The organism is Candidatus Brachybacter algidus, from assembly GCF_016707225.1.
GTDB lineage: Bacteria > Bacteroidota > Bacteroidia > Chitinophagales > Saprospiraceae > Parvibacillus > Parvibacillus algidus.
In genome coordinates, this window is the sequence record NZ_JADJID010000001.1 from 1,227,059 (window position 1) to 1,444,128 (window position 217,070).

Genomic DNA, 217,070 nt, shown 5'->3' on the forward strand with positions numbered 1-217,070 from the left:
AAAGCTTAAGTTCTAGCATTATCTTCTTAGCAATTGAATTCATTTCATAGACTTGAGCTTCAGGCAATTCATATGGATAATGCACTTCAGATAATATATGATTATCATGGTCAAAATGCATAGCTACAGGAGAATACACCGCCAATTGGCCATCAGGATTAGCGGCCAGCATTACTGCTACTTCAATTCCTATATCTATTTTATCTTCAAATGCACCTGCAATATCATCAAGTTCATGAACATCATCCATGGAATGAATGGTTCTGACACCTTTGCCATCATAGCCCATTTCTGCACTTTTGTAGATGCATGGAATTTTACCTTTCCAAGTAGCAAACACTTCTAATGCCTGAGTTTTATTTTCAAAAGTAGTGAATTCAGGCACCGGGATTGAAAGTTTCTTATAAAATTCCTTTTGAGTATTTTTGTTTTTAATGATCTCCAGTGCATTTGGATTCGGATGAATTTCTTTACCCAAAGCTTGTAATTCATTGAGTGCCTGCAGATTGACGTGTTCTATTTCAATCGTTATTACATCCTTATCTTGAGCGAATGCCATGACATCCTCATAATTTCTAATATCACCTTGGGTATAAAATCCGTTGAACAAAGTTGCGGGAGCATCATCTGAAGAATCCATGCAGTAAACCGGCATATTCCAGCGCTGTGCAACTTCCTGAAGCATTCGACCTAATTGGCCGCCACCCAAAATGCCAATTCTTTTAAACATCATTTATCTGTATAGTTCAAAATAATAATTAACAACTAATAATTAACAATTTACGGCTATTTGCTTTGCTCGATCAATAAATCAAAATGGTTGCAAAGTATTTTTAAAATTGCATTTGTATCTCCATTGTTATTGATGATGATGTCTACATCATTTTTATATGGTAAAATATATTTTTCGTAGGATGGCAGCACATGAGACTCATATCTATATAAGACATCATCCAATGGATAGTTTCTTTCAGATTGATCGCGTTTGATCCTACGTATGATTTTCAATGCATCCTTGGCTTCAACAAATATTTTTAAGTCAAGTAATGACTTAAGGTCTGTCATATGCATGATGAAAAGTCCCTCCAGGATCATTATAGGCGCAGGATTGATAGTGATCTTAGATGGCTCCGCCAAAAGATTGTTAAAGACATATTCATCACGCTCAATAGATTCACCACTAATTAGCCGAATGATGTCCTTGAAGAAAGAGTTTACATCAATTGAGTCAAAAAGATCAAAATTTTGGACTCCGTTTTCATCATAAACTTGAAGTGTTCTGGGCTTGTAATAGTTATCCATAGATAAAATACAAATTTCATCAGAAGTATATCCTTCAGTTAACTTCTTAAGAAATGAAGTCTTTCCGGAGCCACTACCTCCTGTTATCCCAACAATGTAGGGCTTATGCATAATATTCCATATGTTTGATCATGGTCGCAAAAATAGATTTTCAAATTTACTTATTAAGAATAATATCATAGAGATTTAAAAATAATCCTATTTTAGCTTGATAATAGGCATAATTCAATCCTGCATAAACGATATATTAATGGATATTTTCTTAACTATTGGACGTGGCATTCTCGGCTTAGTGTTTCTTTTGTTTATATGTTATTTGTTCAGTGCCAATAGGAAAAACATTGATTGGAAGTTAGTTGGCACAGGAGTTTTGATTCAAATATTATTTGGATTAGCGATATTACGGTTGCCATTTGTAACTAATATATTTCAGTTTTTTTCAGATGCCTTTGTAAAGTTGATCAATCTTAGCCATGAAGGAACAGCATTTATATTCGGAAGATTGGCAGATCCTTCAGGAAGTTGGGCTTATGTATTTGCTGTTCAGGTATTACCGAATATCATTTTCTTTGCTGCTCTATCCTCTGTATTGTATTATCTGGGTATTCTTCAAAAGATCGTTTATGTGCTTGCATGGGTACTTAATAAATTAAAAATTACAGGACCGGAGAGTCTATCAACAGCTGCAAATATTTTTCTTGGTCAGACAGAAGCTCCATTAATGATCCGACCATTCCTTGAAAAAATGAACAAATCGGAGATTCTTTGTATTATGGTGGGTGGCATGGCAAATACAGCAGGTTCAGTACTCGCAGCTTATGTTGGCTTGCTGGGTGGAACTGACCCTATGCAACAGAAATATTTTGCTTTGCACATGCTGACACAATCAATTATAAGTGCTCCGGCAGCTATTGTTTGTGCAAAGATGCTCTTCCCACAGGAACCTGATTTTGTTTATGAGAAAGAATTGGAAATACCTAAAGAAAAACTTGGTGATAATTTATTAGATGCTATTTCGCTTGGTACGACCGATGGTTTAAAACTGGCAGTAAATGTTGGAGCAATGTTGATTGTATTTACAGCTATGATGGCAGTTTTAAATTACACATTATTTAAAGTTGGTGATTGGACGCATATCAACCCGGCAATTGCAGAATTTAGCGGAGGCAGATATCAAGGCCTTACTTTTTCCATGATTCTTGGTTATATTTTTGCTCCAGTCGCATGGTTGATTGGTGTTAATTCTGGTGAGATGATACAGGTTGGCCAGTTATTAGGTGAAAAAACGATCATAAATGAATTTCAAGCTTATATCACTTTTGGTGCAATGAAATCTGAAGGTGTAATATCAGATCCTAAATCTATTTTGATAGCCACTTACGCTTTATGTGGATTTGCTAACTTTGCTTCAATCGGAATTCAAATTGGTGGAATAAGTCAATTGGCACCCAATCAACGTAATAACTTAACTACATTGGGAATGAAAGCTTTACTGGGCGGAACGATTGCTTGTTTGATGTGTGCGACGATAGCGGGGATGATTTTAGGCTAGTGATGAGTAATGAAAAATAAGTAATGAGTAATAAGTAATTAGAGCGGGCATTGATTAATCAATTAACTGACGATTGATTATTTTAAAAGGAATAGAATTGTAACCTTTTTATTAATGAAAGATGAGATCAAATATTTTCGCTACAATTTTTTGAATTTCGATTATTTTATTTCATATATGAATGAAAAAGCTTTATGATAATGAAATCTGAATAATGGAAAAAGCAAATTGAATAATTAATGGTGAACAGATAATAGTGTTTGATGAATAAAATAAAATTTAGTAACATTACCCATTACCCATTACCCATGAATACTCAGGTGAAAAGTAACAATTAATAATTTACAACTAACAATTAACAGCTGTCATACGTGAAGAAAGAAGATATATTGATTCAGAACGAATTAAGTGCCGACAACATCAAGTTGATGATTACCGGAATGCAAAAGAAGTTGGAAAAAATATATTTAGGTGGTGGAGAGCGGAAGTTGAAAAAAATGTTGGATGATAATAGACTTCCTGCGCGAGATCGTGTTAAGTTATTATTAGATACTGATAGACCATCAATTGAACTTGGAGCATTTACAGGTTATGGCATGTACGCTGAACACGGTGGTTGCCCTGCTGGTGGTGTTATAGTCTATATGGGATATATCAAAGGCAGATTATGTATGGTTGTAGCTAATGACCCTACAGTTAAGGCAGGTGCATGGTTTCCAATTACAGGCAAGAAAAACCTTAGAGCACAGGAGATTTGCATGGAAAACCGCATTCCAATAGTTTACCTTGTGGATAGTGCGGGTGTGTTTTTGCCCATGCAGGATGAAATATTTCCAGATAAAGAGCACTTTGGAAGAATGTTTCGGAATAATGCTAAAATGTCTTCCATGGGTATACCACAGATCTCTGCCATCATGGGTAGCTGCGTTGCAGGGGGTGCTTATCTGCCAATCATGAGTGATGAAGCTTTGATCGTAGAAGGTTCAGGTTCTATATTTTTGGCAGGACCATATCTGGTCAAAGCAGCAATAGGGGAGGACGTAGATAAGGAAACGCTTGGCGGAGCAGTTACTACCACAGAAATTAGCGGTATTACTGATTATAATGTTAAAGATGACAGAACTTGCATTGAAACTATAAGAGGTTTAATTGATAAATTTGGTGAATTTGATAAGACTGGTTTCAGTAGAAAAAAACCTGCTATGCCCTTAAAGGATCCTAAAGAAATCCTACACATCATTCCGGACAATCCTGCTAAACCATATAATACAGTTGAAATACTTGAGAGATTGGTGGACAATTCTGAATTGATTTATTACAAGGAAAATTATGGAAGAACCATTATATGTGCATATGCACGTATAGATGGATGGGCGGTAGGGATAGTTGCAAACAATCGGGAAGTTATAAAGACTAAAAAAGGTGAGATGCAATTTGGGGGCGTAATTTATAGTGATTCTGCCGATAAATCTGCACGATTTATTATGAATTGTAATCAGAAAAAAATTCCATTAGTTTTCCTGCATGATGTAACCGGATTCATGGTGGGGACAAGGTCTGAACATGGTGGTATTATCAAGGATGGTGCGAAAATGGTCAATGCTGTTTCAAATTCCACAGTGCCTAAGTTTACTGTTATTATGGGCAACTCCTATGGTGCCGGCAATTATGCTATGTGCGGTAAAGCCTATGATCCAAGACTGATTGTAGCATGGCCAACAGCTAAACTTGCTGTAATGGGTGGAGCGCAAGCTGCCAAAGTGTTGCTGCAAATAGAAGTTTCATCAATGAAAGCTAAAGGAGAAACAATAACTCCAGAGCGAGAATTAGAATATTACGAAGAGATCAAAAAGAAATATGATGTTCAGACGACCCCTTATTATGCAGCCTCCCGTCTATGGGTAGATGCCATAATACATCCATTGGATACCAGAACATGGATAAGTATGGGCATTGAGGCCGCAAATAATGCCCCGATAGAAAAATTTAATCCTGGAGTTATGCAGGTTTAAAGGTTAAAGGTGAAAAGGTTAGAAGGTGAAAAAGTGAGGAGGTGAAAAAGTGAGGAGGTGAAGAGATGAGTGAATAATGAATAATGAATAGTGAATAGCGAACAATGAGCGGTAGCTTGCTTACTCAGCTTGGTCTAAAGGCGATTATTGATGATTGCAAGGTGCGAAGGTGAGAAGGTCAGGAGGTTAGAAGTTGAGGAGGTGAGGAAAGCGAACAGCGAGAGGTGAACTGCGAACGGTTGCGAAGATTGGAATCTTGCTTTTAATTTGCTAGAGATATTAAAGGTGAGGAGGTGAGGAGATGAGATGGTGAGAAGGTAGAAGGTAGAAGGTTAGAAGGTAACCTCGTATTACTGATTCCCCATTACCCATCACCCATTTTAAAAAAACGGACAGATTATTAATTTATGGATATCACGGTTACAACATTAAAGGGATTTGAAAGTATTCTGGCGCATGAATTGGATGCACTGGGTGCAGAAGATATCCAGATGGGTGCACGAGCAGTCACTTGTTTTGGTGACAAAGAATTGTTGTATAGAGCGAATTACGAACTTAGGACTGCTTTGAGGGTTCTCGTACCTTTCTATAATTTCAGAGCTTCTTCAACTGATGCTTTGTACAAGAAAATACGGGACTATAACTTTTTGCCTTTTCTTAAACCTGATCAAAGTTTTTCTATTGATGTAGCTTGTAGTTCAGAATACTTTACGCATTCGCAATTTGTAACTCACAAAGTAAAAGATGGCATTGTCGACAGGATGCGTAGTAAATTTGACCAGAGGCCGTCAATCAGTATAGAAAATCCTGATTTTAAGCTTCATGTAAGGATTGTAGGTGATGAAGTTACCTTATCTACAGATAGTTCAGGAGATTCCCTTCACAAGAGAGGATATAGGGTTCAGACAGTTTCAGCCCCAATGAGTGAGGTGCTTGCCGCAGGTTTGGTGATCATGTCGGGTTGGGATAAGGAGACGATGTTTGTGGATCCAATGGCAGGTTCCGGGACGATTGCAATTGAAGCGGCGATGATAGCCAGCAATACACCGGCTCAGTATTGTAGGGAAAAGTTTCTATTTCAGAAGTGGTCCAATTTTGACAGAAGACTTTGGGAAAAAGTTGTGGATGATGCCAATGAAAGAATAGACCTCAATCTGCCTATCATCTTCGCATCTGATAAAGATAGAAGTGCGATTGACGCGATTAAAGCAAACCTTGTCAGGTTGCCTTTTAGGGATAAGGTTATAGCCAGCCAATTTGATTTTTTCAGTGTTAAGCAGGAGAATGCAACAATAATCTTCAATCCACCATATGATGAGCGGATGAAAGTGTCAGATGTGCTTAAGTTCTATGAAGATATTGGTACTCATTTGAAACATAAATGTTCAGGCAGTAATGCATGGATATTTAGTTCTAATTTTGAAGCTATGAAAAATATCGGTTTGAAGACGTCTAGAAGACATACGTTGTACAATGGTCCTCTGGAGTGCAAGTATTTTGGATACGAGTTATTTCAAGGCAAAAGAGCCCATAGGCATTCCGATGAGGAAGAATAAAAAAAGGCGATCCACATACAATGAATCGCCTTTATATATTTTAGAAAATCAAATTCTCAATCTATTTTAGAATTTTCCACCTACAATAAACTACTATCGAATTTTATTCTGATTTCTGATTTCTGACCTCTGACCTCTGACCTCTGACCTCTGACTTCCTTTTATTTCACAAAGTTCCACAAAGAATCCCAAAGTTTCACAAAGAGTAAGAGTGACGTTAGAAGTTCATTCAAATTTCTAACTTCTAATTTTACAATCAATGAGCGACCATCAATTTTTTACTTACCGTTAACTTTCCATCATTTCCTGCCTGGATGTAATAAACTCCATTAGGTAATTGGGTTGTATTGATCCTAAAGTTTGATGTCAAGCGCTCATACTTGTATATGATCTCGCCATTTGTATTCATTATCTGAATGAATTTGAATTGATCCGCATTTTGGATAAGAGTCTCAGTGTTTGCTGGATTGGGTTGGATAGATAATGATAAGGTTTGGTCTAACTTATGCTTTGATAAGGCGGAACAGTAGTCATTTGGATCGGTAATATTTATTATTGATATGCAAGTATCAGAATTTGAAGCTTTGTCAAATGCAACTATATCAATTGCGTTTTCTCCTAATTCGCTACATCCATATTTAATTGTAGATTGACCATTTTTAATTTGAGCATTTGAAAAACCGCTTTCATTATCGTAGACATCATCTATAAAATCATACACCCAAATATTTTTTGTAGAACCATTTTCCAATATTTCAAATTTCAAATTTTGTTTACATGTAACAACTGGTGGGGTTTTATCGCCATAACATTCACAGCATGAGTTACCTTCCATAGAAAAGCATTGAATTTTTGAAAGGCAATTTGAATAATTACCGGCTTCATCCCAAATAAAAATATTGACTTCTTCTATTTCTCCTTCACCACAAAATACTTTTGAAGTTTCATTAATATTTTCAGAGAAGGAATATTTTAAATTATCCACAGTAGTTAAATTGTCAAATGAATTATGGTTAAAATATATTGCCGGTAAAACAACATAGCCTGTATAAGGTAAATTTGTTTGAGCTACTCCATTAAAACAAACAGCTGTCGGAGGCGTCACATCCTGACTAAAAAGGTAAGGGTTGAATTTAAGAAATACAGTAATTACAAGAAGTAAATTTTTAAAATTTTTCATAAGGATTATAATTTGTGATTAGAAAATAATGTGTAATTAAATAGTTTACTAAAATTGGCCGATAAACTATTCAAAACTAATCCCAAATATATACTAATTAATTTATATTAATCAAAATTAAATTGATTTTATCGCTCCTTCCAAATGCTTATCGGGAATAATCCATAATATGGCTATTGCGACAAATAATATTTCGGAGAAAATTACATTTTGATAGGCCAACACAATAGATGTAATATAACTGGCAGTTGAAACGTAAGCTTTAATATTTAATTTGCTGAATGCAATTTTAAATGCATCAGTATCATGAGTATGCTTTTGAATGTTTAGCTGGAGAATTCCAAAAGCGGCACCGCACATCAATAAAATAAAGCCATAGACAGCCACTGTATTAGGTGAAAAATGGTTTTCGCCCATCCAGTCTGTTGCAAAAGGAATTAAAGACAACCAAAATAGCAAATGTAGATTTGCCCAGATCATGCCCGAATTTACTTGCCTTACAGTATGAAGCAGGTGGTGATGATTACCCCAATAAATACCTATATAGATAAAACTAAGAATGTAACTTAGCACTTTCGGTATTAATGGTTTCAAATCTTCAAAACCACTGCCATGTGGTACTTTAAACTCTAATACCATGATGGTAATGATGATGGCCAAGACCCCATCGCTAAATGCTTCTAATCTGTTTTTGTTCATTTATTAGCTTTAAGCTGTAGGCTTTAAGCAATAAGCTTTATACCGTTCAACTAACTTTATTTTTTGCACTTATCACTTATTACTTATCACCCTATCACCTATCACCCGATCACCCATCACCTGATCACCCGATTACCCATTACCCATTACCCATTACTCATTACTCCTTGTTCCATATCTCCCACGCCGCTTCCGCCTGATGAACCAACATCGAATATCCGTTCTGTACATAAGCTCCTTGTGCTTTAGATTTATTCAAAAACATAGTTTCTTCTGGATTATACACCAGGTCATAACAATAGTGATTTTCATTGATATATTCATATGGTAACCTTATACAATCATCTACCAAAGGAAAAGTCCCTAAGTGAGTACAATTTATAATTAATTGAACTGAATTAATGATCTCTGAATCAATATCCTCATAAGCTAATAAACCCTGACGTCCTGATGTAGAAGCCTGAATAATTTCAATATCTAAGGCTTTTAATGCATAAACTATTGCTCTGGATGCACCACCAGTTCCACAAACAAGCGCTTTTTTATTCAAATTCAACTTTTCTATTTGTAGACTTTCTCGGAAACCCAACCAATCAGTATTATGTCCTGCTAAACTTCCATCTTTCTCAATATTAATACAATTAACTGCACCAATTTCCTTCACATCTTCACTTAGATAATCACAATACTTCATGATTTCCAACTTATAAGGTATAGTTATACTTAAGCCTTTTAAATGCTCCTCTCTGATTATGGATTTTACCTTGGATAATTCCTCCATTTCATAAAGGTTGAATTTATGATCATTCAATCCTTCCTCTTTGAATTTTTGTTCAAAATATTTTTTTGAAAAGGAATGACCCAATTTTTTACCGACCAAACCAAAATTGTTTTCCAATAGAAATCTATTTATTTTAACAAATATAGCATTTTATCACACTTGAAATCGTTTCAAAACTATTCTTTAAATGTAATTCTTAGCTACCTTATCAATACAAAACATGACGAAATGTCAGATATTTATTCTACATTTGCACCCTAAAACCGCAATTTTATAAATGCCTACTGAAGAACTACAACGGCCACATATTATCGATATTCCTGAAGAGCAACAAGGTGCTGTCTATGAAGCTATAGGTCATCCGACAGCTACTAAACGTTTCTACATTGAAAGCTATGGGTGTGCTATGAATTTCAGTGATAGCGAGATCGTAGCAAGTATTTTAGGGACTGATGGATATTCTGCCACTTCTGACATTTTTGAAGCTGACCTTGTTTTAGTCAATACTTGTTCTATTCGCGAGAAAGCCGAAGATACTGTTCGTAAAAGACTCGAATATTTCAATAGTATTAAAAGAACAAATAAAGGCATGATCGTTGGCGTCTTAGGCTGCATGGCTGAGCGCCTTAAGAAATCATTACTCGAACAGGAAAAATTGGTGGACATGGTCGTAGGTCCAGACGCATACAGAGATCTGCCTAAACTGATTTCAAATCTTTCAAGTGGTGACAAGCAAATAAATGTATTACTCTCCAGAGAAGAAACTTATGCGGATATTAGTCCGGTGAGGCTTGAGAGTAATGGAGTTACAGCTTACATTAGTATCATGCGCGGTTGTGATAATATGTGTTCATTTTGTGTAGTGCCTTACACAAGAGGCCGTGAAAGAAGTCGGGACGCACATACTATTGTCAAAGAAGCACAGGATCTTTTCGATAAAGGATACAAAGAAGTTACTCTACTTGGACAGAATGTAGATTCTTATAAATGGCTTGATACTTCAAAAAATTCAGTCGTTACTTTTGCCAATCTGCTTGCTATGGTTGCAGAAGTTGATCCTTTATTAAGAGTAAGATTTTCTACATCTCATCCAAAAGATATTGATGATGAAGTTCTTTATACAATAGCTAAATACCATAATATCTGCAAATATATTCATCTTCCTGTACAATCTGGTAGCAGTCGAATCCTCGAGCTAATGAACAGAAGTTATGATGCGGATTGGTATCGAAGTAAGATAGATAGAATATATGAAATCATACCAGAGTGTTCTATTTCGTGTGACATAATTACAGGTTTTTGTTCAGAGACCGAGGAAGATCATCAGGAAAGTTTGGCGATGATAGACTATGCAGGGTATATATTGAGTTATATGTTTTCATATTCGGAAAGACCCGGAACTCCCGCTGCAAGAAAGTTAACGGACGACATAAGCCTTGAAGTTAAAAACAGAAGATTAAGTGAAGTAATTGAACGGCAAAGAATACTATCAGGTCAATTAAATAAGAAGGATGAAGGAAAAAACTTCGAAGTCCTGATTGAAGGGCTTTCAAAAAAATCTGATAAGCAAATGCGCGGTAAGACTTCCCACAATAAAGTCGTTATTTTTGATGTACATCCGGAGTATAAAATTGGTGACTATGCCAATGTTTATATTACTTCCAGCACTACAGCAACTCTTTTTGGCACAATCATCCAATAATATTTAAATATGACATTGCAAAGCATAAAACTAAAGTTTGGTATTCTTGGTGTTTCAGCATCATTAGATAATGCGCTAAATACAGCTGTGCGTGTTGCCCCAACTGATTTAACGGTATTAATTTCAGGAGAAAGTGGGGTAGGAAAGGAGGTGTTTTCAAAGGTCATACATTCTCTTAGTCCTAGGAAACATAATCCATTTATAGCAATCAACTGCGGAGCCATTCCGGAAGGAACAATCAATAGTGAATTGTTTGGGCATGAAAAAGGTGCATTTACCGGGGCTTTAGGAGATAGAAAAGGATATTTTGAAACTGTTGATGGTGGCACAATTTTTTTAGATGAAATAGGCGAAATGCCCATGGATACTCAGGCATTTTTACTACGTGTATTAGAATCAGGGGAATTCATAAGAGTAGGATCATCCAAATCTCAAAAAACAGATGTTAGAGTAATTGCGGCCACCAATGTTAATTTGGAAGATCTGATTAAAAAAGGAAAATTCAGAGAAGACTTATATTTTAGATTGAGTATTGTTCCTATTCGGGTGCCATCCTTAAAAGATCGTAGGGAAGATATAAGGTTATTATTCAGGAAATTTGCAGTTGATTTTTCTGAAAAATACAATACGAATAGCATTCAATTGACAGATCAAAGCCAGGCTATATTGGAAAATTATAGTTGGCCGGGAAATATCAGGGAATTACGAAATGTTACGGAACAATTATCTGTTCTTGCAGAGGAAAAAATTGTGACACCTGAAATTCTTTTAAAGATAACTCCACAACTAGCCAATCGCAATTTACCCAGTATTGTCGGACGAAGAGACGATGAAAATATGTCTGAAAGAGATATCCTTTACAAGTTACTTTTTGAGATGAAAGGAGATGTAAATGATTTAAAGGCTTTGGTATTTGAATTGATCTCAAGAAATCAACTTAGCGTAGGAGACATGTCAAGTTTTAGGCAGTTAGGAATGAAACCTGCATCAGATAATATTCCTGTTCAAAATTATGCACCTACTAATCAGTTTGTTTCAGGAAATAGTGTAAATCCTAAAATATTTGACAAAGAAGATGAACCAACTCACCAAGCTTATTTTTTTTCGGATAATGATGAAGATGGCACCTACCAAGCCATGGAGGAAGTCTCAGACAGCCTTTCCTTGGAAGTAATGGAGAAAGATATGATCATCAAAGCACTAAAAAAATATAATAGTAGAAGAAAAGAGGCGGCAAAAGAACTTGGATTGTCAGAAAGAACGTTATATAGGAAAATTAAGCAGTACGATATAGATCAGTGAGTAATGAACAATGAATATTGAACAATGAATAATGAATAATGAGAGCAAACGGTAATGTCTCTATTTAAATTGTATCGATTATTGTAAGGACAATTTGATCAATAGAGGATAGTTGATGATTGATAGGCGATGAGTGATGTGTGATTAATGATAATGCTTACAAGCTTAATAATAACCCTGAAAGGGTGAAAATATTATAGGAATTGCATAGTAACCAAACCGAACCCTGAAAGGGTGACATTATGTAATAAACAAATTATTTTTAATTTAAGGCAGATATTAAACAACACGTGCAAAATAACAATTAATAAATAACAATTAACAACTACAACAAATGTTTGGAGATTTTGAAGAGCAACAGAAGCTCATGGATAAAAAACTGAAAGCGATAAAAATTGAACATTCATCAAATGAAAATGAAATTAAAATAACGCTTAATGCTAGCTTGGAAATAGAGAATATATCAATAGATTTTGAAAAAATGGATATGACTAGCCCTGACCAATTGGAAGATGTACTGCTTGTAACAATCAACGAAGCAGTTCAAAAAGCTCAATTGGCACAGGCTGCTGAAAGTCAAAAGATGCTTGCTAATATGATGCCAGGTGGAATGGGTGATCTGGGCAAGTTATTTGGTCAATAATCATATTAATTAAAAATATAGATAAAAATAATGATTCGTAATCTATTAATATTTAGTTTCTTGTGCTTATTCAGTTTTGCTTTGCAAGCTCAGATATCAGAGAATCTTTACGCATATTATACATTTGATGATTGTACAGCTAACGACAATATTGGCTTAGCGAATGGAGTTCCGCTTAACCCTATCAATTGTGTTTGCGGTCTTAAAGGTCAGGCAGTAAAATTCGATGGAACTCAAGTTATTCAATTAGGAGATGATAATTCAGGTCTCAACAACACGATTGCATCTGACGAATTTACTTTAGTTATTTCTTTGCTATCATCAAAATCAAATAGTGCCATGACTGTATTTTCTATTGTTGAGGATTGTGATAGTTATGGCTTCGAGTTAGTTTATAATCCTGCTGCTTCCAGATTTACGTTGAATATAAGATCTCAAACTGAGCAAAGAATAATTAACTTTGACAGTGACCCTAATGCTTGCTGGCAGCAAATAGCTATCAATAGATTATTTAATAGAGTCGAATGTGTTGTAAATGGAGTGCTGAAGCACACGGAGAAATGGACGCTTAACCCAAACTTTAAATCACTTGGTTTTCCAAAATTAGGTGGAGGAGGATGTGCTGGAATAACCACAGCCCGATTTAAAGGACTTATTGACGAGGTCAAAGTTTATAATAGGATTTTAAGTGTACCAAATTCGCAATTGGTTACAACGAATGTCGTAAATGAGTTGGATGATCATTTTCAGGTTATCTTTACCGGACAATCTTATGGAGTAGAATTTATAACGAATTGTACACCTAATGTCAATTGGACACCAACCAACGGTGTTTCTGACCCTAAAGCCAATGTGGTGGATCTCTCACCCACGACTACAACTAAGTACTCAGTTTCCAACAGCTATGAAGGATGTACTCAAGTAGATACTATTTTGATAAAAGTGCTTGATGAGTCAAGTATTAATTGTGAAAAATTATTGCTTCCCAATAGTTTCACGCCAAATGGCGATGGCTTGAATGATGATTATGGTATTTCTACCACTTATGCTATAGATGGCGAATGTAGATTTGAAATATTTAATAAATATGGCGGCTTAATATTTGCTACTTCGGAACCTACCGGTCGATGGGATGGAAAGATTGGTGGAGAGTTTGCACCACCGGGTGTATATCTTTATAAAGTAAGATATGGATGTAGTGGAAGTAAGTATTCAACTGCAGGTAGCGTAAATTTGATTCGTTAGGCATAATAATAATAGTGGATGTTATTATAGTATCTCAACTCTAATACTACCCACTGATTAACTCTAATACTATCAACTGTTTAACTCTAATACTTTCTACTTGTTAACTCTAATACTATCAACTAGTTTAAACTAATACTATCCACTGTTTAACTCTAATGCTGTGTGATAGAAAACTCTAATAATTATACTTAACATTCATTTCATATAAAATTTTTTATAATTGATGAAACTCTATTACCTTTGGGTCATATTAGAACCTTATGTATAAAATATCAACTTTATTTTTTGCTTCTGTATTCTCCCTTTTATTTTTTCAAAACGCCACAGCTCAGAGCGTATTCAGAATCAATGGAATTGTAAAGGAATCTTTAACAAGTAATATTGTAGAAGGAGCACAGGTCATACTTATTTCTTTAAATAAATCAGTTCAAACTGACAAAGCCGGATACTTTTCCATTGAATACACTGGAACATTTGACGGCACGCTCCATATCAAAAAAGAAGGATTTTTAGAATTTGACTACATAATTCAAGCGAAGGATATTAATGCCTCAACTCCTGTGATCATTGAACTGAATCGTGATCTTAATTACAACAGCAGAGTAACTTCTACCGGAAGCATACCCACTATTTCAATCGATGAAGAAAGTGGTACAGATGGAGCACAAGAAATTAGTAGTTTGTTATCAGCTGCAAGAGACCCATTTATTCAATCTGCAAGTTTTAATCTTGGAGTATTCAGATTCAAGATCAGAGGATATGATCCTGAATATAGCGCTGTATTACTGAATGGTATACAAATGAATGACCCGGAAAGTGGTTTTCTAGTCTTCGGAGAATGGGGAGGGTTAAATGATGTCCTTAGAAATACTGATGCCAACTATGGATTAGCTCCTGTAAGTTTCGGTTTTGGTAATATCGGTTCGAATACAATGATCAATCTCAGAGCTTCTGAACAAAGAAAAACTACACGAGCTTCTTATGCTATTTCAAACAGGAGTTATAGAAATAGGGTGATGGCGACTTATAATACCGGAAAGATGGCCAATGGATGGTCCTTCTCATCCAGCGCTTCTTATAGATGGGCAGAAGAAGGTTATGCTGAGGGAACGTTTTATAAAAGCATTTCATATTTTCTGGGTATAGAAAAAGAGATAAATAAAAACCATTCACTAGGTTTTACTATACTTGGTGCACCTACTCAGCGTGGTAAAAGCAATGGTTCTGTTCAGGAAGCTTACGATTTGACAGGAAATAATTATTATAATTCAAATTGGGGTTACCAGAATGGAGAAAAAAGAAATTCACGAATAGGCACAACCAACAAACCAATAGGCATCCTTCGACATGATTGGATTGTGAATGAAAAGTTTAAGTTTACTAATTTAATTTCTTATCAGTTTGGGTCAGAATCCAACACAAGACTTGACTGGTATAAAGGAAGAGATCCGCGACCTGATTATTATAAATACTTGCCAAGTGGCGCTCAAGATGAAGGTGGAGCAGCAATCCTATCTGAACAATGGAAAAACAATCCAAATTGGAATCAGGTAAATTGGGATTATCTTTACGAAGTCAACAGGAATAAAAATGAATCAATCACAAATGCAAATGGCATAGTAGGTAATACAGTCAGTGGTAAGCGTTCTTCTTATATCTTGGAGGATGGAAGATCTGATAACAAGATTTTTAATTATAGCACCATGATTGAAGCTATTCTTGGTCAGCGTTGGACGATGCACGGAGGTATTAATTATCAAAATTATACTTCTAATTACTATAAACAACTTGATGATCTGATCGGGGGAGAGTTCTTTGTGGATATTGATCAGTTTGCTGAAAGAGATCTAAAAGATAATTTTAATGCATCTCAACCAAATCTTGCGATTCCAAACCATATTATTTATAAAGGTGATAGATATGGTTATGATTACGATATGAATGTTACAAATTATGGTGTTTGGTTGCAGAATATCATCACATTAAGAAAGTTTGACTTTTTTATTGGTGGTAATGTCGGACAAAACTTAAGCTATAGAACAGGTAATATACAGAACGGTCGCTTTCCAAATAATTCCCTAGGTGACTCTAAGAAAAACAATTTTCTTGAGTTTGGTGTCAAGGGTGGCACAACATATAAGTTAAACGGTAGAAATTATTTGATCGCTAATGCTGCTTATATATCTCAGGCACCATTGGTTAATAACTCTTACATATCACCCAGGACTAGAAATGCAATAGCGACAGGTCTTCAAAACGAAAAGATCACATCAATTGAAGGTGGATATGAGTATATTGCTCCTCAAATGAAATTTAAGGTTATAGGTTTTCTAACCAATTTTGAGGACAAAGTTACAAGAACTGCATTTTTCAATGACATAGACGGAACATTTGTCAATTTTAATATGACGGGTGTGAATCAACAGAATGCTGGTGTTGAGGTTGGGACAGAAGTCAAAATAGGATCTCGCCTAAAAGCAACCGGCGTTGCATCCTTAGGGAGATATTTATATGCCAATAATCCATTAGTTACTATTAGTAATGACAATGATGAAATAGTCAAGAAATTAACAGTTTATCAAAAAGGATACCGCGTAGAAGGCACGCCACAAGAAGCTTATTCTGTTGGACTTGGTTATAACTCTCCAAATTTTTGGTTCCTGAATATAAATGCCAATTATGCAAGGAAGTCTTTTTTGGATATGAATCCATATAGAAGAACTACTGACATTGCTAACCCGGAACTTGTTGAGCCTGGCTCAGATAATTGGTACAGATTATTGAATCAAGAAGAACTTGATGCAGCATTTACTCTTGACCTCTTTGGTGGAAAATCATGGAAAATCAAAAAGACTTATATCAATTTAACTATTGGGGTCAATAATGTCTTGAACAACCAAACCATCATCACGGGAGGATATGAGCAGGCAAGAGTTGATTATAACCTTACTGCAAACTCTGGAGATGCAAAGGTAGATATTGGTAAATTTCCACCTAAATATTTTTATGCTTACGGGATTAACTATTTTGTTAGCCTTGGAGTTAGAATTTAATTAAATTGAATATTCATAATATATATAAAATGAGCAAGTTAGCTAAGTTATTTTTAAGCATGTCTTTTTTGGCATTGGTATTTAACAGCTGTGTTAAAACTGATATTGATGAACCGCCTTACAATACAAATTACCCTACTTACAATGCTAATTTCAGTATTAAACAACTGAAAGCAATGCATACACTTGGAGGATTTGAGACGATTACTGAGGATTATATCATCAAAGCAGTTGTGGTAGCAGATGATAAAACCGGTAATTTTTATAAAACTCTTGTTATTCAGGATTCTACAGCAGGTATTGATCTTCGCATAAATGCTACGAATTTGTTCAATATATATCCAGTGGGCAGAAGAGTTTACGTGAAAGTCAAAGGTATGACTATAGGTGATTATAACGGAAACCTTCAATTGGGAGCAGGAACATATTTAGATGATAATGGAGACAAGGCATTATCTAGTATTGAAGAGCCTCTTTTGGACAATTATTTGATAAAAGGGGAGTTTAATATTCCTGTGATTCCAACTGTCAGGACTCTTTCTGAGCTAGGACCAAATGATGAAAATACTCTAATCCAACTTAATGGGATGGAGGTTGCAGATGCAGATCTTGGTAAAACATATGCTGATTTCCAAATCAATTCAAATAGAACATTCAAGGATTGTTCGAATAAAACAGTAACTGTAAGGACTAGCGGATATTCTACATTTGCCTTGAAAGGTCTGCCTCAGGGCAATGGTTCAATGGTGGCTATTTACACAGTTTTTGGAACGACTAAACAACTTTTCGTCAGAGACACTATAGATCTTCAATTAAATGGAACACGATGTGGTGGCGGTGGCACTGGTGGAGAGTTGATAAATGTGAGCGATGTCAGAGCACTGTTTCAAGGATCTGCATTGAATTTGCCTGCAGATAAAAAAATAAAGGGAATCGTAATCAGCGATAAGACGTTTTCAAATATTACGAGTAAAAATTTAGTTCTTTGGCAACAAGGAAATGCCGGATTAACAATCAGATTTGCTGAAACTTCGCCCTTCAATGTTGGAGATGAATTAGAAGTTGGAATTGGTGGAGTTGAATTATCTGAATTTAGTGGATTGCTTCAGCTAAACAATGTGCCATTGGCTAATGTATCAAGGACGGGAACAGGTAAAAGTGTTACACCAACACAATTGACTATTCAAGCTCTTAATGCAAATATCAATAATTATGAATCTCAATTGGTTAAAATTATAGGTGTAACTTTGTCTAAATCTGGTGGGAACACCTATTCAGGAGATGTCACTATGACTGATGCTACGGGTTCAATATCCATGTATTCAACTACTTATGCTACTTTTGCTGGTGATGCAATTCCTACGGGTGTGGTTGAAGTAGTGGGTATAGCAGGTCAAGGTGGTGCATCTAGCGCTAATCAGATAAACATCAGAAGCAAAGCGGATATCATAGGAGGAACAATAGTTGATCCTGAAGGAGATATAGACGAGTCATTCACCGGAGGTGTTGTTAATCAGGATATTTCAATAGGTGGTTGGTTGAATGTTGCAGAAAAAGGAACTAGAAAATGGATATATAAATCATTCTCAGGCAATTTTTATGCTCAAGCGACTGCATACAACTCAACTGATGATGAGAATGTTACTTGGCTAATATCTCCAGGCGTAGTATTAGACAAACCTAAATTATTGACATTTGAAACGGCTTTGCAGGTTTACAAACATGATGGACTTCAAGTGCTCGCTTCCACTAATTTTGACGGAACAAATTACTTGAGTGCTACATGGACACCTATTGTTGCTCCAATAGCTGGCGCATCTACAGGTGACAATATATTTGTTCCAAGTGGATCAATTGATCTTTCAGCATTTACAGGTAAGATATACATTGCATTTAAATACAGCGGCACAGCATCTGCTAATACTACATCCTACAGAATAGACAATGTCAAAATATTTGACAAATAAGAATAAAGCTTCCTAAAAGCTTAGGCCCGGTTCATGAAAGTGTATCGGGCCTTTTTTCTAGTTGTTAGGTATTAATTGTGAATTGTTATTGCTTAAGATACTTCGTTTGAACCACGCTTGCCTGCCCACAAAGGCAGGGATTAAACTGATTAAAGGATTTCACTGAATCGTATAGAAATCATACGCCATTTATTATTGCCAATTCCTCATTAACTATTACCTCATTTGACCCATGACTAAAGTCAAGGGTTATTGAACGCATAGATTGTTGAGTTGCTTTAATTTTGAAATTGGGAATCAGAAATTAAAATTACCTCTTAGGATTTAAAATTCCAACACTTTCACTCATGCACTGATCACCTGATCACCCCATTACCAATCATCGATCACCTCTCCTTACCCATGACTAAAGTCAACGGCTATTGAACACATAGAATGTTGAGTTGCTATAATTTTGAAATTGGGAATCAGAAATTAAAATGACCTCTTAGGATTTAATATTCCCATCACTTATCACTCTTCACTTATCACTCTTCACTCATCACTTATCATTCATCACTTATCACTTATCACTCATCACTTATCACCTGATCACCCGATTATCCATTACCCATTCTTCACCCAATTATAAACACCGCCGGTACATCATCTCTCAGAAATATACCCTTCAACAACTTCCATTCCTTAATGGTCTTTGTCATCGAAAAAGCATTTGGCCCTGTTAAACCCATATGCACGGATAACTTTGACTCAGGTAAAAGCGTATTCATTGCGGCTTCAAACATTTTTTTATTTCGATAAGGAGTTTCGATGAAAATTTGTGTCTGACCAAGTTTATTCGCATGTACCTCCAGTAATCTTAACTTTTTTACAAGTTCTTCTTTATCAGCCGGTAAATAGCCATGAAAGACAAAACTCTGTCCGGAAAAACCACTAGCCATCAACGCAAGTAATAAGGAACTCGGGCCTACCATTGGGACGACTTGAATATCTTTTAGATGTGCCCATGATGCAATTTCTGCTCCAGGATCTGCTATGCCCGGGCAACCGCTTTCAGACATTATTCCTATATCGTGTCCCGCCTTTACGATGTCTAAGACCTCTTCAAAATCAATTTTGCCATGTTTGGGCATTTCCGTAACTCTTAATTCACTTTGAGGAAGTGGATGTCCAAGTAACTTAATGAATTTCCTGGCAGTCTTGGAGCGCTCAACAACAAAATGACTCAATTGAAATAGAATCTCCAGCGTAGACTTTGGTATAGTTTCTAAACCTGCATCATCAATCGGTACAGGAATAAGATATATTTTACCGGTTTCTTTCAAAATTTATGACATATTTTGGATGTAAAAGTAAGGCCAAATCTATTACCTTCGCATCAGATGTCTGAATTAAATCAAAAAGAAACTTACAACATTCACTTACCTGTCTTTGACGGGCCATTTGATTTGTTACTTTTCTTCATTGAAAGAGATGAACTGGATATACAAAATATACCGATAGCAAAGATCACTGGAGATTTTCTTGCTTATATCCGCAGCATGGATGCTATTAATATCGACCTTGCAAGCGAATTTATCGTTACCGCAGCGACACTCATGCGCATTAAAGCTAGGATGCTGCTTCCTTTGAAAAAATCGGATGAAAATCATGAAGTTGATGATCCTAGATTGGAACTGGTCAATCGTATTCTTATTTTTAAAAGTTTTAAAGAAATTGCTACCGAACTTTCAATAATGGAAGAATTGAAAGCCAAGATGCACAAACGTGGAAGTATCGCAGAGGATATTAAGAGAATCCAACACGCTTCCGTAAGCTATAACGAACTTGAATCAGCCAGTCTATATCAACTTATCAAAACATTCAATCGGCTAATTGAGCGGATGGGTGAAAAAAAATCAGGTACAATCCATCAGTTAGTAGATTATCCTTATACAGTCCATGAATGTAGAGAAGATATAATGTTGGCTTTAAAAAAGAAAAAAAATTGCTCTTTTGAAGACATTTTTGAAAAAAGTGAAAACAGAATCCATGCCATTGTTTTATTTCTTTCATTATTGGAATTGATAAACTTACAAATCGTACAAATCGCTAATGGTTCGAATGTTAATTCTTTTTGGATTACTGAAAAATTTGATGATTTAGAAATAGAGATTAAATAGCTTTTGCACTTCTGTATATTTCTAAAAGTTTTGTAAGCCCAGTAAATCATGAATTAAAATATTATAAATAAACATTTGAAATTAAAAGAATTATATAGCCAACTAAAACCTTATGTAAGGCCTTACAGATTTTTAGTATTCGCCACATTAATATTGACATTGATTGGTTCATTGACAGCTCAGGTAAATGCATGGATCTTGCGATATGCCGTCGATGGCATTAACGACCTGGTGGAAGCAAACAAAGGTATTAAAGAAGGTATTCATATATTGACTATTATTACAACAGTGTTGCTTACCAAAGAAATACTAAATGCTTTCATTTCTTTTGGCCAGAAATTTTATGGCGAAAAATTAAGAATATATGTTTCTAAAGACCTCGCTCAGGCAGTGATAGATAAAATCCTTGCCTACAGACTGGCTTTTTTTACAAGTACAAATAATGAAACAGGGAAATTACAAACTCGAATTGATCGCGGAATTGAGAGTCTTACCAGATTAGTTCAAAATTTCTTTATAGATATACTTCCTTTATTAGCAAATAGTTTAGTAGCATTATTTGTCATGTTCAATGCCAACAAATATGTCGGTTTTGTGGGACTTTGCATTATTCCAATATACTTTTTCATCAGTCAAAGTCAAGCTAAAAAACTCAGTGGTGTAAGAAGAAGTTTGAGAGGATTCCGTGAAAATAAAAGTCAGGGAATTGTCTCGATTATTGAGTCAATAACGGTTATAAAATCATTTGTACGAGAAAAATCAGAATCTAAAAAGCAACTAGATCTGCAGTCGGATTTAACAGACGCTCAAATGAAAACCCGTCGAACCAATTTTATATATGACGGTCTTAAGAGTTTTGTTGAGCAGATGGGTATCGTAGTTATAATCATTCTTACTGCTTATTTGGTGCTAAATGGCGACATGACCATTGGTGCGATTATGTTCCATATTTTACTATTGAATAATGTAACTTCTCCTATTCGTCAGCTGCACAGGATCTACGATGAGATGAGTGATGCAATGATTTATTCTGAAGGCTTCTTTGATATTATGAATGCTGAAATTGAGATGGAAAAAACCGGCAACTATAAGCCGTCAAAAGTTAGTGGAAAATTTGAAATCCAGGATGTATCTTTTTCCTATCCCAATGGGACAAAAGCATTGAAGCACATCAACATGGAAATAATCCCAGGTTCTATAACAGCTTTTGTAGGATTGTCAGGAGCCGGTAAAAGTACCGTAATCAACCTTCTTGATAAGTTTTATGAACCTACAAGGGGCAGAATACTGCTTGATGGAGTAGATCTATCGGAATACGATACTACTTTTCTGAGAGAAAAGATAGGTTTAGTGCTACAGAAGAATCACATCTTCAAGGGAACGATCGAAGAAAACATTCGCTATGGAGATTTAAATGCAAGTTATGAGGAGGTCGTACTAGCCGCACAAAAGGCCTATATACATGATCAAATCATGGAATTGCCTGACAAATACAAATCACAAGCAAGCTTATTGTCAGGTGGTCAGCAACAGCGTATTGCAATAGCTCGTCTATTCATCAAGGATCCGCCTATCATCTTTCTGGATGAACCCACAGCGAGTCTGGACGCTATCACAACTGAACAAATCAAAAACAGTTTGGATGCTATTAAACAAAACAGGACTGTCATTGTAATCTCTCACAGCCTTTCACAAATCATAGATGCTGAGCGCATCTATGTGATGGAAGAAGGAATGGTCGTTGAGTCAGGTATACATGAGGAAGTATATCGCGAAGGAGGAACTTATAAAAAGATTTTTGATGCAATGGCCAGGAGTTTGAATCTTGATAAAATAGCTAAGACATATGAAGTGTGATTTCTATCTAATGAAGTTTCAATATTAAACTATTTAGACTTTTAAATCTTAATTAATTATCATCTTTGTATATAAATATTTTCCCAAAAAAAATCATAATGTAGCTATGAAATCAATCGAATTTTTAACAAGCATTAATAATCATAAGATTGAAATTCCTGAAAATCTTCTTGCTGATTCAAATATCGAACATGTCAGAGTGATTATCCAATTTAATGAAGATGCATCCGAAGAACTTTTATATAAGAAAACTGTACAGGATCAATTTTTAAGTGGGTTTTCAGAAGAAGATTCAATTTATGATAGAATATTATGATACAGTTTAAATTTGGTGATGTTGTATTACTGAACTTTCCTTTTTCTGATGGTACAAATTTTAAAAAGAGACCAGCTTTGATAATAAATGATTTTAATGATGGTGATATATTAGTTTGCAGGATTACAAGTCAGAAACATTTTGATAAATATGATATTATTGTTGAAAACTGGGCAAAGTTTGGTTTATTAATTCCATCAAGTATCAGGGTTCATAAATTAGCTACTCTTGATAAGAAATTATTTTATAAAAAATTGGGCAGTATTGATTTTGAAATTGAAAAGCAAGTAAAATCACTAGTTTCACAATTAACCGATAATTAAATGTACCCACTAAAAGACCTTCATACTTTTCACTGCGAAGTATATGCAGACTCCATCATTGAGATTATGGATGTGAGTCAGTTGGATGAATTGTTTCAAGACCACTTTTTCAAAAATACTAATTGGATGTTTTTAGGTGGAGGCAGTAATGTCTTATTTTTGAAAAATTACGAAGGCACCATTTTGTTAAATATGTTGAAAGGTAGAGATATCCTTGGAGAGACATCTGATGGAAAAACTATTTTGAAAGTCGCTTCGGGTGAGTTATGGCATGATACAGTACTGTATTCACTTAGACATGGCCTTAACGGATTGGAAAATCTTTCTCTTATCCCCGGAACTGTTGGAGCAGCTCCAATGCAAAATATCGGCGCATATGGTGTGGAATTTCAAGAAGTATTTCATTCATTGCAAGCATTTGATATTATTACTGGTGAGACCAGGACATTCTTTAAAGATGAATGCCGCTTTGGGTATAGGGATAGTATTTTTAAAAATGAATTTAAAGGTCAATTGATTATACTTTCCATCCAGATGCACTTAAAAAATGATGGATATACAAACGTAGATTATGGCGATATAATTAAAACATTGGATGGATTGGGAATAGAAGGCCCATATTTGCCAGGTCAAATTTCAGATGCTATAATTTCTATAAGAAAAAGTAAGTTGCCTGATCCTGATGAACTAGGCAATGCAGGAAGTTTCTTTAAAAACCCGATAATATCTATTGATCATTATAACAAGTTGAAAATTGAATTTCCTGATCTCCCTGGATATCCTGTCAATAATGAATCAATTAAAGTTCCTGCTGGCTGGCTCATAGAGCAATGCGGATTCAAAGGTAAAAGGAAAGGGGATGCAGGTTCACATGCAAAACAAGCACTCGTTTTGGTGAATTATGGAAATGCTACTGGTGAAGAAATACTTGAACTGGCTGAAGAAATACAATTGGCAGTGAGTGAAAAATTTGAAATAAATATATGCCCGGAAGTTAATATAGTCGGTTGATAATTTTCTTTATACGTAACATTTTGATTGTAATCTTAAATGCAGATTTTAATAAATCAGTATTTTACCGACATTGCTGCATGATTTCTCCAACTACAACTTCCAAGGCAGGTACGACGTCTTCTTCAAACCATGGATTATTCCTTTGCCATCTGATATTTCTAGGTGATGGATGTACTAAAGGAAAGTATTTAGGCAAATAATTTTCGAAGTTCTTGACTGTTTCGCTCAATGTAGATTTTGCGTTTTTACCCAAATAGAATTTCTGAGCATACATTCCGATTAATAATGTTAATTGTAAGTCAGGTAGATGCTCCAGCACCTGATGATGCCAATGCTTTGCGCATTCAGGTCTTGGAGGCAGATCTCCTCGCAATCCTTTACCCGGATAGCACATACCCATGGCCATAATCCCAAATATTCCGGAATTGTAAAAGACATTTGAATCAACGCCCAGCCACCTTCTCAAAGCCCTTCCACTAAGATCATCCCAAGGTATACCACTTGCATGTACTTTAGTACCTGGAGCCTGTCCAATTATTAAGATTTTTGTTTGAGGGGAAACTGTAATAACAGGGTTTGGCCCTAACGGCAGGTGCTCAGCGCAAAGTGTGCATGACCTAATATCTTTCAATAATTGATCCATATGCTATTAATAATTATATCTGAGGTAAAATGTTTAAAATAGATTCTATACTAAACATCTTGTTCAAGAAAGAAGTTATATTATGTATCTTAGCATATATAAGTATTAAAAATTAAGAATGAAAGTTCCATTGATGGTTAGAGAAAGGTCTTGTCAAAATTGCAATATGTTTGACAATTCGATTTTCTCCATTTTGTCCGATACACAGGTTATAGATCTCAATGCACACAAGTATTGTACTGTTTTCAGAAAGGGACAGGTTTTATTTGCAGAAAATGCAATGCCGGTTGGGTTATTTTGTATTCATTCAGGTAAAGTCAAACTTTCTACGCAAGGAATAGATGGAAAAGAGCAGATTATGAGATTGGCCAAGAGTGGTGAAATAATCGGTTATCGAGCACTTGTTTCTAATGAGAGATATCATCTATCTGCTATAGCTTTGGAGGATTGCTCCGCATGCGTTATTGACAAAACATTTTTTATGGATCTTGCCATGCAAGAACCAAGGATTGCTCAACAGATTTTCAAATTGATCAGCAATGATCTCAAAAAGGCAGAAGATAAAATAATTTCTCTTTCCCAAAAGAATGTTAGGGAACGAATGGCTGAGACGCTTTTATTTATTAAAGCTACTTATGGAATGGAAGAGGATAATAAATCTCTCAATGTCAGACTCACAAGAGAAGAACTCGCTGATTACATAGGCACTTCTACAGAAAGTGTCATTAGACTTCTTTCCGAATTCAATGCTGCCGGAATTATATCACTTGAAGGTAAAAAAATCCTTATTTTGGAACATGATAAGCTAGTTAGGACTGCTAACATTAGTTATTAACTTAATTTTCAGCGTTATAAATATATTCTAAAACTATTGCTATTACTAAATCTATGGTAGAAATTAGAAGTCAGAAGTTTAACCGCCAAAGTTCAACGGAGGTGGATTTGCTCACTAAAGAGGTGACGCTAGGCTTGCCCCAATAATGAAGTCTGGTAGGGAAGCCCAGAAGGGTAATTCTTTCATATAGAAATATCTATTGATTAAGTTTCTTATGTTAAAACATGATTTAAATCATGTTTTATTACCTTAACAGTCATAGTTTTTTAACTATGAGTTAGCCATCTTTGCAGCATAAACCTTGGAAATGATAAGTTTGACAAGTCAATTGCACAAAATATTTACAGAACTAGATCAAAAAGTATATCCTAAGATTGGATTGCTGTTGGACGATAGTGTAATGTTTTGTCTTGAAAACGAAAATGTCGAATTTATCTCAGATTTATCTGAAATGATTCATAAACTTCGTAATGAATTTGAAAGTCTTATACATTTCGAACGTAAATTAGTGTTTAAAACGCTAATTGACTGTGGCCTAATGTACGGTCAAGAGCCATCTTTCTCTGTTGATAATCTTACGGAATTATTGAAACTTATCGAGGTCAAGGATCATAGAATAAATTCTATGCTTGAAATGATAGATACAAAACCTTATAATCAATCTGAGAAAATATCACGTTTGGTCTCAGCATTTAGAAATAGTTTTATTCCTAGTAGGCTTACACTTTATGACAAAGTGACTCAAAGTTCAATCCTTCCAAACCTAAAGCAAAAAAGTCATGTCAAAAAGTAGTGCATCACTAACCTCAGTGATGTGCGCGCACTGTGGGGATCCTTGTAATAGTCAATATGTTGATAATTCACTTACATTTTGCTGTAATGGATGTAGAACTGTGTATAATATTCTAAATGAAAACGGTTTATGTGATTACTATAATCTTAATGAGATGCCCGGCATTTCAATGCGCGACGAGATTAGACTAAGCAAATACGATTATTTGGATAATGAGGAGATCGCCAATAAATTGATTTCATTTAGAAATAACAGTATCACACATATTCAATTCCAACTTCCTCAAATTCATTGCAGCAGCTGCCTTTATCTCCTTGAAAATTTACATAAAATCAATGATGCTGTTTACAATGCAAGGGTTGATTTTTCTTTAAAGGAAGTCCATATTATTTACGACCACAACCTGCTAAAGTTATCTTCACTCGTTTCAGATCTGGCTCATTTGGGTTATGAACCATTCATTAGCTTATCAGATGCCGGAATTAAAAAGGCAAAAACACCTGATCGAAGTAAAATATATAAGATTGGAATTGCGGGATTTTGCTTTGCAAACATAATGATGATGAGCCTACCTGAATACCTTGCTTCAGGTTCAGTGATAGATGCTCCTATTCAGTTATTTTTGAAATATGCAATGATATCACTATCACTTCCGGTGATATTTTATTCAGGGCAGGAATTTTTTACTTCAGCTTGGAAATCTCTAAGAGAAGGTTTTCTAAATATTGATGCACCTATAGCTTTTGCTATTGCTATTACTTTTATTAGAAGTATTTATGAAATGATCTGGGGCTCAGGATCAGGATATCTGGATAGTATGTCTGGAATAATTTTCTTTATGTTGGTTGGAAGACTGATGCAAGATCAAGCTTACAAGTCAATGTCCTTTGATCGAGATTATAAATCATTTTTCCCCTTGTCTGTAAAATTATTAAACAAGGGTAAATTAATCAACACCGAAGTAGAGGACATCAAAGTTGACGACGTAATAAGAATTCACAATGGGGAAATAATTCCTGTAGACGCTTTATTATCTAAAGGTAAAGCATTAATAGATTACAGCTTTGTAACAGGCGAAAGTAATCCTACAAATGTTAAAATCGGAGAGATCATTTACGCTGGAGGTAAACAATTAGATGAAAATATAGAACTTGTAGTAATAAAGCCAATTGCCCAAAGTTATCTTACTAACTTATGGAATAACAGTGTATTCAGTGACAAAAAACATCCAAAGTCATTTATCCATTCAGTAAGTCGCTACTTTACAGTGGTTTTATTATTAATAGGGATCACTACTGCTGCCTACTGGATCTATAGAGGCGATACGAATACTATGTGGAGGGCTTTGACGGCTGTTTTTATCGTGGCTTGCCCTTGTGCATTACTTTTATCTACTACCTATACATACGGCAACTTAATGCGTATATTTAGCCAACGAAAATTTTATTTAAGACATCATGATGTAATTGAAGCAATGACAAAAATAGATCATATTGTCTTCGATAAAACAGGTACGCTGACAGATAATCATATCAATGAAGTTCAATATGTTGGTGAATCAATAGATTATGAAAATTTAAATGTGGTTTATGCATTATTGGATAGATCTAACCACTCCTTAAGTAAGGCTATCAAACAAGATATTGGTATTTATAATGATATTAGTATTGAGAATTTTAAGAATATTCCAGGAAAGGGAATCGAAGCTTGGTATAATGATAGACATTACAAAATTGGTTCTGCTTCATTTATTAATGTTTCACCAAACTTATATGAAGTAAAAGGAGCTCAGGTATTTATTTCAATCGATGGAAAAACATTAGGTTGTTACGGCATTAAAAATATTTATAGAGAAGGAGTTTCAGAAATGATAAAGGCAATTGGAAAAAGCTATAAAATATCTATATTGAGTGGTGATAACGAAAATGAGAAAAAATATCTTCAGTCAATTATTAATAATGAGCAAGCATGTTTTTTTAATCAGGCACCTCAAGAGAAACTTGAATACATCAAAACGCTGCAATCGGAGGGCCAAAATGTAATGATGGTAGGGGATGGACTGAATGATGCAGGAGCCTTGAAGCAAAGTGATGTAGGGATCGCAATAAATGATTCCGGAAATAATTTTACTCCTGCTGCTGATGGTATACTGGATGGAAGGATGCTGTCTGATTTAAATAAATTTTTATATACCGCAGTCTTGGGCAGAAAAGTAATATTCGCTGCATTTGCGGTTTCAATACTTTATAATATAATTGGATTATACTATTCAGTACAGGGACTATTATCACCCATGATTGCTGCCATTTTGATGCCATTAAGTTCATTAACTATTCTATTGATAACCTACTCTTTAAGTGGGTACTTAGCTCGAAAGATGAAAATAAAAACAGTAAGATGAGTGTATTGATAATTCTTCTAATAGTAAGTCTGGCTATTTCAGGCAGTTTTCTAATTGCTTTTTTATGGAGTAACAGTGATGGTCAGTTTGATGATCAATTCTCTTCAGCCAACAGGATCTTATTCGAAGACAAGAAAAACGAACAAAACAAATAAAACATATTTTTTCATGGAATTACAAAAGTTTCGATACGATAATCAATTACCAAAGCTATTTGCAGTTGCCACCATAGGTTGGGGAGCAATAGGAATGCTAGTAGGAGTTCTGATAGCTTTTCAACTTGCTTTTCCCATTCTGAATTTTGGAATTGAGTATACCTCATTTGGTAGATTGCGACCGGTTCATACAAATGCAGTGATATTTGCATTTGTTGGCAATGGTATATTTACTGCTGTTTATTACTCTATGCCGAGATTACTCAAGACACCTATGTGGAGCAAAACCTTGGGTAATATTCATTTCTGGGGATGGCAGACTATTATAGTAGCAGCAGCTGTTACTTTAATGATGGGCTTCACGGGAGGTAAAGAATATGCTGAACTAGAATGGCCTTTAGACATTGCTATTACGGTGATATGGGTAATATTCGGTATCAATATGTTTGGAACTCTAATCAAGAGAAGAGAAAGGCATTTATACGTTGCTATTTGGTTCTTTATAGCATCTTGGGTAACAGTTGCTATGTTGCATATCGTCAATTCCTTTGCGATTCCGGTTTCATTTATGCATAGTTATTCATGGTATGCAGGTGTTCAGGATGCTCTTGTTCAATGGTGGTATGGACATAATGCTGTTGCATTTTTCCTAACAACACCATATTTAGGATTGATGTATTATTTTCTTCCTAAGGCGGCTGAGAGACCGGTTTATTCTTATAGATTAAGCATTGTACACTTCTGGAGTTTGATATTTCTTTATATATGGGCTGGTCCACACCACTTATTGTATACTGCATTGCCGGAATGGGCTCAATCTTTAGGAACTGTATTTTCTATCATGCTATTACTGCCTAGTTGGGGAGGTATGTTGAATGGTTTGTTTACCTTGAGAGGTGCATGGGATAAAGTTAGAGAGGATCCTATTCTTAAATTCTTTGTTGTAGCAGTTACCTGTTATGGAATGGCAACTTTTGAAGGACCGATGTTATCACTAAAGAATGTCAATGCCATTTCCCACTATTCTGACTGGACTATAGCGCATGTGCATGTAGGTGCTTTGGGATGGAATGGATTTCTGACGTTTGGTATGATATATTGGTTATTCCCAAGAATTTTCAATACAAAATTGTATTCTAAAAAATTAGCTACCAACCATTTCTGGATCGGCACGCTTGGTATGTTGCTGTATGTAATTCCAATGTATTGGGCATCATTTAAGTCTTATTTCATGATGTCTGCTTTTACACCTGAAGGTCAGTTACAATACCAATTTATTGATATCGTTCAAACCATTGTTCCTTTTTATGTTTTGAGAGGAATTGGTGGTACTATTTATTTGACTGGAGTAATATTAATGATTTACAATCTATGGAAAACTGCCAAAGCAGGTAAGTTTAATAGATATGAATCAGCAGAAGCACCGGCTTTACCTGCTAAGTATATCAAACCAAAGGCTGCCCATTGGCATTCTTGGGTTGAAAGAAGACCAATTACATTACTTGTGTTTAGTTTAATTGTAGTAGGAATAGGTGGTCTCGTAGAGATTGTTCCGACATTTTTGGTTAAAACTAACATTCCTTCGATCGCCAGTGTAAAACCATACACTCCACTAGAACTCCAGGGTAGAGATATCTATGTGAAGGAAGGTTGTTATAACTGCCACTCTCAGATGATTAGGCCATTCCGATATGAAGTGGCTCGATATGGAGAATACTCTAAAGCTGGTGAATATGTTTATGACCATCCATTCCAATGGGGAAGTAAACGTACAGGACCAGATCTTGCAAGAATCGGAGGTAAATACCCTGATAGCTGGCACTTTAATCACATGTTAGAACCAGTATCAATGTCGCCCGGCTCCATCATGCCTCCATATCCATGGTTGTTTGAAAAATCGGTAGATGCAGGTACTACGAATAGTAAGATCCATGCTATGCGACGGCTAGGTGTTCCATATCCTAAAAATTATGAAGCTAAAGCAAATGATGATATGAAGAAACAGGCCAAGTCTATAGCAGAAAGTTTAGCAAAAGATAAAATCGTTATTCAAAGTGATAAAGAGATTATCGCGCTTATAGCTTATTTGCAGAGAATGGGTACAGATATTAAAGCCAAAAACTAATGGGTTATAATTTTTAATTAATTAAAATATTTAGATATGAAATTCGCTAATTATTTGACAAAAATATCCGGAGTATCAATATATCCTTTATTCTCTCTGATTCTTTTCGTCCTCTTTTTTACATTAGTAATAATTTGGGCATACAAAACAGATTCAGTTACAGTAGAGTATATTGAAAATCTACCACTGGAAGATGGAAATACATCTAAATGATCAAGAATAATAGAATAAAAATGAAATCAAAAAAATATTTAATACTGCCTATTATTATTTTAGTAATAGTGCTATTTTCTGGAAATTTCTGTTTGGCTCAAGGAGCATCTCCTGCTGCAGAAACTTCCTTGTTTGCTTCTTTGATGCCTATTGATTGGATATTAATCGGGTTTGCTCTTGTGTTGTTGTTGATCATCATTATTCTTTCCAACACATTGCATTTATCAATGGTCACGTATCAAGCCAATGAAAAGGAGAAGAATCGAAATAATCTTTCAGCCTTGAAAACTCTATTAATTATTGTATGCTTGACAGCATTTATTTCCACAGATGCAAGTGCTGCTAATGGAAGTCTACCTGAGTGGTTGAGTGGGGTGAGAATGATGTTGTATTTTTTTATAATATTGGAATTAGTGACAATTTTAGTGATTATTAATTGGATAAAATACTTCACTGGAATTGAGGAATACAAGAGAACCCAAAAAATTCTGAATAAGGGTAAAGAATGGAGCTTTTCTAAATTATGGATAGCCTTGAATAAATTAAGGCCAATTGAGGAAGAAGGGGAGTTGGACACAGGACACAGTTATGATGGTATCCGTGAGTTAGACAATGCTACACCTCCATGGTTCACATATAGTTTCATTGCATCGATAATTATTGCAGGTATTTATATGTACACATATCATATAGCTTATTCAGCTCCGAATCAATTAGAAGAATACAATACCGAAGTAGCTGAAGCAAGATTGGCTCAAAAAGCATATTTGAGCGGACAAGGAGAAATGGTTGATGAAACTAATGTTACTATGATGGATGCTTCTGCCATTGCTGTTGGCAAATCTATCTATGCTGCGAATTGTGTAGCATGTCATGGCAGCGAAGGGCAAGGCGGTGTAGGTCCGAATCTTACTGATGACTATTGGTTGCATGGCGGTCATATAGTTGATATCTTTAAAGTTGTAAAATATGGTGTGGCTGAAAAAGGTATGAAATCATGGCAGGAGGACTTTTCCGCAAATCAAATTGCTCAATTATCCAGTTATATTAAATCAATTCATGGTACCAACCCTCCTGGCCCTAAGGCACAGCAAGGAGATAAATATGATATTAAGCTTGATCTTATAAGCACTAAAGATTCTTTGGCAACGCCCGCTGTAAATTAATGCAACATAAATGAACGATTTACATATATACGAATCAGGTAATGAAGCTTTCAGAGATCGCATGAGCGGAGTATCTGAAGATGGTAAGCGGAATTGGTTTTATGTAAGTAGAGCTAAGGGAAAATTTACCAAATACAGAGATCTACTTAATTATTTCTATTTCGCATTATTTTTTACTTTACCTCTGATCAGATATAATGGTCGTCCATTTTTCATGTTAAATTTTCCTAAAGGAGAATTCATCCTTTTTGGAAAAATATTCTGGCCTCAGGATTTTTTCATCTTTGCTGTCGGGATGATTACATTAATTGTTTTTATCGTTTTGTTTACAGCTATTTATGGCAGGCTATTTTGCGGTTGGGTTTGCCCTCAAACTGTCTTCATGGAGGGCTTATTCAGAAAAGTAGAGTGGTGGATTGAAGGAAGCCCTACTCAGCAAAAAAAGTTGGATCAATCAGTCTGGAATGCAAATAAGATTAGAAAACGGGGTACTAAACATTTAGTTTTCTTGCTTTTGTCTTTTCTCATTGCGAATACATTTCTAGCATACATACTCGGCAGTGATGAGCTCCTAAAAATCATACGTGAACCGATTACAGAGCATGTATCATTATTGACAGGCATTTTGGTATTTACCGGTATTTTCTATGGTGTATTTGCTTTCGTAAGGGAAATAGTATGCACTACTATTTGCCCATATGGTAGACTGCAGAGCGTAATGCTTGATAAAAATAGTATGCAAGTATCATATGACTTCGTTCGAGGAGAACCAAGAGGAAGGATCAATAAGAAGGAAGAATCTGTGACAGGAGATTGTATAGATTGTAAAAAATGTGTTATAGTTTGTCCTACAGGTATCGATATTCGAGATGGTGTTCAAATGGAATGTGTAGGATGCACTGCTTGCATTGATGCCTGTGATGAGGTGATGGATAAGATTGAACGTCCATTGGGTTTGATAAGATATGCATCTGAAAATCAAATAGCAGATAAGGTCCCATTTAAGTTTACCACACGAATGAAAGGTTATAGTGGCATATTAGTTTTGTTGATGGGAGTTATGTCTTTTCTGATTTTTAGCAGTAGAAGTATTGATGGACAAGTTTCTCGTATTAAGGGTCAATTATATCAAGAATTGCCGGATGAAAAGATCAGTAATCTTTATGATGCAAAAATTATCAACAAGACCAACAAAAATCTACCATTGCAATTTAAATTAACTGATCTCAGTGGAGAAATCAAGATTGTTAGCGCTCATGAATCTTTATTAAAGAAGGAATCATTAAATGAATTTACTTTTTTCGTCATTTTGGACAATAAAGATGTAAAAGAACGAAGTAATAAAATTGGCATAGATGTAATAGCAGATGGAAAGGTTGTTCAAACAATCAAGACTACTTTTTTAGGTCCTTTTAAATAAGTATTAAAAATTAAATGAAGTTTAAATGAATTGGGGACACGGGATATTGGCGGTAATTATTTTATTCGTTTTAGGTATTGGCAGCATGGTGTATGTATCATCTCGTCAGAAGATTGAAATGATGGATGACCAATACTATGAAAGAGAATTAAAACATCAATCTTTAATAGATGGTGAAGAAAACCTTAATAAAGCTCATGGTCATATAACTATATACGATAGCACCAAATATCTAGTGGTGCATATTTCAGAAAACGTTACAGACAGTTTACAGGAGGGAAATTTAAATTTTTTGAGACCTGCAGATAAAAGGTTGGACAGAAATATTGAATTAATTCCTAATAACGGTGTCCAATTAATTCCAAAGTCTTCCCTTGTAAAAGGAAATTATAATGTAAGAGTATCATGGACGAATGGTGTTACGCCTTACTACAAACAGCTTTTCGTTGATGTAAATTAGAATAAAATGTGGCCTTCAATTATTGCAGGTTTGGGAATTGGGTTGGCAGGAAGCTTGCATTGTGTAGGTATGTGCGGACCACTTGCGATGGCACTACCAATGGGACAAGGACGCGATCAACAAATACTAAATATTTTACTTTACAATTCAGGCAGAGCTATTACGTATGGGTTACTAGGATTGTTGTTTGGCTGGTTAGGCAATAATTTCTTCATAGCAGGATACCAACAGGTCTTATCTATTTCAGTTGGGATTGGAATTTTGCTTCTTTATTTCATTAACAGCTCTAAAACTAATCTATTTCCTTTTATAAATAGATTTACGAATGCGATTAAAAATGCATTGGTTACTCAAATGAAAAGTAAAAGTTTATTCAAATCCTCTTTATTAGTTGGAATCCTAAATGGTTTGCTTCCATGTGGAATGGTCTATCTGGCTATAGGCTCTGCTATGGCCACGGGAAGCATTCAAAATGGTACATTGTTAATGTTCTCTTTTGGTCTTGGTACAATCCCATTAATGACATTATTGATGATATTTGGAAAAAGTATTAAGTTTTCGTGGAGGCTACAGCTAAAAAAAGCTTTGCCAATAATGGTCGTTTGTATGTCAGTGTTACTAATCCTTCGCGGATTAAATCTTGGAATTCCATATGTAAGTCCCCATCTTAATGTGGAAGGAACTACGCCAAAGATGATCCATTGTGATTAGATAAAGTGAGAAAGTGAGAAAGTGAGAAGGGGTTGGATAAGTGATATGTGATAGGGTGATCGGGTGATCGGGTGATCAGATAATCAGATACCCAAAAACATCTACTTTATGAATAATTTAATCTTGTTTAAAAGGGCCAACAGCTAAAAGCCATTAGCTAATTGACAATTCTATGGACTTAAGAATCTATCTTTTGGCTTTAACCCAAATTCTAATAATCTTGAAGCTGCAAAGAAGCCTTCATCCAGATTTATTACATTAATTTTAATAAGTTTTTGATCGAAGCAATAAACAGTTAAGCCATTTAGTTTATCTAAAGTTACGATGGTTCCGGGCAGTATACGTTCTGTCACTGCATCATCACAGATTTCAGCATCTGTTAAGCAAATACCCATATTGTTTATATAAGTACCTGCACCTTTATTCCAAGGATTACAGGCATTAATAAGTCGAATAACCTGCCATCTACTCATGGTGTTCCAATTGATCATGAGATCTGATGCAAGAGGATTTTTAAAATAGAAGGCTTTAGTTTGATCCTGTTTAACAGAAGGGAGAGGCGAATCTACTGTAAACATTTCCAATAGTCTTAATGCCATTGAAGCACCAAGAAAACTTAATTTCTTTAGTTGTATCCCAAATGTGTCTCTATCATCTATGGCAATTCTTTCCTGCATGACCATAGGGCCATTATCTATTTTTTTATCTACCACATGGACTGAAATACCACTCTCGGATTCACCATGGAGCATTTGAGCAAGAATAGGATTTGGTCCGCGATATTTTGGTAAGATTCCGTAGTGAAAATTTAAAAATTTATTCTGGAGGATTTTAAGAACCGAATTTGGGATGATAAAAGCAAATGTCATCATCCATGCCGTGGTAATATTCTTTTCAGTAATTAAGGTCTGAAGCTTAATTTGTAAGTTTTGTTTATTTACTTGTAATAAAATAACTCCTGTACCGGATAGAATTTGATTAAGCAATGTAAATAACGATGTATTTTCTTCAGGAACTACTACAGCTTTTAGATTACCTTTCATGTATAACTGTTGCATAGCAGGGAGTGCCAACTCATTATTACATAAAATCATAATGTTGATGGGGCCAATCATATACAGAGATAGGTATTTCTCCAGGAAGTGTAAAGTTCATCAGGGATCTGTGCAACCATTTCCTGCCATGGTTCTGTTGTATCAGAGATTGTTTCTTCAATTGTTATTTGAAGTCTACCGCTTGCGCTAACTAGATAAGCCGGTGCAATAATATATCTCTCTTTATTTATAAATATTGTTCCACGAGGACTTTTAATTTCTTTGCTTATTAGCTGTATGATTGCTGATTCACAATTTGGAGTGTTTTTAAGTTGTTGGAGATATTCCATAACCAATAGGGCAGTTTCCCAACCTTGCATCGAAAAGAGATTTGCTTCTTTATTGTTTTTAGCCCTGTAATATTCTAAGAAAGCGTGGTTGATTTTATTTTCAAGCTCAGGCACCCAAAAAGTGTATCCTCTAATATTCATTGGAACATCAGGCTTAGGCTCTTCAAAATCTCCAGGTGTACAATCAAACATCATGGGCGAACAATACCAATTCAGATGCGCTTTGCTACTTATGTCAGCAAGTTTTTCATAAAAAAAACGCGCAGAATCTCCACTAAAAATTGCCAATAAATTCTTTACATCAGCACTCTCTTCAATGAAAGTCGTTAATGTATCCGTGTTAAATGCTTCTTTTTTATAATGACTTACGTAATTATGTTCAATTGTTCCGCCGGAATTTGTAAATGCGTTAGTCATGGCGTGTGTATGTCTATAACCTCCATCAAAAAATGAGGTTGCCAGGATAGCCGTTATTCCCTCTGCCTTCTTAGTAACATATTTTCCGGTAAGGAAACAGCATAAAGAATCATTGAGAGAATGAAATATGGTGTTTTTTATTTGTGATATGGATATATCAGGATAATTAGCACCGGCATTTACAATGATAAGTAGCTTTCCGGCTGCAGCAAATAGAGGTGAAAGCTTAGCAGCATGGTAATCTTCAAGATATGCTATTACCAACTCAGCATTATCGACAATTAAATATTTCTCAGCTACAGCATACAACTCTTCATCTTTAAGACCATAACCGATAATGTCTATCTTGAAATCAAGGTCAGTATATTTATGGTACTCGAAACTAGATTTTACACCTTGAAGAAAGTCCATGCCAATAGAAGGATAAAGAGTCGATCCTGGCAGTAATATTCCAATTGTCATGCTTTTGTAAAGAAAATTGAATTTATGTAAAGTTATTAGATTCTTTGGGAAGATGTTAGTGTTAAATACACATAAAGACTCAACTAATTATAAATAAATATTGAGCCCTTGTTTGGTGAATCAGCAAATTTAATGAAAATATACTTTTTAATTTCTTGCCGGAAAAATACCTTGCATGCAAATAATAAAATTAACGCCTAAAACTGGCTGTATGTTATTGACCGGTATAGATCCTCCGACCGGTGATGCAGTGAGAGCGGTATTCATATTAGCTAAACTGCTTCCATTATTAGTTGTTGAATACATATCCGTCCCATCAAGAGTAGCCGGATAGTTTCCCTGTGAAACATCTGCGGTTCCAGGCACAGCCGTAGCTGGCATTGTTATGGTGCCGCTGAGAGGATGAGTATGGGCAGGAAAATTAGCATTGGTAATTGTCTTAGTTTCATTACCAGCAGATTCTCCTAGAGAGTAATATGACAGGCCGGGTCCCTGACCCATCCCAACTGGAATTCTACTCCTAAAATCCGGTAACCCAAAAGTAGATTGACCATTTCCTCCATATGTTGTGCCAAGTATTGAAAATAGTGCCGTATTCGATGCGATACTTAATATCTGAGACTGACATATTGCCCAAAACTTTGGTCCAAAATTGCCCCCAAACATTCTTATTTCTCCTATTGTTCCTTCCATGTTATTTCTACTAAATTATATTATTAGTTAATTTTGAGTTGGGTAAATTCCATATAAGCAAATGATAAAGTTGATAGCTAAGTAAGGCTGTTTATTATCTATTGGAGCATTGCCATTACCTACTTGGGGCGCTACAGTTAATCCGGTAAAAGTAGCTGGTGCCATTGAGCTATTATCAGAGGTAGTTCCATAAATTGATTCACCATTTCCTGCCGGAAAATTATTGACTGATACCGGTGTTTGACCATCACCGTTAGCACTTGCTATACCTGCATTACCTGAAACACCGTGTGAATGGTTACTTATGTTGTCTACAGTGAGCGTATTTGATTCGGTGCCAGTAGATTGACCAAGCACATAGGAACTAAGTCCTGGGCCTTGCCCGGGCTGAACCGGTGTCCGACCTCTAAGATCCGGCAATCCAAAAGTAGTCTGTCCGTCACCTCCATAAGTGGTTCCAATTAAAGAAAATAACGCATCATTTTCACTTATAGCCAATAATTGACCATTACAAAAAGCCCAAGAAGCAGGTGGAAAATTGCCTGCAAACATCCTTATTTCTGACATAGTCCCTTCCATGGATATAAAATTTAAAATTTCTTGATAATAAAAATTTGATTAATTTCTAGATGGAAAAATACCTTGTAAACAAATAATATAATTAATACCTAAAGAAGGCATTATATTGTTTACAGGTGTTCCACCGGAACCTCCCAAATTTAGTGCAACTGTGGCTGGTTTCATTGCACCACTGCCTGAAGTCTTATATTTAGGACTCCCATCATTCGAAAAATAATTTCCAACAGGAGTAGGAGAATCGGCCGGAGTCGTGGTAGTTAACATTTTGGCACTACCTGAAATGACATGGGTATGAGCAGGAAGATTAGTATTAATTAATGTATTATTTTCGGTCCCCATAATTTGACCTTCAACAATATTGGACAACCCTGGTCCTTGACCAACGCCTATTGCAGTCCTACTTCTCATATCAGGCAAAGAAAAAGTTGTCGTTCCATTACCACCAAAGGTCGTTCCTAATATAGAAAATAGCGCCTGATTCTGTGCAATAGGTAATAGTTGACCACTACAATATGCCCAGTATTTGGGGGCAAAGTTTGCAGCAAACATGCGGATTTCTCCAATATATCCTTCCATTATTTATAGTGAAATAGGGTTAAATAAAATTACAAAGACTAAATATAGGAAACATTATTTTGTTAATATGCTTTATTTAAAAAAAATAATGGAAAAATTAATTTAAAACCCAATTCAACATATAAGGATAAGATTTTACCCCTAGAGCATCTGCATTTTTTTCATCGACGGTCATCCCCTTCCATTGAAGCATGGGTACACCAAAATATTGTTTATTATTAAATGAATCTGCAATATGATTTCCACCATTTTTATACCCCTCTTCATGGAATACAAAATATGGGTCAATCTTGAGATGGATACAAGCAGCATAGGACCATGCTATGGCCATCATCTCTTCAGCCTCTCTGTGTTCTCTTTTTTCGATTGTTAGAGCGTTAAGATATACTCTTTCATTAATAGGAACTACAGCCAAATGCCCTGCTTCGTGTAAAATATCACCTGGGTATTGCAGATGATCTTCATCTATTAATAAAATGCCATCCTTTATTGAGAGGCCAGGCAAAAATGTAGTTTCAAACAACTTTTCAAACCTGGTTTCTATTCCTATATCTGCAATGAATATCAGGCATTTTTTATAATAATCATAGATATTATTATCGCTCAATGATTCATGTCTTCTATTTTGCATACTTCATAATCTTATTAAACCTAAAAATCAACATGATTTTAATTAAAGTACAAATTTTTAATTTCTTAAAATATATTTCTTCTTGCATAAATATAACAATGAAATTCAATAAAACAAGAATAAAGCAGTTGTACCTGGACAATACTTTCAGTAAAATTATTATCTTATTAGAAATTTTAATATTTTTACTTTTAAATATACATTTTAATAGTACTTTGCACAAGGTAGAAACCTAAACTAACCGCTTACTATCATGAATACTAGAAGAAAATTCTTTTTAAATGGCAGCATGGCTGCCGTTGCGATATTAACAATTGATCCATTTAAAAGCATTGCAAATAGTCTTGGCTCTTTAGTTGACATACATGCAAGTAATATAAATTCTGTTGCTATGACTCATTTTGGGAAAGTTTTTCAAAATGGTAACTCGCAAGTAGTCAAACAATTTGCAAAACTTAAAAACAAATATTCGAATTTGGTTTTGCTGCAAAAAGGTAAAAACACATCAGACAATCAGCATGATCAGTTTTCATTTATTGATAGCTTGAATTCAATATCAACAAAAGATTACGATATTATATTTAGAGGTAAAACTAAAATTGGAATTATTACCTATGGTGATGGATTAGATCCAATCAAAAATGTGAATGATATAGCAATATTTTTGAAAGAACAGAAAAGTTGCAATTTGGTAGTTTGCCTATCATCCTTAGGATTTAAATCTGAAAATAGTTTTAATGACCTCTCTTTGGCAGAATCTTCAACTCACATTGATATTATTGCTGGGGTTCATATTAGTAATTACTGTAAGCAACCATATATTTCCCGGAACAAAAATAAAGAAGAAGTTATAATCAATTATGCTGGTTCAGATGGTCTTGCATTCCACACAATTGAAATTGGTTTTGATAAAAGTGGTTCAAAAAATCATGCTAAATTCACAAAAATTTGCAAAACTACACTGGCGTAGGTTTATCTATTGAATGAAAGTACTTAAATACCTTCAGCTTCCATTTTTTTTTAATGCAGGTGTAATGCTAAGAGAAGTAGAAATTCTTGCAGATCTGCATTGGAGACCTCATTATCAGGTAAAACATTATGAAGGTGAATGGAGTGCTATTCCACTGCGAAGTATAGATGGTAAATCAGACAATATTATAATTTCACCTTCTAATGATAAAGAATATGGCGATACTGAGTTTTTGGAAAGAAGCCCATACTTTACCAATATTTTGCATAACTTTAAATGTGAACTTCAAGCCGTACGGTTGCTTAAATTAAATGCAGGAAGTTCGATAAAAGAACATCGTGACGCAGATTTAAATTATGAAAAAGGAGAAGTGCGCTTCCATATTCCCGTCATTACTCATTCTGAAGTTGAGTTTATTCTTGATAATGAAAGATTATATTTGAAAGAAGGTGAGTGCTGGTATATGAATTTTAATTTGCCTCACCACATAAATAATAAAAGTAGCATTGATAGAATACATTTGGTAATTGATGCCGCGGTTAATGATTGGGTCATAGATTTATTTAACGATGCTGATTGTCCCATAAAAAAAGAAATTGAAGATACTTCTCGCAAATTTAATGTAGCAACTACAAATCAAATTATCCAAAATTTATTGGAAATGAATACAGAAACCAGCATTAAAATGGCAAACGACTTAGCGAAGGGTTTATAGTTCTTTAAATACTTGTAACCCTAATCAGCATTTTAATCCTTTTCTTCGCTTTATCAAAATTATTACAAAATCTATGATTGTCAATTTGCGCTTAAAAAAACTGTTTATTTATAGTTTTACAGGAGCAATCACCTCTTTTTTAATAGTTTACTTCTATACCAATAGGCTAATCTTTTCATTGTTATTAGCTTTATGCGATTTGCTTTTGAAGACTATCTTGTTTTACTTTATCAATTTATTGTTTAGTAAGTCCAAATTTAAAGCAAAACCTGCCATTATATTTTTAACAGGGTTAAGTGGTTCAGGTAAGACTACTATAGCAAAATCGCTTATTCAAAAATATAAAAACCTTGGAGTGAAAGTAATTTTGTTAGATGGGGACGATATTAGAAAATATATACCTCAAACTGGTTTTGATGAAGAATCAAGAAAGAAACATAATTTGAATGTAGGATATATGTCTTCTCTGCTCGAAAGTCAAGGTCATGTCGTAGTTGTTTCCTTAATATCACCGTACATTGAAACGCGCAATGATATTAGAAAAATGTGCAAAAGAATGATTGAAGTTTATGTCAAAACTGATATAAACATATGCATCAAAAGAGACCCAAAGGGTTTGTATGCTAAAGCTATTTCTGGAGAAATAAAAGAATTTACTGGAATCTCGGCTCCATATTACGCACCCCTTAGCCCTGAAGTAGTTGTTGACACAGAGTTATTAAATATTCTGGAGTGCACTGAATTAATTTTTAAAGAAGCAAATAAATGAAGTTCAATTTATTTATAGGACGCTATCAAAGTCCTCACAAAGGCCACATGCACATCTTTGAAACCTATTTAAAAAAAGGTATGCCAGTGTTGATCGCTATTAGAGATGTCGAAACGAATGCAGATAATCCATTAACTGGATTTCAAATAAAAGCGATTTGGGAAAGAATTTACGCTAATAATCCGTTGGTGCAAGTGATAATTATTCCTGATATCTCCTCTGTGAATTATGGAAGGCAAGTTGGTTACGAAGTAAATGAAATAAATGTTGATGCTAATTTAGCATCTATATCCGCGACAGAAATAAGAAAACAGATTTTGATTGGAGAAAATACCTGGAAATCTTCAGTGGATGAATCTGTTCATGAAATGCTGACAGACTTTATAAGTTCAAAAAAATAATTATTTATGAGATATAGTTATGGTCGTGCACTTAAAAATTGGATACCCATTAAATTACAGTCAGATCATGAAATTTTATGTCAATGGCTATACGTTGGTGATAAAAAGTTTACTGATCCTTTTTTTGACGAAACAATATCAAGATGCCGCAGTATCCCTGAAAATGGACATTTAAAAAAGAGCATGAGTTCGACGGACTTTTTGAGTGATTTAGTTAATGATATGGACGTAATTGAACCAACAGCTTTTATTTTTCATATTTCACGTTGTGGTTCAACTTTGATTTCTCAAATGTTGGCAACTCAGCCATCTAATATAGTACTATCTGAAGTTTCATTTTTTGATGACTTGTTGCGTTTTGGAAAAAAAGCAAATTGTCTTTTAAGTATCTTGCCGCAAATAAAAGCTGCAATAAGTATTTATGGACGAAAAAGAAATGCAGAGGAATGTCGGCTTTTTATAAAATTAGATAGCTGGCATATACATTTTTACGAAGAATTAAGAATGATATATCCGAATACACCTTTTTTTCTCTTATTCAGAAATCCTCATGAAGTTTTGCTTTCGCAACAAAAAAAAAGAGGAATGCAGTCAATTCCAGGTTTAATAGAACCAGAGATATTTGGATTCAATCTAGAAGTACTTAACATTTCAGATCTTGATAAGTATATGTCTATGGTGCTAGAAAGTTATTTACTCAAATTTGATGAAGTGCTCCAAAACGACAAAAACTGCTATGCACTTAATTATCATCATGGAGCAATGCAAATGATAGACACAATTATATCAAAAACGAAAATCCATATTACCAGAGATGAAAGGAATGCTATGGAGCATAGAATACTTTACAATGCCAAATATCCCGATACAATTTTTAGCGAAAAGCCTTCTCAAGAGTTAGTGCCAGAATATTTGCAAAAATCAGTTGCATTATATAAAAGGATTGAAAAGCAAATACTTTCAGAATAATAATATCTTTCATGACTGATTTTATATTTCTGCCCACATCCTAAACAAATTGCTATGTGTTTGTAGTAGGAGATTTGTGGCAGGCGCATTTGGTGCTTCCTGATACAAAGCGCTGTGGACCTGGTTTAATTGAAAAAGTATCTGACGCTGTTCAGCATCCTTAACATTACTTTGTATCCATGTCACAGCAGCTAATCTTTCTCCTCGTTTTATTTCATTAACGCAATGCAAGTATTGGCAGGGATATAAGACCGCATCGCCTTTTGCCGGTTTAAAAGATGTAACCGTTGAGTCTGACTGAATGACAAGTTCTCCACCTTCATAAGTATCAGGTTCGCTTAAAAATACTGTCATCGCCAAGTCTGTCCGAATAGGCGGATTTCCCATAATGGGACTATCTACATGCCAACCATAATATTTTCCTGGAGTGTATTTGCTTACTATAAATGGAAAAACATCCTTCGGCAAGGCAGCTATATTAAATAATGGACTTTGTTTCAAGGCATTATTTATGATTTCATGAATATTTTCTATACTCTCATTACCTGGTGCCAATTGAAGATTATTCTTCACATCTTTGGCTGCTAAACTAGCAGTCAATTTACCATCAATAAATTCCGATTTAGCAATCAACTTATCGATTTCATTCAATTCTTCTGCAGTTAATAAAGAAGGAATATGAAATAATTTCTGGCTCATTGTCTGTGTTTAAAAATTAATAATAGGTAAATATAGCCTATAAATATCTTTCACTTCGAATATAATATTTTAAATATTTTCATTCTATTACCAAAGTATTTATACCTTTATTTCTGTACATTTCTTGCAATGAGTAAAAGAATAATTAATATTTCTGATTCAATTGAGATCGGTAATTTGGGTGTAATGCACTTGAAACGTTACTGGCAAAAATGTCAGCTTAAAAAGGATGGTTCTTTAGCATCTGATGCTTTTCCTGAAGAATGGAATATTGATATTACTCTTTTGTCTGCACTAGGATTGGGTTTGGAGCAAACTCTAAAAGAAATATATAATACATTAAAGGATTTCAATGATTTTGAGAACTGGGTACTTTCTATAAATGATGGCGAGTTGCCTAAGGAAAAAATTGAACAATTCAACAGATATATACATAATCGAGAAAATGGAATTGTGGAAGGAGAAATTGAAAAATTCTTGGATGAATCCGATATTAGTTTCTGGAATGAAAATGGATATTTAATTATTAGAAATGTTATATCCGGCCAAGATTGCGAAGATACAATCAATGCCATTTGTGATTTTATCGATATCGAAAGAGATGATCCTTCAACATGGTACAATGATCACCCTGCTCGTCAGGGAATCATGGTCCAACTCTTTCAGCATCCTGCTTTAGAGAAAAATCGATTATCAGCAAAGATCAGAAAAGCATACGAACAGTTATGGTCAAGAAAAGATCTTTGGGTCAATACTGATAGAGTAGGTTTTAATCCGCCGGAAACCTCCTCTTGGAAATTTCCAGGACCAAAGATGCATTGGGATGTAAGTCTCGCAATGCCTATTCCTTTTGGGTTACAGGGTATTTTATATTTAGCAGATACCGCTTCCAATCAAGGAGTTTTTACATTAGTTCCAGGATTTCATAATAAAATAGAATCATGGTTAGGAAGTTTACCACCATCAGTAAATCCACGTAACGAAGACATTTACGCTTTGGGGACAAAACCCATTGAAGCGAAGGCAGGTGATTTTATTATCTGGCACCAGGCATTACCGCATGGAAGCAGCCCAAATTCTTCCGAATTACCCAGGTTTGTACAATATATTAATTACGCACCCTTGGACGCAGAGGTAAATGAAGTATGGATTTAAAATTAGAAATCAGAAATTAGAAATTAGAATGATTTCCGCAAACGAACTTCTTTACTTCAATTATTAGCTGCCCAATAATTATATCAAGAAGTTCCGCCCGCGCTTATTACCCATTACTTATTACCCATTACCTATTCGTCTGAACCACTGATTTAAATGATTATTATGATTTCACTGATTTAAAATTAGAAATCAGAAATCAGAAATCAGAAATAAGAATGATTCCGTAAAAGATCATTGAAAATCAACTCAATCCTTGCCCTAATGCCCATCATTAAGTACAACTATTCAATCGAAGTTATTACCCATTACCCATTACCCATTACCCATTACTCATTACTCATCACCCATCTTCAACTATTCCACTGCCACCCACATTCCCGGTACTCTTGCACTTACCGTATTATTATACATTGCACTGCATGTTGTAGCTGGAACAAAACTTTTACCGCTATAGGCTGCTATAAGTTTAGTTTTAAATGTTTTTGAACTACTTGGTCGAAGATCAAAGAAATAATTCACTCTATCGTCTCTAATATCTGCATAATCATAATAAGCACCATTGTTCGGATCTATCATTCCTTCCTGCATTCTGTCATTGACTATCTCCCAGCCAGATGGAAAGATCTGGGTAAGGGCTAATTCCTGTATTTCTATTGAATAATTTGAAATATTTGTAACGGTTGTAGATGTGTAAAACTCTGTCCCCTTTTTGATGTTAGCAGGATTTAATGCGTTACCATTTTTGTCGGTATAGTTTATGGAAACAGATATATTGTCAGCCTGTTTAGTCTGATCGGTCAATGCTGGTTTGCCTTTTTGAACCATGGTTACATATAATACACCAGAACCTTTGTTTACAATCTTTGAATTCTGAACATTTTGCTTAGAACCAAATTGAACATAATATGTAGATTTTGTTTCGTTTAATGATATTGCCTTTCCACCCATCGTATAAGTTGCATTGATTCCAGAAGAAGGTGGATATTTTTTCAAATACTTAGCTACTGACCAAAGGCCATAGGATAGGCTATAAGTAGCATACCAGCTGCCGCTACCCATTTTTGTTGCCATGGATTTTGCTACATTTGCTGCATTTAACTTATCTTCTACCGATACAAGCGCATTTAACAGTATAGCTTGGTCTCTGAGGTCGGAACCGAATGTATAACCAAATTCAGCATATTTTGGAACGTCTTTATTTGCTTGGGCAAGCAATGCTTTTGAAACGTCCTTTTTGCCTATTATTGCGTAAGATGCGGCTAAGTAAAATTTACTTGGATTGGAAAGTGTTTTTAATTCTTTTAATTGATTCATCGAACCAAGTTCAGGACTCCCTGCTAGTGCAAGAGTATACAATCGGTAAGCTTGATCTATATCTGCATTGTGCGCATACAAACCTGCAGCCAACTGTTTAGGTTGCCAAAGTTTAGCAATTTTCTTCTGGTTATTAAGCCAACTGTCATAAGTACCTTGTGGAATGTTATAACCTGCTTTTTTAGCTTCTATCATAAAATGACCGGCATAATTGGAAGTATATTGGTCTACATAATCACTTCCAGGCCAATAGCTGAACCAACCTTCCGAATTCTGAAAATTAGAAATCTTGCTGATGGCTATATCTACCATGGATTTAATCTTGTCCTTATTGGTCTGAGTCAATGGTACGACATCATTGAGGAACAACTGAGGGAAAGCCTTTGAAATAGTTTGTTCAAGGCATCCATATGGATAATCGATCAGCTGATCAAGATTTTTGGCAATATTCATTGATGGGAAAGTTGAAAATTCTAGTGTAGTCGTATTTGTGCCATCCATACCTACCTTTTCTGCACCAATATCCATGCTTTGCCCTGCAGCAATCACATAGTCTTTAGAGACTGTTATAGGCATATTGGGATTACGAACCTCGATCTCAATTGTCTCCCTTGTAAGTTCTTTGCCACTTTCTGCAGTAATTTGAATAATAGATCGACCCTCTTTATTACCTACGGAAACAGGAAAGTATAACATTTTCTCACCGGGTCCTTCAAAAACAAGATTTTGTCCTGAAGCTGATTGTGGTATTAAGTTATTTGATTTGTCTAATATATTGACTTTAACATCTCTAATGTTAGATTTTGTTACGAAAACATTGACTGGAACGTTGAAAGTTTCTCCTGGACTTAAAACTCGAGGAAGCGTAGTTGACACCATTAAAGGTTTTATCACTTTGATGCTTTGATTGATTGAACCAAATGCCTTTTCATTGCAAGCCACAACCATAGCTCTGACTGACCCCATATAATTCGGTATTGAAAAACTGTGTTTTGCCTTTTCACCTTTTTTCAATATAAATGGACCAAGATTTACTACAGCAGGTATGAATCTATTCGCCTTTGGAGCTCCTTCTACTTGTGCAGCAGCCATATCGCCACCAACTGCAAAAATATTTGCGAGACGACCACCATATGCGCCGATCACATAGTCAAATAAATCCCAAGTTCTAATAGCAAGCGCTGATTTTGCATAAAAATGATCATATGGATTAGGCGTTTTAAATTTTGTTATGTCCAATAATCCTTCATCGACAATCGCAATAGTATATGACATTGCTTTTCCATCTTTTTCAGATACAGTGAAATCTACTTTTTTATCAGGCTGAATCTCACCAGGTATTTCCAAAACAGGTTTAAGAATCAGGCCAGGATTTTCAATTTTAAATGGAAGTACACCATACATCCTAAGAGGAAGGTCATTTCCGGATTGATTATGAGGCTGAATTAAAGTGACAAATGCGTAGCAATTGGAGCCCATCTCATCTGTGGTCTTAATACTAATTTTATTAGCACCTTCCTTACAATCCACCCATTGATGACTAACTAAGCTATTTCCATTTTCAATTGTTATTAAGGCACGGCTATTTGAGGGAGATGAAAAACTAAGATTGATATCTTCACCAATTTTAACCGTCTTTTTGTCCATTCCCAATGGAAGAGATGTGGCGATATTTGCCATTTGATCGAGACTGGCATAGTCAGGATATCCTGAATAAAAGAAAGAACCTGTAGTGTGAGGACTTGCATCTGAAGTAACTTTAACAAAATATCGTCCCCAAGTCGAAGGTTTGAAATCCATCGATACTTTGCCATTTGTACCTGTCTTTTTAGTAATAGTTTTGATAGGAACTGAATTGAAATTTCCTGTATAATATGAAGCGTCGCTGTATCCGCCTTCCCACCACCATCTCCAATCTACCTTGTAGATTGTCACAGTCATATTGACATTGGAAATTGGCTTTCCGAATTGGTTAAGAGCAACGCCTGTTATATCTGCATTTTTTCCTTCTTCGATAGTTGGTTCTCCCCATTGATTGCTGGGCAATTTGACACCCACATATGTTTTATATGGGGAATATGTTCCTGTTGTATAATCGATGCTGAAGTTGCCTCCGGGTTCAAATACCGTAGTTTTAAACACTACTTTACTTATTTGCTTAATATCTTCATTTGGATTAATTTGCATAGTAAGATTCGCATTGCCACCGTCGTCTGTGTTTCCATCAAAAACTGTACGTTGGAATGATTGATCACTTCCTTCATTAATAAATGCAAAGTCTTCATATGAAGGAAATGGAGTAGAGGAGGATCTTAGATTGGCATCTATGACAGCTCTCAAATTGGCTGCTACAGTGCCGATCAGCCATGTACTGTTTAACTTAGCACTGACAGAAGATGTTCCTGCCATTAAGCTACCTTTATCAGCTTCGAAATTGATTTTAAGCCTATTGGGTTTGATAGTTTCTACATTGAGAAGTTTCGTAAAAGTTGCTCCCCCAACTTTTACACTTGCCGCCCAAACACCTGTTGGAGATTCACTTGTAGTGGCCAAATGCATAGGAATGATCTCGCCCTTCTTATAATTAAAAATAGTTTTTGAAACAACCACATTTCTTGGGTCGCGCCATTCCAGCTGTATCGGATGTCTGACAGGTAATGTAGATGCTTTGTCTTCAATAATACAATTAAGGAAAATCGAATCACCGGGTCTCCAAACACCTCTTTCAGCGTATAAATATGCCTTAAGTCCCTTCTGATATTCTTCACCCGTGACGTCAAACTTACTTAGGGATAGAGACTTTCCATCGTCCAGTAGCAAATAACTTTTCTCTTCTCCTTTCTCCGCGATGACCATGAAGGGCTTTCTGTCCAATTTAACCTTTAGTATTCCGTCACCGTCACTTGAACCTTTATTTATAACTTGTTGCTGGTAATCATAATAGGTTACCTCAGCACCGCCTAATGCTTTAGCAGTGATAAGATCAGTGGTCACTGAGAAAAATTCTCCTTGGTCATTTCCTTTCGCGATTAACCCAATTGAAGATTTGTAGACACTTTGCACTGCAAAATGTTCTTTACTATAGTACATTGACTTGCATGGATTATTTCTGTCTTCATAATTGTAGTCATCATAACTGAAATCAGTGGCAAAACCATTATAGTTGTTGTCATAAAAGCTTTCTATTGGCTCATCATAACTTTGCCTCATAGGTTCTAGCGCTTTCTCTTCCCACGTTACTTTATCTCCTGTGCAATTGTATGTAGAGTATGCATTTCTAAAGCCAAGTCTGATCTGGTATATTGCATTTTTGTCAGTAGTAATAAGCTTATTGAGATCAAGACCATATTTCACCCAGGAGGATTTATTGATTGCCGAATTAAGACTTGAAAGCTGTATTTTTTGTTGAAGGACAATGTTTCCAACACGATTAACATCATAATCATCTTCATATCCTGAATAAGTTTGGTAATATTGAAGAATGTTATTGGAATATATTTTAACAACTTCTATATCAATAGCATTTAGATTGATAGCTTCGAAAGGAAGGATAAGGCCATCATTTTCTGGCATGATGTTACCTTTATTGACGAATCTAACAGCTGGTTTGGTATCCATGAAATTTACTTGCTTTGACCAAGGTTTGCCTAAGGCTTCTTCATGTGTATTTTTAATAGAAGGACTGACATTGACAGTTTGATTTCCTGTAATTCTTGTAGCTGGAAAAACTTTAATATTATTACCTTGAACTGCATATGTGATCAGTTGATCATAATCCTGAATAGTGATTAAACCTGCAAGGTCCTGTGTTGTAAGAATAGGATCAGAAAAATTTACGATAAAATAGAAGTCATCTTCATTGTTGAAGAAGATATCATGCACTTCAAAAGTGCCAATTGGTGCCATCTTAAGATCCTGAGTCGATTTAGCAGGTACAGAAATGGATTCTCCATTTAATTCAACTTTGATTTTCTGTTCACTGTTATTTCTGCTCAATCCACTAATGACGAAGTCGTGCGTAAGCCCATCATTGCTGTGAGCCCATTTTACATTGCCGGTTTGTGGTTTAACAATTGATTCAATATTTTTATTTTCATCTGCATCAGCAGTTAGGATTTTACCTTTATAATTGGTAGCAGCGTAATCCGAAGAAGAAACAGTCTCCCAGCCATTCCATTGTACAGAATAATCTTGTTTTATGGTTTGAAGTGAAAAATTAAAATTCTTAAATTCTCCAGGGACGTTATCATGTATTTTGCCGATATTTATAGATACGTCATAGCTTTTATTACTTTCAAATGATTCAGTTGGTTTGAAGATTAGTGTTTTTTCATCCTGCCAAATAGCCTTACCTTCTACACTTGGTGAAATGGTGAATGCATCTGATTCAACGTATCCACCAACAGACTTTTTTTCAACCATATTATTGGCGAAAACGACTTTTATTGGTTGATTTTTCGATATTACACCTGAGGTGTTTGCAAAAACGTATGGATTCTTTTCTGCATTAATCTTAGCTTTTTTGCAGGAAAATAAGGTACAAACCAAAAGTAAAATAAAAGTGTAGGAAAGAAATTGTTTGTTGAACATGGTAGAAAGTTTTTATTTTAAGGATGTATTGTATTAACAATTAATTGTTTAAATGCTGTTATTTAAAGTTTAGGATTAATTATACAGAAAATTATTGGTGTAGAAATGAAGTATTTTAGTTTAGATAACGTCGAAACCCTTATATTATTTAGGTTTACGGTACAATAAAGATACAATGGATTTTATATAATATAGGAAATTAATATATTAATAATAATGTAATATGTAATTAGAACAAAATGAAGTTGTTTATTTTAGAACTATGGTAGGGTAGGCTCTCAAACCATTCTCTAATTTTTATAAGGTGCTTTTCAATTCAAAATATTTTCAAAAATATTTATATATGAACCTTGATTTGTTATCTTTGCCTTATAAATATAGATCATGAGTCAGGAAGAAAAGAAAAACGCATCAAAACAATGGATGATATTTGCTGTATCTACGGTAATCATTATCGCCATGTTAATATATGTACCTACCTTCTTTTGGGTAGTACTCCCATTCCAATTGACCTCTTTTGCTTATGCAATGGATTGGGTTTAAGTAGCAAATCGGCTTATTAGAAATAGAAGGATATCTTGAATAAAGATGTCCTTTTTTAATTTTTAAGAGTGTTTGACCGTAGAGAATTTAAAAAAAGACCAATAAAATGAGTTTCATTTTAGATCTATAATCCATCATAGATAAAAATCTTTCCTACCGATAAGACCCTCATCAGTACTTATTATATCCTTTATTTTTTCGTATATTAAGGTATCATTTTCAAAATCAAGATCATCTATGTGGATCACATAAACAGGTATGTCTTTGATTGATGAAAAGTAATTTAAATAGGCTTGAGATATCCCCGATAAGTATTCAGGTTGAATTTTTTTCTCAAATTCTCTATTTCGCTTGGCTATATTTTTAAGCAATGATTCGACAGGTCTATGAAGGTAAATAATCAACTCTGGTTGGATCAGTTGTTGATTTAGTTGGCTGTATAGTTTGTAAAACAAGACGTATTCCTGATCATTTAAGTTTTCCTGAGCGAATAAAACAGTTTTATGAAAACAATAATCAGCAATTATTATTTCATGAAACATATTGCTGACGCTCAATTCTTGTTGCATTTGCTTGTGTCGCTCAGACAAGAAAAAAACCTCCACAGGAAATGCAAATCTTTCTTTGTCTTCATAGAAAGCTATGAGGAATGGATTTTCGTCAAATCTCTCAAGTATTGCCAATGCATTATTTTCAGCAGAAAGCATTTTGGTCAAAGTCGTCTTCCCACTCCCAATATTACCTTCAATGCAAATAAAATTATACTTCAATTTCGCTATTTCTAACTTCCAATTTCTTATCTCTGACTTCTGACTTCTTATCTCTTACTTCTGATTTCTGACTTCTGACTTTAACCTTACTCCATCATCCTTACTTCTCCCATATCCTTGCATTCATCGTACAATTCCCAAATTGATTTATTCAATACCGGGTGAATGTAATCAGGGATAATATCCAAAAGAGGGGTTAATATAAAGCCCCTTTCCTGAATGCGAGGATGTGGAACTTGAAGATTTTTCTTGTTAATAACTTCGTTGTTGTAGAAAAGTATGTCGATGTCAATATTTCGATCACTTATACCTTTTTCGCTCCTGACTCTGCCCATGGATTTTTCTATCTGAGTAATGTTTGTTAACATATCATCAGGGCTTAGTCCAGTCTCCATGAAAATCACTTGATTTAGAAATTCATTTTCTGATTCAAATCCATGAGGTTGAGTTATATAAACAGAAGATGACTTTGGTTTTGTCTTTGCCAATCTGGAAAGTTTGAGATATGCTTCCTGAATATTTGTCAGGCGAGGTTCTATGTTGCTACCGAGAGATAATACGACTTTGGCCACTTTTATTATTTTAGATTGCAAATAGAAGGAAAAAAAGTGACAAAAGAAAGTGAAAAGAATAATATGGGTTAGATTAATTGATAGGTTATGCTATTGCTACTTTAGTATTAAATTGTAAATATGAATTTCATACGTTATTTAATGATTATATTTTTTTCAATAATTTTATATCAAACACCCTATAATAAAGCGTATCGCCAACTTCTGTCTGTGCTTTCTCATCCTCCAGCGTATAACCGGAAACCTGGACTACTGTGGACCTGTCTTTTCTTACTCCATTATTATACCTGATACAAGAAATTCCTTTCATGGTCATGGTATCGGCTTCGCGTTCTGAAGTATATTTAAGTACCTCAGTGAAGATGTTTTTTTCAAAATTGTAAGTTTTACCATTTTGGGTATATTTAGCCTCCAGAACAACTTCAGTTATTCCATCTTTTTGTTTGCCTTTGATCTCGGATTGGTCCGGTCCTAGTAATTTTATATAAGTTACCTGATCTTTTGCAGTTACTAAATTTGCATTGATCTCAGCTTCTCTTTCAGGTAAGGTAAACTCAACATCGGGGCCAGAGGTAGTGTGGATATACGTTGATGTTATATTAGATATTTCAAGAAATTGAAACTCGACGGGAAAGGAATCCTTAAATATCCCATAACCTTCATCTTCCTTGCAACATGCACCAACAAAGGATACAGTTAAAATTATAAATAGTGCTTTTACTAATTTCATAAGTAGTATTTGAAAACAAATATAAACGGTTTTCTTATAAACGTCATTTCCCGACCAAAGGTTAACTCCAAAACTTCAAAATTTATGAATAAATGTTAGCTTTGCGCCACAAAAAATAAAAAGATGGACTCCGTAATAAAAGACCTTGTGGCAAAGGAACTTAAAAGACAACGTGAAGGAATTGAACTCATTGCCTCTGAAAATTTTGCCTCTGCAGAGGTGATAAAAACAATGGGCACGGTTCTTACGAATAAGTATGCCGAAGGGTATCCGGGTAAGAGATATTATGGTGGATGCGAAGTCGTGGATGAAGTAGAACAGCTTGCCATAGATAGATTAAAAGAACTATTTGGTGTTGAATTTGCAAATGTGCAGCCACATAGTGGTGCTCAGGCTAATGCAGCAGTATTTCTTGCATGTCTTCAACCACATGACAAAGTTCTTGGATTTGATTTATCTCATGGTGGCCACCTTTCTCATGGTTCATCTGTCAATTATTCGGGTAAGGTATATACACCTTCTTTTTACGGTGTTGAAAAAGAAACAGGCCTTATCAATATGGATAAGGTAGCCGAAATAGCAGAAAGAGAGCAACCAAAACTTATAATCTGTGGCGCATCAGCCTATAGCAGAGACTGGGATTACAAACGATTCAGAGAGATCGCTGACTCAGTTGGTGCTATCTTGCTAGCTGATATAGCTCATCCCGCAGGATTAATAGCTACAGGTTATTTGAACAATCCGATACCACATTGTCATATAATAACTTCAACCACTCATAAAACCCTTCGCGGCCCCCGTGGCGGCATCATCATGATGGGACAAGACTTTGAAAATCCATGGGGAAAAACCACAGGCAAAGGTAAACTTGTTAAAATGTCTGCTGTTTTAAACAGTGGTGTCTTTCCGGGAATGCAAGGTGGACCATTGGAACATGTAATCGCTTCTAAAGCAGTTGCTTTTTACGAGGCATTACAACCTTCATACAAAGAATATATTGGTCAAGTAATCAAAAATGCACATGCTATGTCAGAGGCCTTTAAAGCAAAAGGTTATGACATCCTAAGTGGTGGGACTGATAACCATATGATCTTGCTAGATCTTCATTCCAAAGGAGTCACAGGGAAATTAGCTGAAAACACTTTGATCAAAGCGGATATCACGGTCAACAAAAATATGGTGCCTTTCGATCAGGAAAGTCCTGCCATTACTTCCGGTATTCGTATAGGTGCTCCGGCTGTTACTTCCAGAGGATTCAAAGAGGCAGATTGTGTTCAGGTAGTTGAATGGATCGATACCGTATTAATGAACAACCGTGATGAGGCATTGATCGCCAAAGTGAAATCTGAGATCAATCATAAAATGGAAAGTTTCCCTTTGTATGAAGGAGAATTCTAAAAATAAATTCGTTGAACAAAAAGATCATTTTAAAAAAAGGTAAGGAAGCCTCAATTGTCCGTAAACATCCTTGGGTTTTCTCTGGTGCAATCCAAAAAATGGACAATGGAATTGCTAATGGTGAGATCGTTCAAGTAATTGATTTTAAAAATGCAATTCTTGGATTTGGTCATTATCAAATGGTAGGAAGCATTAGTGTTCGGATGTTGCAATTTGGGGAAGAAGAATTTTCCGAAAATTTATTTGAAGAAAAGTTTCAAAAGGCATTTGATCTTAGAAAGGATTTGGGAATAATTAACAAGGAAACGAATTGTTATAGATTAATCCATGGGGAAGGCGATAACTTGCCTGGTCTTATTATAGATATTTATGATAAATGCGCTGTAGTTCAATGTCATTCATATGGAATGTTTCTTTCCATTAATACAATACATGAGGCACTTGAAGCAGTTTATAAAGGGAAACTTAAAACTATTTTTTGCAAGAGTGCGGCAACTTTATACAATGATCATAGCAAAGAGGGAGATTTCTTTTTGAAAGGTGATCAGACATCGGCTGAAGTCATTGAAAATGGACATAAATTCTCAGTAAATTGGGTAGAAGGGCAGAAAACCGGTTTTTTCCTAGACCAAAGAGACAACAGAGCCTTAGTAGAAACTTTGTCTAAAGGAAAGCGCGTATTCAATGCTTTCTGTTATACTGGTGGATTTTCTGTGTATGCACTTGCAGGTGGAGCGCGTCAAGTCATTAGTATAGACTCATCCCTCAGGGCAATGGATCTTGTCGATCAGAATATTTTGAGTAATAAATTCGATGGCGAAAACCACATATCCAAAAAATCTGACGTCATGGAATGGCTCAAGATTCAAAAAGATGAAAGTTTCGAAATGGCTATCGTCGATCCCCCTGCCTACGCAAAGAACCACGCGCACAAACACAAGGCCTCTATGGCATATAGAAGGTTGAATGCGGAAGCTCTAAGGACAGTTAAAAAAGGTGGATTCCTGCTTACTTTCAGTTGTAGTCAGGCCATCGATAATGCCACATTCAGAAGTATTGTCTTTGCAGCAGGCATAGATTCAGGTAGAAATATCCAAATCCTCAAAAACCTGTCTCAAGGACCTGATCACCCTGTGAATCTATATCATCCGGAAGGGGAATATCTGAAAGGATTGTTGCTGAGAGTGGAGTAGGGTAATGAGTAATCGGTAATCGGTAATCAAAATATTAATTAACAATTAACAACCATCAGCGAACGCGTTCAAATATCTTTTTTTCACTCCCTCCATTATGTAGCATCAATCTTGATCCATCGCAGGAATATAAAGTAGTTGCATCTTGTCCACTGGCATCATCTTTTAGATACAGAGTTTCCCCTTCGGTATACCAGGTTCCATGATCTGGATTGTCCTCATTACTTTTAGCAGAAGTGGTCATACCAGCACTTGCGCCTGTCCATGATAATGCTGTGCCGTCGGCATTAAACTGCATAAAATAGTCGGTTGAAAAGGACATATATGAATCTCCGCTACCTGAACTAAAAGTCTCATTATTCCTCCAAGTGCCGACTAGCATGGGATTTTTTTCTTTATTATTAATACCAGATGGATTGTTTGAAGCATTCTTGCTTTCGGTAACGCGTTGCATTGCCAGTGTTAATACCTGATTGTTCATTTCTGGCAAAGTAAAAGCAATAACAAACTGATCTTCATTGATTTGCGCAACAAATGAATATTCTTTACTAACTTCAGTGTCATGTATAATACCATTGCACGTATTTCCGTCGATAATACCATCGAATCCATCTGATTGTCCATTAATTACCAAGATACCATCTAAATTATTTCCTTTAACTTTAATTTCAGCAGAAGAAATGATTCCATTACTATTGCCAGAAAATTTGCCTGCAAATGGAGATTTATCTGGCTTATTTTCTTCTTTATCAATTGCTTCAACAGATGTATTTTGATTTTCGCTATCACTTACCTGTTTAGAATTATCATTACTGCACATTGCAAAAAGTAAAAAAGAAATGAAGGCTAAGTATTTCATGAGGCAAAGGTTAGTAGATTAGGAGGTTCGAATAAAATTACTACGACAAGACATTGATTAACGATTACAGATTATGTATAACTGGCTTTAAGCATTATGCTTTAAACTTTAAGCCGGTAAAGGACATAATATTTGGTTTGATTTCTTTACTAAAATGCGCTCAATTCACAATCTTCAATTTTGCTACCAACTTCCATCTTTGCAATATTACTCATTACTCATTACTCATTACTCATAATTTAGTGTCCATTAAAACCAATCTTTTTTCTCGTAAAGACCAGATCTTCTGACTTCAACTTCAGAAATGAAACATCGTCAATTGAGATTATATTAACCTTTTTCTTACCTATAACTACAATTGCTTCTTTTACCATTCGAAGATTATGCTTTTTAATTATTTCATCTACAATAAGCCTGATAGTGCGGGCATTGCCAAAATACTTATCTCTATACTGATAAATGAATTCTATGTAATTTGTTAAATGCTGTGCAGCTTTTTCAGAGATCCTAAAGTTATTATCCGCTAACATTTTTTTAGAGATCTGCATTAACTCATCAGGATTGTAATCGTAAAATTTCATCGTTTTATCAAAACGGGAGGACAGACCTGGATTAGACTTAATAAAAGTATCCATATTGTCAGGATATCCAGCTGCAAATACAAAGAACTTGCCCCGGTCATCTTCCATTCTTTTCAACAAAACTTGAATAGCTTCATTGCCAAAATCATTAAATGAAGCACCACCTAAAGCATAGGCCTCGTCAATAAAAAAGAACTCCTCCTACAGCTTCATCTATTTTTTCTGTTGTCTTGATAGCTGTCTGTCCCACGAAACCTGCTATAAGTCCCTGACGGTCAGTTTCTACCAAATGTCCTCTTTCTAAAATACTCAACGCTTTAAATAATTTGGCGAGAATCCTTGCTACTGTCGTTTTGCCGGTGCCCGGGTTACCAATTAGCATGGTATGAAAGAAATATTTGTGCAGTAGATTTTCTCCGTGACTTCTCTTAAAGCGGACTATATCTATGATCTCATTGATATCTTTTTTAATCTCGTCCATTCCTATCAATGCGCTCAATTCATTTCTTGCTTCAGTTAACAGAATTTCATCTATTGGAATGTTAGGAAGGGCAGGGGTGATAACTTCTTTTATCTTGATAATATCATTTTCATTAATGATACTCAATTGATCGTCATTCATTTTTTCAGGATTGGCCTTTGCCATGACCCTGATACCAAGATTAATTTTGGCCTTTTCGACTAGATCATAGACAAACCGAGCGTTACCAAATGTTTTATCCTTTTTTCGGAAAGCATCCAAGATGATCTCATCAAGTAACATTTTAGATTTAACTGTAAACTTCACTTTGAGTTCCATAGCTACAAAATCGGCGATTTCACTAAGTTCTTGAGGCAAATAATCAGGAAAATCATAATACATTTTGAATCTGCTATTCAATCCCGGATTGGAATTCAAAAAATGCTTCATCTCTTTTGGATATCCTGCTACAATGACTGCAAAATCACAATTTGGATTAGACATTTCTTTCACCAATATTTCTATGACTTCCCGTCCAAAATCTTTAGAATCATCATTTGTTCTAGCCAAAGCATAAGCTTCATCTATAAACAATACGCCGCCTTTGGCCTGCTCTAAGGCAATTTTAACCTTTGGAGCTGTCTGTCCAATATACTCTCCCACTAAATCTACTCTGTCTACTTCATGCACATGACCTTTCGATAGCAGCCCCATTTTTTTATAAAGTTTTCCTATAAAGCCGGCTATTGTTGTCTTTCCTGTTCCCGGATTGCCAATAAATACGGAGTGTATATTTAACTTTGCTGAACTCTCAAGACCTTTACGTTTTCTGATCTCTAGAAAATTGAGATATGCAGCATGTTGTCTTATAGATTGCTTTATTTGGGACAATCCAATATATTTATCAATCCTTGACATTATATGTTCAAAGGTTTCCTCTTCCACATCGACTTCCTTAAATTCAAAAGGAATCAATGGATCATTTAAATAAACTGAAGGGAACCCTTCATTGAAATATTCATCAACTGTAAAGGGAACAATGGCAAGTAATCTATCCATGAAAACTACCTCGTAGGTATATTTGCCATGTTTCCAGTTTCCTTTGACATTAGTACCCCAACCGGCAGTTATATTAATCGTAGCATCATCTTTTTTTACATTAAGCAGTCGCACGATTTGCCCTTTAAGTTCCCTGCTGCTATTGTAAATCCGCACAAAAACTTCACATTGCCAGTACTTGAAAAGTAGGTTATCAAAAAATAGTTCGAGATATATCAATTGAGTTTCAGAACCTGAGAATTCAGTATAGTAAGTCCTCTCATCTTCAGGGACATCACCATAAGGACCTTCATAAAGTCGTACAGATTTTAGTGTGAAGTAAGGGTTTTCTTCTTCCGTGATAGGTAATTCAGCATCAACAACATAAAAGTATTTTGTTCCTTCTTTTTCACCATTGATGTATACTTCCCAATAGTAATTTCCTTGTTTCCAGAAGTGTCCTTCCTGTTTGCTACCCCAACCTTCTCGTAGATAGACGACAGAATCATATTTATATATGGTACGGTCAAAATGTAGAGAGCATATTTCTGTACGTTGATTATTTTCAATTGCTTGGAAGCATTTTAGATCGATCTTGGCAGACCAATCCTCTTCATCATAGAATTTGTTTATAAACGACAATTCTGCATAAATATAACTAACTTCATATTTATCAAATACCTGACGATACTTTTTTTGATTATCAATAAGCCATTCAGTTGAAGCATAGCACTTTAGTTCCTTGAATTTGTACTTCTTCTTTAACTGCGGCATTTCAATTTGGGACATAAATGGTTGTATTTAGTTTGCAGTATTATTGTAATGCAATATAGTATTTAAATTTAAAAATTCCCGAATGACAAGCTATATTTATAAAATAATTAATATTATTATTCCAATTCTTAAACTATGTATATCATTGCTTAAACTAATTATCTAAGTTCCAAAACAATAAAAAAAGAAATTAAGTTTTGAACAAATTATTGCTTTGTTGACTTTAACACATACATTTGCAAACTGAATTATGGCAAGAGTAACATTTAAATTTGAAGACGGTCAACCAGATGTCGTCGTAGAAAAAGCAGAGGAAGGCCTAAGCATTCTGGAAATTAGTGAAGAAAATGATGTTCATCTCAATCATAATTGTGGTGGTGTTTGTGCTTGTAGCACATGTCATGTATACATTCATCAAGGAGAGGATGATCTGGAAGAAATTTCTGATAAAGAGGAAGACTTTATTGATAGAGCGATAAACCCTAAATTAAATTCGCGATTAGGTTGTCAGTGTATTATCTTAAGTGATGATGCTGACATAATAGTTGAAATACCTGACCAAGGAGGAATTATCGGTCATGAACATTGAGGTAAGAAGGTGAGAAAGTGAGAAGCTTGCCTGCCAAAGCCAAAGCGGCGGCAGGGTGAGAAAGTGAAGCCGTTTGAGTTATAGACAGCTATACTTTGTAAGTTATTCTAATTTCTAACTTCTAATTTTATTTAAAGTAGGATGTTAATAGTAGAATTATTAATTTTTGAATGTGTCCTAATATCTGACACAATATAACCAGGAAGAAAGAATGAAAGTACTAGATAATATGCCGATAACATGGACCGACCATGAAGATGTGGCCATGAGCCTTTATGAGAAATTTGGTGATGAGTTCACAGAAAGTAAGATCTATAGAATTCGTTTTACAGAATTGATTGAGTGGGTTCTTTCACTGCCAAATTTTACAGGCACCAGGGAAGAATGTTCTGAAGGAAACCTGGAACAAATCCAATCGCAATGGGTATATGAATGGCGCGATAATCAATAATTTCTATGGAAATATTTGAAAAACTTCGTTTAATAAAATCATTTGTATTCGATGTAGACGGTGTATTAACAGACAATACTGTCCACGTTTGGGAAAATGGAGATCAGACACGTACTATGAATGTGCGAGATGGTTTTGCTTTGAAAAGAGCTATCGATTGTGGATATAAAGTTTGCATTATTACCGGAGGCAATAGCAAAGGCGTTATTAGCAGACTAAATGGTCTTGGCATAACTGATATTTATAGTAAAGTATCAGACAAAGTTGGAGCTATGGCCACCTACATGGAAAGCAAAGAACTTAATCATTCTGAAATTTTGTACATGGGCGATGACATCATGGATCTTACGGTCATGAAAGCAACTGGAGTGGCCGCAGCCCCAAGCGATGCAGTTTCTGAAATATTGGACATAGCTCATATCATTTCAACTAAAGAAGGTGGAAAAGGCTGTGCCAGAGAAGTTATTGAGCAAACTATGAAGCTTCAGGGAACGTGGACGATGAAGCATGAGGGCGAGGTGTCGGGAGTGTAATCTAGGTCGCTTCACTTTGGTCATTAGTCTTTAGATCGCTATGCTTTAGGCATCAGAAATATAAACAATGGCTTAGTGTAGTAACTTTTTAGCGCTTTGGCATTTTAGCTAAATACGTAAATGAGCATATTCTTTGCAAACTGGTGCACTTTTCTCTGGTTAACTGGTGCACTATTTAGCGTATTTGCACTTTAGCGCTTTGGCATTTTAGCTAAATACGTAAATGAGCATATTCTTTGCAAACTGGTGCACTTTGCACTGGTTAACTGGTGCACTGTTTATTTTATTGTTTAATTTTGGTTGACTTTCTCACCTTCTCACCACTTCACTTTTTAACTTTCTCACTTACTTTAACTCCGAACTTATATCTTAGCGCCCGGAATGAAATTTATAATCAATAGCATTAAACTTATCAGGCCGTTGAACGCAATTATTGTATTCGCAACGCTGATGGTTGTCAGGTATATTCTGACTGCATCATTCGATATGTTTGGTCTAGAACCCACTATCTTCATTTGGGATTATTTGTTGATGATCATTATAGGAATGTGGATCCTTGGGTCAGGAAATGTAATCAATGATATTATAGATCAGGAAATAGACATGATCAACAAACCTAAAAAAGTCATCATTCCTCACAAAATATCGAACAACCAGGCATTATTTATATACTGGAGTATGAACGCTTCTGCAATTATTTGTTCTGCATATCTGGCATACAAGTATCAGGTAAATAATTACCTACTGGTGCCATTTCTTTCTATCGCATTGCTATATGTGTATTCCAAATGGCTTAAGAAGTCACTATTCTTTGGAAATTATGTAATCGCTTTTTTATGTGCTGCATTACCTGTAGTTGGTTTTATGGTAGAACAATACAATCTGGACATCATTCGTCTAAAAAGTTATGATACGTATATCCTAATCATCTACCAGATCATATGCATGGTAACTTTTAGTTTTCTTTTAGTGCTGTGTAGGGAATTAGTCAAAGATTGTGAAGATGTGGAAGGCGATGCTTCAGCTGGTGCCCGCACGATACCGATAAAATATGGTATTCCATTTTCTAGAAAACTTATGTTGTTCTATATACTTACATATCTGATTGTTTTTGCCGTCACCAATTATCTTCGCTATGGGTTAACTCATAGTTTTAATCTTTTCCTATGGTCAGTGGTATATATAGTGCTGGTTGTAGCAAGTTTTCTTTTCCTTTTAAATAAATATAAGGATATTATATTTTTCAAAAAAATGAGTAGTATGATTAAGATTTACCTTATTATGGGATTACTATTCATGCTAATAAATTAATATGCTTAACCTCAAGAATCACAAGATTTTCCTCGCTTCCAAGTCTCCCAGACGTTCAGAGCTTTTAGCCCAGGCAGGAATTCCATTTGAAATATTTACAAAGGATGTAGAAGAAATTTATCCAAATGATCTTAATGTTTATCTCGTTCCAGAATTTCTTGCAAAACTAAAGGCAGATGCAAGTGTGGAAGTTCTAAATACTGACTTCAACATCATTATTAGCGCTGACAGTGTGGTCATATGTAATGAAGAAATCATTGGTAAACCCAAAGATTACGACGATGCTAAAACTATCATTGCAAAACTTTCAAACAATTGGCATACTGTCGTTACTGGAGTATGTATAAAATCAATATCAAAGGAAGTGGTTTTTAGTGAAAGGGCTGAAGTCTTATTTTACCCTTTAAGTTCAGCTGAGATTGAGTATTACGTTGAAACCTTTAAGCCATTGGATAAAGCAGGCGCATATGGTATTCAGGATTGGATCGGACTTTGTAAGGTCAAAGAAATCAAAGGTAATTTTTCCAATATCATGGGACTGCCTATGAGCAAACTGTACCATGAGCTAGAGAGGTTTATCGGGTGATGGGGTGATGGGGTGATCAAATGATCGGGTGATGACGAGCTAATGGAATACTTCGAAATATCATTACCTCTTTACCTAAAGAATATGCTTTCTAAGTTACTCCAATAATCAATTAAATCATAATCATAAGCTTAATCATTGGTTCAGACAATTAATCGGATAATCGGATAATCGGTTGATAGGGTGAAATGGCGATGCCCATCTTCAATTTATATAGGTGCATGTGCAATGCATTGCACATCTCCTCTTAATAAATTGATTTATTCTAAATAATCGGCTCATAATATTCCTCCTCATCATATTTTTGTAGAACTTTGCCCAAGCTAATTTCTTCATTGTGCATAGCTTCCAGCGCATATTTAAGCAGATCTTCATCAATAGCTGCGAGCACCTTTTCATTGGAATCAAAAGCATGTATCTCAGGTAATCGGAAAGTCAGGTGAACGAATTTCCCTTCAAGTTGAATTGAATATTTCAAAGCATTTTTAAAAACTGTGATTTTGTACTTCTTGTGAGGAATGTCCGCTATTATTCTCATCTCTTTATATATATTTAGATGGCAAATTTAGAATACAATTTAAATATATCTATTATCATACCTGTTTTCGAAAAAGATATTTTTACTTTGTCCTGAATTTAAAATATATATAAAATGGAAATATTTGGTATTGGATCTAGGATTAGCCACCCATCTTATGGAGATGGAGTAATAATAAAATTAAATCCTGAAAACTACGAGATCTGTTTTATGACTTATGGTATTAAACAAATAAGTAAGTCTTTCAATAATTTCGCAATAATCGAAAGGATTGAACCAGTGGAAGAAGTTACATTTACGGAGGCCGAAAAGTCTTTGGTTCGTATTCTTCAACAATGGTCTGATGTTTCTGAAGTAGTGCCTTTAGGTGACAAATGGAAAGGCGGTATTCTTGAGATGAGGCCCAATAATCCTTCACTTAAACCTAAAGAAATGCCTATTGAAGCATTTTTCCATAAGATCGTAATGCTTAGAGATCGTGTCAGGGTGATGGAGCAAAGAATAAACAGTCATTCGATAATGACTGATGAAGACAAAGTCAACATGCAACAATATATTACCAGGATCTATGGTTCATTAACATCTTTTAATGTTTTATTCAAATATACTGAACATAATTTTGTGGGTGAAAAATCCTAGTATCAAAAAGGCAGGCACAACTATTTGGGCTTAAAATTATTTTAATCCTATTCTAATACACTATTCTTATGAAAGGAATTCTTGCTTTAGCAGGCGCATTAATACTAATGACCTTATCAATTACCTCTTGTCTTGTGACAAATGAGAGATATGATAAACTTACACCCGGAATCTGGCGTGGAGAATTATTCCTCGATGAAAGTAATCCTTTGTCTAAAAATATTTCTAAAGTAGGCAACGATCAGGATATAACATTCAAAAATGCCTTTACTGAGGGTGTTCTTCCATTCAATTTTGAGGTAAGTTACTTGGAAGGAGATAGCTTAAAGATTGACTTTATTAATGGGGAACAGCATGTAGCAGTTGATGAAATTTTATATGGCAGAAACAGACAAAGTGGAAAAGATACTATTAGAATGAATTTTTTGGCTTTTGATACATATATAAGAGCTGAAATCGAAGATGGCATGATGACAGGAGCTTGGTATAATCCTCGAAAAAATTGGCGGATACCTTTCAGAGGACTCGCCGGTAAAAAACACAGATTCACGCTAATGGAAGAAAAGCCAACACAAGATATATCTGGTAAGTGGCCTACGGTATTTACATATGAAGATGGTGCTGATACAGCACTAGGAGAATTTAATATGAATGTAAATAATTTGACAGGAACCTTTGCATCTACAACTGGTGATTATGGTTATTTGGACGGGACCGTGCAGCATGACAAAATCTATTTAAGTAAATTCGATGGAGGTCATGCGTATTTAATTACAGGTAAGATCATCGATAAAGACAATATGGAAGGTATCTATATGTCAGGTAAAACAGGCAGAGCAACATGGAAGGCGGTACGAGATGATAAGGCTAAATTGGCGGATGTGAGCAAAATCGTTGGGGCAACTACCGATAAACCAATTAACTTTTCCTTTCCTGACGCTTCTGGAAAAATGGTAAGTCTTCAAGATAAACAATTTCAAGGTAAAGCAAAGGTGATCACTATTATGGGTACCTGGTGTCCCAATTGTAAAGATGAAGCTAACTTTCTAAAAGAATATCTGAATAAGAATAAATCACAAGATCTTGAAATAATCGCACTTTCTTTTGAAGCTTACGACTCGCCTGAAAAAGTAAATTCATTACTAACTAATTATAAGAAAGCTTTGAATATTCCATACACTGTCTTATGGGCTGGCAAAGTTGGAAAGGATGCTATAAAGAGCGTACCCTTTCTCACTGAAATAAAAGCTTATCCAACAATGATTTTTCTGGATAAAAACAACAGGATTGTAAAAACTCATACTGGATTTAGTGGTCCTGCAACCAGAGAATATGAAGATTTTAAAAAGGAATTTGCTAAAGATATTGAAAAAATCAATGCAATATGAAGACAATTTTAATCTCAGGAGGAGGTACTGGAATTGGAAAGGCAACGGCATTGATGTGTGCCAAAGCAATGAATTGTAATCTTATTTTGACAGGAAGGAGATTGGAGCCGCTCAATAAAGTAGCAGATACAATACACGAAGAAACTTCTTCCAAGGCATATATTTTCACTTTTGACATTCGAGACAAAGAAGCTTGCACAGAATTTTGGAATAATCTACCTGAAGATTTAAAACATGTAGATATTTTGATCAATAATGCCGGTTTGGCAAAAGGACTTGCTGAGATCCATGAAGGCGATACAGATCATTGGGATCAGATGATCGATACCAATGTAAAAGGTCTTTTATATCTTACCAGATTAGTCTCACCTCAGATGGTCGAGAGAAGATCAGGACACATAGTGAATGTGGGTTCTATAGCAGGGAAAGAAACATATCCAAAGGGCAATGTCTATAATGCTTCTAAATTTGCAGTAGAAGCTCTTACGCGTGCCATCAGGATGGATCTTTATAAATATAACATAAGAGTTTCATCAGTAAGTCCGGGTGCAGTGGAAGAAACTGAGTTTGCTATCGTCCGTTTCGATGGTGATGCTGACAAAGCAAAAATATATGATGATTACAAACCATTGAATTCATCAGATATTGCTGCTATGATCTATTTTATTATCAGCCAACCGGAACATGTCAACATTCAAGATATTTTAGTTACATCTACCCAACAAGGCAGCGCAATGCTTACAGATCGAAGTGGGCGGAAATAGATGCTAGACAATTGGCACTAGACATTAGATTCTTGAGGCCAGATGATAAAGTGAGATAGTTTGGAGTTTGTTAAGAGTTAAAGAATAAATAATTATTTTTAAAAATAAATTTGGTTGTTTAAAAATTATAAACGTAAGTTTGTCCCATAATTAGTAATAAATGAATTTTATAACAATACATTTCCATCATCATCATTGCGTAACTCGGATGAGGTGATATTGTTATATTTAAAAACATAAAATACAAAACCTGTCTGAGTAAAATCTGATGGGTTTTTTCTTTTTTAGTACTCCACAGTTTTACTCAGAATTAATTAGAATCAAATGAGTAAATTAAAAATTGCAATCCAGAAAAAAGGTCGGTTAAGTGAAGAAACTCTAAGCTTGTTTAGTGATTGTGGAATACACTTTTCAAACAATGACAGAAGGCTTATAGATGAAGCCAAAAATTTTCCGGTTGAGATTCTTTTCTTAAGAGATGATGATATCCCTCAATATGTCGAGGATGGGGTGGCTGACATAGGTATACTTGGTCTGAATGAAGTTTTGGAAAAAAATAAAAATGTGCAAATCACTGAATATCTAGGATTTGCTCAATGTAAATTATCTCTTGCTATTCCCAAAGAGGACACTTATACAGGAATAGAATACTTTAGGGAGAAGAAAATTGCTACCAGTTACCCTAAAATACTGATTGATTTTTTTGAAGAGAGAGCAATTCCCGTCAAGATTGAATCTCTGGGCGGATCCGTAGAAATTGCCACAAGTATAGGTTTAGCAGATGCAATATTTGATATTGTGAGTACCGGAAGCACACTGCTTATGAATGGTCTAAGAGAAGTGGAAGTGGTGCTAAAAAGCGAAGCGGTAATGATTTGCAATACCAATTTAGATGAGGAGAAGACTGCAATACTTGAAAAGTTAATATTTAGGACAAAGGCTGTCAGAAAGGCTAGGGAAAATAAATATATCTTACTAAATGCTCCAAACAATAAGATCAAAGAAATATGTGAACAATTGCCGGGAATGAAATCACCGACTATCATGCCATTAATTACTGAAGGCTGGAGCAGTCTTCATTCTGTGATCCGGGAAGATGAATTTTGGGACGTCATCCATAATTTGAAGAACCTTGGTGCAGAAGGTATTCTGGTGATTCCTGTCGAAAAAATGATCCTCTAAAAAACTATATAATGGAAGTGTATAAATATCCGCCAACATCAAGTTGGTCCAATTTGACCAAAAGGCCAAATAAAAATGCTGAAGATCTTGACTCACTGGTGGAAGAAGTTTTTCAAGCAGTCAGAGAAAGAGGTGATCAAGCAGTTTTCGAATATACCAAATTATTTGACAAGGTATCCTTACAATCATTGCATGTTTTGCCGGATGAAATTAATGATGCCAAAGAATTAATTTCGGAGGAATTGAAAATGGCCATTGAAATGGCTTATTCCAATATTTTTAAATTCCACGAAGCTCAAAAATCTGAAAAAAGGGTTATTGAAACTTCATCGGGAATCCGATGCTGGAGAATGGAGCGACCAATTGAAAAAGTAGGATTTTACATTCCGGGAGGCAGTGCTCCTTTATTTTCCACTATTCTTATGTTGGGAGTTCCTGCTACCATTGCTGGATGTTCTGAGATAATACTAATGACTCCACCTGATAAAAACGGTCAAATTCATCCTGCTATTCTTTATACCGCCAATAGAATTGGCATTACCAAAATATTTAAAGTAGGAGGTATACAAGCCATAGCTGCTTTGACTTTTGGAACGCAAAGTGTGGATAAGGTTTATAAAATTTTTGGACCTGGAAACCAATATGTAACTGCAGCTAAGTCATTCGCCCAGAGAGCCGGTATGAATATTGACATGCCTGCCGGGCCATCTGAAGTGTTGATCATCGCTGATAAAAGTTCAATTCCTACCTTTGTTGCTGCTGATCTCTTGGCTCAGGCAGAACATGGTCCTGATAGTCAGGTCATGTTACTTTCTGATGATATCGAAGTAATAGAGAGCATTTTGAAAGAGTTGGAGTTTCAATTATTAACCTTGCCGCGTAAGGAAATTACCTCTGAAGCACTTGTCAACAGTAAATGTATCCTCCTTACTTCCATTACAGATTGCATCGATTTTAGCAATCAGTATGCTCCGGAGCACTTGATCTTAGCCGTAGAGGATTCGGCCTATTATTTGGAAAAAGTAATAAATGCCGGTTCTGTTTTTCTTGGCAATTATTCATGTGAAAGTGTCGGTGACTATGCCAGTGGTCCTAACCATACTTTACCTACCAATGGCTTTGCCAGCTCTTATAGTGGAGTTTCTCTGGATAGTTTTATAAAAAAAATTTCTGTGCAGGATATAAGTGCCGTAGGACTCAAAAATATTGGTCCGGCAGTTGAAATAATGGCGGAGGAAGAAGGTCTTTTTGGACACAAAAATTCGGTTAGCATCCGATTGGATCAAATTAAAAGAGATAAGGAGAATGTTTGATATAGAAAAAATAGTTAGACCCAATATTTTAAAACTGAAACCATATAGTTCAGCCCGACACGAATTCGAGGGACGGTCAGGAATTTTTCTGGATGCCAATGAGAATCCCTATGGAATACACAACAGGTATCCGGACCCTACTCAAATTGAAGTCAGAAAATTGATCAGTAAAAAGAAAAATATTGCTATTGAAAACATCTGCCTGGGTAATGGAAGCGATGAGATCATTGATCTTGCTGTAAGGATATTCTGCGAGCCTCAGAAAGATAAGGTGATCATATGTCCTCCCACGTATGGTATGTATGAAGTCGTTGCAGCAATCAATGATGTAGAAGTTATTCATATTCCTTTGTTGAATGGATTTCAACCGGATGTTTCAAAGATATTTGCTACGGAAGCAAAAATGTTGTTTTTATGTTCACCGAATAATCCAACAGGTAATTGTCTGAATGGGATCGAGCAAATAATTCAAAATTTTAAAGGTATCGTTTTTGTTGATGAGGCATACATTGATTTTTGCAAGGAAAAATCGCTTATCCAACTGATTCATACTTACCCCAATCTAATCATATCACAGACATTCAGCAAGGCGTATGGACTGGCAGGGATCAGAATAGGAGCCGCCTTTGCCAATACTAAGATTATTGATTTGTTTTATAAAATAAAACCTCCGTACAACATCAATGAATTAAGCCAAAATCAACTGATTAAGTCACTTTCTGACTATAAAATATTTGAAGAAAACCTGGAAAATATTTTAGTACAAAAGACAAGGCTTATAGCTGCCCTGAAGGACGTTGAAATGGTGAAATGTATTTATCCCAGCGATGCAAATTTTATTCTATTAGAAGTAATTGATGCGGATGATTTGTATCAATTCCTCCTCACACATAATGTAATCATAAGAAATAGGAATTCAGTTATTCCGAATTGCATTCGTATTACTATTGGCAATGCATACGAAATCACACAATTAATTAATGCTATAAAATTATACCGCTAGATGAAAAAAATATTATTTATAGATAGAGATGGCACGCTAGTAAAGGAACCGCCAATTGACTTTCAGCTTGATAGTTTGGAGAAGCTTGAATTTATACCCGGCGTGTTTAAATACCTAAATAAAATAGTAGAAGAAGGTGATTATACTTTGGTGATGGTAACCAATCAGGACGGACTTGGAACTGACTCTTTTCCGGAAGCAACATTCTGGCCTGCGCACAATAAAATTTTACAAGCTTTTTCAAATGAGGGTATTGAATTTGATGAGCTGCTTATTGACAGGTCTGTGCCGGAAGAGAAGTCTGCATACAGGAAGCCTGAACTTGGAATGGTGCGTCCATATCTCAATAATAATTATGACCTAATAAACTCTTTTGTTATTGGTGACCGGGAAACAGATGTTCAATTTGCTAAAAATATTGGATGCAAGTCCATATACTTTAATGTTTCTAATTTATCTGAAGCAGATTACAATTGTATTTCATGGCAAGAAATATATGAGGTGATAAAAAACCAGCATCGTACAGCCCAAATAGAGCGAAATACAAATGAAACAAAGATTAAAGTAAAGATCAACCTGGATGGAACTGGGCAGCATAAGATTGTTACGGGAATTGGATTTTTTGATCATATGCTGGAGCAGATTGCAAGACATGCTCTTGTAGATCTATTTATTGAGACTAATGGTGACCTTCATGTAGATGAACATCATACTATTGAAGACACAGGAATTGCTCTTGGCATGTCTTTTAAAGAAGCATTGGGTAATAAAAAAGGAATAGAACGTTACGGGTTTTTGCTTCCAATGGATGATGCGTTGGCGCAAGTTGCAATTGATTTCGGCGGTAGAGCCTGGCTGGAATGGGATGCTGAATTTAAAAGAGAAAAAGTAGGAGATTGCCCCACTGAAATGTTTAAGCATTTTTTTAAATCGTTTTGTGATGGTGCTGCATGCAATTTAAATATAAAAGCAACAGGTGATAATGAGCACCATAAGATAGAATCCATATTTAAAGCATTTGCCAAAGTGTTAAAAATGGCTGTTTCTAAAACGAATAATTTTTCAATTCCAAGCACAAAAGGCATTTTATGATAGCAATAATAGATTATAATGCAGGAAATGCGACTTCATTATCCAATGTGCTGACTAATATGGGGTATGAGTGCGAGATCACTGCAGATTCTGATAAAATCAATTCCGCAGAAAAGGTAGTTTTTCCCGGTGTTGGTGAGGCATCTTCAGCCATGAAATATTTGAAAGAGAATGGTTTGGATCAAGTGATTATTAATCTGAAGCAACCCTTTTTAGGCATTTGTCTTGGCATGCAATTGATGTGTAAATTTTCTGAAGAAGGCGCCACTGATTGTCTGGGAATCTTTGACTGTAACGTCAAATTATTTCCGGCTCTGGATATCGTTCCCCATAATGGTTGGAATAATATGGAATCTATTGAAAGTCAATTATTTGCAGGTATAAACAATGTAGATGATGTATACTTTATACACAGTTATTATGCCGAAATCTGTGAATACACAATTTCTAAGTGTGATTATATTTTGCCATTCAGTGCTGCTTTGCAAAAAGATAATTTTTATGGAACTCAGTTTCATCCGGAAAAATCTGGCTTAGTTGGTCAAGTCATTTTACAGAATTTTTTAAAGCTATCATAATGAAAATAATTCCTGCAATAGATATAATGAGTGGAAAATGTGTCCGCTTATCGCAAGGTGATTTTAATAGTCAAAAGGTTTATAGTGATGATCCGGTTGTTGTGGCGCAACAGTTTGAACAACAAGGAATTAAATATCTTCATGTGGTTGACTTGGATGGTGCTCGTTTAGGCAAAACGATGAACTTAAAAGTATTAAAAGATATCGTTCAGAACACAAATTTAAAAGTTGATTTCAGTGGTGGAATTTCAGATGACTCAGCGATTGATAAGGCCTTCGAAAGCGGAGCAAACCAAGTCACAATAGGTAGTATGGCAATTAAAAATCCCGATTTATTTAGATCGTGGATTGAGAAATATGGAGTGGAGAAAATTATCCTTGGACTGGATGTCTTTGACGAACGAATTAAAATACGCGGATGGCTGGAAGATGCCAACCTGAATGTGTTTGAATATCTGGATGCGATACAAGAAGGTCAGTTGAAATATCTGATGTGTACCGACATTTCAAAGGACGGAATGCTTACCGGCCCTTCCTTTGAATTGTATAATCAACTGTTGATAAAATATCCATTTGAATTGATCGCAAGCGGAGGGATAACATCCACAGAAGATGTGTTGAAACTTAAGGCAATCGGCGCATCCGGAGCTATCATTGGTAAGGCCATTTATGAAGGATTAATAGACTTGGAGAAATTGAACGAAATATGTTAAAAAAACGAATAATTCCTTGCCTGGACATAAAAAATGGCAGAACAGTAAAGGGGATAAATTTTGTGAATTTGAGGGATGCCGGGGACCCTGTCGCATTGGCAACAAAATATATGATGGATGGTGCAGATGAATTAGTTTTCCTGGATATAACTGCTACAGTAGAGAATCGGTCGACGTTAATAGATTTGGTACAACGAATCTCTCGCGATATAAACATTCCTTTTACAGTAGGAGGTGGAATCAGGGCCATAAAAGATGCAGAGATGGCGGTGCAGGCAGGTGCTGATAAGGTAAGTATCAATTCAGCCGCCATATTGGATCCTGTATTGATAAATGGAATTGCAAAGAATTTTGGAAGCCAAAGTCTCACAGTAGCTATGGATATTAAGAAAATTAATGGCGAATGGAAAGTGTGTTCAAATGGAGGCAGAATCATCACAGAACTGAAAGTTATTGATTGGGTAACAGAAGTCGTTGATCGTGGTGCTGGAGAGATCTTGTTGACGGTGATGGACAATGATGGCTTGAAAAATGGTTTTTCGCTAGAAATCACCGGATTAATTGCGGAGAAAATTAATATCCCGGTCATCGCATCCGGTGGAGCCGGTTCAATGGAACATTTTAAAGATTTATTTGAAACAACTAAAGCTACGGGAGGACTTGCTGCCAGCATCTTCCATTATGGAGAAGTGAAAATACCTGATTTAAAAAAATACCTTTTTAAAGAAAAAATTCCGGTTAGATGTATATAGATTTTAATAAATCAGGTGGATTAGTACCTGTGATCATACAACATGGCGAAACCATGCAGGTATTGATGCTTGGTTATATGAATGAAGAAGCCTACAAAAAAACTGTCAGTGAAAAGATCGTGACTTTTTTCAGTAGATCCAAAAATGCTTTATGGACAAAAGGAGAAACGTCCGGCAATTTTCTGCGACTGGTCGAAGTACAACTGGATTGTGATAAAGATACACTTTTGATCAAGGTAATTCCCGAAGGTCCGGTGTGTCACAAAGGTTCATTTTCCTGTTTTGGCTCTAAGGAATCAAAGGGCTTTTTGTATGAAGTTGAAGAAACTATCCATAAACGAATAAATGAAGATGTTGCGGATTCATACACCAATCAACTTTATAAAAAAGGCGTCAATAAAATAGCTCAAAAAGTAGGAGAGGAGGCGGTGGAATTGATATTGGAGGCTAAGGACGACGATCTGGATTTGTTTAAAAATGAAGCTGCAGATCTGCTTTATCATTTGTTGATTTTGTTGAAGTATAAGAATGTGAAGTTGGAAGATATTGAGGAGGTATTGGTGGAGCGAAATAATAAACTGTAAATGCCCATTAGCTGATTGGCGGATTAGCGCATTAGCGGATAGATTGCATCAGGCATTAACTTACTTCCTGATTTGGATTAGGACTTTAGCATATTAGGTACATAAGATCATTCTGCACAAACTGGTTAACTGGTTAACTCACCACTGGTTAACTTATAGTTGGTTAACTCTTCGAACATAGTATATTAATTAAAGTGATGTGGTGTTAAAAACTTCCCCTCTTGAGGGGTGCCGACAGGCGGGGTGGCCTTTTGAAGTTGGTCGAAATTCCGACCCTATATATATGGGAACAATTATTTAATTAAAATTCATTATAACAAGAATCTCACCCCGGCCTTTGGCCACCCCTCAGCATGAGGGGAAGTATGGCCTTCGTTATTTTTTCCAATTATTAGTTTTGGTAATTGTAGCATTACGTGTAATTATAATGTCAACCTTTCAGGTTTTTAAATTGCTAGCAAATTGACTTTTGAGGCACTAAGCTATTAACTATAACAAATTATGTTATTAGGCTCATTCTGCACAAACTGGTTAACTGGTTAACTCACCACTGGTTAACTGACAACTGATTAACTGACAACTGATTAACTGACAACTGATTAACTGACAACTGGTTAACTCTAATTCAAAACTGCGATAAAAACCGCACATCATTCTCAAAGAAATGCCTGATATCCGTCACCTTGTATTTCAACATAGCCTGACGTTCGATACCCATGCCCCACGCAAAGCCGCTATAAACTTCTGGATCAATACCACAGTTCTCAAGGACAGCAGGATCCACCATACCGCAACCTAAGACTTCAAGCCAACCGGTTCCTTTGGTGATGCGTTTGTCATCTTCTGTTTCGAGACCCCAGTAAACGTCCATTTCTGCGCTTGGTTCAGTGAATGGGAAGTAGGAGGCTCTGAGTCTGGTTTTGGCATGTGGACCATACATCGCTTTTGCGTAATAGTCAAGGGTTTGTTTCATGTCTGCCAATGAGACATTTTTATCAATATACAAACCTTCCACTTGATGAAACTGGCAGTGGGAGCGGCTAGATATCGTTTCATTTCTGTAAACACGTCCGGGTGAAATGATCCTGATCGGTGGTTTTTGACTTTCCATGACATGCACCTGGACAGTAGATGTCTGTGAGCGCAACATTCTGGTAAAGTCATTCGCCAGATAATAGGTATCTGTCATATCTCTAGCCGGGTGATCATCCGGTGTGTTTAGAGCAGTGAAATTGTGCCATTCATCTTCGATCTCTCTGTTTTCTTCCACGGTAAAACCGATCTTCGTAAAGATCTCAATGATCCTGTCCAAAGTCATCGTCACAGGATGCCGGGAACCAAGTGGGGTAGGGAAGCCCGGCATAGAAAGGTCTATGTTCGACTTTGTTTCACCTGAAGTAGCGTTGTCTAAAGACTCTGAAAACTGTGCAAATTTTTCCTCTGCGCTCGTTTTAAGACTATTTAATAACTGACCAAATTCCTTTCTGTCCTCAGGGGCGACTTTACCCATCAGGCCAAAAAGGTCTTTCAGTTTGTTTTTGGTGCCAAGAAAAGCAATTCGGAAAGTCTCCAATTCATCTTTATTTGTAATGGCAAAGCTGTTTATCTGTTCTGCCATTGCGGCGATATCTGCATTGTTTGAAACGCTCATGGATTATTTTATATATTATAAAAATATGACGTGGGTGCAAAAGTAAGAAAAATTTTGATTGGATATTTTAACAGTTATATTTAGATAATGTAAGTATATTTGTAACAAATAACAAAATGTCCAATTATGAGGTTAATTACTACAATTATCATCCTGTGCTTCTTCAGTAATACATTTTTTGCGCAGCACAGTTACATCCCCTTTGCACAACCGAATAAATTTTGGTTTTATAGAATTTTCAATAACCACGAACCTGCACCACAAAGCGAAAATGCTTACGCACTATGGACTAAAGATTATACAACTATTGAAGGAAAAGAATATTTAAATGTTTACAGATCTTATCTCAAAGGAACTCATCCATGCCAGTTTCCTCCTTGCTTTTCCCCTTCAAAGCCTTACATATTTCTAGACACCATTAAAATAGGATATCTGCGAGAAGATACTTCGTTAAGAACGGTGAATTTTTTGTCAGAATTCATCTCTCAGGAAGAATGTGCAAATTCAGAACACGAGGTACTAAATTTTAATTTAAATGTAGATGACACAATTTCAAAATGTTTCAGATTACAACTTGGCGGTGAAGACAAAGTTTGGGGTCCCTATGGAGCGATCGACTCAATTGAAGATTCTTTTATTTTTGGAAAAGTCAGAAAAGTATGGTCTCTAACAGTTTTATCTATTTATGGCATGCCACATATAACAACTACAAGATTAATTGAAGGAATTGGAATGGATCTTTATAATGTACTAAATTTTACGCCTGAACATAATTTCATAGACTTTTGTGAAGGTGATTTGTTTCAATGTCAAATTGCCTCATCAACTAAAGGTACCGGAACTCATGAATTGAAGTTATTTCCGAATCCTACAAATGGAATTTTTAAACTTGATGGGATTTATGAGGTCAAAGAAGCAAGGATGATTGATATTTCCGGTAGATCGAATCCAATAATGGTTACAAACAATGAAATTGATATTTCATCATACCAAGCAGGAGTTTATTACCTTGTATTGACTGATCGCAATAATCATCAATATTTCAATAAGATAGTGAAGTTTTAAAGCTTACAGCAGATCCAAAAACTCCTGCTCCGTCAATACCTCCACAGTACCCAATTCCTTTGCTTTCTTAAGCTTACTACCTGCATTATCCCCAACTACGAGGATATTCAGATTTGAACTCACAGCTCCAAGGTTCTTAGCTCCCAATGATTCTGCTTTTTCCTGTGCTTCCTTACGTCCCATTTGATGCAAAGTGCCCGTAAATAAAATTGTTTTTCCGGAAAGATGATGATCCGAATTTGTTAACACAGCTCTTCTATCTTTGGCAGTAGCTTTAAGATTGACTCCTAAATCTTCCATTTCTTTGATCATGTTGACATTAGACTCATCACCAAAGTAAGCTATTACGTTTTGTGCTACCACAGGACCGATGTCTTTGATTCCTTCGAAATGCTCTTTTGTCCAACTGGCAAGATCAAGCACATTTTCGATCTCTTCTGCCAATAATTTGGAAACTTTTTTTCCAACATGATGGATTGAAAGTGCATGAAGAAAACGCTGAATTGGATTCGCTTTTGAAACTTTAATTGCAGCAATCAATTTCTCTGCAGATCGCGCTCCAAAGCCTTCCAGTCCTGATATTTGTTCTTCCGTAAGTCTATAAATGTCCGGATAGGATTTCACCCAACCAAGTTCGAAAAACTTTTCCATGATAGACTTACCAAAGCCATCGATGTCCATGGCATCCTTGGAAGCGAAAAATATGAGTTTCTGGAGATTCTGTGCCGGGCAATCTGGGTTGATACATCTCCAGGCAGCCTCCGTCTCAAGTTTAACCAATTCACTATTGCAGGATGGGCAATGTGTTGGAAATTTGATTGGAATCTCACTGCCGGTTCGGACATCATCCAAAGCCTTGACGATGTATGGAATCACATCTCCGGCTCTTTCCACGACCACCATGTCACCAAGTCTCAGATCTCGGCTTTCGATGAACTCTTCATTATGCAGCGAAACTGATGAAATCGTTACTCCAGCTAATGCAACAGGTTCAAGTTTACCTACAGGTGTAACCGAACCGATCTTACCTATTTGGTATTCCACATCGATAAGTCTTGTGGCACCTTGTTTAGCTTGAAATTTATATGCGATTGCCCACCTTGGATGGTGCGCAGTAAAACCAATTCTATCCAGCCAGTTTTTATTGTCCAACTTGATGACCATGCCGTCTATTTCATAAGGAAACAAATTGCGGTCATTCTGCCATTTTGCACAGAATTTCACGACTTCATCAATGCCCTTGCACAGTTTTCTTGCTTCTGAAGGCACTTTCACACCTAGTGATCCGATAATATCTATTGATGCGAAGTGCGATTTAAAATCATCCAATTTGCTATTTCCTGCCTCATCCGCAGCATAGGAAATCGAATAAATGAAGGCATCCATCATTCTGTTTTCAGTTTCCTTAGGATCTTTAGTCCTAAGTCCTCCAGTTGCAGCGTTTCGTGCGTTTGCAAATAATACCTGGCCATTTTCTTCCCTCAACTTATTGATCTTTGTAAAATTCGCAGTTGATATTAGCGCTTCACCTCTTAATTCGATTGTTTTAATGCCAAGTTTGGCGAAATCAGCATAAAGCGGGACAGACTTCATGCTCTTCACATTATTTGTGATCTCTTCACCACGACTGCCATCTCCACGAGTAACAGCCCTTAATAGTTGGTTACCTTCATAAACTAGAGAAATACCTCCACCATCATATTTTGGTTCGACACTATAGCTAATTTCTTCTGTTACATCTAGTTTTAGTAGTTTCTTAATCTGTAAGTCAAAATCAACCAGATCTTTTTCATTGTAACTATTCGCTAATGAAAGCATTGGTTGCAAATGATCGATTTGTTTCGCATTTTCAGTGATCTCAAGGCCGACACGTTGAGTAGGAGAGTGGTCGGACCTCCATTCCGGGTGCGCTGATTCAATTGCTTCCAAAGCTTTGAAAAGAAAATCATATTCAGTGTCACTAAGAATAGGTTCGTTGAGCGTGTAGTATCTCCATTCATGGAATCTCACAACTTCTGCTAATTTATCCGACAATTCTTGAGAATCAATCTTTATTTTATCAGAAAGCACATCTCTTGAAAAGCTTACTAATTTATCTATGTTTTCATTCATAGTTGTTTAACCTTTAATATTTTAGGAACGAATTGTTCCTGTGAAGCTTCAATGTATTGTGCAGCAGTTTCTGCTATTGTTTGTTCAAACGGAATGTAAGAAAACCCATTGATATCTAAAGAACGGCTATTATCGAAAAGGTATAATTTTGATGATGTTGTTGCTGTTTCTTTAGTTAACATTGGACGAGAACCTGTGATAAATGAGCGCAACTTATCCAATCTCCAGGCAATAGCAAGGATCCACTTCTTAGTAGGAATGGATGGTGCATTTTTCTTGAGTTTGCTTGCAATAGTTTCTAAAAATTCTTTGTAAGAAACATTTTTGCCAATCATGAGATATTTTTCTTGACTGCCTTCATGATCCAACATTCTAATTGCAAAATCTGCGATGTCCCGAACATCTACAAAACCTGTAGTACCTTCCGGATAGAATTTACTCCCTCTCCACACATGATTGAAGAATCCATTAGTGCCCACTTTCCAGAATCCACTTCCCAATATCAACCCCGGGACAAGAATTCTGACATCAAGACCTTCTGCCTTTCCGCGCCAAACTTCCAACTCTCCAAGATTTTTAGTAATTGCATAAAATGAATTGCTTGGGCTGTCCTCAAACTTGACATCCTCGTGGATCATGTCGTCATTGGTATTTCTACCTAAGGCTGCAATGGACCCGATGTAAATAAACTTCTGAATGTTATTTTCAAGTGCAAGATTCACCATATTGGCAGTTCCCTCAATATTGGTCTTCGCCAACGCTCTCTTGTCCCGACTATCAAAGGAAACCAAGGCACCACAATGAATGACATGAGTAATACCTTCATATGCTTCCTCTAATCCGAAAACATCTGTCAAATCTGCTACATAACTTTTTACTTTGTCTTTGGCATCCCCAAGAAGGCTCATATCGCTTTTCTCGCGATGTATGATCGAAATATTGTCGAACCCATTTGCCAGTAACGTTCTTACGACGTAGGATCCAACGAGGCCAGTGGCGCCGGTGACGAGGATGGATTTATTCATGGGCGAAAAGTGATGTGTGATGAGTAATATGTGGAATAAATGTTGGATGTTGAATGTTGGATGTTGGATGGGATGCTCCAATGATAGCGTTCATTTTAATTTCTGTTTTTTGATTTCTAATTTCAGCGAGTAAGGTGTAACATGAAGGCAAATTAGATTTCGTAATAATATTTGAGTATTGGATGTTGGATGTTGAGAATCCTCCCCCTGCCCCCCTCCAGAGGGGGAAATGCTCCGAAACTTTATTTTTACTTTTCATTTTATTTCTTTCACAAACAACAAACTGCAAACAACAAACATCAAACTTCAAACTTCAAACCTTCTCACCTTCTCACCTCAAATCATCTCCTTCGTCCCCTGATATATGCACCCACCAATATTATCCACAGATGCTCCGGTCACGGTTGCCATCATATTCGGAATGTTCTTTACACGGAGTAGTCCGGCAAGTGCCATTAACAATGCTTCTTTAAATTCTACTATCTGTTTGGGTGGAATACTTACATGGATACCGTTTTCATTGAGACAAATTTCTGCAATACATTCCATTAGGTATTGATTATAAGCTCCGCCACCTGTGACTAGCATGCTTTGACCATGAAAATCAGTATTTTCTTTTAAACAAACTGATTTAATCTCTTGAGAAATGCGTTCTGCAATGAAATTACAAAAAGTATTAAGCTTATCTTCAGGGCTATAATCAAAAGATTTAATGATGGGCCAAAGTTCCTTCATGATCCAGTTATTATCCAATGATTTTGGATACTGACCATTGAAATAATCAAGTTTATTCAATTCCAATATGAGTTCTGGCTGAAGTACACCTTTTCTGGCAGTCAATCCATCCTGGTCAAATGCCTGACCAGACATCGATGCCAGCTTATTTAAGACCTGATTAGCAGGGCTCACATCAAATGCAATATAATGGTCATCTACTCTGGCACTTACATTTACGATTCCGCCAATATTCAGACAAAGTGGATATTCAGAGAAAAGTAGACTTTCAGCCACCGGAATCATAGGAGCACCTTGGCCATTTAAAGCGACATCAGTGCTTCTAAAGTCACAAATGGTGGGATAGCCAGTAATCGCTGCTATAGATGCGCCATGACCTATTTGTAGCGTCATATGATTTTGTGGTTCATGGAATACTGTATGTCCATGAGATGAGATGAAGTCCGGTTTTATCGATGTTCTCTTGAGAAAAGTATTGGCTAGATCTCCAATATATTTACCAAAAGTAACATGAGCCAACCATAATTCTTTTGCTGATGAAAGATAGGCTTTCTTTAATCTTTCTTCCCAAAAAACACTTAATTCGAATGTTTCAGCTTCGACTATTTCCCAATCAAGAACTGTTTTTTCTCCTTCGTCACCGCACTCAAAGCGACACAAAGCAAAGTCGATGCCGTCGAGTGAACTGCCCGACATAACACCGAGTCCATGATAAACTTTCATATTTTATTGCTTTAGGCTTTCGACATAATTAGCTAAGAGCTTAATTTCGTCTTTAGTGAATACATTTTTATAGGCAGCCATAGTATTTCGACCATTGCTGATCACAAATAATTTCTCTTCTTTTGTTAATAGTGATTTACTCAGGTCCATAGCTCCGTTTAAACCGAGTTTACCATCAGCTCCATGACATAATTTACAGGTAGTAGAAAACAAAATTCGTCCTGCTTCCAAGTCCTTTTCCTCTTGCGTTAATATAGGTTCCACGTCATCTTCTTCTGAACTTATATTTTGCTTTGGATTAGTGTTGACACAGCTTATAATGGATAAAGTACAAAATATAAAAATGATATAGCGTAGCATTTTTTCTGATGAATTCTTTTTGATTTACAATCTGATTTTAATCCTGAATATCAATTCTATTTTAAAATATTCGAGATAGGTTCAAATGTATAATAAAGTTGGGGAAATAAAAAACGCGCCCGAAGACGCGTTATGTTTTATATCAAAATAAAACTATTTTTTTCCTGACCATTCTTTCAAAGAATCTGCATTCATTTTTACGTAGTCATCGTTTTTAGCTTCCTTCGCTAAAGCAAGAGATCTTTCAGCTGTTTTTCTTGCTGCTGCATAATCGTTTAATTTAGCTTCGATCAAAGATTGTTGACGAAGTACCCAGAATTTTTCACCATTCTTTTCAGTTGATTTTTTGATCCAAGCCAATGCTTGATTCAAGTCTTTACCTTCATCCAAGTAGTATTTAGCTGCTGCAAAATATTCATCACCTGAAGGACCCTCCATTTTAGATTTGATTGCAGACATAACTGCGTCATCTGTCGAATATGTAAACGGAACTTTGACAGCTGTTTTATCCCACATGATGGCAATATTTGCACCTTTACTAGTTATATCAGTTACATCTATCGTAAAAGTTTCAAATGAAGGATTAATAGTCATAGGACGAACAACAACTTTAGTTGCAACTTCAGTTTCTTTGAAGTTAGATTCACTAAGATTACCACCCATAGTTAAATCTTTATAAAATATTACTGTCCATTCATTAGCATTTGGAATGGTATAGATAGCATATGTACCTTTGTCAAGTGTTACAGTACCGATAGTTGCTTTATCAGAGAAGGTTACTTTAGTAGCTGAATTAGCGCCAGTTCTCCATATTTTACCAAAAGGAACAAGTTCGCCAAAAATAGCACGTCCTTTCATTGAAGGTCTGGAATAATCGATGTTTACATCACCCAAACCAACACTAACTTTAAGAGTAGCCGATGGAGAAGCCGCAGGCGTTTTGATCTGAGCCTCTAATACAAAACCTGACAAAAGACAGGCCATAAATAAGAATAATCCGGAAATTAATTTCATGTATATAATTTTAGTTATAAAAAATGCAAAATTACAAAAAATGATCTTTATTAATGAGACCTTCAATTTAAAATAACGTTAAATATAAGTCTCATAAATTCTTTCAAGCTTAAGACAAATATCTTTCTGAATTGTTAATGATTCGAAAGTATTTATTTTATTCTAGCTAAATATTCCTTTACTTTGCAGCTTTTTAGAAAAGCAACTTTAAGCGTACAATGATAGCAATCAGCAATTTATATATTCAATACGGTGACAGGATCCTCTTCGATTCTATTTCCACCACTATAAATGTCGGTGAGAAAATAGGTCTGACAGGACGAAACGGCGCCGGTAAATCTACTTTGCTAAAGATTCTAGCCGGAGAGATCAACCGCTATGAAGGCATCATCGACAAACCAAAAAGCGAATCAGTAGCATACCTCCATCAGGATATTGAGATCAGTGGTGACAATAATGTTATTGAAGAAGCGCTCAAGGCTTTCGAAGAACTTAATGAAATAGAGCGTCAGATCATTAAGTGTGAAACTGATCTTGGAGTAAGAGAAGATTACGAATCTGACAGCTACTCAAACCTGATCGACAACCTCACGCATCTTACTGAACAATATGAATACAGGGGTGGTAATCAGAAAGAAGCCAATGCTGAGAAGATCCTGAAAGGTCTTGGTTTTAAGAATAATGAATTTACGAAGAAAGTAAGAGAGTTAAGTGGTGGATGGCAAATGCGGGTAGAACTTGCAAAAATGCTTTTGACCAAACCTGATTACTTGCTACTGGATGAGCCTACGAATCACCTGGATATTGAATCTATCATTTGGTTGGAGGAATTCTTAAGTGATTACAAAGGGGCTGTGGTGCTTATTTCTCACGATAAGATCTTCCTTGACAAGATCACCAAACGCACCATCGAAGTCGAACTCGGTAAGATATATGACTACCAGGCCAACTATTCCAACTACTTGATACAGCGTGTCGAAAGAAGGATAATGCTTTCTGCAGCATTTGAAAATCAACAAAAACTCATAGCACAGAAGGAAAAAACCATCGCTCGTTTCATGGCAAAGGCTACGAAAACTTCGATGGCACAATCCATGCAGAAGCAATTAGATAAAGTAGAAAGAATTGAACTCGAAGATGAAGATACTTCATCCATCAAGTTGAAATTTCCTGTTGCCCCCCGTTCAGCAGAAGTCCTCATAAAAGCTGAAAATGTTGAAAAATCATACAATGGCATAAACGTTTTTAAAGGTGTTGATTTTCATATAACACGTGGAGAAAGAGTGGCATTTGTTGGACAAAATGGTATGGGTAAATCAACCTTAGCAAAAATACTTATTGGAAAAGAGAAAGCCGACAATGGTACTGTTGTCTTAGGACCAAATACCTTACTTGGTTACTATGCACAGAATCAGACTGATGCCATGAACATGGATAAAACGCTTCTTGCAACCATGGAGGACGAGTCACCTGCTGAAATGCGGACTAAATTGAGGAGTATTCTTGGTTCATTGATGTTCAGTGGGGAAGATGTTGACAAAAAAGTAAGTGTATTGTCCGGAGGTGAACGTGGAAGACTTGCGTTAGCATTGCTATTGCTGCATCCAATTAACTTCCTGGTCCTCGATGAGCCTACGAATCACTTGGACTTAAAAGCAAAGGAAGTTCTTAAAAAAGCAATCCTTGATTATGATGGGACACTTTTGGTTATCTCGCACGACAGGTCTTTTCTCGAAGGGTTAACTGATCGCACCATAGAATTCAGAGATAATAAAACCACAGAATATCTGGGTGATATTAACTACTTCCTTGAAAAACGTAAAATGGAAACATTCCGTGAAGTGGAAGCAAGTCAAAAACAAACTGCAGCAGCAAAAGTTGCTCCACCAAAAGTTCTTGACAGCACTGAAAAGAAAGAACTTGATAAAACAGAAAAGCGCATCGCTGATTTAGAAAGAGAGATCAAACAGGTCAATGAAAAAATGGGCAAAGATGATTTTTACGGATCTTCAGATTACGAAGCTATAACTAAGAAATATCAACAATTGCAAAGCACGCTTGAGGTGGAGATGGAGAAGTGGGAAACGCTTATATAATTGTTAATTATTAATTGTTAATTATTACTTGGCGAAGATTAGAAATGGCTATAACTTACTTGAGAATAACTAAAGATTAAAAGTGAATTATTAATTCATTTGAAATCAAGCATTGCGCCATAACTAGTATGTCCTGTATTAATTTTAATTATAATTTAAAGGCAAAAATGAAATTTACTTCAAAATGAATAACGATAAATAAAAACTAAATTACCTCTTTTACAGAAAAAGCTAAAACGATAATGAGTGAATAAGCACGACAGTTCACCGACCAAAATAACAATTAACAATTAATAATTAACAACTACAACATGGCCGACAATAAAATAATCTTTACAATGACCGGAGTGAGTAAGATCATTCCACCTAATAAAGCCATTCTTAATAATATCTATCTATCGTTTTATTACGGAGCTAAAATTGGTGTACTTGGTCTGAATGGTGCCGGTAAATCTACATTGCTCAAACTTATAGCAGGAATAGATCCTAATTACAATGGTCACATCACTTTTGATAAAGATTATAAAATTGGCTATCTGGAGCAAGAACCAACACTTGATCCTGAAAAGACTGTGCTTGACATTGTGAAGGAAGGTGTGAAAGAAGTCGTCGATATACTTGCTGAATATGAAGCTGTCAATGCAAAATTTGCTGAAGAGATAACGGATGATGAGATGAATGCCTTGATAGAAAAACAAGGTGAACTAACTGAAAAGCTAGAACAAAAGGATGCCTGGAATCTGGAATACAAACTTGAGATGGCCATGGAAGCACTTCGACTTCCTGCACCTGACGCTAAGGTAAGTGTCCTTTCAGGTGGAGAACGGAGAAGGGTTGCTTTATGTAGATTGCTTCTGAGTGAACCCGATATTCTGTTATTAGATGAGCCTACCAATCACCTGGATGCAGAATCTGTTGACTGGTTGGAACAATATCTTAGAAATTTCCCTGGAACTGTTATTGCAGTAACACACGATAGATATTTCCTTGACAATGTCGCAGGATGGATTCTCGAATTGGATAGGGGAGAAGGTATTCCATGGGAAGGAAACTACAGCTCATGGTTGCAGCAAAAATCTAACAGACTTGCTCAGGAAGAGAAAACAGAATCTAAACGCAGAAAGATACTTCAGCGTGAATTAGAATGGACCAGAATGGCTCCTAAAGCTCGTCAGGCTAAATCTAAAGCACGTTTAACAGCTTATGAGAAGTTGGCAGAAGAAAGTGGAAATGAAAAGGAAGCAAAACTTGAACTTTTTATTCCACCGGGACCACGTTTGGGAGATCTTGTGATCGACTTTGAACATGTAGCTAAATCATATGGTGACAGAACATTGTACAACGATCTTACATTCAAAATTCCTAAAAATGCAGTTGTCGGAATCATAGGTCCAAATGGTGTCGGTAAGTCCACTATGTTCCGTATGATCACCGGTCAGGAGCAACCTGATTCAGGAAAGGTCATCATTGGTGACTCTGTGAAAATCGCTTATGTAGATCAGTCTCACGAAGATCTCAAACCGGAGAAAAGTGTCTATGAAGTGCTTTCCGGAGGTTTAGATAATTTGTTGGTCAATGGCTTGAGTGTTAATGCCAGAGCTTACATTAGTAAGTTCAACTTTAATGGAACAGATCAAAGCAAAAAAGTAGGTGTATTATCAGGAGGAGAAAGAAACAGATTACATCTTGCCATGGCATTGAAGGATGGTGGTAATGTGATCCTATTGGATGAGCCTACGAATGATATTGATATAAATACACTTAGGGCTTTAGAGGAGGCTATAGAGAATTTTGCCGGGTGCGTACTTGTTATTTCACACGATAGATGGTTTATAGACAGATTGGCAACGCACATTCTTGCATTTGAGGATGAAGGCGCCTATTTCTTTGAAGGCAACTATTCTGATTACGAGGAGAATAAGAAGAGTAGATTGGGAGAGCAGAAGAAGAAGTCGAAGTTTAAGAACCTTTTGTCTATCTAGTAAAATTAGAAGTTAGAAATTAGAAGTTAGAAGTTAGAATGAGCGACTAGATCCAAAAGTATCTAAAATGATGAATGGTTAGCACCGAAGAAAAATATTAATTGTTTGGTCAAAATAAATAAAAGTATTATTTTTACTTATCAAATAACCCAAACAATTCATCATGTATTCAGACTTAAAAATCCGTACTAAGGATTTCTCAATTTCAATTATTGGAATTGTAGAAAAACTTCCTTTTTCTATACCTTGTAAAATTATAGCATATCAACTTATGAAATCCGGGACCTCTGTTGGAGCAAATTACAGAGCTGCCTTAAGATCAAGAAGTGATAGAGAAATGATCTCAAAACTAAATATTGTGCTAGAAGAAGTAGATGAGGTTTGTTATTGGTTAGAAATAATAAAAGCTAAAAATTACTTTCAATCAGAAGAATTGGAATTAAATCTAAAGGAATCCAATGAATTAACAGCAATCTTTGTTACATCACTTAGAAAATTAAATTATAAAGAACAAATGAAAAAATTAAATAAGTAAATTTCAATCGAAGTGAATCATTCTAATTTCTAACTTCTAATTTCTAATTTAAAAGATGTCCAAAAAAACACTACTCATTCTCGCAGCCGGCATGGGATCCCGATACGGAGGCCTTAAACAACTTGATGGTCTTGGACCAAATGGTGAGACGATCATAGATTATTCTGTGTATGATGCCATTCAGGCAGGTTTCGATAAACTGGTATTTGTGATCAGACCACATTTTGAGGAAGAATTCAAATCAAAAGTTTCTTCAAAATATACTTCACTTGCGGAAGTAGTTCATGTACATCAGGAAGTTGATTCTCCGATAGCGGGTATTGATACTTTTCCAGAGAGAGAGAAGCCTTGGGGCACAGGACATGCAGTTTTAGTGTGTGAGTCAGTGATCCATGAGCCATTTGCAGTTATAAATGCAGATGATTATTATGGAAAAGAGGCATTTGTCCAAATGGCAGATTTTCTTGACAATAGGATCTCTGAAAATAAAAATTCTCTAATTGGGTATAAATTAGGTAATACACTTTCTGAGAATGGTCATGTATCAAGAGGTGTTTGTCAGGTCAATGATGAACTTCAATTAGTAGAAGTCAATGAACGAACCAAGATAGCACGGGAGAATGGGACGATTTATTATCATGATGGTGATCAAAAATACCCACTATCAGAGGAAAGTTATGTTTCAATGAACTTTTGGGGATTCCATCCTGACCTTTTCCCAATGTTTAGAAAGGGTTTCTTAGACTTTGTCAATTACAGCCGACCGACTGAAAAACAGGAGTATTTTATTCCTTTGGTTGTAGATTATTTGATTAAATCAGGCCGCTCTGAATTTGAAGTTATTCCATCCAACAGCACATGGATAGGTGTCACATATCAGGAGGATCGTCAGCCGACGGTGGATAAATTTGCGGAAATGGGGGAGAGAGGAGATTATCCGGAGAAGCTTTTCTAAAAGTTTAATTTTTCAGAGGTTTTATTTTGGATGAAATTCATTTCTTGCAAAATTTATAGAGTAATTTTCCCAAACTTTGGCATTGTTTATTGCTGGCCACACCTCCTTTGGTTCATTCACGAAAGTCCACATTTCCGTATGTTTTTCGTTCATAAATTTTTCAGAAACACATCTTTCCAGCATTAATTTCAAAGGATCATAGTAGTTATTTGTATTCAAAATGATTATTGGCACATTAAGTATGCCGAGCCTTTTTAAGGTAATGGCTTCCAATAATTCTTCCAAAGTACCACTGCCTCCCGGCAAAGCAATAAGACCATCAATATTCAAGAGAAACTTTGCTTTCCGCTCATGCATCGTATCTACATATTCAAAGTCAGTAACCATCTTATGTCCCCATTCTACATCATTCATAAAGTTTGGCATTATGCCTTTTATTTTGCCTCCATGATTTAAAACTGTATCAGCCAGATGACCCATCAGACCGGTAGAGCCACCACCAAATACAAAATCTACACCATTATTGAGTAGATCGATGGTCATTTCTTCTGTAGCTTTAAAAAAACTTTGATCTATTAATGCACTTGAAGCACAGTAAACACATATTTTCATTACTTATATTTAAATTCGTATAAAATTGAGTTTATAAATTCAATTTACCAAATAGTGCAAAAAAAAACAGTAGAAGAATTTCTCTTCTACTGCCTTATATTATGTTGCATGAAACTTATTCAATGACCAATCTTAAAATCTCAAACCAATGGTTGCCTGATAAAGCACATTTTTGTATCTAGGAGTATTAGAACCGGGTTCACCATTTTTGGAGACATCCCATGCTGCTCTTGCCCCGATAACTATATTATTCACATTGATGTCAACGCCACCAGTCAGCCCAAAGATGTTTTTCTTAATATCATCGTTTTTGAACTCGTCTTCCTGATCTACGCTGACTCCAGGACCATTAAATTCATCCTTTTGTTTAAGAAGATATGAATATTGTGGTCCTCCAAGAATTGTAATAAAATTTGTTGGCTTAATGGCCAATAAAATTGGTACATCTAGAAAAGTAGAAGTCCTTGTAAAAGAATATTTAGTTCCTAAAAAAGAACCATCACCCTTAAATCCTTTTTGAGAGTATAGTAAAGCTGGCTGTATCCCAATCAAAGCTCCTAATGGCATATTCAAGAACACTCCGCCTACAAAACCAAGTTTTGGATCAGCTACAAAATTATCACCTTGTTCATCATAAACATTAGATAAATTACCACCTGCTTTGATGCCGATAGAAAACCTTTCTCTTAAATCCTCATTCGAATCCTGAGCAAAGATGTTGGCATTAAATACTGTTATCACTAATATCGCAAAAATAAATTGTTTCATTTTCAATTCTGTTTAATTTTAAATTAAATATAAATTATCATTTAAAAATATATGATTTAAGGTTTGTTTCCTCTAATCACACTCAATAATATGGATATGGCTGCTATCACTAAAAGTAAGTGAATAATAGCTCCGGCTTGATATCCAATAAATCCAATTGCCCAACCAATGATCATGATCACTGCAATGATATATAATATGCTTCTCATCGTTAATTATTTTTAATTCGTTATTAATAGTGTGGATTAAATAAATTAATATTCAATCAATATAAATTCAACTTGAAAGGGAATTAAAAAATAATGGATCCTTACTTTTTAAAAAATGCAAAATTTGCATGCATACTATTTCAAACTAATAAAATAATTTATTAGTTCAATAACTATTAATAAATTTCTAAAATAGTAGAAATAATTAGGCGTATTTGAGCTATTTATACAAGCCTGATGGAGCAGAAAAACTTTAAAAATTTCATAAATAAATTACCAGGCTATTTATCCAAAGCTTGCAGTATATCTGCCTTTAAGTCGTTGAGATTTTCGATGCCTGTAGACATTCTGACTAAACCGGGAGTAATTCCTATTTCTTTTCTTTTGTGAATTGGAATATTTCTGTGTGAGGATGAATCAGGATGCAATATTAGTGTATCCAAATCGCCTAAAGTAGGAGCGTGAGTTATTAATTGCAGCGCATTCATAAATTTTTTGGCTCCCTTGAGACCTCCCTTCACCTCGAAGCTCATTAATGGTGCATGGTTCGACATTTGATCAATAGCCAATTTATGAAATGGATGATCTGAGAGTGAAGTATGATTCACCCTTTTTACTTTGGGGTGTTGCGATAAAAATTCTGCCAGAGCATTTGCATTGCTGCATTGTCTTTCCATCCTTAAATGCAATGTTTTCAAGCCTATATAAGTAAGCCATGCTTCGAATGGTGAGCAATTCGTACCCAGTAAGCGCATATTCTTCAAAATGTCACCATTCATCTTTGAAGTATGTGTACTCACTATACACCCTGCTATGCTATTTCCATGACCGGCTAGATATTTAGTTGTACTATAAATCACATAATCCACACCCAGGCTTAAGGGTTGTTGCAAATAAGGCGTACTAATCGTATTATCGCACACTGTGATAATCTTATTTTTTTTACAAAAACTTGCAAGTTTTTTAATATCAACACAATTCAAAAGGGGATTTCCAGGAGTTTCAAAATAAACTGCTGTAATTTTACTTTTCAATTGCAATTCATTCAGTGCATCCGTATCATTAAGATCTGCATAAAGCAGCGTAAATCCAATCTTTTTGCTGATTGAAACCAGCAATTCTGTACTGCCACCATAAAGCCCATCAGGTGTCACAAGAACATCTCCAGAGTTTAATAGTTCGATCATCAATGTTGAGATCGCAGACATTCCGGAAGAGGTCATAATTGCCTTGACGTCTTTTTTTAATGAACCTTTTTCTAACAATGCTATCTTTTCTTCCAAAGCTTGCACTGTAGGATTGCCATACCTGGAATAAACAAAGCCTTCCTTTTTGCCTTCAAAAATATCTATACTATGCTCCAATGACTCCATCTCATAAGAGGAAGTAGCATATATTGGCAATGTATGAGGCTTATCAGATGGCACTTTATACATTTCTGCTACAGCATATGATTCATTCGAAAACTTCACTTTGGATTTTTTTGATGACATTTGTACTTTATTTTAACTTAAAATATTTTTAAAGGTAGATATTTATCTGCTATGAGAAACAAAAATACATGAGCGAAGAGCAAGAATATATAGACAGTGAAGCGGAGCAAGGAGAAGAATTATACCTGCATTATTCATTTACTGTTGACAAAAAGCAAGGTCCTATCAGGATAGATAAGTTTCTGATGGATAAAATGCAACAAGTCACCAGGAACAGACTTCAGAACGGAATAAGAGCCGGAAGTGTGCTAGTAGACGGCAAAACAATAAAGCCAAATTATAAAGTAAGACCTCTGGAAGTCATTGAAATTGTTCTTCCACAAGCCCCAACAGATGCTTATAGGGTAGAACCTGAAGAAATGGATCTTAATATTGTCTACGAAGATGCTGATGTAATGGTGATAAATAAACCGGCAGGGTTGGTGGTTCATCCGGGACTTGGAAACAAATCAGGAACCTTAGTAAATGGCCTCGCTCATTATTTTCAACATGTGCTTCCTATCAAAGCAGGGAATAATAATGACAGACCTGGACTTGTGCACCGCATAGACAAAGACACAACAGGCCTTTTAGTCATAGCAAAAAATGAATACGCAATGACACATTTGGCTAAGCAATTCTTCGATCATTCTGTTACAAGAGAATATACTGCTTTAGTATGGGGAGATTTAGAACCAGCCGAAGGAAGAATAGAAGGGAACCTTGCACGAAACCCTTCTAACAGAATGCAAATGATCGTTTTTGAAGATGGTATCACCGGTAAGGAAGCTGTGACAAATTACAAGACGATGGAGTCATTCTACTATACAAGTCTTGTGAATTGCATTCTTGAAACAGGTAGAACTCATCAGATCAGAGCCCACATGACATATTTGGGACATCCTTTGTTCTCAGATGCACGCTATGGTGGCGATAAGATTTTAAAAGGAACAATCTTTACAAAATACAAGCAGTTTGTGGATAATTGCTTCAAAATATGCCCACGACAAGCATTACATGCAAGAACATTGGGTTTTGAGCATCCAGTTACCGGAAAACGATTAAATTTTGAATGTCCAATTCCAGATGATTTTGAGCAATTGATAGATAAGTGGAGAAAGTATTTGATGAGTAGGAAGATTGAGGAATAATTGTTAGTTGTTATTTATTAATTATTATTTGGGGGATTTTCAATAAATTTAAATAGTTTTTATAGATTTTTATTTCTCCGGGATCAGCGAATTTTGTATTTGATAAAGAATAATAATCGGTAATTATTTCAGCCTGTTGTTCATAGTTAATTCTCTTAATTTGTCTCGACATAACGATGTTCTCTAGTGAATGGACTCCGCCATAGTTATATCCTGGATTACTATTCTGAGCAAGAAGTGCCCTTATGATATAAACTGAACCAAATCGCTGGTATTGCCAACAATGTGAAGCTTCATGTATCAAGAGTTCTCCAGTGATTTTTCTATTAAAAAAAATGGTATTAAACCCAACGAATGCCATTGCAACATCACTAAAATAATGTTTATAAAGATCAAGTGAAATAGTATTTAAATTAATGGAATCATTAAAGACACTTTTGATAATATTCTTTTCTTCATGATTTAATGGTCTGTTTTTCCAATGAATGAAGTCAATTATCGTTTGAAATAATTCAGGAATTGCCAGTATATCCAGAATGTAGAATACAAATTCATAGGACCAAACAATTACTCCAATACCTGAATAACGATAGTGAACTAATAATTCATGCTTATTAAACAAGAGCTGAAATAAGACTATAAAATGTTTAAAAAACCTCCAAATTCTAAGAGGGTAGGAGGTTAGCAAATACAAAAGTCGATGCCCGAGCAATATTATTTTCTGAAGCAGCTGTTTCAATTTATTTAATTGTAAGAAATTGATTTGACAGGAGAAATCCTTGCCACTAAGGAAGAGGGTATAACCAGGAATAACATGATTATGAGTAAGGTGCAGATATTAATCAACAATATACTTTGTATTGAAAATTCTATAGGCGCTATTGATAAATAATAATCTGCCTCATTAAGCTTAATAACTTTAAAATGGTATTGAATCCAAGCCAATCCTAATCCGACAATATTACCCCACAATAAACCAAAAAATATTATGCGGGCTGATTGAAGTAAAAATATATTCCTTAATGGTCCGTTTCTCATTCCTAATGTCTTTAGAATTCCAATCATCTTCAACCTGTTTAAAATGAAGATAATGAGCACTGTTGCCATATTGATAAGACACACAGCGATCATCAGACCTAATATAACCACTTCATTGTAATCTTGCAGTTGGAGCCATTCAAATATGCCTGGAAATTTATTTCTGATAGTAGTACTAAAGACGTCAGCAGGTAACATCTCATTATACAGATAATCATTAATAATTTCGAGGTCGTTGAGGTTTTGTACAAATATTTCATACCCGGAAAACTGAACAGGAGTCCAATTTAATAAGTCCTGGAGGACAGATGCATCGCAAATGGCAAACTTTCTGTCATATTCTTCAAGACCTGTTTTGTAAACACCTACTATTTCAAATTTTCTGCCTATTTGTGAACCTCCAACCACAAAATATACAACTATTTCATTTCCGGTTGCTAGTTTTAACCTGCTTGCGGTCGTTTGACTAATGATGATAGTTCGTCCTGTGGAGTCATTTATAAGCTTTCCAGTGCCTGATACTAGGTATTTATTGACAAAAGAAGTATCAAAATCTGAAGCTACACCTTTGAGCACTAGTCCTTCAATTTGATCTTGAGCAGATAAAATGCCAGGCAATTGGACGAAACCTTGCAAATGACTAACTCCACCTTCTGTAGTTCTTTCAGACTTTCCCAGATAGACGCGACCACCGAAAATAGTCCGGTCTTCTGTATAAGCCACAGACTTAATACGCAAAATAGAATCAATAAGGCCCGGTGAAAGGACTAGTGGTTTGGGTTCAAGTGCTTGATTATACTCAGGAGCATTGAGATGAATATGACCCCAGAAATCAAATACTTTGGATTTAATTTGATTCTTAAAGCCCATAACCAGGCAAGTAGTGAGCAACATTACTGACAGGCTGAGCGCCACTGAAACAATGGCCAATTTAACAATAAAAGAAGCAAAAGCACTGTTTTCATGCTTATTGATCCTTGAGGCTATAAAGTAACTTAGATTCAAATCTTTTAAATAATTAACAGGCAAATCTACAATTTGATACATTTGCAAAAGATTAATACTTTGAATTTTGTAAAAATAAATTCAGGGAATACAACAAAAGCCATACAAAAAACATGAATTTTATAGAAGAACTGAAGTGGAGAGGTATGCTCCAGGATAGCACTCCCGGTGTAGAAGACTTATTTAAGGAAGGCCCGGTGACGGGATATATTGGTTTTGACCCAACTGCTGCTTCGCTAACCATTGGCAATTTTGTCCAGGTGATGTTATTATCATTTTTTCAAAGGACCGGCAACAAGCCAATCGTCCTCATGGGTGGTGCTACAGGCCTAATCGGGGATCCTTCTTTTAAAGACAATGAAAGAGTGCTCAAGACAGCCGAAGAAGTGCAAATTAATATTGATAAGCAAATGCTTCAGTTTAGGAAGTTATTGAATTTTGATGGACCTAACGGAGCCGTTTTTGTCAACAATTACGACTTTTATAAAGAAATGAATGTGTTGACTTTCTTACGTGATGTAGGAAAGACACTGACTGTCAATTATATGGCGAGCAAGGAATCTGTAAAAAAGCGCATGGAGACGGGGATTAGCTTTACAGAGTTCAGCTATCAGTTGCTTCAGGGTTATGACTATCAGGTCTTATATGATAAATATGGCTGCAAGATACAGATGGGTGGATCAGATCAATGGGGCAATATCACTGCCGGAACAGAATTTATCCGTAGAAATGTAGGTGGAAAAGCCTATGCTGCCACCACACCTTTGCTTACCAAGGCAGATGGACAGAAATTTGGTAAATCTGAAACTGGAAATATATGGTTGGATCCTGAAATGACCAACGCTTATCAGTTTTATCAGTTTTGGTTGAATAGTAATGATGCGGATGTTCCTAAGTTACTGAGATACTTTTCTTATAAAACAAAAGAGGAAATAGAAGCGCTTGATCAATTGCTGCAGACAGATCCAAATGAAGCCAAAAGAACACTTGCCGAAGAATTGACTGCAAGAGTGCATAGTGCAGAGGATATGGATTCAGTAAAAAAGGTTTCCTCCTTGTTATTTGGAAAAGGATTTGACGAGACTGCTGTTAAGTCACTGGATATTTCAACCATCAATTTGCTGAAGGGAGAATTACAAGTAGTTCAATTACCGATGGAAAAATGGAATTCAGGTAGTTTAATTGTTGACATTCTAACAGAAGATGCCAAAATATTTGCTTCTAAAGGTGACGCCAAACGCGCTATACAGGGCAATGCACTTCAAATCAATAGAGTTAGAATTTCAGAGCTAAGTTCGGTAACTTCATCTGATCAGATCTTTGCAAATAAATATGTATTTGTGGAAAATGGGAAGAAGCAGAAGGTGCTGGTGGAGTTGATTTAAAGAAGGTGAGAGTGTGAAGAACTGAGAAGGTGAGAAGGAAGGCAAAGCGAACAGGGAGAAGCGAGTGGCGAACAGTGAGAGCTGGCGGAATAGCATAATTTAAACTTGCAGCGATCTTTTTAATAATCTGACTTAATATTTATGGGATAAAAAATTAGAAGGTAGAAATTAGAAGTTAGAATGACGCTCCATAGGTTATTACCGATTTCCGATTACCGATTATCCATTCCTCATTTCTCAATGATTCTTATTCAAAATCTACAGTTAGACAGTTTGAATTTTGCTCCTGATAAAAAAAATATTTAACAATTAACAATTAACCACTACCTTCGTGTCATCTTATTGGGGTGCTGACCTTCTGTCGGCTGAGATAATACCCATTGAACCTGCCAGGGTAATGCCGGGAAGGGATGGAAATTTGTGAATAGATGCTGCTGTGAACCCCTTATGGCAGTTTTCATAAATTATTTTTCAATGTTAAATTTTAAATTTTTGTACATCAGAGCAATGTTGCTCATGGTAACTTTCTTATTTTGGAATTCATCTTACGCTCAGGAATTAAAGGTGATTGTAAGAGATGCTGAAGGTAAACCATTGCCGGCTGCTTCAGTCAGTATTTCCAATAAAAAAGCTATCACGGATCAAAGTGGTCAAATTATCTTTAACAAGGTTGAATATCCGGCTAAACTTATGGTTTCCTATGTTGGGTTTATATCCATTGATACCGCGCTATCCGGTATAGTTTCCGAAGTTAGATTTCGACTAAGGGAAAGTTCCACAATGCTTGAAAATTCATTGGTTATAGCCTCCTGGGCGCCTGACAATGGAAGCGTTACGCAAAAAACGATTAAGAAAACCGATTTCTATTTAAATTCTCCGAGTGACATGCCTGCATTACTTGAGAATTTACCCGGATCAGTTTCTACATCTGATGCTGGAAATGGCATCGGTTATTCCGGTATTCGCATCCGAGGAAGTGACCAATCGAGGATCAATGTCATGATCGATGGCGTTCCTGTGAATGATGCAGAATCTCAAAATGTTTTCTGGGTGGATCTTCCTGATCTTATTGAAGATGTTGAAATGGTGCAAGTACAACGCGGTGTGGGAGTGTCAACTTCCGGTCCGGGAGCATTTGGTGCCAATATTAATCTGCAGACAGGCAAGCTATCTGATGACATGGGTGTATCTGCCAATGCCGGTTATGGCTCCTTTAACAGCCAAAAATATGGTCTTGCTTATAGTACCGGCAGATTCGGCAAATATTTCAATATGAAATTAAGAGGAAGCAGGATCACCAGCGATGGTTATATTGACAGAGCCACGTCTGATCTATGGGCAGGTTCTGTTCAAACCCAGTTTAAAAAAGACAAATTGACGCTTGCTGCCAATATTTATTGGGGAAAAGAGCGGACTTATCAGGCATGGAATGGCATGCCTATACAATATTATCTCACAGATAATAAATCAACTTACAACTCAGCAGGATTGAAGAGTAATGGTACCTTTTTTGATGATGAAACAGACAATTATAGCCAATTGTACAGCAGAATCATTGGAACATACGATTTTAAAAAATCTTCCTTAAAATTAACTTTTTACAATACACTGGGTAAAGGCTACTACAATCAATATCGGGAAGAAAACATCAATGACTATTTTGAGGATGTGGAATTTCAGGATGTAAGCCTGGTCAGAGAGCGATGGTTGGACAATGATTTATTGGGTATCAATTTATTATATGGTTTTAAAGCAAATAAATGGAATATACAAATAGGCGGAAATGCCCAAAATTATGCCGGAAAACATTATGGAATAATTAAGACCATCGAACAAATAAATGTTTGGAAGCCAAGAGAATACTATTCGAATGAAGCAAATAAATTTGAGAGTAGTGTCTTCCTAAAAGGGGAAAAGAGATTTAATAATATTAGTGTTTTAGCAGATTTTCAGGGCCGAAATATTAAATATGAATACGAAGGTTTAAATACTACCAATGACCTTACTCAATTGAGTAAAAGCTATACCTTTTTTAACCCAAAATTAGGGTTATCATATTACTTGAATGAGATCAGTAGCTTTTATTTATATGGCGGTGTTGCACATAAAGAACCAAATAGAGATGATTTTACAGATGCTGCGCCCGGAAAGTTGCCAAATCCTGAAAGATTGATCAATTCAGAAATTGGATACAGATATACTGCAAATAAATTCCAACTTACGTTCAATCAATATACTATGTGGTACAAAGACCAATTGGTGCTTACCGGTAAGATCAATGATGTAGGCGCATATACAAGGTTTAATGTGGACGAAAGCTATCGAATAGGCGTTGAGTTGGATTTTAAATATAAAATTTCTGATTGGGTGTCATTGAATTCAAATCTCGCATTGAGTAAAAACAAGATCCCTGACTTTACAGAATTTATCGATGCAAGTGCCATTGTAAATGGTGAATTTGAATATCTCGATCAGGAAGCTAGATCTCTTGGAACAACTGATATTTCATTTAGTCCGAAGGCTATCTTTTTTGGACAAATTAGTTTTAATCCTTTCTCCACAACTCAAAATTTATTCAAAAGAGCAGCTTTATCTTATAATTACAAATATGTCAGCAGCCAGTATTTAGACAACACTTCTAATGAATTTGCACAATTGGATGGTTATACCTTGCATGGTTTTTCAATTCAAGTGCCTTTCAAATTTAAAAAGACGGGATTAACTCTTGATTTCCGATTGGATAATGCATTTGATAAAATATTTGTCAATAATGGATGGATTTACAGATTTAAAGCAGGTGGATATGATGCATCCGAAGGGGATCCTACGGTTCAGAAAGAAGGTGGTGACTATTTTAGCGCTGTTGGATATTTTCCACAAGCGGGAAGGCGATTTTATGTTGGATTAAAATTTACTCTATAATTTAATAGGGTTGGCCTTTCGACCAACCCTTGCGGGACACGCTCTTACAGAGCTAGAAATAAGAAAGGCTTCGAAATTATTCGGAGTTTTTCTTTTTAGGTTAGGCAGGTATAATTATATAACTTTACGATGCATTATTTCATATTTAAAATGACTCTATGAAGTTTTTAGTTGGCTTAAAATTCAGATATACAATTATTCTTTTTGCTTTATTTGTCGTTGTTTCAAATTCGAGGGCAAATGCAATAAAGGATTTTAATATTATACCACAGCCAGTCAGGATTTCTGCAGGGTCAGGAGTTTATGATTTTAGGACTGTTCAAAATTTTACCTTTTCTAAAACACCGAAGATAGATCCAATGCTGGATTTCAATAAGTGGTTAGAAAAGTATTTTGAGATAAAATTATTAAAGTCTACTGGTAATCAAAATCCTATCCAATTTATTCAATCTGATACGTTCACTCACGCAGATGCTTATCACCTGATCATATCCAAAGAAAAAATTACCATTATTTACAAAGAAGAGCGGGGGGCATTTTACGCAACCCAAACATTAAAGCAACTCTTTCCAATAGAAAATAAAGATATTAGCAAAAACAGAAATGTCAAGCTTGAAATACCTTGCGGTGAAATTTATGATTACCCCAGATTCTCTTACCGTGGAATGCACATGGATGAATCAAGGCACTTTTTCGGTCTTGCCGCAGTCAAAAAATACATAGATATGCTTGCCTTTCAAAAAATGAATTATTTTCATTGGCACCTTACAGATGATCAGGGATGGAGGATCGAGATCAAAAAATACCCTAAATTAACGACAATTGCAAACTGCAGGAAGGAAACCAGAATAGGGCATTACAGTGACAGGCCAATAGAATATGATGGTAAAAAATATTGTCATTTCTATACGCAAGAAGAGGCCAAAGAGATAGTTCGATACGCTTCAGAGAGGTTTATCACTGTCGTTCCGGAGATAGAAATGCCGGGACATGCCACAGCTGCCTTATCTGCTTATCCGGAATATGGATGTACAGGGAAAACAATCGAGGCGTCTACGACATGGGGTGTATTTGAAGATATTTTCTGCCCAAAGGAGGAAACATTTACTTTTCTGAATAATGTACTGGATGAGATCATGGCGATATTTCCATCTAAAATGATCCATGTAGGTGGGGATGAAGTTCCAAAAAAGCAATGGAAAGAAAGCAAGTTTTGTCAAGATTTGATAAAAAAAGAAAAGTTGAAAGACGAACATGGGCTTCAATCATATTTCATCAAAAGAATCGAAAAGCATATCAATTCAAGAGGAAGAATCATGATCGGCTGGGATGAAATCCTGGAAGGGGGATTGGCTCCAAATGCTGTGGTAATGTCTTGGAGAGGTACAGCTGGAGGAATGGAAGCAGCTAATCAGAATCATGAAGTGGTGATGACTCCGGGTTCACATTGTTACTTTGATCAATATCAATCAAAGAATGCCGGAGAGCCAATTGCTATCGGTGGATTCCTGACATTAAAGAAAGTGTATACATTTGATCCAATCCCTTCTAAGTTGCCAATTGAAAAGCAAAAATACATTTTAGGAGGCCAAGCAAATCTATGGGCCGAATATATTGCTACTCCTGAACACTTGCAATACATGGCTTATCCCAGATCCTTTGCACTTGCAGAGGCCTTGTGGTCGCAAGAGTCAACCAAAAATTACAATAATTTTCTGTCAAAATTGACCCGGCAAATTTCCAGGCTGGATGCATGGGAAATAAATTATGCAAAACATTTCTTTTCACTGGATATTAATACCATTCAAAATGCAGGTAATTTATTAGCCAATATCACATCAGATGCCCCAAAAAATATGCTGCAGTATAGGATAAGTAAGAACAAATCGAATACAGCATGGTTACCATTCACTGAACCTGCTGGGTTATCTGAATCCGGCACTATTGAGGCGAGATTAGTTGATACTACAAATGATCAAATTTATTCTACAATAAGGAAAGAATTCAATATTAATCTGGCAAGTGGAAAGGAAATTCAACTAACAAATGAACCTAATGAAAAATATAATTCAGGAGGTAAGTCAGCCTTAGTAAATGGCATGATTGGAGCGAATGATAATTATGGTGGTGATGAATGGTTGGGCTTTTTAGGAAAAGATCTGGAAGCAATTATAGATTTGAACGAAAGTAATGCTTTACATCATGTAGAACTGAGATTTTACAATGCAAATGGTCAATGGGTCTATGGACCTCGATCAATTGAAGTATTTGGAGCAAACGAAAAAGACCAATGGGTAAAAATTGAAAAGTCTGCTGAGCAAACTGAAAATGATAAAATCATAAAAGCTAAGATCTATCTCAATGGATCATCTTATCGATATATAAAAATATTGGCCAAAAGGCACGGTATCATTAAAGATGGTTTGCAAGGAGCTGGAAATGAAGCCTGGTTATTCTGTGATGAGATTGTTGTCGATTAAGATGAATTTAGATGTATTAGCCAGTCCGCTCGAAAGAATTTCTAACCAATTATTTACGAAGAAAAGGGTTAACATATTTATCAAACGCGACGATCTGATTCATCCGGTCATCGAAGGCAACAAATTTAGAAAGCTTAAATACAATATAGAGGAAATAATAAAAGGACAATTTAAAGTCATTGAAACCTTTGGTGGAGCCTATTCCAACCACCTTTTGGCAGTCAGTCAGGCAGGAAAATATATTAATATTCCTACGATCGGTTATGTAAATGCTGCTTATGCAGATCCCAATAATCATACTTTAAAAGCTTGTGCTGATAATGGCATGGAGTTGAGATATTTCGACAAAGTAACTTTTAAAAAGATGTTGGAAGAGGGTAGAGGGATTGAAAATAATTCCTACTTTCTTCCTGAAGGCGGTTCTAATGAGGAAGCGCTGAAAGGAACTTCAGAAATTGTTACTGAAATTATATTGCAATTGCCTGGTGTTTCTCACATAGTATGTCCCTTAGGCACTGGAGGAACGATAGCCGGAATGATAACCAACGATAATAAACATTTAAAAATAATAGCAGTTCCGGTATTAAAGATGGATGCTGTTTCTCATTTACAAAATAAATTCAACCAATTAGATTTTGATGATTTAGAGATCTGGCCTGACTGTCATTTTGGAGGTTATGCAAAGATTCAACCTGAGTTGATTGATTTTATCAAGACATGGTATGATGATACCAATATCGTGATCGACCCCATATACAATGGGAAGGCACTTTATGGATTATTCGATAAGATAAATAATGATCACTTTCCTGAAGGTTCCAATATCGTTTATGTGCATACGGGTGGTAGTCAGGGTATTTATGGGATGAATGAGCGGTTTGGATTAAAATTACCTGTAAAATGAAACAATTAAAAACAGAATAAATGAAAGAATGGAGCATAAAGTAACACCAAAAATTCGTGTTAGATGCGAAGCATCATTAGTGAAATTAGTGGCAAGAAGAAAAAAGATTAAATTGCAAGTAGATCAAATAAACATATAAAATTCACAAAGTTTTTATTTGCCATGAATTACACGAATTTTCACGAATAAGCCATAAATTGGATGACATTACTTTGCTTATTGAGCCTAAATAATCCTGTAACAGACTATAAATTCGTGTTAGATGCGAAGCATCATTAGTGAAATTAGTGGCAAAAGAAAAAAGAATAATATCAAGTAGATCATGTAAACATATAAAATTCACAAAGTTTTTTTTTGCCACGAACTACACGAATTTTCACGAATAAGCCATAAATTGGAGGACATTACTTTGCTTATTGAGCCTAAATAATCCTGTAACAGACTATAAATTCGTGTAAGATGTGAAGCATCATTAGTGAAATTAGTGGCTAAAAGAAAAAGGAAATTACAAGTAGATCTTGGATAAATATAAATTCTTAAAGCTATTATTTGTCACGAATTACACGAATTTTCACAAATGAATATTTGTTAAAAATATCATTCAATATTTAGCAGACTCCGGAATATTTATTTTAAAGAACTACTCTTCTATATTGTAATGTTGGCTCTCCAAAGTTGACTATAAGACCCAACTTAAGACCAGAAACTTTTAGATAATTAATTGTCTGAGCATAAAAATCACTTCTTATTTCAGATACACTCTTAATTTCAAGAATGATCTTATCCATTACAACAAAATCAGCAAAGTAACTATGAGGTAAAATCACTCCTTTGTATTTTATTGAAAACTCTTTCTCTCGGCTGAAAGGGATTTTTGCCTTTTCTAATTCAATTACTAAAGCGTCTTTGTAAACTATTTCCTTAAAACCTCGACCAAGTATTCTATGAATAGTCATACAATTCCCAATAATTTGGAAACATTCATCTTTGAAAATTAAATCCTTCATGGGTGTGAAGTTTAAAATGATAAAATATTAATCGTTTCTAAATAAGATAAATTTAATCTTACAACAACATCGTCACCGGATTCTCCATATAACCCTTAAAAGTCTGCAAGAATTTTGCTCCTACAGCGCCATCTACAACTCTGTGATCACACGACAAGGTGACTTTCATAGTGTTGCCGGCTACGACAGCGCCATTTTTCACTACAGGTTTCGCAACAATGGTTCCTACTGCAAGAATACAAGCATCCGGAGGATTGATAATAGCAGTAAATGCTTCAATGTCAAACATACCAAGATTAGAGATCGTGAATGTGTTGCCTTGCATCTCATCCAAACCAAGTTTTTTGTCTTTAGCCTTACCTGCAAGTGTCTTAACTTCTGAATTAATCTCTGAGAGTGATTTAAAATTGGCATTTTTAACCACAGGAACTAACAAACCTTCACCTACTGCAACCGCCACACCAATATTTACGACATAATTCTCACGAATAAAATCATTCATCCATGAAGAATTTACTTGAGGATGCTTGACAAGTGCTAATGATACAGCTTTTATAACTAGATCATTGTATGATATTTTGACTTCTCCTCCCTTATTCAGAGCTTCTCTGGCTTGCATCGCTGCCTCCATATCCACTTCAAGTGTAAGATAGAAGTGGGGTGCTGTAAACATACTTTCACCAAGTCGTCTAGCTATTGTTTTTCTGATCTGGGTTAGTGGATAGTCTTTGTATGCTTCACCGGATGTATTTATGGTGCGACTAGGAACAGAAGCTGCTGATGGTTGTTCAGAGTATGTTTCAATATCATGCTTAATGATTCTGCCACCATCTCCAGAGCCATGAACTTTAGATATGTCTATTCCTTTGTCACTTGCAATGGCTTTAGCTAAAGGACTTGCTTTGACACGGCTATCTGCGGATGAAGGGGTTTCATTCTTTTTATCTTCTTCTTTTGGCTGAGTTTCTTCTGCAGAGTCAGGCTTTTCTTGTGCAGACGCTGTATCCGCTTTAGTCTGCTCAGTAGCTGGCATATTACTTGCACCATTACCGGAGAGTAATCCGGAAATATCTTCTCCATCTTTTCCGATTATGGCAAGCAATGCGCCGACAGCAATTGTTCCTTCAGGAACACCAATATGCAATAATGTACCCTCATAAAAGCTCTCTAACTCCATCGTAGCTTTATCTGTCTCTACTTCTGCCAAGATATCGCCGGGACTAACTTTATCACCAACTTTTTTCAACCAACCAACTATATTTCCCTCTTCCATAGTATCACTAAGGCGGGGCATCATTATTACTTCAGCCATTTCAAATTTATATATAGCCCAAAAATAGACTTTTTAACACAATTGACAAATCTAAGTCTAAATTATGTGGAATAAGTTTTAGGATTCTGTCTTTTTTAAAAAATTAAAAAAGCCGCTGGTAAAATAACCAACGGCTTTGGGGTGAATGAGGGGTCTCGAACCCCCGACCTTCGGTACCACAAACCGACGCTCTAACCAACTGAGCTACAATCACCGTCTTTAAGGATGGCAAAGATAAAATTATTTTATATCCTGAAAAGTATTTTTTAAAAAATCATTATATGAATTTTGCAAACTATTGAAATTGAAATCATTAACACCTCATTTTATTTTTAATTCGATGTTTGATTGAACTTTTTAAATTTTAATGTGCTTTTAAAAAGGAATATTATAATTATTTCATAAAAAATATATATCATGGATAAGAGGATTTTCCTTAAAAGACTAGGACTTGCGTCTTTTAGTCTAATGGCTTCACGCTTTTTGTTTGCTTCAGAGATTGAGGATATTGATAACGGACCTATATCTGAAGAAACCTTTCCTGAAGGTGGAAAATTTACATTACCGAAACTTCCTTATGCTTTCAATGCTCTTGAGCCAAATATAGATGCTCAAACCATGGAAATACATTACACTAAGCATCATCAGGGTTATGTAGACAACCTTAATGCCGCCATAGCAGGAAAGCCTGCTGCGGGATACTCACTGGAAAAAATCTGTAGCATGGCAAATAACACAGATATGGCAACAAGAAATAATGCCGGTGGGCACTTCAATCATTCTATGTTTTGGCAAAGTATGACACCAAATGGACAAGGCAAACCTTCAGGAGCGTTAGCTACTGCTATTGATAACAATTTTGGATCTTTTGATAAGTTTAAAGAAAAATTTGAAGCTGAGGCAAAAACTAGATTTGGTTCTGGATGGGCCTGGCTAGTAAAAGGAGCTAATGGCAAATTGTACGTTTATTCAACTCCAAATCAAGACAATCCATTGATGAGTAAGCTTGGATTTAAAGGAACTCCATTATTAGGTCTTGACGTTTGGGAACATGCATATTACCTTAAATATCAAAATAAGCGTCCCGATTATGTCGCAAATTTCTGGAAGTTAGTGAATTGGGACTTCGTTGGTGAGCAATATGCTAAAAAATAATTTTTAAAGGATTAGGATATTTAAAATATTAATATACCTTTGCGAACTCTTTTGAAGAAAAGAAAGTAAAGATATTGGAGAGATGGCAGAGTGGTTTAATGCGGCAGTCTTGAAAACTGTTGACTGTAACAGGTCCCGGGGTTCGAATCCCTGTCTCTCCGCAATTTTTTAAATTGGTTCAAAGTGGATTTTTTCAAATATTTAAATAAAAGCTCGCTTTTAAATTTAAATATTTGAAAAAAGACACAGCGACGCTAGGAGCGAACCAATTTAAAAAATTGCATTTCCCCATTACCCGAGACATTAGGGACCATGCAATAATCCCGGCTGCACTAAATCTCCCAAAGCATAATTTTGTACTAAGTTGCCCTAATAAAAGCTCGCTTTACATTTTAATAATTGAAAAAATCCACAGCGACGCAGGAGCGAACCAATTTAAAAAATTTGCATTCCCCCATAACCCGAGACAATAGGGATCATGTAATAATCCCATTCCACCCAAACCAAATAATTTCATTCGTATCAATTATTAAAATAAAAGCTCGCTTTAAATTTTAATATTTGAAAAAAGACACAGCGACGCTAGGAGCGAACCAATTTAAAAAATTGCATTTCCCCATTACCCGAGACATTAGGGATCATGCAATAATCCCGACTGCACTAAATCTCCCAAAGCATAATTTTGTACTAAGTTGCCCTAATAAAAGCTCGCTTTTAAATTTTAATAATTGAAAAAGGATACAGCGACGCAGGAGCGAACCAATTAAAAATTTGCATTCTCCCATAACCCGAGACAATAGGGATCATGTAATAATCCCGTCTACATCAAATTTCAGTTTACAAATGACACCCCGGCCTTTGGCCACCCCTCAGGAGGGGAAGTTCTAACTTTGCTTTTGTTATTATTGTGTAGGAGCGAACCAATTTAAAAAGTTGCATTCCACAATCACCTGAGACAATAAGAATCATGGAATAATCCCAATTATAAATTCAAGTTTTTAATAAATATTGAAAATGCTGTTGGCCTGTGGCTATTAGCTTTTGGCCCTTTTGCTGAAAAAAGATTATTCTTGGTTTCAATTTGATTATGGCCTGTGTTTTTAATTTAAAAAGTTGTGGTTCAAAGAAAACTTAAACAGTCTCTTCAAAATACTCCAATCAATCTATTTATCTAACAAAGTAAATTGTTTGTACTTTTGAACAGAAATCAGACATGGTAAGCATTGAATTATAAAGAAATAATAGATTACAAAGAACTATTGCGATGGGACAATACCCTTTATGCTACGCGCTGTATAATTGGTGTTGTGATCTGCTATATTCTTTTCATCTATTTTCCGGAACTTCCATTCCAATGGTCAGTAGTTTCTGTAGTAGTGGCGATTTCTCCGGATAATAGTCCACAACTCGCTGTGGACAGGATGAAGGCCAATCTATTAGGATGTGCGATAGGTTTTGGTTTATTTTTTGTCCATGCACCAAATCTCATTATGCTATGCATCGGTATTGTTCTGACTATAATTGCCGGGTTATCTCTTCAACTTCAAGGTTCAATCAGAAGTGCCTTGGCAGCAATAGTCGTCCTAATGGTAGACAGTAGTCATGTTCACGATTGGAGACTTGCACTTGGAAGGCTATCATGTGTCATAATTGGCTGTCTTATTGCACTGATGGTTACAATAGGTTTCAATAAAATATTTCATTTAATCAAGAAAAGACCCTTCTTACCTTCAGATATAATTGATCCAAAATCATAGATATACTAATTGGAAATAGATGTGACCACTTTGGAACTGAATTTTTCACAATGTTTGCTCTTTGCTGTTTGTAAATACATTTGGGCAATATAATTTTTAAATAAACTCAAATAAGATAGTCAACCCTATTTCCGCAGAGTATATTAAGGTTGGAATCTTTCCTTAATAAGTTTTTTATCGGAGATTTCATTCCCGGTGATCTCAACATATTTGACATCAGGTTTGAGGTAGGTACCGCCTGTAATGTATACTAATATATTTTTCAATACAGATTCTTGTCCATTGATTTTTGTCCGTATTATATACCTATTATCTTCGCCAGGCATTAGATACAGATCCAAATTTTTATAGGAAACAATGATGATCTTAAATATTCCTCTTCTTTTATCTACCAATTTTGATTTAATTCCATAGGCAAACTTTCTCTGCACATTTGTCAGCTGAGATATCTTGCCACCTTCTTCATAATCAATCCAATAGATTTTTATTGGGTCCTTAATATTAATTTTGCCATTTTCATCGTAATTCACTTCATAGATGACAGTATTTTTATCCATTGTCCTCTGCAAATAAAATAACATGTTTTTATTTGAAGGTGGAATAGGCATTGGATCATACATCGGAATGATCTTTTGAGTGAAAGCCAGCATAGGCAAAAATACCACTATTAAATAGAGAACTAAAATTGGCTTAAAATTGCCAGAGATCATCATATTACCATGTTTTTTTTAAACTAAGCAGAAACAATAAAATTAAAAACAATTTTATCTACTAGTTCGATCAAATTTCTTTAGCACAAAATCAATTAGTTGATAGTAACTTTCTGATACTTTGTTGAAAAAAGTCACAAATAGCTTTGTTACATTATCAAGATTGAGATTACTATCGCTCATTGCTCTTCTGGTGAGAACAAAACCGAATACACCCATCACAAAAACAGGAATCCATGGAGCTGCCCAAGCTGCTACAACTTGACTATCTGCCGACTTCTTCATGGCTGTATATAAGACCTGGTAAACCATGTAAAATAGGATGGCAACTAGTAATGGATACCCAAATCCTCCCTTTCTTACGATTGCTCCCATCGGTGCTCCTATAAATAAAAATACAATGCAGATGGCAGCAAATGCAAATTTTACATTCATTTCAAAAATATGTCTGATCCTGGATTCATTTTCAGCATCATAAATATTGTTTTGTAATTCGATAGTGCTCTGTGCACTTTTAGCTAATGAGACTGAATAGCTCAAACTAGCTAATTTATATTTTTCATTGACTTGACTTATCAAAGGAGTGCCATTCTGAATGGTGGGTGCTTTTAAAAGGTCTTTTGCAGTAATAGAATTTATCTTTATAGCAGGAGTAGATATCGCTTCCTTTCCAACTGAAGAAGTTGATTTAATATTTGAATTATCTTTCTGAAGATTTTTTTGAATCCTGCCAATTCTTTTCAGATATTGCTCAGATGTATCTACTGAAGGAAAATATTGCCTGTCAATATTATTCCTGCCCTGATCAAAACTAGTATAGTTGGATGACATCTTTGTCTTTAATGTAGATGTAGCACTTGCCATCATAAGGGATGATGCAGTGCGCATCCTAGCATCTATAGAATCAACTGCAGTAGCAAGTTGGGGAATACTCAACATCGTTTGATGTGTCTTATATAAATTAGGATCAGTCTGAGTAAAGTCGAACTGACTCATGTCAAATATCTTGGTATACTCTTTAAAATTTGTCCTAACAAATGGATAGGAAGCATTTGACCCACCTTGACTGGCAACCTCCTGGTATTGATGCCCATCATACATTTTTATTACAAAAAGACCCTCCGCAGCTTCTGTGTACATTTCACCTTTCTTGGCTGTAATCAGATTTAGTTTATCCAATTGCTTTTGGTTATCATAAATCATAATTCCACTTACATTCCTGTCGTCTTTCGCTTTGTCTGTCACTTTAATGACAAACCCAGTAAAATCATGGTTGAAAACTCCTTTTTGAATACTAAGTGTAGGCCTTTGATTTTTAATGTCGAGTAAACGGGACCTGTATTTTAAGTTAGCCACAGGCCAAAGAAAGTTTGAACATGCAAAACTAAGTACTCCGATTAAACTGGCCATGATCACCAATGGCCTCATGATGCGCATCAAAGAGATTCCTGCAGAAGTCATACTTGACAACTCATATCGCTCTGCATATCCACCCATCAACATAACGGAACTCAGCAATACCGCAATTGGAAAAGCTATTGGAAAAAATGATAGTAGAAGATAGAACAGCAATTCGAGTATGATCAATACTCCTACACCCTTTCCGACAAGTTCATCCACCCAAACCCAAAGAAATTGCATAGTCAACACAAACAACGCAATAAAGAATGTTACGATGAATGGAGGAATAAATCCTCTGATAATCATTTTGTCAATGGTCTTCAAGCCTGTATTAGGTTTCTATTTAAGTGCAAATAAAACAAAAAATTCAGTCATTTTTTAAAGACTTAGAATAGCATGCGGTTATAACAACGTTAAACTTCATAGATAGTTAATATTCTTTAAACGCATTGCAATGTTATGTAACTTGTATGATATATCAAATATTTATATATAAAATAAGTAATTATTCTACTTTTGCCCAGCCATATTAAGATTCAATTTGAACTAAATTGATTTTCCTTCATTAATAAGGCAATCAATCGAACACTATTATACATGAACAAAAATACTGATACAATAAATGATATAATCATTCCTTTCGAAGAATATGATCTCGAGAACGGTCTTCATGTAATTCTTCATAGAGACAATACAGCACCTCTGGTAGCAGTTTCAATGATGTATCATGTGGGTTCGAAAAATGAAAATCCGGAAATGACTGGATTTGCACACTTTTTTGAACATTTATTATTTGAAGGATCTGAGAATATTCCAAGAGGTCAATTTTTTAATATTGTTCAGAATGCAGGTGGTACTATGAATGCCAACACTTCAAACGACAGAACTTTCTATTACGAATTATTTCCATCAAATCATCTTGAAACAGGTTTATGGTTGGAATCTGAGCGTTTACTGCACGCCAAAGTAGATCAAACCGGAATTGAAACCCAAAGATCTGTGGTGAAAGAGGAAAGAAGACAACGATATGACAACAGGCCATACGGAACCTTGGTAGAAGAAGGCATGAAACGCGTATTTAAAAGTCATCCTTATAATTGGTCTGTCATTGGATCAATGGATCATATTGACGCAGCTCAGGAACATGATTACAAGCATTTTTATGACACTTATTATGTCCCTAACAATGCTGTATTATGCATATCAGGTGATTTTGAGGTAAATGAAACTAAAGAGCTAATACATAAATATTTTGGGTTAATTCCGAAAGGAGAAAACGAAGTATATAGACCCGATATAATAGAACCTGATATAGAAAATGAACTCAGAGATACTATATTCGATAATGTTCAACTGCCGGCAGTCGTTCACATTTATCGAATACCTGGTTATGCAATAGGTGATTATTTCGCTGTAAAACTTCTTTCAGATATGCTTTCCGGAGGTGCAAGTTCAAGATTGCATAAAGCTTTGGTTGATGAGCAACAGAAAGCTGTTTATACAGGCTCTTTTCCTTTCGACCTTGAACATCCCGGAGTTGTTCTCCAATTTGCTATTGGGAATATGGGGATTTCGGTTGACGAACTAGAGAAAGCTATGGATGATGAGGTGATAAGTATTCAGAATCAATTAATGGATGAAAGAGAATTTCAGAAATTGATGAATCAGACAGAGACCCAACTGGTTTATGAAAAGTCTTCCCTTCTGGAAATAGCTGAAGGCCTGTCAACTTACTATACTTATTTTAAGAATACTTCAATGTACAATGAACAGCTGCAGCATTTTACAGCAGTGACAAGAGAGGACATCCAAAAAGTTGCAAAAAAATATTTCAAAAAAGAGAATAGGGTAGCCCTTCACTGGTTGCCTAAATTAGAAGAAGAAGCTGCCATTTAAAAGAATATGAATATAGTAGATATACACGAATTTAGAAAGATACAACCAAAGCCAACCACAGCGCCTCAAATTAAATTTAAAGAAGCTGAGTATGCGTCATTACCTAACGGTCTGCAGTTAATAGTAGTCGAAAATAATAAATTACCAAGAGTTAATCTACAATTGTTTATTGACCATGGTCTGACAAAGCAGGGCGCTAAAGCAGGAGTTGTTGAGATAACCGGGCAAATGCTATCAACGGGGACATCTTCAATGAACAAATCATCGTGGGATGAGCAAGTTGATTTCTATGGAGCTAGCGTTGCCACAACGCCAATTGGTGGTTATGCTTCATCATTAAAGAAACATTTTAGTTCAGTTATAGGATTATTTGCAGATGCTATTTTAAATCCATCATTTCCTCAAAGTGAATTTGATAATATTGTCAGACAGTATCAATCAAATATTGCAGCTCAAAAAGGAAGAAGCCGATGCAATAGCCTCAAATGTTTCAAAAAAAGTTACATTTTTTCATGAGCATCCCTATAGCGAGGTCGTGACGGAATCATCTCTCAAAAATATATCTCTGGAAGATTGCATTAATTATCATAAAGTCAACTTTGTTCCAAATTGCTCATACCTTATATTTGAAGGTAATATTTCGCTGGTTGAGGCAGTAATTTTGGCAAATAATCATTTTGGAAGTTGGAAAACTTCCAACTTTGAAAAACAGATTTTTGATAATTCTTTTCCACAAATTCAACAAGATGTAAATTTTGTCAATAAAAAAGGTGCAGTCCAGTCGCTAATTGCGATCACATACGCTCTTAATTTTCAGCCGTATAATAGCGATATGGTTGCCGCTAATCTTATGAATAGTATTCTGGGTGGATATTTCTCTAGTAGGTTGAATCTAAACTTACGTGAGCAAAAAGGATTTACTTATGGAATCAATTCAAAATTACAAAATGATGAAAATATAGGTTCATTTTTCACATCAGTAAATGTGAGAAACGAGGTGACAGGGCAGGCAATAAAGGAAATTATAGGCGAAATAAGGAAACTAACAGAAGTTAATATATCTGAGGAAGAACTTTTGCAGGTTAAAAATGTGATCAGTGGAAATTTTTCCAGATCAATTGAGGATCCAAAGACAATTGCTAAGTTTGCCCTGGCAATCAAGAAATTTGGATTACCGGATGACTATTTCACCACACACCTTCAAAAAATAGCCTCAGTATCTATTGAAGATATCTATAATATGGCACGTAAATACCTTCAACCTGACAATTTGCATATTATTGTAGTTGGGAATGAAGAAGAAGTCATTGATCAATTAGCGGAAATCGCAAAGCCCAACCCTGTTAAAATCTATGATTTCGAGGGCAACCAAATTAATTCATAATAGCATAAAATTCATCTTTTGTATACAATAGGACATTTACCAGGCACAAGAGCAATTCAAGAAAGTCAAACTTTACAATCCAAAATTGCATTTTTTGATAAGGAATCAGATTTACTAGAATTCCGACTTTCACCGAGTGAAAATGCAATGGAATTGGCTGAAGAAGCATTATTAAGTGGAAAATGTGATGTCTTTTGCTTAGACCTTTCTGGTATTAATGGTCAACCAAAGGATGAAATTGTTATTGCTGCATTATCACATAGAGATACTAAGTTTGATATTCTTATTTATAAAGAAGAAACAAATAACAATAATATTCATATCAAACTAAATGATAATGCGCGTGTATGTGTTATTGATGAAAGAGCTGAACTTCTTGCAAAGTCATTATTTCCCGAGTGGAATATCACGATTATCGATACTGAAATTGTGGACTTAGAGCGATTAATGTCAATATATGATGGTATTATCTTGCCAAATGAGCATGAAGCAATAATAGGGAAGAATTTGAATCATTTTGCCTCATTTCAATTTCATCCAAAGGAATTTATCCCAAATGCAGCACAAAACGTAACTGCGTATTTGATTAAAAGGGCAGATGGGGAACTTAGGAAATTGCTGTCCAAGATACATGTATCAGAGGTGTCACAAGCCACAAACATTGAAAGAACAATACAAACTGATTTGTCGAATAAAGGGTGGAAATCATTGGCCGTATACTGCGTTGTCGATCATAATTCACATTATCACGTCTATGTATGTGGTCTCAATCCTGAAAATGGATCCTTCCATAGGACACGTTATTCTTCAAGTACATCAGAAAATATAGTCACTAATGTGTTCGAACAATTATCAAAGAATGTTTAGATTTGTAATATTCTTCACAAATAATATCATTGTTAATCTGAATATTTAAATTTGAACGCATTAAAACTCCTGTTATTTCTATTCTTCTTACCAAACATTATTGGAGCCCAGGTTAAAATGCCTGTTATTGGCGCATCTTATTATTATCAAATGGACAAGTCTCCCGATAAAAAGACGCTACCGGCCAAAGGAAATGTCAAATTTTGGGACTATGGCCTTTTGGCATCTCCGTATATAATCAACTATAAAACTAGTTCACCTTCCAAAGAAAGTTTTATCCCAAAAGGAAGCAGTTTAGTTTTCAAATCTTCAAATGATCAAAGTTATTTTTATAACATAACTAAGACCAACCTTGGTTTGACAGGATACGCTGGGAGTGACTTCTTCGAAATAGGTTATAGATCTAACATAGAATACACAAACTCTTTTAAAGAAAATCTTTCAGGTCTGAAAATGGGTAAGCTTTTGACTGAAGTATCCGAAACTTATATCGAATTTGGGATTGATAATTTGAAAGATGCATTTTTAAAAAAACTGCCAGTATTGCCTGATAGTATAAGGTTGAATGTGCTCATCACCAGAAAGAACCGGGTAGATGGTGTAGGAAAACTTTTTCTTCCAGATATTACCTTGTCTCCCTGCACAAGGATCACAAGAGAAGAGTCATATGATTATACGATAGATACTAAAACCGGTAACTACAAGTGGGTGGATGCTTCTACATTATTTGCTGACAACATAAATGATCTCCCTTCATCTAAAGTGGACATTTTGTTTTATTCACCAAAGTATATATTTCCTGTTTTAAAGTTATCTACAGATGCTAGTCACGAAACTGTCTTACGAGCGGAATATATGGTTCCTGATAAAACTGCATTACTTAAAGACAAACCCGCCGGACTACCTGACATTACTCTATTTCCCAACCCGGCATATACAAAGAACATCAAAGTAGAATTCTCTAATATACCAGCAGGCCGGTATACGTTTAAGATGTATTCGCTTATCGGTAAATTAGAGAAATCTACTCCGTACTACATCAATAATTCAAAATTTGATATTGTCGATATATCAGATTTGAAACCAGGAATCTACATTTATGCATTGGTTGACGGAACAGGCAAGATAATTCAATCGAAAAGGCTGACAATTATTTCTCCTTAAAATAATTCAGCTTGAGTTTATAAAGAAAATAGATGTGTTTCTAAAAATTGGTATATAAATCGATTATTCGACAAGCGGCCCTAGAGCAGTATTAACATAATGATGAAACAAAGCGCACAATGAAAAAATGTTATCGAGTTTTATTCGTACTAATATCAATTTTAAATACTGATGTATCAGCACAAAACTTGACAGATATAGATACTATATTATTCAAAAGTGATTCTACAAAAATTCTATTTACTAAGTTTGGCAACCTCAACCTATCAGGATATATTCAAGCCCAATACCAAAAGGCATCCTCTGAAGGAGTAAAAAACTTTTCCGGTGGAGACTTTAGTGAATATTCTGACAACAGAATTATGTTGCGTAGAGCTCGCTTTAAAATTGATTATTTATATTCTGGAGATAAGATGCCAATTGTCTTTTTTGCACTGCAAGTAGATGCCACTGAGCGAGGAGTAGTGGTGAGAGATATGTATGGACAATTGATAGACCATAAATGGAAAAAAATCTCCTTATTTATGGGTTTATTTGCCAAACCTTTTGGCTTTGAAACTAATCTAAGTTCAGGTTCGAGAGAATCACCTGAAAGAGGTAGAATGAATCAAATTCTCTTTCCAAGAGAACGTGATATGGGAGTTATGCTCAATTATCATTCTTTACTTAATCAAGGAGCCTGGTATGATAAAATAAAAGTCTCTGTTGGATTATTTAATGGTTCTGGTCTTTACACTACTTCAGAACAAGATAATTATAAAGACATCATCACCAGGATTCAGTATTTGCAATTAAAATTATCACCAAAATTGTCACTGTCAGCTGCGGCATCAGGATATCTTGGTGCAATAAGAAGTAATAATGAGCAAGTCTACAAGTTTAAAAATACTGGCTTGAGTTCGACAAATGAAACATCAAATATAGGCAAACGTATAGATAGAAAATATTACGGAGCTGACATCCAGCTTAAACTTAAGCATGCTTGGGGTGCATCTGAAATAAGAGGAGAGTTTATAAAAGGAGTGCAACCAGCGAATAAAAACTCTACCTTTACTGCTATATCTTCATCTTCAGAACCTGTGTACATAAGACCATTTGCAGGTGCATATTTTATATTCCTGCAAAATATCATCAATACTAAACATCAGGTCATGATAAAATATGATATTTATGATCCTAATACCACCTTTGGTAGTAATTCATCGATGGATCCTTCAAACTACAATTTAAGTGATTTGAGATATGATACATGGGGATTTGGATATTGTTACTACATGAATAAGCATTGCAAACTAGTTATCTATTATGATTGGATCAAAAATGAAGCAATAAAAGCTATAAGCTCAGATCTTAAGGACAATATACTTACTGCCAGGCTGCACTTTAGTTTTTAAGTACTTTTATTCAGGTTTCGGGGTTAGAAGTAAGAAGTTAGAAATGAGAAGTTAGAAATTAGAAGTAATTTAAGCTGTAACCCTTTGCTTCCAAAATAAAAAAGATAAACAGAATTATAAAATTTTAAAAGTTAAACACAAATGCCATTGAGTAGATTTCTCGCTTTTGAGGGGGCCAAGAGGGAGTCTTTGAAAATCAGATTATAATTACTTAATTAATAGCACTTTAATTACCTCAAAATCTTTAGTTCATTTTGTTTTTCATGCTCTCTAATCGCGCTACTATAGTATCATAGGTTAATTTAAATTTCGCCGGATTCTTCTCCATCTGATATAATTTTTTATAAAATTCAGTGGTGTCAATTTCGTGTGCTTTTAATAATTGTATGGTAAGTTGTGTTCTTAAACTGTCTTTACTTCCGGTTTGTACTTGATTTGCTAATCCGTTTACTAAGTATACTTCGGCAAGTATATCAGCAAATTTTAAATCAGATTTTGATAATTCCGGAGTAGACTTAGAACAGGAAGTCAAAAACAAAATACTAAAGAAAAAGAAAGTAATTTGCTTCATACCGGTAAATCCTTTGGGGCCTTTGCAGCATTAATTCTTGCATTCAAAAGGTCTATTTCTTTCCAATCATCGACATCAAATAGAATCTCAGTGAAAGAACATGTTGATAGTGACACTTGTTTATTCTGAATAATAGAAACAAACTCACTTATGCCATTATTATGTCCAAACAGAAATGATTTATCATAATTATTATCAATACTTTTGATCTCATCGACAATATTATCCACAGATGCATGATACAGCTTTCGAAGAAGACTTAAAGGAAGACCCATAAAAATAGGTGTAAAATAAGAATATGTTTCTTTCGTTCTTTTACTAGTGCTACATAGACATATTTCAGGTTGGATGCCAATACCTTCTAGATAACGAGCCATGCGTCCGGCGTCTTTTTTTCCTCTTTCATTAAGAGGCCTTTCATGGTCATCCAAATTGAGGTCTTCCCATGATGATTTAGCGTGACGAATCAAATAAATGGTTTTCATACAGAGATGTTTCTTAACTTGCCTGATTAAATATGGAGTAAAGGTATTTATTGAGAACCAATAAAAAGTATAAATTTTAAACTAAAGTGGGTATTTCTTTATTTCATTGTCATCCATTAATTTAATCAAAGGAACTATAAATCTTAAGAAATAGAGTTTTTAATTAATTTCAATCAATAATTTGACTAATAAATTTAAAATTTCAGAATTTGAATCATATTTTTCAGCAACTATGCTTGAAGAAGGATTTGATCTCAGTCAAAAGAGAAGTGACTGGGACATCGATGAGAATAAAGGGGTTACAAAGGCGACCTATAACGTAATTGGATTAAAGCCTATTCATGTCACATTAAACAAAACCAAACATTTAGTTTTAAATTTTCATTGCGACTGTACTCATTTTAAGACAAATAAGGGATGTAAACACATCACCGGATTGCTGTATATAGGACAAATTAAGACTGTAAGGTTAAAACCTGTAAACGAACAACGGAAGGTTGGTTTCGAAGAACTTTTTGATGTACTGAATGCCGACGAACTGGGAGGATTTCTAAAATTCTACGCATCCAATAATCTAGCATTCAACAAATTATTTAAGCAATATTTTAGCTATAAATTCATTCAGTATGGCCTGAGTTTTAATGATTATTTCAATCAGATCATCCAGTCACATATGGATGTAAGAGGTAAATACAGCATAAAGTCCAAAAAACTGATTTGCCAAATATTTGAATTACATTTATTTAGAACGGATCATTTGCTTAGAAATAATGACTGGTCAGGTGCGCTCGACATCATCGAAGTGATTATTAACAGAATTTATCAATTGGACTTTAAAGAACCAGCTAAAAATATTGAATTTATAGTAGAAAAATCACATAACAATTTAATGGCTATAGCCAGTCAAACGATTGCGCCTTTACTGAGGAGGAAAATCACTAAAATTTCTATTGAACTTATTTCATTGCGCAACTACAACTACTTCAAACATGACAATGCGGTAGAGCTTGCACGCATAAATCTGGAACAGAACTTTGAAATCGTAAAAAATTTGTTGGAAGAGAAGATATCTGTGAGTGACGGCGAAGAAAAGGCCCAATGGCTGTTCCAATTATATTCATTTTTAACCTCTACCAAAAACTTTAATCTGGTTGAATTTTATAGCGACTACATAGACAATGAAGATAATATCACCGGCTTCTTAGAAATTATTGAACGAAATAATTTTCAGGATGCCAATGTGGATAGAATTCTGGAGATAAAGATCCTCAAAATGACAGGGGATGAGTCATCTGAACTAATACTAAAACTAGCAGCTTATCTGATTTCTGCTAGTAAGGATCAATTGTACGGAATGTTGTTCGAACATATTTATAAAGATACAATGGATGAAAACGAATTAAATTCAAAAATTTTGATCAGTATCGCTGCAGACAATCCCAAAATCGCTAAACAAATTTCTCTATCAAAATATTTCAAAAAGGACAAAGGGGAGCAGGTTCAATTATTTTCGAAGATCTTATTCAATGCGGGAAAGTTGAAAGAATTGATGAGTTATCTTCAAAAATACGGTGATCTTGAAGCTGTAATGCCGATAATGGTTGCTCTGTTCCAAAATAATGCTGAAACAGCTCTTGATCTTCTGAAAGAAAAATTGGGGCAATATCTGGATGCACATGTAGGTAGCCAGTCAAATCAAATGTTGGAAGACATAATAAAAGATCTGTCAAAAGCTATGCTTAATGACGAAATTGAAGAAATAATGGAATACGTATTATCAAATTATGGTAATCGAAAAAGTTTGATCAAAAGTCTGAGAAGTTTTTCATATCTATAATCGCACATTATGAATTTCAGTTTTTGGATGGTCGGAAAGACGAATTCATTAGAATTTAAAGATTGGGAGAATGATTTTTCAAAAAGGCTCAATAGTTTTATAAACTTTAACGTTGAGACAATTGATAATATCAAGCATTTGAAAGATGCAGAAATAATAAAATTGGAAGAAAGTAAAAAAATCCTTTCAAAATTGAAAAAAGAAGATCATTTGATATTACTGGATGAGAAGGGCAAATCTTATACAAGTAGAGCTTTTGCAGAGAGTATTCAAAAGCTTTTAAATATAAGCGGATCAAAAAGAATAATCTTTCTTGTTGGTGGGGCATTTGGTTTCCATTCTTCTGTCTACGATAGAGCTGATGGCAAAATTGCGCTTTCAGAAATGACTTTCTCACATCAGTTGATCCGATTAATCTTTATGGAACAACTTTATCGTGCTTTTGCGATTATTAATAATCATCCATATCACAACGAATAATATATTTCAATGAATTTATCTATTACGCTCATATTTATAATCGCCTGTGGGATTGTCTCAGTCATGGCTTTTTCCAGACCTCAAATGCTTAGCAAATGGATCGGTTGGCCATACAGAATGAAAAACAATAATGAGTACTATCGTTTATTGTCTAGTGGTTTTGTGCATGCGGATTACATACACCTCATCATTAATCTATTCGTCTTGTACCAATTTGGTACAATTGTCGAGATGACATTCATTGAAGTTTTCAGTGACCAGGGTCGAGTATATTATGCCTTATTGCTTTTACTTGGCATCGCTGTACCAGATCTGATCGATTATTTTATACATAAAGACCATCCTGAATATAGAAGTTTAGGAGCTTCTGGTGCGGTCTCTGCCGTGCTATTCTCCTATGTTTTATTCAATCCTTGGGCTAAAATATATTTGTATGGCATCATTCCAATATATACTATAGTCGCAGCTTTACTCTATGTGATATACAGCATTTATCAGGACAAAAAAGCCAATGATAATGTCAATCATATGGCGCATTTGACCGGAGCGGTCTTTGGCTTTGTCTTTACTTTGATGCTCAAACCGGGACTTTGGAATTATTTTATTGAAGAGGTGATAAATGGAGCGAAGGCGTTGATAGGGTGATAGGGTAATCAGTAATCAGTAATCAGTAATCAGTAATCGGTAATCAGTGATCTGTAATCAGTAATCAGTGATCAGTAATCGGTAATCGGTAATCAGTAATCAGTGTAATCAGTAATCAGTAATCAGTAATCAGTAATCAAAAAGTCTAAAATTATAGGATCTGTTTCATCTGCGCGCAAATTTTAATCACCGATTAAAATCCCTCTTTGCAACTCAAAAAAATTAAATTATATCAATTATGCAATAAATATATAGCTATTTTCATATTGAAATACACCCAAACCTTTGTGAATCTCTGTGTTACATTTTCTTATACGGAATGGACATTTAAGAAAATCCAAGAAACTTCCACTTCAATTAAACCTATCTTTTCTTTCAATTGATACATTACCCTCTTAAAACTCAATTCTAATCAACTTAGGTACTTTGTTAAATTCAAAAATCAGCATATTATTCTCAAAATTGAATGTTGTCTGATTTGAATCAATATTTACACTCTTAGGAACGGAATTATTTAAAAATAACTTAAAAACATATTTCTGAATCTTAGAGACATAACTCCCGTCAGAAGTGCAATGGATCTCAATACTATTGTCAGCATATAAATATTCAAAATCTATCTGAACATATTGACCTTCTTTGTATTCATAGCCATCGAATTCATCCAGGTACATCACACTTTTCATCTTAGAAATTTCTGTAAAACCACACCATAACTCAACTTCAGTGATCGGTTTCTGTCCGGTATATTGCATCACAGGCCAGATCGGGAGCACATGACCACCAACTAACAAAGCCGGGGCCACTTGGAAATCATTCTTTATAAAAACCAAATTACCACCTTCAAAATATTGCCCTGATCCAAGATGGTAAAAATCACCTTTAGGAAGATCCACCCATGAGCCACTTTGTTTTGGCTCCATTACTGGAGTTACTAAAAGAGCATCGCCAAAGTAAAATTCATCAAATTGTCGCTTTTTTGATGTCTCATCCCAATGAATGATGGATAAAGGCCGAATCATTGGAATACCGGATTCAGAATAGGATTTAAATGTTGAATAAATATAACCCAGGAGCCTATAACGCCATTCTATAACAGATCTGGCAGCATTGGTCCACTCATCTCCATAAGACCATGGTTCCTGATCTCCGAAATCCTTGGACGAATGTGTCCTATAGAAAGGGTGGAACAAAGCCAATTGCAGCCATCTGACATAAAGTTCACCGTCAGGCTCACCTACAAAACCTCCTACATCACTCCCAGTAAAGGAAAATCCACTGATACTCAACATTTGGCATTGATAATTAGCTATTTTCAGATGTTCCCAATTTGCTGCATTGTCTCCGGTCCATACAGAAGCAAATTTCTGCCCTCCGGCATATGTAGATCTTGTAAGCACGAATGGTCTTTTGTTTTTGACAGCTTTGGCACCATCAAATGTAGCTTCTGACATCCTCATCCCATAGATATTATGACCTTCGGAAAACAAACCCGGATGCCCTTCAAAATCCATCACAACATTATCATCAAAAGTCCGCTGTGTCTGAATCATGTCGTCTTTATTGAATAATGCCGGTTCATTCATATCATTCCAAACACCGTCAATACCGCTATCAAACAATTTTCTAACATGCTCAGCCCACCATTTCCTTACCTCATCTCTTGTAAAATCTGGAAAGTGGCAGTAGCCAGGCCATACAGGCCCTATATAGTTTTCACCTTCAGCATCTTTTACAAAATAATCGTTCTCCATACCTTCCACATAGATCAGATAATCAGCGTCTATCTTTATCCCGGGATCAATGATGGCAACTATTTTAAAACCTGATGATTCTAGGCTATTCACTAAGTGGGGAGGATTAGGAAATTTTTCTTTATCCCAGGTAAACACTCTGTAACCGTCCATATAATCAATGTCCAGGTAAAGACAATCACACGGAATCATCAATTTTCTAAATTCAACAGCGATATGTGAAATAACAGCTTCCGGTACATATGACCATTTTGACTGATGATAACCAAGTGCCCACAATGGCGGCAATTCCGGTGTTCCTGTCAATAAAGTGTATTTTGTAATAACCTCAATAGGAGAGGAGCCAGGAATAATAAAAAGGTCAATCATACCTCCGGGTGCTGAAATAGTTAGGTTGTCATCCGAAGCTCCAAAATCAAAATTTAACTTAAAGGTATTATTCACGAATATTCCATGACATGCTGAATCTGTCACAGATATGAAAAAAGGTATATTTTTATATAAAGGATCCGCCGCATATGGATAAGCGTAGGTATCGGTTCCCCAGTTCATTAATTTTCTTCCTCTGAGATCAAGTGTGAGCGGCTTATCTCCAAGGCCGTAGAAAGATTCAGTTTTATTTATCTTCCTTTTCAGCTCCCAACTTCTTTGCTTTAAATCATCTAATTTTGGATTGAAATCAACCCTATAATCTTCATAGAAGGTAGACAGAATCTTAGTTAGATGATCAGCTGAAGGTACTGATAAGGTAAAATCTTTCCCAAAAACATTAAAGTCTCTTTCTGTAAAATTATCTTCAATGCTGGAGAAATGTAATCTTAAAATATCTCCATTTGCGTAATGGATGGCCGAGCGGATAGGCTCTTTGTTGTCTTCATTGTCAATATTTTGCTCAGAACTGTCCACATTTATATTTTTTGATTCTACAATTTTACTCTTTAATCTTTGAAAAATACAATTAGTTTAAAATAATTTGAAGCACACTCATTCCATATATCCAATTCTCAAACGTCATAATAGCCTCTCCATTATTTATATCTAGCGTCTAGAGTCTAGTTTCTAGAATCTAAGATTAATCGTTTACCATCTAAATCTAGTATCTGACCTCTCACTTCTGACTACTGACCTCTTACCTCTGACCTCTGACCTTTGATTTCTAACCTTTTTTCCTACCTTCACCCCATGAAAATAAAGTTTGCCATCATTGGCTTTGGCCACATAGGCAGAAAACATTACAATACTCTTTTGGGGAATGCGGAGGCAGAAGTTGTTGCTATCTGCGATCCATACTTAGAAGAAGAAAGCATAGACGGAATTCCCGTTTTCAAGGATATTGAGCAGATGCTGATCTCAATACCGGAGATAGATGTGGTAAATATCTGCACTCCAAATGGGTTGCATGCCGAACAATCTATCATCTGTATCAATGACGGGAAACATGTTGTTGTAGAAAAACCCATGAGTCTCACTAAGAAGGATGCTGAAAATGTCATATTTCATGCGCTAAACAAACACGTAAAGATCTTCTGCGTCATGCAGAACAGATATACTGCCAACGCACAGTTTCTAAAACATTTGATAGTAAACAATCAATTAGGAAATGTCAAGGAAGTCGTGGTCAACTTATTCTGGAATAGAGATAAGCGATATTATTTCTCAGGAGAAGGTTTGCAACATGCGTGGAGAGGCAATGCAAATATGGATGGAGGTCCATTATTCACACAGTTTTCGCACTTTGTTGATCTGATTTACTGGCTATTTGGAGACCTGAATATCACCTCTTCTCAGATCTCCAACTTAAGTCATGACTATGTCCCAGACATCGAAGACAATGGAATATTTACTTTTAAGACAGCAGAAAAGGCATCCGGTAGTTTCAGATATTCAATAAATGCCCCAATTACAAACGTTGAAAGCTCAGTGCTCATAAGTGGAGACGCAGGGGCAATAAAGGTATCAGGTCAATACCTTGAAAATATTGACCTGTACCATACATCTCATCCAATTGAAAATCCTTTCCAGCCACTTGACAATACCAAAACTCATAGTTTAGTCATCAACAATGTCATCGACGTCATTCGGACGGGTGTTGACATTAGTACGAATGCGATGGAAGGGATGAAGGTGGTGGATATAATTGAGGAGGTGTATAAGATGGCGAGGAGGTAGGGAGTATATTCTACAAACTCAATGCTAGACACTAGACCGAGGAGGATTGAAATTATCGTTTATTGATCTTTTTCTGAATCACGATTGCCTGCCAAATAAGGCAGATATTTAAAGGATTATATTAATTACACAGATTTTTCCGAAGTAAAAAATCATAAATTCGTTGCAATATTCCTTCAGAACCTTATTACCGATTACCCATTACTCATTACCCATTTCTAATTCCCCTTCAACCTCTTCACCACACCCCAAAAATACATCGAAACTTGTGGAGAAAAATCAAACTTGATCGCAATTGCCCAGAAAAGCAAGGTAAATATTCCGGAACGGACAATTATCTGCACATAATTATTATCTCCGGCAGGGATGAAATAAACCATTGTGCCAAGACCGATTGTAATCATTAGGATATAAAGGTCCTTCATCGTAAATGGCCAGATGCCAAATTTTTTCTTTACATACCACAGCTTGAAAACATTGAATAGGGTCATGGAGATCAAGGTAGCCAGTGCTGCACCGCTGATGCCCATGCGATGGATGAGCACATAATTAAATACAGTATTCAGAAGACCAAGGATCATGACTGAATAGAAATTGAATTTGTAGTATTTGCTATAACCGATGATCTGACTATTGAGACCAGTGGCCATATCGAAAAGTTTAGCTAGTCCGAGGAAAACAAATACCATGAATCCTGAGCGATAGGCATCTCCATTGGCCATTAATCCATAGATCGACTCCATATTAAACATGATGCAGGCAGTCAGGAAACATCCTAAAAGCAACATAATAGTGGAGGAAGATTTATAAATGTGGGCCAATTTCTCTTCATTTTTCTCCCCAATATATCTTGCAACTAATGGCCCTGCAACTGCGATAATTGCCACGATAGGCATATTAATGAAGTTGGCGAGATTGTAGTGTGTAGCGTAAACTGAGATAAATTCCAAAGGCGGAAGAATGGCCTTGATCATGATAATGTCCAAATAATTCACCAGCTGAGAACCAAATGCACCAAGGATAGCAAAAAATGCATAATTGGTGATACGTTTGACCCGATCATTATTTAGAAACTTAAAGTTGATCGTGAAGCTGTGACGACGCAAATAAAAGGTATAAATTAGTAATAGAATCAAGGCTAGAAGATAGTTTCCAAGCAGGCCTATCATCACAGTCTGGATGGATATATACCCCAGCACATGCAGCCCAATAAGTAAGGGCAACGTCAGTTTTAACAAGAATTCCTTGAAGAGCGCAGGTATTATGACCTTGGTGAAGTTGTTAAGATAGACATCTATCAAGGCGCAACCTGCCTGCAGGATTGTCAGCGGCAAGATGTAACCAAAATATTTGTTGTACTCTGCCTTTCCTGAATAGAAAAATTTCGACATCCAATCACCACCAAAGAAAAAGGCCAAGGCAAACAATGCCGACCCAAAAAGGTACATGGAAAATATGACACTCAGAAAACCATTGTCTCTCCGGTCATCTGTCCTGAACTCCTGATAATTGTTGATGGCTACAGCACCAGATCCAAACATAAGAAATGGTGTAAACATCAATGATGTAGTCAGTATAAACATGCTCAATCCATGCAATGGCATATCAAGCGGATAGATGAAAAGTGTGCTCAAAGTCCCTATTATGGAACCTGCAATACTGATCAGAATCCTGACAATGGATTGTTTGCCGGGAGAATTAAACAAGACCTAAACCGTATTTTGCTCTTTCCGCATCTTTACTTCCTGGAATATTGCACCCAGCAGCATCAATATCAGAATGATAGAACCAATCTTGCCCCATGTTTGACCGGCATAATAAGAAGATGGCTCAAACTTCATTTCCAAAGTATGTTTACCTGCAGGAACTTCAATTCCTCTCAACACATAATTGGTGCGAACCAATCCTTCCTTTCTCTGTCCATCTATATACACATGCCAACCTTTAGACTCTGGGTAGTATACTTCTGAAAATATAGCAAATTGAGGACTTGCTGCCTCATAAGTGTATGTCATATCATCAGGAATGTACTTGGTCATGGTGATCTTTCCGTTTGGATCAAAATTAACCCTTGGTGACTTAATGGAAGGAGTGAAGGACTTATTTACAACTGCTTTATAAATATTGGCAGTGTCGCCCAGAGATTTAAATTCCTGGTCAGCGCTATCAACAAATTTGATATCTCTTGCGAACCAGGCATTGCCCATTGCTGTAGGATTTTTTTGAACACCTAAATTAGCTTTATCACCGCCAATTATGTATTTAGTATTCAACATTCCAAATACATAAAGATAATCCTTGGGATTAGAAAGGTACTTTTCGATGACATCCTGATAGATACCCAGTTTGGCAGAATGATATCCTCCTGCACTTTTATGGAAATTGCTTAGAAATGCATCCTGAAAAGGATTGGTACTAAAATCAACTACCCTAAAACTAAGATCCTTGTCTTGCATGATCTGAAGATCAACAGGTCTTGGTTCTTCCGCCGTGGTCATATCCGAATTGGGCACAAAACGACTGTTGGGGAGATATCTTTTATCTACAGTGACGAGATCAATTAGAATCAATGCAGGAACAATTAAAAGTGCTAAACCGGGCTTCCATTCGTTTTTGGCATATAAATAAAAGAATCCACCTATAGCCAATACAAAAAACAGTGCTCTCCACACATCAGATCTAACGGATGCAGCTCTGTCTTTGTGCAATGCAGAGATAAGATCCGGAAAAGCTTTTATTTGTTCATCCACACTTCCTGACAAATTCACCATCCAACCTTGCCAAAAGCCGATCAATAGAATCACACCCATTGGAATGAGCGTCATTTTTATAGCTTTTATTTGAGATTCTTTGTCTAATGCAAAAAATTCTCTTAGTCCAAATAGGCCGATAAGCAACAACACCATATGACCTAAATTGATGGCCATAGAAACTGCCCGAAACTTATTAAATAGTGGGAAGTGATCAAAGAGGAAGTAGTTAAATGCCGGAAAATATTTCCCCCAACTGAGGAATACAAGAAATACTAAGGACCCAAGTCCCCACCAGCGCATCCAACTTTTTGTGCTAAAAAAGCCCAAGAAAAACAAAAATACCACTCCGATGCCCCAATACCAAGCGCCACCAGTAAAGGCTTGTTCTCCGAAATATTTTGATGTCGCTTGCGCCAATTGATTGGCCTGATCAGAATTATTTAAAGCTTGGAGCGCCCTCATAGAGTTAGAGTTTTCATCCTGTACGAAAAATTCATTACTTGGACCTCCAAGGATATTTGGAATAAAATGCGTCATGGATTCCATTACGCTTAATGACCACCCAAATGCATATTCCTTGTCCATGCCCTGAGCGACTTTACCATCTTTTGTAATCAAAGATGCGCCACGTGTTGTTTCTTCAGAATATTCTTTAGTGGTTAATAGTTTAGGTAAATTGGGCAAAACTCCTACAATAGCTGAGGCTCCAAGCAAACCTGTGGCAATAATAAAGGTTCTGGCTTGTTTTGTTCTGATCATATGAATACCTATTCCAATGACAAAAAATGCCGCAAGGAAAGCATAGTAAAAACTGATCTGCGGGTGATTGGTCATTATCTGTAAATTGACAAAAAGAGCAGTCAAAGCAGAACCTAACAGGTATTTTCCCTGATATAACAGCCACATAGCGCCTATCGTAGGGGGTAGTAAAGCCAAGACCATGACTTTATTCACGTGTCCTGTGCCAATAAGGTGGATAAATGATGTACTTAATCCAAATAATAAAGCACCCGCAAGTGCATATTTCCAATTAAATCTGAAACATAGCATCATCAAATAAAATCCTATACTGCATGCAAATAACAGACCGGTCGGGCTTGATATGCCTTTGGTGAGCTGCATGGCAGAATAAACAAATCTTGGAACGAAATCAAAAGTATGACCTCCACCTCCATAGATCTGAAAGGATGGCATACCGCTAAACATTGAATTGGTCCATAGAATTTCCCTGCCTTCTTCAGCCTGGTATTTTCTAATCTCAGTTTGCATACTGAGTGAGTGTTGAACGTCACTCTGTGGAAGCACTTTATTTTCTGCATTTTCAGGTAAAAAATAAAAAATACTGAAAATGGCTAAACCAAGTATGACCGCAAGATGAGGCCAAATCTTACCAAAAATTTGTTTCATATTATAGAGAATTATATGCCAAAGATAAATCTATCCTTGGTATTTGGCAATTTGGCTTTATTTTTGTTCAAAAATAATTTATTGACTCAGCCATTTATCTCTATTGTTACAGTTTGCTATAATGCTGCCAGCGTTCTTGAAGGTACTATTCAGAGTGTCATAAATCAGTCCTGTGATGATATTGAATATATCGTCATAGATGGAGCTTCCAAGGATGACACCTTGAATATTATTGAGGAATTCTCTCCACACATTTCAAAATGGATCACAGAACCTGACAAAGGCATTTATGATGCTATGAATAAAGGCATCGAACTTGCCACCGGAAAATATATCTGGTTTCTAAATGCAGGCGACAGGACATTTGATGATAATGTAGTAGAAAAATTAAAAAAATTATCGGAAGAGAATGATGTACTTTACGGTGAAGTTATGATCGTAGATGATGCAAGAAAGTATCTTGGTACTCGTTCAGAAATTACAGTACATAATCTCCCTGATCACCTGACGCGTACAGATATGGTAAAGGGCATGATCGTCTGTCATCAAGGATTCATCCCGCGGCTTTCAATCGTTCCAAAGTTTATTCCAAAGAATCTAAGTGCTGATATTGATTGGGTCATCCGTATTTTGGAGAAAGCAAAGTCCACCCGCAAAACAGATTTTAACATCGCAGAATACCTCGCCGGAGGAGTCTCTAAGAAAAAATGGCAACAATCGCTCAAAGATCGATTTAAAATATTAAAAGCTCATTTTGGGCTTGCAAGTGCTATTTATAATCACGTCTTAATAATCGGTAGGGCAGTGGTACACAAACAAAAGAGGAGAGGAAAGGAAAGTTATTAAAATAATAGGTTTTAGGACATCAGGATAAGAATAACATAAAAAGTTGTAGTCCTCGCTAAAGTCAACATATAGTAAATGTTAACTTTTCAAATTAGTTAATTGCTCATCATCCTTACAAATGGCTAAAAAAACCCTGATAAGGGTTGAATAACAATAGCCCCGAGTGAAACTCGGGGCTGAAGTAGGACGCTCTATCAACCCTGAATTGGGTTGAATATTTATTTATCCAGCAAAAAATAAACCACCCTTTTGAGGGTTAGGGTCATTCAGTTCTTTAAAACTTTAGTATATAACTCTTTGATAAATTGTTTTTGATTTCCTGCTAAACCTTATGTGTTTAAGCGACATTCGACACCCCGGCTATCGCCACCCCTCTGACCAGAGGGGGTTTATAAATAAGTATTTTTCCAAAAATGGTCATTTCTAAAATAATAATATAAATTTATGATTATTAGTCAATTATGAGCAAAATGAATTTTGCACGCATCAGAACGTAGGTTAACCTACGCTCAGCACTTCATAGCGTATGATATACAATATTTAGATTTAAAGCTTAGATCGTGAGGCTCGGCGTAGGTTAACCTACGTCGTTGTGTCACTAAAGTTTACTTTGAAATATAAAAAAAGGTGTGTGTAAATCTTAGCTCTGCTAGAGGGCAAGTTGCGTCTTTTTAGAGCCCCCCCTTCACTTTTTTTTATCTATTTTATAACCGTAAATTTATTTGTTCCGATTACCTTATCAGCCGTGAATCTAATAAAATAAGATCCTGAACTCAAATATGCCGTATTAATTGTAACTCTGTCGGAATTAATTACTTTTCCTTTTCTGACTTGATTTCCTAAAATATCCTGAATAATATACTCAAAGTCTTTTACCTGACTGAATCTTAAATTGATCTCATCATTTGCAGGGTTGGGATACAATGCAATTGATATTTTGTTCAGACTAGAATTTGTACTACTCACCACTTTAAATTGACTTCCCGCCCCAATACAACCATCTGCTAGATAAGTCGTGTAGAATTCAGCATATTTTTTGATGTTGTAATCGAAAAATTCAGCCTCATGAAGTTTCACATCTGTCGGCTGGATATTGACGTGTTTATTTACCGGATTGGGATTCAATACACCATTGCTGAAGATAGAAAACACTTTGAGACTGTCGTAGATATTATCTATTCCGGCATTTGTAAACAAAGCTTGAGCTTCTTGTTCTCCAAAATAAAACCTAACACCAGTCAGACCTGTCGGTTGAACTGCAGGTGTAAGTAACCAGTGTCTGTTCATCACAAACCATTTACTTGCATCATTTACATATTGTGCATTTGGCAATTTTGAATATAAAGGAGTTGTGGGAATTCTAATACTAACTGCCTCCGGCAAAACTTCATCTCCCGGATTTAGCTTTAGAGACATGATCATTAACTCGTAAGCTCCTAATGGATTCTTATCAGCAGAAATGCTATAATGAGTCCATCCTTCACCATCTGTGCAAGCCACATTCGCTTTATAGATCTTAATGGCTTCAGGAATTCTCAACGGACTGCAAACGGGAGCCGCACCACAAATAGTTAATCCCCATTGCTCTAGCACACCACCTTGACTGCCAGAATCATCATTTACCAACATTACGTAATTATTATTAGCATTGCTACCATTGAAGACAGAAAGCGGGGTAGTGGGCTTAATAGCGATATTACCAAGACCCAGTATATCTACATTTTCATCACAAGGAATACCCTCGATCTCTGATCTGTCATCAAAAGAAAGGTCTATGATACGATCACCTGAACAATCTTTATCGAATAAAATAGATTCTAAACCATCATTGTTTTTCAATGTCATTGATAGACCACTTACCTCATTATGAGATCCTCTTATGGCATTAACGCTAATGGAAGAAACTTTTTCGAAAGGAATATCAGAAGCATTAATTGTATCTGTTACTTCGATTGCATTGATAGGTGTAGTCATGAATGGTTGTGAAAAGATCTGATTACATTGTTCAGTTCTAAATACATAAGATGCAGAATAACTAGAGAATCCGCATTGTCCAAGAGTTCTGACTCTCCAATAATAAGTGGTTCCTGATTCTAATGAAACAGATAAACCCGTATTTACTTCTGATAAATCCACAAGCGTAGCTATAATATTTGTAAATAGCTTATCCTTAGCTATTTCCACTGTATAGGTAACGATTTCACTGGTCACAGGATTCCATTTAAGCTGCACTTGTGTGCTTACATTTTCACTGTAGTTGGAAGGCGAGTTTAACACAGGGCTTAGAGGCAGTGCAATACTGGTTATTTCTATGGATTTTACAATATTTAAAGCTGGAGTAGAAAATTTTAATTGTAATTGCTTCACTCCAGCTGCTGAATTATTGTTAATAATGGTCACCAAAATTGAATCTTCAGTATATAAAGTATCATTCGAAAATAGTACTTTGATACCTTGAATTGTATTAAATGTACTTACTAAAATAGTATCAGGTGTTAGATCCAGTGTTTTGGCACTTACATAGAATGATAATGTATCCAAGGCGCACAACATTACAGAAGTAGCATTCACATCCACGGTAAATGGAGGAAAACCATCCTTAATCGTGAAATTATTATTTGATATATCGAAAAATACATTGCCTACAGCAGCTACTTTGATTCTCATGCTGTCTCCTACAATCTGTGGCAATATAACCTCTGCAGAACCATCATTTTCAGTTTCTAGAAGCGAATATGGATAGGTATATCCACCATCTTTTGATAATAAAATATTAACTCTGGAACAGTTTATAGGGCTTTGATCAGTAAGTGAAACATCCCAAGTTACAGTTTGCGGTACACTTGAAAACCATGTAACATTCTTGTCATTTGGATTATTTACCAGGAAAGGACCTTTGTTAGCATCGACAGTTAATTTATCAAATGCCTGAGAGTGTCTGGCACCGTCAGTAATATCTTCTCGAACTGTAACTACAAAATTAATATCTCTTGCTACTGCAGATAGAGACTCCCAAGTATTCAAAGAATTATTTACAATATATTCAATTTTCGGAAATGTTCTGATTCCGGAGGGAACTGCATCGTAAGATCGGAATAATGGCCCCAATTTATTCGAAGGAAGCGGAGGTTGAACTTCTGCTACTTCATTGTCATATTGGTCCCACCAGTATAATAAAGGATATTCACTTGTCGCAGATGCTTCCATCTCAAAAGGGGTCAATTTCGGGATAATATGATTTCCTGAAGTAGTATTTATCACTGGCTTTGTCCCAGGTAGAATAGTCTTGGATGGACAACTATTACCTGTGCCATTCACTATATAATTACCCATTTCCAATATGTTATGGCCATGAAAATATGCATCACTATGTTGTTGTACATCAGGAGCACAAATTCCTGCATAACCCATGATAGTTGAAGCACTACCCGGTTCAAAAGATGCAGAATCGTCTCTATTACAATTATTATTCTGAGTATGTGATCCACTCATCTGATGACCTATCTCATGAGCTACATAATCTATATCAAAAGCGTCATTGACAGGAGATCCTGAACCTGTTCCACCTCCGGCTTTCCGGTTATTTTTACAAACTACAGCATACCCTGCCAACCCTCCGCCACCAGTGCTAAATATATGACCAATGTCATAATTAGCAGAACCGATCTTTTCATCGCATTGATTTTGATTTTCATCCAGTTGAGTTCCTACATCATTATTATCGTAAGGATCAGTGGAAGGGTTAAGATATATAAGTGTATCGTTCTTGTCGACTATTTCGAATCTCACTGCAAAGTCGTGTTCATATACAAAGTTGACCCTATTGATAGTAGTGTTCATCGCAGAAACGACCATCTCTTTTGTTCCACCATGGAATTGCGCATATTCACCTGTGCAGGATATAGCTATTCTATATGTTCTGAAATTATTATCGGATACTCTAATATCATTAGAGTCGAAGTTAAGACTTTCTTTTTCAGATTCATCATTTACCAGACATGCGAAATTATTTGTCCTGACAAGGTCAGTTTTTTTATAAACAATGTAGTTGATTGTGTTTTTATCCAATGCCGGATCTATGAAGACTAGATCCGCACCTTTTTGGATCATTGCATGAAAGCCCTGATAAGTCACGTCTATTCTTCCTTGCACCCTTTCATCATTTATGGCTTTGATGATGTAACTTTTTATTTCCGAATATTTTGAAGCTAATCCCGGAGCTAGAGCGCTGGAGGAAATTACATTAAAATCGATCATCTTACCACCGGGCATTGGCAGCGAGAGGATAGGAGCAATCACATCTCTATCTTTTGCCTCAGGTGCATTGGATATTTGATTCTTTAATCCTTTGAGGTCCAGAGAATAATATTCAGCTTTAGTTGTTTTTATTCTAAGAGAATGACTTTTTTCAATTGGTTGCCATTTTTGCCAATTAGATGTTTGGCCAAAACTTAGGTTGACTATAAGACATAAAATCAATAGATTTAAATACTTCATATACTGAATTGATTATTATTTGAATAAAAAGAGGAATAATATTTTGTGCAATATTAGTATGCAAAAATAAAAATGATATACAATTAATTGAAACTAAATATTATTTGAATTTCCCTATAGGTGAATTTGTTTATAAATACTGATATTTAGCTTTGAAAACGCACCAGTATATTCCTTGCTATGTCTAATGATATATTCGATTCTACGCTTTCATTTGAAAGGATTTTTAGAGATTTGTCAAATTCGAAACGTTCAAGTATAGTAATTTTGGTACCCAATTCAATTTTTTGACTGTCTAAATATTTTAAAAATGGAGGACTTTGGTTTAAAAGCCCTACGACATTCACTTTTGTATTCATATTAACTTCAGATAACGGAAATCTGCTCCTCAACACAAACTTTCCACTCTTATCAGGAATCGGGTCCCCGAGTGGATCATATTTTGGAAATGACAAGTATTTCTCAAGTTCATCTATCATCTTTTCAGATTGTACATGTTCTAATATATCTGAAGTCTCCTGGAGTTCATCCCATGTAAAGTTTAATTTTTCAACTAAAAAAACTTTCCACAACCTGTTTCTGCGAATCAGTTGTGTGGCAATTGAATTGCCATTTTGTTTTAAGGAGACTCCTTTATATTTTTCATAATGAACTATTCCTTTTTCGTGCAACCTTTGGATCATATCCGTTACAGAAGCAGGTGTGGTCTTCATTTGGTCAGATATTGAGTTGGTACTTACTAAAGTTCCGGTTCGCTCGAATATGCGGTATATCGCCTTTATGTAGTCTTCCTCTGATTGTGTTAATAACATCGATTTGTCGAGTTTAATAAATTTAATAACAGATGTATATGTGATCAATTAGTGATAAATTTAGGTAAGTCTAAATTAAAATTGAAATATTTGTGCGTTCTTGTGGAAAGAAATATTTTATTTTAGCATGATTGACTTATCTTTCAAAATGACATTCAATGAAAACAAAAGCTGATATAATTAACAATTGGTTACCTAGATACACTGGCAGATCAATTGAAGAATTTGGGAAATTTATTATCCTTGTTAATTTCAAAGATTATGTGGTGCGCTTTGCAGAGACCTATAATGTGCCGATCACAGGAGAAGACCGAGCTATGCAGAGTGCTTCATTTGACGATATTACAATCATTAATTTCGGCATGGGCAGTCCGAATGCAGCCACCATCATGGACCTATTGGAGGCTATTACTCCACATGCTGTATTGTTTTTAGGGAAATGCGGAGGTTTGAAAAAAGTAAATAAAGTTGGAGATCTAATTTTACCCATAGCTGCAATAAGAGGAGATGGTACATCTGATGATTATTTTCCAAGAGAAGTACCAGCCTTGCCAGCATTTGCGCTCCAAAAATCTATTTCTACAGCTATTCGAGAAAATGAAAGAGATTATTGGACGGGTGTTGTATTTACAACCAATAGAAGAGTTTGGGAATGGGACGAAGATTTTAAAGAATACCTTTCCGCTATAAGAGCTATGGCTATAGACATGGAGACTGCTACAATTTTTTCTGTTGGATTTCACAATAGAATTCCTACAGGAGCCCTACTTTTAGTCTCCGATATCCCAATGTTTCCTGAAGGGGTCAAAACCGATGAAAGTGATAAACATGTAAATCAAAATTATGTGACAGATCACCTTACGATAGGTATTAAATCACTAATCATGCTAAAGGAAAATCATAAAACCGTCAGACATCTAAAATTCTAAATTGTCAATCTAAGCAATGTTTTTAGTACTGATATGGTATTCGCTTGTCGAATTTATTTCATGGTTAGATATTTCAAAGTTAACTTTACAAAATAATTTCTAACTATTGAATATTGCACATATTTTTTGGGAAAGTTCTGTCCAGGCTTTGTCTGAACTCAGAAATAATAAGATGAGAACATTTCTATCTCTCCTTGGTATAATGATAGGTATATTTTGTATCATAGCCGTGCAAGCAGCTGTAGATTCACTTGAGAATAATATCAGGGGTAGCTTCGATAAATTGGGCAACGATGTACTATATATCGATAAAAGACCCTGGAGCGATGATGGAGGGAGTTGGTGGAAATATCAACGTCGTCCAAAGCCTTCTTATAGTGATTTTGAAGCTATAAAAGAAAAAAGCAAATTGACTGAGCAGGTTTCATACAGTGCTTTTATAGGAAATAAAGTCGTTAAATTTCAGAAAAACTTTATAGAAGGCTCCTTTATTATAGGCGTAACAGAAGATTATGGAGGCATTTTTAATATTGAAATTGCTTCCGGTCGCTTTTTTAATCGCAATGATGTTATCAATGGAACGAATACTGTAGTCATAGGATATGAAGTCGCTCAAGGTTTATTTGGACCAGCAGATCCAATAGGGAGGATCGTAGTATTGGGCGGCAAAAAACTCCAGGTAATTGGTGTGATAGCTAAAACCGGAAAGAGCTTGATTAACCCTCTCGATTTCGATGAAGCATGTCTTGTTTCTTATAAGACTGCTCAGTTCTATATTAATCTTAGAGGAGGATCTTTCTTTGCTTCTATTAATGCTAAGGCAAAAAAAGGAATTGATATTGCTGATTTTAGAGACGAAATAACTGGTTTACTAAGGGCTGAACGCAGGATCAAGCCAATGGATGAAAGTAATTTCGCCATCAATGAATTGAGCATGTTGAATAAAATATTTGACAGTGTTTTTGGTGTTTTAAAACTTGCAGGACTAATCATTGGTGGCTTTGCCATCTTGGTTGGTATGTTTAGCGTCGCCAATATTATGTTTGTTTCAGTAAAAGAAAGAACCCACATCATTGGCATTAAAAAAGCGATTGGCGCGACAAGAAATGTCATTCTACTTGAATTTTTAATTGAATCAGTGGTATTGTGTATCCTCGGCGGAATATTAGGTTTAATATTTGTGTTCGGCGTTTTAAAGGTAGCCAGTGCTTTAACTGAATTTGAAATGACGCTTTCTATAAGCAATATATTGGTTGGATTGGTCCTTTCCATTCTTGTAGGTATTCTTGCAGGTGTGATACCTGCTTTTAATGCTGCAAAGATGGATCCCGTCGAAGCAATCAGACAAGGTTAAACAATACCTGATCATATATGAAACCTCAAGTAAATTTTACTGAATCCTTTGCATTACTTGATATAAGAGTTGGAACTGTCATCTCTGCCATTACATTTGAAAAGGCAAGGAATCCCTCTTATAAAATTGAAGTTGATTTTGGCCCGGATATTGGTATTAAAAAAAGTAGTGCACAGATCACACATTATTATGAAACTTCCGCTCTGATTGGCACTCAGATAATTGCAGTAATAAATTTTCCACCAAGAAATATAGCAGGCTACATGTCAGAGTTTCTAATATTGGGTATATACGATAATGGAGGTGGAGTGATCCTTTTAAGACCTGACAGAGCAGTCGACAATGGCTCAGAAATAGGCTAATAGGACAAAATTATTGAAGTGTTTTTACTATACTTTAACACTTGTTAATTGAAATTTAGAAGAATAATAATTATAAAAGTTTACTTTTACGCCTTCTAAAATTTGTTATCGTGCACAAACACATCATATTATTTTCTTTTTTACTGATTAATATTGCTTCATACTCACAGCGCACCATCCTAAGAGGTAACGTCTATGATAAAGAAGATGGTAATTCTATCATATCTGCTTCCGTATCTGTAATTGGTACCAATCTTCTTGATCTTACAGACAATAATGGTTATTTTAATCTTACTGATGCCCCCTCTGGTCTTCAGAAATTAATGATCACATATGTCGGTTATGATACTTTAATAGTAGATATAGATGTTAAGAATCTTGCAGTTACCTATAAGAAACTATATATTGAGACTTCTACTCAATTACTTGATGAAGTTCAGATCACTGCCGGGAGCATAGAGAAAAGAACAGAAGTGAAAGCAGGTGTGATCACCATAAGCCCGAAACAAATTAAGCAGTTACCATCCATAGGTGGGGATGCAGACATTGCACAATACCTTCCAGTGTTACCAGGTATTGTGAGCACAGGAGACCAGGGTGGACAGATATACATCAGAGGGGGAGCACCCATCCAGAATAAGATCATGATAGATGGAATGACCATATTCAATCCATTCCATAGCATAGGAATATTTTCAGTATTTGAGACAGAAGCAATAAAAACAATAGATGTAAATAGTGCCGGTTTCAATGTAGAGCATGGAGGCAGAGTTTCTGCTGTCGTAGATATTAAGACAAAGGAAGGGAATAAAAAAAGAATAAGTGGAGTAGTAGGGGTGAGTCCTTTTAATGCAAAGGCTGTGCTGGAAGGCCCTATTGTTCCTTTGAAAGAAGATAAGGCATTTTCCGCATCTTATTTACTTTCCTTTAAAAAGTCATTACTAGAAAAGACTTCTAAAACGCTATACAGCTATGCTAATGAAGATGGTCTTCCATTTGCGTTTACAGATTATTATGGAAAGTTGAACTTCTCTCTTGACAATGGTAGTAAAATCGATCTTTTTGGTTTTAATTTTAATGATGATGTCAATTATACATCTACCACTAAGTTTAAATGGGTTAACAGCGGCGGAGGTATAAATTTTGTTTTGAATCCTGCCGGTTCTAACTATACTTTAGGAGCGATTGCCAATTTTACAAAATACAACATTGAGCTTAACGAATTCGAACAAAATCCAAGAACATCTGAGTTGTCCAATTATTTCTTTGGTGTAAATATTACAAATTACAAACCTAAGTCCGAACTTCAATTCGGGATAGAACTAGCCGGTAATACCACTGACCTGAATTATACAAATTTCCTAAAAAATACAATTGCCAGAAAAGATAATACTACTGAACTTTCTTTCTTTTTCAAAGATAAGCTGTTACTTGGCGACCTTGTAATAGAGCCGGGAGTTAGGTTGCAATATTATGCTTCTCTAGGTAAATTCAGCCCTGAGCCAAGAATAGGGATGAAATATAATGCAACTAAAACTTTACGCTTCAAAGGTGCTGCAGGTCTTTATTCACAAAATGTTCTTAGTACTGTGGACGACAGAGACGTGGTCAATCTTTTTAGTGGCTTTCTTTCAGGTCCGGAGGAGTCAATATATGATTACAGTAAAAACGAGTATGTTAATAACGTACTCCAAAAAGCATGGCATGTGGTTTTCGGAGTTGAATATGATGTCAACCAATACCTTGAGCTGAATCTTGAACCATATTATAAGAACTTCAATGCGTTATTAAATATCAATCGCGCCAAGGCTAAGAAAACTGATCCTGATTATATAGTTGAAACAGGTAAGGCATATGGAATTGATTTTACAGCTAAGTATTCTAGAGGAAGGTACTATTTATGGGGTACTTACTCATATGGTAACGTTACCAGAGATGATGGCAGGCAGGAATATCCTACTATTTATGATCGAACGCATAATGTCAACCTTTTAGGTTCGGTAGCTTTTGGAAAGACAAAATCTCTGGAATTGAGTGTCAGATTTAATTATGGAACTGGATTCCCTTTCACCAGAGCCATTGGATTCTTCGATCAGATTCCATCTACTGATCTTGGAACAGATTTCGTTTCAACAAATGGCCAAATTGGCATTCTGTACGAAAGTAAAAGAAATCAAGGTAGATTACCTGATTATATGCGTATTGATGTCTCTGCTAAGAAAATATTTAAGTTTGGCAAACACTCAAGATTAGAAATAAACGCAAGTATATCCAATGTGACAGACAGAGATAATATCTTCTATGTCAACAGAATCTCATATGAGCGTATCAACCAATTGCCAATACTTCCGAGTGCCGGACTTAACTTCTTCTTTTAAATAAAACTTAATATCATGTTGAAATATGTTTTCCTTTTAGTTATTCATCTTTCAGCATCGGCCCTCATTGCTCAGAGTTTACCTAAAAACTTTGCTGCCGGTGAAAGAGAAGCTATGCCTCAGTATCTTGCTAATACCATCAAGGAAGCTAAAACAGGTAGATCCGGAAAACTTGATTTTCCTGTAAGAAGTATGGCGGAGTGGGAAGAATTGAGCGGCCTCATAATCTCTTGGGATAATGGCTTCAAGGATATTCAGGCAGAAATCGTTAGAAATACAATCCCTCAATGTAAAATTATCATAGCATGTACCAATGCAAGCACTGTTAAGAGTTTTTTAGAATCTAAGGGCATCTCTGATTCTGTAAACGTTCAGTATGTCATCGGTAAATACAACTCAATTTGGGTAAGAGATTATGGCCCCAATACTGTATATGCCAGAGATGTGGATTCCTTTTATCTTGTTGATTGGATCTACAATCGCCCAAGATATCAGGATGACACACTTGCACGTCAGCTCTCCAGATCACTCCAATTACCTCTGATAGAAACAAATGAAGCTCCGCTTGATCTAGTCCACACCGGCGGAAACTATATGTCTGATGGCCTTGGCACTGCATTTAGTTCCTTACTAGTTATGGATGAAAATGGCCCAAATAGTGATTTTGGCTTTTCTGATCATACCGAAGCTGAAGTAGATACCATCATGCATGACTTCATGGGAACAAAAGTGTATCCTAAGATGAATACCCTTCCATATGATGCGATTCATCACATAGATATGCACATGAAGATCCTTGATGAGCAAACGATTTTGGTAGGTAAGTATCCTAATGATGTTGCTGACGGAAAGCAGATCAATGCAAATATTGATTACGTTCTATCTAATTTTACAAATACATTTGGCAAACCTTACCGAATTGTATATATGCCAATGCCTCCCGGACCTAATGGTAAATACCCTGATCAAAATGGCAATTATAGGACTTATACAAATTCTGTATTTGTAAATAAAACAGTTCTGGTACCTTTTTATGCCGAACAATATGATACAATTGCTCGAAGAATATATGAAGAAGCACTTCCTGGATACAATATTGTAGGCATAGATTGCAATAAAATAATTCCATCCCTAGGAGCCATTCATTGTATCACAAAAGAAGTTGGTGTTAATGATCCTTTGATGATCGCAGTGGATGCAATTTTGCCTATAATAGATGCTAAAGTAACGGTAGAACGAGATGTTCACGCTATAGTAAAAAATAGGACTGGAATTGAAAAAGTAATGTTGTATTATCAATTGGAAGAAGTAACAGAACTTTGGGATAGTATAGAGATGAACATTGAGAACAATTTGACATCTTTGTACATCGCCAACATTCCTGAATTTAAAAATACAGCTAGATATTTTATCAAAGGATTTGCAAAATCCGGGAAAACGATCACACGTCCTATGACAGCCCCATCAGGTTTTTATACATCTAAAACTTTACAAACTAGCTCATCAGATGAAATTAATTCAACTAATCACATAGAAGTCTATCCGAACCCTGCTACTTCTATGACTTTAGTTGATGTTCATTTATCTTCAAGAGATAGAATTCACATTGGTTTGTATGATGCTGCTGGCAAAATGGTTAAAACATTGTTTAATGGCAATTATCAACCAAACCAACAAAAGTTGTTTTTTGATGCCTCCGCTTTCCTTCCCGGTGTCTATTTCATAAAGGCTGAAGGTAAGAATCAATTGAACATTGTCCCATTGGTGGTCAACTAGAATTTAGTTAAATTCTTATATTAGATAAAATAATAATATATTTGCGGAACAATTATGACGTTTATTATTGTTTGATGTCATATGGTGAATGAAATTTCATTAAATTTTCGTTACATCATTATAGCATTTATTAAGTATTATGAGAAAATTACAATTAGCATCTTTAACACTGCTGTTTACATTAGTTGGTCTTACACAAGCTCGCGCCACAGGTGATTCAGTTACAGTATTGAGTTACCTTGACACCATTTTCATTCAGAATGATAGTATTTTTGGTAAATATTTTATGCATCGTGTGGCGCCAAAACAAACTTTGTATTCACTATGCAGGTTTTATGGTCTAAAAACAACCCAGCTTCAAGAATTAAACCCAGCACTTAAGGTAAGAATGATCCAGGTGGATGAATTATTGAAAGTTCCTATTAGTGCAAAACTTATTAGAGTAACTGAACTGCCAAAAAATAGGGCTTCCTTTACTCCAGTTTTTTATGAAGTTAAACCCAGTGAAGGTTTATTAAATATTTCGCGCAATTATTTTGGGATTAAGCCTGAAAAGTTAATGAAGCTTAATGGTATGACGAGTCCAGAGCTTAAATTGGGCCAATTACTTCTGTTGGGTTGGGTTCCCTTAGACATATTTAGCAAAAAAGTAGAAACACCGGCAATTATAGTTGCGGATAAAAATGTATCCGCATCAAAAGCTAATCCGACAAGCACGAAAACACCTCCAAATATATCATCTACGAAAGCTCCCATTACTGAGACAAGTCCTAAGAGCACCGAAAAAGATAAAGCCATTATAAAGGCTACAATTACCGAAGCGGTTGCCAAAGTCGAAAAGGAAGAAGCTAAAACAAATACTCCAGCATCAAATAAAGAAAAATTTGAAGTAGCTTCGACATTTCTTAAGCGCAATAATGAGCAAGGTGCAGCTTTCTGGCATAAGGAATTAAAAGGCAGTAAGGGTTTATATGTCCTGCATAAATCTGCAGCAGTAGGAAGTATTATCAGCATCACGAATCCAATGTTTAATACAACTATCTATGCAAAGGTAGCAGGTACCATACCGGCTAACACTTATCCTGATGATATCAAAGTGATTGTATCTCCAGAAGTTGCTGCTAAACTCGGCGCAAAGGATGCTAAGTTTTTTACAAGAATATCCTATCTCAAATAAGGATATATTTCAAGGCATATCATGTGTTGGTAAACTTTATGAATTAATTAAGAATATCAAATTCTGACATTTGTTATCTTTAATTTTAATTTAAAAAGATTAGCAAATGAAATATTTTATTTCTTTATTACTATTCCTTTTTTCTCTTTCTAACGTTAAGTCGCAAAAGGTTTATTCAGTTTCCTATGAAAATCAAGCAGATGTTAAAGTATATATCGTAAAGTACGAAAACCAGGCTGATCTAAAAGTCTACAAAGTAAAATATGAAAATCAAGCCGGTAAAAATGACGGGAAGTGGTTTTTTACAAATTACAGCAATCAATCTCAAAAAGAAATCTACTTCGTGCCATACGAGAATCAAGCTGATCTCAAGATCTATTATGTAGATTATGAAAATCAAGCTGGTTGGAATAATTCCTCAAAAAAAAGTTTGTTGGATTGAAAAGTTTTCAGAATGCAACACTCAAAAATTTTGTCTTTTATGAAAATCTTCACAAAAATCTGAGTTTATGATTTTCGTTATTAATTAATGCTTTACTTTGATTCATTAAAGCGAAATTTATTTAATGACTAACCGTGCCAATGAATACAGCATCGACAGAACTGTTCCGGAGTTATCCTATGGAGTCCTTCTAAAACATTCTGCAGGATTCGCGGATACTAACTCCCGTGGTTATTTCAATATTGTTCCATCAATCATTGATATAGATTTTGGATTGTTTACTAATCCTTCAATAGGTTTAGAGTATCCTATTGTTTCTGTCAGCCAACTTTCCGATTCTTTAATTTTAAACTGTCCTTGCGGAGAGTCTAAGCGAAAGATGTGCAGTCATCAGTTTCAGGTAATTCAAAACATCATAAGGCATCCTTATCTGCGCATTTTTTTTGATACAGCTATGAGGAAAGCCAAGATTATTGAGACAGCAAAAAATTACGGAATAGATGATGAAGTTGAATGTGAGTTATATTTTGATCTGGTTTATTTAGCACAAAGCTATGAGATAAGACCTAAAATCAAGGAATTAGTTAGGTTTGATAAAGCTGAGCACGAAGCTTTAAGTTTAAAGTTACTTCCTCAAGAACCATCAAAACCATTTAATCCTGCAAGTGATTCTTCAAAGAAAATTGTGGCATTTACAAAGCATAAATATTATGAACAAATAAGTGCCGAAATAATTGAGGTAGAGACCGGCAAGAATGGCAAGATCAAAAGCCCGTTGCTAATACTTGATCCCCTGGAATTAATTAATAATACAGAGGTCATCGCATATGTAAAATTTTATGCAGCAGTCGCAAAACTGCAAAATGTCCATGGAGGTGGGGATGCAAAAGTTGAAATTGAGGCCTTAAAACAATTGCTTTTAAATCCTTTGGGATTGGAATTTTATTTCCATGATAAAATAATTTCAGATACAATTACAATTAATTCATTAAAACAAATTGAGTTATTTCCATTAAAAAATGACGTTCAATTAAATGTTTTTCAAAAAGAGCCATTCTACGAGATCACTGGTGAAATAACGATCCGCGACAAACAAATACCTTTTAAGGAATTGGCAATTAGGTATAAATACTTTATTGAATTAAAAAATAAATGGTATTTAATTCCAAATACTGACTTACTGCGAGTCATTGATTATTTTAAATCAAATAATGAAATAGTAATTATTCACAAATCTAAATTTGATGAATTTAAATCTTCTATTCTTGATGAATTAGAAAATCAAATTTCAATTAATTATGCATTTATAAAAGCTGCAAGTAAGAAGCAAATCGCTTCTATAATGCACGAAAGTGACATTCATCGTATCATTTATCTTACTGACCAGGAACATTTTATCAACATTACTCCTGTAGTAAGATATGGACAAGTTGAAATCCCGGTGTTTTCAAGGAAGCAAATCTATGATAAAGACCAGAACGGAAATTTATTTAAAGTTGAAAGAGATGATCAACTCGAGATTCATTTTACTTCCTTATTATTAAGACAGCATCCGGAATTTTCTGAGCAATTAAATGAATTTCAATATTTCTATTTGCACAAGGATAAATTTCTGGATGAAGACTGGTTCCTAGGCGCATTTGAAACCTGGCGCAACGAAGGAATTATAATACTTGGATTCAATGAATTAAAAAAGAACAAATTAAATTCGAATAAAGCCAATATTTCTATAAGTGTGAATAGTGGAATTGATTGGTTTAATATACATGTGAATGTTAAATTCGGCAAACAAAAAGCGAATTTGAAACAGCTCTACAAAGCAGCCAAAAGCAAGAGTAAATATGTACAATTGGACGACGGGAGTCAGGGTATTATTCCGGAGATCTGGCTTAAGAAATTTGCTGATTTTTTCAATGCCGGCGAGGTATTGGAGGAAATGATCCTGGTGCCTAAGATCAATTTTACTGAATTAAGTGAACTGTTTGAAGATGAAGTATTAAGTCGGGAAGTCAGCGTTGAGATAGAGAACTACAAAAGCAAATTTACAAAGCTAGAAAACATACCTGAAGTTAAGGTTCCTGATAATTTGAAAGCTAAATTAAGACATTATCAGGAGGATGGATTAAATTGGTTAAACTTCCTGGATGATCACAATTTCGGTGGATGCCTTGCTGACGATATGGGCCTGGGTAAAACTGTGCAGGTCATTGCATTTATTCTTTCACTCAGAGAAAAACATCTTAACAATACCAATTTGGTTGTCGTCCCGACTTCTTTACTTTTCAACTGGCAGGATGAGGTCAGTAGATTTGCACCAGATCTGAAGATCTATACAAATTATGGAGCGAATAGGCCAAAAAGCAACTCAGAATTTTCAAAATTTGAGATTATACTGACTACCTATGGCATGATGTTGTCGGACATAAGATTTCTAAAAGAATTTGACTTCAATTATGTCATACTTGATGAATCTCAGGCTATTAAAAATCCGGAGTCTGAAAGGTATAAAGCTGCAAGACTGCTGAAAGCGCGCAATAGATTAGTGTTGACAGGAACACCAATTGAGAACAATACTTTTGATATTTATGGGCAACTATCATTTGCTTGTCCTGGATTGCTTGGCAATAAATTGTATTTCAGTCAGGTGTATTCTAATCCGATTGATCAATTTGAGGATGTTAGAAGATCTAAAGAATTGGAAGAAAAGATCCGGCCTTTTATATTGAGAAGGACTAAAAAGCAAGTAGCCACTGAATTACCTGCTAAGACTGAAATGGTTATTTATTGCCAAATGGGAGAAGAGCAACGCAGGATTTACGATAAGCATGAAACTGAATTAAGGGATTACATCACTGCCAAGGATGAGGCAGAATTGTCACGAAGCAATATGCATGTATTAGCAGGGTTGACGCGTCTTAGGCAGATTTGTGACAGCCCGGCGCTTTTAAAGGAAGAAGACGCCATTGGGGATCATTCTAGCAAGATCGATGTCCTCATTGATCAGATCCGGAACAAATCCGCTCAACATAAAATTCTTGTTTTTTCGCAGTTCGTCAGTATGTTGGATCTTGTAAGAAAGGAACTCGTGCATTTCGGAATTCCGCATGAATACCTTACCGGGCAAAGTAAAAACCGCGCTGCCAGCGTCAATGAATTTCAGAATAATGGCAACGTTAGAGTATTCCTAATCAGTTTAAAAGCTGGCGGAACTGGCCTAAATTTGACTGAGGCTGATTACGTCTATCTTGTAGACCCTTGGTGGAATCCTGCTGTAGAAAACCAGGCAATTGACCGCGTTTATCGCATTGGCCAAAATAAAAATGTCATAGCAGTTAGATTGATTTGCCCGGATACCATTGAAGAAAAAATCATGAAACTTCAAGAATCAAAAAGGAAGTTAGTGGGAGATCTCATCAAGTCTGAGCAGGGCGGTGGTAAGATGACGAAGGAAGAATTACTGGATATACTTTAAATATCTCTTCTTACATTATCCGTCACCCGATCATCCGATCATGCAATCACCTAATCACCTATTGTCTGAATCACGGATTAAACTGATTATTGGATTTCACGGATTTTTTAATTAGCAAATTTTGAATTCAAAGATACATTTTATCAGTTCCATCGCCCATCACCCATCACCCGATCACCCATTGTCTGAATCACGGATTAAAAGGATTATTGGATTTCACGGATTTTTTAATTAGCAAATTTTGAATTCAAAGATACATTTAATCAGTTCCATCGCCCATCACCCGATCACCCATTGTCTGAATCACGGATAAACGGATTATTGGATTTCAAGGATTTTTTAATTAGCAAATTTTGAATTCAAAGATACATTTTATCAGTTCCATCGCCCATCACCCATCACACATTGTCTGAATTACGGATTAAAAGGATTATTGGATTTCACGGATTTTTTAATTAGCAAATTTTGAATTCAAAGATACATTTAATCAGTTCCATCGCCCATCACCCGATCACACATTGTCTGAATCACGGATTAAAAGGATTATTGGATTTCACGGATTTTTTAATTAGCAAATTTTGAATTCAAAGATACATTTTATCAGATCCATCGCCCATCGCCCATCACCCATCACCCATCACCCGATCACACATCACCTTCTCACCTTCTTACCTTCTCACTTTTTAACCTCAATTTTTTTTGCTACTTTCGCCCCTTCAAAATAATCAGAATAATAACATATGTATTATAACAACATCCTGGAAACTATCGGAAATACACCAATGGTTAAACTCAACAAAGTGGTCGAAGGACTGCCTTGTCTCGTTTTGGCTAAAGTAGAAACATTCAATCCCGGACACTCAATCAAAGACCGCATGGCACTCAAAATGGTGCAAGTGGCTGAAGAGACCGGCAAACTTAAACCAGGTGGCACCATCATTGAATGTACATCAGGTAATACCGGCATGGGGCTGGCATTGGTCGCATCAATTAAAGGATACAAAAGCATCTTTACGACAAGCGATAAGCAATCCAAAGAAAAGATGGACATGCTAAAAGCAGTAGGAGCGGAGGTCATCATTTGTCCTACCAACGTCGAGCCTTCTGACCCAAGATCTTATTACTCTGTGGCAGAAAGGTTAAGCAAAGAAATTCCTAATAGCTATTGGTTCAATCAATATGACAACATGGCCAATTCATTGGCACATTATGAGTCCACAGGTCCTGAGATCTGGGAACAAACTGATGGCCTTATTACAAAGTTGGTCGTAGGAGTTGGCACCGGAGGTACTATCAGTGGTACCGCAAAATATCTGAAAGAAAAAAATCCTAATATTGAGATCATTGGGATTGATACTTATGGATCTGTATTCAAAAAATATAAAGAAACCGGAATATTTGATGAAAAGGAAATATATCCTTACATCACGGAAGGGATTGGTGAGGATATTCTACCCAAGAACGTTGATTTTTCATTGATCGATCATTTTGAAAAAGTCACAGACAAAGATGGCGCACTAGCAGCAAGAAGACTTGCCAGAGAAGAGGGGATGTTACTGGGGTATAGTGCAGGAAGTGCTTTGGCAGGATTATTACAGATCAAGGATCGCTTAAAACCTGAAGATGTCGTTGTGATCATCTTTCACGATCATGGTTCAAGGTATGTCGCTAAGATCTACAATGATGACTGGATGCGTGACAGAGGATTCATAAGCCAGGATCTTACCTTGGCTGACCTGATCCGCAAGAAAAACAATCCAAGTTTAATTAGTGCTCAAGCAGAAAGTAAGTTGCGCGATGTTTTCGATTTGATGAAAGAAAATGATATTTCTCAGATGGTAGTCAATTCAAATGGACAAATCGTAGGGTCAGTAACTGAGAGTGATATTTTATCTTCTTTACTTGAAAATAGTGAGAATATTGACAATGTGCTTGTTAAAGATGTCATGCATGAGCCATTTCCCATTGTCGATGAATCTCTTTCTGTCAAAGAACTTACAAAATACATAAGTAAGAAGATCCCTGCTGTCCTGGTAATGGATGGAACGGGCCATAAGCATATTTTAACACAGTATGATATTATTCAGCATTTGTGTTGATGCGTTGAAGGGAAAATTGAAAATTGAAAGTTGAAAATGAGGCGAAGGAGTTTGAGTATTTTTATTGTTGAGTAAAGCATGAATTTAAAAGCTAATGGGCTCTATGGTTTAACTATATAGTAATTTTTAATTGGAAATTTTGAAAATAGAAGTTCTGGAATGATGGAACTCAATCTGTGATTTTGAACATTATGATTACCGATTACCGATTACCGATTACCGATTACTCATGTCTTATAATACTCCACCACCACATGATATATTTTCACAAAACACCAAGTAGCCGAAGCCAAGATAGTAAGCGCGATCATGCCGTGTGCAAAAGGTCCGATAATTGCAATACAGACGACAGGCAAACCCAATAGAAATGATAAAGTAAAATAACCCGGATGAAGTTGCTCCTCATTTGGTTCTTCCTCCATCTTTAGATAAAAATAGTAACTAGTGATGCAAGTCACAATACTCAGATATATCAATGATATATAATAACAGGCTTTTGGATCTATGTTTAGTCCATATTGTATATTCCATTGAACTAAAAAAGCAACATCCTTATTGAATGCAAGGCAAAGCATGATGAAGATCAAGCTGAGTGGAAAACCGTATTTAATAAATATCTTATTCATAGGCGATGTACAAAGGTAACTATAATTATATAAACCAATGAAAATCAGTGCTTATTAACTAATTCTTATATACATTGTAAGTTGCAAGCAATTATTTAGACGCTTTGTCAAACCCATTCTTTTGCGCCACCACTTAATTTTCTTAATTTTGCGGCTTTCTAAAATGTAATTCATGAACATTCAACATACGATTCAAACATTGGTTAGCAAGGCTATAAGTGAAAAATATAGTCATGATATTAACCCAGATATTATTCCTATTTCTTTAACGAAACCTGATATTACAGGTGACTTCACTGTAACTTTGTTTCCATTTGCTAAAACATTACAGATGAACCCGAATCAACTGGGGTTATCATTAAAGGAGAATTTGGATGGGCAAGATGCCAGAATATCAGAAGTTATAGTAGTTGGAGGATTCCTTAATTTTACGCTATCTCAAAGTTATTGGGCAAACGTTTTAAATGAATTAAGTACTCAATTTTCAATTGCAGAAAATGAGAAAAAGACATTTATAATAGAATTTTCATCACCAAATACCAATAAACCGCTTCATCTGGGTCACATCAGAAACATTCTTCTTGGGAATTCTTCAGCAAATATCCTGAAAGCACTAGGGCATAATGTAATTAAGGCCCAAGTCATTAATGACAGGGGAATTGCTATCTGTAAAAGCATGTTAGCCTATGAAAAATATGGTGGATTGACAGATCCTGAGAAAGAAAAGATGAAAGGGGATCATTTTGTTGGAGATTTGTATGTCATGTTTGAAAATAAATTCAAGGAAGAATATAGAAATTGGCAGCAGTCAGATGAAGCATTGTCATTATATAAGGCATCAGATAAAAATCAGGATGAGGCTACGTTTTTTGCTAATTATAAGAATACATATTTTAATACAAATAGTGAATTGGGGTTAGAAGCTCGCCAAATGCTCAATAAATGGGAAGAGGGAGATGCGGCAACTATGGCTTTGTGGAATACAATGAATAGCTGGGTTTATAGTGGATTTGATACAACATATGCTAAGTTAGGAATTGAGTTTGATCAAAATTATTATGAATCGCAAACCTATTTACTTGGTAAAGAAGCTGTAAGTAAAGGACTAGAGAAAGGTATATTCGAACGGCAATCGGATTCCTCAGTGTGGATTGACTTGACTGATAAAGGTTTAGATCGCAAGTTGATTTTACGTTCAGATGGTACTTCTGTATATATGACTCAGGATATTGGGCTAGCAATGCAACGATACGATCAATATAAATTTGATCAAATGGTGTATGTGGTAGGTGATGAACAGAACTATCACTTTCAGGTTCTATTTGCCATCATGAAGGCCATGAATGAGCCATATGCAGATCATTTATTCCACCTGTCTTATGGCATGGTAGAGCTGCCTACAGGCAAAATGAAGTCGCGTGAAGGAACAGTTGTTGACGCTGATGACTTGATAGCTGAGGTTATTACGGAGGCCCAGGCGTCTGGAGAAGAAAGGGGAGAACTAGCATCTCTTTCAGTGGATCAACACAACGAAATATATAGATTGATAGGCCTTGCAGCTTTAAAATATCATATGATAAAAGTTTCACCCAAGAAAAAAATGATTTTCGACCCGAAGGAATCTGTTGATATGCAAGGCCAGACAGGCCCTTATGTTCAAAATGCTTATGTCAGAATACAATCAATCTTAAGGAAAGAGCGATCATCCCTTCAAGAACTAACAGATATTAAACTAAAGATGACTTCCTCGGAAATTGAATTGATCAAGCAACTAGACCAATATAAGTCAGTCGTCGTAGAAGCTGCAGAAAATTTTGATCCTTCACAAATTGCAAACTATTTATTCTCTTTAGCCAAGAGCCTTCACCGCTATTACCACGATGTTCCGATCCTTACAGCTGCCTCTGATGAAGAAAAACAATTCAGATTATATCTAATTGACAAAATTGCTTCATTTTTAAAAACAGGGATGTTATTATTAGGAATTGAAATGCCCGAAAGAATGTAAATTTTATTATTTGATTAAGTCTAAGTTGAACAATATTTGAATTAAATATATCATGTTTTGCAATAAACAGAATAAAGTATAATTCTATTCTCTATTTTTAAGAAATGTCCAAATTATATTATGCGATTTACTGTATTAATTATATGTACATTAATTTCATCTCTTATTAGATATTGAATAAACATAGATTATAATTAACTTTAAGTCAATTATATATAAATTCCAATTTTAATTATATATATATAATTAATAGTTTATAGATGACAATTAACGTTTTTTGAATAATTTAATTAAATTTGTTAATAATTAATTAAAATTTATAAAAGCGTTTATTATGAAAAGAATTTACTTTTTTGCCGGCGTGTTGATGGCTATATTATGCCTAAATACAGCGGCCTATTCTCAATGTAGCAATCCTTCAGCCTTTGGCTCGGTTCCAGCGCCAACAACACCAGTTCCCATAACCATCACAACTTGTGCCTTTGGCGGCGAGTACAGCACGGTCACCGGTGCCCTAGCAGGAAGCACTTATTTATTTAATGCAACCGGAGGAGCTGGTAATTTTATTACCATCAGACAAGGGACTCCAGGTGGCGCGGTGTTAGGATTTGGTTTTGCGCCAATAAGTGTAACGTGTACTGCTTCCGGTCCATTATATTTGCATTATAATGTAGATGCAACATGTGGAAATGAATCTGCATGTCATACAGGTACTGTTGCATGTTCTAGTTGCAGTGCTCCTGATCCAATTGTAAATGACCTTTGTTCTGGAGCCATTGCACTGACTTGTGGTGTTACTGTAACAGGAACTACCACAGGTGCAACTTCAGACGCAGTACCTACTTGTACAACAGGATTGAATACCGCACCAGGGGTATGGTACAAGCTTGACAACGTTAGTGGTTCAGTAACATTGAGCCTTTGTGGCAGTAGCTTTGATACTAAAATAGGTGTATTTACTGGTCCTTGTGGTACTTTCACTTGTGTAGCTGGCAACGATGATTTTTGTAGTTTACAATCTCAAGTTACTTTTACTGCAGTATCAGGCACTACCTATTACGTGTTAGTTACAGCCTTTAGTACTAATAGTGGAGCATTTACCCTAGTTCCTACTTGTACTCAAACACCTGTTAGCTGCACCAATACTACAGCGTTTGGAAATATCGCAGCTCCAACGAGTTCAGCACCGGTTACGATTAGTAGTTGTAATTTTGCAGGAGAATATACTACTGTTACAGGTTGTGTAAGCGGAAGTCAGTACACTTTTGCAAGCACAGGTGGTACTGGTAATTACCTTACGATTCGTCAAGGTACTCCTGGAGGTGCAATACTTGGACAAGGTACATCTCCTGTCACAGTGACATGCACTGCCTCAGGTCCACTATATATGCATTTAAATACAAATGCTGCTTGTGGCACCGATGCTTCGTGTCACGTTACAACAGTGGCATGCGCATCTTGTGTAGCACCAGGCTGTTCTAATGTAACAGCATACGGCTCTGCAACTGCTCCAACTACTCCGGCGCCTGTTACCATATCGACTTGTAATTTTGCAGGAGAGTATGCTACTGTTACAGGTTGTGTAAGCGGAACTCAATACACATTCGCCAGTACTGGAGGTATTGGAAATTACCTTACAATTCGCCAAGGAACACCTGGAGGTGCAATACTTGGACAAGGGACTTCTCCTGTGACGGTTACATGTACTGCCTCAGGCCCTATTTATATGCATATCAACACAAATGCTGCCTGCGGCACTGAAAGTGCATGTCGAACAACAACTGTGGCATGTGCGTCTTGCTTTATCGTCGGAGATCCTTGTGGTTCGATTACAACATTAACTTGCGGAACATCGAATACCGCAAATCTTACCGGAACCGGTGTATGGAGCCCTGGTTCGTGCGGGTTTTCTACACCTGGCCAAGAAAAGGTTTATAGCTTTACACCAGCAGTGACTGGGGTATATTCATTGCAAGTCACATCGACATCTTCTACTGGTTACGTAGATTATATGTACAAAGCAGCATCTGGAGGATGCAGCGCGACAGGATGGACGTGTATTCTTGATATATTTTCACCTACTACAGCAACCATTGGAACGCTTACAGCGGGTGTCCAATACTATATACTATTGGATGCAGAAAGCACCTCAAGTGTTTCTCAATCTTTTCAGATAAATTGCTTATGTAGTTTTGTACCTACAATTACTGTATCTGAAACTTCTGGAACACCGAATAATGGAACTATATGCATTGGGGCATCTGCAACTTTGCAAGCAAATGGCGGAGGAACCTATCTATGGAGTACTGGTGCTACGACTCCATCTATTATAGTATCTCCTGCATCTACGACAACATATACAGTGACTGTAACTGCACCTGATTTGTGTGTAGCTACTGCTACATCTACCGTTACCGTTGCTCCACTGCCGGTCGCTACAGCTACTTCACCCGGTAATCCATTTTGTGTAGGTTCGACAATTTCATTAAATTCATCTGGAGGATCCACATATAGCTGGAGTGGACCAGGCGGATTTACATCGACATTACAAAACCCAACGAGGGCTAATGCCACTGCAGCAATGGCTGGTGTTTATACAGTGACTGTTACTTCTGCTGCAGGATGTACTTCTACGGCAACTGTTACTGTTTCCATTAATCCATTGCCTGTGGTATCCGTAACTGCTAATCCAAACCCAGTTTGTAGTGGAGGTTACGTTCAATTAAATGCAACTGGCGGAGGGACTTACGCATGGTCGGGACCTTCAGGTTTTAGTTCTACTTTGAGTAATCCTGGTATTAATAATATTCAAACAACTCAGGCAGGTACATATCAAGTGACAGTGACAAATCTAGGTTGTAATGCAAGTAGTTCTGTAAGTGTAGTTGTTAATCAAACACCAATAGGAACAGCGTCAGCAGTACCTTCTACAGTTTGTGTTGGCAGCTCAGTTCAATTGTCTGCTACAGGTGGTGGCACCTACTCATGGTCAGGACCTAACGGTTTTACTTCTACACAACAAAACCCTAACGTTCTTATTAATTCTTACCAACAGGCAGGAGTATATTTGGTCACAATTACGGGTCAAGGTGGATGTAAGTCAAGCTATAAAGTAGAAGTTAAAGTAAATTATCCACCTATAGCGAAAGCCGGACATGATGTAGCGACTGCATGTGCAGGAAGCACTTTACAATTAACCTCTTCAGGAGGTGGTAGTTACAGCTGGTCAGGACCTGGTGGGTTTACTTCAACTCTTCAGAATCCAACCAGACCTAACGCTACAGCAGCTTATTCCGGTCTTTACTCAGTTACGGTTACAAGCCCTAATGGTTGCACTGCCGTAGCTACGACGAATGTTACTATTGTTAATAACCCGGTTGTAACAGCTACAGTTGACGACAATACAGTGTGTGAGGGTCAAACAGTATTCCTTCATTCTTCAGGTGCTTCTAGTTATACTTGGGCTGGACCTTATGGTTATACTTCAGCATATCAGCATCCGGTGATTAATAACATTCCAATTTATTTGGGCGGTCAGTATGTAGTGACAGGAAAAGGTCCGACAGGTTGTACTGCAACTGCTTCAGTTGACGTCTTTGTATTTGGTGCAATTAATGGAACTGTATCTGCTACTCCTAATCCGGCACCTTTTGGAAGCAATATTCAATTGAATGCCACTGGAGGAACAACTTATCTTTGGACTGGACCGAATGGCTTCTTTTCAAATGAGCAAAGTCCTCTGCTTTATAACTCAAGTTATAAAACTGCTGGTACATACACTGTCATTATAACAAATGAAGGTGGATGTCAATATACGCTTCATGTAGTAATTACGATTATTGCTCCTAAACCAGGTACTGGTCAAGTGTTTGAAATCGCTACAAGCAAACCATTGGAAGGATTTATTTATCCAAATCCTGCTAATAGCAATATCAAATTGGGAAGTGAATTTAAATCAAGTATCCTTTATTCAATCATTGATGCCAATGGTAATGTCATCATCAAGAATCAAACCACTAATGATGGTATGATTCAGATTAATACGCTTACACCGGGTATTTACAATGTTATCTGGTCAGAGAAGGAACTTAATGGAGGGACATTCTACGGCAAGTTTGTAAAGGTGGATTAATTCTTACTTTTTAAGTAGAATTAATCTATTCTGAAAATTTATTACGGAGGTTGGTTTTATGCCAACCTCCGTTTTTTGTTGTTGTAGCTATTCCTATTTCTTCAAAGGAAAATATTCATTAGAAGATAGGACTGATATATTAAAATGAATTATTAAATAAACAAATATTTTGTAATATAATACTGAGCTTACAATCTTTTGATCAAATTAATTTAAACAATTACGAATTTCCAATTGGTATTAATTTTCAGAAAACTATAAAATTTCCATAAGTCAAATTCAGAAAAAACCATTAATTGAGCACCAAGGGAAGCATGTTACAAATATTCAAAATGACAAATCTGCATTTAAGTGTTAATAATCAAATAATAAAAATACGCTTCTATATTGCCTCTGACATCTAATTTAAAAATGTCTGACAACTACGATTTTAAAGAAATAATTGTTCAGAAACTCTGATAAAATAGTTGAATAGTTTATTCATTTAAGTAGTAATATCTTTTAATTATAACAAGAATGAAATATTTTTATTGACACTAAAATATACCAGATATTAATTTAGAAATAATCTAATTAATTAGCATAAAATTATATAATGTTAATGCATAAGGATATTAGCAAAAATAGGTAATTGATAAGCTACATAGAACTCCAATTATAATGTTATTCATTTTTATGCAAAAATTTAATTTACTTTTAGGGAGAATTATTAGAAATTTATTATTATATTTGTAAAAGCCATTTTTTTATTTTCGATACTGAAAATATTTAGTTGAGAAATTAGTCTTGTCTAAGATTAATTTCATTTATTTCTTAAGGTCAAAATATATTTCACTACACATTTTCTTCTCTAAAAAATCAATTGATTTACATTTAAAAATTATCCTTATGAAAAAATTTTCTCTACTTATTTTAATCATGTTTTGCTTTAATATTAATTCGGACGCCATTACCTTACAAGCAAATCTTACTTCAAATAATGGATCTGGAGGTGTTTTTCTGTCATTGACTACTAATAGCACGCCAGTTAATATTACCAGTTTCAATACTATGTATTCAAGTACTAGTGGAACAAGTGTGACAGTGGAAATATATAGTAGAAGTGGAGCCTATGCCGGATTTACAGCTTCCAGTGCTGGATGGAATTTGGTCGGCACAATCACCACCACGAGTGCTGGAACCACGACAATTGCTCCAATGGATGTAACTAGTTTAAATATCCAACTTGCAGCTTCCACCACAACTTCCTTTTATTTGCAATCAATTACAGCAGGAGGTGGAATAAGATATTTTGGAACTGGTGTTACTTCTAATACGAATTTTAATGATGCCAATTTAGCACTCTTTTCTGACGTTGCAAGAGTTACAACTGTTGCCTTTGGTGGATCTCAATTTTCTCCCAGAGCCTATACCGGAACCATAGATTATAACTTAAATTTATCAGCAGATCCTTGCGCTTCTATTACAACAATAACTTGCGGTACACCAGTTACTGCTACAACTACAGGAACAGGTGTCTGGTCACCCGGAAGTTGTGGTTTTTCAACTCCAGGCCAAGAAAAGGTCTATAGTTTTACACCATTAACTACCGGTAATTATACATTTCAAATTACTGCCGCTTCAGGTGGTTTTTCTGACTATTTCTTTAAAGCAGCTTCAGGTGGTTGCAGTGCTACCGGTTGGACTTGTATAGGAGATGCAAGTGCGCCGGAATCGAATATTTTCGGACCATTGACCGCCGGCACCACATATTATATTCTTTACGATGCAGAGAGCACAGTTGCTCAATCTCAGACTTTTAATATAAATTGTTTAGCTGCAGATCCATGTTCGAGTATTACGACGATTTCTTGTGGTACTCCTGTTACAGCTGCTACTTCAGGAGCTGGTGTATGGGAACCAGGAAGTTGTGGATTTACAACACCAGGTCAAGAAATAATTTATAGTTTTACGCCTACAGTTACCAGTAATTATACTTTACAGATTACCGCAGCTTCAGGTGGTTTTTCTGACTATTTCTTTAAAGCTGCTTCAGGTGGTTGCAGTGCTACAGGTTGGACATGTATCGGAGATGCAAGTGCACCTGAGTCGAATATTTTCGGACCATTGACAGCCGGCAACACATATTATATTCTCTACGATGCAGAAGGCACAGGTGCTCAATCTCAGACCTTTAATATAAATTGTGTAGCAGGTGATCCTTGCACAGGTATAACATCACTTACTTGTGGTGTTCCAGTAACTGCAGTAACTGCAGGTGCGGGAATTTGGAGCCCCATTTCAAATAGTTGTGGTTTTACAACTCCAGGTCAAGAAAAGGTATATAGTTTTACCCCTTCTGCTTCCGGCAGTTATACATTGCAGGTTACGGCCGCTTCAGGCGGTTTTTCAGATTATTTCTTTAAGGCAGCTTCAGGTGGCTGTGGCCCTACTGGTTGGACATGTATTGGAGATGCAGCTGGACCTGAGTCAAACATTTTCGGTCCTTTGACTGCTGGAACTACTTATTATATATTGTATGATGCTGAAGGGACTGCTGCTCAATCTCAAACCTTTAATATAAATTGTTTATGCAATTTTGTACCAACGATTAATGTATTAGAAAATTCAGGCACACCAAATGACGGTACTATATGCATGGGTAACTTTACTACTCTTGTAGCTACAGGCGGAGGAACATATTTATGGAGTACGGGTGCGCTCTCAAATGGAATTATTGTTAACCCCGCATCCACTACTATTTACACTGTGACTGTTACAGCACCTAATTCATGTGTAGCCACAGCCACAACTACCGTTACGGTGGTTCCTCTTCCGATAGCCACAGCTTCAGCCCTTCCTAACCCTATTTGTAGTGGAAACACACTTACACTTAGTGCAAACGGAGGATCTACTTATTCATGGTCAGGCCCAGGAGGTTTCATTTCTGGTTTGAAGAATCCACAAATTTCGAATATACAGACATCTCAAAGTGGTTTGTATAATGTTACCGTGACCAATGTTAACGGATGTTCGGCGACTGCCAATGTTAGTGTTGTTGTCAATTCAACCCCTACTGGAAGTGCATCTGCCACCCCATCCATAGCATGTGTGGGTTCATTTGTGCAATTAAGTTCTACAGGTGGTGGAACATATGCATGGTCAGGACCTAACGGTTTTACTTCTACACAACAAAACCCTAGCATTCTTATTAATTCTTACCAGCAGGCAGGAGTTTACTTGTTGACAATTACCGGTCTGGGTGGATGTACTTCAAGCTACAAAGTACAACTTAAAGTAAATTATCCACCAATAGCTACAGCCTCGCATGTTCAGAGTAGTGCATGTGCTAACAGTACTTTACAATTGTTAAGTACAGGTGACGGATCATACAGCTGGTCTGGTCCAGGTGGATTTACTTCAACTCTTCAGAATCCAACCATACCTAACGCTACAGCAGCTTATTCCGGTCTATATTCCGTTACGGTTACAAGCCCTAATGGTTGTACTGCCGTAGCTACGACGAATGTTACTATTGTTAATAACCCGGTTGTAACAGCTACAGTTGATGACAACAGTGTGTGCGAGGGACAAACAGTTTTCCTTCATTCTTCAGGTGCTTCTAGTTATACTTGGGCTGGACCTTATGGTTATACTTCAGCATATCAGCATCCGGTGATTAATAACATTCCAATTTATTTGGGCGGTCAGTATGTAGTGACAGGAACAGGTCCAACAGGATGCACTGCAACTGCTTCAGTTGACGTCTTTGTATATGGTGCAATTAATGGAACTGTATCTGCGACTCCTAATCCTGCTCCTTTTGGAAGCAATATTCAATTGAATGCCACTGGAGGAACAACTTATCTTTGGACTGGACCGAATGGCTTCTTTTCAAATGAGCAAAGTCCTCTGCTTTATAACTCAAGTTATAAAACTGCTGGTACATACACTGTCATTATCACAAATGAAGGTGGATGTCAATACACGCTCCATGTTGTAATTACTATAATTGCTCCTAAACCAGGTACTGGTCAAGTGTTTGAAATCGCTACAAGCAAACCATTGGAAGGATTTATTTACCCAAATCCTGCTAATAGCAATATCAAATTGGGAAGTGAATTTAAATCAAGTATCCTTTATTCAATCATTGATGCCAATGGTAATGTCATCATCAAGAATCAAACCACTAATGATGGTATGATTCAGATAAATGCACTTACACCGGGTATTTACAATGTTATTTGGTCAGAAAAGGAACTTAATGGAGGAACGTTCTATGGCAAGTTTGTAAAGGTGGATTAATTCTTACTTTTTAAGTAGAATTAATCTATTCTGAAAATTTATTACGGAGGTTGGTTTTATGCCAAGCTCCGTTTTTTGTTGTAGACATTCCAATCAAAAACTTATCCTTTATCCGTTATGTTATATAAGTAAGCTTAAAATATTACTTTTGCGCTAAAATTTGTATATAAATTCATGAGTGAAGAAAAAATTGAAGGTTTAAATTTTATTGAAGAAATAATTGAGAAGGATATTGCTTCCGGTAAACACGATGGAAGAGTTCTAACTCGGTTTCCCCCAGAACCTAATGGTTATCTTCACATTGGTCATGCTAAGGCTATTTGTCTTAATTTTGGACTAGCAGATAAATATGGAGGAAAGACAAATCTTAGGTTTGATGATACCAATCCAATCACTGAAGATGTTGAATATGTCAATTCCATTAAAGAAGATATTAAATGGTTAGGCTTCCAATGGGAAAATGAATTCTATACGAGTAATTATTTTGAAGAACTTTATGGTTTTGCGATTAAATTAATATCAAAAGGATTGGCATACGTTGATGATTCTTCTTCTGAAGAAATCGCAGCATTGAAGGGAAATCCAAATACTCCAGGCCAGGATAGCCCTTACCGAAGCAGATCTATTGATGAGAATTTACAATTATTCTCCGATATGAGAGCTGGAAAATTTCCCGACGGGGCTAAAGTGTTAAGGGCAAAAATCGACATGGCTTCTCCAAATATGTTGATGCGCGACCCGTTGATTTATAGAATCAGACATGCACATCATCACAATACCGGTGACAAATGGTGCATTTATCCTATGTATGATTTTGCTCATGGTCAAAGCGATAGTATTGAAAAAATTACTCATTCCATTTGTACTTTGGAGTTCATTCATCATAGACCGGTATATGATTGGTTTATTGAGAAACTTGAGATTTTCCCATCTCATCAATATGAATTTGCACGGTTAAATATCAATTATACCGTGATGAGCAAAAGAAAACTTTTGCAACTTGTAAATGATGGTCATGTTAATGGTTGGGATGACCCTAGAATGCCCACAATATCAGGCTTAAGAAGACGTGGCTACACTCCTGCCAGTATCAGAGATTTTGCAACGCGTGTAGGTATTGCCAAGCGGGAAAATGTAATTGATGTTGGATTGTTGGAATTCTGTATAAGAGAAGATCTCAATAAAAATGCATTAAGAAGAATGGCAGTTCTGGACCCTTTGAAGGTAGTCATAACTAACTGGCCCGAAGGAACCAAAGAATTGTTGGAAGCAGAAAATAACCATGAAATTGAGAATTCCGGTTCAAGAGAAATTGCTTTTTCCGGAGAATTCTTTATTGAACGTGAAGATTTTATGCTTGATCCTACTCCCGGCTTTTTTAGACTTTCTCCCGGCAATATTGCAAGACTTAAACATGCATATATCATTCAGTGCGATGAAGCGATTATTGATAGCGAAGGACAAGTGACAGAAATTAAATGCACTTATTTTCCAGAAAGTAAAAGTGGACAAGATACTTCTGGTTTAAAGCCAAAGAGTGTTTTGCATTGGGTAGATGGTACTGATTGCATTGATATGGAAGTGCGGTTGTATGATAGATTATTCAAAGTAGAGAACCCGCAAAATGAGGAGGGTGACTTTAAGGATTATTTAAACGAAAATTCTTTAAGAAAAATAAATAAAGCAAAGGGAGAACATGCGTTGAAAAATGCATCTTCCGGTGAACAATTCCAATTTTTGAGACTTGGTTATTTCTGTCAAGATGCTGATAGTACTTCTGAAAGTATGGTTTTCAATCGAACAGTTTCTTTAAAGGATGGAAATAAAAAGAAAGGCTGACCTCAAAAAGGTCTTCCTATATGTAATACTAATTTTTATAAACTAAATTTAAAGTGAAGCTACGTATATATCAGGATTCAATAAGGTTCAGAGTTCAAGTACCGGAGATCGAAGAATTGTTGTCAAAAGGAGCTGTTGAAGCTTTTATATCCCTTGGACTCTTGCCATCAAATGGGCTGAGATATAGAATTAGCCTAAATCAAGTGTTATCACCTCAAATAGAATTTTCTGAAAATAGTATCCATTTAACTATTCCTGATCAAATAGGTAAAGATTGGTGTAATAGCAATGAAGTAGGTATTTATGCAACTCAACTAGTTAATGATGATCGCACTCTGAAAATTATACTAGAGAAGGATTTTAAATGCCTTGATGATACATTTGAAGATCAAACTAATATGTTTCCAAATCCTAAAGACAAATGTTGAGCAGAAGCTATTGGGAGGATCAATTATACTTTGGCAAACCTGATTACATCGTCGTGGGAGGCGGATTGGTAGGCATGTACACTGCTTATTATCTTAAAAAAAACTACCCGGATGCTGATATTCTTGTATTAGAAAGAGGTCCGTTTGGGGAAGGAGCAAGTACCAAAAATGCGGGTTATGCTTGTTTTGGAAGTGTTTCAGAACTAATTGACGATATAGAACTTTTCGGCACAGATAAAGTGAAAGAGACACTTACCATGAGGTGGCAGGGGCTCCAACTGACAAGATCAGTGCTTAAAGATGAAAATATCAATTATGAAGAGAAAGGAGGAACTGAAGTTTTTTTGCCCGAAAATAGCGATCTAAAAAATATCTGCCTAAAAAAACTCCCTGAGATAAATGCTTTAGTAAGAGAATGCATAGGTATGCCCGGAGTATTTGAATATCATGAAGGAAGTCCTAAAGGCACAAAGGGATTTGATGGATACATATTTAATAGATTGGAAGGTTGCCTTAATACATCTATGTTCAATAATGCACTCTATCAAAAATGTATAGATAATAAAATCAGATTTCTCTTTGGATTTGATGTTGATAAGTTGAAACATGGGGCTGATCCTCATGTTATTCACAAAAAATACGGAGCCATCTATGCAAAATCAATTTTTGTGACTACTAATGGTTTTGTAAATCACCTTATTCCTGACTTAGATGTCAAGCCTGTCAGAAATCAAGTTATTGTAACTGAAGAGATAGAAGGGCTCCAACTAAATGGTTGCTACCACATGGATAAAGGTTATTTTTATTTTAGAAATATTGGAAAAAGAATATTGATTGGCGGTGGTAGAAACAAATTAGGTTCTAAAGAAGAAACATTTTTATTTGATCAGACAGATGAAGCTTTTACATTGCTTTCAACGATTCTAAAGGGACATATAGAAGGTGTCAAAGACCCAAAAATGGACTATCACTGGAGTGGAATTCTGGGAATAGGTGGGAATAAAAAACCTATTATTGCTGAAGTAAGTGAAGGTGTATTCGTCGGGGTAAGGATGGGTGGAATGGGCGTAGCTATATGCTCATTAGTGGGTAAACAATTAGCAGAACTTACAAAAATAGCAAACTAGCCATTGATCAAAATTAAAAATAGTATCAAACACTCAATGCTGTGTAAATCTGTGATTTTCACTTTCTTGGCTATGGTATTATTTAATAGCTTATTGAGTGGGCAAGCCTCTAAAGACACCTCGGATTACATCAATTTTGAAGAAGCCAAATTTGGTACAATTTTGACAAAAGATAAAATAAGTATTTTCTCTGGAGAAGTTGCGTTTAGTCATAAAGGAGTTCACTTTTATGCAGATACTGTTTATCGTTCTGATAACATTATCAGGGCAAAAGGCAATATTCTTATACAACAAGGAGATTCCCTTTCTATTTTTGCAGACTCTTTATTCTATAATTCAGTAACCAGACAATGCGAATTATATTCTAATGTTTCATTGATTAAAAATGATCAGAAGTTATATACTGAAAAATTATCATACAATACCAATACAAAGATCGCTGCTTTTGACAATAATGGGACATTCACCAATGGGGCTACATGGGTTAAGAGTAAATCAGCTATCTATGACACTAAATCTGATGATATAATTCTACAAGATAATGTCTACATACAGGATCCGGACTTTGATATAAAGACAACCCGACTTAAATACAATTCGAGGTTAAGATATGTCACCTTCTTAGCTCCTTCAATAGTGACACAAAATAATGGAACTAAATTGTATAGCGAAAGCGGTTTCTATGATATCGATAAGAAATACGGAGAATTCATAGGTAATCCTCAGTATAAAAAAGGAGCTGATAAGGCCATTGCAACGCGAAAGATGGTATATGATGGCCTTAAACAATTTTATTACCTTTTGGGCGATGCCAGGTATCAAGACTCGTTACGATATGTGTCAGGAGAATCCATTAAGTATTTTCAAAAGAGAGAATATTTTGAAGTTGATGGAGGAAAGGGTTATGCATTTTTGCAAGACTCTGCCCAATTACTAAAAGGTAAAAAGATCCAGTATGACAAAAAGAACAATTTATTAAAGACCATCGGGCGATCACGAATCGAAGATGGAGATAATATCATAGAAGCTGACAATAACGACTTTGACAACAAAATTGGAAAAGGGATTTCTAAAGGGAACGTGATTCTTCACAGTAAGTCCAATAATTCCACACTTCATGCAGAAGAAGCATTGATAGACAAAAAAGGTGATTATGTTAAGGCATACGGTAAAAGAGCGATGTTTAGTATCGTATCTGACCAGGACACCACATATGTCAGTGCTGATACATTATGGTCATTTAAAAAAGATACAATCACAGGTGATACCAGCAGAGTCATACAGGCTTATCATGATGTAAAAATTCTGAGTAAGAATTTTCAAGGAGTATGCGATTCTATGTATTATTCAACCATTGATTCAATTTTTAGATTATATCGTCAACCAATATTATGGTCAGATAGTACTAATCAATATTTTGGTGATACCATATTAATATTTCAAAAGGATAACAAGATTTCAGAGTTGCTGATGCAGAATAAAGCAATGATCATTACTTCGCCCGAAGAAGTGTATTTTAGTCAAATAGGAGGGAAGGAGATCAGAGCATTCATGTCAGATGGAAAGCTTTCAAGCATGACCGTCAATGGCAATGCCCAAACTGTATATTATACACTTAATGACGACAAAGAATATACCGGAGTCAATACATTAAATTGCTCTCATTTAAGAGCCAGGTTAGTCGACAATGAATTGGATAATATTAAATTTTATAAAAAGAATGATGGAAAATATTATCCAATGGATAAAGCAAATCATGCCCAGATACAGTTGGCAGGCTTTAAATGGGAGATCAAAAAAAGGCCTCTCTTACTTACTGAAATGCGCTCAGATAGTGCTAATATTTTAATGTTTTCATTGTCAGGAGATGATCCTAATGCTATTCCTACTGACATCAAGTTAAATAATATACCGGTGTCAGGAAGTGATAAAGATGAGCGAATAAAGAGGCCGGTAGGGAAGGTGCGGAAGAAGAATGGAAAATGAGATTTTAGCAATATCACAGAGATGCACAAGAGATAAGGGTGATTCACAGAGTTCTTCAAAGATCAAATATTTTTTAAAAAACCTGCCTTTTATCAACTAAAATTGTGAAGACAAAGCTTTTAGATTCATAATTCAAAACAATGTAAAGTACTATTTTTATCTCCGTGAAACTCAATTATTTCTCTGAGCAACTCTGTGATATTTTTTTAAAACTATATCTCAATTTATAATTCTAGTGATCCCGTCTTTCAAGAGCATTACCTTAAAATTTAAGATTAGCCCAAGTTTATAATCCCCTAATTTTAAGTATGTTAGCAATTGGGCCTTATGAACATCACAAATTGAATCGACAGTTTTAATTTCAATTACTACTTTTTTTTAAGTCCATTCGATATCCGTGGTCAAGCTTTACTTCTTTGTAAATTATAGGCATCGGCTTTTCCTTTTCTACAATAATATCTAGTTGTGATAATTCGTAAAATAAACATTGCTTATAAGCAGATTCTAAAAGTCCTGGCCCTAAAACTTTATGCACACTAATTGCAAAAGAAATGATCCGATCTGTAATTTGATTTAATTCCATTTTATTTTTATTTATAATTTAAATATGGACTTACCTTATCCACCCATTCCTTATCCAGCGCCCCCGTATTGAGCAAGTCTTCTTTAGATCTAAATGGTCCGTGATTATTTCGGTAAGCTATGAGGATCTTGGCTTCCTTCGCGCGGATGTAAAAGTGTTTGGCAAGTGTTAATTCATCACATGAGTTAATATTGATGCGGGTTTGTTCTGTCGTAAAAACTATATATTGACGAATCTTTTGAAATACTGAGTCAGGTAAGTTGTACGTAGATTGTATTTGGTCAAGACTGTGAAATCCTCCTAATTTATTGCGCCAATTCAAGATTTTATTTGCATAACCTGGACCTATTCCTGGCAAATCATCCAATTGTTCCACTGTTGCTGAATTGATGTCTACATTGGAAATTTTCTTGATGAATGCTTTCTTTTCAAAATTTTGGGAAACTTCTGCTTCATGCATTGGTCCAGTAATTTGAACAAAAGGAGCTAATTGATCAAAAGTCTTATCGTCCATGGAATAGATGCGTTTCAAATCTTCAGCCTTTTTATATTTAAAGCCGGCCTTTTTAAAATTTTCTATTCCTTTAGCAATTTTCTGATCGACACCCATTTTAATCAGTTCTTGCATTGAAATAGTGTTTGGATCAAATGATTTTAGATTTGAAGTCTTGACTCCATTCGCATTGTTATTCCTACCTTTTTTGGTAAAAGTGGAATACTGGTTATAACTAGCCTCACGATGACTTTGGTTATTTGCAGAATTTTTATTCAACAAACTTTTAGATTGTAAGGTGGAAAATTGTTCATCGCTCAATCCATAAACCTTTTTGACTTGATCCCAATTCTTGAATCCTCCTATCTTATCTCTAAATTTGATCATTCTTCCGGCAAGTTTTTCCGTTAGACCCAATGCGATTAATTGCTGAGTATTGATTTTATTTAGATCTATCTCAGATCCTGGAATGGTGGGCTCTATATCAATTTTGTTTTCTTTGGTAAGAGCTAATTCCGGTAATGGGTTGAAATGATATTGGATATAAAAATGTCTGAATAGTCCGTAACTAAGAATACAAAGACATGTCAAGGCGATGCCTTTTCTTTGATTTTGTCCTATATAGAAATAGGATTGAAGTGATTTCAACATGATGGTGGGTTTAGGTATTTGAAAATTTTCTCTCAAGAGAAGATCAAAAATAATAATAATTCATTAAATCAAAAAATTTAACCGAAGTTTTTTGAAATCATCAAACTATTCTAACTTCAATTTCGTCATTAAACCAATAAACTGCACATCAACAGTCGAATGTAATTACAAATAAATATGGATTAACTTTGCGTTTATAAAATGACACACAAAAAGATACCTGTTTCCATGGATGAGATCTTATCGGCATGTGCTGATAATGATCGGTATGCGCAGGAACAGCTATACCGTCATTTTTTTGGAACTATGGTTGGTATGTGTAGAAAATACATGCATAATGATGAAGATATTCAAAGTGTCGTAAATGATGGCTTTTTAAAAGTTTTCATTAATCTGACTAAAACACCTGTACTCACTAATATTGAAGGTTGGATCAGAAGAATTGTATACAACACTATGATCGACTTCCACAGAAGTGTAAAAACATATAAAGGCAAAATTTCGCTGGTTGAAACAATTTATGAAGGTATACAAAGTACTGAACCTGAAGAAAACGTTGATTATATTTTCAGATTAATTGACAAATTACCTGAAGTGACTAAATCAGTATTTACGAAGTATGCTATCGAAGGATATTCTCACAGAGAAATTTCTGAACAGTTGGATATTAAGGAAAATACAAGTAAGTGGCATTTGTTTGAAGCAAGAAAAAAACTTAAAAATTGGTTAAGCATTAATAACCTGAACAAAAGTATAGGATAATGAAACAATTTGAAGATAGGGCATGGGAAGCAATGAAAATCCAACTGGATGTTGCATTGCCCGTTGATCGTAAACGAAAATATTTGCTGTGGTGGCTAGCATTGCCTCTACTACTTATTGGTACGCTCTCTTTTATCTTTATGAGGCAGTCCGATTCAGTAGGAAAGCAACCATTGAAACTTGATAACATAGCCAATTTGCAAACCAATTCTGTTAAAGTCAAAGGTGCAACTACATCTAATTTTAATGTAAACACTTCAGAAAGAATAGCGCCAAACGATTCTAAATTAAATCTAAATTCCAAGTCAATTATTTCTGGCAATTTTTCAAATCACTTATCGCGTGATGTTGCATCCGCAGACATATCAAGATTTACGAATAAAACTTTTAATGTAGAAAATACAAATTCAAATACCATCAATACAAATGGATTGAACTATTCTATCAGTAGTGATAAAAATGCAGCAGAAAATGAAGTAATTTCAACACATGTTGATGACCAAAGTAATATTAATGATAACAAGCTCCATGGAGAATCTAGTCAAAACAATAGATCTTTGGATAATAGTAATTCGTATCAAAGTAATTTTACACTTTCACCTTTACAGAATTTAAATGCTTATGCACTTATTTTGGATGAATTGACAATCGCTGTTGAAAAACCGATAATTAAAATATTAAAAAATAAATATCCTCATACTTTTGCAATTATTTTAAATGGTGGAGGTTATGCAGAGAGCAATACTGAATATTCAGGGGCTTTCTTACGTCCTGAATTAAGATATAAAATATCTTCACGTTCATCCCTTTTTATGGGTTTTTCATCTCGAATAAGATTTACAAAGGAGGACGCTATCTTAACAGACTACAACTCAACAGCAGAAAAATATATTAATGTCAACAACCTGACTTCTGCAAGTCTCGATCAGATATCTATTGATGACGATAATATCAATTCTAAATCTTTCGATATTGGACTTGACTTGGGATATCGATTCAGAGCTACACCCCGAGTAAGTTTTAGTGGATTAGGATTTTTTAGGAGAAACAATGTCTTCAAAAATAAACTTATAAACAACCTTCAATCAGGAAATAATAACGGGAATTACTTTGATGCTAGAACCAAAATTAGTTCAAATATCAAAAACTTAAATCAAAATTTCGTTTATGGTGCAGGGATTGATGCAAAATATTCAGTTGGCTCCAGGAGTGAATTTACGTTAGGATTCAATGGTGCTTTTAACCAGTTTAACAATTATGAGTTCAGTCTTGGTTATGGCTTTAGAATATACTAATTGAAAATGGAAATACCGAATGGAAATTCGTAATAGTCCAAATAATTTTGGACAAACGACTTTCAGCTCGGTATTATACGGCAAAATATTGGTCAATTATATTATTCCGTTTCGTATAAGATAGACTTTGAATATGAATTCCTAAAATGTTTGAGAAACTGAAGATTCGAAGATTTATTCCAATATCGAATTGAAATCCGTAATTGACCAAATATATTTAATCAATTTATCTAGGAACTATTACCATGCCTATTTTGGAAGAAAGTGCACTGCGTTCCTTATCGATTAGTACTTGCGCTTTTAATTGAATCAATAAACCGGCATCATCTTTAGCTTCAATCATTTCATTTATCTTCTTTTTATTTTCAATGACAAGTTTGTTTAATGCAAAAAGCTTAAATAACAATAAAGCATAATTGTACTCATTGACGTAATTCTCTTCAGGTAAAGGTTGATACTGCAAAGGATGATGGTGCTTTTCGATCCAATTCTTACTAAATTCATATCCAGGATCAATCCAGGATAACACCATATTTCTTATATCTCCATTTGAGTGATTCATGTAATATTCTGCAGAATTATTTATTTCAGCTGATTCACGTTCCTGGTATTCTCTCAGTATAGAAATATAAAGAGGATGTTCCAAAGCATCCAGATCCTCTACTATATCACTTAAAATCTGGGTTTTAGTATTTACAGGATTATCAGGCCCGAAGGGACGGTTCCCATGCAATATCAAGATTTTAAGAATAGTTTGGAAGGGATGATTTTCATTTACTATGTTGACTATATCAGTCTGATTATCTGTTGGTTGAATAGAGTCTCCTGGAGAAGCATTGCGTTGTTGTTGCCTTTGATCCCTTATTTCCTCCAGTCTTTGTTTCTCAGTTTCTTTCTTGTATGTTTTGGACAATTCTGAAAGAATTACTTCTTCTCTTATATCAAGCGTCTTTGCACTGGAAGCAGCATAAATACTCCTTTTCAAAGCGTCCGGAATCTGCGCAATAGAATGTATAATATCCTGAGCCAGTGCAACTTTTTTAATCGGATCATTTTTGGCCTGCTCAAGGACTTCATTTGTTTTAAATAGGATAAAATCTTTTTTGGTATTTTCGACATAGTCCAACAAAGCCTGTGATCCATGAGTTTTTAGATATGAATCAGGATCATCATTGTCAGGGAGGATTACGATGTGGACATTTAGGTTCTGCGACAATAGAATGTCAATGCCACGTTGAGCAGCTTTAATTCCAGCATTATCTCCATCATAAAGTATCGTGACATTATCCGTAAACCTCTTGATAAGCTGAGCCTGTTCCAGTGTAAGTGAGGTGCCGGAAGATGCCACAGCTATTTCTATTCCAGCTTGATGAAGAGAGATAACATCTGTATACCCCTCCACAAGAAAGCAGTTTTCTTGCTTTCTGATTGCATTCTTGCCCTGAAAAAATCCATAAAGAATCTTGCTCTTATTATATATCTCTGATTCAATCGAGTTAAGGTATTTTGGGGTTTTCTCATTGGTGGATAGCGCCCTTCCTCCAAATCCCAGGACTCTTCCAGATAGACCATAAATTGGAAACATTACACGATTAGTAAAAAAGTCACGCTCATTGATATTAACCAATCCGATCAATTTCAACAAGTCGATATTGTAAGCCTTTGCTTTTGCTGTATTTATTAGATCATAACCATCAGGAAAAGCAAATCCTAGTCCGAATTTTTCAATTGTTGACTTATGATAACCTCTTTCTTTAAAATAAGCCCCACCAATATTTTGTCCATACTCTGTATCATTTAGATTTGAATTAAAATGCTTGGTGGCAAATTCATTTATTAACAACAGGCTTTCCCTTTGCCTGGCTGATTCATCCTGTTCAGGAGTCTTCTGCACTTCACTTATGAGGACATTGTATTTATTTGCAAGATACCTTAGCGCATCCGAATAGGACATGTTTTCATGCTCCATAATGAAGCCAACTGGTGTCCCGGACTTCCCGCAACCAAAACATTTGTATATATTTTTAGTAGGCGAGACGGTGAATGAAGGTGTCTTTTCATTATGGAATGGACAATTGCCTAATAGATTGACTCCTCGCTTCTTTAGCGTAAGAAAGTCACTTACGACCTCTTCGATGCGTGCTTTCTGAAATATTTCTTCTACTGTCTGATTGGGAATCATTTTCTATAAAATAAAAAAAGGTTTACAGTGGCTTTTCAACTTATTTATCCAAAGATAAGATACATTGAGTAAGCTACTATAAACCTTTAATAAAAAAGCGTTATAATTATCTAATGAACATCATTTCACGATATTTAGCTAATGGCCAAACATTATCTTCTACTTTTCCTTCCAAGTGATCTACAGAAGTCCTGATTTCTGCCATCAATGGCTTTACCTTGTGACAAAAAGCATATGCAACTGCTTCAAAATCAGACTGATGGTGAGCATTCTCGATCTCCTGCTCCAACTCATTTACTTTGGTAGAAACTAAATTAATATGCTGTGTCAGATCTTGCAAAAGTTCATATTGAGCTTTATATCCCGATTCGGGAACACCAATCTTTTGCAATGCATGAATATTCTGCGCAACTTTTGTCTGATATGTATAGCAAGCAGGGAGAATAAAAATTTGGCATAAATCGGCCATAGTCTTACTTTCAATATCCAACTTCAAATTGTAATTTTCAAACATTACTGCATAGTGTGCTTCTTGCTCCACCTTGGAGAAGATACCTGTTTTTAAAAACAGATCTTTTGTTTTTTCCGATTTATAAATTTGTAAAGCATCAGGTGTATTAGGGGTATTGCCCAATCCTCTTTTTGCAGCTTCAACCTGCCATTCATCACTGTAACCGTCTCCTTCAAATAACACAGGAAGCGATTCGTTGATATACTTTCTAAGAATTGTTAAGATAGCAGTATCCCTATTTTGACCTTCGGTGATCATGCCATCCAATTCCTTTTTAAAATCAAGGAGTTGAGCACCAACAATGGTATTCATTATCGTCATAGGTGCAGCACAATTCATAGTAGAACCGACCATCCTTATTTCAAATTTGTTTCCTGTGAAAGCAAATGGCGAAGTTCTGTTTCTATCAGTGTTGTCTAGTTCTAAGTTTGGAGATTTCTTCAACAAGGAAAGCACTTCTTTTACACTATAATTGTCACTGTTTTTACCCTCAGCAATATAATTTAAAACCTCAGTTAATGCTTTTCCAACATATATAGAAATAATGGCAGGCGGAGCTTCATTGGCACCCAATCTGTGATCATTTGAGGCTGAAGCTATACTAGCTCTTAGAAGATCTGCATGCTCTCTTACTGCTCTAATAGTATTAACAAAGAATGTAAGAAACTGTAAATCCTGGCCAGGGTTATTACCCGGAGATAACAAGTTCTTACCCGTATTTGTACCCATAGACCAGTTATTATGTTTGCCTGACCCATTAACACCATCAAATGGCTTCTCGTGGAGCAAAACAGCTAATTTGTGCCTTCTTGCAACTCTCTCCATAAGATCCATCAGAAGTTGATTATGATCTATAGCAATATTGACCTCCTCAAACATTGGCGCCAATTCATATTGACCAGGACCTACTTCATTATGCCTTGTACGAACAGGAATTCCCAACTTATGACATTCAGTTTCAAGGTCACGCATATAGTTATAAACTCTTTCTGGAATAGAGCCAAAATAATGATCTTCGAGTTGTTGACCTTTATTACTGTGCTTTCCAAGAATAGTTCTACCAGTCATCATAAGGTCAGGTCTGGAAAGGAAAAATGACTCATCAATCAGGAAATACTCTTGCTCCCATCCAAGAGTAGTATGCACTCTTTCAACTTTCTCATCAAACATTTTACACACTTCCAAGGCCGAAGTTTCAAGATAACTCACAGATTTAAGTAATGGAAGTTTAAAATCTAAAGCTTCACCGCCATAGGTAACGAAAATAGTTGGAATGCATAAAGTCATTCCATCACCTACTTCTAGAATAAATGCAGGAGAAGAAGGGTCCCATGAAGTGTATCCTCTAGCCTCAAAAGTGGAACGTAAACCTCCACCCGGGAAACTTGAACCATCTGGCTCTTGCTGCGCTAATTCTTTACCACCAAATTCTTCTATTGCCTTGCCGGAAGGCGTAATCGTAAAAAAAGAATCATGTTTTTCAGCAGTTTTACCTGTAAGTGGCTGAAACCAATGTGCATAGTGAGTAGCCCCCTTCTCCATAGCCCAGTTTTTCATAGCCTCAGCTACTGAACTTGCAACTTCCTTGTTTAAATTCGTACCAGACTGAATCGCAGCCTTTACACTAAAATAGGCTGATTCAGAAAGATATTTCTTCATCGACTCATCATTGAATACATTCTCGCCATAAAAACTGGAGATTTTCTTCTCTTCGGATGTGGAATAGGGCATTTCGATATCTAACCGGTTTTGGATAATATCGATTGCATTAAATCTGTTAAGACTCATGTTTATAAGATTGTTATGCGTTGGAAAAATATTAATTAGGAATGACCGCAAAGGTAAGAACAAAATTTATATATGAACAACTTATACATTGTAATTTTTATAACTTAATTTGTGCCCTGAAAGACGATATGGCTGGAAATGGCTTTGTTAGTGTATTTTAGACAATAAGTTTTATTTAAATTATTTTTGAACTGCCTTAAATGTTTGAACCTCAATTGATAAAAAGATTCGGCTTCTTGATTATTTTACTTTGTTTTATCAATATGAAAACAGAGGGTCAGAATGATCAATTAAGTAATGCTATTGAAATCGAAGAAAGCATTGAATCCATTATTGCAGCCAATCCTGATTTAAGTGATGCCCAATTAAATGAGATCACAGAGAGACTCAATGCTATCTATCAAAGCAAAGTAGATATTAATACTTCTGATCTTAGAGTGTTTACAGAGCTATTGCTTCTCAACGATATACAGATTCAGGCTATTCTTGTTCACAGAAATAAGTATGGAAAATATGCTGCACTTTATGAATTGCAGACAGTCAATTCTATTGAACTTTCAGATATTAAAAGGATCCTACCATATTTAAAACCTATCGGAATAGAGGGAGTTACGCCTTTCGATTGGAATATGCTTTATAAAGGAAATAAAACCATACTTGCTCGTTATACCAAGCTATTACAAGATCAGAAGGGCTATCTAGGAGACGAACCTAAATATTTGGGTAGTAATGAAAGATATTCTATCAGGTTCAGACATGTTGTTCCTGGCAGAGTAAGCATTGGATTTGGAATGGAAAAGGATGCAGGAGAGCCATTTTCAAGGAAGTACAATGATCTGTTTTTTGACTTTACTACTTTCCATATATATCTCGAGAATGTCAATAAACTAGTTAAAAGAGTTGTAATAGGCGATTTCCAAGCGTCAGCAGGGCAGGGGCTCATACTTTTTTCAGGTTATGGATTTGGTAAAAGCGCTTTTACTACAGCTGTTAAAAAAAATGAACGTAGCCTGCGCCCTTCAACTTCTCTTAATGAGATCAATGCGCTCAGAGGTGCAGGTGTTGAATTGAATATTGCAAAAAATACATCATTTATGGTTTTTGGTTCTATTAGAAGAAGTGATGGCAATGCTATTATTCCTGATTCTATAGAAAATGATCAGGAGCAAATCATCTCATCACTGCAGATGGCCGGACTCCACCGCACATTGTCTGAAATTGAAGACAAGGGCTATGTAAAACAGATTACTGCCGGTTCCACATTGAAATATGCCGGAACAAAGTTTTCTATAGGTATAAATACTGTCTACGACAAGCTTGACAAAAGTTTGCAACCATCGGATCGTGGTTATAATAAATATTACTTTTCAGGAAAGGAAGCGTTGAACTCGAGTGTTGATTACACATACTTTCTTCGTAATGTAGTATTGTTTGGAGAAACAGCTGTTAATCCTGCCAAATCAATTGCCACAGTAAATGGCGCATTAATCGGGCTCCATCCTAAGGTTTCCCTTGCTTTGATGTTCAGACATCTTCCTAAAGAATATTATAGCCTTCATGGGAAAGTTTTTTCAGACCAGACCGCTACTACTAATGAAACAGGTTTTTATATAGGTACGGAAATAAAGCCTTCCCCAAGGTTTGTTATTAATGCTTATGCCGATTTTTATAAACATTCTTGGCCTACTTTTCAAGCTGATGGTCCGTCAGAAGGTAATAGTTATTTAATAAAACTTTCTTACCAGAAGCGCAAGAAATGGGATACCTATATACAATTCAGATACCAATCTGAGCAAGTGACAGGTACCAATGATGTATTAATTCCAGCGCTTTTCTCAAGAGAAAAAGCCGATATCAGATTTCATTTTAATAGAAAGGTAGGAAATTACCTAGCCTGGAGTAGCCGGTTTGATTATGTTCATTTAATTCTCCCTGGTGATAACACTGAAAATAGTTACCTTATGTATCAGGAACTTTGGGCGAGACCTTTGGGTAAACCTTTTAGTGGATTTATTAGATTCGCTGTATTCAATGTTGAGTCATACCAGAGCAGAATATATTCTTACGAGCACTACATGGCTTATGACTCGAGAAACCTGCAATTCGAAGGTATTGGAAATAGATTTGTTTCTGGCGTAAGGTGGAAGTTTTTTAATGGTATTACAATAGAAGCCTCTTACAATGCTACTAAATATTCAGACAGAACTGCTATTGGATCTGGTAATGATCAAATTTTAGGAAATTTGCGTTCCGAATTCAGAGCTCAGGTAAGGTATGGGTTTGGAGATTAGTTTCTATGGGTAATCAATAATCAGTAATCAGTAATCAGTAATCAGTAATCAGTAATCAATAATCAGTAATTTAAGAATTACTACAAATTCGTAAAGAAGGAACTATTTATATAAAATTGTACTATTTCTCACCTTCTCACCTTCTCACTATTTTCCGTAATTCTGTTCATATACTGTCCATGGCGTTTTCTTGTAATGATCTTCGCCGAAGAACTTAACAATCTTAATAAATTCTTTGGCTTCCTGGTATCCTTGAATCGGCTGAATCACATTTAATTCTTCATCAATGAAAACCACACTTGGATAACTAAGTCTTCCGCCAGTGATTTCAAGAGCAAATTGGTTATAACCTTTACCTTTATTAGCTACGTATGAATAAACTTTGTCATTGAAAGTAATGTCATTTTTATACTCGGCATCGAGTTTGACTGGATAGTAGTACTTGTTGATATAGGTAGCAATCTCTTCATTGGCAAAGGTATTCTTATCCATTACCTTACACCATCCGCACCAGTCCGTATATAGATCAATGATGATTTTCTTCTTTTTAGCTTTATTCAGCTCGATTACTTCATCTATGCTATACCACTTGATTTTACAAGAAGTCTTATGACTAGCCTTAACACTATTATTTTGAGCCCTGGATTCGAAAGAACCGGATATAAATAATGCTCCTAAGAATAATATTACGAAATTAATTTTCAACTGCATATAAATTATTGCTTGTACAAATAAACAACTTTTGAACAATTTGTAGTCTATATTGATCTCGAATTTTAGTGAATTTAATATTACTTTAACCATTTGTGATGATAATAATAGGATTCATCTAACAGCAATTTTAAAGACATACCGATTATACCAATTGGCCTTTACATAAATTATAGCGAGTATTATGGTTATATTTTTTTTTAATATTAAAATCCTTAAAAAACTTGATTCTTTTAAGTAATGGAGTAGGTAGACTAAAATCTTTTAGTAATTTAAATCATTCTTCCACTTAATATCTTAATTTTGATGCATACGATAGTTCTTTATCAATAATTTACATAATTTCTCTAAAATAGTTTAAGATGAAATTCATTAAACGATTTTTTATTGGTCTTTTCTTACTACTAGTAGTTGCTTTGATAGCTGGCCTATTCATGAAAAAAGACTATCATATTGAGCGCAATGTGACAATTGATGCCCAGAAGGATAAGGTTTTTGATTATATTAAGTATTTAAAAAATCAGGATAATTACAGCTTCTGGAACAAGCAGGATCCTGAAATGACAAAAAACTATACCGGCAATGATGGTGAAGTTGGATTTGTTTCATCTTGGGTTGGGAATGATAAAGTTGGGACAGGAGAACAAGAAATAATAGGGATAAAAGAAGGAGATCGATTGGATCTTGAACTGCGGTTTAAAAAGCCCTATAAGATGTCCAACAGTGCTTATATGACCACTGATGCAGTTTCGGAAAATCAAACAAAGGTAACATGGGCCTTTGATGGCAAGATGAATTATCCTATGAATGTTATGATGCCTATTATTAATATGGATAAAATGTTAGGAGATCAATTACAGGCTGGGTTGAACGACTTGAAAATTATTTTAGAAAAAATACAGACAGAAAAACGTGTTGAACCTTCGGTTCCTGTTGATTCCGCAAATACAATCAATTAATATGTTAAAACAATTTGGTATTGAAATGAAATGGGGAATAATATTTTCGGTCATGACACTTATTTGGATAACAATGGAAAAAGCTGTCGGTTTGCATGATCAGTATATTGATAAGCAAATGATCTATACGAATTTAATAGCCATTCCAGCCCTCATTTTGTACTTTTTGGCCCTTTTAGAAAAGAAGAAGAAATTCTATCATGACCAAATGGACTTTAAAGAAGGATTAAAAGCTGGACTTGTAATAACATTGGTCATAGCAATTTTGTCTCCACTTGTAAGATATATTGCATTCACTTACGTTTCCCCTATGTACTTAACGAATATGGTCTCATATTTCGTGGAGAAAAAAATTATGACACAAGAACAGGCTTTATTTCAATTTTCTTTAAATAATACTATCAAGGAGGCTGCTTATAATTCACTTGTGATGGGTGTAATCGCTGCAGCTATTGTGGTTGCTTTCATTAGATCGAAGAACAAAAACATTACCAATGAGAAATAAATATTTTAATAATCTAGTAAATTAATTAGCTTTCTTTATAGATTATTTTGTTTTTATACCAGTGTTTTATATTTTTACATTCGACTTAAAGGAGTCTCACCCGATTTATTTAATTTCTTAAACTTCAAATCATGATCACCATCCATGAATTACCTGCATTAAGGCTATTGCTTTCATTAGTTATTGGCATTATATGTGCCCCATTGATAGATCTCTATGATCCATCTGTTCAGGTTAATCTTATTTCTGTCTCTATTGGCTTGATTGCCACTTTATTTCTGGTAAATCTAAAATTCAAACTAAGGCACCTAAGCACTATACTACAATTATTCATAGGAGCCATAGTTACCATTGTAGTTATCACTTTAACAGATCCACGGAATAGTCCGACACACATTACTACATTTTCTCAGACTGCAGACAATTCTAAAATTGAAGTAATAGCGATCTGCAGCGATCCAGTTAGTAAGAAGAATAGCTATCAGATCCCACTAGATCTTATAGCAATAAAATCGCATTTGGATAAAGGATATAAAGTGGCTACTGGAAAGGTCATGATTTATGCAAAAAATTTAGCCAAAGTACCTATGCCAGGAGATAAGATCAAGTTTTTAACAATTTTGAAAGATCCTGATCCTCAAATAAATCCCAATGCATTTGATTTTGGCCAATACTTAAAAAGACAGAGAGTTTACAAAATCGGTTTTGTCAAAAGTAATGAAATTGAGATCCTAGAACCATGCAGTGGTTTTAATATTAAAAATTTAACCTTACGAATGAGAGATTGGCTGCTGGAAAGATCATGCTTGCTCATAGGAGACAATGAAATAGCAGACGTATCTGCCGGACTTTTATTTGGATATCGGGATAAAATAGATGAGGAAACCAATCAACAATTTATAAATAGCGGAGCAGTTCATTTATTAGCAGTTTCGGGCATGCATGTTATTCTGATCTTCACTAACATTAGATCACTATTAAGAAGGATTCGGTTGAATAAATTGCTATCTGATACTTGGGTATCAATCATTTCAATATTAATGATATGGATATTTAGTTTCTTAGTTGGACTGGCAGCTTCGATTGTAAGAGCCACTATCATGCTTTCTTTGTTGATCTTTGGAGAAATTTTCAGGAAACAAACCAATACCCTCAATATAGTCTGTGCAGGTGCAGTGATCATGCTGATTTATGATCCTATGACTTTGTGGGATGTAGGATTCCAACTCTCATTTGCAGCGGTTATAGGAATTATTCAACTTCAAAAGGCAGTTAGGCAATGTTTACCAGCCATAATTTGCCGTTCTAAAACACTTACAGATTTAATCTCAGTTACATTTGCAGCACAATTAGGGACATTACCATTGATATTGTATTATTTTCATCAATTTCCAATATATTTCTTAATAACCGGGATTGTCGCAGTAGTAATATCAGATTGGATCATTAAGATTGGATTTGTCATCATACTTATATCGTTGATATATTATCCCTTAGCTGAATACTTTTCACTAGCATGGTATGGCGCGACATTTGCGTTGGTATTTAGTATAGAATTGATCAATAAGCTCCCAAACGTACTCATTGACCGGATATATTTTGATCTGCCGATGGCCTTGATTACTTCTTTTATTATTCTCGCCTTAATTATTCATCAACATAAAACAAATCCAAGGCTTAGATCGCATATTACAGTAGGTGTCTTACTATTAATTCTGTTGGATTTTAGGTCAATATGGAGCAATCAAGATATACAGCGAGTTACACAGTATCAAAACAAAAATTCCAGAATAGTTGAAGTCCAAAATGGGTTAAATTCATTTTTAATAGTTGATGATGATATCACAGATAAGACAATTTCAAATACAGTTCTTGGTAATCAAATTAAAAATAATATAAAGGAATCAAGTACAATAAGAATAAAAAAAGGGGAGGATTTAGGCTTCACATTTGGCGAAAAAGATTACTTTCTTCCAGCCGAAAATAATACACAAGATGCTTCTGAGAAAGTCATCGTCATCAGTTTGCCTAAACAAAATGAATAGGACTTAGGTATAAGAGAAAACTAATTATTCCTAGTTAGACCAGAACCCTAAAAGTCTTTCGATTACTCAATCTTAAGTTAAATTTCGAAACAAGAAATCAGATGCTTACCCAATAAAAGTAAAACGATGACTAGCTTGCCCGACTAATAGGGTAGGTGGGAAAGCTCCGATGGTTGCTTCCTGTAAATGTTTCCAATTACTAAAATTAAAAAAACTCTAAAAGATAATAACATATTGAATTTCAATATAATAGATTATTGTTTTTGAAATTTATATAAATTATATATCATTGATAATCTATACCATAAACATAAGTGTAAATATGGAATACAAAATTAATTTATGCTTATATGTTTTGTCAAACTATAAAAATGTGTTTAATTTTGTTCTGAAAGTTAAGCTGAGTGGCATTTATGCTTCCTTCCTCTTTCAGAACACTTGATAATTTATTTGCATAGCCTTAAAACAATTGTACATTTGTGCCTTCTAATTTAAAAATATATATGTTCTGGACACAGGAATTGCTGAAGGCTATCAATAAAGATCAACCTCAATTGATTAACGATTCTAAAACACCTTCAGGTGAGCCCCATATAGGTTCATTACGCGGCGTATTAATACATGATGCTATTTATAAAGTTCTAAGAGATGAAGGTTATAACGTAAGATATACCTTTGGTTCTGATGATTATGATCCGGTCGATGAGATACCTAAAGGACAAGATGAGCATTTCTCAAAATATCTTGGAATGCCATTATGTAATGTTCCCGCACCTCCGGGTTCAGAATTTAGTGACATGGCGGATCATTTCATTTCAGGATTTTTCAAAATTTTCGATACTCTTGGGGTTGAAGCTGAAAAATACCGCATGAGGGATATCTACCGCAGCGGTCAATTTAATGAGGCAATTGAGCAAATATTGAATAACTCTGATGCCATTAGAGGAATCTATAAAAAAGTAAGCGGCTCTGAGAAGTCAGATAAGTGGTATCCTTTCCAAACTATTTGCGAAAATTGTGGTAGAATAGGTACGACAGAAGTAATTGATTTCGATGGGAAAGAGGTGACATACATTTGTCATCCTAATATGGTCAAATGGGCTCAGGGTTGCGGTCATACAGGTAAAATGTCCCCATTTGACGGAAATGGCAAACTTCCTTGGAAGCTGGAATGGGTTGCAAAATGGATGACTTGGGGCATCACTATAGAAGGAGCAGGTATGGATCACTCAACAAAAGGTGGCTCTCGAGATGTTTCGTCAAGTGTTTTGAGAAATGTATTCAATAAAATTCCACCATTAAACATTCCTTATGGATTTTTTCTAACTGATGGTGCTAAGATGTCCTCTTCGAAAGGGATAGGAGCTACAGCAAGAGAAATGAGCAATTTCTTACCAACTGAGATACTTAGGTATTTAATGTTAAGCACTCCGCCAAAAAGAGCAATCAACTTTTCACCCACTGAAAATTTTATTGTCAAATTATATAATGACTTTGACGGAGTTCGAGCAGGTGCATTCTCAGGAAGTGAAGAAAAAGAAGCACAAAAAGAAACGTACAGAATTTCTGAATTGGACAATTCTACCAACTATCAAATTCCAGGTTTTTCATTAATCAAAAACCTCATCCAGTTACCACATGTTGATATTTATAATGAGGCTAAGATTATCAAAGGAAGTGAACTTAACACTTTAGAGCTAAATAGATTAGATGGTCGCATTAAATCAGCTAAATTCTGGCTTGAGAATTTTGCTGAAGATGAAGATAAGTTTGAAGTTCAGGATAATCTTTCTGACGAAATTCTCTCTAAACTTGATGCTGAAAATTTAGGATTCATTAAGCAGTTCAGGGAAGATCTTCCAAAAATAGAATGGAAAGAATCACTTATTCAACAACAGATATTTGATTCATCCAGGATGGTTCCAACTTTGCCTAAGGTTAGTTTCAAAGCAATGTATACCTTGTTTCTGAATAAAGACAAAGGCCCTCAAGTTGGTAATTTATTATTTTATCTTGGTCGAGAACTAGTTTTAGATAGGTTGAATCAAGTGAAAATCAATGAGAAGGAGATTTGGGAGGGATGCAGTGTCAACCTTGAAGAAATCATCACATATATTCAGGAAAATTCAGAGAAAATAAGCTCATCTTCATATAAATTGAATGCTGGAGATAAATATTCATCCATAGAAATAATGTTTTCAACGCACGATGGTCATACCACACTTAGACGATTGTTTTTTGATAAGATCATTTTATACGCAGAGGCAGCCTCTATTATAGATGAAATTAAAAACCAAACTACTTTAGATATTACTGAATAAATATGAACCAACTTACTTTCTCTGTAATCCCATTTAAAGACCTATCCAGTATAGCACTGTATAATATTCTTTTCATGAGAGAACAGGTGTTTGCATTGGAGCAAAATTGTCTTTATCAGGATATCGATGGATTAGATGTTGCCGCATTTCATGTTTTAGGGTACGACGAACAGAATGAACTGGTCGCTTACTGCCGTTTATTGCCACCAGGTAAACCTTATGAAGGCTATTATTCGATAGGAAGGGTCTTGACCACTAAGAATGGAAGAGGCAAAGGTTATGGTCAGCTGCTTATGGCAGAAGCAATGAAAATTCTCAAGGAAGAAGATGCTGAAATGCCTATTAAAATAGGTGCTCAATATTATTTAAAGAAATTCTATGCTACTTTTGGATTTGTTCAAACAGGAGAAATATACGATGAAGATGGTATAGACCACATTCATATGATATTTAATTATAAAAGCTAATATATAGTCAGTTTATAAAATATAAAATTATGTCTTCTAAGCATATTGATATGAAGAAAGTAAGCTTTGCAGGCTTACTAATCACCTTAGGCATTATTTATGGAGATATAGGTACTTCTCCATTATATGTGATGGGAGCTGTTATCAGTGGTGTACCGGTTTCGGAACTATTGATTATTGGAGCGATATCTTGTGTGATTTGGACTTTAACACTAGCGACCACAGTCAAGTATATTCTTATCACTCTTAGGGCAGATAATAACGGTGAAGGAGGCATCTTATCACTTTTTTCACTTGTAAAAAGGCAGAAAAAATGGCTTATAGTAGTTGCGATTATAGGTGGTGCAATGATGATTGCAGATGGTATAATTACTCCTAGTATAACTGTTTCATCAGCTATTGATGCCTTAAAAATATACAATGCAGATATTCCGACGATCCCGATCGTTATTTTTATTCTCTTGGGGTTATTCTTTGTTCAACGATTCGGTACTGCATTTATTGGAAAATCTTTTGGCCCAATTATGGTTATTTGGTTTTCAATGTTGGGAATATTGGGTTTTATTCAAATCCTTGACATGCCAATCGTACTCAAAGCTTTCAATCCATATTATGCTTTTGAAGTGCTGAAAGAAAACCCTAAGGGATTAGCAATATTAGGAGCTATATTTCTATGTACTACAGGAGCTGAAGCATTATACAGTGATCTGGGCCATTGTGGAAGGAAAAACATACAAGTATCATGGATCTTTGTAAAGACATGCCTTGTACTTAATTACCTTGGTCAGGGAGCTTTTTTATTGCATCATGTGGGTGATGTTTATACTAAAAGTGTATTCTATTCTATTATGCCTCCTTGGTTTTTACCTGCTGGTATAGTAATATCCACACTTGCCTCTATAGTAGCCAGTCAGGCACTTATCTCAGGATCATTCACCTTGGTAAGTGAAGGGATATCACTCAATATATTTCCTAAACTTACTGTGGAATATCCATCCAATATAAAAGGTCAATTATATATACCACTAGTCAATACATTTCTATTAATAGGTTGTATTGCAGTCGTGCTCTATTTCCAGGATCCATTAAAAATGGAAGCAGCATACGGATTGGCTATTACTTTTACTATGCTAATGACTACTATCCTCCTCTTCTTTTATATGAAGATGAAGAAAATCAATCCAATCTTCACTTATGGTGTCACTATCCTTTTTGCTAGCTTAGAATCTATCTTTATGTTGGCAAACTTCAGCAAAATATGGCATGGAGGCTACATCACATTAACTATAGCTTTCATTATTATATTTTTAAACTGGGTTTGGGTAAGAGCTTCCAGAATCAAAGGCAGACACGCCCAGTATGTTAAACTTCAGCATTATGACGATCAGTTGGCATCATTGTCCAATGACCTCACATATCCAAAGTATGCCACACATCTAGTATATCTGACTAAATCAAAAGTAGAGGACGAAGTTGAAAAGGGCATCCTATATTCAATCCTCCAAAAACAACCCAAGAGAGCTGATTACTATTGGTTGATTAATATCCAGGTGGATGAAGACCCTTTTAGAATGGACTACCATGTTAATACCTTGATTAAAGAAGACCTTATAAGGGTTACATTTTATTTGGGTTTTAGGGTGCAACAAAGGATCAGTGTTTTCTTAAGATATGTCGTTACTGATATGCTTGAAAAAGGCGAATTGAAATTTAAAGAGAAATACCATTTTATGAAAGAATCCAATGGAGTAGGGGACTTTCAATTTATTTACCTAGAAGATGTCTTATCTTATGAAAGTAAAGACAAATTTATTGAGAAGTTCATATTGAGTTTTCAGATTGCTGTCAAAAAGCTCACAGCTTCACCTGAGAAATGGTTTGGGTTAGATACATCCGTTGTAAAAGCCGAAAAGGTACCTCTGATCATTAGACCCATCACAGGTATTTCACTCAATAGATTAGATAAGCCGCGATTAAATTAAAACAATTTATTTTTTCTTTAATATCATATAATCCTGAAAGTCGTTACTTTCATGTGGCACGTGCTTTTGCCAATATCCTTTAACATACTTTTCTAAAATAAAGCCATTTTTTTCGATTAAGGAAATCAAATAACTTAGATCTAAAGCGACATTTGCCGATTTTACTTTTTGGTCCATTAAATAATAATGACCATAATCATAAGGAAAACTAAAATCTTCATTTGCATTATTCTGGTCCTTTTCTATGATGAAAAAAGTTGCAAATAAAATACCACCTTGTTTTAATGTTCTCGCAGTCTCTGCCAAGTAGTTATTGATTTCATGCGGCAACATGTGTGTAAAAACAGAAACTGATATAGCAAAGTTGAAATGATCTGTTGCATATGGAAAAGCAAAAGTGGATGCATCAATACCTGATGACTTATAAAGATCGTTAGAAAGATCTACGTATTTGAATTGAAAATTTGGAAATTTACTTTGAATATTTATCTGGCACCAATCAACTCCCTGTTGCACAGCGTCAAAACCTTCATATTCCCCAGTTTTTAAATATGAAGTAAGCCCTACAGCCATCCTACCTATGCCGCTTCCAATGTCTAATAATTTATCATCAGACAATAATCCACCTTCTTCTATAAATTTATTGGTCCAATACTTTCCGGCTTTCAAAAAATCTCCTCGTCCAGTATAAATTAAACCTTTGGGAGGAATAAGGTTATTTTTCGGAGAAAATAAATCCACTGGCCAATAAACTAGCTTTCGTACGAATAAGCGCAATTGCGGACTTAGAGCATAATAAATATTTCTTAACATGAATGGAAATTGGAAAAATACAATTATTATTTCTCATTCTTTGTTTCCATAGTATCCTTTGGTTCCAAAATATCTTTGGCTGGATCACTTTCAGGGACATTATAATTTTTTTGCTTTTTGCCAAAAACACTTACATTGACATATCTTTTAGGATTCAACCTAAGATCTTGCATAAGTAAATCCAATTGCTTTGAAGTTCTTTCCAAATTAAGATAAAGACCATCATCATTAACAAGTTTACCTAAAGTACCTTTTCCTGAATTGACGCCTTTCATTATACCGGAGAGTTCGCCAATTGCTTTGTTTGCACCTTCAAGAGTTGTTTTAAGTTCAACCATTCTATCATTGGCTGTGCCAAAGGTAGTATTAGCAGTCTTAATTGTCTTATCCAGTTCAGCATCCCTGATTTGACCTGAAATATTATTAAAGTTATCTAGTAATGCAGCTATTTCCTTGTTCTTATTATTTATATTACCAGTGATACCATTCAAGTTAGCAAATGTCGCTTGGAGGCTGGCATTTGACCCTTGGAGTAAGAGGTTAAACTGGTTGGTAAGAAGTTGGAGATTGGCAATTGTTGCAGATAGATTTTTCATTGCAAGCCCTACACCTTGTGATTTGTCGACACCTTTGAAATAGTCATTGATCGTATCCAGAATCCCAGTAGCGCCATTTTCTATCTGTGACATATATTTTTGGAGATCTTCGGGATCACCCAACATAGAAGTAAGGACACCTTTGGTCCTACCTTGGAGGAAATCGCCACTCTTTGCAAGGTCACCTGATGCGGTACTTTCAAATGTAAGATTTACTGCTTTTGCACCCATGAGACCTACGTCTACAATTTCTAAAACAGATGATTTGGGCACTTTTATATCCTTTGAAACTTCAATTTCTACTTCGACCAATTCAGTATTTGTTGGTTTGAGATACATATCCACCACAGTCCCTACCTGAAATCCATGAATATATACAGGAGTGCCTATCGTAAGATTTTTTACATTGCTGAAATCTGAATAGAATGTTTGGTTGGAAGAAAAGACGCTTTGCCCTTTTAAAAACTTCAATCCAAAAATTACTGTCACAAGGGCTACTATTGCCAGAATACCAATTTTTACTTCTTTTTTCATAAATTTATTATATAAATCCACCGTATTATATCACGGAGATCACTCATATCAAATTATTTGTTAATTATAGAACAATTTAAAGTTTATACTAATCTTGTTGCAAATCTAATAAAACATTAGAGAATTGTGTAATGTTCATTTAATCCATCAGCAATATTCATAGAATGCAATTTTACCAAATGAAGTTCAATGTAAGACACAAAAAACTAATATTTACTTTTATTAAAAGTACTGTTTAGTAATAGATTTGGATATCATTGAATAAATGTTCTGTAAATTAGGATTGGCAGATAAAGCATCAATATGCCGCTGGATTATTTTCTTATCATCACGCATAGCGGGACCAGTCTGTGCTTTAGCCGGTGAAATTGACTCGATCTTATTAATAGTTTCGCGAATTAAGGGCATCATGATATTGAAGTCAAGATCATTTTTGTTTAGCCAACTTTCAGATAGGCTGAAAAGATGATTAACAAAATTATTGACAATCACTGCTCCTATATGAATATTGAGTCGCTGATCATCACTTACTACCTGCGTAATATCAGATAATTGAAGAGCTAGTTCCTTTATAGATTGATCGTTTGAATCGTTATTAGAATTTACGAATATTGGAATTTCTTTCCAATTTACCTCCTTATTTAGACTAAAGGTCTGCAATGGATAAAATGATCCGAAGTTTCTATACCCCAAATCCTTAAATATTGCTGTTCCTGTAGAACCTGAAGTATGAAGAATAAAATAGTGATAATTCCGAAAATACTCTGCGATTTCAGGTATAGCATCATCAGATACTACAATGAATGTAACAGGGGTTTCTAAATCAAATTCTTCTAGGCCATGACAATTCACTTTGTCAGAAATTGATAAAAACAAATCCTTATTCCTCCGATGTCTGGATAAGATATTTATTTGTTGAATCTCAGATATCAAAGAAAATCCCTTTGCTAAATGGTAAGCTACATTTCCTTCACCAATTATCTGAAGTTTCTCAGGAAGCATTTTAAACTTTTTGTTGCTTTTTTCTCTTAGCCCAGAACCCTAAACCTAAACCCATCATCATCATCAAGCTCCCAAACCAGAAAAAATTGATTCCTGGGAAGACGACTGCTTCTAATACAATATAGTCAGCCCTTGTTGAATTCTCTGCTACTTTGATAGGAATATCTTTTCCAAGTGTTTTGAGAATGTTGACTTCAAAAGTGGCACTTTCATCCTTTGGATCGATCTTAACCAATGCAATGAAGGCATTAAATTCATTAATATAAACTTTGTCGCTTTTTGATGATTGCCCAATTATTTCAAATTGAGGACTTCCAACCACATTCCCTTGATTATTCAATATTTCAGCTGACACTACCACCTTTTCGCCACTTTTATCCTTCATTACAAACTTCTCAAACGTGAGTTCTTTACCTGCAATATTAAATTTATCTCCTGGCTTTACTTTAATGGTAAATGTTTGATTGTCATCCTTGTCAAACAATGGCTTAAAAATATTCTGGTCAAGGTCTATTTTTGTTGCCAGATCATTTATTTGGGCTGGATAAGACATTAATATCTCATCTCTTAAAACGATGACTGGCATAGCTTTGTAAACAGAATCATTTTTCATATTACCTACTTCCAGCATTAGGCCGATAGCGATATCACCTATCTCAGGCTTGTATTCCTTGTGTTTCGGTTCAAAAGTTATACCGGTAGCCTTTATATAGCTACGTTTAGTATATAACGTGTCATTTATATTAACCTTGTAAGGTTTAAAATCCAAAGAATCAGTTTTTGCTTTTGCTTGTTCCTGGTTTATCTCTTCAGGAGGCAGTGAAGCGATATGAACATAGATATCCTTGGTTAAAGTGCGAAGAGTAGAAGGATTTGATGCAGCTACTTTGGAAAAATCCCTCTCATAGACTATATTGGGATTTAAATCAAAATTTTTAACTTTATTGCCCTTTTCATCCAACTTCGAAAATCTGATGTCAAATGTCCTATTATTGTCAATTATAGTATCGCCTTTATAATTAACCTCATAACCACTCATGGTCATAGGTGAACCTTTGATAAGTAGAACATTTTTACCAAGATCCTCATCTGCTATCATTCCACGCTGAGTAAATGGATTAGTCGAAATAAATCGCTTGTTAAGACCTGATGCTAGTATTCCAACCAACATCAAACCGAATCCCATGTGTGAAATTACTGAACCGGCAAATTTTGGTTGTTTCCTAAGATAAATCCAAAAGTAAGTCAGGTTACTTAGAAATGTAAAAACACCGGCTCCAAAAAATATATAGTACTGCCAAGAAACCATATCAAGCTGATAAGAAGCCAAAAATGTCAACAATAATGATAAGGTTGCAAAAATTCCCATTCTAATAAAAAAAGTCTTATATCGACTTTTAAAATTACTTTCCTTGTACCTTAGGAAATAAGTAAAACCTGACAAAATAGCAACGAAAACTGCCGTCCAGAGCTGAAACTTATTATAATGACCTATCACATCCAAAGGAGCACTTCTATGATATTGTGTGAGATTCGAATTAAATATACCTGCAAAGAAATCAAGTAACTTATTGTATACAGGAATTGAGGTAGTAAAAGTGATTAATACTGCTGAGAAAATTAGAACCAATGAACCTATAAACATCCAGAATTCTCTGGAACTAACATCTTCTTCTGTTTTTACTTGAGAAATACCTTTTGATCTCTTAAAGAATAAAACAGTAAAACCTATCAAGTAAGTCATCAAAAATATAATTAGCTGCCATTCCAATCCCATTTCAGTAAATGCATGAGCTGAGGTATCGCCCAATACACCACTTCTGGTAAGAAAAGTACTGAAAAGTATTAAGATAAAGGCTGATCCATAAAACCAATAAGTACTAACTATTGATCTACCAGTGGCTTTCGATATCATATTTGTATGGATACCGGCTACGAGCACTATCCATGGCACTAGCGACATGTTTTCAACAGGATCCCAAGCCCAATAGCCATTAAAGCTCAAAGCCTCATATGCCCAAGCGGAACCCATTAGAATACCAGTACCTAATACAGAACCTGCCAATAAAGCCCAAGGCTGAACAGCAGTCAACCATTCTTTATGTTTTCTCGTGATTAATCCGGCTACTGCAAAACAGAACGGGAAAGTAGTCAAGGCAAAACCAAGAAATAGAGTAGGAGGGTGAATAGTCATCCAGTAATTCTGAAGCAGCACATTCATACCTTTTCCCTTGATAACTGAAAGGTAATCAGGTCTTGAGAAGATAGGTGCCTCCATCACATCTCTAAGGAGAACAAACGGAGAAGAACCAAATTTTGAAACTGTATCACCTAATGATATATGAATTCCCAGAAGCATACACAATAAAAACGCCTGAACGGTACACAGGACCGGCATAGTCGTATTTTCCCATTCTTTAGATTTGAATAGTAAAACTATTCCAATTACAGAATGCCAAAGTATCCAAAGTAAAAAACTTCCTTCCTGACCTTCCCAAAAAGCAGAAAGTATGTATTTCATAGGTAAGTCCTCACTTACGTGCATCCATACATATTGATACTCATAATAATGATTAGCCATCATGAATAACAACAACATAAAAATACTGATGCAGCTGAATGCATGCAAAAGATATGTGTTTCTTGCAAAAGTCTTCCATTGATTGGAAATAAGAATATCTCTTCTACTTTTATAGGAAATAAGATAAGTTATAGCAGCTAATATTGCTGTTACAAAAGCCAAAACTACTAGTCCATGACCTAAAGCTCCGAACCACAGATGTTCTCCGGAATAATTAATTTGATCCATAATGGTTAATACTTAATTGAAAGGTGGGATCAAATTTGTTTTGATTTAATATAAATTTCTTCGTTTTTATACTTTGAAGGACACTTCATAAGAAGATCTGATGCCTCAAATGCACCATCTCTAAAACTTCCTGTGACCACGATTTGTTCGGAAAGCTCAAAATCTTGAGGTTTAGCAGCACGCAGAACTACCTTCTTTTCTACACCCTGATTATCCTTAATGAAAAAAGAGAAGTAGTTAGGGTCTTTTGAAGGCTCATAAGTCATAGACTTATCTTTGGCAAGTATTCCTACTACTTTTGTTTTAACTCCGGTTTTTTCTGCAGTAGCAAAATTACCGTAGGTAGATAAGTCTTTACTTGCGTATATTAATACAGCTATAGATGTTACTATCAAAAGGATTAGTACTATTTGCATTTTTTTCATAGACAAAAATTCATTTCAACCGGATAAATAAAATATTATGATTAAATATTTTAACTATTTTATATATAAACAAAGGTAATAATTCTACAGCAGTATTTGCTCAAAATTAAATTAATCGAATACAACTATAATTATTTTGAAGGGAAATGGTTCACCATTAATATGTTAACGATGTTTTTTCTTATTGAGAAATAAGATTAGTCCAAATCCAACAATAAAGGAAAATATAAGTATGAATACTGCCCCATACTCATTGTGGGAGAAAGGTAGTGGGATATTCATACCGAAAAATCCTGTAATAATGGTAGGCACCATTAGCATAATCGTTACAAAGGTAAGTCTTTGGATATCTACATTCATGTTGTTGCTGATAATACTTGCAAAAGCCTCCATCGTACTACCTGTAATGACAGTATAAACGTTTGACATCTCAAGCGCCTGACTATTATCGATGATCAAATCCTCATAAATTTCCTCCAATTCTTCATTCAATCCTAATCCTAGAAAATCTATCCTTTTCATCTTGACCTTTAAGAGTTCATTTGCCTTTAGAGAGTTTACAAAATATACAAGGCTCTTTTCGATCCTGAGCATTTGCCATAACTCGCTATTTCTGGAAGAATCATATAATTCCTGCTCCAAAAGGTTCCGTTTTAAGTTCAATTTTTTAAGACATGAAATAAAGCGATATACATTTTGTTCCAAAATTTGCAGAATGAAATGCTGCATATTAGCCGGATCAAAATGCTTGATTTTATTTTCCAGGAACAATTCTAGAACAGGGTTTTCATGAGAACAAATGGTGATAACAGTTTCAGGAGAAAAAATGATACCAATTGGCACAGTGACATATATTGATTCATTCTCTTTATCGGTTTCGTTTAATATTGGGGAGTTCATAACGATTAACCGAATCGGACCATCTTTTTCATAACGGGATCTTTCGTCAATATCTAAAGGGTCTGTAAAAAAGTCTAAAGGGATATTAAGCTTGGAAGAAAGGTCCTCCAGTTCTTCATGTGAAAATGGTGGTTCAATGTTGATCCAGCAGTGAACAGCATAATCCGTCAACCCTATCAACTCTCCATGTTGCTTTGTATAGTATCGAATCATGCCTATCGGGTTCCATTTATCTTATTCTAATGATTAAATATAATATTAGGTGCAAATGTACACTTATACCCTTAACCTACCAAGAAAAGAGTGTATTTATCCATTAAATGAATAATTCTGTCGATAATGGGAACGATGATATAATTAGATGACGTTATGTAAAAAAAACTAAATGGAAAATAACGAGGAACAAGTCATTGCTAAACAAGCAGATGCGATCATTCGAAATTCTGTCATATTTGCTTCAGGTGCAGGTTTGATACCTATACCAATAGCGGATTTTATGGCTGTCACAGCTGTTCAATTGGAAATGATACGCAGATTATCAAAACTATATGAAGTTGACTTCAGAGAGACTGAAGGTAAAGCGGCAATCTTAGCATTGACATCTAGTGGATTGGCCAGATTAAGTGGAAGAATGTTAGCCAAGATGATTCCTGTGATTGGGACAATAGTTGGGGGTGTCGCGGTCTCTGCATTATCAGGCGCTTCCACATATGCAGTTGGGGAAGTCTTCAAAAGGCATTTCAATAAAGGCGGAACATTTCTAGATTTTGATTGGGCTAGTTTCAAGAATTTTTATAACGAGAAATTTGAAAAAGGTAAGGCTTATACCGAAAAGATAAAAAAAGAAAATAAGGAATCAGCACCTTTAGTTAATAAAATTGAAACCACGGATGATTATCTTGATTCACTCCAGAGACTTTTCGAAATGAAAGCTTCCGGGGCTATAAATGATGAGGATTATGAAAGGCTAAAATCTGAAGTAATGAAAAATGTTGGAGTTTAATCATTTTTTTTTAAAAATAAAAGCCGGTACAAGAGCAATTTTGTACCGGCTTATTTTTTTACTACATCCCCAAAATTGAAAAAGGGATCCTTTTACAGACCCCTTTCTCCCATATTTAACTAAGGTTAAAAGTTATTTAACCTTGATTAACTGTAACGTTTTGAGTTTATCACTTGAGATCAGACTCACCTGGTATAGACCTGATGGAAGACTGCTAGTCTCTAGCAATTGTGAATTAAATCCTTTTGAGCAGTTCATTTTTTTATGATAAACTGGTTTACCAAACTGGTTAGAGATATTAACAGTAATTTCTTCGGCCGCATCAGCATCAAATTCAAGATAAACTTGAGAGCTTGTCGGATTCGGTCTTAATGTATAATCTTCGATCAGATTTTCAGGAACTACTGGTTTAGAAATGTCCACTAATTCAGGGTCTACTACAACAATAGTTGATCCATCAAGTGTACAATCTACTTCAATAACACACTGTGTCTGACATCCTCTAGAATCAGTAACTGTTACCTTAAGGAATAATGTTTTGAACGAAATTGAGATCTGAACAGTTGGAGTGTTTTGACCCGCAACTATATGACAGAAACCGTTCAGAATTTCCCAGTTATAGTAGTATGGACCATCACCACCTGTCACATTCACTGTGAATATGTTATTTGATGAATTACATCCAACTTCTTCAGGGATAATAATATTACAAGCAAGATCTGATGTCGTCAAGTGACTAATCTCTTGCGTATAACTTACTTCTTCACCACACAAGTTAGTGTAAGTAAAGACTCTAGTTTCAAGATAAGATCCATCAGGAGTAGCCTGACCTATGTTGACAATACTACCAAGAGAAACTTGTGTACAATTCAATGTAGGTAAAATACTCGGAAGTGGAACTGTCTCATTGCAATATACTGTAGTATCCTTACCAATAAAGCTAAAATCAACTTCATTGCTTTCTTGTAAAATTACTTTCAGGTGTAGTTGGTCAGTATTGCCACAAGCATCAGTTGCTGTCCATGTGAAATTATGATCTTTCGTGATAAGAGCACCTTCACACTTAGTTTCACCGGCTTCATTCTCGTAATAAGGAGTGATCGTCTCAAGACATTCGTCACTTACTACAATTGCTCCTGAAGCATCTATCTCAGCTATGAAAGCATCGAAGTCAGTACAACCAGTGTATATAGTATTGTTGATAATCTGATATTTATTCATAAAATCAGAACTAAAATACAATACAGGAGGAGTATTATCATTAAGAATCACTTTCTGAACCTTAGTAGTTGTGTTACCACAATAATCAGATGCAGAATAAGTGATGGTATAATACTGTGAATTATTACAATTGATCGTAGTGTTGTCAATCTTAATGCTTAACTGAACCGGTTTGTTGGTACAATAATCCATAGCAATAGGAGTCAGACTTCCAAGATCAGAAACGCATACAGCATCAGGAACATAAATAATTGGTCCAGTTGTATCTACTACATTAACAATTCTTGAGAAAGTACTTACATTATTACAAGCATCTGTCGCGGTATAGGTTTCTTCCAACGTGAAGTTGTTTGGACAACCTAATTCAAATTTATTTCGAACTACTTTCAAAGTTACATTTGAACAATCATCTGTTGCTTTTACCTGAGGAATATTGTTTTCACAATCTACAGAGATCATAGGAGCGTTTGTATTAAATACTGGAGGAGTATTATCAGAAAGTTTAAAGTAAACTTTAAATTCTGATTCATTTCCACAGAAGTCAATAGCAGTCCAATCATAAGCTATCAATGATTTGTACCCATCAGAAGCACAATTTCCTTGCTTTCTTGAAGATTTGAAATCTACAGTTAAAAAGTCACAATCATCTTTAGATTCTATCCAAGTCAAGGCCGTAGCTTTGCTAACATCATTCCACTTGCTGCATTCTACAGAAATAGTATCACCATTGCTTACATTAGCATAATCAGGATTTATGAAATCCAGTTTAGGGGCCACATAATCATTTGTCAATACATATTGAGTAGCATAAGTTGTATTTTGACATGCATCATTAATGGTCCATGTTCTGATATAGTTAGTTCCATTATTACATTCGTTTGCAACAGGAGCATCGGTATAATCGTAAGTTAATTGAGAACAACCATCGATCGCTACCGGCCAGCTCTTGTCATCATCACATATGAACTCTTTAATGCTGATCAATTTCGGTGCAATTGTATCTACTACTTTGATGTAGAAAATAAATTGAGCTTGATTCTGACAAGCATCCATTGCAGAGTATGTGATTGTATATAGTTTTGAATAACCATATAACCAACATGCATTTTCATTAGATTCTTTGATATCAAAACCCATAGAAGTAGCAGCTGAACATCCATCTGACATACCAATTAACTGATCAGCTGGTAATGATAACCATTCAGGTAATTCTTGTTGACCACAATAAGAAGTCAAAGTATCACCTTGTGCTATATTAGCCAAAACACTAAATGTTGGTATTAATACTGGTGGAGTATCGTCCACTACATTAATAGTTTGTGTATGGAACGACATATTACCACAACAGTCTTTAGCTGTATATACTCTTTTTATAGTATAACTTCCTGCACATGCACCATTGATGATGTTATCAACGAAACTAATGTTTGCACATTCACATTCATCGGTAGCCTGTACATCATATGTTAGGTTAGAATTAGCACATGATACTGTTACATCTTGAGGTAAAACAGTGAAAACCGGAGGTATTTCATCAACAATATGAATTGTAAAACTAAATGAAGATTGGTTATCACAGAAATCTGTCGCTAATATTTCAACAAAAATACTTTTAAAGTAACCATCTTCTTCACATGAACCATTTGTAACTGTTTGATTCATAGATATGATTGAACCGCCACAATTATCTTGTGAAGAAATTTCATTTGACGTTAACGATGGTAATTCCCATCCTTCAATCAAAGCGCGACATTGCAAAGTAATAGTTCCACCATTTTCTACATCAGCAAATATTGGATCTAGAATTGAAATTAATGGAGCTACATCATCATAGACTGTTATAGTCTGACTGCATGTGGAAGTATTACCACAGACATCAGTAGCGCTATAAGTTCTAATGACTTTGTATCTGTTCTCACAGATCTGATCAACTATTTCATCACTTATGAATGCAACAGTTATTACACCTACGCAATTGTCAGTAGTCAACACTGAAGATATGCTAGGAACAGGTACATCAGAACCGCACGTCACAGTAATATTTGGCGGACAAGTAATCGTAGGAGGAGTAATATCTGCTACATTAATGTACTGAGTACAAGTAGTGAAATTACCACATACGTCTGTTGCCTTATAGGTCCTTTCAATGGTAAATTGATTGGCACAAGCCTGGTCTACTATAACATCACCAACATGTGTAACTACTACTGTTCCAACACAATTGTCAGAAGCTTGAACTAATTGAACATTTGGAGCAGGTACTTCAGTAGCGCATTCCAGTAGAAGATCATTAGGACAAGTCATAACCGGAGGTATGTTGTCATTTACTACTATTACTTGAGTGCAGCTAGATGCATTACCACATGCATCAGTAGCTGTATAAGTACGATTGATTGTAAACTTATTCAAACATGTTTGATTCGAGATTACATCCTCTGCGACAGTTACTGTAATTATTCCTGCACAATTATCTGAAGTAATTACTGAAGCTATGTTAGCAGCAGGAACTTCTGTAGAACAAGTTAAATTAAGGTTGGCAGGACATGTAATAGTTGGAGGCGTCATATCCGCTACTGTAATAGTTTGGACACATGATGCAAAATTACCACACACATCAGTCGCAGTATAAGTTCTAGACAAAATAAAGCTGTTAGCACAAATTCCTGGAGCCGAAACTTCATTGGTCATTGAAACAATTATAGTACCAACACAATTGTCACTGATTGTACCACCAGCAGCTACGAATTGAGCAGCATTGGCATATGGCGCAGGAGCAGCGACAGCGCATTCAAGTCCACTAATAGAAGGAGGACAAGAAATAGCAGGTGGAACATTATCATTGACAGTAATTGTCTGTGTACAAGTCGTTGAATTGCCACAAACATCAGTTGCCAAGTATGTTCTGGTAATTGTGTACTTATTTGCACAACTTTGATTGCTTATCACATCATTTACAAATGTCACTAATACTGTACCTGTGCAGTTATCCGTCGCAACGATTCCTTGTGGATTCGCAGCAGGAACATCACCGGCACATGCTACATTTATAGGAGCAGGACAAGTGATGACAGGCGGTACATTATCATTGACAGTAATTATTTGAGTGCAAGTTGCAGAATTGCCACAAGCATCAACAACCTTATAAACCCTAGTCACTGTAAATTTATTTACACATGAACCAGGCGTAATTACTTCACTAAACAAGCTAAAAGTTGGATTAGCTGAACAGCCATCAGAAACTGAACCACCAGCTGCAGTGAATGCCGCAAGGTTAACATAAGCTGCAGGAAGTTCTGAAGCGCATTTAAGATTGCTTATAGCAGATGGACAAGTTATAACTGGTGGTGTGTTATCAGTCGACCAATTATACACTACGAAACAATTTGAAAAATTACCACATTCATCCATTGCTGTTACGGTGAAAGTTTGAGATTTAACACAATCTCCTGATATAGTTCCAGGCGTAGCAGTTACAGAAATATTTCCACCACAATTATCAGTAGTAGCACCTGCTGCAAGTATTGCATTTTCGGAATTCGGCAATAATGTAGGGTTACATCCCAAATTAATAGGAGCACTTGAACAAGCTACAAATACCGGAGACTGTGTGTCAGCTTTCCAAGTATATGTTACACTGCATTCGGTTGTATTTCCGCATTCATCATATGCCGTTACCAAAAATATTTGTGATTTTGTGCAAGTCCCTGTGATTTGACCAGCTACTGAGATAACAGTATCAATAGCGCAATCATCACCTGTAGCACCTGCTTGTATTAAAGCCATTTCTTTCGTTGGCAACACAGCAGGGTTACATCCAAGATTAATTGGAATTCCGGTACAGTTTGCAAACGTAGGAGCTCTAGTATCATTTTTCCAAACGAATGTTAAGGAAGCCTGCGCAGAATTACCACATTTATCAATTGCTGTGATTACGAAAGTTTGCGTTTGAAGGCAAGTTCCGGTTATGTTACCACCGACAGCTGTTACATTGTCGATGTCACAATTATCTGCAATGTTACCAGCAGCTGCAATAGCTGATGCAGGTGTAGGCAATGTAGCCGGGTTACAACCCAAATTTACAGGAGTCAAAGGAATTTCTGGGAATGTAGGTTTATCAGTATCTACTTTCCATTTGTAAGTAATAATACAATATCCAGAATTACCACAATCATCAATAGCAGTTACAGTGAATACTTGAGTTTTGTTACAATCTCCAGTGATCGGTCCAGCCTCAACACCAACGAAAATAACTTCACCATCATCTTCAGGGTTACCTGCACCTTCCGCTACAGCACCCTCAGTCGGAAGGTTTTGTGGATTACAACCCAAATAGATTGGAGCTGAAGGACAGTTAGAGAATGTAGGAGGATTAGAACCATTGTTAGTTTTGAAAACCACATTACAAGTTGCTGTATTACCACAATCATCTGTGGCTAGTATCTGGTAAATTAGAGTAGGACCGCAAGGACCATCTGAACTAGTATGACTAGCTGTGATCGAAGCAATATTGCAATTGTCTGTTGGAGTTCCAGCTTGAGCAATCGCATATGCATCATTTATTAAATTCATATTGGTCACCAAAATAGCTGCGGGAGGACAATTAGCGAAAACTGGCTTCTGTGTGTCAGATTTCCAGGTAAAGGTCACTGTAATTGGAGTCATATTACCACAATCATCAGATGCAGTTACTGTAAAATTCTGTGTTTTTACACATGTACCAGTTATTTGACCTGCGGTCGCTACTACATCTTGAACTCTGATATCATCAGTCACAGGTCCAGCATTCAAAATTGCCATTGCTGCGTTCGGAAGGGTAGAAGGATTGCAACCTAAGTTAATAGGCCCTGCTGGAGGATTTGTGAATACAGGAGGTTCAGTACTTCCAGTTTGTGTATATGTCACAACACATGAATTCATGTTGCCGCATTCATCAACTGCTTTTACAGTATATTTTTTGACTTCACCACAATCACCTGTAAGAACCTCTAACGTAACCGTTATTACAAGATTATTAGTAGATGTGCAATTGTCAGTAATGGCACCGACTGCGTCCTGCGCCATTGCTGGTGTTGGTTGCTGCCCTGGAGCCAATACTATTGGATTCGATGGACAACTTGCAAACATTGGAGGTTGTAGATCTGATTTCCATTTATAAGTAATGCTACAAGTAGCGATATTATTACAGTTGTCTTTTGCAGTAACAGTAAACGTTTGCATTTTATTGCATGTTCCTGTGATAGGTCCTGCGGTTACAACTATTGATACTTGACCACAATTATCAGGAAGTATGCTTACTGAATCTTGCAATCCAGCTCCTGTAGGTAGATTTACAGGATTACATCCTAAATCTATAATACCTACCGGGCAATGCTCAAATACCGGATTTTGATCGTCGAATGACCATTTTAAATCAACCAATTTAATTTTAACATTACCACACTCATCAGTAGCAGTAACTGTCCAAGTTTGCACTTTATGACACTCACCTGTGATCGGTCCACCAACTGCAGTAACAGTAATATTTCCACTTGAAGAACAGTTATCAGTTACTGCACCTGCAGCAGCTTTTGCTTGAGCTACTGTAGCACCGCCAACACCTAAACATCCAAGATTAGTTTTTGTAGTATCAGTTACATTCGCAAAAGTTGGAGCTATAAGATCTTCTTTCCATGAATAGTTGATTACAAAACTGGCAGAATTGCCACAACCATCAGTTGCAGTTACAGTCCATTGTTGTGTTCTTGCGCAAGCTGTTCCTCCAACAGTTCCGCCACTTGCTGATAACATTGGAGATGCACCTGAATTATCAGTTACTGAACCAGCTTCAGCAATTGCGATTGCAGCAGTGATGGCAGGAGGATTACAACCTAAATTTTTGTTTTTACTTGATCCTCCAGCGAATATTGGTGCTAAAGGGTCAGATCCCCATCCAATTGTAACTGCGCAATTAGCAAAGTTACCACAAGAATCTGTTGCAGTCACAGTCCATATTTGTTGCATATTACAAGAAGTACCGGTAGCTGGGGCAAAAGATGCAGTCATTACTACGGCACCACAATTGTCTGTCACATTACCAGCTTTTGCAATAGCATCAGCCATAGTTGGTGGCGTTGTACCTGGTAATATTTGTATGCCATTCGGACAACTTGAGAATACAGGATTAGTTACGTCAGACTTCCATCTGTATGTAACATCGCACGTGGCAAAATTACCACAAGCATCTGTTGCTCTTACGGTATAAACTTTTGTTTTAGTACAAGTATTACCTGGTGTTGTACTTGTTATTGACATGGTTGGTGTTCCACAATCATCCGTAGCAGCTCCTACCGCCGCATATGCCATAGCATCTGTCGGTGTTGAATTACAAGGTAAAATTATCAGTGAATTTGCACAACCATTAGTAAATACTGGTTTTACACTATCATTATAATATTTTAATGTAATAACTACTGAAGCGTTGTTTCCACAAGCATCAATAGCTGAAACTGTCCAAATTTGGAACTTATTACAACCAGTACCAGAAGAGGTGGCACCTGCAACTGCTGTTACTGTTGGTGCCCCGCAATTATCAGAGAATCCGGCTGCTGTAATTGCATCCGCCGCAGTCGGTGTACCTGACTTGCACCCTACGAAAATTGGCACAGCAGGATCGCAAGAGTATACAGGCTTAGTATTATCTTTATTCCAGATATAAGTTTTCGTACAATCAACAAATAATTCTCCTGCGCTAGGCATGTTGTCACCATTTGTATCTTGGTAAATCTTATAAGTTCTGGTGTATCCATTTGAAGTGCAAGGGTTGAAACTTGCATCTTCAATAACTTGCATTTTAACAGTAAAACATGGATTACTTCCAATAGTAGCCCCAAAAGTAGTTTTAAAAGCTGCGATTGTAGTCACTGCAGCAGGAATCGGTAACGAACAACTATAATTAGTTGAAGGAGGCTGATTTCCGCAAGTCACAGTGAATGCGCAATTATTGCTACATGTCAAAATAATTTTAAGACCGCATGAGTTGTTACCCGGAGGCACAGCATAATATGTTTTAACAGTACCATCAACAGCTGGAAAAGGATTGCCGGCTGTATATTCAATAGTACCAGCAACTACAGGATATGCACTATAGAATTTTGTTCCCGGAGGATATAGAACTGATATATTAGATATAGCATAACCTGAACCGCTGGCAGGTATATCGAGATTCAAAATGCCATCCTGAGTTTCAAGATCACAATTGGCTCCAACATATGCATTTCCATTGATAGCAACATTGATAATACCATTTATAACTTCTTCTGAACATGGACCACTAGCATTATAGCCCAAAATGTAAGATTGGTTTACAATGTTAGTATTTGTTATTACACCTGTTCCATTAGCTACACCTGTTACAGGAATGTTTTGATTACAACCTGAACCACTTAATACAAAGCAATTTGTAGTAGCTTTTAGTTTGAAAGTATATGATGCCAGAATAGTGTTTAAATCAGTTGGATGCAAAGGAAGATTTCCAAAGTCCCAATCTAAAGTCCTTGTAACACTGTTATAAACAGGAAGTGGAGTATTAGTACTAGTAACCAAAGGGTGTAATGTCTTAGTAACACTACCTGGCACAAAATCTGCATTAGAAGGAATTGGAACTGAAAGCTTATAAAGCTTAATAGGTTCAGAACCTTTGTTTTTAATTTCAACTTTGTATGACAATTCTTGTCCTGGGGTGCATGTATATGGTAAGACAGGTGCAACCCCATTAATAGCAGTTAACGTAATAATTTCATCAGTTTCTGGTTTATAAGCATCTACGCCAAAAACAAGGACTGAAAGTGTATATACATCACTTGTTGTTCCGACTCTGATGACTGTACTTGTTTGCCCGTTCGCAATTACACTGTTTACAGCAGGAGTATTAGGGTCGTTATCATTACCATTATCAAGATTGAACATGGCTATGTCAATACCATTGTTATTTAAATATTGAGGCAATCTATAGTTCCCTCCGGTATTTATAGACGAGTTGAAAAAATTATTAGTTGCGTTAGTACTGTGAACTAAGCTTATATAATTATTTGTATTTAATTGTTTAATCTTAGCATAATCACCTGTCAATTCTCTATCACCTTCACCTGCTAAGAAACCAATTTTTACATTAACATCACCACTTTGAACAGCCTGAAAACCTGTAACAGGAATATCGACTATATTTGAATTTGAGTTAAATGCATGTCCTTGAAAAATAGAAATATCTCTATCTTTCATTTTTGAGTTCTCATAAACTACAACTAAAGACCAGCATCCAAAATAACCAACACCGTCAGCATTTCCTTGAACCAAAGCCATGTCTGCAGCAGTATAGTTGCCTGTTCCATGTGCCTTAACATATTCTGTTACATCAGCATAACATGAATAAATCTGGTAGTAATCTACTGGTGGGTTATAAATAAAACCACCATCAATAGTTTGGTAAGAATCCCCTGCAGCCTTAAACTTAATTTGATTCTTAGTAAAAGTCCTGTTTTGGACAACGCCATTGACCGTTCTGGTGGCATCTACAGTATTACCTGCGACACCGCCATTGTTTGCTCTACCAGTCCAATACAGACCTGCATATAAAATTTTCGTACAATTAGGATCCGCTCCAGCTTGAACTGAATAATCAAACGCCGCAGTTGATGAGTTCCAGGTATCTGCATCGCCATCGATGTCAACATAACCCATATCATTATTACCGTTTTGTCCATCATCAGAATAATTGACACGAATTAAACTTGTATTACCAAGCATCGTATAATCTCCTTTGATACTAAATATTTGATCAGGTACTTTGGTGAAATCCACCAATAACTGACTTTGAGCACTGGGGATTGTCAGTGCTAACGCAAAAATTGCCAGAATGAGATTTCTGAACAATTTGTTATTTTCTAAAATGTGTGTAAATTTTTTCATTTCATTGATATTATTCGGTGATTGATACTTTGTGAAGGGCTACATATCCACTTGAAGCTGGTGGAAGTATTGTCGTAAATTGGCTTGGTACAGAGGGGAATTCAGCTATAATGACTATATTTTTCAAATTAGGCATTTTAGATCTTAATTCTTGTGATATCTGGCCACTACCAATCTGATCTGCTTTACGTACTAAAACAACGATCATTTCAACATCTTGCATAGTTGCATCATCATAACCTGTAAGATCCAAAGACCCAATATCAGAAATGAGTTTTTTACTTCTCTTCGCTCCCACAGTGTTAATACCTTTTTCACTAAAATAAGTAGATGGATAAAGGCCCGTAGAGTAGTTTTGAACTCTCTGTCCTTCTAATATTTGATTAGGATCTCCAGAATTCATTAATGATGATACATAAGTACCATAATCCTGTATAGTTTGACCCTCGACGTGATTGAGGAATCCCCCTAAAAGGAATAATAGAAAGGTTAAATACTTCATGTTAAATATGGTTTTATAATAAAAAAAATTAGTTAATATCTGCGTTCGAAAGTATTAGACATAGAAATGACTATTAGTCACATGATAAATCATGAAAACTACAAATTCACAAAATTAAATTATCTGGATTGGAGGAACTGACAACTTTAGTCAATGGTGCTAAAATTGGAGAAATGATTCCAATAGTATTATGATGTGTTCCTGAAAATGTTTTTAAATAGTTTCTTCAATGTGTGTGTGTTAAATATGGTTAAATAAAAATCTTTAACACAACAGAAACTTTACATGGTAATACTCGTCAGACATTAAACTATACTTACGTAATAGTTTAAATAATTGACGTAACCAATTATGGAAAAAAACCGATAATATTTCAAATTTATTAAATTCAAATAAATGGTCAAGTTCCAAATAAAAAAGATTAAAAATGTCTTAAACTCATATCAACTTTTTGAAAGTAGATTAAGATCGATTTTGAAAGTTCAGTGTGTGCTAAAAAATCTTGAGCGCAAATGTAAATAATATACACAAAAACCGTGCCAAAGAATCAAATTTATTTTAAAAGAATTTACATATTTTAATAATTATTATTTATCAATATCTATAATATTTATATAATTATTGAATATTAACTAATATATCGTATATATAATATATATTATCTAATGCGTAAAGTGATTTATAACCCAAATAAAAATGAAAAAAAAAGAGTCATTTTTGGAATAAATTTTCTTTATTTTCTTGAATTGTGATAAAATATTTCAAATTTATTGAAAAAAGAAAAGATATAAATTGACATATTTATTTTTTAATAATTTATATAAATATGTAATATTTAGCTAGTTATATTAAGAAAATTATTAATAAATAGGAGAGAATATTCTTGTTTTTAGTATTATTTCAACAATTAATTTATTAAAATAATCGGCCAATATGATACTTGTTTTCAAGTTTTGGGAGCAATTATATATTGAACTAAATTCATACAATTATCGAAATTAATGAACAACATTCCTTTTTTTGATCATGCCTCCTTTGGTATCTTTTATACTATTCATTATCAGAAAGGCATTAGGGTCAATGAGATTAATACCATCCTGCAACCTTGAAATTTCCAATCTTGTTACTACAGTATAAACTACGTCAAATTTATCAGATTCTACAGCTCCTCGTTTCCCAAATCCTTTCTTAGCAGGATAAAGCGTGACCCCATGCCCCAAATCATGCACCAGCATCTCTCTTATTTTCTCACTTTCATCTGAAATAATTGTAACTCCGGTGTATTCTTCAATACCTTCTATTATATATGTTATGGCCTTTGAAGCAACAAAATAAGTCAGTATGGCATACATTGCTACTTCAATTGAGAGTAAGTATGCACCAGTTATGAAAATTATTATATTGAAAATAAGGATTATATCGCCAATGGAAATTCTTGATTGCCGGCTAATAAATATTGCCAATACTTCTGTTCCATCCAAAACAGAACCTCCCCTCATCGCAAATCCGATACCTACTCCAAGAAACAAACCTCCGAAACATGCGATAAGTAGAGGATCCTTCGTTAAAATAGGAAAATGGACAAATTGGATAACTAAAGCCAATCCCGTAATAGCTAATATGCTTTTAATTGCAAATATCTTACTCACTTGCCTCCAACCAAGTATGATAAAAGGTGTATTAAATATTACTATCAATAATGATAAAGGGACATCTTCAGCAAAGATTTTAACTAAGAGTGAAATCCCAGTTATGCCACCGTCTATGTACCCATTTGGCACTAAAAAACTCTCAAGACCAAACCCTGCACTGAATATTCCAATACCTATAAATATTATGGATTTTACAAATGAACCAAGTGGGTACTTTATTTTTTTTCTTTCAATCTTATTGGCCTTTGCCATTTTATTTATTTTTGATTGTGGTGAAAGTATTATTTATATGTGTAAATTCAAAGTATTTTGATATTTCATGATAAATTCTAATTTACTAAATTACCTTTGGAATTATAAATTTGAAAGTATGAAAAGGATATATTTGATTAAATCCATATTGTTTTTTATTATTCTTTCTTTTAAAATTAATGCTCAACCAGATAAAAATATGAATGATCAAAACAGATCAAATACTCCTCCAGTGGCTTCCAAAAGAGAAAAAATCCTTGAGATCCACGGCGACATCAGAAAAGATAATTATTTTTGGTTAAATCAACGTGAAGATAAAGAGGTGATTTCATACCTCAATGATGAGAATGCATATAGGGAGAACAGCTTAGCCCATACTTTGGATCTTCAAGATAGGTTATATAATGAGATTACAGGTAGGATAAAACAGGTGGATATGTCAGTTCCATATCTCAAAAACGACTACATGTATTATACCAGATATGAAATGGGAAAGGAATATCCAATTTATTCTCGTAAAATAGATACTTCTGATGCTCAAGAAGAAATTATCATTGATGCCAATGTTATGGCATCCGGACTGAGTTACTATGCTATCGGTTCCATAACAGTAAGTCCTGATAATAATTTGACCGCTTATAGTGAGGATATTGTATCAAGAAGATTGTATACTATCAAATTGAAAAATATTTATGATACTTTGGTATACGATGAAGCAATACCTAATACCAGCGGATCAATTGTCTGGTTTAATGATGGAAAAGCATTTCTATATGTAGCTAAAGATCCCGAAACTCTTAGATCAGAACGCGTTTATAAACATATAGTAGGGCAGGATCATAGTCTAGATGAATTGTTATTTGAAGAAAAGGATGAAACTTTCAATGTAGGTATTTATAAATCCAGATCTAATAAAATCATTTATATAGGGTCATACAGCACTCTTACCTCAGAAGTCCGCTATTGTGACGCAGATAATTCTAATTCTATATTTAACATAATAAGTCCCAGAGTGAGAGACCACTTATATTCTGTAACTGATGATGGTTGTTATTTTTATATTACATCTAATGACCATGCCTTAAATTTTAGATTGATGACAGCTTCAATCGAAAATTATTCGGTGACTAACTGGATTGAAAAGATCCCGCATAGAAATGATGTTCTATTAGAGGAAGTAAATTGCTTTCAAGATTTTATTGTAATTGAAGAACGTGTCAGGGGAATAGTTAAATTAAGGCTCCTGGACCATGAGCAAGATTGCTATATAGATTTTAATGAAATGGCTTACACTGCTTCCTTGGTGGATAATTATGTCTTCAATACGGACAAGATCAGATATAATTTTACTTCACTAACGGTGCCTACATCAATATTTGAATACAATCTAAAAACTAAAAATTCTATATTATTAAAGGAGCAGGAAATCGTTGGAGGATATGATAAAGATGCTTACATTTCCAAGCGACTAGAAATAAAAGCCACGGATGGTACATTAGTCCCTGTTTCACTAGTATACAAAAAAGATAGAAAGAAAGATTCTGGCAATCCCTTACTTTTATATGCTTATGGATCCTACGGTTTTAGTCTTGACCCATCTTTTTCATCTGTCAGGTTATCACTGTTGGACAGAGGCTATGTATATGCAATAGCGCACATTAGGGGAGGGCAGGAGTTGGGTCGACAATGGTACGAAGATGGTAAGCTTCTTAAAAAGAAAAATACATTTACCGATTTTATAGATTGCGCTAAAGGGTTGATTGATTTGAAATATACATCCAAAGAACATTTATATGCTATGGGCGGAAGTGCCGGTGGACTATTGATGGGCGCAGTAATTAACATGGCTCCCGAATTATTTAATGGCGTTATAGCAGCTGTGCCTTTTGTAGATGTGGTTAGTACTATGCTGGACGAATCCATTCCACTTACCACAGGTGAGTTCGATGAGTGGGGAAATCCAAAAAATAAAATATATTATGATTACATGAAATCTTACTCACCTTATGACAATGTTGCTGAGTTAAATTATCCTGCAATGTTAGTTACAACGGGTCTTCATGATAGCCAGGTACAATATTGGGAACCAGCTAAATGGGTAGCAAAAATTAGAGCCATGAAAAAAGGAGATAATCCAATTTATTTGTACACCAATATGACCACGGGTCACGGTGGCGCAAGTGGAAGGTTTGAAAGGTATAAAGAAACTGCAATGGAGTATGCTTTTCTGCTGGACAGAGAAGGCATAAAGGAATAGGAGTTGGATAGTGCGTAGTGGTCAGTATTAATTGGTAAATGAGAGCTGGCTGATTCTCATGGTGATAAGGTGATAAGGTGATAAGGTGATAAGGTGATAAGGTGATAAGGTGATAAGGTGATAAGGTGATAAGGTGATAAAAAGTCCAATTTTATATAAAGGAGTTCTATTGCTACAAAATATGTGGTAATAGTAATTCGATTACCCATTACCTATTGCCCATCACTCATCGCACATCACCTATGAATCACTAAGCAGATAAAAATCTATTTTATTAACAAATAGCCATTGACAGAATTTATTTTAAGTAAATTATCTTTATTATCTCCAGATAAATTAATTATGAGTATTCTGAAATTTAATCCCTTATCGCTGTAATCAATAACAATCGGTTTTGTCAAAGGGGGACAACCATTTCTACAATCATAAATTAATGGCTGTATGGAAGGAGCTAAGTCGATAGGTTTTATATCATTGCTACCAAATTTTATATTTATCTTATTGGCTTGCAGGCCAATGATAAGACTATCCAACTTCACTCCATTTGGATTATCGTAAATATTTAAAGGATACATCGATTCATAACCTCTAATAGCAAACGAACTATTCAAATCATTGACAGACAAATAAAAAGATGTATTTTGGATATATTGTGGATCACTGTATGGGGTCCATTTTATTTTGCTTGGATCTAAATTAATTTTATTCAAATATAGCCCTGAAATGGAGTAAAAATATAAGTCTTTGCTATTGTTAAGACTATCTGTTAGCTTATTCCAAGGCCCATAATTGAACTTATTCATGTAATTATACCCATTCATTTCGATAAGATATGAGCTAATATCATTTACCTTAAAGGCTATTGAATCATTGAACACTGCGCCTTTGGGCATTGGTGTTATTTTATTACCATCCCAAATGTCCATTGCTTGAAGTTCACTTTTTAGTCGTGAGAACTGGCTGTATTTACTCAACCCTTCGAACCCCAACGGCCCAAATGTAGAAAGTAAGAAAATTGCTGCCAATGACATTGGTATAAGAATTATATTATCCTTTTTGGATATTAAAAAATAAGCTGTTATACCTGTTAGCCACAAGGACAGAACGCAGATGATATACCTTTCTATGGTAATACCATAATCTGCTACACGTGTCCAAATACTTATATGTAATAAAACGATCAGTGGTAAGAGTGCAAAATAAAATACTCTTGAATAAGTTTTGACCCATTTCGAATTTATTTCTTCACGTATTGGGTAAACTAACAAAAATGCAAGAATACCTGCTATTGAATAACATAGTACTAAATTGGATACCCATCCTTTCGGCAATGACCATAGTACAATAATTTTAAGCATGTATGCATAAAGAATAACTAAATAAAGTAACATTAATGGGATAAGGACAAATTGGGTAAAGATCTTTAAAGAATTTGGATATTCTGTCGATACTTCGTAAGCGGTCAATGGTGCTTTTACGCCACCCAGTACAAAAAAAGTATTGTAAAGGCAGGATAAAATAATAAATACCTGTAAGTAAGTTGTGCTTTCAATATTCACATTAAAAAGTGCATCCATCGCTGCAAAAGCTGCTGCTATACCTAAGAAAAGCACGCCGGAATAAAAAACTCCAGTTAACATTCTTAATAAAAGATGCTTATTAAATTGCCAGAAGCTGTCAATTTGGGAATATCGATTAAAGATGCTTATTGAAATAGCACCATGCGCTGCGAGAAATAATGCCCCAAACCTTATTGCTGCGCTTTTATTATACCACACAAAATCACCTAAATTAGCTAAGCTGAACCAATAAGCTGCAAGAATGCTTGAGATGAGCAAAATGGCAATTAAGTATTTAGTGATATTAAATTTATTTTTTTCTGCAAATAAATGCAACGAAAAGAAAAAAGGTATTGCCAGTGCTGTTATAAGACAGAGTCTGGTGATCAGAGACTCAGAATCGTCACTTAGGGTATTCTCATATTCACTAAAATATAGCAATAAGGAAGTTAATAATATTGCGCTAAAAGCCACTAAATAAAACCTTCTCAATACGACCTTTATAATATTAATTTGACTATTCAAGATCTGCGAAAGATTAAATCTGCTCATGGTGCTAATTTTTATTTAAAAGTAATCGATTTTAAGTAAAATACTCAATTTTCGTTTCACAAGATGATATGTTTGAAAAAAGAGATTTCAAACGAATTGAATAAGCTAAAATTCGTTACGATTGAATCGAAAAAACAGAATTAGCTTGACTCCATTTTAATAGAACATATACTTTAGGATGAGATTAGAGGCATGTATATCCAAATTGTTATAAGCACATAATTGATTTAAAATTAAAGCAATCTCATAAATAAGATGATTATAGATGACTAAGATTGAATTAATATTAATGTTAAATCATTCGACATTATGGTAGCTCTCTACTAAACCTTAACAAAATATTGTTATATTCTATGAATCATTAAGCATAAAATACCGTTAAAGTGTCATCAATGATATGGATTTTGAGGAAAGGAATTTTGTCTGTTTCAATTTTTTATATCTTTGCAGCTATTTTTCAAAAAAGGTCGCATGTCCTTAAAAAAATATAATATGAATCGATTTATTTGTTCTTTAATAGTAATATTTATAACATCTTTAAGCTTAACAGCACAAAAAAATACTTATTCCACTGCTAAGGATTCAGATGCCAAAGCAGTCGCAACATTGAATAAAATTAAAACCAAATATTCATCCGCTTCCCAACAAATTACTTCTGTTTTTTCCCTGAAAATGGAATTCCCAGGTCAAAGCACCAGACTTGAAAAAGGCACGATGACGCAACTGGGCACTAAATTTAATCTTGACATTAAAGATATGGGTATCATCAATGATGGCAAAACAGTCTGGTTCATTAATAAAAAGCAAAAAGAAGTCCAAATCAACGACTACGTCAAGGGCAGCTCTCAAGGTATTGTCAATCCTGCAGATTTTATTTCACAATATGATCAAAAAAACTTTGTAGCAGCGGTTACATTTGATGGAGCACAATCAGGCAAACAAGTTCAAATTATTGAATGTAAGCCGGTCAAAAAAGGCACGGAATATTCTAAAGCCAGAATCACAGTCAATAAACCTACCGGAGAATTAATTGCCATGGAGATATTTAATAAAGATGGTTCCCGACATACCTTAAACGTTTCTAAAACTACTTTTGGAAAGCCAGGTTCTGCAACAGTATTTACCTTTAACAAAGCTAAGTATCCAGGGTACAATGTAGAAGATCTTAGAGTTAACTAAAATTTATTTAGTTTTAATCAGATTTTCAACAACACAGCATATAGATGAAGTTTAAATCAAAGCTAATTAAGCCCTTTGCAAACGCTGTGGCAAGGCAGGTTGACAGATGGAAGATGACAGCTGTTGCTGATCAGGAATTTATCAGGCAAAATTTAGTAAAGTCCGCTAAAAATACCTTATTCGGTAAGGAAAATAATTTTGTTGCCATCAAGTCAGCAGCTACATTTTCTTCTATTATTCCTTTAACTGATTATGAATTGATCAGACCTTATATAGAGAAGATCAAATCTGGTGATAGTGATGTATTATGGCCCGGGCAGCCTAAATATTTTGCTAAGACATCTGGAACTACTTCGGGTGCTAAATATATACCCCTCACTAAGGAAAGTATGCCTAATCATTTTGGCACTGCCAGAAATGCTTTACTAAATTATGCTGCAAGGAGTGGGAATTACAGCTTTTTTGATGGAAAAATGATTTTCCTTTCCGGTTCTCCTGTTCTTGATTTGGATGGTGTAATTCCGGTAGGAAGATTGTCTGGCATAGTAAATCATGAGATACCTGCATGGCTCCGTAAAAGCCAGGTACCGTCCTATCAAACCAACTGTATAGATGACTGGGAAACCAAGGTTGATGCTATCGTAAAAGAAACTATTCATAAGGACATGAGCCTTATTAGTGGTATACCTCCATGGGTTCAAATGTATTTGGAAAGACTTCTAAAGCAATCAGGTAAAGAACGTATTATCGATTTATTTCCAAACCTGAGTGTTTTTGTATATGGTGGTGTCAACTTCAGCCCTTATAGAAATACACTTGAAAACCTTTTTGGAAAAAAGCTTGATTCAGTCGAAACATTTCCTGCATCTGAAGGTTTTTTTGCATTTCAGGACGAGCAAGGTGATGAAGGTATGTTGCTCAATACAAATAGTGGTATATATTTTGAATTTATAGAATCGTCAAGGATTGGTGAACATAATCCGCCTCGTCTTCCTCTTGAGGGTGTTAGGACAAATATTCCATATGCTCTAGTAATTAATAACAATGCAGGGCTATGGGGATACAATATCGGGGACATTGTTACTTTTATTTCGGTAGACCCATACAAAATTGTTTTCTCAGGTAGGGTAGCACATTATATTTCTGCCTTTGGAGAACATGTCATTGCTAAGGAGGTTGAAGACGCCTTACTTACTACTTCTGCTAGTTTTGATTGTAAAGTATCAGAATTTTCAGTAGCTCCTCAGGTTAATCCGCCTGAAGGAGGCTTGCCATATCATGAATGGTTTATAGAGTTTGATCAGGAACCTTCAGACATTAATGCATTTATAGATCTTTTAGATCAACAAATGACAGCAAAAAACATTTACTATAAGGATCTAATAGAAGGTCATATTTTACAGAAGTTAAAACTACGACCCTTAAAAAAAGGTACTTTTATTACTTTCATGAAACAAAACGGCAAATTAGGAGGCCAGAACAAAGTACCCAGGTTAACAAACGATAGGAAAATTGCGGATGCCCTGACTCAAATTAATAATTTATAATTTTAATCATTTGAAATATTTAGTAATCCATTTATTTATTTTAATTCCTATTTTTCTGACTGCTCAAAAGAAATTGGAATTCGTTGGAAAGAAGATCAATGTTCCTGAAAAATGCGAACTAGTTTCTAAGTACGAAATCGAATGTGGTAATTTTACCTTATCATGGCTTTACATGGATAAAAGTAATATTGAAAATGTGCTTTTCGACATGATCAGTAAAATGCAGCAGACGCCTGATTTTAAATATAGGCCAATACGCGTATTAATCGACAGTGTTCCTTCGAGTGGCTTTGTAGCATCATTTACTTCAAGCCATATAAAGTATTTTCAACTTTATGCTGCCGGAACAGTGCGTGGTCAGGCAGTTCTTATACAGGGTATGGATTTAATTCCATTCTGGAGGCATGAACATTACAATAAAGTATTTGATGAGCTATTAGCTATTCTGCCAGATGGTGATCGGCCAGTATTAGAAATGAAAGTGGATGAATCCAGTGGTATTTTAGATGATAAACCTGTGCCAGAAAGAAGGAGAATAATATGTAAAGTATCTTGTCAATTATATCTACTTATGCTGATCCGGAAGGCGATATGCTTTGCACCAATAAATTTTTATAAGTAAATTAATAGCATGAACCTAACTTTTTTCCTTTGGAATCGATTTATACTTGACACAATGAACATATTTATGAAAATGAAGTTATTCTTAAAATGAGAACCCCTGAAATGAATAAAGAAATTATTGTGAGTAGATTGATGGAACTTCATAGTATCGATGTTCCTCAAATGTTATTTTCAAAGTATGGAACCCATCTAAGCTTTTATAATTGTGTAAAAAATTACTGCAATCCCACCAATAATTAGATTAAAAAAGGAAAGTGAAGATATTTAGTAAAAGTAATGCCAAGAAAGCAGGTATTGGAGTTTTAATCTTCTTTACTGTAAAAGGGATCATTTCACTTTCACTTATTCTTTTTGGGATAAAGTATTTTTCAAAATGCTCCTAATTTAACCCACTTTATACTTTTCCTTTAGATTTTTGTAGTGTAAAATTAAATGTTGACCCTTCCCCGGGCGTACTTCTGACATTTACACTTTGGTGGTGCGCTTCAATGATATGCTTTACGATAGACAACCCTAGACCTGAGCCACCAGCTGACCTACTTCGGCTTTTATCCACTCTGTAAAAACGGTCAAATATTCTTATGAGATCTTGCTTCTCGATTCCGGCCCCGTTGTCTGCAACTTCTACCAGGATATAATTTTCCATGTTATAAAAGCTGACTTTTGATACGCCGCCTTCTTTTCCATATTTAATGCTATTGTTGATCAAATTAACCAAAACCTGGCGAATATATTCCCGATCTGCAAAAACATTGTATCCAATGGAAGCACCTTCCTTGAACTTCAATCTGATATTTTTTTCCTCTGCCAAAAGTTCTAATTCTTCAAATACTTCCTCTGTCAATATTTTGATATCGAATTTTGACATCTCCAAAACAAGTTCGCCAAGCTCTAACTTTGATATTGATTCAAGATCCTCAACTATGGTTTGCAGCCTTTCTATGTTCTTTGCAGCTCTATCCAGGTACTTATAGCTCAACTGTTTATCCTCAATTGCGCCATCTAATAAAGTATGTACATATCCCTGAATATTAAATATAGGAGTTTTCAATTCATGCGATACATTACCTAGGAAATCTCTTCTGTAGCTTTCAAGTGTTTGAAGATTCTTTATGGTAGTTTGTTGGTCCTTAACCCATTGATCCACTTCTGCACTAACATCATTCAAGGCCCCTTCTGGAATATCTTTGACTGGGATCTTGTCTTTACTAAGACTCACTTTTTTGTCATGAATGATCTTATAAATAAGCTTTATTCTTCTATAAATAAATTTATTTAGAAAAAAAAGAATAACGATGTAGGAAGCTGTACTGATTAGAACAAACAGTATCGGCCAAACAAAAAAATCAAATTTGTAAAATGAAAATAATTGTAGAATAACTAGAATAAATAGTATAATCAGCGTTAGGACTCCTGAACAGAAAATGGCTATTTGACGTGGAGTCAGATTTTTAAACATTGCAAATTTATAAAGTAATAAAGAATTGATCAAAAATCAAATTTATAACCAATTCCCTTAACGGTCTTAATTATTTCTTCTCCAATTTTTTCACGAATCTTTCTAACTATGCACATCAATGGTTCTATACTTAACTATGACATCGTTTCCCCATATTTTCTAAAAATCTCATCTCTTGTAAAGACCTTTCCCGTTTTACTGATCATAAGGTTTAACAACTGGAATTCTTTCTTTGCAAGGTCTATCTTTTGACCATCTTTCATTACAACATGTTGTTCGCGATTAATGGTTAAGTTGATAATTGAAATTGAACTTGTGTACTTTGCCCTTCCGAATTAGTCGTTCTTCTAAGTAGTGCTTTTTGTTCTACTGATCAATACCATTGGTTTAATTGGCTTGGAGATAACGTCATCTCCTCCTGTATCCAAAGCAGCTACTTGTGTGTAATCTTTAACACGTGCCGTTAAAATGCCTATAATTGTATCATTGTGTAATTCTTCCGTCGTAGTATCTTACACACTTCGACACCATCCATCTCGGCATCAAGAGATCAAGAACGATTAGGTCGGGAAGAAATTCATCAGCAATTTTAATTGCTTCCTTACCACTCTTTGCAACTTGCTACGTAACCTTCTTTCGAAGGATCGAATTGACATCTCTCTGATATCCTCTTCGTCATCCACAATTAGTATTCTTGAAGCCATTTGTGTTATCGTTTGCGTCATAGACTTTATTTGGAATGTAAAAGTACATTTCTATAGTCATGTCTATGACCGGTCCTGTAGCAAGTTATAGTTAAGTTTCAAGAAATTTCACTATAAATAGTCATTACACTACTTATCATCATCAATGATAATTTGCACTTACGTTATAATTTCTCTTGACAAATAATCTGAAGCTCCTTTGCTCTCTATTAATGAGGCACAGGACTCGCATCTTTTCAAGATCTTCGCTCTCAATCCTAGTAAGTATACTTTTAATTCCTCCATTGCTTCGTTGAAAGAAAATTCTGTTTTTAGCCATATTAGTGTTTTACTTTTATTACACCATCTGCAAAAGTTTAAGTCAACAAGTTTAGATATGTCAAAATCCTTGACGGTTTTATCTTTTATTATTTTGAACTACGATAACATATCCCTCTTCTAAAATTTCTAAAGATTCTGCAGGTTTATTTTGCTTGATTGATTCTATAGAAAATTGTGAATGATTAATCTTTATCTGGGCCCGGTTATATAGATTTCTCCTTTATTTTATCCAGGTTGTAGTTGAATCAGTTATTTTATCATAGATGCATTTTCTTAAATTATTCAATATGGATTTTAAATCCATAATTTATATGAGTAAAAGCGTTCTGCTTTATATTCGACCTTTTTCACCTGATCGTGAACTTCGCCAAGGAAACTACTAATAGTTTTCAATAAAATATTCAGCTACGGCTGTAGGAGTTTTAAAATATTTGTGCGACAGGTCAAGACTTGAAATATCAATATCATGTCCGATACCTAGTAAAAACGGGAATTGGATAATTAGCAATTTTCTGTGCTTTAGATTATAATTATCAAATCCGGAAAGATCCTTTGACCCCCACCACGGATGATAATTACAGCATCAAATTCTAAACTGACCTGATGTTATTTAGCCAAGCTTTTAATCATTTCACTTTCAATGCGGGAGCCTTGCATTACACTATCATAAGGATGTAACCCAAATGTCCAATTTATATGGGTTATGCACAAATGATTTATAAAATCAATATATCCAGCTGCATTGACCGAAGAGATGAGTGCAATGTGTCTGAAGGCAGTGGGAGTTTAAGGTTTTATTTTATCTAATGCAGACCTTCAACTTTTATACGTTAAATAATTCTTCCCTTTTTTGGTCAAGGCTCCTCTGGTAAATGTTCAGTATCCAATGAAGAAATC

General features: G+C 35.5%; 163 protein-coding genes, 2 tRNA genes and 3 pseudogenes (1 of these 168 cut by a window edge). 104 read left to right on the forward strand and 64 right to left on the reverse strand.

From position 1 onward, the window contains the following. Nucleotides 1–733, reverse strand: partial view of a 5-(carboxyamino)imidazole ribonucleotide synthase gene (locus IPI15_RS04950; protein ID WP_287401131.1) — the 5' portion only. 413 nt of this gene lie to the left of the window's left edge; only the first 733 of its 1,146 coding nucleotides appear in the window; the start codon lies at nucleotides 731–733; its stop codon lies off the left edge, out of view. A 53-nt stretch (nucleotides 734–786) separates the two neighbouring features. Next, the gene (locus tag IPI15_RS04955) at nucleotides 787–1,413 is read right to left on the reverse strand and encodes a uridine kinase family protein (protein ID WP_287401132.1); all 627 of its coding nucleotides are present in this window, start codon (nucleotides 1,411–1,413) and stop codon (nucleotides 787–789) included. 139 nt (nucleotides 1,414–1,552) lie between these two features. Between IPI15_RS04955 and IPI15_RS04960 the strand changes: the two genes are divergently transcribed. The 3 genes from IPI15_RS04960 to IPI15_RS04970 all read left to right on the forward strand — a co-directional run bounded on the left by IPI15_RS04960 (nucleotide 1,553) and on the right by IPI15_RS04970 (nucleotide 6,422). Next, a complete protein-coding gene (locus IPI15_RS04960) occupies nucleotides 1,553–2,854 on the forward strand; it encodes a NupC/NupG family nucleoside CNT transporter (protein WP_287401133.1) in 1,302 nt (433 codons plus the stop codon). A 428-nt stretch (nucleotides 2,855–3,282) separates the two neighbouring features. Further along, a complete protein-coding gene (locus tag IPI15_RS04965; protein WP_353738734.1) occupies nucleotides 3,283–4,866 on the forward strand; it encodes an acyl-CoA carboxylase subunit beta in 1,584 nt (527 codons plus the stop codon). A gap of 407 nt (nucleotides 4,867–5,273) precedes the next feature. Continuing rightward, a complete protein-coding gene (locus IPI15_RS04970; protein WP_287419376.1) occupies nucleotides 5,274–6,422 on the forward strand; it encodes a THUMP domain-containing class I SAM-dependent RNA methyltransferase in 1,149 nt (382 codons plus the stop codon). 256 nt (nucleotides 6,423–6,678) lie between these two features. On the opposite strand, the gene IPI15_RS04975 is transcribed toward IPI15_RS04970, so the two are convergent. The 3 genes from IPI15_RS04975 to IPI15_RS04985 form a co-directional block, all read right to left on the reverse strand. Continuing rightward, the gene (locus tag IPI15_RS04975) at nucleotides 6,679–7,602 is read right to left on the reverse strand and encodes a T9SS type A sorting domain-containing protein (protein ID WP_287401137.1); all 924 of its coding nucleotides are present in this window, start codon (nucleotides 7,600–7,602) and stop codon (nucleotides 6,679–6,681) included. Nucleotides 7,603–7,719: 117 nt separating this feature from the next. Further along, on the reverse strand, nucleotides 7,720–8,301 hold the full coding sequence (locus IPI15_RS04980) for a TMEM175 family protein (RefSeq protein WP_287401139.1): 582 nt from the start codon (nucleotides 8,299–8,301) through the stop codon (nucleotides 7,720–7,722). A gap of 160 nt (nucleotides 8,302–8,461) precedes the next feature. After that, entirely contained in the window at nucleotides 8,462–9,199 is a 738-nt protein-coding gene (locus IPI15_RS04985) for a shikimate dehydrogenase family protein (RefSeq protein ID WP_287419377.1), read from the reverse strand. Nucleotides 9,200–9,359: 160 nt separating this feature from the next. On the opposite strand from IPI15_RS04985, the gene miaB reads away from it, so the two are divergent. The 6 genes from miaB to IPI15_RS05015 all read left to right on the forward strand — a co-directional run bounded on the left by miaB (nucleotide 9,360) and on the right by IPI15_RS05015 (nucleotide 18,997). After that, on the forward strand, nucleotides 9,360–10,784 hold the full coding sequence (gene miaB, locus IPI15_RS04990) for a tRNA (N6-isopentenyl adenosine(37)-C2)-methylthiotransferase MiaB (RefSeq protein WP_287419378.1): 1,425 nt from the start codon (nucleotides 9,360–9,362) through the stop codon (nucleotides 10,782–10,784). A gap of 9 nt (nucleotides 10,785–10,793) precedes the next feature. Then, nucleotides 10,794–12,086: a sigma-54 interaction domain-containing protein gene (locus IPI15_RS04995; protein ID WP_287401142.1), complete on the forward strand. Its 1,293-nt coding sequence runs from the start codon at nucleotides 10,794–10,796 to the stop codon at nucleotides 12,084–12,086. Nucleotides 12,087–12,420: 334 nt separating this feature from the next. Continuing rightward, on the forward strand, nucleotides 12,421–12,729 hold the full coding sequence (locus IPI15_RS05000) for a YbaB/EbfC family nucleoid-associated protein (protein WP_287401144.1): 309 nt from the start codon (nucleotides 12,421–12,423) through the stop codon (nucleotides 12,727–12,729). A gap of 30 nt (nucleotides 12,730–12,759) precedes the next feature. Further along, the gene (locus IPI15_RS05005; protein WP_287401145.1) at nucleotides 12,760–13,974 is read left to right on the forward strand and encodes a T9SS type B sorting domain-containing protein; all 1,215 of its coding nucleotides are present in this window, start codon (nucleotides 12,760–12,762) and stop codon (nucleotides 13,972–13,974) included. 263 nt (nucleotides 13,975–14,237) lie between these two features. Continuing rightward, nucleotides 14,238–17,030, forward strand: a complete 2,793-nt coding sequence (locus IPI15_RS05010) for a hypothetical protein (RefSeq protein ID WP_287401146.1) — start codon at nucleotides 14,238–14,240, stop codon at nucleotides 17,028–17,030. Nucleotides 17,031–17,059: 29 nt separating this feature from the next. Continuing rightward, nucleotides 17,060–18,997 carry a DUF5689 domain-containing protein gene (locus tag IPI15_RS05015; protein ID WP_287401148.1) on the forward strand — a complete coding sequence of 646 codons (1,938 nt, stop codon included), beginning with the start codon at nucleotides 17,060–17,062 and terminating at the stop codon, nucleotides 18,995–18,997. Between the two features lie 617 nt (nucleotides 18,998–19,614). Here the strand turns inward: IPI15_RS05015 and IPI15_RS05020 are convergent. After that, complete coding sequence (locus IPI15_RS05020) at nucleotides 19,615–20,322, reverse strand: SAM-dependent methyltransferase (RefSeq protein WP_287401149.1); 708 nt, start codon at nucleotides 20,320–20,322, stop codon at nucleotides 19,615–19,617. Between the two features lie 57 nt (nucleotides 20,323–20,379). On the opposite strand from IPI15_RS05020, the gene IPI15_RS05025 reads away from it, so the two are divergent. From IPI15_RS05025 to murB, 5 genes are all read left to right on the forward strand, one after another. Further along, nucleotides 20,380–21,159: a segregation and condensation protein A gene (locus IPI15_RS05025; RefSeq protein WP_287401151.1), complete on the forward strand. Its 780-nt coding sequence runs from the start codon at nucleotides 20,380–20,382 to the stop codon at nucleotides 21,157–21,159. A gap of 75 nt (nucleotides 21,160–21,234) precedes the next feature. Then, nucleotides 21,235–23,016 carry an ABC transporter ATP-binding protein gene (locus IPI15_RS05030; protein ID WP_287401153.1) on the forward strand — a complete coding sequence of 594 codons (1,782 nt, stop codon included), beginning with the start codon at nucleotides 21,235–21,237 and terminating at the stop codon, nucleotides 23,014–23,016. A 106-nt stretch (nucleotides 23,017–23,122) separates the two neighbouring features. Beyond that, complete coding sequence (locus tag IPI15_RS05035; protein ID WP_287401154.1) at nucleotides 23,123–23,332, forward strand: hypothetical protein; 210 nt, start codon at nucleotides 23,123–23,125, stop codon at nucleotides 23,330–23,332. Further along, nucleotides 23,329–23,655, forward strand: coding sequence for a type II toxin-antitoxin system PemK/MazF family toxin (locus IPI15_RS05040; RefSeq protein ID WP_287401155.1), 327 nt, complete (start codon nucleotides 23,329–23,331; stop codon nucleotides 23,653–23,655). Before IPI15_RS05035 ends, IPI15_RS05040 begins: the two co-directional genes overlap by 4 nt. After that, the gene (gene murB / locus IPI15_RS05045) at nucleotides 23,656–24,666 is read left to right on the forward strand and encodes a UDP-N-acetylmuramate dehydrogenase (protein ID WP_287401157.1); all 1,011 of its coding nucleotides are present in this window, start codon (nucleotides 23,656–23,658) and stop codon (nucleotides 24,664–24,666) included. A 64-nt stretch (nucleotides 24,667–24,730) separates the two neighbouring features. Here the strand turns inward: murB and IPI15_RS05050 are convergent, their stop codons facing one another. Next, the gene (locus tag IPI15_RS05050; protein ID WP_287401158.1) at nucleotides 24,731–25,312 is read right to left on the reverse strand and encodes a uracil-DNA glycosylase family protein; all 582 of its coding nucleotides are present in this window, start codon (nucleotides 25,310–25,312) and stop codon (nucleotides 24,731–24,733) included. 118 nt (nucleotides 25,313–25,430) lie between these two features. On the opposite strand from IPI15_RS05050, the gene IPI15_RS05055 reads away from it, so the two are divergent. The 10 genes from IPI15_RS05055 to IPI15_RS05100 all read left to right on the forward strand — a co-directional run bounded on the left by IPI15_RS05055 (nucleotide 25,431) and on the right by IPI15_RS05100 (nucleotide 35,591). Next, nucleotides 25,431–26,147 (forward strand): Crp/Fnr family transcriptional regulator, encoded by a 717-nt coding sequence (locus IPI15_RS05055; protein ID WP_287419381.1) that lies wholly within the window; start codon nucleotides 25,431–25,433, stop codon nucleotides 26,145–26,147. A gap of 307 nt (nucleotides 26,148–26,454) precedes the next feature. After that, nucleotides 26,455–26,940, forward strand: coding sequence for a hypothetical protein (locus IPI15_RS05060; protein ID WP_287401161.1), 486 nt, complete (start codon nucleotides 26,455–26,457; stop codon nucleotides 26,938–26,940). Beyond that, nucleotides 26,927–29,341, forward strand: a complete 2,415-nt coding sequence (locus IPI15_RS05065; protein WP_287401162.1) for a heavy metal translocating P-type ATPase — start codon at nucleotides 26,927–26,929, stop codon at nucleotides 29,339–29,341. The genes IPI15_RS05060 and IPI15_RS05065 overlap by 14 nt, the downstream gene beginning before the upstream one ends. Then, a complete protein-coding gene (ccoS, locus tag IPI15_RS05070) occupies nucleotides 29,338–29,496 on the forward strand; it encodes a cbb3-type cytochrome oxidase assembly protein CcoS (protein WP_287401164.1) in 159 nt (52 codons plus the stop codon). Before IPI15_RS05065 ends, ccoS begins: the two co-directional genes overlap by 4 nt. 13 nt (nucleotides 29,497–29,509) lie before the next feature. After that, entirely contained in the window at nucleotides 29,510–31,621 is a 2,112-nt protein-coding gene (ccoN, locus tag IPI15_RS05075; RefSeq protein WP_287401166.1) for a cytochrome-c oxidase, cbb3-type subunit I, read from the forward strand. Between the two features lie 36 nt (nucleotides 31,622–31,657). Further along, nucleotides 31,658–31,834: a hypothetical protein gene (locus IPI15_RS05080; protein ID WP_287401167.1), complete on the forward strand. Its 177-nt coding sequence runs from the start codon at nucleotides 31,658–31,660 to the stop codon at nucleotides 31,832–31,834. Nucleotides 31,835–31,854: 20 nt separating this feature from the next. Then, on the forward strand, nucleotides 31,855–33,000 hold the full coding sequence (locus tag IPI15_RS05085) for a cbb3-type cytochrome c oxidase N-terminal domain-containing protein (protein WP_287401168.1): 1,146 nt from the start codon (nucleotides 31,855–31,857) through the stop codon (nucleotides 32,998–33,000). Nucleotides 33,001–33,010: 10 nt separating this feature from the next. After that, nucleotides 33,011–34,420 carry a cytochrome c oxidase accessory protein CcoG gene (gene ccoG / locus IPI15_RS05090; RefSeq protein ID WP_287401169.1) on the forward strand — a complete coding sequence of 470 codons (1,410 nt, stop codon included), beginning with the start codon at nucleotides 33,011–33,013 and terminating at the stop codon, nucleotides 34,418–34,420. Between the two features lie 25 nt (nucleotides 34,421–34,445). Beyond that, complete coding sequence (locus IPI15_RS05095; RefSeq protein WP_287401170.1) at nucleotides 34,446–34,880, forward strand: FixH family protein; 435 nt, start codon at nucleotides 34,446–34,448, stop codon at nucleotides 34,878–34,880. Nucleotides 34,881–34,886: 6 nt separating this feature from the next. Next, complete coding sequence (locus tag IPI15_RS05100) at nucleotides 34,887–35,591, forward strand: sulfite exporter TauE/SafE family protein (RefSeq protein ID WP_287401172.1); 705 nt, start codon at nucleotides 34,887–34,889, stop codon at nucleotides 35,589–35,591. A gap of 170 nt (nucleotides 35,592–35,761) precedes the next feature. Here IPI15_RS05100 and IPI15_RS05105 read toward each other — a convergent pair whose 3' ends face one another. The 6 genes from IPI15_RS05105 to IPI15_RS05130 all read right to left on the reverse strand — a co-directional run bounded on the left by IPI15_RS05105 (nucleotide 35,762) and on the right by IPI15_RS05130 (nucleotide 40,333). After that, entirely contained in the window at nucleotides 35,762–36,634 is an 873-nt protein-coding gene (locus IPI15_RS05105) for a methionyl-tRNA formyltransferase (RefSeq protein ID WP_287401174.1), read from the reverse strand. A gap of 68 nt (nucleotides 36,635–36,702) precedes the next feature. Further along, the gene (locus IPI15_RS05110; protein ID WP_287401176.1) at nucleotides 36,703–37,854 is read right to left on the reverse strand and encodes an ABC transporter substrate-binding protein; all 1,152 of its coding nucleotides are present in this window, start codon (nucleotides 37,852–37,854) and stop codon (nucleotides 36,703–36,705) included. A 147-nt stretch (nucleotides 37,855–38,001) separates the two neighbouring features. Continuing rightward, entirely contained in the window at nucleotides 38,002–38,547 is a 546-nt protein-coding gene (locus IPI15_RS05115; RefSeq protein ID WP_287401177.1) for a phage tail protein, read from the reverse strand. 27 nt (nucleotides 38,548–38,574) lie between these two features. Next, nucleotides 38,575–39,126, reverse strand: a complete 552-nt coding sequence (locus IPI15_RS05120; RefSeq protein ID WP_287401178.1) for a phage tail protein — start codon at nucleotides 39,124–39,126, stop codon at nucleotides 38,575–38,577. Nucleotides 39,127–39,165: 39 nt separating this feature from the next. Next, complete coding sequence (locus tag IPI15_RS05125) at nucleotides 39,166–39,702, reverse strand: phage tail protein (RefSeq protein WP_287401179.1); 537 nt, start codon at nucleotides 39,700–39,702, stop codon at nucleotides 39,166–39,168. A gap of 97 nt (nucleotides 39,703–39,799) precedes the next feature. Beyond that, complete coding sequence (locus tag IPI15_RS05130) at nucleotides 39,800–40,333, reverse strand: hypothetical protein (protein ID WP_287401180.1); 534 nt, start codon at nucleotides 40,331–40,333, stop codon at nucleotides 39,800–39,802. A gap of 253 nt (nucleotides 40,334–40,586) precedes the next feature. Here IPI15_RS05130 and IPI15_RS05135 point away from each other — a divergent pair, with 253 nt between their 5' ends. The 6 genes and pseudogenes from IPI15_RS05135 to IPI15_RS05155 all read left to right on the forward strand — a co-directional run bounded on the left by IPI15_RS05135 (nucleotide 40,587) and on the right by IPI15_RS05155 (nucleotide 44,157). Continuing rightward, nucleotides 40,587–41,303 carry a bifunctional UDP-sugar hydrolase/5'-nucleotidase gene (locus tag IPI15_RS05135; RefSeq protein WP_287401181.1) on the forward strand — a complete coding sequence of 239 codons (717 nt, stop codon included), beginning with the start codon at nucleotides 40,587–40,589 and terminating at the stop codon, nucleotides 41,301–41,303. Between the two features lie 13 nt (nucleotides 41,304–41,316). Further along, nucleotides 41,317–42,018, forward strand: a complete 702-nt coding sequence (locus IPI15_RS05140) for an aspartyl/asparaginyl beta-hydroxylase domain-containing protein (RefSeq protein WP_287419382.1) — start codon at nucleotides 41,317–41,319, stop codon at nucleotides 42,016–42,018. A 73-nt stretch (nucleotides 42,019–42,091) separates the two neighbouring features. Beyond that, nucleotides 42,092–42,235, forward strand: a pseudogene (locus tag IPI15_RS19775) (hypothetical protein); the annotation flags it as partial. Between the two features lie 21 nt (nucleotides 42,236–42,256). Beyond that, nucleotides 42,257–42,787 (forward strand): adenylyl-sulfate kinase, encoded by a 531-nt coding sequence (gene cysC, locus IPI15_RS05145; protein WP_287419384.1) that lies wholly within the window; start codon nucleotides 42,257–42,259, stop codon nucleotides 42,785–42,787. Beyond that, nucleotides 42,784–43,188: a hypothetical protein gene (locus IPI15_RS05150; RefSeq protein WP_287401187.1), complete on the forward strand. Its 405-nt coding sequence runs from the start codon at nucleotides 42,784–42,786 to the stop codon at nucleotides 43,186–43,188. Before cysC ends, IPI15_RS05150 begins: the two co-directional genes overlap by 4 nt. A 6-nt stretch (nucleotides 43,189–43,194) precedes the next feature. After that, entirely contained in the window at nucleotides 43,195–44,157 is a 963-nt protein-coding gene (locus tag IPI15_RS05155) for a hypothetical protein (RefSeq protein ID WP_287401188.1), read from the forward strand. Nucleotides 44,158–44,178: 21 nt separating this feature from the next. Here the strand turns inward: IPI15_RS05155 and IPI15_RS05160 are convergent, their stop codons facing one another. Beyond that, nucleotides 44,179–44,856 carry a Fe2+-dependent dioxygenase gene (locus IPI15_RS05160; protein WP_287401190.1) on the reverse strand — a complete coding sequence of 226 codons (678 nt, stop codon included), beginning with the start codon at nucleotides 44,854–44,856 and terminating at the stop codon, nucleotides 44,179–44,181. A gap of 129 nt (nucleotides 44,857–44,985) precedes the next feature. On the opposite strand from IPI15_RS05160, the gene IPI15_RS05165 reads away from it, so the two are divergent. Continuing rightward, nucleotides 44,986–46,011 carry a phytanoyl-CoA dioxygenase family protein gene (locus IPI15_RS05165; protein WP_287419385.1) on the forward strand — a complete coding sequence of 342 codons (1,026 nt, stop codon included), beginning with the start codon at nucleotides 44,986–44,988 and terminating at the stop codon, nucleotides 46,009–46,011. A gap of 357 nt (nucleotides 46,012–46,368) precedes the next feature. Here the strand turns inward: IPI15_RS05165 and IPI15_RS05170 are convergent, their stop codons facing one another. Continuing rightward, the gene (locus tag IPI15_RS05170; protein WP_287401192.1) at nucleotides 46,369–51,918 is read right to left on the reverse strand and encodes an alpha-2-macroglobulin family protein; all 5,550 of its coding nucleotides are present in this window, start codon (nucleotides 51,916–51,918) and stop codon (nucleotides 46,369–46,371) included. A gap of 384 nt (nucleotides 51,919–52,302) precedes the next feature. Between IPI15_RS05170 and IPI15_RS05175 the strand changes: the two genes are divergently transcribed. Then, a complete protein-coding gene (locus tag IPI15_RS05175) occupies nucleotides 52,303–52,461 on the forward strand; it encodes a hypothetical protein (RefSeq protein ID WP_287401193.1) in 159 nt (52 codons plus the stop codon). A 134-nt stretch (nucleotides 52,462–52,595) separates the two neighbouring features. Here IPI15_RS05175 and IPI15_RS05180 read toward each other — a convergent pair whose 3' ends face one another. From IPI15_RS05180 to IPI15_RS05190, 3 genes are all read right to left on the reverse strand, one after another. Beyond that, the gene (locus IPI15_RS05180; RefSeq protein WP_287419387.1) at nucleotides 52,596–53,231 is read right to left on the reverse strand and encodes a deoxynucleoside kinase; all 636 of its coding nucleotides are present in this window, start codon (nucleotides 53,229–53,231) and stop codon (nucleotides 52,596–52,598) included. 86 nt (nucleotides 53,232–53,317) lie between these two features. Beyond that, the gene (gene folK / locus IPI15_RS05185; protein WP_287401196.1) at nucleotides 53,318–53,803 is read right to left on the reverse strand and encodes a 2-amino-4-hydroxy-6-hydroxymethyldihydropteridine diphosphokinase; all 486 of its coding nucleotides are present in this window, start codon (nucleotides 53,801–53,803) and stop codon (nucleotides 53,318–53,320) included. 145 nt (nucleotides 53,804–53,948) lie between these two features. Then, entirely contained in the window at nucleotides 53,949–54,533 is a 585-nt protein-coding gene (locus IPI15_RS05190; RefSeq protein WP_287401198.1) for a hypothetical protein, read from the reverse strand. Between the two features lie 123 nt (nucleotides 54,534–54,656). On the opposite strand from IPI15_RS05190, the gene glyA reads away from it, so the two are divergent. Both glyA and IPI15_RS05200 read left to right on the forward strand, forming a co-directional pair. Then, nucleotides 54,657–55,931, forward strand: a complete 1,275-nt coding sequence (gene glyA, locus IPI15_RS05195) for a serine hydroxymethyltransferase (RefSeq protein WP_287401200.1) — start codon at nucleotides 54,657–54,659, stop codon at nucleotides 55,929–55,931. A gap of 11 nt (nucleotides 55,932–55,942) precedes the next feature. Then, nucleotides 55,943–57,124 carry a class I SAM-dependent rRNA methyltransferase gene (locus tag IPI15_RS05200; RefSeq protein WP_287401202.1) on the forward strand — a complete coding sequence of 394 codons (1,182 nt, stop codon included), beginning with the start codon at nucleotides 55,943–55,945 and terminating at the stop codon, nucleotides 57,122–57,124. A 55-nt stretch (nucleotides 57,125–57,179) separates the two neighbouring features. Here IPI15_RS05200 and IPI15_RS05205 read toward each other — a convergent pair whose 3' ends face one another. The 3 genes from IPI15_RS05205 to IPI15_RS05215 form a co-directional block, all read right to left on the reverse strand. Continuing rightward, nucleotides 57,180–57,983, reverse strand: a complete 804-nt coding sequence (locus IPI15_RS05205) for a lipocalin-like domain-containing protein (RefSeq protein WP_287401203.1) — start codon at nucleotides 57,981–57,983, stop codon at nucleotides 57,180–57,182. 239 nt (nucleotides 57,984–58,222) lie between these two features. Further along, the gene (locus IPI15_RS05210; protein ID WP_287419388.1) at nucleotides 58,223–58,672 is read right to left on the reverse strand and encodes a P-loop NTPase family protein; all 450 of its coding nucleotides are present in this window, start codon (nucleotides 58,670–58,672) and stop codon (nucleotides 58,223–58,225) included. Between the two features lie 73 nt (nucleotides 58,673–58,745). Continuing rightward, nucleotides 58,746–60,851, reverse strand: coding sequence for an AAA family ATPase (locus IPI15_RS05215; protein ID WP_287419389.1), 2,106 nt, complete (start codon nucleotides 60,849–60,851; stop codon nucleotides 58,746–58,748). A gap of 235 nt (nucleotides 60,852–61,086) precedes the next feature. On the opposite strand from IPI15_RS05215, the gene IPI15_RS05220 reads away from it, so the two are divergent. From IPI15_RS05220 to IPI15_RS05240, 5 genes are all read left to right on the forward strand, one after another. Continuing rightward, nucleotides 61,087–61,425, forward strand: a complete 339-nt coding sequence (locus IPI15_RS05220; RefSeq protein WP_287401205.1) for a 2Fe-2S iron-sulfur cluster-binding protein — start codon at nucleotides 61,087–61,089, stop codon at nucleotides 61,423–61,425. A gap of 211 nt (nucleotides 61,426–61,636) precedes the next feature. Next, the gene (gene iscX, locus IPI15_RS05225) at nucleotides 61,637–61,876 is read left to right on the forward strand and encodes a Fe-S cluster assembly protein IscX (protein ID WP_287401206.1); all 240 of its coding nucleotides are present in this window, start codon (nucleotides 61,637–61,639) and stop codon (nucleotides 61,874–61,876) included. 5 nt (nucleotides 61,877–61,881) lie between these two features. Next, nucleotides 61,882–62,409, forward strand: coding sequence for a KdsC family phosphatase (locus IPI15_RS05230; protein WP_287401207.1), 528 nt, complete (start codon nucleotides 61,882–61,884; stop codon nucleotides 62,407–62,409). 381 nt (nucleotides 62,410–62,790) lie between these two features. Beyond that, nucleotides 62,791–63,720 (forward strand): geranylgeranylglycerol-phosphate geranylgeranyltransferase, encoded by a 930-nt coding sequence (locus IPI15_RS05235; RefSeq protein ID WP_287401208.1) that lies wholly within the window; start codon nucleotides 62,791–62,793, stop codon nucleotides 63,718–63,720. 1 nt (nucleotide 63,721) lies between these two features. Further along, a complete protein-coding gene (locus tag IPI15_RS05240) occupies nucleotides 63,722–64,306 on the forward strand; it encodes a Maf family protein (protein WP_287401210.1) in 585 nt (194 codons plus the stop codon). A gap of 265 nt (nucleotides 64,307–64,571) precedes the next feature. Here IPI15_RS05240 and IPI15_RS05245 read toward each other — a convergent pair whose 3' ends face one another. Continuing rightward, the gene (locus IPI15_RS05245; RefSeq protein ID WP_287419392.1) at nucleotides 64,572–64,844 is read right to left on the reverse strand and encodes a hypothetical protein; all 273 of its coding nucleotides are present in this window, start codon (nucleotides 64,842–64,844) and stop codon (nucleotides 64,572–64,574) included. 114 nt (nucleotides 64,845–64,958) lie between these two features. Between IPI15_RS05245 and IPI15_RS05250 the strand changes: the two genes are divergently transcribed. The 11 genes from IPI15_RS05250 (at nucleotide 64,959) to hisIE (ending at nucleotide 74,852) form a co-directional block, all read left to right on the forward strand. Beyond that, entirely contained in the window at nucleotides 64,959–65,483 is a 525-nt protein-coding gene (locus IPI15_RS05250) for a DUF8685 domain-containing protein (RefSeq protein WP_287401212.1), read from the forward strand. 68 nt (nucleotides 65,484–65,551) lie between these two features. Beyond that, entirely contained in the window at nucleotides 65,552–66,871 is a 1,320-nt protein-coding gene (locus tag IPI15_RS05255; RefSeq protein ID WP_287419394.1) for a peroxiredoxin family protein, read from the forward strand. Continuing rightward, nucleotides 66,868–67,635, forward strand: coding sequence for an SDR family NAD(P)-dependent oxidoreductase (locus IPI15_RS05260; RefSeq protein ID WP_287401214.1), 768 nt, complete (start codon nucleotides 66,868–66,870; stop codon nucleotides 67,633–67,635). The genes IPI15_RS05255 and IPI15_RS05260 overlap by 4 nt, the downstream gene beginning before the upstream one ends. Nucleotides 67,636–67,959: 324 nt before the next feature. After that, a complete protein-coding gene (gene hisG / locus IPI15_RS05265) occupies nucleotides 67,960–68,817 on the forward strand; it encodes an ATP phosphoribosyltransferase (protein WP_287401216.1) in 858 nt (285 codons plus the stop codon). Between the two features lie 11 nt (nucleotides 68,818–68,828). Beyond that, nucleotides 68,829–70,130 (forward strand): histidinol dehydrogenase, encoded by a 1,302-nt coding sequence (hisD, locus tag IPI15_RS05270; RefSeq protein WP_287419396.1) that lies wholly within the window; start codon nucleotides 68,829–68,831, stop codon nucleotides 70,128–70,130. Further along, on the forward strand, nucleotides 70,123–71,133 hold the full coding sequence (gene hisC, locus IPI15_RS05275; protein WP_287419397.1) for a histidinol-phosphate transaminase: 1,011 nt from the start codon (nucleotides 70,123–70,125) through the stop codon (nucleotides 71,131–71,133). The genes hisD and hisC overlap by 8 nt, the downstream gene beginning before the upstream one ends. Then, nucleotides 71,134–72,225 carry a bifunctional histidinol-phosphatase/imidazoleglycerol-phosphate dehydratase HisB gene (gene hisB / locus IPI15_RS05280; RefSeq protein ID WP_287419398.1) on the forward strand — a complete coding sequence of 364 codons (1,092 nt, stop codon included), beginning with the start codon at nucleotides 71,134–71,136 and terminating at the stop codon, nucleotides 72,223–72,225. Beyond that, the gene (hisH, locus tag IPI15_RS05285) at nucleotides 72,222–72,803 is read left to right on the forward strand and encodes an imidazole glycerol phosphate synthase subunit HisH (protein ID WP_287419400.1); all 582 of its coding nucleotides are present in this window, start codon (nucleotides 72,222–72,224) and stop codon (nucleotides 72,801–72,803) included. Before hisB ends, hisH begins: the two co-directional genes overlap by 4 nt. After that, nucleotides 72,803–73,516, forward strand: a complete 714-nt coding sequence (hisA, locus tag IPI15_RS05290) for a 1-(5-phosphoribosyl)-5-[(5-phosphoribosylamino)methylideneamino]imidazole-4-carboxamide isomerase (protein WP_287419401.1) — start codon at nucleotides 72,803–72,805, stop codon at nucleotides 73,514–73,516. The genes hisH and hisA overlap by 1 nt, the downstream gene beginning before the upstream one ends. Continuing rightward, nucleotides 73,510–74,268 carry an imidazole glycerol phosphate synthase subunit HisF gene (hisF, locus tag IPI15_RS05295; protein ID WP_287419404.1) on the forward strand — a complete coding sequence of 253 codons (759 nt, stop codon included), beginning with the start codon at nucleotides 73,510–73,512 and terminating at the stop codon, nucleotides 74,266–74,268. Before hisA ends, hisF begins: the two co-directional genes overlap by 7 nt. Continuing rightward, the gene (hisIE, locus tag IPI15_RS05300; RefSeq protein WP_287419406.1) at nucleotides 74,259–74,852 is read left to right on the forward strand and encodes a bifunctional phosphoribosyl-AMP cyclohydrolase/phosphoribosyl-ATP diphosphatase HisIE; all 594 of its coding nucleotides are present in this window, start codon (nucleotides 74,259–74,261) and stop codon (nucleotides 74,850–74,852) included. Before hisF ends, hisIE begins: the two co-directional genes overlap by 10 nt. A gap of 625 nt (nucleotides 74,853–75,477) precedes the next feature. On the opposite strand, the gene pheS is transcribed toward hisIE, so the two are convergent. Next, nucleotides 75,478–76,503 (reverse strand): phenylalanine--tRNA ligase subunit alpha, encoded by a 1,026-nt coding sequence (pheS, locus tag IPI15_RS05305; RefSeq protein ID WP_287419408.1) that lies wholly within the window; start codon nucleotides 76,501–76,503, stop codon nucleotides 75,478–75,480. Nucleotides 76,504–76,629: 126 nt separating this feature from the next. Here pheS and IPI15_RS05310 point away from each other — a divergent pair, with 126 nt between their 5' ends. Then, a complete protein-coding gene (locus IPI15_RS05310) occupies nucleotides 76,630–77,568 on the forward strand; it encodes a T9SS type A sorting domain-containing protein (RefSeq protein WP_287419410.1) in 939 nt (312 codons plus the stop codon). Between the two features lie 3 nt (nucleotides 77,569–77,571). Here the strand turns inward: IPI15_RS05310 and ligA are convergent, their stop codons facing one another. From ligA to IPI15_RS05335, 5 genes are all read right to left on the reverse strand, one after another. Continuing rightward, nucleotides 77,572–79,680, reverse strand: coding sequence for an NAD-dependent DNA ligase LigA (ligA, locus tag IPI15_RS05315; RefSeq protein WP_287419412.1), 2,109 nt, complete (start codon nucleotides 79,678–79,680; stop codon nucleotides 77,572–77,574). Beyond that, entirely contained in the window at nucleotides 79,677–80,786 is a 1,110-nt protein-coding gene (locus IPI15_RS05320) for an NAD-dependent epimerase/dehydratase family protein (RefSeq protein ID WP_287419413.1), read from the reverse strand. Before IPI15_RS05320 ends, ligA begins: the two co-directional genes overlap by 4 nt. A 255-nt stretch (nucleotides 80,787–81,041) precedes the next feature. Next, nucleotides 81,042–82,163: an anhydro-N-acetylmuramic acid kinase gene (locus tag IPI15_RS05325; protein ID WP_287419414.1), complete on the reverse strand. Its 1,122-nt coding sequence runs from the start codon at nucleotides 82,161–82,163 to the stop codon at nucleotides 81,042–81,044. Nucleotides 82,164–82,166: 3 nt separating this feature from the next. Next, the gene (locus tag IPI15_RS05330) at nucleotides 82,167–82,523 is read right to left on the reverse strand and encodes a c-type cytochrome (protein ID WP_287401237.1); all 357 of its coding nucleotides are present in this window, start codon (nucleotides 82,521–82,523) and stop codon (nucleotides 82,167–82,169) included. Nucleotides 82,524–82,676: 153 nt separating this feature from the next. Then, a complete protein-coding gene (locus IPI15_RS05335; RefSeq protein ID WP_287401238.1) occupies nucleotides 82,677–83,537 on the reverse strand; it encodes a DUF2911 domain-containing protein in 861 nt (286 codons plus the stop codon). Between the two features lie 218 nt (nucleotides 83,538–83,755). Here IPI15_RS05335 and IPI15_RS05340 point away from each other — a divergent pair, with 218 nt between their 5' ends. The 4 genes from IPI15_RS05340 (at nucleotide 83,756) to IPI15_RS05355 (ending at nucleotide 89,105) form a co-directional block, all read left to right on the forward strand. After that, on the forward strand, nucleotides 83,756–85,633 hold the full coding sequence (locus tag IPI15_RS05340) for an ABC-F family ATP-binding cassette domain-containing protein (RefSeq protein WP_287401239.1): 1,878 nt from the start codon (nucleotides 83,756–83,758) through the stop codon (nucleotides 85,631–85,633). Between the two features lie 311 nt (nucleotides 85,634–85,944). Continuing rightward, entirely contained in the window at nucleotides 85,945–87,615 is a 1,671-nt protein-coding gene (gene ettA, locus IPI15_RS05345) for an energy-dependent translational throttle protein EttA (protein ID WP_287401240.1), read from the forward strand. A gap of 163 nt (nucleotides 87,616–87,778) precedes the next feature. Further along, nucleotides 87,779–88,150, forward strand: coding sequence for a four helix bundle protein (locus IPI15_RS05350; RefSeq protein ID WP_287401241.1), 372 nt, complete (start codon nucleotides 87,779–87,781; stop codon nucleotides 88,148–88,150). Between the two features lie 55 nt (nucleotides 88,151–88,205). Further along, nucleotides 88,206–89,105 carry a sugar phosphate nucleotidyltransferase gene (locus IPI15_RS05355; protein WP_287401242.1) on the forward strand — a complete coding sequence of 300 codons (900 nt, stop codon included), beginning with the start codon at nucleotides 88,206–88,208 and terminating at the stop codon, nucleotides 89,103–89,105. Nucleotides 89,106–89,126: 21 nt separating this feature from the next. Here the strand turns inward: IPI15_RS05355 and IPI15_RS05360 are convergent, their stop codons facing one another. The 4 genes from IPI15_RS05360 to IPI15_RS05375 form a co-directional block, all read right to left on the reverse strand. Continuing rightward, nucleotides 89,127–89,717, reverse strand: coding sequence for a TIGR00730 family Rossman fold protein (locus tag IPI15_RS05360; RefSeq protein ID WP_287419416.1), 591 nt, complete (start codon nucleotides 89,715–89,717; stop codon nucleotides 89,127–89,129). 132 nt (nucleotides 89,718–89,849) lie between these two features. After that, the gene (locus IPI15_RS05365; protein ID WP_287401244.1) at nucleotides 89,850–90,485 is read right to left on the reverse strand and encodes a porin family protein; all 636 of its coding nucleotides are present in this window, start codon (nucleotides 90,483–90,485) and stop codon (nucleotides 89,850–89,852) included. 56 nt (nucleotides 90,486–90,541) lie between these two features. Next, the gene (locus tag IPI15_RS05370; RefSeq protein ID WP_287401245.1) at nucleotides 90,542–90,694 is read right to left on the reverse strand and encodes a lmo0937 family membrane protein; all 153 of its coding nucleotides are present in this window, start codon (nucleotides 90,692–90,694) and stop codon (nucleotides 90,542–90,544) included. Between the two features lie 281 nt (nucleotides 90,695–90,975). Beyond that, the gene (locus IPI15_RS05375) at nucleotides 90,976–92,187 is read right to left on the reverse strand and encodes a trans-sulfuration enzyme family protein (protein ID WP_287401246.1); all 1,212 of its coding nucleotides are present in this window, start codon (nucleotides 92,185–92,187) and stop codon (nucleotides 90,976–90,978) included. 68 nt (nucleotides 92,188–92,255) lie between these two features. On the opposite strand from IPI15_RS05375, the gene IPI15_RS05380 reads away from it, so the two are divergent. Continuing rightward, on the forward strand, nucleotides 92,256–93,317 hold the full coding sequence (locus IPI15_RS05380; RefSeq protein ID WP_287419418.1) for an RluA family pseudouridine synthase: 1,062 nt from the start codon (nucleotides 92,256–92,258) through the stop codon (nucleotides 93,315–93,317). A gap of 10 nt (nucleotides 93,318–93,327) precedes the next feature. Here the strand turns inward: IPI15_RS05380 and IPI15_RS05385 are convergent, their stop codons facing one another. After that, a complete protein-coding gene (locus IPI15_RS05385) occupies nucleotides 93,328–93,939 on the reverse strand; it encodes a hypothetical protein (protein WP_287401248.1) in 612 nt (203 codons plus the stop codon). 122 nt (nucleotides 93,940–94,061) lie between these two features. After that, nucleotides 94,062–95,402, reverse strand: coding sequence for an ABC transporter permease (locus IPI15_RS05390; RefSeq protein WP_287401249.1), 1,341 nt, complete (start codon nucleotides 95,400–95,402; stop codon nucleotides 94,062–94,064). A 71-nt stretch (nucleotides 95,403–95,473) separates the two neighbouring features. Between IPI15_RS05390 and tyrS the strand changes: the two genes are divergently transcribed. The 4 genes from tyrS (at nucleotide 95,474) to IPI15_RS05410 (ending at nucleotide 103,051) form a co-directional block, all read left to right on the forward strand. Further along, nucleotides 95,474–96,745 (forward strand): tyrosine--tRNA ligase, encoded by a 1,272-nt coding sequence (gene tyrS, locus IPI15_RS05395; protein WP_287401252.1) that lies wholly within the window; start codon nucleotides 95,474–95,476, stop codon nucleotides 96,743–96,745. A gap of 474 nt (nucleotides 96,746–97,219) precedes the next feature. After that, nucleotides 97,220–99,667, forward strand: coding sequence for a TonB-dependent receptor (locus IPI15_RS05400; protein WP_287419419.1), 2,448 nt, complete (start codon nucleotides 97,220–97,222; stop codon nucleotides 99,665–99,667). A 158-nt stretch (nucleotides 99,668–99,825) separates the two neighbouring features. Continuing rightward, the gene (locus IPI15_RS05405) at nucleotides 99,826–102,147 is read left to right on the forward strand and encodes a beta-N-acetylhexosaminidase (RefSeq protein ID WP_287401255.1); all 2,322 of its coding nucleotides are present in this window, start codon (nucleotides 99,826–99,828) and stop codon (nucleotides 102,145–102,147) included. Next, nucleotides 102,107–103,051 carry a 1-aminocyclopropane-1-carboxylate deaminase/D-cysteine desulfhydrase gene (locus IPI15_RS05410; RefSeq protein ID WP_287401257.1) on the forward strand — a complete coding sequence of 315 codons (945 nt, stop codon included), beginning with the start codon at nucleotides 102,107–102,109 and terminating at the stop codon, nucleotides 103,049–103,051. Before IPI15_RS05405 ends, IPI15_RS05410 begins: the two co-directional genes overlap by 41 nt. Nucleotides 103,052–103,683: 632 nt before the next feature. Here the strand turns inward: IPI15_RS05410 and IPI15_RS05415 are convergent. The 3 genes from IPI15_RS05415 to IPI15_RS05425 all read right to left on the reverse strand — a co-directional run bounded on the left by IPI15_RS05415 (nucleotide 103,684) and on the right by IPI15_RS05425 (nucleotide 105,584). Continuing rightward, complete coding sequence (locus IPI15_RS05415) at nucleotides 103,684–104,058, reverse strand: GxxExxY protein (RefSeq protein WP_287401258.1); 375 nt, start codon at nucleotides 104,056–104,058, stop codon at nucleotides 103,684–103,686. A 58-nt stretch (nucleotides 104,059–104,116) separates the two neighbouring features. Then, nucleotides 104,117–105,370 carry a pyruvate dehydrogenase complex dihydrolipoamide acetyltransferase gene (locus IPI15_RS05420; protein ID WP_287401259.1) on the reverse strand — a complete coding sequence of 418 codons (1,254 nt, stop codon included), beginning with the start codon at nucleotides 105,368–105,370 and terminating at the stop codon, nucleotides 104,117–104,119. 137 nt (nucleotides 105,371–105,507) lie between these two features. After that, a tRNA-His gene (locus IPI15_RS05425) sits at nucleotides 105,508–105,584 on the reverse strand. Nucleotides 105,585–105,787: 203 nt separating this feature from the next. Between IPI15_RS05425 and IPI15_RS05430 the strand changes: the two genes are divergently transcribed. The 3 genes from IPI15_RS05430 to IPI15_RS05440 all read left to right on the forward strand — a co-directional run bounded on the left by IPI15_RS05430 (nucleotide 105,788) and on the right by IPI15_RS05440 (nucleotide 108,282). Then, a complete protein-coding gene (locus IPI15_RS05430; protein WP_287419421.1) occupies nucleotides 105,788–106,525 on the forward strand; it encodes a superoxide dismutase in 738 nt (245 codons plus the stop codon). Nucleotides 106,526–106,601: 76 nt separating this feature from the next. Beyond that, a tRNA-Ser gene (locus IPI15_RS05435) sits at nucleotides 106,602–106,686 on the forward strand. A 1,062-nt stretch (nucleotides 106,687–107,748) separates the two neighbouring features. Then, a complete protein-coding gene (locus tag IPI15_RS05440) occupies nucleotides 107,749–108,282 on the forward strand; it encodes an aromatic acid exporter family protein (RefSeq protein ID WP_287401262.1) in 534 nt (177 codons plus the stop codon). 143 nt (nucleotides 108,283–108,425) lie between these two features. Here the strand turns inward: IPI15_RS05440 and IPI15_RS05445 are convergent, their stop codons facing one another. Together IPI15_RS05445 and IPI15_RS05450 are read right to left on the reverse strand one after the other, a co-directional pair. Then, the gene (locus IPI15_RS05445; protein WP_287401263.1) at nucleotides 108,426–108,995 is read right to left on the reverse strand and encodes a DUF4833 domain-containing protein; all 570 of its coding nucleotides are present in this window, start codon (nucleotides 108,993–108,995) and stop codon (nucleotides 108,426–108,428) included. A 51-nt stretch (nucleotides 108,996–109,046) separates the two neighbouring features. Further along, nucleotides 109,047–110,717 carry an LptF/LptG family permease gene (locus IPI15_RS05450; protein WP_287419422.1) on the reverse strand — a complete coding sequence of 557 codons (1,671 nt, stop codon included), beginning with the start codon at nucleotides 110,715–110,717 and terminating at the stop codon, nucleotides 109,047–109,049. A gap of 273 nt (nucleotides 110,718–110,990) precedes the next feature. Here IPI15_RS05450 and IPI15_RS05455 point away from each other — a divergent pair, with 273 nt between their 5' ends. From IPI15_RS05455 to IPI15_RS05480, 6 genes are all read left to right on the forward strand, one after another. Then, nucleotides 110,991–112,289 carry a M16 family metallopeptidase gene (locus tag IPI15_RS05455; protein ID WP_287419423.1) on the forward strand — a complete coding sequence of 433 codons (1,299 nt, stop codon included), beginning with the start codon at nucleotides 110,991–110,993 and terminating at the stop codon, nucleotides 112,287–112,289. 6 nt (nucleotides 112,290–112,295) lie between these two features. Then, nucleotides 112,296–112,805 carry a peptidase M16 family protein gene (locus tag IPI15_RS05460; protein ID WP_287419424.1) on the forward strand — a complete coding sequence of 170 codons (510 nt, stop codon included), beginning with the start codon at nucleotides 112,296–112,298 and terminating at the stop codon, nucleotides 112,803–112,805. Beyond that, nucleotides 112,711–113,673 (forward strand): M16 family metallopeptidase, encoded by a 963-nt coding sequence (locus IPI15_RS05465; RefSeq protein ID WP_287419426.1) that lies wholly within the window; start codon nucleotides 112,711–112,713, stop codon nucleotides 113,671–113,673. The genes IPI15_RS05460 and IPI15_RS05465 overlap by 95 nt, the downstream gene beginning before the upstream one ends. Nucleotides 113,674–113,691: 18 nt before the next feature. Continuing rightward, the gene (locus IPI15_RS05470) at nucleotides 113,692–114,540 is read left to right on the forward strand and encodes a hypothetical protein (protein WP_287419427.1); all 849 of its coding nucleotides are present in this window, start codon (nucleotides 113,692–113,694) and stop codon (nucleotides 114,538–114,540) included. Between the two features lie 51 nt (nucleotides 114,541–114,591). Further along, complete coding sequence (locus IPI15_RS05475) at nucleotides 114,592–115,704, forward strand: T9SS type A sorting domain-containing protein (RefSeq protein ID WP_287419428.1); 1,113 nt, start codon at nucleotides 114,592–114,594, stop codon at nucleotides 115,702–115,704. 119 nt (nucleotides 115,705–115,823) lie between these two features. Further along, nucleotides 115,824–117,098 carry a putative porin gene (locus tag IPI15_RS05480; RefSeq protein ID WP_287419429.1) on the forward strand — a complete coding sequence of 425 codons (1,275 nt, stop codon included), beginning with the start codon at nucleotides 115,824–115,826 and terminating at the stop codon, nucleotides 117,096–117,098. A gap of 244 nt (nucleotides 117,099–117,342) precedes the next feature. Here the strand turns inward: IPI15_RS05480 and IPI15_RS05485 are convergent, their stop codons facing one another. Together IPI15_RS05485 and IPI15_RS05490 are read right to left on the reverse strand one after the other, a co-directional pair. Then, nucleotides 117,343–117,669 (reverse strand): DUF4296 domain-containing protein, encoded by a 327-nt coding sequence (locus IPI15_RS05485; RefSeq protein ID WP_287401270.1) that lies wholly within the window; start codon nucleotides 117,667–117,669, stop codon nucleotides 117,343–117,345. Then, entirely contained in the window at nucleotides 117,666–118,154 is a 489-nt protein-coding gene (locus tag IPI15_RS05490) for a SixA phosphatase family protein (RefSeq protein WP_287401271.1), read from the reverse strand. The genes IPI15_RS05485 and IPI15_RS05490 overlap by 4 nt, the downstream gene beginning before the upstream one ends. Before the next feature lie 181 nt (nucleotides 118,155–118,335). Here IPI15_RS05490 and IPI15_RS05495 point away from each other — a divergent pair, with 181 nt between their 5' ends. From IPI15_RS05495 to IPI15_RS05505, 3 genes are read left to right on the forward strand one after another with little or no spacing between them, the layout of a single operon-like run. Continuing rightward, entirely contained in the window at nucleotides 118,336–119,991 is a 1,656-nt protein-coding gene (locus tag IPI15_RS05495; RefSeq protein WP_287419431.1) for a hypothetical protein, read from the forward strand. Nucleotides 119,992–120,000: 9 nt separating this feature from the next. After that, the gene (locus IPI15_RS05500; RefSeq protein WP_287401273.1) at nucleotides 120,001–120,471 is read left to right on the forward strand and encodes a 23S rRNA (pseudouridine(1915)-N(3))-methyltransferase RlmH; all 471 of its coding nucleotides are present in this window, start codon (nucleotides 120,001–120,003) and stop codon (nucleotides 120,469–120,471) included. Between the two features lie 9 nt (nucleotides 120,472–120,480). Further along, nucleotides 120,481–121,116, forward strand: coding sequence for a rhomboid family intramembrane serine protease (locus IPI15_RS05505; RefSeq protein WP_287401274.1), 636 nt, complete (start codon nucleotides 120,481–120,483; stop codon nucleotides 121,114–121,116). A gap of 395 nt (nucleotides 121,117–121,511) precedes the next feature. Here the strand turns inward: IPI15_RS05505 and IPI15_RS05510 are convergent, their stop codons facing one another. Continuing rightward, on the reverse strand, nucleotides 121,512–123,776 hold the full coding sequence (locus IPI15_RS05510) for a TIM-barrel domain-containing protein (RefSeq protein ID WP_287419432.1): 2,265 nt from the start codon (nucleotides 123,774–123,776) through the stop codon (nucleotides 121,512–121,514). A gap of 276 nt (nucleotides 123,777–124,052) precedes the next feature. Between IPI15_RS05510 and IPI15_RS05515 the strand changes: the two genes are divergently transcribed. Continuing rightward, nucleotides 124,053–125,039 carry a Gfo/Idh/MocA family protein gene (locus IPI15_RS05515; RefSeq protein WP_287401276.1) on the forward strand — a complete coding sequence of 329 codons (987 nt, stop codon included), beginning with the start codon at nucleotides 124,053–124,055 and terminating at the stop codon, nucleotides 125,037–125,039. A gap of 218 nt (nucleotides 125,040–125,257) precedes the next feature. Here the strand turns inward: IPI15_RS05515 and IPI15_RS05520 are convergent, their stop codons facing one another. Together IPI15_RS05520 and IPI15_RS05525 are read right to left on the reverse strand one after the other, a co-directional pair. After that, nucleotides 125,258–126,745 carry a lipopolysaccharide biosynthesis protein gene (locus IPI15_RS05520; protein WP_287419433.1) on the reverse strand — a complete coding sequence of 496 codons (1,488 nt, stop codon included), beginning with the start codon at nucleotides 126,743–126,745 and terminating at the stop codon, nucleotides 125,258–125,260. Nucleotides 126,746–126,748: 3 nt separating this feature from the next. Next, on the reverse strand, nucleotides 126,749–129,199 hold the full coding sequence (locus tag IPI15_RS05525) for a putative glycosyltransferase family protein (protein ID WP_287401278.1): 2,451 nt from the start codon (nucleotides 129,197–129,199) through the stop codon (nucleotides 126,749–126,751). 15 nt (nucleotides 129,200–129,214) lie between these two features. Between IPI15_RS05525 and IPI15_RS05530 the strand changes: the two genes are divergently transcribed. Then, nucleotides 129,215–130,045, forward strand: coding sequence for a glycosyltransferase family 2 protein (locus IPI15_RS05530; RefSeq protein WP_287401279.1), 831 nt, complete (start codon nucleotides 129,215–129,217; stop codon nucleotides 130,043–130,045). A 699-nt stretch (nucleotides 130,046–130,744) separates the two neighbouring features. Here the strand turns inward: IPI15_RS05530 and IPI15_RS05535 are convergent. After that, the gene (locus IPI15_RS05535; RefSeq protein WP_287419434.1) at nucleotides 130,745–134,542 is read right to left on the reverse strand and encodes a reprolysin-like metallopeptidase; all 3,798 of its coding nucleotides are present in this window, start codon (nucleotides 134,540–134,542) and stop codon (nucleotides 130,745–130,747) included. A gap of 146 nt (nucleotides 134,543–134,688) precedes the next feature. Continuing rightward, nucleotides 134,689–135,354 (reverse strand): metal-dependent transcriptional regulator, encoded by a 666-nt coding sequence (locus IPI15_RS05540; protein WP_287401281.1) that lies wholly within the window; start codon nucleotides 135,352–135,354, stop codon nucleotides 134,689–134,691. A 158-nt stretch (nucleotides 135,355–135,512) separates the two neighbouring features. Here IPI15_RS05540 and IPI15_RS05545 point away from each other — a divergent pair, with 158 nt between their 5' ends. From IPI15_RS05545 to IPI15_RS05585, 9 genes are all read left to right on the forward strand, one after another. Then, nucleotides 135,513–136,283, forward strand: coding sequence for an AMP nucleosidase (locus IPI15_RS05545; protein WP_287401282.1), 771 nt, complete (start codon nucleotides 135,513–135,515; stop codon nucleotides 136,281–136,283). Nucleotides 136,284–136,389: 106 nt separating this feature from the next. After that, nucleotides 136,390–137,637, forward strand: coding sequence for an ABC transporter permease (locus IPI15_RS05550; RefSeq protein ID WP_287401283.1), 1,248 nt, complete (start codon nucleotides 136,390–136,392; stop codon nucleotides 137,635–137,637). Nucleotides 137,638–137,654: 17 nt separating this feature from the next. Continuing rightward, nucleotides 137,655–137,999: a tRNA-binding protein gene (locus IPI15_RS05555; RefSeq protein WP_287401284.1), complete on the forward strand. Its 345-nt coding sequence runs from the start codon at nucleotides 137,655–137,657 to the stop codon at nucleotides 137,997–137,999. A gap of 110 nt (nucleotides 138,000–138,109) precedes the next feature. Continuing rightward, a complete protein-coding gene (locus IPI15_RS05560) occupies nucleotides 138,110–140,377 on the forward strand; it encodes a TonB-dependent receptor (protein ID WP_287401285.1) in 2,268 nt (755 codons plus the stop codon). Nucleotides 140,378–140,392: 15 nt separating this feature from the next. Further along, nucleotides 140,393–142,153: an agmatine deiminase family protein gene (locus IPI15_RS05565; RefSeq protein ID WP_287401286.1), complete on the forward strand. Its 1,761-nt coding sequence runs from the start codon at nucleotides 140,393–140,395 to the stop codon at nucleotides 142,151–142,153. Nucleotides 142,154–142,292: 139 nt separating this feature from the next. Then, nucleotides 142,293–143,330, forward strand: a complete 1,038-nt coding sequence (locus IPI15_RS05570) for a LysM peptidoglycan-binding domain-containing protein (RefSeq protein WP_287419435.1) — start codon at nucleotides 142,293–142,295, stop codon at nucleotides 143,328–143,330. 106 nt (nucleotides 143,331–143,436) lie between these two features. Beyond that, the gene (locus IPI15_RS05575; protein ID WP_287401288.1) at nucleotides 143,437–143,772 is read left to right on the forward strand and encodes a 7(1) septoil knot domain-containing protein; all 336 of its coding nucleotides are present in this window, start codon (nucleotides 143,437–143,439) and stop codon (nucleotides 143,770–143,772) included. A gap of 124 nt (nucleotides 143,773–143,896) precedes the next feature. Then, nucleotides 143,897–147,244, forward strand: a complete 3,348-nt coding sequence (locus IPI15_RS05580; RefSeq protein WP_287401289.1) for a DEAD/DEAH box helicase — start codon at nucleotides 143,897–143,899, stop codon at nucleotides 147,242–147,244. Nucleotides 147,245–147,984: 740 nt separating this feature from the next. Then, a complete protein-coding gene (locus tag IPI15_RS05585; RefSeq protein WP_287401290.1) occupies nucleotides 147,985–149,343 on the forward strand; it encodes a pyridoxal-phosphate dependent enzyme in 1,359 nt (452 codons plus the stop codon). Between the two features lie 227 nt (nucleotides 149,344–149,570). Here the strand turns inward: IPI15_RS05585 and IPI15_RS05590 are convergent, their stop codons facing one another. After that, nucleotides 149,571–149,969, reverse strand: coding sequence for a hypothetical protein (locus IPI15_RS05590; RefSeq protein WP_287401291.1), 399 nt, complete (start codon nucleotides 149,967–149,969; stop codon nucleotides 149,571–149,573). Nucleotides 149,970–150,141: 172 nt separating this feature from the next. On the opposite strand from IPI15_RS05590, the gene argS reads away from it, so the two are divergent. From argS to IPI15_RS05625, 7 genes are all read left to right on the forward strand, one after another. Beyond that, nucleotides 150,142–151,977: an arginine--tRNA ligase gene (gene argS / locus IPI15_RS05595; protein WP_287401292.1), complete on the forward strand. Its 1,836-nt coding sequence runs from the start codon at nucleotides 150,142–150,144 to the stop codon at nucleotides 151,975–151,977. 334 nt (nucleotides 151,978–152,311) lie between these two features. Beyond that, on the forward strand, nucleotides 152,312–156,109 hold the full coding sequence (locus IPI15_RS05600) for a T9SS type A sorting domain-containing protein (protein ID WP_287401293.1): 3,798 nt from the start codon (nucleotides 152,312–152,314) through the stop codon (nucleotides 156,107–156,109). Between the two features lie 888 nt (nucleotides 156,110–156,997). Next, nucleotides 156,998–160,393 carry a T9SS type A sorting domain-containing protein gene (locus IPI15_RS05605; RefSeq protein WP_287401294.1) on the forward strand — a complete coding sequence of 1,132 codons (3,396 nt, stop codon included), beginning with the start codon at nucleotides 156,998–157,000 and terminating at the stop codon, nucleotides 160,391–160,393. 174 nt (nucleotides 160,394–160,567) lie between these two features. Beyond that, entirely contained in the window at nucleotides 160,568–162,232 is a 1,665-nt protein-coding gene (locus IPI15_RS05610; RefSeq protein WP_287401295.1) for a glutamine--tRNA ligase/YqeY domain fusion protein, read from the forward strand. Between the two features lie 53 nt (nucleotides 162,233–162,285). Further along, nucleotides 162,286–162,660, forward strand: coding sequence for a DUF7009 family protein (locus IPI15_RS05615; RefSeq protein WP_287401296.1), 375 nt, complete (start codon nucleotides 162,286–162,288; stop codon nucleotides 162,658–162,660). Further along, the gene (locus IPI15_RS05620) at nucleotides 162,654–163,787 is read left to right on the forward strand and encodes an NAD(P)/FAD-dependent oxidoreductase (protein ID WP_287401297.1); all 1,134 of its coding nucleotides are present in this window, start codon (nucleotides 162,654–162,656) and stop codon (nucleotides 163,785–163,787) included. The genes IPI15_RS05615 and IPI15_RS05620 overlap by 7 nt, the downstream gene beginning before the upstream one ends. A 72-nt stretch (nucleotides 163,788–163,859) precedes the next feature. Continuing rightward, nucleotides 163,860–165,773 (forward strand): OstA-like protein, encoded by a 1,914-nt coding sequence (locus IPI15_RS05625; RefSeq protein WP_287401298.1) that lies wholly within the window; start codon nucleotides 163,860–163,862, stop codon nucleotides 165,771–165,773. 219 nt (nucleotides 165,774–165,992) lie between these two features. Here the strand turns inward: IPI15_RS05625 and IPI15_RS19780 are convergent. Both IPI15_RS19780 and IPI15_RS05640 read right to left on the reverse strand, forming a co-directional pair. Beyond that, nucleotides 165,993–166,356: pseudogene (locus IPI15_RS19780) on the reverse strand (GxxExxY protein). 7 nt (nucleotides 166,357–166,363) lie between these two features. Continuing rightward, nucleotides 166,364–167,500 carry a helix-hairpin-helix domain-containing protein gene (locus IPI15_RS05640; RefSeq protein ID WP_287401300.1) on the reverse strand — a complete coding sequence of 379 codons (1,137 nt, stop codon included), beginning with the start codon at nucleotides 167,498–167,500 and terminating at the stop codon, nucleotides 166,364–166,366. 201 nt (nucleotides 167,501–167,701) lie between these two features. On the opposite strand from IPI15_RS05640, the gene IPI15_RS05645 reads away from it, so the two are divergent. Together IPI15_RS05645 and IPI15_RS05650 are read left to right on the forward strand one after the other, a co-directional pair. Next, nucleotides 167,702–168,262, forward strand: coding sequence for an RNA polymerase sigma factor (locus tag IPI15_RS05645; RefSeq protein WP_287419439.1), 561 nt, complete (start codon nucleotides 167,702–167,704; stop codon nucleotides 168,260–168,262). Beyond that, the gene (locus IPI15_RS05650) at nucleotides 168,262–169,557 is read left to right on the forward strand and encodes a hypothetical protein (protein WP_287419440.1); all 1,296 of its coding nucleotides are present in this window, start codon (nucleotides 168,262–168,264) and stop codon (nucleotides 169,555–169,557) included. Before IPI15_RS05645 ends, IPI15_RS05650 begins: the two co-directional genes overlap by 1 nt. A gap of 226 nt (nucleotides 169,558–169,783) precedes the next feature. Here the strand turns inward: IPI15_RS05650 and dnaG are convergent, their stop codons facing one another. Both dnaG and IPI15_RS05660 read right to left on the reverse strand, forming a co-directional pair. Next, complete coding sequence (dnaG, locus tag IPI15_RS05655; RefSeq protein WP_287401303.1) at nucleotides 169,784–171,739, reverse strand: DNA primase; 1,956 nt, start codon at nucleotides 171,737–171,739, stop codon at nucleotides 169,784–169,786. A gap of 106 nt (nucleotides 171,740–171,845) precedes the next feature. Continuing rightward, nucleotides 171,846–174,038, reverse strand: coding sequence for a glutamine synthetase III family protein (locus IPI15_RS05660; RefSeq protein WP_287401304.1), 2,193 nt, complete (start codon nucleotides 174,036–174,038; stop codon nucleotides 171,846–171,848). Between the two features lie 200 nt (nucleotides 174,039–174,238). On the opposite strand from IPI15_RS05660, the gene IPI15_RS05665 reads away from it, so the two are divergent. After that, nucleotides 174,239–176,329, forward strand: a complete 2,091-nt coding sequence (locus tag IPI15_RS05665; RefSeq protein WP_287419442.1) for a ComEA family DNA-binding protein — start codon at nucleotides 174,239–174,241, stop codon at nucleotides 176,327–176,329. Nucleotides 176,330–176,476: 147 nt separating this feature from the next. On the opposite strand, the gene IPI15_RS05670 is transcribed toward IPI15_RS05665, so the two are convergent. Beyond that, the gene (locus IPI15_RS05670; RefSeq protein WP_287401306.1) at nucleotides 176,477–177,034 is read right to left on the reverse strand and encodes a thioredoxin family protein; all 558 of its coding nucleotides are present in this window, start codon (nucleotides 177,032–177,034) and stop codon (nucleotides 176,477–176,479) included. Between the two features lie 368 nt (nucleotides 177,035–177,402). Here IPI15_RS05670 and IPI15_RS05675 point away from each other — a divergent pair, with 368 nt between their 5' ends. The 6 genes from IPI15_RS05675 to IPI15_RS05700 all read left to right on the forward strand — a co-directional run bounded on the left by IPI15_RS05675 (nucleotide 177,403) and on the right by IPI15_RS05700 (nucleotide 185,319). Continuing rightward, nucleotides 177,403–177,999, forward strand: a complete 597-nt coding sequence (locus tag IPI15_RS05675; protein ID WP_287419444.1) for an SRPBCC family protein — start codon at nucleotides 177,403–177,405, stop codon at nucleotides 177,997–177,999. Between the two features lies 1 nt (nucleotide 178,000). Next, entirely contained in the window at nucleotides 178,001–178,504 is a 504-nt protein-coding gene (locus IPI15_RS05680; RefSeq protein WP_287401308.1) for a DUF4199 domain-containing protein, read from the forward strand. 131 nt (nucleotides 178,505–178,635) lie between these two features. After that, nucleotides 178,636–180,549 carry a ComEC/Rec2 family competence protein gene (locus IPI15_RS05685; protein WP_287401309.1) on the forward strand — a complete coding sequence of 638 codons (1,914 nt, stop codon included), beginning with the start codon at nucleotides 178,636–178,638 and terminating at the stop codon, nucleotides 180,547–180,549. 503 nt (nucleotides 180,550–181,052) lie between these two features. Next, complete coding sequence (lysS, locus tag IPI15_RS05690; RefSeq protein WP_287419446.1) at nucleotides 181,053–182,870, forward strand: lysine--tRNA ligase; 1,818 nt, start codon at nucleotides 181,053–181,055, stop codon at nucleotides 182,868–182,870. Between the two features lie 2 nt (nucleotides 182,871–182,872). Continuing rightward, nucleotides 182,873–183,337 carry a GNAT family N-acetyltransferase gene (locus IPI15_RS05695; protein WP_287401311.1) on the forward strand — a complete coding sequence of 155 codons (465 nt, stop codon included), beginning with the start codon at nucleotides 182,873–182,875 and terminating at the stop codon, nucleotides 183,335–183,337. Nucleotides 183,338–183,366: 29 nt separating this feature from the next. Further along, a complete protein-coding gene (locus IPI15_RS05700; protein ID WP_287401312.1) occupies nucleotides 183,367–185,319 on the forward strand; it encodes a KUP/HAK/KT family potassium transporter in 1,953 nt (650 codons plus the stop codon). A 6-nt stretch (nucleotides 185,320–185,325) separates the two neighbouring features. Here the strand turns inward: IPI15_RS05700 and IPI15_RS05705 are convergent, their stop codons facing one another. The 6 genes from IPI15_RS05705 to IPI15_RS05730 form a co-directional block, all read right to left on the reverse strand. Then, complete coding sequence (locus IPI15_RS05705; RefSeq protein ID WP_287419447.1) at nucleotides 185,326–186,132, reverse strand: class I SAM-dependent methyltransferase; 807 nt, start codon at nucleotides 186,130–186,132, stop codon at nucleotides 185,326–185,328. Between the two features lie 26 nt (nucleotides 186,133–186,158). Then, nucleotides 186,159–187,262, reverse strand: a complete 1,104-nt coding sequence (locus IPI15_RS05710; protein ID WP_287419449.1) for an MlaD family protein — start codon at nucleotides 187,260–187,262, stop codon at nucleotides 186,159–186,161. 222 nt (nucleotides 187,263–187,484) lie between these two features. Beyond that, a complete protein-coding gene (locus IPI15_RS05715) occupies nucleotides 187,485–188,264 on the reverse strand; it encodes a Rossmann-like and DUF2520 domain-containing protein (RefSeq protein ID WP_287419451.1) in 780 nt (259 codons plus the stop codon). Between the two features lies 1 nt (nucleotide 188,265). Further along, complete coding sequence (gene ccsA / locus IPI15_RS05720) at nucleotides 188,266–191,073, reverse strand: cytochrome c biogenesis protein CcsA (RefSeq protein WP_287419453.1); 2,808 nt, start codon at nucleotides 191,071–191,073, stop codon at nucleotides 188,266–188,268. 29 nt (nucleotides 191,074–191,102) lie between these two features. Next, the gene (locus tag IPI15_RS05725; RefSeq protein WP_287419454.1) at nucleotides 191,103–191,489 is read right to left on the reverse strand and encodes a cytochrome c maturation protein CcmE domain-containing protein; all 387 of its coding nucleotides are present in this window, start codon (nucleotides 191,487–191,489) and stop codon (nucleotides 191,103–191,105) included. Nucleotides 191,490–191,663: 174 nt separating this feature from the next. Further along, the gene (locus IPI15_RS05730) at nucleotides 191,664–192,611 is read right to left on the reverse strand and encodes a magnesium transporter CorA family protein (RefSeq protein ID WP_287419456.1); all 948 of its coding nucleotides are present in this window, start codon (nucleotides 192,609–192,611) and stop codon (nucleotides 191,664–191,666) included. 172 nt (nucleotides 192,612–192,783) lie between these two features. On the opposite strand from IPI15_RS05730, the gene IPI15_RS05735 reads away from it, so the two are divergent. After that, nucleotides 192,784–193,401: a DUF697 domain-containing protein gene (locus tag IPI15_RS05735; protein WP_287419458.1), complete on the forward strand. Its 618-nt coding sequence runs from the start codon at nucleotides 192,784–192,786 to the stop codon at nucleotides 193,399–193,401. Between the two features lie 132 nt (nucleotides 193,402–193,533). Here the strand turns inward: IPI15_RS05735 and IPI15_RS05740 are convergent, their stop codons facing one another. From IPI15_RS05740 to IPI15_RS05750, 3 genes are all read right to left on the reverse strand, one after another. Then, on the reverse strand, nucleotides 193,534–203,565 hold the full coding sequence (locus tag IPI15_RS05740; RefSeq protein WP_287419459.1) for a T9SS type A sorting domain-containing protein: 10,032 nt from the start codon (nucleotides 203,563–203,565) through the stop codon (nucleotides 193,534–193,536). Nucleotides 203,566–203,575: 10 nt separating this feature from the next. Then, a complete protein-coding gene (locus IPI15_RS05745) occupies nucleotides 203,576–204,067 on the reverse strand; it encodes a hypothetical protein (protein WP_287401321.1) in 492 nt (163 codons plus the stop codon). Between the two features lie 998 nt (nucleotides 204,068–205,065). After that, nucleotides 205,066–205,971 carry a YitT family protein gene (locus IPI15_RS05750; protein ID WP_287419460.1) on the reverse strand — a complete coding sequence of 302 codons (906 nt, stop codon included), beginning with the start codon at nucleotides 205,969–205,971 and terminating at the stop codon, nucleotides 205,066–205,068. A gap of 118 nt (nucleotides 205,972–206,089) precedes the next feature. Here IPI15_RS05750 and IPI15_RS05755 point away from each other — a divergent pair, with 118 nt between their 5' ends. After that, entirely contained in the window at nucleotides 206,090–208,228 is a 2,139-nt protein-coding gene (locus IPI15_RS05755) for a S9 family peptidase (protein WP_287419461.1), read from the forward strand. Nucleotides 208,229–208,494: 266 nt separating this feature from the next. On the opposite strand, the gene IPI15_RS05760 is transcribed toward IPI15_RS05755, so the two are convergent. Beyond that, nucleotides 208,495–210,339: a DUF4153 domain-containing protein gene (locus IPI15_RS05760; RefSeq protein WP_287419462.1), complete on the reverse strand. Its 1,845-nt coding sequence runs from the start codon at nucleotides 210,337–210,339 to the stop codon at nucleotides 208,495–208,497. Nucleotides 210,340–210,831: 492 nt separating this feature from the next. Between IPI15_RS05760 and lolA1 the strand changes: the two genes are divergently transcribed. From lolA1 to IPI15_RS05775, 3 genes are read left to right on the forward strand one after another with little or no spacing between them, the layout of a single operon-like run. Next, nucleotides 210,832–211,518, forward strand: a complete 687-nt coding sequence (lolA1, locus tag IPI15_RS05765) for an outer membrane lipoprotein periplasmic chaperone LolA1 (RefSeq protein ID WP_287419463.1) — start codon at nucleotides 210,832–210,834, stop codon at nucleotides 211,516–211,518. A gap of 44 nt (nucleotides 211,519–211,562) precedes the next feature. Then, nucleotides 211,563–213,065 (forward strand): GH3 family acyl-acid amido synthetase, encoded by a 1,503-nt coding sequence (locus IPI15_RS05770; protein WP_287419465.1) that lies wholly within the window; start codon nucleotides 211,563–211,565, stop codon nucleotides 213,063–213,065. A gap of 10 nt (nucleotides 213,066–213,075) precedes the next feature. Beyond that, complete coding sequence (locus tag IPI15_RS05775) at nucleotides 213,076–213,687, forward strand: hypothetical protein (protein WP_287419467.1); 612 nt, start codon at nucleotides 213,076–213,078, stop codon at nucleotides 213,685–213,687. Nucleotides 213,688–214,083: 396 nt separating this feature from the next. On the opposite strand, the gene IPI15_RS05780 is transcribed toward IPI15_RS05775, so the two are convergent. Continuing rightward, entirely contained in the window at nucleotides 214,084–215,148 is a 1,065-nt protein-coding gene (locus IPI15_RS05780) for a sensor histidine kinase (RefSeq protein ID WP_287401331.1), read from the reverse strand. A 29-nt stretch (nucleotides 215,149–215,177) separates the two neighbouring features. Continuing rightward, nucleotides 215,178–215,852 (reverse strand): annotated as a pseudogene (locus tag IPI15_RS20125) (response regulator transcription factor). Nucleotides 215,853–217,070 lie beyond the last annotated feature (1,218 nt).

Excerpts from the sequence above, each read along its gene's own strand:
- IPI15_RS04955 (WP_287401132.1), bottom strand. The coding sequence starts at position 1,413 with ATGCATAAGCCCTACATTGTTGGGATAACAGGAGGTAGTGGCTCCGGA.
- IPI15_RS04960 (WP_287401133.1), top strand. The coding sequence starts at position 1,553 with ATGGATATTTTCTTAACTATTGGACGTGGCATTCTCGGCTTAGTGTTT.
- IPI15_RS04965 (WP_353738734.1), top strand. The coding sequence starts at position 3,283 with ATGATTACCGGAATGCAAAAGAAGTTGGAAAAAATATATTTAGGTGGT.
- IPI15_RS04970 (WP_287419376.1), top strand. The coding sequence starts at position 5,274 with ATGGATATCACGGTTACAACATTAAAGGGATTTGAAAGTATTCTGGCG.
- IPI15_RS04975 (WP_287401137.1), bottom strand. The coding sequence starts at position 7,602 with ATGAAAAATTTTAAAAATTTACTTCTTGTAATTACTGTATTTCTTAAA.
- IPI15_RS04980 (WP_287401139.1), bottom strand. The coding sequence starts at position 8,301 with ATGAACAAAAACAGATTAGAAGCATTTAGCGATGGGGTCTTGGCCATC.
- miaB (WP_287419378.1), top strand. The coding sequence starts at position 9,360 with ATGCCTACTGAAGAACTACAACGGCCACATATTATCGATATTCCTGAA.
- IPI15_RS04995 (WP_287401142.1), top strand. The coding sequence starts at position 10,794 with ATGACATTGCAAAGCATAAAACTAAAGTTTGGTATTCTTGGTGTTTCA.
- IPI15_RS05000 (WP_287401144.1), top strand. The coding sequence starts at position 12,421 with ATGTTTGGAGATTTTGAAGAGCAACAGAAGCTCATGGATAAAAAACTG.
- IPI15_RS05005 (WP_287401145.1), top strand. The coding sequence starts at position 12,760 with ATGATTCGTAATCTATTAATATTTAGTTTCTTGTGCTTATTCAGTTTT.
- IPI15_RS05010 (WP_287401146.1), top strand. The coding sequence starts at position 14,238 with ATGTATAAAATATCAACTTTATTTTTTGCTTCTGTATTCTCCCTTTTA.
- IPI15_RS05015 (WP_287401148.1), top strand. The coding sequence starts at position 17,060 with ATGAGCAAGTTAGCTAAGTTATTTTTAAGCATGTCTTTTTTGGCATTG.
- IPI15_RS05025 (WP_287401151.1), top strand. The coding sequence starts at position 20,380 with ATGTCTGAATTAAATCAAAAAGAAACTTACAACATTCACTTACCTGTC.
- IPI15_RS05035 (WP_287401154.1), top strand. The coding sequence starts at position 23,123 with ATGAAATCAATCGAATTTTTAACAAGCATTAATAATCATAAGATTGAA.
- IPI15_RS05040 (WP_287401155.1), top strand. The coding sequence starts at position 23,329 with ATGATACAGTTTAAATTTGGTGATGTTGTATTACTGAACTTTCCTTTT.
- murB (WP_287401157.1), top strand. The coding sequence starts at position 23,656 with ATGTACCCACTAAAAGACCTTCATACTTTTCACTGCGAAGTATATGCA.
- IPI15_RS05050 (WP_287401158.1), bottom strand. The coding sequence starts at position 25,312 with ATGGATCAATTATTGAAAGATATTAGGTCATGCACACTTTGCGCTGAG.
- IPI15_RS05055 (WP_287419381.1), top strand. The coding sequence starts at position 25,431 with ATGAAAGTTCCATTGATGGTTAGAGAAAGGTCTTGTCAAAATTGCAAT.
- IPI15_RS05060 (WP_287401161.1), top strand. The coding sequence starts at position 26,455 with ATGATAAGTTTGACAAGTCAATTGCACAAAATATTTACAGAACTAGAT.
- IPI15_RS05065 (WP_287401162.1), top strand. The coding sequence starts at position 26,927 with ATGTCAAAAAGTAGTGCATCACTAACCTCAGTGATGTGCGCGCACTGT.
- ccoS (WP_287401164.1), top strand. The coding sequence starts at position 29,338 with ATGAGTGTATTGATAATTCTTCTAATAGTAAGTCTGGCTATTTCAGGC.
- ccoN (WP_287401166.1), top strand. The coding sequence starts at position 29,510 with ATGGAATTACAAAAGTTTCGATACGATAATCAATTACCAAAGCTATTT.
- IPI15_RS05080 (WP_287401167.1), top strand. The coding sequence starts at position 31,658 with ATGAAATTCGCTAATTATTTGACAAAAATATCCGGAGTATCAATATAT.
- IPI15_RS05085 (WP_287401168.1), top strand. The coding sequence starts at position 31,855 with ATGAAATCAAAAAAATATTTAATACTGCCTATTATTATTTTAGTAATA.
- ccoG (WP_287401169.1), top strand. The coding sequence starts at position 33,011 with ATGAACGATTTACATATATACGAATCAGGTAATGAAGCTTTCAGAGAT.
- IPI15_RS05095 (WP_287401170.1), top strand. The coding sequence starts at position 34,446 with ATGAATTGGGGACACGGGATATTGGCGGTAATTATTTTATTCGTTTTA.
- IPI15_RS05100 (WP_287401172.1), top strand. The coding sequence starts at position 34,887 with ATGTGGCCTTCAATTATTGCAGGTTTGGGAATTGGGTTGGCAGGAAGC.
- IPI15_RS05105 (WP_287401174.1), bottom strand. The coding sequence starts at position 36,634 with ATGAAAGGTAATCTAAAAGCTGTAGTAGTTCCTGAAGAAAATACATCG.
- IPI15_RS05110 (WP_287401176.1), bottom strand. The coding sequence starts at position 37,854 with ATGACAATTGGAATATTACTGCCAGGATCGACTCTTTATCCTTCTATT.
- IPI15_RS05115 (WP_287401177.1), bottom strand. The coding sequence starts at position 38,547 with ATGGAAGGAACAATAGGAGAAATAAGAATGTTTGGGGGCAATTTTGGA.
- IPI15_RS05120 (WP_287401178.1), bottom strand. The coding sequence starts at position 39,126 with ATGGAAGGGACTATGTCAGAAATAAGGATGTTTGCAGGCAATTTTCCA.
- IPI15_RS05125 (WP_287401179.1), bottom strand. The coding sequence starts at position 39,702 with ATGGAAGGATATATTGGAGAAATCCGCATGTTTGCTGCAAACTTTGCC.
- IPI15_RS05130 (WP_287401180.1), bottom strand. The coding sequence starts at position 40,333 with ATGCAAAATAGAAGACATGAATCATTGAGCGATAATAATATCTATGAT.
- IPI15_RS05135 (WP_287401181.1), top strand. The coding sequence starts at position 40,587 with ATGAATACTAGAAGAAAATTCTTTTTAAATGGCAGCATGGCTGCCGTT.
- IPI15_RS05140 (WP_287419382.1), top strand. The coding sequence starts at position 41,317 with ATGAAAGTACTTAAATACCTTCAGCTTCCATTTTTTTTTAATGCAGGT.
- IPI15_RS05150 (WP_287401187.1), top strand. The coding sequence starts at position 42,784 with ATGAAGTTCAATTTATTTATAGGACGCTATCAAAGTCCTCACAAAGGC.
- IPI15_RS05155 (WP_287401188.1), top strand. The coding sequence starts at position 43,195 with ATGAGATATAGTTATGGTCGTGCACTTAAAAATTGGATACCCATTAAA.
- IPI15_RS05160 (WP_287401190.1), bottom strand. The coding sequence starts at position 44,856 with ATGAGCCAGAAATTATTTCATATTCCTTCTTTATTAACTGCAGAAGAA.
- IPI15_RS05165 (WP_287419385.1), top strand. The coding sequence starts at position 44,986 with ATGAGTAAAAGAATAATTAATATTTCTGATTCAATTGAGATCGGTAAT.
- IPI15_RS05170 (WP_287401192.1), bottom strand. The coding sequence starts at position 51,918 with ATGTTCAACAAACAATTTCTTTCCTACACTTTTATTTTACTTTTGGTT.
- IPI15_RS05175 (WP_287401193.1), top strand. The coding sequence starts at position 52,303 with ATGAGTCAGGAAGAAAAGAAAAACGCATCAAAACAATGGATGATATTT.
- IPI15_RS05190 (WP_287401198.1), bottom strand. The coding sequence starts at position 54,533 with ATGAAATTAGTAAAAGCACTATTTATAATTTTAACTGTATCCTTTGTT.
- glyA (WP_287401200.1), top strand. The coding sequence starts at position 54,657 with ATGGACTCCGTAATAAAAGACCTTGTGGCAAAGGAACTTAAAAGACAA.
- IPI15_RS05205 (WP_287401203.1), bottom strand. The coding sequence starts at position 57,983 with ATGAAATACTTAGCCTTCATTTCTTTTTTACTTTTTGCAATGTGCAGT.
- IPI15_RS05210 (WP_287419388.1), bottom strand. The coding sequence starts at position 58,672 with ATGGAAGATGACCGGGGCAAGTTCTTTGTATTTGCAGCTGGATATCCT.
- IPI15_RS05215 (WP_287419389.1), bottom strand. The coding sequence starts at position 60,851 with ATGTCCCAAATTGAAATGCCGCAGTTAAAGAAGAAGTACAAATTCAAG.
- IPI15_RS05220 (WP_287401205.1), top strand. The coding sequence starts at position 61,087 with ATGGCAAGAGTAACATTTAAATTTGAAGACGGTCAACCAGATGTCGTC.
- iscX (WP_287401206.1), top strand. The coding sequence starts at position 61,637 with ATGAAAGTACTAGATAATATGCCGATAACATGGACCGACCATGAAGAT.
- IPI15_RS05230 (WP_287401207.1), top strand. The coding sequence starts at position 61,882 with ATGGAAATATTTGAAAAACTTCGTTTAATAAAATCATTTGTATTCGAT.
- IPI15_RS05235 (WP_287401208.1), top strand. The coding sequence starts at position 62,791 with ATGAAATTTATAATCAATAGCATTAAACTTATCAGGCCGTTGAACGCA.
- IPI15_RS05240 (WP_287401210.1), top strand. The coding sequence starts at position 63,722 with ATGCTTAACCTCAAGAATCACAAGATTTTCCTCGCTTCCAAGTCTCCC.
- IPI15_RS05245 (WP_287419392.1), bottom strand. The coding sequence starts at position 64,844 with ATGAGAATAATAGCGGACATTCCTCACAAGAAGTACAAAATCACAGTT.
- IPI15_RS05250 (WP_287401212.1), top strand. The coding sequence starts at position 64,959 with ATGGAAATATTTGGTATTGGATCTAGGATTAGCCACCCATCTTATGGA.
- IPI15_RS05255 (WP_287419394.1), top strand. The coding sequence starts at position 65,552 with ATGAAAGGAATTCTTGCTTTAGCAGGCGCATTAATACTAATGACCTTA.
- IPI15_RS05260 (WP_287401214.1), top strand. The coding sequence starts at position 66,868 with ATGAAGACAATTTTAATCTCAGGAGGAGGTACTGGAATTGGAAAGGCA.
- hisG (WP_287401216.1), top strand. The coding sequence starts at position 67,960 with ATGAGTAAATTAAAAATTGCAATCCAGAAAAAAGGTCGGTTAAGTGAA.
- hisD (WP_287419396.1), top strand. The coding sequence starts at position 68,829 with ATGGAAGTGTATAAATATCCGCCAACATCAAGTTGGTCCAATTTGACC.
- hisC (WP_287419397.1), top strand. The coding sequence starts at position 70,123 with ATGTTTGATATAGAAAAAATAGTTAGACCCAATATTTTAAAACTGAAA.
- hisB (WP_287419398.1), top strand. The coding sequence starts at position 71,134 with ATGAAAAAAATATTATTTATAGATAGAGATGGCACGCTAGTAAAGGAA.
- hisH (WP_287419400.1), top strand. The coding sequence starts at position 72,222 with ATGATAGCAATAATAGATTATAATGCAGGAAATGCGACTTCATTATCC.
- hisA (WP_287419401.1), top strand. The coding sequence starts at position 72,803 with ATGAAAATAATTCCTGCAATAGATATAATGAGTGGAAAATGTGTCCGC.
- hisF (WP_287419404.1), top strand. The coding sequence starts at position 73,510 with ATGTTAAAAAAACGAATAATTCCTTGCCTGGACATAAAAAATGGCAGA.
- hisIE (WP_287419406.1), top strand. The coding sequence starts at position 74,259 with ATGTATATAGATTTTAATAAATCAGGTGGATTAGTACCTGTGATCATA.
- pheS (WP_287419408.1), bottom strand. The coding sequence starts at position 76,503 with ATGAGCGTTTCAAACAATGCAGATATCGCCGCAATGGCAGAACAGATA.
- IPI15_RS05310 (WP_287419410.1), top strand. The coding sequence starts at position 76,630 with ATGAGGTTAATTACTACAATTATCATCCTGTGCTTCTTCAGTAATACA.
- ligA (WP_287419412.1), bottom strand. The coding sequence starts at position 79,680 with ATGAATGAAAACATAGATAAATTAGTAAGCTTTTCAAGAGATGTGCTT.
- IPI15_RS05325 (WP_287419414.1), bottom strand. The coding sequence starts at position 82,163 with ATGAAAGTTTATCATGGACTCGGTGTTATGTCGGGCAGTTCACTCGAC.
- IPI15_RS05330 (WP_287401237.1), bottom strand. The coding sequence starts at position 82,523 with ATGCTACGCTATATCATTTTTATATTTTGTACTTTATCCATTATAAGC.
- IPI15_RS05335 (WP_287401238.1), bottom strand. The coding sequence starts at position 83,537 with ATGAAATTAATTTCCGGATTATTCTTATTTATGGCCTGTCTTTTGTCA.
- IPI15_RS05340 (WP_287401239.1), top strand. The coding sequence starts at position 83,756 with ATGATAGCAATCAGCAATTTATATATTCAATACGGTGACAGGATCCTC.
- ettA (WP_287401240.1), top strand. The coding sequence starts at position 85,945 with ATGGCCGACAATAAAATAATCTTTACAATGACCGGAGTGAGTAAGATC.
- IPI15_RS05350 (WP_287401241.1), top strand. The coding sequence starts at position 87,779 with ATGTATTCAGACTTAAAAATCCGTACTAAGGATTTCTCAATTTCAATT.
- IPI15_RS05355 (WP_287401242.1), top strand. The coding sequence starts at position 88,206 with ATGTCCAAAAAAACACTACTCATTCTCGCAGCCGGCATGGGATCCCGA.
- IPI15_RS05360 (WP_287419416.1), bottom strand. The coding sequence starts at position 89,717 with ATGAAAATATGTGTTTACTGTGCTTCAAGTGCATTAATAGATCAAAGT.
- IPI15_RS05365 (WP_287401244.1), bottom strand. The coding sequence starts at position 90,485 with ATGAAACAATTTATTTTTGCGATATTAGTGATAACAGTATTTAATGCC.
- IPI15_RS05370 (WP_287401245.1), bottom strand. The coding sequence starts at position 90,694 with ATGAGAAGCATATTATATATCATTGCAGTGATCATGATCATTGGTTGG.
- IPI15_RS05375 (WP_287401246.1), bottom strand. The coding sequence starts at position 92,187 with ATGTCATCAAAAAAATCCAAAGTGAAGTTTTCGAATGAATCATATGCT.
- IPI15_RS05380 (WP_287419418.1), top strand. The coding sequence starts at position 92,256 with ATGAGCGAAGAGCAAGAATATATAGACAGTGAAGCGGAGCAAGGAGAA.
- IPI15_RS05390 (WP_287401249.1), bottom strand. The coding sequence starts at position 95,402 with ATGTATCAAATTGTAGATTTGCCTGTTAATTATTTAAAAGATTTGAAT.
- tyrS (WP_287401252.1), top strand. The coding sequence starts at position 95,474 with ATGAATTTTATAGAAGAACTGAAGTGGAGAGGTATGCTCCAGGATAGC.
- IPI15_RS05400 (WP_287419419.1), top strand. The coding sequence starts at position 97,220 with ATGTTAAATTTTAAATTTTTGTACATCAGAGCAATGTTGCTCATGGTA.
- IPI15_RS05405 (WP_287401255.1), top strand. The coding sequence starts at position 99,826 with ATGAAGTTTTTAGTTGGCTTAAAATTCAGATATACAATTATTCTTTTT.
- IPI15_RS05410 (WP_287401257.1), top strand. The coding sequence starts at position 102,107 with ATGAAGCCTGGTTATTCTGTGATGAGATTGTTGTCGATTAAGATGAAT.
- IPI15_RS05415 (WP_287401258.1), bottom strand. The coding sequence starts at position 104,058 with ATGAAGGATTTAATTTTCAAAGATGAATGTTTCCAAATTATTGGGAAT.
- IPI15_RS05420 (WP_287401259.1), bottom strand. The coding sequence starts at position 105,370 with ATGGCTGAAGTAATAATGATGCCCCGCCTTAGTGATACTATGGAAGAG.
- IPI15_RS05430 (WP_287419421.1), top strand. The coding sequence starts at position 105,788 with ATGGATAAGAGGATTTTCCTTAAAAGACTAGGACTTGCGTCTTTTAGT.
- IPI15_RS05445 (WP_287401263.1), bottom strand. The coding sequence starts at position 108,995 with ATGATGATCTCTGGCAATTTTAAGCCAATTTTAGTTCTCTATTTAATA.
- IPI15_RS05455 (WP_287419423.1), top strand. The coding sequence starts at position 110,991 with ATGAACAAAAATACTGATACAATAAATGATATAATCATTCCTTTCGAA.
- IPI15_RS05460 (WP_287419424.1), top strand. The coding sequence starts at position 112,296 with ATGAATATAGTAGATATACACGAATTTAGAAAGATACAACCAAAGCCA.
- IPI15_RS05480 (WP_287419429.1), top strand. The coding sequence starts at position 115,824 with ATGAAAAAATGTTATCGAGTTTTATTCGTACTAATATCAATTTTAAAT.
- IPI15_RS05485 (WP_287401270.1), bottom strand. The coding sequence starts at position 117,669 with ATGAAGCAAATTACTTTCTTTTTCTTTAGTATTTTGTTTTTGACTTCC.
- IPI15_RS05490 (WP_287401271.1), bottom strand. The coding sequence starts at position 118,154 with ATGAAAACCATTTATTTGATTCGTCACGCTAAATCATCATGGGAAGAC.
- IPI15_RS05500 (WP_287401273.1), top strand. The coding sequence starts at position 120,001 with ATGAATTTCAGTTTTTGGATGGTCGGAAAGACGAATTCATTAGAATTT.
- IPI15_RS05505 (WP_287401274.1), top strand. The coding sequence starts at position 120,481 with ATGAATTTATCTATTACGCTCATATTTATAATCGCCTGTGGGATTGTC.
- IPI15_RS05515 (WP_287401276.1), top strand. The coding sequence starts at position 124,053 with ATGAAAATAAAGTTTGCCATCATTGGCTTTGGCCACATAGGCAGAAAA.
- IPI15_RS05525 (WP_287401278.1), bottom strand. The coding sequence starts at position 129,199 with ATGAAACAAATTTTTGGTAAGATTTGGCCTCATCTTGCGGTCATACTT.
- IPI15_RS05530 (WP_287401279.1), top strand. The coding sequence starts at position 129,215 with ATGCCAAAGATAAATCTATCCTTGGTATTTGGCAATTTGGCTTTATTT.
- IPI15_RS05535 (WP_287419434.1), bottom strand. The coding sequence starts at position 134,542 with ATGAAGTATTTAAATCTATTGATTTTATGTCTTATAGTCAACCTAAGT.
- IPI15_RS05540 (WP_287401281.1), bottom strand. The coding sequence starts at position 135,354 with ATGTTATTAACACAATCAGAGGAAGACTACATAAAGGCGATATACCGC.
- IPI15_RS05545 (WP_287401282.1), top strand. The coding sequence starts at position 135,513 with ATGAAAACAAAAGCTGATATAATTAACAATTGGTTACCTAGATACACT.
- IPI15_RS05555 (WP_287401284.1), top strand. The coding sequence starts at position 137,655 with ATGAAACCTCAAGTAAATTTTACTGAATCCTTTGCATTACTTGATATA.
- IPI15_RS05565 (WP_287401286.1), top strand. The coding sequence starts at position 140,393 with ATGTTGAAATATGTTTTCCTTTTAGTTATTCATCTTTCAGCATCGGCC.
- IPI15_RS05570 (WP_287419435.1), top strand. The coding sequence starts at position 142,293 with ATGAGAAAATTACAATTAGCATCTTTAACACTGCTGTTTACATTAGTT.
- IPI15_RS05575 (WP_287401288.1), top strand. The coding sequence starts at position 143,437 with ATGAAATATTTTATTTCTTTATTACTATTCCTTTTTTCTCTTTCTAAC.
- IPI15_RS05580 (WP_287401289.1), top strand. The coding sequence starts at position 143,897 with ATGACTAACCGTGCCAATGAATACAGCATCGACAGAACTGTTCCGGAG.
- IPI15_RS05585 (WP_287401290.1), top strand. The coding sequence starts at position 147,985 with ATGTATTATAACAACATCCTGGAAACTATCGGAAATACACCAATGGTT.
- IPI15_RS05590 (WP_287401291.1), bottom strand. The coding sequence starts at position 149,969 with ATGAATAAGATATTTATTAAATACGGTTTTCCACTCAGCTTGATCTTC.
- argS (WP_287401292.1), top strand. The coding sequence starts at position 150,142 with ATGAACATTCAACATACGATTCAAACATTGGTTAGCAAGGCTATAAGT.
- IPI15_RS05600 (WP_287401293.1), top strand. The coding sequence starts at position 152,312 with ATGAAAAGAATTTACTTTTTTGCCGGCGTGTTGATGGCTATATTATGC.
- IPI15_RS05605 (WP_287401294.1), top strand. The coding sequence starts at position 156,998 with ATGAAAAAATTTTCTCTACTTATTTTAATCATGTTTTGCTTTAATATT.
- IPI15_RS05610 (WP_287401295.1), top strand. The coding sequence starts at position 160,568 with ATGAGTGAAGAAAAAATTGAAGGTTTAAATTTTATTGAAGAAATAATT.
- IPI15_RS05620 (WP_287401297.1), top strand. The coding sequence starts at position 162,654 with ATGTTGAGCAGAAGCTATTGGGAGGATCAATTATACTTTGGCAAACCT.
- IPI15_RS05625 (WP_287401298.1), top strand. The coding sequence starts at position 163,860 with ATGGTATTATTTAATAGCTTATTGAGTGGGCAAGCCTCTAAAGACACC.
- IPI15_RS05640 (WP_287401300.1), bottom strand. The coding sequence starts at position 167,500 with ATGTTGAAATCACTTCAATCCTATTTCTATATAGGACAAAATCAAAGA.
- IPI15_RS05645 (WP_287419439.1), top strand. The coding sequence starts at position 167,702 with ATGACACACAAAAAGATACCTGTTTCCATGGATGAGATCTTATCGGCA.
- IPI15_RS05650 (WP_287419440.1), top strand. The coding sequence starts at position 168,262 with ATGAAACAATTTGAAGATAGGGCATGGGAAGCAATGAAAATCCAACTG.
- dnaG (WP_287401303.1), bottom strand. The coding sequence starts at position 171,739 with ATGATTCCCAATCAGACAGTAGAAGAAATATTTCAGAAAGCACGCATC.
- IPI15_RS05660 (WP_287401304.1), bottom strand. The coding sequence starts at position 174,038 with ATGAGTCTTAACAGATTTAATGCAATCGATATTATCCAAAACCGGTTA.
- IPI15_RS05665 (WP_287419442.1), top strand. The coding sequence starts at position 174,239 with ATGTTTGAACCTCAATTGATAAAAAGATTCGGCTTCTTGATTATTTTA.
- IPI15_RS05675 (WP_287419444.1), top strand. The coding sequence starts at position 177,403 with ATGAAATTCATTAAACGATTTTTTATTGGTCTTTTCTTACTACTAGTA.
- IPI15_RS05680 (WP_287401308.1), top strand. The coding sequence starts at position 178,001 with ATGTTAAAACAATTTGGTATTGAAATGAAATGGGGAATAATATTTTCG.
- IPI15_RS05685 (WP_287401309.1), top strand. The coding sequence starts at position 178,636 with ATGATCACCATCCATGAATTACCTGCATTAAGGCTATTGCTTTCATTA.
- lysS (WP_287419446.1), top strand. The coding sequence starts at position 181,053 with ATGTTCTGGACACAGGAATTGCTGAAGGCTATCAATAAAGATCAACCT.
- IPI15_RS05695 (WP_287401311.1), top strand. The coding sequence starts at position 182,873 with ATGAACCAACTTACTTTCTCTGTAATCCCATTTAAAGACCTATCCAGT.
- IPI15_RS05700 (WP_287401312.1), top strand. The coding sequence starts at position 183,367 with ATGTCTTCTAAGCATATTGATATGAAGAAAGTAAGCTTTGCAGGCTTA.
- IPI15_RS05705 (WP_287419447.1), bottom strand. The coding sequence starts at position 186,132 with ATGTTAAGAAATATTTATTATGCTCTAAGTCCGCAATTGCGCTTATTC.
- IPI15_RS05710 (WP_287419449.1), bottom strand. The coding sequence starts at position 187,262 with ATGAAAAAAGAAGTAAAAATTGGTATTCTGGCAATAGTAGCCCTTGTG.
- IPI15_RS05715 (WP_287419451.1), bottom strand. The coding sequence starts at position 188,264 with ATGCTTCCTGAGAAACTTCAGATAATTGGTGAAGGAAATGTAGCTTAC.
- ccsA (WP_287419453.1), bottom strand. The coding sequence starts at position 191,073 with ATGGATCAAATTAATTATTCCGGAGAACATCTGTGGTTCGGAGCTTTA.
- IPI15_RS05725 (WP_287419454.1), bottom strand. The coding sequence starts at position 191,489 with ATGCAAATAGTACTAATCCTTTTGATAGTAACATCTATAGCTGTATTA.
- IPI15_RS05730 (WP_287419456.1), bottom strand. The coding sequence starts at position 192,611 with ATGATTCGATACTATACAAAGCAACATGGAGAGTTGATAGGGTTGACG.
- IPI15_RS05735 (WP_287419458.1), top strand. The coding sequence starts at position 192,784 with ATGGAAAATAACGAGGAACAAGTCATTGCTAAACAAGCAGATGCGATC.
- IPI15_RS05740 (WP_287419459.1), bottom strand. The coding sequence starts at position 203,565 with ATGAAAAAATTTACACACATTTTAGAAAATAACAAATTGTTCAGAAAT.
- IPI15_RS05745 (WP_287401321.1), bottom strand. The coding sequence starts at position 204,067 with ATGAAGTATTTAACCTTTCTATTATTCCTTTTAGGGGGATTCCTCAAT.
- IPI15_RS05750 (WP_287419460.1), bottom strand. The coding sequence starts at position 205,971 with ATGGCAAAGGCCAATAAGATTGAAAGAAAAAAAATAAAGTACCCACTT.
- IPI15_RS05755 (WP_287419461.1), top strand. The coding sequence starts at position 206,090 with ATGAAAAGGATATATTTGATTAAATCCATATTGTTTTTTATTATTCTT.
- IPI15_RS05760 (WP_287419462.1), bottom strand. The coding sequence starts at position 210,339 with ATGAGCAGATTTAATCTTTCGCAGATCTTGAATAGTCAAATTAATATT.
- lolA1 (WP_287419463.1), top strand. The coding sequence starts at position 210,832 with ATGAATCGATTTATTTGTTCTTTAATAGTAATATTTATAACATCTTTA.
- IPI15_RS05770 (WP_287419465.1), top strand. The coding sequence starts at position 211,563 with ATGAAGTTTAAATCAAAGCTAATTAAGCCCTTTGCAAACGCTGTGGCA.
- IPI15_RS05780 (WP_287401331.1), bottom strand. The coding sequence starts at position 215,148 with ATGTTTAAAAATCTGACTCCACGTCAAATAGCCATTTTCTGTTCAGGA.